This window comes from Leptospira congkakensis (assembly GCF_004770265.1).
Classification (GTDB): Bacteria; Spirochaetota; Leptospiria; order Leptospirales; family Leptospiraceae; genus Leptospira_A; species Leptospira_A congkakensis.
Genome location: NZ_RQGQ01000017.1, coordinates 403700 through 634385 on the forward strand (window position 1 = coordinate 403700; position 230686 = coordinate 634385).

Annotated in this window: 212 protein-coding genes and 6 tRNA genes (2 of these 218 cut by a window edge); 107 read left to right on the forward strand and 111 right to left on the reverse strand. The window is 37.8% G+C overall.

Features of this window, described 5'->3' with window-relative positions; genetic code table 11:
- Positions 1–457, forward strand: the 3' end of a protein-coding gene (locus tag EHQ70_RS15390; RefSeq protein WP_208729566.1) for a HEAT repeat domain-containing protein. 1421 nt of this gene lie to the left of the window's left edge; only the last 457 of its 1878 coding nucleotides appear in the window; its start codon lies off the left edge, out of view; its stop codon occupies positions 455–457.
- On the opposite strand, the gene EHQ70_RS15395 is transcribed toward EHQ70_RS15390, so the two are convergent.
- The 4 genes from EHQ70_RS15395 to EHQ70_RS15410 are packed head-to-tail and all read right to left on the reverse strand — an operon-like array spanning position 444 to position 4525.
- On the reverse strand, positions 444–845 hold the full coding sequence (locus EHQ70_RS15395) for a response regulator (protein ID WP_135587851.1): 402 nt from the start codon (positions 843–845) through the stop codon (positions 444–446). The genes EHQ70_RS15390 and EHQ70_RS15395 overlap by 14 nt on opposite strands.
- Positions 842–2737 (reverse strand): ABC transporter ATP-binding protein, encoded by a 1896-nt coding sequence (locus EHQ70_RS15400; protein ID WP_135587854.1) that lies wholly within the window; start codon positions 2735–2737, stop codon positions 842–844. Before EHQ70_RS15400 ends, EHQ70_RS15395 begins: the two co-directional genes overlap by 4 nt.
- Positions 2734–3303, reverse strand: coding sequence for an anthranilate synthase component II (locus tag EHQ70_RS15405; RefSeq protein WP_135587856.1), 570 nt, complete (start codon positions 3301–3303; stop codon positions 2734–2736). The genes EHQ70_RS15400 and EHQ70_RS15405 overlap by 4 nt, the downstream gene beginning before the upstream one ends.
- Before the next feature lie 55 nt (positions 3304–3358).
- Positions 3359–4525, reverse strand: coding sequence for an acyl-CoA dehydrogenase family protein (locus EHQ70_RS15410; RefSeq protein ID WP_135587858.1), 1167 nt, complete (start codon positions 4523–4525; stop codon positions 3359–3361).
- A 123-nt stretch (positions 4526–4648) separates the two neighbouring features.
- Between EHQ70_RS15410 and EHQ70_RS15415 the strand changes: the two genes are divergently transcribed.
- Positions 4649–5392 (forward strand): YebC/PmpR family DNA-binding transcriptional regulator, encoded by a 744-nt coding sequence (locus EHQ70_RS15415; RefSeq protein ID WP_135587860.1) that lies wholly within the window; start codon positions 4649–4651, stop codon positions 5390–5392.
- A gap of 95 nt (positions 5393–5487) precedes the next feature.
- Here the strand turns inward: EHQ70_RS15415 and EHQ70_RS15420 are convergent, their stop codons facing one another.
- A complete protein-coding gene (locus EHQ70_RS15420) occupies positions 5488–5733 on the reverse strand; it encodes a GlsB/YeaQ/YmgE family stress response membrane protein (protein WP_135587862.1) in 246 nt (81 codons plus the stop codon).
- 88 nt (positions 5734–5821) lie between these two features.
- Here EHQ70_RS15420 and EHQ70_RS15425 point away from each other — a divergent pair, with 88 nt between their 5' ends.
- From EHQ70_RS15425 to EHQ70_RS15440, 4 genes are all read left to right on the forward strand, one after another.
- Positions 5822–7171, forward strand: coding sequence for an EAL domain-containing protein (locus EHQ70_RS15425; protein ID WP_135587864.1), 1350 nt, complete (start codon positions 5822–5824; stop codon positions 7169–7171).
- Positions 7172–7177: 6 nt separating this feature from the next.
- Positions 7178–8146 (forward strand): response regulator, encoded by a 969-nt coding sequence (locus tag EHQ70_RS15430; protein WP_208729567.1) that lies wholly within the window; start codon positions 7178–7180, stop codon positions 8144–8146.
- A 33-nt stretch (positions 8147–8179) separates the two neighbouring features.
- Positions 8180–8962, forward strand: coding sequence for an enoyl-CoA hydratase/isomerase family protein (locus EHQ70_RS15435; RefSeq protein ID WP_135587866.1), 783 nt, complete (start codon positions 8180–8182; stop codon positions 8960–8962).
- 90 nt (positions 8963–9052) lie between these two features.
- Positions 9053–11017: a M23 family metallopeptidase gene (locus EHQ70_RS15440; RefSeq protein WP_135587868.1), complete on the forward strand. Its 1965-nt coding sequence runs from the start codon at positions 9053–9055 to the stop codon at positions 11015–11017.
- Here EHQ70_RS15440 and EHQ70_RS15445 read toward each other — a convergent pair.
- Complete coding sequence (locus EHQ70_RS15445; RefSeq protein ID WP_002972927.1) at positions 11004–11771, reverse strand: glucose 1-dehydrogenase; 768 nt, start codon at positions 11769–11771, stop codon at positions 11004–11006. The genes EHQ70_RS15440 and EHQ70_RS15445 overlap by 14 nt on opposite strands.
- 108 nt (positions 11772–11879) lie before the next feature.
- On the opposite strand from EHQ70_RS15445, the gene purB reads away from it, so the two are divergent.
- Positions 11880–13184: an adenylosuccinate lyase gene (gene purB / locus EHQ70_RS15450; RefSeq protein ID WP_135587870.1), complete on the forward strand. Its 1305-nt coding sequence runs from the start codon at positions 11880–11882 to the stop codon at positions 13182–13184.
- 76 nt (positions 13185–13260) lie between these two features.
- Positions 13261–13842, forward strand: a complete 582-nt coding sequence (locus tag EHQ70_RS15455; RefSeq protein WP_135587872.1) for a class I SAM-dependent methyltransferase — start codon at positions 13261–13263, stop codon at positions 13840–13842.
- Position 13843: 1 nt separating this feature from the next.
- On the opposite strand, the gene EHQ70_RS15460 is transcribed toward EHQ70_RS15455, so the two are convergent.
- Together EHQ70_RS15460 and ygiD are read right to left on the reverse strand one after the other, a co-directional pair.
- Positions 13844–14491: an alpha/beta hydrolase gene (locus EHQ70_RS15460; RefSeq protein ID WP_135587874.1), complete on the reverse strand. Its 648-nt coding sequence runs from the start codon at positions 14489–14491 to the stop codon at positions 13844–13846.
- A gap of 6 nt (positions 14492–14497) precedes the next feature.
- Positions 14498–15337, reverse strand: coding sequence for a 4,5-DOPA-extradiol-dioxygenase (gene ygiD / locus EHQ70_RS15465; RefSeq protein ID WP_135587876.1), 840 nt, complete (start codon positions 15335–15337; stop codon positions 14498–14500).
- Positions 15338–15502: 165 nt separating this feature from the next.
- Between ygiD and EHQ70_RS15470 the strand changes: the two genes are divergently transcribed.
- The 5 genes from EHQ70_RS15470 to EHQ70_RS15490 all read left to right on the forward strand — a co-directional run bounded on the left by EHQ70_RS15470 (position 15503) and on the right by EHQ70_RS15490 (position 18344).
- Entirely contained in the window at positions 15503–15886 is a 384-nt protein-coding gene (locus EHQ70_RS15470) for a hypothetical protein (RefSeq protein ID WP_135587878.1), read from the forward strand.
- Positions 15887–15908: 22 nt separating this feature from the next.
- Positions 15909–16478 (forward strand): YdcF family protein, encoded by a 570-nt coding sequence (locus tag EHQ70_RS15475; RefSeq protein ID WP_135587880.1) that lies wholly within the window; start codon positions 15909–15911, stop codon positions 16476–16478.
- Between the two features lie 114 nt (positions 16479–16592).
- Positions 16593–16970, forward strand: coding sequence for a nuclear transport factor 2 family protein (locus EHQ70_RS15480; RefSeq protein WP_135587882.1), 378 nt, complete (start codon positions 16593–16595; stop codon positions 16968–16970).
- Positions 16971–17153: 183 nt separating this feature from the next.
- Entirely contained in the window at positions 17154–17669 is a 516-nt protein-coding gene (locus EHQ70_RS15485; protein ID WP_135587884.1) for a VOC family protein, read from the forward strand.
- 9 nt (positions 17670–17678) lie between these two features.
- Complete coding sequence (locus tag EHQ70_RS15490) at positions 17679–18344, forward strand: YdcF family protein (protein ID WP_135587886.1); 666 nt, start codon at positions 17679–17681, stop codon at positions 18342–18344.
- 60 nt (positions 18345–18404) lie between these two features.
- Here EHQ70_RS15490 and add read toward each other — a convergent pair whose 3' ends face one another.
- Positions 18405–19757: an adenosine deaminase gene (add, locus tag EHQ70_RS15495; protein WP_135587888.1), complete on the reverse strand. Its 1353-nt coding sequence runs from the start codon at positions 19755–19757 to the stop codon at positions 18405–18407.
- Positions 19758–19913: 156 nt separating this feature from the next.
- Between add and EHQ70_RS15500 the strand changes: the two genes are divergently transcribed.
- The gene (locus EHQ70_RS15500) at positions 19914–21107 is read left to right on the forward strand and encodes a DegT/DnrJ/EryC1/StrS family aminotransferase (protein ID WP_135587890.1); all 1194 of its coding nucleotides are present in this window, start codon (positions 19914–19916) and stop codon (positions 21105–21107) included.
- A 7-nt stretch (positions 21108–21114) separates the two neighbouring features.
- On the opposite strand, the gene EHQ70_RS15505 is transcribed toward EHQ70_RS15500, so the two are convergent.
- The 3 genes from EHQ70_RS15505 to EHQ70_RS15515 are packed head-to-tail and all read right to left on the reverse strand — an operon-like array spanning position 21115 to position 24213.
- The gene (locus tag EHQ70_RS15505; RefSeq protein ID WP_135587892.1) at positions 21115–21843 is read right to left on the reverse strand and encodes a hypothetical protein; all 729 of its coding nucleotides are present in this window, start codon (positions 21841–21843) and stop codon (positions 21115–21117) included.
- A 46-nt stretch (positions 21844–21889) separates the two neighbouring features.
- Positions 21890–23287 carry an NHL repeat-containing protein gene (locus EHQ70_RS15510; RefSeq protein WP_135587894.1) on the reverse strand — a complete coding sequence of 466 codons (1398 nt, stop codon included), beginning with the start codon at positions 23285–23287 and terminating at the stop codon, positions 21890–21892.
- A complete protein-coding gene (locus tag EHQ70_RS15515) occupies positions 23284–24213 on the reverse strand; it encodes a site-2 protease family protein (RefSeq protein WP_135587896.1) in 930 nt (309 codons plus the stop codon). Before EHQ70_RS15515 ends, EHQ70_RS15510 begins: the two co-directional genes overlap by 4 nt.
- Positions 24214–24574: 361 nt before the next feature.
- Here EHQ70_RS15515 and cysE point away from each other — a divergent pair, with 361 nt between their 5' ends.
- A complete protein-coding gene (gene cysE / locus EHQ70_RS15520; protein ID WP_135587898.1) occupies positions 24575–25291 on the forward strand; it encodes a serine O-acetyltransferase in 717 nt (238 codons plus the stop codon).
- On the opposite strand, the gene EHQ70_RS15525 is transcribed toward cysE, so the two are convergent.
- Positions 25288–26040 (reverse strand): SHOCT domain-containing protein, encoded by a 753-nt coding sequence (locus EHQ70_RS15525; RefSeq protein ID WP_244288365.1) that lies wholly within the window; start codon positions 26038–26040, stop codon positions 25288–25290. The genes cysE and EHQ70_RS15525 overlap by 4 nt on opposite strands.
- Before the next feature lie 73 nt (positions 26041–26113).
- On the opposite strand from EHQ70_RS15525, the gene EHQ70_RS15530 reads away from it, so the two are divergent.
- Entirely contained in the window at positions 26114–26629 is a 516-nt protein-coding gene (locus EHQ70_RS15530; RefSeq protein ID WP_244288366.1) for a peroxiredoxin family protein, read from the forward strand.
- Positions 26604–27827 carry an LIC10025 family lipoprotein gene (locus tag EHQ70_RS15535; RefSeq protein ID WP_135587902.1) on the forward strand — a complete coding sequence of 408 codons (1224 nt, stop codon included), beginning with the start codon at positions 26604–26606 and terminating at the stop codon, positions 27825–27827. The genes EHQ70_RS15530 and EHQ70_RS15535 overlap by 26 nt, the downstream gene beginning before the upstream one ends.
- A gap of 75 nt (positions 27828–27902) precedes the next feature.
- On the opposite strand, the gene EHQ70_RS15540 is transcribed toward EHQ70_RS15535, so the two are convergent.
- The 6 genes from EHQ70_RS15540 to EHQ70_RS15565 all read right to left on the reverse strand — a co-directional run bounded on the left by EHQ70_RS15540 (position 27903) and on the right by EHQ70_RS15565 (position 34511).
- A complete protein-coding gene (locus EHQ70_RS15540; RefSeq protein WP_135587904.1) occupies positions 27903–28511 on the reverse strand; it encodes an anthranilate synthase component II in 609 nt (202 codons plus the stop codon).
- A gap of 44 nt (positions 28512–28555) precedes the next feature.
- Positions 28556–29938 carry an anthranilate synthase component I family protein gene (locus EHQ70_RS15545; RefSeq protein WP_135587906.1) on the reverse strand — a complete coding sequence of 461 codons (1383 nt, stop codon included), beginning with the start codon at positions 29936–29938 and terminating at the stop codon, positions 28556–28558.
- Between the two features lie 112 nt (positions 29939–30050).
- The gene (locus EHQ70_RS15550; protein WP_135575857.1) at positions 30051–30626 is read right to left on the reverse strand and encodes a superoxide dismutase; all 576 of its coding nucleotides are present in this window, start codon (positions 30624–30626) and stop codon (positions 30051–30053) included.
- 107 nt (positions 30627–30733) lie between these two features.
- On the reverse strand, positions 30734–31576 hold the full coding sequence (locus EHQ70_RS15555) for an inositol monophosphatase family protein (RefSeq protein ID WP_135587908.1): 843 nt from the start codon (positions 31574–31576) through the stop codon (positions 30734–30736).
- Positions 31577–31588: 12 nt separating this feature from the next.
- Complete coding sequence (locus EHQ70_RS15560; protein ID WP_135587910.1) at positions 31589–32479, reverse strand: LIC_10030 family protein; 891 nt, start codon at positions 32477–32479, stop codon at positions 31589–31591.
- 25 nt (positions 32480–32504) lie between these two features.
- Positions 32505–34511, reverse strand: coding sequence for a beta-galactosidase (locus EHQ70_RS15565; RefSeq protein ID WP_341867413.1), 2007 nt, complete (start codon positions 34509–34511; stop codon positions 32505–32507).
- Between the two features lie 52 nt (positions 34512–34563).
- On the opposite strand from EHQ70_RS15565, the gene EHQ70_RS15570 reads away from it, so the two are divergent.
- The 4 genes from EHQ70_RS15570 to EHQ70_RS15585 are packed head-to-tail and all read left to right on the forward strand — an operon-like array spanning position 34564 to position 38738.
- Positions 34564–35418 (forward strand): Hsp33 family molecular chaperone HslO, encoded by an 855-nt coding sequence (locus EHQ70_RS15570; RefSeq protein WP_135587914.1) that lies wholly within the window; start codon positions 34564–34566, stop codon positions 35416–35418.
- Positions 35415–35873: a tRNA (adenosine(37)-N6)-threonylcarbamoyltransferase complex ATPase subunit type 1 TsaE gene (gene tsaE, locus EHQ70_RS15575; protein ID WP_135587916.1), complete on the forward strand. Its 459-nt coding sequence runs from the start codon at positions 35415–35417 to the stop codon at positions 35871–35873. Before EHQ70_RS15570 ends, tsaE begins: the two co-directional genes overlap by 4 nt.
- The gene (gene tsaB, locus EHQ70_RS15580) at positions 35870–36541 is read left to right on the forward strand and encodes a tRNA (adenosine(37)-N6)-threonylcarbamoyltransferase complex dimerization subunit type 1 TsaB (protein ID WP_135587918.1); all 672 of its coding nucleotides are present in this window, start codon (positions 35870–35872) and stop codon (positions 36539–36541) included. Before tsaE ends, tsaB begins: the two co-directional genes overlap by 4 nt.
- Before the next feature lie 4 nt (positions 36542–36545).
- Positions 36546–38738, forward strand: coding sequence for a ribonuclease R family protein (locus EHQ70_RS15585; protein WP_135587920.1), 2193 nt, complete (start codon positions 36546–36548; stop codon positions 38736–38738).
- Between the two features lie 20 nt (positions 38739–38758).
- On the opposite strand, the gene EHQ70_RS15590 is transcribed toward EHQ70_RS15585, so the two are convergent.
- Positions 38759–40465, reverse strand: a complete 1707-nt coding sequence (locus EHQ70_RS15590; RefSeq protein WP_135587922.1) for an alkaline phosphatase family protein — start codon at positions 40463–40465, stop codon at positions 38759–38761.
- A gap of 52 nt (positions 40466–40517) precedes the next feature.
- On the opposite strand from EHQ70_RS15590, the gene EHQ70_RS15595 reads away from it, so the two are divergent.
- Positions 40518–41513: a CapA family protein gene (locus EHQ70_RS15595; RefSeq protein WP_208729568.1), complete on the forward strand. Its 996-nt coding sequence runs from the start codon at positions 40518–40520 to the stop codon at positions 41511–41513.
- A gap of 19 nt (positions 41514–41532) precedes the next feature.
- Here the strand turns inward: EHQ70_RS15595 and EHQ70_RS15600 are convergent, their stop codons facing one another.
- Genes EHQ70_RS15600 through EHQ70_RS15610 form a run of 3 tightly spaced genes read right to left on the reverse strand, consistent with a single transcriptional unit; the run spans position 41533 to position 43152 of the window.
- Positions 41533–42159 (reverse strand): L-threonylcarbamoyladenylate synthase, encoded by a 627-nt coding sequence (locus EHQ70_RS15600; protein WP_135587924.1) that lies wholly within the window; start codon positions 42157–42159, stop codon positions 41533–41535.
- Between the two features lie 16 nt (positions 42160–42175).
- Positions 42176–42913, reverse strand: coding sequence for an SDR family NAD(P)-dependent oxidoreductase (locus EHQ70_RS15605; RefSeq protein WP_135587926.1), 738 nt, complete (start codon positions 42911–42913; stop codon positions 42176–42178).
- The gene (locus EHQ70_RS15610; protein ID WP_208729582.1) at positions 42910–43152 is read right to left on the reverse strand and encodes a hypothetical protein; all 243 of its coding nucleotides are present in this window, start codon (positions 43150–43152) and stop codon (positions 42910–42912) included. The genes EHQ70_RS15605 and EHQ70_RS15610 overlap by 4 nt, the downstream gene beginning before the upstream one ends.
- 39 nt (positions 43153–43191) lie before the next feature.
- On the opposite strand from EHQ70_RS15610, the gene EHQ70_RS15615 reads away from it, so the two are divergent.
- Positions 43192–43767: a Maf family protein gene (locus tag EHQ70_RS15615; protein ID WP_135588518.1), complete on the forward strand. Its 576-nt coding sequence runs from the start codon at positions 43192–43194 to the stop codon at positions 43765–43767.
- On the opposite strand, the gene EHQ70_RS15620 is transcribed toward EHQ70_RS15615, so the two are convergent.
- Positions 43751–43981, reverse strand: coding sequence for a hypothetical protein (locus EHQ70_RS15620; RefSeq protein ID WP_135587928.1), 231 nt, complete (start codon positions 43979–43981; stop codon positions 43751–43753). The two genes, EHQ70_RS15615 and EHQ70_RS15620, sit on opposite strands and share 17 nt — an antisense overlap.
- Before the next feature lie 51 nt (positions 43982–44032).
- Here EHQ70_RS15620 and holA point away from each other — a divergent pair, with 51 nt between their 5' ends.
- Positions 44033–45142 (forward strand): DNA polymerase III subunit delta, encoded by a 1110-nt coding sequence (gene holA, locus EHQ70_RS15625; protein ID WP_135587930.1) that lies wholly within the window; start codon positions 44033–44035, stop codon positions 45140–45142.
- Here holA and EHQ70_RS15630 read toward each other — a convergent pair.
- Together EHQ70_RS15630 and EHQ70_RS15635 are read right to left on the reverse strand one after the other, a co-directional pair.
- The gene (locus tag EHQ70_RS15630; protein WP_135587932.1) at positions 45121–46008 is read right to left on the reverse strand and encodes a helix-turn-helix domain-containing protein; all 888 of its coding nucleotides are present in this window, start codon (positions 46006–46008) and stop codon (positions 45121–45123) included. The genes holA and EHQ70_RS15630 overlap by 22 nt on opposite strands.
- Entirely contained in the window at positions 45989–47566 is a 1578-nt protein-coding gene (locus tag EHQ70_RS15635; RefSeq protein WP_135587939.1) for an LIC10012 family protein, read from the reverse strand. Before EHQ70_RS15635 ends, EHQ70_RS15630 begins: the two co-directional genes overlap by 20 nt.
- A gap of 129 nt (positions 47567–47695) precedes the next feature.
- Between EHQ70_RS15635 and EHQ70_RS15640 the strand changes: the two genes are divergently transcribed.
- A complete protein-coding gene (locus tag EHQ70_RS15640; protein WP_135587940.1) occupies positions 47696–48277 on the forward strand; it encodes a lipoprotein LipL21 in 582 nt (193 codons plus the stop codon).
- A 74-nt stretch (positions 48278–48351) separates the two neighbouring features.
- Here EHQ70_RS15640 and EHQ70_RS15645 read toward each other — a convergent pair whose 3' ends face one another.
- From EHQ70_RS15645 to EHQ70_RS15690, 10 genes are all read right to left on the reverse strand, one after another.
- Positions 48352–48735: a PilZ domain-containing protein gene (locus EHQ70_RS15645; protein WP_135587942.1), complete on the reverse strand. Its 384-nt coding sequence runs from the start codon at positions 48733–48735 to the stop codon at positions 48352–48354.
- 11 nt (positions 48736–48746) lie between these two features.
- Positions 48747–49760 carry a tRNA dihydrouridine synthase gene (locus tag EHQ70_RS15650; RefSeq protein ID WP_135587944.1) on the reverse strand — a complete coding sequence of 338 codons (1014 nt, stop codon included), beginning with the start codon at positions 49758–49760 and terminating at the stop codon, positions 48747–48749.
- Positions 49761–49769: 9 nt separating this feature from the next.
- A complete protein-coding gene (gene gyrA / locus EHQ70_RS15655; RefSeq protein ID WP_135587946.1) occupies positions 49770–52295 on the reverse strand; it encodes a DNA gyrase subunit A in 2526 nt (841 codons plus the stop codon).
- 19 nt (positions 52296–52314) lie between these two features.
- The gene (gyrB, locus tag EHQ70_RS15660; RefSeq protein WP_135587948.1) at positions 52315–54234 is read right to left on the reverse strand and encodes a DNA topoisomerase (ATP-hydrolyzing) subunit B; all 1920 of its coding nucleotides are present in this window, start codon (positions 54232–54234) and stop codon (positions 52315–52317) included.
- 78 nt (positions 54235–54312) lie between these two features.
- Complete coding sequence (locus EHQ70_RS15665; RefSeq protein WP_135587950.1) at positions 54313–54636, reverse strand: DciA family protein; 324 nt, start codon at positions 54634–54636, stop codon at positions 54313–54315.
- Entirely contained in the window at positions 54633–55736 is a 1104-nt protein-coding gene (gene recF, locus EHQ70_RS15670; RefSeq protein ID WP_135587952.1) for a DNA replication/repair protein RecF, read from the reverse strand. The genes EHQ70_RS15665 and recF overlap by 4 nt, the downstream gene beginning before the upstream one ends.
- Complete coding sequence (gene dnaN / locus EHQ70_RS15675; protein ID WP_004786738.1) at positions 55736–56854, reverse strand: DNA polymerase III subunit beta; 1119 nt, start codon at positions 56852–56854, stop codon at positions 55736–55738. Before dnaN ends, recF begins: the two co-directional genes overlap by 1 nt.
- Before the next feature lie 246 nt (positions 56855–57100).
- Positions 57101–58426: a chromosomal replication initiator protein DnaA gene (gene dnaA / locus EHQ70_RS15680; protein WP_100720476.1), complete on the reverse strand. Its 1326-nt coding sequence runs from the start codon at positions 58424–58426 to the stop codon at positions 57101–57103.
- A gap of 219 nt (positions 58427–58645) precedes the next feature.
- Entirely contained in the window at positions 58646–59578 is a 933-nt protein-coding gene (locus EHQ70_RS15685) for a hypothetical protein (protein WP_004785273.1), read from the reverse strand.
- Positions 59579–59584: 6 nt separating this feature from the next.
- Positions 59585–60508: a branched-chain amino acid transaminase gene (locus tag EHQ70_RS15690; RefSeq protein WP_100743666.1), complete on the reverse strand. Its 924-nt coding sequence runs from the start codon at positions 60506–60508 to the stop codon at positions 59585–59587.
- A gap of 170 nt (positions 60509–60678) precedes the next feature.
- On the opposite strand from EHQ70_RS15690, the gene mnmG reads away from it, so the two are divergent.
- Positions 60679–62553 (forward strand): tRNA uridine-5-carboxymethylaminomethyl(34) synthesis enzyme MnmG, encoded by a 1875-nt coding sequence (gene mnmG, locus EHQ70_RS15695; RefSeq protein ID WP_135587954.1) that lies wholly within the window; start codon positions 60679–60681, stop codon positions 62551–62553.
- Between the two features lie 404 nt (positions 62554–62957).
- Here mnmG and EHQ70_RS15700 read toward each other — a convergent pair whose 3' ends face one another.
- Complete coding sequence (locus EHQ70_RS15700; RefSeq protein ID WP_135587956.1) at positions 62958–63683, reverse strand: hypothetical protein; 726 nt, start codon at positions 63681–63683, stop codon at positions 62958–62960.
- Between the two features lie 58 nt (positions 63684–63741).
- Here EHQ70_RS15700 and EHQ70_RS15705 point away from each other — a divergent pair, with 58 nt between their 5' ends.
- Genes EHQ70_RS15705 through EHQ70_RS15715 form a run of 3 tightly spaced genes read left to right on the forward strand, consistent with a single transcriptional unit; the run spans position 63742 to position 66140 of the window.
- Positions 63742–64485: an RsmG family class I SAM-dependent methyltransferase gene (locus EHQ70_RS15705; RefSeq protein ID WP_135587958.1), complete on the forward strand. Its 744-nt coding sequence runs from the start codon at positions 63742–63744 to the stop codon at positions 64483–64485.
- Positions 64478–65239, forward strand: coding sequence for a ParA family protein (locus EHQ70_RS15710; RefSeq protein WP_100788906.1), 762 nt, complete (start codon positions 64478–64480; stop codon positions 65237–65239). The genes EHQ70_RS15705 and EHQ70_RS15710 overlap by 8 nt, the downstream gene beginning before the upstream one ends.
- A 4-nt stretch (positions 65240–65243) precedes the next feature.
- Positions 65244–66140, forward strand: coding sequence for a ParB/RepB/Spo0J family partition protein (locus EHQ70_RS15715; protein WP_135575796.1), 897 nt, complete (start codon positions 65244–65246; stop codon positions 66138–66140).
- On the opposite strand, the gene EHQ70_RS15720 is transcribed toward EHQ70_RS15715, so the two are convergent.
- The 4 genes from EHQ70_RS15720 to EHQ70_RS15735 are packed head-to-tail and all read right to left on the reverse strand — an operon-like array spanning position 66114 to position 69766.
- On the reverse strand, positions 66114–67940 hold the full coding sequence (locus EHQ70_RS15720; RefSeq protein WP_135587960.1) for an ABC transporter transmembrane domain-containing protein: 1827 nt from the start codon (positions 67938–67940) through the stop codon (positions 66114–66116). The two genes, EHQ70_RS15715 and EHQ70_RS15720, sit on opposite strands and share 27 nt — an antisense overlap.
- A 4-nt stretch (positions 67941–67944) precedes the next feature.
- A complete protein-coding gene (locus EHQ70_RS15725) occupies positions 67945–68415 on the reverse strand; it encodes a YaaR family protein (RefSeq protein ID WP_135587962.1) in 471 nt (156 codons plus the stop codon).
- A gap of 8 nt (positions 68416–68423) precedes the next feature.
- A complete protein-coding gene (locus tag EHQ70_RS15730; protein ID WP_100788910.1) occupies positions 68424–68777 on the reverse strand; it encodes a bactofilin family protein in 354 nt (117 codons plus the stop codon).
- Positions 68777–69766, reverse strand: a complete 990-nt coding sequence (locus EHQ70_RS15735) for a M23 family metallopeptidase (RefSeq protein WP_135587964.1) — start codon at positions 69764–69766, stop codon at positions 68777–68779. The genes EHQ70_RS15730 and EHQ70_RS15735 overlap by 1 nt, the downstream gene beginning before the upstream one ends.
- Before the next feature lie 105 nt (positions 69767–69871).
- Here EHQ70_RS15735 and EHQ70_RS15740 point away from each other — a divergent pair, with 105 nt between their 5' ends.
- From EHQ70_RS15740 to EHQ70_RS15760, 5 genes are read left to right on the forward strand one after another with little or no spacing between them, the layout of a single operon-like run.
- Positions 69872–70681, forward strand: a complete 810-nt coding sequence (locus tag EHQ70_RS15740; RefSeq protein WP_208729569.1) for a TatD family hydrolase — start codon at positions 69872–69874, stop codon at positions 70679–70681.
- Positions 70674–71930: a serine--tRNA ligase gene (gene serS / locus EHQ70_RS15745; protein WP_135587968.1), complete on the forward strand. Its 1257-nt coding sequence runs from the start codon at positions 70674–70676 to the stop codon at positions 71928–71930. Before EHQ70_RS15740 ends, serS begins: the two co-directional genes overlap by 8 nt.
- 29 nt (positions 71931–71959) lie before the next feature.
- Positions 71960–73540 (forward strand): OmpA family protein, encoded by a 1581-nt coding sequence (locus tag EHQ70_RS15750; protein WP_135587970.1) that lies wholly within the window; start codon positions 71960–71962, stop codon positions 73538–73540.
- A 42-nt stretch (positions 73541–73582) separates the two neighbouring features.
- Positions 73583–74440: a substrate-binding periplasmic protein gene (locus EHQ70_RS15755; protein ID WP_135587972.1), complete on the forward strand. Its 858-nt coding sequence runs from the start codon at positions 73583–73585 to the stop codon at positions 74438–74440.
- Between the two features lie 5 nt (positions 74441–74445).
- Positions 74446–75996: a hypothetical protein gene (locus tag EHQ70_RS15760; RefSeq protein WP_135587974.1), complete on the forward strand. Its 1551-nt coding sequence runs from the start codon at positions 74446–74448 to the stop codon at positions 75994–75996.
- A 135-nt stretch (positions 75997–76131) separates the two neighbouring features.
- On the opposite strand, the gene recR is transcribed toward EHQ70_RS15760, so the two are convergent.
- The 8 genes from recR to EHQ70_RS15800 all read right to left on the reverse strand — a co-directional run bounded on the left by recR (position 76132) and on the right by EHQ70_RS15800 (position 80058).
- Positions 76132–76740 (reverse strand): recombination mediator RecR, encoded by a 609-nt coding sequence (gene recR / locus EHQ70_RS15765; RefSeq protein WP_135587976.1) that lies wholly within the window; start codon positions 76738–76740, stop codon positions 76132–76134.
- Entirely contained in the window at positions 76718–77083 is a 366-nt protein-coding gene (locus tag EHQ70_RS15770; protein ID WP_208729583.1) for a YbaB/EbfC family nucleoid-associated protein, read from the reverse strand. Before EHQ70_RS15770 ends, recR begins: the two co-directional genes overlap by 23 nt.
- A gap of 20 nt (positions 77084–77103) precedes the next feature.
- Positions 77104–78612 carry a DNA polymerase III subunit gamma/tau gene (gene dnaX / locus EHQ70_RS15775; RefSeq protein ID WP_135587980.1) on the reverse strand — a complete coding sequence of 503 codons (1509 nt, stop codon included), beginning with the start codon at positions 78610–78612 and terminating at the stop codon, positions 77104–77106.
- 228 nt (positions 78613–78840) lie between these two features.
- Positions 78841–78927, reverse strand: a tRNA-Ser gene (locus tag EHQ70_RS15780).
- Between the two features lie 45 nt (positions 78928–78972).
- Complete coding sequence (locus tag EHQ70_RS15785) at positions 78973–79413, reverse strand: nucleoside deaminase (protein WP_135587982.1); 441 nt, start codon at positions 79411–79413, stop codon at positions 78973–78975.
- A gap of 1 nt (position 79414) precedes the next feature.
- Positions 79415–79488, reverse strand: a tRNA-Arg gene (locus tag EHQ70_RS15790).
- A 392-nt stretch (positions 79489–79880) separates the two neighbouring features.
- Positions 79881–79967 (reverse strand) — tRNA-Ser (locus EHQ70_RS15795).
- 7 nt (positions 79968–79974) lie between these two features.
- A tRNA-Ser gene (locus EHQ70_RS15800) sits at positions 79975–80058 on the reverse strand.
- 70 nt (positions 80059–80128) lie between these two features.
- Between EHQ70_RS15800 and EHQ70_RS15805 the strand changes: the two genes are divergently transcribed.
- Entirely contained in the window at positions 80129–81244 is a 1116-nt protein-coding gene (locus EHQ70_RS15805; protein ID WP_135587984.1) for a class I SAM-dependent RNA methyltransferase, read from the forward strand.
- Between the two features lie 56 nt (positions 81245–81300).
- Here the strand turns inward: EHQ70_RS15805 and EHQ70_RS15810 are convergent, their stop codons facing one another.
- From EHQ70_RS15810 to EHQ70_RS15835, 6 genes are all read right to left on the reverse strand, one after another.
- Positions 81301–81501 carry a YgaP family membrane protein gene (locus EHQ70_RS15810; protein WP_135587986.1) on the reverse strand — a complete coding sequence of 67 codons (201 nt, stop codon included), beginning with the start codon at positions 81499–81501 and terminating at the stop codon, positions 81301–81303.
- 48 nt (positions 81502–81549) lie between these two features.
- On the reverse strand, positions 81550–82428 hold the full coding sequence (locus EHQ70_RS15815) for an alpha/beta fold hydrolase (protein WP_135587988.1): 879 nt from the start codon (positions 82426–82428) through the stop codon (positions 81550–81552).
- On the reverse strand, positions 82409–83422 hold the full coding sequence (locus EHQ70_RS15820; protein WP_135587990.1) for a CE1 family esterase: 1014 nt from the start codon (positions 83420–83422) through the stop codon (positions 82409–82411). Before EHQ70_RS15820 ends, EHQ70_RS15815 begins: the two co-directional genes overlap by 20 nt.
- Complete coding sequence (locus tag EHQ70_RS15825; RefSeq protein WP_135587992.1) at positions 83419–83892, reverse strand: WbuC family cupin fold metalloprotein; 474 nt, start codon at positions 83890–83892, stop codon at positions 83419–83421. Before EHQ70_RS15825 ends, EHQ70_RS15820 begins: the two co-directional genes overlap by 4 nt.
- Positions 83870–84061, reverse strand: a complete 192-nt coding sequence (locus EHQ70_RS15830) for a (2Fe-2S)-binding protein (protein ID WP_135572767.1) — start codon at positions 84059–84061, stop codon at positions 83870–83872. Before EHQ70_RS15830 ends, EHQ70_RS15825 begins: the two co-directional genes overlap by 23 nt.
- A 105-nt stretch (positions 84062–84166) precedes the next feature.
- The gene (locus tag EHQ70_RS15835) at positions 84167–85273 is read right to left on the reverse strand and encodes a glycosyltransferase family 4 protein (protein WP_244288368.1); all 1107 of its coding nucleotides are present in this window, start codon (positions 85271–85273) and stop codon (positions 84167–84169) included.
- 149 nt (positions 85274–85422) lie between these two features.
- Here EHQ70_RS15835 and folE point away from each other — a divergent pair, with 149 nt between their 5' ends.
- On the forward strand, positions 85423–85974 hold the full coding sequence (gene folE / locus EHQ70_RS15840) for a GTP cyclohydrolase I FolE (RefSeq protein ID WP_135587995.1): 552 nt from the start codon (positions 85423–85425) through the stop codon (positions 85972–85974).
- An 83-nt stretch (positions 85975–86057) separates the two neighbouring features.
- The gene (gene acs / locus EHQ70_RS15845) at positions 86058–88022 is read left to right on the forward strand and encodes an acetate--CoA ligase (RefSeq protein ID WP_135587997.1); all 1965 of its coding nucleotides are present in this window, start codon (positions 86058–86060) and stop codon (positions 88020–88022) included.
- 101 nt (positions 88023–88123) lie between these two features.
- On the opposite strand, the gene EHQ70_RS15850 is transcribed toward acs, so the two are convergent.
- Positions 88124–89293 (reverse strand): tetratricopeptide repeat protein, encoded by a 1170-nt coding sequence (locus tag EHQ70_RS15850; RefSeq protein WP_135587999.1) that lies wholly within the window; start codon positions 89291–89293, stop codon positions 88124–88126.
- 70 nt (positions 89294–89363) lie between these two features.
- On the opposite strand from EHQ70_RS15850, the gene EHQ70_RS15855 reads away from it, so the two are divergent.
- Positions 89364–91511: a sodium-translocating pyrophosphatase gene (locus tag EHQ70_RS15855; protein WP_135588001.1), complete on the forward strand. Its 2148-nt coding sequence runs from the start codon at positions 89364–89366 to the stop codon at positions 91509–91511.
- Between the two features lie 120 nt (positions 91512–91631).
- Here the strand turns inward: EHQ70_RS15855 and EHQ70_RS15860 are convergent, their stop codons facing one another.
- The 9 genes from EHQ70_RS15860 to EHQ70_RS15900 are packed head-to-tail and all read right to left on the reverse strand — an operon-like array spanning position 91632 to position 99475.
- Positions 91632–92048 (reverse strand): Ig-like domain-containing domain, encoded by a 417-nt coding sequence (locus EHQ70_RS15860; protein ID WP_244288370.1) that lies wholly within the window; start codon positions 92046–92048, stop codon positions 91632–91634.
- Positions 92049–92075: 27 nt separating this feature from the next.
- Positions 92076–92462 (reverse strand): TRL-like family protein, encoded by a 387-nt coding sequence (locus EHQ70_RS18720; protein WP_279638507.1) that lies wholly within the window; start codon positions 92460–92462, stop codon positions 92076–92078.
- A complete protein-coding gene (locus EHQ70_RS15870) occupies positions 92398–92643 on the reverse strand; it encodes a hypothetical protein (protein ID WP_135588007.1) in 246 nt (81 codons plus the stop codon). The genes EHQ70_RS18720 and EHQ70_RS15870 overlap by 65 nt, the downstream gene beginning before the upstream one ends.
- Positions 92640–92957: a TRL-like family protein gene (locus EHQ70_RS15875; RefSeq protein WP_135588009.1), complete on the reverse strand. Its 318-nt coding sequence runs from the start codon at positions 92955–92957 to the stop codon at positions 92640–92642. Before EHQ70_RS15875 ends, EHQ70_RS15870 begins: the two co-directional genes overlap by 4 nt.
- Positions 92958–92960: 3 nt before the next feature.
- Positions 92961–93779, reverse strand: a complete 819-nt coding sequence (locus EHQ70_RS15880; protein WP_135588010.1) for a hypothetical protein — start codon at positions 93777–93779, stop codon at positions 92961–92963.
- A gap of 2 nt (positions 93780–93781) precedes the next feature.
- Positions 93782–94633 (reverse strand): SGNH/GDSL hydrolase family protein, encoded by an 852-nt coding sequence (locus EHQ70_RS15885; RefSeq protein WP_135588012.1) that lies wholly within the window; start codon positions 94631–94633, stop codon positions 93782–93784.
- Entirely contained in the window at positions 94620–95882 is a 1263-nt protein-coding gene (locus EHQ70_RS15890) for a dicarboxylate/amino acid:cation symporter (protein WP_135588014.1), read from the reverse strand. Before EHQ70_RS15890 ends, EHQ70_RS15885 begins: the two co-directional genes overlap by 14 nt.
- 39 nt (positions 95883–95921) lie before the next feature.
- Complete coding sequence (locus tag EHQ70_RS15895) at positions 95922–98765, reverse strand: DEAD/DEAH box helicase (RefSeq protein ID WP_135588016.1); 2844 nt, start codon at positions 98763–98765, stop codon at positions 95922–95924.
- Positions 98765–99475 carry a 7-carboxy-7-deazaguanine synthase QueE gene (locus EHQ70_RS15900; protein ID WP_135588018.1) on the reverse strand — a complete coding sequence of 237 codons (711 nt, stop codon included), beginning with the start codon at positions 99473–99475 and terminating at the stop codon, positions 98765–98767. The genes EHQ70_RS15895 and EHQ70_RS15900 overlap by 1 nt, the downstream gene beginning before the upstream one ends.
- A gap of 72 nt (positions 99476–99547) precedes the next feature.
- Between EHQ70_RS15900 and EHQ70_RS15905 the strand changes: the two genes are divergently transcribed.
- Positions 99548–101203: an anti-sigma factor antagonist gene (locus EHQ70_RS15905; protein WP_167481724.1), complete on the forward strand. Its 1656-nt coding sequence runs from the start codon at positions 99548–99550 to the stop codon at positions 101201–101203.
- 1 nt (position 101204) lies between these two features.
- Here EHQ70_RS15905 and EHQ70_RS15910 read toward each other — a convergent pair whose 3' ends face one another.
- Both EHQ70_RS15910 and EHQ70_RS15915 read right to left on the reverse strand, forming a co-directional pair.
- A complete protein-coding gene (locus EHQ70_RS15910) occupies positions 101205–101426 on the reverse strand; it encodes a transcriptional coactivator p15/PC4 family protein (protein WP_004785453.1) in 222 nt (73 codons plus the stop codon).
- A gap of 1 nt (position 101427) precedes the next feature.
- Positions 101428–102351, reverse strand: coding sequence for an FAD-binding oxidoreductase (locus EHQ70_RS15915; protein WP_135588020.1), 924 nt, complete (start codon positions 102349–102351; stop codon positions 101428–101430).
- A 188-nt stretch (positions 102352–102539) separates the two neighbouring features.
- Between EHQ70_RS15915 and EHQ70_RS15925 the strand changes: the two genes are divergently transcribed.
- Both EHQ70_RS15925 and EHQ70_RS15930 read left to right on the forward strand, forming a co-directional pair.
- Positions 102540–102761 carry a hypothetical protein gene (locus tag EHQ70_RS15925; RefSeq protein WP_135588022.1) on the forward strand — a complete coding sequence of 74 codons (222 nt, stop codon included), beginning with the start codon at positions 102540–102542 and terminating at the stop codon, positions 102759–102761.
- Between the two features lie 14 nt (positions 102762–102775).
- Positions 102776–103300, forward strand: coding sequence for a DUF3015 domain-containing protein (locus tag EHQ70_RS15930; RefSeq protein WP_135588024.1), 525 nt, complete (start codon positions 102776–102778; stop codon positions 103298–103300).
- Here the strand turns inward: EHQ70_RS15930 and EHQ70_RS15935 are convergent.
- The 4 genes from EHQ70_RS15935 to EHQ70_RS15950 all read right to left on the reverse strand — a co-directional run bounded on the left by EHQ70_RS15935 (position 103297) and on the right by EHQ70_RS15950 (position 107304).
- Positions 103297–103941, reverse strand: a complete 645-nt coding sequence (locus EHQ70_RS15935; RefSeq protein ID WP_135588026.1) for a hypothetical protein — start codon at positions 103939–103941, stop codon at positions 103297–103299. The two genes, EHQ70_RS15930 and EHQ70_RS15935, sit on opposite strands and share 4 nt — an antisense overlap.
- Complete coding sequence (locus tag EHQ70_RS15940) at positions 103916–106099, reverse strand: TonB-dependent receptor plug domain-containing protein (protein WP_135588028.1); 2184 nt, start codon at positions 106097–106099, stop codon at positions 103916–103918. Before EHQ70_RS15940 ends, EHQ70_RS15935 begins: the two co-directional genes overlap by 26 nt.
- A complete protein-coding gene (locus EHQ70_RS15945; protein WP_135588524.1) occupies positions 106099–106692 on the reverse strand; it encodes an HmuY family protein in 594 nt (197 codons plus the stop codon). The genes EHQ70_RS15940 and EHQ70_RS15945 overlap by 1 nt, the downstream gene beginning before the upstream one ends.
- 69 nt (positions 106693–106761) lie before the next feature.
- A complete protein-coding gene (locus EHQ70_RS15950) occupies positions 106762–107304 on the reverse strand; it encodes an LIC20153 family lipoprotein (protein ID WP_135588030.1) in 543 nt (180 codons plus the stop codon).
- 239 nt (positions 107305–107543) lie between these two features.
- Here EHQ70_RS15950 and EHQ70_RS15955 point away from each other — a divergent pair, with 239 nt between their 5' ends.
- Both EHQ70_RS15955 and EHQ70_RS15960 read left to right on the forward strand, forming a co-directional pair.
- Positions 107544–110000: a sensor domain-containing protein gene (locus EHQ70_RS15955; RefSeq protein ID WP_135588032.1), complete on the forward strand. Its 2457-nt coding sequence runs from the start codon at positions 107544–107546 to the stop codon at positions 109998–110000.
- Between the two features lie 15 nt (positions 110001–110015).
- On the forward strand, positions 110016–110981 hold the full coding sequence (locus tag EHQ70_RS15960; protein WP_135588034.1) for a M23 family metallopeptidase: 966 nt from the start codon (positions 110016–110018) through the stop codon (positions 110979–110981).
- Here EHQ70_RS15960 and EHQ70_RS15965 read toward each other — a convergent pair.
- Positions 110955–112001, reverse strand: a complete 1047-nt coding sequence (locus EHQ70_RS15965; RefSeq protein WP_135588036.1) for a hypothetical protein — start codon at positions 111999–112001, stop codon at positions 110955–110957. The genes EHQ70_RS15960 and EHQ70_RS15965 overlap by 27 nt on opposite strands.
- On the opposite strand from EHQ70_RS15965, the gene EHQ70_RS15970 reads away from it, so the two are divergent.
- Entirely contained in the window at positions 112000–112611 is a 612-nt protein-coding gene (locus EHQ70_RS15970; protein WP_135588038.1) for a hypothetical protein, read from the forward strand. The genes EHQ70_RS15965 and EHQ70_RS15970 overlap by 2 nt on opposite strands.
- Before the next feature lie 413 nt (positions 112612–113024).
- Here the strand turns inward: EHQ70_RS15970 and EHQ70_RS15980 are convergent, their stop codons facing one another.
- Both EHQ70_RS15980 and EHQ70_RS15985 read right to left on the reverse strand, forming a co-directional pair.
- The gene (locus EHQ70_RS15980; RefSeq protein ID WP_135588042.1) at positions 113025–113993 is read right to left on the reverse strand and encodes an MBL fold metallo-hydrolase; all 969 of its coding nucleotides are present in this window, start codon (positions 113991–113993) and stop codon (positions 113025–113027) included.
- 22 nt (positions 113994–114015) lie between these two features.
- Positions 114016–114558, reverse strand: coding sequence for a TetR/AcrR family transcriptional regulator (locus EHQ70_RS15985; protein ID WP_244288372.1), 543 nt, complete (start codon positions 114556–114558; stop codon positions 114016–114018).
- Between the two features lie 255 nt (positions 114559–114813).
- On the opposite strand from EHQ70_RS15985, the gene fliG reads away from it, so the two are divergent.
- Positions 114814–115827 carry a flagellar motor switch protein FliG gene (fliG, locus tag EHQ70_RS15990; protein ID WP_004785217.1) on the forward strand — a complete coding sequence of 338 codons (1014 nt, stop codon included), beginning with the start codon at positions 114814–114816 and terminating at the stop codon, positions 115825–115827.
- Positions 115828–115889: 62 nt separating this feature from the next.
- On the opposite strand, the gene EHQ70_RS15995 is transcribed toward fliG, so the two are convergent.
- Complete coding sequence (locus EHQ70_RS15995) at positions 115890–116378, reverse strand: helix-turn-helix domain-containing protein (protein WP_135588046.1); 489 nt, start codon at positions 116376–116378, stop codon at positions 115890–115892.
- Positions 116379–116777: 399 nt separating this feature from the next.
- Between EHQ70_RS15995 and EHQ70_RS16000 the strand changes: the two genes are divergently transcribed.
- Positions 116778–117734, forward strand: coding sequence for a glycerophosphodiester phosphodiesterase (locus EHQ70_RS16000; RefSeq protein ID WP_135588048.1), 957 nt, complete (start codon positions 116778–116780; stop codon positions 117732–117734).
- On the opposite strand, the gene EHQ70_RS16005 is transcribed toward EHQ70_RS16000, so the two are convergent.
- Genes EHQ70_RS16005 through EHQ70_RS16020 form a run of 4 tightly spaced genes read right to left on the reverse strand, consistent with a single transcriptional unit; the run spans position 117731 to position 122496 of the window.
- On the reverse strand, positions 117731–118084 hold the full coding sequence (locus tag EHQ70_RS16005; RefSeq protein WP_135588050.1) for a TRL domain-containing protein: 354 nt from the start codon (positions 118082–118084) through the stop codon (positions 117731–117733). The two genes, EHQ70_RS16000 and EHQ70_RS16005, sit on opposite strands and share 4 nt — an antisense overlap.
- Positions 118081–118404: a TRL-like family protein gene (locus tag EHQ70_RS16010; RefSeq protein WP_135588052.1), complete on the reverse strand. Its 324-nt coding sequence runs from the start codon at positions 118402–118404 to the stop codon at positions 118081–118083. Before EHQ70_RS16010 ends, EHQ70_RS16005 begins: the two co-directional genes overlap by 4 nt.
- Positions 118405–118413: 9 nt before the next feature.
- Complete coding sequence (gene pepN / locus EHQ70_RS16015; protein WP_135588054.1) at positions 118414–121056, reverse strand: aminopeptidase N; 2643 nt, start codon at positions 121054–121056, stop codon at positions 118414–118416.
- A gap of 15 nt (positions 121057–121071) precedes the next feature.
- Positions 121072–122496, reverse strand: a complete 1425-nt coding sequence (locus tag EHQ70_RS16020) for a peptidoglycan recognition protein family protein (protein ID WP_135588056.1) — start codon at positions 122494–122496, stop codon at positions 121072–121074.
- Here EHQ70_RS16020 and EHQ70_RS16025 point away from each other — a divergent pair.
- From EHQ70_RS16025 to EHQ70_RS16035, 3 genes are read left to right on the forward strand one after another with little or no spacing between them, the layout of a single operon-like run.
- Positions 122438–122944: a hypothetical protein gene (locus EHQ70_RS16025; RefSeq protein WP_208729571.1), complete on the forward strand. Its 507-nt coding sequence runs from the start codon at positions 122438–122440 to the stop codon at positions 122942–122944. The two genes, EHQ70_RS16020 and EHQ70_RS16025, sit on opposite strands and share 59 nt — an antisense overlap.
- 10 nt (positions 122945–122954) lie before the next feature.
- Positions 122955–124562 (forward strand): GMC family oxidoreductase N-terminal domain-containing protein, encoded by a 1608-nt coding sequence (locus tag EHQ70_RS16030; protein WP_135588060.1) that lies wholly within the window; start codon positions 122955–122957, stop codon positions 124560–124562.
- Between the two features lie 44 nt (positions 124563–124606).
- Complete coding sequence (locus EHQ70_RS16035) at positions 124607–126190, forward strand: tetratricopeptide repeat protein (protein ID WP_135588062.1); 1584 nt, start codon at positions 124607–124609, stop codon at positions 126188–126190.
- Between the two features lie 72 nt (positions 126191–126262).
- Here EHQ70_RS16035 and EHQ70_RS16040 read toward each other — a convergent pair whose 3' ends face one another.
- From EHQ70_RS16040 to EHQ70_RS16055, 4 genes are read right to left on the reverse strand one after another with little or no spacing between them, the layout of a single operon-like run.
- Positions 126263–126979: a type I 3-dehydroquinate dehydratase gene (locus tag EHQ70_RS16040; protein ID WP_135588064.1), complete on the reverse strand. Its 717-nt coding sequence runs from the start codon at positions 126977–126979 to the stop codon at positions 126263–126265.
- Between the two features lie 5 nt (positions 126980–126984).
- Positions 126985–127959, reverse strand: coding sequence for a KpsF/GutQ family sugar-phosphate isomerase (locus tag EHQ70_RS16045; RefSeq protein WP_135588066.1), 975 nt, complete (start codon positions 127957–127959; stop codon positions 126985–126987).
- Positions 127956–128495 (reverse strand): UpxY family transcription antiterminator, encoded by a 540-nt coding sequence (locus tag EHQ70_RS16050; RefSeq protein ID WP_135588068.1) that lies wholly within the window; start codon positions 128493–128495, stop codon positions 127956–127958. Before EHQ70_RS16050 ends, EHQ70_RS16045 begins: the two co-directional genes overlap by 4 nt.
- Entirely contained in the window at positions 128482–128979 is a 498-nt protein-coding gene (locus EHQ70_RS16055) for an LIC_10042 family TonB-like protein (RefSeq protein ID WP_244288374.1), read from the reverse strand. Before EHQ70_RS16055 ends, EHQ70_RS16050 begins: the two co-directional genes overlap by 14 nt.
- A gap of 59 nt (positions 128980–129038) precedes the next feature.
- Here EHQ70_RS16055 and aroC point away from each other — a divergent pair, with 59 nt between their 5' ends.
- From aroC to EHQ70_RS16100, 9 genes are all read left to right on the forward strand, one after another.
- The gene (aroC, locus tag EHQ70_RS16060) at positions 129039–130175 is read left to right on the forward strand and encodes a chorismate synthase (RefSeq protein ID WP_135588072.1); all 1137 of its coding nucleotides are present in this window, start codon (positions 129039–129041) and stop codon (positions 130173–130175) included.
- Positions 130176–130191: 16 nt separating this feature from the next.
- Positions 130192–130932: a response regulator gene (locus tag EHQ70_RS16065; RefSeq protein WP_135588074.1), complete on the forward strand. Its 741-nt coding sequence runs from the start codon at positions 130192–130194 to the stop codon at positions 130930–130932.
- 54 nt (positions 130933–130986) lie between these two features.
- Entirely contained in the window at positions 130987–132435 is a 1449-nt protein-coding gene (locus EHQ70_RS16070; protein WP_135588076.1) for an NADH-quinone oxidoreductase subunit G, read from the forward strand.
- Positions 132422–132949: a NuoI/complex I 23 kDa subunit family protein gene (locus EHQ70_RS16075; RefSeq protein WP_135588078.1), complete on the forward strand. Its 528-nt coding sequence runs from the start codon at positions 132422–132424 to the stop codon at positions 132947–132949. The genes EHQ70_RS16070 and EHQ70_RS16075 overlap by 14 nt, the downstream gene beginning before the upstream one ends.
- 185 nt (positions 132950–133134) lie before the next feature.
- A complete protein-coding gene (locus EHQ70_RS16080) occupies positions 133135–134124 on the forward strand; it encodes a hypothetical protein (protein ID WP_425270052.1) in 990 nt (329 codons plus the stop codon).
- Positions 134125–134196: 72 nt separating this feature from the next.
- Positions 134197–135411, forward strand: a complete 1215-nt coding sequence (locus EHQ70_RS16085) for an acetyl-CoA C-acetyltransferase (RefSeq protein WP_135588080.1) — start codon at positions 134197–134199, stop codon at positions 135409–135411.
- Between the two features lie 371 nt (positions 135412–135782).
- On the forward strand, positions 135783–136541 hold the full coding sequence (locus EHQ70_RS16090; RefSeq protein ID WP_135588082.1) for a TIR domain-containing protein: 759 nt from the start codon (positions 135783–135785) through the stop codon (positions 136539–136541).
- Between the two features lie 206 nt (positions 136542–136747).
- Positions 136748–137083, forward strand: a complete 336-nt coding sequence (locus EHQ70_RS16095) for a Zn-ribbon domain-containing OB-fold protein (protein ID WP_135588084.1) — start codon at positions 136748–136750, stop codon at positions 137081–137083.
- A gap of 87 nt (positions 137084–137170) precedes the next feature.
- Positions 137171–137632: a hypothetical protein gene (locus EHQ70_RS16100; protein WP_244288376.1), complete on the forward strand. Its 462-nt coding sequence runs from the start codon at positions 137171–137173 to the stop codon at positions 137630–137632.
- A 45-nt stretch (positions 137633–137677) separates the two neighbouring features.
- Here EHQ70_RS16100 and EHQ70_RS16105 read toward each other — a convergent pair whose 3' ends face one another.
- The 7 genes from EHQ70_RS16105 to EHQ70_RS16135 form a co-directional block, all read right to left on the reverse strand.
- Positions 137678–140020 carry an ATP-binding protein gene (locus tag EHQ70_RS16105; RefSeq protein ID WP_135736258.1) on the reverse strand — a complete coding sequence of 781 codons (2343 nt, stop codon included), beginning with the start codon at positions 140018–140020 and terminating at the stop codon, positions 137678–137680.
- A 231-nt stretch (positions 140021–140251) separates the two neighbouring features.
- The gene (locus EHQ70_RS16110; protein ID WP_135588088.1) at positions 140252–141679 is read right to left on the reverse strand and encodes a TolC family protein; all 1428 of its coding nucleotides are present in this window, start codon (positions 141677–141679) and stop codon (positions 140252–140254) included.
- Between the two features lies 1 nt (position 141680).
- Entirely contained in the window at positions 141681–144881 is a 3201-nt protein-coding gene (locus tag EHQ70_RS16115) for an efflux RND transporter permease subunit (protein ID WP_135588090.1), read from the reverse strand.
- Between the two features lie 11 nt (positions 144882–144892).
- A complete protein-coding gene (locus EHQ70_RS16120) occupies positions 144893–146011 on the reverse strand; it encodes an efflux RND transporter periplasmic adaptor subunit (RefSeq protein ID WP_135588092.1) in 1119 nt (372 codons plus the stop codon).
- 95 nt (positions 146012–146106) lie between these two features.
- Positions 146107–146460 carry a hypothetical protein gene (locus tag EHQ70_RS16125; protein ID WP_135588094.1) on the reverse strand — a complete coding sequence of 118 codons (354 nt, stop codon included), beginning with the start codon at positions 146458–146460 and terminating at the stop codon, positions 146107–146109.
- Positions 146461–146584: 124 nt separating this feature from the next.
- Positions 146585–148213, reverse strand: coding sequence for a glycoside hydrolase family 13 protein (locus EHQ70_RS16130; RefSeq protein WP_135588096.1), 1629 nt, complete (start codon positions 148211–148213; stop codon positions 146585–146587).
- Between the two features lies 1 nt (position 148214).
- Positions 148215–150767: a [protein-PII] uridylyltransferase family protein gene (locus EHQ70_RS16135; protein WP_135588098.1), complete on the reverse strand. Its 2553-nt coding sequence runs from the start codon at positions 150765–150767 to the stop codon at positions 148215–148217.
- Between the two features lie 37 nt (positions 150768–150804).
- On the opposite strand from EHQ70_RS16135, the gene EHQ70_RS16140 reads away from it, so the two are divergent.
- From EHQ70_RS16140 to EHQ70_RS16215, 16 genes are all read left to right on the forward strand, one after another.
- The gene (locus EHQ70_RS16140) at positions 150805–151278 is read left to right on the forward strand and encodes a hypothetical protein (RefSeq protein WP_135588100.1); all 474 of its coding nucleotides are present in this window, start codon (positions 150805–150807) and stop codon (positions 151276–151278) included.
- 17 nt (positions 151279–151295) lie between these two features.
- Positions 151296–152531 carry a glycoside hydrolase family 172 protein gene (locus tag EHQ70_RS16145; RefSeq protein ID WP_135588102.1) on the forward strand — a complete coding sequence of 412 codons (1236 nt, stop codon included), beginning with the start codon at positions 151296–151298 and terminating at the stop codon, positions 152529–152531.
- A complete protein-coding gene (locus tag EHQ70_RS16150) occupies positions 152524–153441 on the forward strand; it encodes a sensor domain-containing diguanylate cyclase (RefSeq protein ID WP_135588104.1) in 918 nt (305 codons plus the stop codon). Before EHQ70_RS16145 ends, EHQ70_RS16150 begins: the two co-directional genes overlap by 8 nt.
- Positions 153442–153587: 146 nt before the next feature.
- Positions 153588–154619 carry a heat-inducible transcriptional repressor HrcA gene (hrcA, locus tag EHQ70_RS16155; protein ID WP_135588106.1) on the forward strand — a complete coding sequence of 344 codons (1032 nt, stop codon included), beginning with the start codon at positions 153588–153590 and terminating at the stop codon, positions 154617–154619.
- Positions 154620–154630: 11 nt separating this feature from the next.
- Complete coding sequence (gene grpE / locus EHQ70_RS16160; RefSeq protein WP_135588108.1) at positions 154631–155203, forward strand: nucleotide exchange factor GrpE; 573 nt, start codon at positions 154631–154633, stop codon at positions 155201–155203.
- 22 nt (positions 155204–155225) lie between these two features.
- Complete coding sequence (gene dnaK / locus EHQ70_RS16165; RefSeq protein ID WP_135588110.1) at positions 155226–157160, forward strand: molecular chaperone DnaK; 1935 nt, start codon at positions 155226–155228, stop codon at positions 157158–157160.
- 22 nt (positions 157161–157182) lie between these two features.
- Entirely contained in the window at positions 157183–158310 is a 1128-nt protein-coding gene (gene dnaJ, locus EHQ70_RS16170; RefSeq protein WP_135588112.1) for a molecular chaperone DnaJ, read from the forward strand.
- Positions 158311–158334: 24 nt separating this feature from the next.
- Complete coding sequence (locus EHQ70_RS16175) at positions 158335–159297, forward strand: Gfo/Idh/MocA family protein (RefSeq protein WP_135588114.1); 963 nt, start codon at positions 158335–158337, stop codon at positions 159295–159297.
- A gap of 8 nt (positions 159298–159305) precedes the next feature.
- Positions 159306–159863, forward strand: a complete 558-nt coding sequence (locus tag EHQ70_RS16180; RefSeq protein ID WP_208729584.1) for a YqgE/AlgH family protein — start codon at positions 159306–159308, stop codon at positions 159861–159863.
- Between the two features lie 21 nt (positions 159864–159884).
- Positions 159885–160634, forward strand: a complete 750-nt coding sequence (locus EHQ70_RS16185) for an SDR family NAD(P)-dependent oxidoreductase (protein WP_135588118.1) — start codon at positions 159885–159887, stop codon at positions 160632–160634.
- A 177-nt stretch (positions 160635–160811) separates the two neighbouring features.
- Positions 160812–162236 (forward strand): circularly permuted type 2 ATP-grasp protein, encoded by a 1425-nt coding sequence (locus EHQ70_RS16190; protein WP_135588120.1) that lies wholly within the window; start codon positions 160812–160814, stop codon positions 162234–162236.
- 9 nt (positions 162237–162245) lie between these two features.
- On the forward strand, positions 162246–163214 hold the full coding sequence (locus EHQ70_RS16195) for an alpha-E domain-containing protein (RefSeq protein ID WP_135575639.1): 969 nt from the start codon (positions 162246–162248) through the stop codon (positions 163212–163214).
- A gap of 2 nt (positions 163215–163216) precedes the next feature.
- Positions 163217–166474, forward strand: coding sequence for a transglutaminase family protein (locus EHQ70_RS16200; RefSeq protein WP_135588122.1), 3258 nt, complete (start codon positions 163217–163219; stop codon positions 166472–166474).
- Entirely contained in the window at positions 166475–169009 is a 2535-nt protein-coding gene (locus EHQ70_RS16205; RefSeq protein ID WP_135588124.1) for a circularly permuted type 2 ATP-grasp protein, read from the forward strand.
- Positions 169002–169883, forward strand: a complete 882-nt coding sequence (locus EHQ70_RS16210) for a transglutaminase family protein (protein ID WP_135588126.1) — start codon at positions 169002–169004, stop codon at positions 169881–169883. The genes EHQ70_RS16205 and EHQ70_RS16210 overlap by 8 nt, the downstream gene beginning before the upstream one ends.
- A 117-nt stretch (positions 169884–170000) precedes the next feature.
- Positions 170001–173222: an efflux RND transporter permease subunit gene (locus EHQ70_RS16215; RefSeq protein WP_135588128.1), complete on the forward strand. Its 3222-nt coding sequence runs from the start codon at positions 170001–170003 to the stop codon at positions 173220–173222.
- A 165-nt stretch (positions 173223–173387) separates the two neighbouring features.
- Here the strand turns inward: EHQ70_RS16215 and EHQ70_RS16220 are convergent, their stop codons facing one another.
- The gene (locus EHQ70_RS16220) at positions 173388–173750 is read right to left on the reverse strand and encodes an arsenate reductase family protein (protein WP_135588130.1); all 363 of its coding nucleotides are present in this window, start codon (positions 173748–173750) and stop codon (positions 173388–173390) included.
- 50 nt (positions 173751–173800) lie between these two features.
- Between EHQ70_RS16220 and EHQ70_RS16225 the strand changes: the two genes are divergently transcribed.
- From EHQ70_RS16225 to EHQ70_RS16235, 3 genes are read left to right on the forward strand one after another with little or no spacing between them, the layout of a single operon-like run.
- Positions 173801–174895 carry a UDP-N-acetylmuramate dehydrogenase gene (locus EHQ70_RS16225; RefSeq protein ID WP_135588132.1) on the forward strand — a complete coding sequence of 365 codons (1095 nt, stop codon included), beginning with the start codon at positions 173801–173803 and terminating at the stop codon, positions 174893–174895.
- A gap of 45 nt (positions 174896–174940) precedes the next feature.
- Entirely contained in the window at positions 174941–175963 is a 1023-nt protein-coding gene (gene mltG, locus EHQ70_RS16230) for an endolytic transglycosylase MltG (protein WP_135588134.1), read from the forward strand.
- 58 nt (positions 175964–176021) lie between these two features.
- Positions 176022–176279, forward strand: coding sequence for a hypothetical protein (locus EHQ70_RS16235; RefSeq protein WP_135588136.1), 258 nt, complete (start codon positions 176022–176024; stop codon positions 176277–176279).
- A gap of 57 nt (positions 176280–176336) precedes the next feature.
- Here the strand turns inward: EHQ70_RS16235 and EHQ70_RS16240 are convergent, their stop codons facing one another.
- The gene (locus EHQ70_RS16240) at positions 176337–176834 is read right to left on the reverse strand and encodes a hypothetical protein (RefSeq protein WP_135588138.1); all 498 of its coding nucleotides are present in this window, start codon (positions 176832–176834) and stop codon (positions 176337–176339) included.
- Positions 176835–176898: 64 nt separating this feature from the next.
- On the opposite strand from EHQ70_RS16240, the gene EHQ70_RS16245 reads away from it, so the two are divergent.
- Positions 176899–179883, forward strand: coding sequence for a TonB-dependent receptor (locus EHQ70_RS16245; RefSeq protein ID WP_135588140.1), 2985 nt, complete (start codon positions 176899–176901; stop codon positions 179881–179883).
- 20 nt (positions 179884–179903) lie between these two features.
- Positions 179904–181874, forward strand: a complete 1971-nt coding sequence (locus EHQ70_RS16250; protein ID WP_135588142.1) for a hypothetical protein — start codon at positions 179904–179906, stop codon at positions 181872–181874.
- A 581-nt stretch (positions 181875–182455) separates the two neighbouring features.
- Here EHQ70_RS16250 and EHQ70_RS16255 read toward each other — a convergent pair.
- Together EHQ70_RS16255 and EHQ70_RS18640 are read right to left on the reverse strand one after the other, a co-directional pair.
- Complete coding sequence (locus EHQ70_RS16255) at positions 182456–185206, reverse strand: hypothetical protein (RefSeq protein ID WP_135588144.1); 2751 nt, start codon at positions 185204–185206, stop codon at positions 182456–182458.
- A gap of 388 nt (positions 185207–185594) precedes the next feature.
- Complete coding sequence (locus tag EHQ70_RS18640) at positions 185595–185789, reverse strand: hypothetical protein (protein WP_135588146.1); 195 nt, start codon at positions 185787–185789, stop codon at positions 185595–185597.
- 29 nt (positions 185790–185818) lie between these two features.
- Here EHQ70_RS18640 and EHQ70_RS16265 point away from each other — a divergent pair, with 29 nt between their 5' ends.
- Positions 185819–187681, forward strand: a complete 1863-nt coding sequence (locus tag EHQ70_RS16265) for an ankyrin repeat domain-containing protein (protein WP_244288377.1) — start codon at positions 185819–185821, stop codon at positions 187679–187681.
- A gap of 88 nt (positions 187682–187769) precedes the next feature.
- Here the strand turns inward: EHQ70_RS16265 and EHQ70_RS16270 are convergent, their stop codons facing one another.
- Positions 187770–188597, reverse strand: a complete 828-nt coding sequence (locus EHQ70_RS16270; protein ID WP_135588150.1) for a prohibitin family protein — start codon at positions 188595–188597, stop codon at positions 187770–187772.
- Positions 188598–188621: 24 nt separating this feature from the next.
- Between EHQ70_RS16270 and EHQ70_RS16275 the strand changes: the two genes are divergently transcribed.
- The 6 genes from EHQ70_RS16275 (at position 188622) to EHQ70_RS16300 (ending at position 195027) form a co-directional block, all read left to right on the forward strand.
- On the forward strand, positions 188622–189116 hold the full coding sequence (locus tag EHQ70_RS16275) for an ankyrin repeat domain-containing protein (RefSeq protein ID WP_244288378.1): 495 nt from the start codon (positions 188622–188624) through the stop codon (positions 189114–189116).
- 79 nt (positions 189117–189195) lie between these two features.
- Positions 189196–191814, forward strand: a complete 2619-nt coding sequence (locus tag EHQ70_RS16280) for an AAA family ATPase (RefSeq protein WP_135588152.1) — start codon at positions 189196–189198, stop codon at positions 191812–191814.
- Between the two features lie 1270 nt (positions 191815–193084).
- Entirely contained in the window at positions 193085–193444 is a 360-nt protein-coding gene (locus tag EHQ70_RS16285) for a hypothetical protein (protein ID WP_135736257.1), read from the forward strand.
- Between the two features lie 95 nt (positions 193445–193539).
- On the forward strand, positions 193540–194127 hold the full coding sequence (locus EHQ70_RS16290) for a hypothetical protein (protein ID WP_135736256.1): 588 nt from the start codon (positions 193540–193542) through the stop codon (positions 194125–194127).
- A 16-nt stretch (positions 194128–194143) separates the two neighbouring features.
- A complete protein-coding gene (locus tag EHQ70_RS16295; protein WP_135588158.1) occupies positions 194144–194473 on the forward strand; it encodes a hypothetical protein in 330 nt (109 codons plus the stop codon).
- Between the two features lie 56 nt (positions 194474–194529).
- Positions 194530–195027: a hypothetical protein gene (locus tag EHQ70_RS16300; RefSeq protein WP_135588160.1), complete on the forward strand. Its 498-nt coding sequence runs from the start codon at positions 194530–194532 to the stop codon at positions 195025–195027.
- A 113-nt stretch (positions 195028–195140) separates the two neighbouring features.
- Here the strand turns inward: EHQ70_RS16300 and EHQ70_RS16305 are convergent, their stop codons facing one another.
- The 4 genes from EHQ70_RS16305 to EHQ70_RS16320 form a co-directional block, all read right to left on the reverse strand.
- Positions 195141–197216: a TerD family protein gene (locus EHQ70_RS16305; protein ID WP_135588162.1), complete on the reverse strand. Its 2076-nt coding sequence runs from the start codon at positions 197214–197216 to the stop codon at positions 195141–195143.
- A 12-nt stretch (positions 197217–197228) separates the two neighbouring features.
- Positions 197229–198677: a M20/M25/M40 family metallo-hydrolase gene (locus EHQ70_RS16310; RefSeq protein WP_135588164.1), complete on the reverse strand. Its 1449-nt coding sequence runs from the start codon at positions 198675–198677 to the stop codon at positions 197229–197231.
- 70 nt (positions 198678–198747) lie between these two features.
- On the reverse strand, positions 198748–199350 hold the full coding sequence (locus tag EHQ70_RS16315; RefSeq protein WP_135588166.1) for a class I SAM-dependent methyltransferase: 603 nt from the start codon (positions 199348–199350) through the stop codon (positions 198748–198750).
- Between the two features lie 70 nt (positions 199351–199420).
- Entirely contained in the window at positions 199421–200113 is a 693-nt protein-coding gene (locus EHQ70_RS16320) for a nitroreductase (protein ID WP_135588168.1), read from the reverse strand.
- Positions 200114–200230: 117 nt separating this feature from the next.
- Here EHQ70_RS16320 and EHQ70_RS16325 point away from each other — a divergent pair, with 117 nt between their 5' ends.
- The 4 genes from EHQ70_RS16325 to ilvD all read left to right on the forward strand — a co-directional run bounded on the left by EHQ70_RS16325 (position 200231) and on the right by ilvD (position 205853).
- Entirely contained in the window at positions 200231–200812 is a 582-nt protein-coding gene (locus EHQ70_RS16325; RefSeq protein ID WP_135588170.1) for a TetR/AcrR family transcriptional regulator, read from the forward strand.
- A complete protein-coding gene (locus EHQ70_RS16330) occupies positions 200809–203463 on the forward strand; it encodes a TonB-dependent receptor plug domain-containing protein (RefSeq protein ID WP_135588172.1) in 2655 nt (884 codons plus the stop codon). The genes EHQ70_RS16325 and EHQ70_RS16330 overlap by 4 nt, the downstream gene beginning before the upstream one ends.
- Complete coding sequence (locus EHQ70_RS16335) at positions 203460–204107, forward strand: hypothetical protein (RefSeq protein ID WP_135588174.1); 648 nt, start codon at positions 203460–203462, stop codon at positions 204105–204107. The genes EHQ70_RS16330 and EHQ70_RS16335 overlap by 4 nt, the downstream gene beginning before the upstream one ends.
- 69 nt (positions 204108–204176) lie before the next feature.
- The gene (ilvD, locus tag EHQ70_RS16340; RefSeq protein ID WP_135588176.1) at positions 204177–205853 is read left to right on the forward strand and encodes a dihydroxy-acid dehydratase; all 1677 of its coding nucleotides are present in this window, start codon (positions 204177–204179) and stop codon (positions 205851–205853) included.
- 25 nt (positions 205854–205878) lie between these two features.
- Here the strand turns inward: ilvD and EHQ70_RS16345 are convergent, their stop codons facing one another.
- The 3 genes from EHQ70_RS16345 to EHQ70_RS16355 form a co-directional block, all read right to left on the reverse strand.
- A complete protein-coding gene (locus tag EHQ70_RS16345) occupies positions 205879–206895 on the reverse strand; it encodes a pirin family protein (protein WP_135588178.1) in 1017 nt (338 codons plus the stop codon).
- Positions 206896–206950: 55 nt separating this feature from the next.
- Entirely contained in the window at positions 206951–208090 is a 1140-nt protein-coding gene (locus EHQ70_RS16350) for a hypothetical protein (protein ID WP_135588180.1), read from the reverse strand.
- Positions 208091–208175: 85 nt separating this feature from the next.
- Complete coding sequence (locus tag EHQ70_RS16355) at positions 208176–209456, reverse strand: PAS domain-containing sensor histidine kinase (RefSeq protein WP_135588182.1); 1281 nt, start codon at positions 209454–209456, stop codon at positions 208176–208178.
- A gap of 133 nt (positions 209457–209589) precedes the next feature.
- Here EHQ70_RS16355 and EHQ70_RS16360 point away from each other — a divergent pair, with 133 nt between their 5' ends.
- The 4 genes from EHQ70_RS16360 to EHQ70_RS16375 all read left to right on the forward strand — a co-directional run bounded on the left by EHQ70_RS16360 (position 209590) and on the right by EHQ70_RS16375 (position 215526).
- Entirely contained in the window at positions 209590–211341 is a 1752-nt protein-coding gene (locus EHQ70_RS16360) for a hypothetical protein (RefSeq protein ID WP_208729572.1), read from the forward strand.
- A gap of 35 nt (positions 211342–211376) precedes the next feature.
- Positions 211377–213416 carry a 7TM diverse intracellular signaling domain-containing protein gene (locus EHQ70_RS16365; protein ID WP_135588534.1) on the forward strand — a complete coding sequence of 680 codons (2040 nt, stop codon included), beginning with the start codon at positions 211377–211379 and terminating at the stop codon, positions 213414–213416.
- A gap of 93 nt (positions 213417–213509) precedes the next feature.
- Positions 213510–214586: an alkene reductase gene (locus EHQ70_RS16370; protein WP_135588184.1), complete on the forward strand. Its 1077-nt coding sequence runs from the start codon at positions 213510–213512 to the stop codon at positions 214584–214586.
- A gap of 331 nt (positions 214587–214917) precedes the next feature.
- Entirely contained in the window at positions 214918–215526 is a 609-nt protein-coding gene (locus EHQ70_RS16375; protein WP_135588186.1) for a beta-class carbonic anhydrase, read from the forward strand.
- Between the two features lie 384 nt (positions 215527–215910).
- Here EHQ70_RS16375 and EHQ70_RS16380 read toward each other — a convergent pair.
- Positions 215911–215981: transfer RNA gene (locus EHQ70_RS16380), tRNA-Gly, on the reverse strand.
- Positions 215982–216064: 83 nt separating this feature from the next.
- On the opposite strand from EHQ70_RS16380, the gene EHQ70_RS16385 reads away from it, so the two are divergent.
- Both EHQ70_RS16385 and EHQ70_RS16390 read left to right on the forward strand, forming a co-directional pair.
- Positions 216065–217570, forward strand: coding sequence for a carboxypeptidase M32 (locus EHQ70_RS16385; RefSeq protein WP_135588188.1), 1506 nt, complete (start codon positions 216065–216067; stop codon positions 217568–217570).
- A gap of 30 nt (positions 217571–217600) precedes the next feature.
- The gene (locus EHQ70_RS16390) at positions 217601–217927 is read left to right on the forward strand and encodes a hypothetical protein (protein WP_135588190.1); all 327 of its coding nucleotides are present in this window, start codon (positions 217601–217603) and stop codon (positions 217925–217927) included.
- On the opposite strand, the gene EHQ70_RS16395 is transcribed toward EHQ70_RS16390, so the two are convergent.
- Positions 217903–218331, reverse strand: a complete 429-nt coding sequence (locus EHQ70_RS16395; RefSeq protein ID WP_135588192.1) for a DUF423 domain-containing protein — start codon at positions 218329–218331, stop codon at positions 217903–217905. The two genes, EHQ70_RS16390 and EHQ70_RS16395, sit on opposite strands and share 25 nt — an antisense overlap.
- A gap of 21 nt (positions 218332–218352) precedes the next feature.
- Between EHQ70_RS16395 and EHQ70_RS16400 the strand changes: the two genes are divergently transcribed.
- Positions 218353–218688 carry a hypothetical protein gene (locus tag EHQ70_RS16400; RefSeq protein WP_135588194.1) on the forward strand — a complete coding sequence of 112 codons (336 nt, stop codon included), beginning with the start codon at positions 218353–218355 and terminating at the stop codon, positions 218686–218688.
- Between the two features lie 35 nt (positions 218689–218723).
- On the opposite strand, the gene EHQ70_RS16405 is transcribed toward EHQ70_RS16400, so the two are convergent.
- Together EHQ70_RS16405 and EHQ70_RS16410 are read right to left on the reverse strand one after the other, a co-directional pair.
- Complete coding sequence (locus tag EHQ70_RS16405) at positions 218724–219485, reverse strand: hypothetical protein (RefSeq protein WP_135588196.1); 762 nt, start codon at positions 219483–219485, stop codon at positions 218724–218726.
- A complete protein-coding gene (locus EHQ70_RS16410; protein WP_135588198.1) occupies positions 219482–220381 on the reverse strand; it encodes a CPBP family intramembrane glutamic endopeptidase in 900 nt (299 codons plus the stop codon). Before EHQ70_RS16410 ends, EHQ70_RS16405 begins: the two co-directional genes overlap by 4 nt.
- A gap of 78 nt (positions 220382–220459) precedes the next feature.
- Here EHQ70_RS16410 and EHQ70_RS16415 point away from each other — a divergent pair, with 78 nt between their 5' ends.
- The 6 genes from EHQ70_RS16415 to EHQ70_RS16440 all read left to right on the forward strand — a co-directional run bounded on the left by EHQ70_RS16415 (position 220460) and on the right by EHQ70_RS16440 (position 225643).
- The gene (locus EHQ70_RS16415; RefSeq protein ID WP_135588200.1) at positions 220460–221362 is read left to right on the forward strand and encodes a LysM peptidoglycan-binding domain-containing M23 family metallopeptidase; all 903 of its coding nucleotides are present in this window, start codon (positions 220460–220462) and stop codon (positions 221360–221362) included.
- 46 nt (positions 221363–221408) lie between these two features.
- Positions 221409–222584: an acyl-CoA dehydrogenase family protein gene (locus EHQ70_RS16420; protein ID WP_135588202.1), complete on the forward strand. Its 1176-nt coding sequence runs from the start codon at positions 221409–221411 to the stop codon at positions 222582–222584.
- A 6-nt stretch (positions 222585–222590) separates the two neighbouring features.
- The gene (locus EHQ70_RS16425; RefSeq protein WP_135588204.1) at positions 222591–223610 is read left to right on the forward strand and encodes a phosphotransferase family protein; all 1020 of its coding nucleotides are present in this window, start codon (positions 222591–222593) and stop codon (positions 223608–223610) included.
- A gap of 107 nt (positions 223611–223717) precedes the next feature.
- Positions 223718–224476 (forward strand): EAL domain-containing protein, encoded by a 759-nt coding sequence (locus EHQ70_RS16430; protein WP_135588206.1) that lies wholly within the window; start codon positions 223718–223720, stop codon positions 224474–224476.
- A 21-nt stretch (positions 224477–224497) separates the two neighbouring features.
- A complete protein-coding gene (locus tag EHQ70_RS16435; RefSeq protein ID WP_135588208.1) occupies positions 224498–224929 on the forward strand; it encodes a hypothetical protein in 432 nt (143 codons plus the stop codon).
- Positions 224930–225643, forward strand: coding sequence for a histidine phosphatase family protein (locus EHQ70_RS16440; protein ID WP_135588210.1), 714 nt, complete (start codon positions 224930–224932; stop codon positions 225641–225643).
- A 6-nt stretch (positions 225644–225649) separates the two neighbouring features.
- Here EHQ70_RS16440 and EHQ70_RS16445 read toward each other — a convergent pair whose 3' ends face one another.
- From EHQ70_RS16445 to EHQ70_RS16460, 4 genes are read right to left on the reverse strand one after another with little or no spacing between them, the layout of a single operon-like run.
- Complete coding sequence (locus tag EHQ70_RS16445; protein WP_135588211.1) at positions 225650–226339, reverse strand: hypothetical protein; 690 nt, start codon at positions 226337–226339, stop codon at positions 225650–225652.
- 14 nt (positions 226340–226353) lie between these two features.
- Complete coding sequence (locus EHQ70_RS16450; protein WP_135588213.1) at positions 226354–227370, reverse strand: aldo/keto reductase; 1017 nt, start codon at positions 227368–227370, stop codon at positions 226354–226356.
- A gap of 1 nt (position 227371) precedes the next feature.
- Positions 227372–227659: an acylphosphatase gene (locus tag EHQ70_RS16455; protein ID WP_135579934.1), complete on the reverse strand. Its 288-nt coding sequence runs from the start codon at positions 227657–227659 to the stop codon at positions 227372–227374.
- A 21-nt stretch (positions 227660–227680) separates the two neighbouring features.
- Complete coding sequence (locus tag EHQ70_RS16460) at positions 227681–228199, reverse strand: RNA pyrophosphohydrolase (protein WP_135588215.1); 519 nt, start codon at positions 228197–228199, stop codon at positions 227681–227683.
- A 72-nt stretch (positions 228200–228271) separates the two neighbouring features.
- Here EHQ70_RS16460 and sixA point away from each other — a divergent pair, with 72 nt between their 5' ends.
- Positions 228272–228760 (forward strand): phosphohistidine phosphatase SixA, encoded by a 489-nt coding sequence (gene sixA / locus EHQ70_RS16465; RefSeq protein WP_135588217.1) that lies wholly within the window; start codon positions 228272–228274, stop codon positions 228758–228760.
- 59 nt (positions 228761–228819) lie between these two features.
- A tRNA-Pro gene (locus EHQ70_RS16470) sits at positions 228820–228891 on the forward strand.
- Positions 228892–228979: 88 nt separating this feature from the next.
- Here EHQ70_RS16470 and EHQ70_RS16475 read toward each other — a convergent pair.
- Complete coding sequence (locus EHQ70_RS16475) at positions 228980–229270, reverse strand: LIMLP_16025 family protein (protein ID WP_100789028.1); 291 nt, start codon at positions 229268–229270, stop codon at positions 228980–228982.
- Between the two features lie 98 nt (positions 229271–229368).
- Here EHQ70_RS16475 and EHQ70_RS16480 point away from each other — a divergent pair, with 98 nt between their 5' ends.
- Positions 229369–230409 carry an arylesterase gene (locus tag EHQ70_RS16480; RefSeq protein ID WP_135588219.1) on the forward strand — a complete coding sequence of 347 codons (1041 nt, stop codon included), beginning with the start codon at positions 229369–229371 and terminating at the stop codon, positions 230407–230409.
- A gap of 137 nt (positions 230410–230546) precedes the next feature.
- On the forward strand, positions 230547–230686 hold the start of the coding sequence (locus tag EHQ70_RS16485) for an LA_2444/LA_4059 family outer membrane protein (RefSeq protein ID WP_135588221.1). Its footprint extends 748 nt past the window's final position; 140 of the gene's 888 nt are visible here — the first part of the coding sequence; it begins with the start codon at positions 230547–230549; the stop codon falls past the right edge of the window.

The following is a 230686-nucleotide window of genomic DNA, read 5'->3' on the forward strand; positions in this document are numbered from 1 at the left end:
TGCCCTCATCCGATTGAATGAATCCCAAACCGACGAAAAATTAAACAAACGAATTGGGGAATCTTTACTTCGTCGTAAAGCTTTTGGAAAGTATGCCATCATTTTGATTGAAGATGATTACCTCCGCGCGGAACCAAACGAACGTTCTAGACCGGTATCTTATATTAAAAACAAAGAGATTGGTCTCATCCTTTCCGAAACCAAAAAGGAATTTGCAGTTCGTATTGGAGAAGATATTCTTACGGATAAATACATCCAAGTAAAAATGGAATCCACTCTTCCTGGGGCACGGGATGCCTTTGTCACAGGTTGGGTGTTTTATCCAAAACTGGATATCATCGAAGTGAAAAAGTTAGGAACTGATGGAAACACTGGCAAATATTCCAATTTGAAAAAAGGAAAACACAACAATCTCTTCAATCCGATCGAAGAAATCAAAGTTCCTAAAAAGGACTAACTTTTCCTTTTGAGAGGGCGGTGGGAACCCATTCCACCGTTCCTTGTTTGAGTGGGACTTTGGGAATCATCCAATGTAGTCCACAAAACCAAGGCAAAAACAAAGAAGAAAATGGCATTACGCCCATTACGTCAAATCCAGTGGATGCAATGACAAGAACACCCTTGTAACCAGATTTATAAATTTGGCGCATCATCCAAAGCCCTGAGGTTTGGGTTTCCATAGTCACATCAGAAACAATCATATCGTAATTTGGATTTTTGGAAAAAAGGACAAATCCTTCCTTAGCATCCACAGCACGGTCAGAAGGAATGTTTTTAGAGTCAAAATATGATTTTAAATTATTCGCATAACGATCGTTATCATCTACGATTAAAACTCTTTTCATATTTGGATCTCCGTTTCCGCAAATTGACTCTCGTATAATTTTTTATAAATTCCGTTTTGGGCGAGAAGGGAATCGTGATCCCCTTGTTCTTTGATCTCACCCTCTTCGATCACAACAATATTTTTCACACGACGCACTGTGGAAAGGCGATGGGCAATGATAAAGGTGGTTCTATTTTTAAAAAGGCGTTCCAAAGCCCGACTCACCAAACGTTCGGATTCTGCATCCAAGGCACTCGTTGCTTCATCTAAAATCATAATTTCCGCATTTCGCAACAAAGCCCGAGCAATGACCAAACGTTGCCTTTGGCCTCCACTTAAGTCGAGTCCACGCACGCCAATGACGGTGTCATAACCATTTTCCATATTGGTGATGAAATCGTGAGCATTGGCAAGACGTGCTGCGCGAACCACTTCCTTACGTGTTGCGGCCCCAGTCCCATAAGCAATGTTATCTGCTATGGTTCCATGAAAGAGGAAAATTTCCTGAGTCACAATTCCTATTTTTTTGCGAAGGGATTTGAGAGAATAGTTACGAATGTCGATCCCATCGATTTTAATTTTACCGGCAGTAGGATCAAAGAACCTAGGAATTAAATCCATCATTGTGGATTTACCGGAACCACTGGTTCCAACAAAGGCATAAGTCTCACCAAGTTTAATATCTAAGTTGATTCCTTTTAGAACTTCTTGGTTGGTTCCTGGATAAGAAAAGTGAATGTCATCAAATTGAATTCCCTTCTCTATTTTTTCGAGAATGGTTTCATCTCCATGTTCCACCACTTCAGAATCACGATCGATGATTTCAAAAATTCGTTTCCCTGCCGAATTGGCCTGGGTGATTTTTCCTACCATTTGCGAAAGTTGGGTGAGAGGACGAAGTAAAAATAACAAGGTAAGGAGGAAGGCCATAAATTCCCCTTGGGTGAACTTACCTGAATAAATGAATTTGGCACCCATTGCAAAGTATCCAAGTACTACAATGGATGATGTGAGTTCCACAAGGCTTGGAGCCATTTGTAAGTAGAACTGTCCTTTGAAAGTACGACGGTATACTCTATAGTTGATATGATCGAATTTTTTGAGATCTTGATTCTCTTGGCGAAAGGTTCGAATGACCTTAATCCCAGAAATGAATTCTTGGATATGGCTATTGAGGTCTGCGAGTTTTTCTTGGAACCTTGCAGTAGAAGAGGAAATTTTCCGCGTAAATAAGGTTACTGGCAATATCACCACGGGAATAGTAAGACAAGCTAAGAGTAATAATTCTGAATTCAAATAAATCAGAATCATTAAGTGAGTCACAACATAAAAAAAGTTGATCACCGCATCACGAAGGTTACTTGAAATGACGGCCGCCACAATTTCTGCATCATTGATGACTCGACTCATAATGAGTCCCGTTTTTTCTTTATAAAAATAAGTGAGAGGTAACCTCTGCACTTTTTGGAATAGTTCCTGGCGGATGTCCCGAACCGCCTTATATCCAGCAGTGGCAATACAAAAGACAGATAAAAGATAAGTTCCTAGTTTTAAGAGATAAAGTGGAAATACCGCAATACAAACAGCCCAAACCACTTCTTTCGGTTCCATATCTGCGGTGTATTGGTTGATTTGCAATTTTGCAGAAATAATGACACGTTTGAGTCGTTCGAGTCCATCCAAACTATCTTCACCTAGTAAAACTTCCTGAACCAGGATGGTTTTTTCAGGCAGTGTTAAATCCAAATGGAAACGATTGTTTTTGTCTCCACCTAACGAATCAAAGAGGGGAATAAGGGCTGTAAGAGAGATACCATTTAAAACTGCTGTCAAAAGGGCAAATACCAAACCCAAAACAAATCGTTCTCGGTAATGCACGGAATAGGACAAAAGTCGTAAAAAATATTTCATGTGATAACTTCCTCATAGAAGTTACGGAGTAAGGTTTCCCCATGTTCGGTGAGGATGGATTCCGGATGGAACTGAACCCCAAAGACCTTATTCCATTTTCTGTGACGAATTCCCATTATGACTCCATCTTTGGTTTCGGCTGTCACTTCCAATTCACTTGGTAAAGAAACTTTCGAGACTGCCCAGGAATGGTATCTGTTTGCTAAAAATCCATTGGGAATGTTTTTAAAGAGACCTTTCCCATCATGTTGGATCTCAGAGGGTCGTCCATGGAATATGTCTCTCGTCTGTTCCAGTTTGGCTCCGGCTACCTCTGCAATGGCCTGATGACCGAGACAAATTCCTAGAACGGGCAAAGATTCATAAACAGATTGTAAATGGGAAAAAAGTTGGCCCGAAGTTTTGGGAAGACCGGGCCCGGGGGATAAAACCACCGCCTTGTATTTCTCATACAAATCTGCAGGCATATCTTCATCATGACGCATGACTGTTGTCGGTGTGATTTGGTTCAGGTATTGGTACAGAATATAAGTGAATGAATCGTAGTTGTCGATGAGCAGGAACATACTAGGAGAGGACAAGTGGAGTTGTCAAAGGATCCACCTGCCCTAATTCCAATCTTTACGCGTTAGGAGTTTCGATCCCAACACCGTCATTGAGAAATTTCGAAATGATCACACGTTGGATTTGGGAAGTTCCTTCGTAGATTTGGAAGATTTTTGCATCACGCATTAGTTTTTCCACAGGGTATTCTTCGTTGAATCCGTAACCACCAAAGATTTGAACTGCATCTGTTGTGACACGCATTGCCATATCAGCACAAAATACTTTTGCAATCGATGCTTGGTATGTGTTTCTAAATCCATTATCGATAAGCCAAGCTGATTGCCAACAGAGAAGTCTTCCTGCTTCAATATCGCGAGCCATTTCAGCGATCATAAAACTAACACCTTGGTTTACGGAAATTGGTTTTCCGAACGCATTACGAGTGTTTGCGTAACGAATGGAGTGATCAAGGGCCGCACGAGCCACACCTACGGCACCAATTGCCACTGCAGGACGAGTTTTGTCAAAAGCACCCATTGCAATTTTGAATCCCTCACCCTCTTTTCCAATCATGTTTTCTTTCGGAACTTTTACGTCTTCAAAAGTAACACCACGAGTGTCGGAACAACGTTGCCCCATATTTTTTTCTTTTTTACCGATGATGATTCCTGGAGTTTTTGCATCTACGATGAATCCAGTCATACCTTTATGGCCAGCATTTGGATCTGTTTTTGCTAAAACAAAAAACCAGTCCGCATGACCTGCGTTGGTAATCCACATTTTAGATCCATTGACAATGTATTCATCACCCACTCGTTTTGCTGTGGTTCGAATTCCAGCCACGTCTGATCCTGCACCTGGTTCCGTTACAGCATAAGCGGCTAGGGTAAAAGTTTCAGACATTGGTTGGATGAATTTTTTCATAACATAGTCATCAGCACCTAGTAAAACAGGCGCTAATGCAAGGTTGTTCGCTAGAATCGCAGTCGCCATTCCCGAACATCCGTAAAATAACTCTTCTGAAGCAATAAGTTCGTCCAAAACACCGAGGCCTGCCCCACCATATTCTGTAGGGATGTGCATATTCATAAGGCCTACGTCAAAAGCTTTCTTTAAAATTTCTTTGGGATATTCACCTGTGTGGTCATGGTGTTCCGCCTTAGGAATCATTTCATTTTTGGCGAAATCTCTTGCTAAGTCGCGGAGGGCTTTTTGTTCATCGGTGATAGAAAAGTCGATCATAGTGTGCCTTGTAGATGTTTTTTTACAGTACTTTGGAATTTTCTCTCTGAGTCAAGAAACTAGGGCGACTTAAATCTGTTGAAAAATCTTTTGAATCCAAAATCCTAGCCTTGGGAGAAAACAATGTCAGGACACTCGAAATGGGCGACGATTCGAAGAAAAAAAGGGGCCATTGACGCGAAAAGAGGCGCCATCTTTACAAGGATTGCCAAAGAAATTTCCGTAGCTGCCAAAGATGGTGGTGGAGACCAAGAAGGAAACCCGAGACTTCGCCTTGCTGTCACAAAAGCGAAAGCTGCCAATATGCCAAAAGATAATATCGAACGGGCCATCAAAAAGGGAACGGGCGGACTTGAGGGTATGGTATATGAAGAGTGTCTGTACGAATGTTACGCACTTGGTGGTGTTGCGATAATGGTGGATGTCCTCACTGATAAAAAATCACGTACAACTCCCGAAATTAAAAGCATTCTAACCAAACTTGGTGGTTCCCTCGCCAACGCAGGAGCAGTCTCTCGTCTTTTTGAACGCAAAGGACAGATCACCCTAAAGGCAGATCAAATTTCTGAAGAAGCTTTGTTTGATTTAGCACTTGGTGCTGGGGCCGAAGACATCCAAGTGAATGATGGAATGTATACGGTGATCACAGCTCCCGCTGAATACGAAGCTGTCCAATCAGCCCTTTCCACAAAGGGACTGAATATGGAAGAGTCGGAAATTAAATACATCCCTATGACTACCGTGGAAGTGAACGACAAAGAAACGGCAGAAAAAGTAATGAAGCTAATCGAAAACTTGGAAGCAAATGATGATGTGCAAGGTGTGAGTTCCAACTTTGAGTTAGGTGACGGTGTAGAACTCGATTAAGAGAATATTAAGACAGGACGATTTATGTCGCCCTGTCTTGAATCTTGGTTGGTTTCTCTGGTTGGGATCATCGCAGAGAAATATTCCGTAGCAAATTATCTTTTTTTAATCAATCCTGCAATGAAGATGAGTAAGATTGCTCCAATCACTGCCACAATAAGTTCTGCAATCAGACCGTAGGAACGAAAACCTAAAAGTCCAAATACAATCCCTCCCAAAAAAGAACCTACAACACCAATCACCAAATTGGCAATGAGTCCAAACCCTTTCCCACGCAAAATACGACCGGCAAGCCATCCTGCCGCAAGACCAATCAGTAAAAACCAAATAAAACTAAACATAAGTTACTATCCTTGTTGCCTTTTCTTTTGAATTCTCATAAATTTACAAGAAGTCGTTAGAGAATCAATTCATATACGAAGGCTACATTTGAAAAATCAACTTTTAACTGGTCCCTATTATTTTGGTATGAAGGACTTGGATGTGTTCAAAAAACATTTCATCCAAGAAAACCAAGGGAAACCACTCTTCCTCATTCGTTTTGAAAACATTGGCGGTATTGAACTGACCGAATTTTTGGATCTACTCCGGACTGAATTTTATTCCTGTTTGGATTTAGAAGATATTGGATTCGGATTTCATTACTTAGAAAAACAAGATATACTACTGATGGGAATTTCTCCACTTTTTGAGTGGGACATTGAACGATTTCCGAACATCGAAAATTCCGTTGGTAAATTCCAACAACAATGTTTACAAAATAAAGTTGTTTCCTTTCACTTTGGAGTTTCCAGAACTCAATCTAACTTTATCTCAGACAGTGATGAAATTTATAACGAACTATATAAATCTTCCGAAAAAAATCTTAATGATAATTTAGTTCGTTGGAGTTGGACCTACTATAACAAAGCAAATACTTATATTTCAGGATCAGTTCATGAAGCCATGATCCAACCCACAGTCATCTTCAATCCTAAAGATAAAACGTATTCGGTGAAAGGTGGCGAAGTATTCCTCGGTGGTGGGGCATACATTGGTTACAAAGATTTAATCAATGACATTCCATCCGACCAAGATCTCAACCGAATCGAACTTTTGATTTTAGAAAAGTTGATCATTGCTTGTGAAGGAGCACCGGGATTATTAAAATTTAATATTTCTCCGCAGTCTTTGATTGATACATTTTCCCAAACGGGTCGAGTAGATCGATTGCAACGACTCATTCGAAATAAAGATTTAATTCCTGAGAACATAAGATTTGAACTTGTTGAAAAACCTTATGATGATTCTCACTTTCCACTAAAAGATGTCTGCCATGCTTTTTATTCACATGGAATGAGTTTTGCTGCTGACGACTTTGGAGTCAAAAGCCAATCACATCAAATTGTTTTGGATCTTGGAATTATGATTAAAGAATTCAAATTGGATCCTATTAGTTTTAAATTCAAAATCGAAGAAGACCAAATTAAATTTTTGGACAACTTAGCATTTATTGATTATTGTAAACGTCTTGCTGACAACAGGGAAGCCGTGATCACTGCTGAGGCCGTTGAAGACTATGATACTTTACGGTTTCTGATGGAACACCAAATCTATCAGTTCCAAGCAAATATATTATTTGGAAAAATGACAGTATCGGATTATAAAAGAGATTTTGATCTTCTCCATTCCATCCACGAAGATGTTGTGAAAGAAGTATTGACAGATAAAATTTTGTCAGAAAAACAAAAGAAAGTTGGGAATTTGTTTCGAGTTGCATCAGAGGCGGGTTTAATTTAAAATTATATGCATTTTATCATGGCGATAGAAAACGATCTAAATTCCGCACAGGATTTAGAAAACATCTTCCTTGGTTTACGCCAACGAGTAGTCATCACAAAATTTTCGCAAACTGTTCAAGAGTATGTAAAATCGGCCAACCCAGATATCATTCTTATGGGTTTGACTTTTAAGGACAAAAAAGAATTAGAATTTGTTTTGGAACTTAGACGTGATGTCATCACACACAACATTCCGATTCTTGCAATGATTCCGAAAGAGGATACCAATTTCATTGCAAATCAAAAAGCATTGGGCTTTACAGATTATATGGTGAAACCTTTAGCCAAACAACCGCTACTTGATCGAATTCATTCCCATATTGAAGAATATAAATTTAGCGAATCTTCAAAAACTAGAGACAATATGTCTTTTATTGTTGTGGATCGGGGTCACGGGCGGGTTTTATTCCAATGCCGCGCGAATCTCAAACGATATGTATTCCCTGAATTCAAAAAAATATTCACTCCTAACTTTTTAAAATCCATCCTTACAGAACGTGTTTGTTTTGATGTTCGTGTGGTTCCCGAACTTGGAAAAGAAGAAGTAGAAGTTTTTGAGCGAGTGATGAAACTTTTTATGGGACACGAAAAAGTAGTGTTTATTGCTGGCCGTCATATGGGAGCATTCATTGAACACGCATCAGATGATGAAAAAATGTTAGTTTTTATGGCTCCAAACGAATTCGAAGAATACGTTAAAATGGAAGAACAGAAAGTAGAAGAACAACGTAAAAAAGAGAAAAAGGAAAAGTTTGCAAAAGATAGTGCTAAAGAAAACGTAGCAACTGGTCCAACCTCTCTCGGTGAAGTAAAAATAGAAATTCCAATTGGTGGGCCGGCTCTCCCTTACACTCCAGCGGAACCAATTAGTTCTGAAACACCTAAAGAAACTAAACCTAACACCGATTCGACCGAAACACCTCCTCAATCATAAAATTTTTAAATCACAAAACAAAAGAAGAAACAAATGAATTACAAACGTGAAGTCATCGACATTCCCAACGGTAAAGGCGAAATCATTCGCTTTCAAATGAACGACCAAAACTCACTGACCGGACAAAACATGAGAGATCTCGGTGAGATTTTAAATGAAATCAAAGCCGACAATTCCAAACGAGGTGTCATCTTAACCACTGACAATCCTAAGTTTTTTTGTAACGGACTTGATGCAGAAAATTTACTTTCTACCAGCAGAGACAAACTTATAGATGAAGTGGGTGGTATTGTAATCCTTTTTGCAGAACTTGTTAAGTTTGATAAACCCTTGATCACAGAAGTCACAGGTCATGCGATGGGCGGTGGTGCAGTGATCACCGTTGCTTCCGATTTTAAATACATGTTGGATGGAAAAGGAAGGATTGGTTTTACAGAAGTAAACGTAGGCCTTCCACTTCCAGGAAGTTTTATCGATCGCATTCGTATGTGTGTGGATCCAAGGTATTGGGCAGAAGTTTGTTTGGAAGGAAGCACTTACAAAGGTGCAGAAGCCAAAAAAATTGGACTCATCGATGAAATTGCCCCGACCCCAGAAGACATAAGAAAGATTGCTCTAAAGAAATTGGAAACACTTTCAAAAGTTCCTTCCGCAGCGTATCGTTCTACAAAGAACACATTGAATGGGGCGCTCCTTGCAAATTTAGAACAATATAAAAAGGATACAATCAAATCCTTTGAACAACCTGGTGTTGTTGATAATCTACTCGAAGCAATGACCGCTCTTAAAGAAAAACGTAGGCCCGTTTTTAAATAAAATTTTAGGAACTCGAGGGGAAAATGAGAAACGCCCCTCGATTCTTATAAGTCTTTTCACCATAAGAGCCGAAAATTATAGTGAAATCAGATGTTGCGTCCTCTCGTATTAGTACTCATTCTATTTTTTTATCCCCTCTCTGCAATATCTGTCTCTGATTACCCACCGGGTTTTGTTTTAAAAAATCCTTATCTCTGGCCAGTGAAAGGATACGACTCTATCACTGGTGCTTTCGGTGAATTTAGAACAGGACATTTTCATATGGGACAAGATTTTTCCACCGGCGGGAGAATTGGAATTCCTATCATTGCAGTAACAAAAGGAAAAGTCACTCGTGTACAAAGAAGATGGACTAGCATTGGTTATGCGTTATTTCTCCAACACGATGATGGAATGATCTCTCGGTATGGTCATTTACACAAATTCTCTCAAAAAATTATTAAACAAATTTTAAAATCAAAACAAGCAAGACGTTACAAAGATAGAACGGATTTTGATATTGCACTTCCAGAAGCAGTGGAAGTAGATGCGGGAGAAACCATTGCATTTTCTGGTGACACTGGCGTTGGCCCACCACACTTACATTTTGAACTTTTTAAAGACAATGTATATTACAATCCAATGCATTATGGATTGGGTTATAGTGTCGCAGAACCAATTGTCTTTAATACAATTCGGATCACTCCACAAACACCGCGTACCTTTATCAATGGTAGAAATGAAACCGTTGAAATTCCGTTTTACGAAACCAGTGGAAATCGATTTGAACTTTCAGAGTCCCCTACACTTTTTATCCAAGGAAAAGTTGGAATCCAAATCGCACTGCATCAAAAATCCAATAACAATCGTCTAGGAATTTTCACCTTAGATATGTTAATTGGTGAAAACGTTTTACAAGGGTTTCAACTTTCAAAGATTTTAAAAGAACATACTCGTAAAAATGTTTTGTTATATGATAGTTCTGTCAGTAAACCCAATGGAAATCCATTTTCATACTATCTGCACACCCGCGATGGAAATGATTTACTCGGAATGAGAAGTAATGGCCGAGAACAAGGTTTACTTGATAGCGAGCAAATGCGTTTGGGAGAACCTAAGGAAATCACCATTCGGGCCACAGGAATGGGTGGGCAAATGTCCTTTGCTTCCTTTTATATCCTAAAGGACCAAGGAGATTATAGTCATATTGTCACCAAAGAATGGAAGTACAACGTGTACTATGATCGTTATACTACATTCAAATCGAAAGATACAAAAGTGGAATTGTTTTTCCCGGTAAATGCCGTGTATTCCAAAGCATTTTTCGATATCGAAGCTCAAGAACAAATCCAAATCAATACAAAAGGCCTCAATCAACTTTCTAGTGTATATAAAATTGGACCTGACTTTAAAGATTTTAATTTAGGTTACGACCTTTATGTAAAGGTGCCCAAAACCAAAGATATCAATTCAGCAGATTTGTATGAAGTTTTGGCAGATGGGAATGTAAAAAAGGTCAATGGATCTTCTTTTAGTTCCTGGGGCCAATTCTTCAAAGTAAGACTACGTAAAACAGGACTCTTTGTTGTTTTATCAGACCAAACCCCTCCTACAATTTATCTCCATGATTTGATGAACAAAACAGTATACCCGAGAGAGGACTTTGCTTTGTATCTAAAAGCAGTGGATGTTGGATCAGGCATTATGCCGGATGGGTTTGACATCACAGTGGATGGAATTCCGGGCAAAGCTGAGTTTTTTCCCAAAGACGGCCGATTGGAAATCTTTGAACCCGAGATTTTATACGAACCAGGAAAACATACAGTGCTTGCAAGTGTAAGAGATTTTGCAGGGAACTGGAGTTCTACAGTGCGGTATGATTATGAAATCCAAACTCCACCAATGCCGGAAGAAAAGAAAAAACCAACTTCAGACAATCAAAACCCAGATACTATCAAAGATAAAAAGAATACAAAAGAAATAAAAACCAAACAATCTTCGCCTAAGGTGCAAAAGGCGGTTAAACCAATAACAATCGCACCTAAGGCAAAGGATAAAAAATCTACATCCCGATAGCAGCACCACCGTCTACACGGAGGTAAGTTCCAGTGATGTAAGATGCATCGTTGCTTAAGAAAAACTTAACAGCAGATGCAATCTCTTCTTGTTTTCCCGGACGTTTGAGTGGGATCACAGAAGGATCAGTCAATTTGTCTTGCACTTCTTTAGAAAGTGTTCCAGTCATTTCTGTTTGAACATAACCTGGGCAAACGGCATTTACTAAAACGTTTCTTCCTGAAAATTCACGAGCAGAAACTTTTGTTAATGCAATTACTCCGGCTTTGGAAGTGGAGTAGTTTGCTTGGCCTGGTTGACCAGTGAGTCCAGAAACTGAGGAAATGTTTACGATCCGACCAGAATCAGATTTTAGAATGAGTTTACTTGCGGATTTAGTCATAAGGAAAACTCCCTTACAGTTCACATCCATTACAAAGTCATATTCTTGTTCAGACATACGAATGAGAAGATTGTCTTTTAAAACACCTGCGTTGTTCACAAGAAAATCTAATTTTCCAAAAGCCTCTTTTGTTTTGCTGATAGCAGCATCACAGTCTTCTGGTTTTGTTACGTTACAAGCAACGCCAATTGCTTTCACACCAAATTTAGCTTCTACTTCTCTTGCAGCTTCTTCAATTTTTTCCTGATTCAAATCAACAAGCACCAAACTTGCACCATGCGATGCGATTCGGTTTGCGATTGCTCTTCCCAAACCAATGGGAGAGGCAGCTCCCGTTACCAGTGCTACTTTTCCTTCGAATTCTTTGGACATATGCCCCCCTAGGATTTATTACTAGATTCTAAACTTGAATTTCGAACATCGTTCGGCAATCGTAAAATTCCCAGTTGAAACAGAAGTTTCTAATGAAAGACTGCCCTTATGATCGATCGTTACAGCCATCCAGAGATTTCCGCCATCTGGGAATTAGAGAACAAATTTAAGATTTGGACAGATATAGAAATTTATGCCTGTGAAGCCCGTGCGAACCGCGGTGAGGTTCCCAAAGAAGACCTAGAAACCATCAAACAAAAGGCAAAATTCAATGTAGATGAAATTCTAGAAATAGAATCAAAAGTACATCACGATGTCATCGCCTATTTGACCAATTTAAACTCTTATATAGGACCAGCAGGCCGTCATGTTCACTTTGGTCTGACTTCCAGTGACGTTGGTGACACAGCACTTTGCGTACAAATGGTTCAAGCAATGGATCTTCTCATCCAAAGAACCGAAACTCTTTTACAAACTACAAAAGAAAAAGCAAAAGAGTACAAAGACCTTCCTTGTATCGGACGTTCCCATGGAATCCATGCAGAACCAATGACACTTGGTCTTAAGTTTGCTCTCTTCTATGCAGAGATGACTCGAAACTTAGAACGGATGAAAGATGCTCGTACACAAATTGCTGTAGGTAAATTGTCTGGAGCTGTAGGAACTTATTCCAATATTGATTTAGAAATTGAAGAATATGTTTTAACCAAACTTGGTTTAACTGTAGATCCAATTGCCACACAAGTCATTTCACGCGATCGCCATGCTTTTTATATGTCCGTGCTTGGTGTGGTTGCTGCTAGTTTGGATCGAATGGCAACAGAAATCCGTCTTTTACAAAAAACAGAAGGACGCGAAGTAGAAGAACCATTTGCTAAAGGCCAAAAAGGTTCCTCAGCTATGCCTCACAAACGAAATCCTGTTGTCTGTGAAAGAATTTCTGGGATCTCTCGAGTGATTCGTTCCAATGTAAACGTTGGATTACAAAACGTAGGACTTTGGCATGAACGAGATATTTCTCACTCATCTGCCGAACGAATTGTCCTACCCGATTCCACTATCGCTCTCGATTATATTTTGGAAAAAATGAATTTTGTTTTAAAAGGCCTTCATGTCTATCCAGATGCCACCGAACGCACATTAAACGTAACCCGTGGACTTATATTTTCACAAAAAGTTTTGTTATGGTTAATTGAGAAAGGTGGAATCACAAGGGAAGACGCCTACCTCATCGTTCAAGAAAATGCAATGGCGGTTTGGGCAGACCAATCTAAAAATCTTCGTGACCTTTTGAAACAAGATCCAAGATGTTCTGCCATCCTCAAAGAAAGCGATTTGAATGAAATTTTCCAAATCAAACCTTATTTGGAACGAATTCCACTCATCTTCAAACGATTGGGGATTATTGATTGATTCCGATCGTGTCAATAAAAATGAAATTTCCAAAGTAAACGGAAACCTGATTCAAATTAGAAAAGGATATAATCTCATGGCTGATAAACAAAATGTTTTTCAAAGACTAGTCGGAAAGGGATTATATCCTTCGCAAATGGCATGGATGTTACTCCTTCCATTCCGAAACCTATACTTATCGCCAGCCAAACTGGCCAGTCGATTGGGTCTTAAAGATGATTCTATTGTTTTGGAACTCGGATGTGGGCCTGGATATTTTAGCCCCTTCATTGCAAAAAAGATTCCAAAAGGAAAACTTTATCTTGCAGACATTCAGCCAGAAATGCTTGAAAAAGCACGAAAACGGATGAATCAAAAAGGAATCAAAAACGTAGAATTATCACTTACTCAAAAGGATTCTCTTCCTTTTCCTGATAATCATTTTGATGTGATTTATCTTGTTACAGTTCTTGGAGAAATTTCAGAACCCAACCGTTATGCAAAAGAAATGTTTAGAGTATTAAAACCAAATGGAATTGTATCAATATCCGAACAAGCTGGTGATCCGGATTCCCTAACTCTCGCAAACGTAGAAGAAATTTTATTACCCACTGGATTACGTCTCAAACAAGTTTTTGGAAAAGGCAGGACGTTCACTGCCAACTTTATCAAAAAATAAATCAAAGATTTTCATCCAACCATTGGATTAAATCTTTTAACATCTCACGGTTGATACTATGGCCTTCTTCATATTCCTTGTAATGAGGATGAATTCCCAATGTTTCTAAATATGTTTTTACCGATCTCGCATACTCAACAGACAAAACTCGATCGTTTGTGCCGTGTGATATAAAAACCTTTTTGTTCAAAACATCTTCGCTAACATTCACAATTTCTTTATTTTCTTCTAACAACCTTCCGCTGAGTGCTATGATTCCTTTAAATCTATTTGGATATAATAATCCCAAAGAATAAGACATGATAGCACCTTGGCTAAAACCACCAATCCAAACATTCGATTCATCAAATTGATAATTAGATTTCAGATAATCCAGAAATTCTATCAAGAGCCTTCTACTTTCTTTTTCCTGCTCTAAATTGATCTTAGGTTGGCCAGTTGTGAATAAAACTTCATACCAAGCATAACTTTTTGGTGCTAAAGTTAAAGGACCTCTGGCAGAAACAACGAGAAAAGATTCAGGTAGGTAATTAGATAAGGAAAATAAATCCTCTTCATTACTTCCAACTCCATGTAACAAAAGTAAAAGTGGCGGATTTTCCACCGAAACCTTTGGTTTGCGTACTAAATATTCTAGTGGTTTTTCCATGGTTTATTATCCTTTTTGACTCGGTTCCAATCTTACGGAAGTCATCGTCAAAGCACCTGCCACTGGTTTGTCGTTAAAAAAGGAAATAGAATCTGAATCCAATTTTGTTCCTAAAGTATAAAGTAATGGTAAATAGTGTTCCGCAGTGGGAATGGCCCATTCGAATTCTTTTCCATGATTACGAATTTGAATTAAGGAATCGTTGTCTCCAGCCAAAATCCAATTTTTTACCTTTTGGTTTACATCCAATGCCCAATCAAATCCATATACTTCGTTCAATCTGTCCCAAGCCACCATACGCAAGTTATGTACAATATTCCCACTGGCAAGAATGAGAACACCTTGGTTTCGAAGGGAAGACAATTCTTTGGCCAATTGAAAATGAGCTTCCGGCGAAATTTTATAATCCATACTTAGTTGCACAACGGGAACGTCAGCCTTTGGGTAAATATGTTTGATGACACTCCAAGCTCCGTGATCTAATCCCCATTCATAATCCAATTGAACATTTTGAGATTTAACTGTAGACTGAATTAGTTTTGCAAGTTCTGGGCTACCTGGAGCAGGGTATTGGACATCAAATAATGCTTTTGGGAAACCACCAAAGTCGTGTATGGTGGGAGGATTTTCCATAGCAGTTACAAAAGTTCCGTCCGTCACCCAATGTGCGGAAATACAAAGAATGGCTTTTGGTTTTGGGATGGTTTTTGCGAGGTCCCGCAACCCATCCACAAATTCATTTTCTTCAATTGCATTCATCGGACTGCCATGCCCCAGAAAGAGGGAAGGAAGTGTGGTGGAATTTTGAAAAAGGGCCAAATTTTCTTTTGTTTCTACTGAATTCATCTGGTTTCCGGAATTTTTTAGATCCCGACTCCTCTATTTAGATAGTTTAATATCAAATCATTTATTGTCAATCTATTATACAGATGGAAAGCAGAAAATTGATATTTTTATAGCAGACGTCTCGCTGTTAAACTGCATTGATTATTATAAAGAGGTTTTATGGTTATGAAAGCAATTAAACGGAATTTAGGATTTGGATTTTTGAGTTGGTTTGTACCGTTTTTTATCTCGATATTCTTTTTTTCAAAAGAAGGTACATTACAAATAGACTTATTTTTTTTCAAAACAATTATGATTGTTGTTGGATCTCTGAGTGGTTGTTTTTTATTATTTCGATATTTTTTGTTAGTTGATTCTAACTTTTTTAAAGAAGGAATCATCATTGGAATTTCCTGGTTATTTCTCAATTGGATATTAGACATTCTAATATTACTTCCCATGTCCAAAATGCCTATGGATCTGTATTTTATCCAAATCGGATTTCGATATCTCTCTATTTTGTTTTTTTCCATTACATTGGGAGCCATTTTAGAGCGAAAGATCCAATAGAAGTAGCAATCTAAAAATCTAAATGAGAAGATTATTCTATAATATTATCAAATTATTTTTAGCCTACCTTCTCATATCTTCTAGTTATATTGTCTCAACTGGACTTGTTGAAGCAGAAAATTTAACTTCGAATATAGCTCTCGTTCTGGGAAATAAAGTTGAAATAGATGGATCACCATCAGATCGATTGCAAGCCCGATTAGATAGGGCAGTCATTCTTTATAAAGAACATTTAATTCAAAAAATAATAGTTTCCGGGGGATTGGGAAAAGAAGGATTTGATGAAGCAAAGGTAATGAAAAAATATTTAGTCACCCAGGGAATTGATGCGGATCAAATCATTGAAGATAACCTTGGTTCTACAACAGAAAAATCAGCACAAAATCTAAAAATTATCTTAGGTTCAAATTTTTCTGAATCAATTCTTATCATATCACAGTATTATCATCTCAATAGAGCGTCCTTTTTAGTTAAAAAAACTGGCTTCATCAATATAAAAACTTCCTATGCTAGGTATTTTGAAATCCGAGATTTCTATTCAATCTTCAGAGAAACCATTGCCTTACCTTATGTAATCATTCTGAATTTATAATTTTTCACCAAGGAACTTTGCCATTAGAAAAATAATCGTACTCGAATTACTTACCCTTGATGGCGTAATCCAAGTAGGTGCAGTCCCAACAGGAAGTTTTTAAAGATACCACTTATGAATGAACAAATTAATCTAAAATTAATCGATAAGCAATTAACAGCGTATAACAATAAAGATATTGATTTGTTTCTGCAATGTTGGGACCAAAATGCAAAAATCTATCTCCATCCGAATACTTTGTTAGCGGAAGGAATCGAACAAATCAAAGAAAGACATTTGATCCGTTTTCAAGAACCAGATCTTTTTGCCAAATTGATCACAAGAACTCAATTTAACGGAAAAATTGTTGATCAAGAATTGGTTACTCGAAATTTCCCAGAAGGAAAAGGAAACGTAGATGTATTGGCAATTTATGAAATTAACGATGAAAAAATACTCAATGCCTGGTTTTTGATAGGAGAACCTAGACTCCTGTTGTCAATAATTTTTTGAATCAATTTCATTAACAAAACCAAAGACCATTGAATCAATAAGGAATCGTTAATTTCTTCCAGACCGAATAATAAAGAGTTGAAGAATTCTTTAGAAAACAATTAAATATCTCTGTTTTTCGATCATTCAATCAAAAACTTATGAACATACCATATTCTAACAAATTGTAGTAAGGGGAAAATTATGGCAGCACCGAAGAAGAAAAAAAGTAGCGGAACCAAAACAAAATCGAGTTCAAAAAAGTTAGATTATCACGCCAATCCTACGCATAGCATAACACCCTTTCTTATGTTTAATGCAAACATTGAAGAAGTGGCAAAGTTTTACGCATCGGTTTTTAAAAAATCCAAAATCATTACGGCAAACCCAATGCAAGGTGAGTTCATTTTAAACGGACAAAAGTTTACAGCTTACAATGGTGGACCTGAATTTAAATTCACTTGGGGAGTTTCCTTTATGATCAGTGTAGAAACTCAGAAAGAAGTAGATTATTATTGGAATGCTCTTTTAGCAGATGGTGGTACAGAAAGTATGTGTGGTTGGCTTCAAGATAAGTTCGGTATGTACTGGCAAGTCACCCCAAAAATTCTTTTACAACTAATTTCTCATAAAGATCCAATCAAAGCAGAACGTGCCACACAAGCCATGTTAAAGATGAGAAAAATAGACATTGCAACGTTAAAAGAAGCGGTAAGTTAATAGACTTCATTGTTACTTTCTCATAAAAAAATTTCTGATACAGATATAGAATCTGCTTCAATCATTTGGGACTTTCTCACACAAAAGGATGATCTTGATAAAGCAGATTTAATTTTTGTCTTATGTAGTCATGATATAAGAATTGCTAAGTATGCTGCAGATTTATACAGAAATGGTTATGCGAATCAAATTCTGTTTTCAGGTGGACTCAATTTTTTTACTAAGAATATATTCTCAGATTCCGAAGCTGATTCTTTTGCTAAATTTGCCCTTAACGAAGGGATTCCCACAAAAGACATCATTATAGAAAATAAATCTACCAATACGAGAGAAAACATTCAATTTTCTAAATCTATGTTGAACGCGATGAACATTGAGATAAATTCCATCATTGCGATTCAGAAACCTTCTATGACCTTAAGAGTTAGGTTGGCTTTAGACAAACAATGGTCCGATAAACAATTCATCATTTCTGCACCTAAATACTCTTTGTTGGAAGCCCCTCATCAATATATCAATCTTTTTATGATTATCAACGAAATCGTAGGCGATTTACAAAGAATCATTACGTATCCCAAATTAGGTTTTCAATCTGAAATCTCTATACCTGAATCCGTTGAATCTGCCTTTAATCATCTCGTTTCCCGAGACTATAACTTACATCTAATTCGGTAACAATTGAGTTTCCAACAAATCTATAACTTTAAAGTTAAAGGAATTATATAAAAATCCAAATTAAACAGCTGCTATTTGTTTTTCTGAAACCAAATTGTATTTTAATTTAATTTGATCTATCTTCTCTTCCATTGCAGCCCAAAGTGTTTCTTTTTCTGGATGGAAAGTACAAAATACACCTTGTCTTACCAAATCAATAATTTCATCGATAGAAAAATCTAAGAAACGATAGAGTTTAAAAAATTCATATGTTAGATTTACATTAAAGATATCAGGATCATCCGTATTGATACACAACATCAATCCTTGGTCATAATAATAACGAACCGGATGGTTTTGTTCTTTGCGAACGTATTTTCCAGTAAAAACGTTTGAAGTCACACAAATCTCAATCGGAATTTTGTTTTCTTTCATGTAACGAACAAGTTCCGGATCTTGGATTGCTGAAGTTCCGTGTCCAATCCTTTCCGCCTTACAAAGATTGACTGCATCCCAGATGGCCCAAGGCCCATCATCTTCGCCGGAGTGAGCCACACATCTTAAACCTGATTCGCGAGCTACTTTGAATACCTCAGAATAATCCTTAGCAGGACCCATAAGTTCCGCACCACCAAGTCCAATTCCAATGACTTCTTTATGTTTTAATCCCAATACTCGTTTGAGATTGTTCATAGCATTTTCTGGACCGAAGGATCGAGAAACGTCAACTAACAATCGAATTGTGATTCCATCTTTGACTTCGATTTGGCGAATGCGATTTACCATCACTTCGACCATTTCATCAAAATCCAATCCATTTTGAATGAACTTAGACGGAGCAAAGAATGCCTCACAATAGATGATATTATTAGAACGTAAATAGTCTGCTAAACTATCGATAAAATAACCGAGGTCAGATGCTTCTTTCACCGATCCTTGCACAAAGAAAAATACCTGAATGAAACCATTTAGATCTTTAAAGTTGTATTTATCTTCAAACTCTTTATCGGTAACTTCGATTCCGTTCTTTTTGTACAAAAATTTCAAAGTTTCTTTGTTCACACAAGCTTCCAAGTGGAGGTGCACTTCTGTTTTCGGAATTTCGCGAATAAAATTGATAACATCCTGTTCGTTTGGATGGGGAATCGATAAGTCCCCAGCAAGTAAGGATTTTCTCTCTTTGAGGAGAGGAGACTCTGTGGATGGTTCCAACCCCTCTTTGGAAAGTAACCAAAGGGGAGGATGGAGGATCGGGAGTTCCATCAAGGAAACCCGCTCGTTTAACAGAGTATTGATTTGTTTATCAAAAGTAAGTTGGATGGTAGGCGAGTACGGTCTGTCAGCTGGCAGGCGGCTTTTTAACCGATTCAGCTCAGCAATGTCACGGTCAATGACAGCAATACGATTTAATATCTCAGAAAAAGGAACTTCCATGTTCCAGGAAAGAATGCGAAATTTCGCAAGTGCCTACAAGTAGATTTTTAAGGCTTGGGTGAAAATCCCTATTCAGCTTTCAAAAATCTCGTCGATAGGAAATTTGGGAGCGGAAAAGACTGGAAATTTTTTCCGAATTATGTCGTATAAATGAATATGCTCACATCTCGCAAAACATTCCTACCGTTTGCTCTTCCTTCGATCTCGGAGGATGCAATTGAGGAAGTCGCCCAAGTGCTTAGGTCTGGCTGGGTCACCTCAGGTCCGAAAGTAAAACAATTCGAGATGGAGTTCGGTGACTTTGTAGGTAGCAAAGAAACCATCGCTGTCAATTCGGCAACTGCCGGACTTCACTTAGCTCTGGAAGCCATCGGACTCACCGCCGATGATGCCGCGATCACCAGTTCCATAACCTTTACTGCTACGACAGAAGTGATTTGTTATTTTGGAGCCGAACCCATTCTCACCGATGTGGATCCCATCCACAACCTAATGACTCCCGAAACCCTTCGTGAAACAATTACATCCAAATGTAAATGGAACGGTAAGGAACTCACCAGTAAAAAAACCGGCAAACGAATCAAAGCCATTATGCCCGTCCACTTAGCAGGTTATACTTGTGATATGGAAGGGCTCATGACGATTGCGAAAGAATATAATTTATATGTAATCGAAGATGCTGCCCATGCTTTTCCTGCAGTTCACAAAAATAAGATGATTGGGACTTGGGGCGATTTTACAGTTTTTAGTTTTTATGCAACGAAAGGAATCACAACGGGGGAAGGGGGCATGGTCACCACTTCTCATAAAGAATCCGCAGAACGCATTCGTAAAATGCGACTTCATGGTATTAACCGTGATGCGTTTAACAGACCAGGCTGGTATTATGAAGTAGTTGATGCTGGTTACAAATACAATATGACCGATATCGCAGCAGCTTTAGGTGTTGTCCAATTAAAGGAATCACATAGTTTTTGGGAACGAAGGACTGAAATTGCAAAACACTATAACCAAGAATTTAGTTCCTTAAAGGGAGTCAAACTTCCCAAAGAAGATGCTAGCGGAATCCATAGTTGGCACCTCTACCGCATTGAACTAGATCCAAAAATTGCAAAAATGGGTCGCGACAGTTTGGTAGAAGAATTAAAGGAAAGAAATATTGGCACAAGCCTTCACTTCATTCCTATCTTCGAACATCCTTATTATAAAAAAACCTTCCAATACAATCGTAAAGAATATCCGAATGCCTGCCAGATGTATGATCGTTCTGTATCATTACCTTTATTTGCTGGTATGACAAAATCAGACGAAAAAGATGTGATTGATGCAATGAAAGATATCTTAGGTTAATTGTAAGTTAATTAGAAGAGGGTACGATTCGGTTTTGATAAAACTCCGGATCGTATAACTTTAATAAATCCACTAAACCCAAAACAAATTCTGTATCTGTTCCATCCGCCTTTCTACGAATCCAAAACCCTACAAGTTCTTTGACCACCTGAGAATCAATGGTTTCATCGCCTTTTCTATAAACAAACCTGGATGATTCTTCTGGATCTTCGTTATCGGTAAATGCGGGATATAAAAACAAAATAAAACGATCCAAATAATACGGATCCAAACGGTTTTCTTCCACTAACAAAAGATAACGATCCGCTTCATTTCTAAAAAACTTAGGATTAGAATCTAATTTCTGATAAACAATAAAAAATTCTCGAGCCGTTTTTCGAATCAATCCTTCGTAAATCGGTAAGGTTAATGTATATAATGTTTCATTTGTTTTTGCAGGGAGTAAATATTCGCGTAGTTTAATAGGAAATTCAGGATTGTAATGACCAAATGCATCGGTTGAGTTCAGCTCAAGATAATATTTATTGTGAGGTCCTGATTCAAAAATTTGGATGTCTAAATACTCTGCGAGTTTGCGAAAACTTAAAACCGTTTGGATTTTACAGAATATTTTATGATAGGATAATTCTTTTTCGCAGTACAATCCAAGTTTTGGAAATTGTATCCAAGTAGAAGTAACTAGTTCTTTGAATTTTGTTTCTCTTTCTATCTTTTTGTCTACAAATACCGAATCCAATTTTGGACCGATAATGGAACAAGAGAGTAGAAAGAGAAACGAAAGTTTACTTAATTTTATAAGTAATTTCAGCAGGTAAATTTTCCCATTCCGAATTGACATCTTTACGGAAGTATACAGGAGAAACCGAAGATTTGAAATTCAAACTTTGGTATAAAATCAAATCAGACTCTTTTTTTTCGAAATATCGTTTGTCCGTATTGCTTCCCAGCCCTAAATCAGCGATTGGAATCCAACCGTAACTGAGAAGAAAGATAGATAACGAATCTTGAATTGATTTTGCTTTTCCCTTTTCAAATCGAATCATTCGGAAAGGTTGGATCGGAACGCCGATTTCTTTCATTTTGTCTTTGAATTCATTAATGCTAATGCTAGTTTGTCGTGCTTGGTATACCGCGTCTAAATAATCTCTAGGCAAAAGTTTTATTTCTTCATTTGCTTTCTCATAATAAGGAGTTACATCACCAGGATAAACTGCGTCTTTATCTAAATATTCATCAGTAACATAATATTTAATAAACTGATTTTTAGATGAAAACTTATATTTCACAATTTGTTCCCCAGGCAAATCTTCAATCGATAGTTTCTTTAAATGCACTCTGTTGCGTTGGATGAAAGTAGGTTGGTAACCCGTATCAGAAAATTTAACGGAACGAATCCTTTGTTGTTCATTAGAAGGGGGATGAAGGATCGCAATTTGTGCCTTCGATAAAGAAACTGAATCCAGTTTGAATTTTATAGAAACTTCTAAATTGTATTCTTCTTCACCTGAAGCAATGAAACGTTCTGTTTCAATGAAGGGAATGTTTTTGATTTCTTTATTTTCGCGATCCACAACCCAAAGTTTGGAACCACTGAGTAAAACCCCACGCACAGAACGTAGATTTGTTTTGATCGACCCTGTAATTTTTCCAGTTTTGGTATCATAACGATAGATACTGTTATCCGCAGAATCGGAAATCCACAAAGAATCTCTTCCATAACAAATGTCACGTGGACGAGTTCTATCGGTAAAAAAACCACCAATCAAAAGCGAAGAGGACTGGTCATAAATTTGAACCTTTCCAGAATCCAAATCCAAAATATAATAATAGTTTCCTACGCTCGCAATCCCCGCCACATTCGAAAGAGGAATTTGGATTTTGTCAGTGATACCACCGGAATTGGGATCCAATTTTAAAATTTGTTTGGGAGCAACTACAAGGAGTTTCCCTTCTCTTGAATCAAAACTAATCCCTCGAAGATTCGCCAAACCTAAGTTAAAAATTTCTTGTTCACCAATTTCATTGATTTTGATGATGGCTCGGCGATTGGTATCAATGTACCAAAAATTGACTCCATCCCAAGCAAGGCCGTAAGCTTTATCAGTAAGTTTGTATTCTTTACTCTCTTGAGCAAACAAACCCCAGGAAAAAAAAATTAATAAAAATAAAATACGAATCATAAATCCAACCCAATGTTATCTGTTATCAGACGAAAAATATCAGTCAGTAAAGAAGAATCATCAAATTCTGATCCCAAGATAATTGGTTTCGGAACAAAAATGATTAGGAAAGTTACTAACATTACCAAGCCAAAATAAAATCGAAACTTTCCGATTCCTACTACGGAATCTTGAATGAAAGGATGTTCTACCTTTACCACAAAATAGATAATAAAACCCCAAAGTAACCAAGTGAAATGGATTAAGGCAAAAATCAAAAATAAAACAAAGAGGCGATGGATCCATTTTCTGTATCCTTCACCAAACATAGAATAGATGACATGACCACCATCCAATTGACCGAAAGGTAATAAATTTACCGCAGTGATGAGTAGTCCCACCCATCCTGCTTTCGCAAGAGGATGAGCTTGGATGTCCATACTCGAAAAATCAATGGGTCCAAGGATCCACTGAGTTGTTAAATATGTGAAAAGACTATCTCCAAAAAATAAAAACCCAGACTTATCGAAATCCGGTGGAATTTCAATGACTTTGGAAAGACTAATTCCCACTAACCATGCAATGATAGAGAGAACCAAACTAGCTGTAGGTCCACCAATTCCAATATCAAATAATACTTTTTTATCAGGGATTTGTTGTTTGATTTGAATGACCGCACCCATAGTTCCAATAGGCCCCACAGGTAGTGGAATGAAATAAGGCAATGTTGCTCTAACACCATAATACCTTGCAGGTAAATAGTGGCCCATTTCGTGAGCTAAAAGGATGAATAACAACGAAACGGAATAAGGCCAATTTTCAAAAAAGAAAAGTTTATAATTCTCAAATGTTTGTGGAACTTGAGGATTTAGAAATATATCCGAATATGTTAAAGTAAAAAAAGTAAGGATGAATAATAGTATGTGTATTGTTTTTTTTGATTCCAAATTCGGAACCACCTAGAAATTTATTTCTACTCGAAAGCTTATGGAACCTAACTATAGAAGCAATTAGAAACTAAAATAAAGAATGAAAATTGATTCAGTATACTATCTGAACCTCATTCAGATTGTCTGAACTTTGCCAAATTCGGTTAGAAAATCTGTGTCAATTCAGATTCATTTAGGCAAGGTCATATGTTTTTCTTGCAACAGTAGAACTAAAATTTTCTTCCTTTGGAAGGGTCTTCAGAATCCATTGAACAAGTGGATTTTTTGTACAGACAGATTGTCTCATTTCCTTTTAAATCTTTCCCAACTCTGGGAAAAGTTGACTCGTCTAATCATTAAAATTAAAACCAACTAATCAATGTTTGAAAATATAAGAATCATCAAAAAATTTGACCCGGCAGCCAAATCGTATTTGGAAATTGTCCTTTGTTACCCGGGATTGCACGCCCTCTGGCTGCATAAATTTGCACATTTACTTTATAAACTCCGATTGCCGATCATTCCTCGTCTCGTGAATTACATTAGCCGGTTTTTGACAGGGATCGACATCCATCCAGGTGCCAAAATTGCAGCTGGTGTTTTTATCGATCACGGCTCCGGGGTTGTGATTGGAGAAACAGCCATTGTCGGATCTGGTTCTCTTATCTTCCAAGGAGTGACCTTAGGCGGAACAGGGAAAGAGTCTGGAAAACGCCACCCAACCATTGGCAAAAATGTCGTGATTGGTGCTGGAGCCAAAGTTCTTGGAAATATTACCGTAGAAGACCATGTTCGTGTTGGAGCTGGATCCGTTGTTATGCGAAACGTTCCAGCAGGTTCCACAGTAGTTGGGATTCCAGGTAAGGTCGTCAAAGCTGGTGATCCTGGTTCTGATAGCGTTGAACAAATGCTAGAGCACAATCAAATGCCGGATCCAATTGCTAAAGTTTTTTCTGTGTTATTGGAAAAAGTGGAAACCCAACAGCAACTCATCAACAAACTTTATGAGAAACAACAACTATTAGAAAAATCTTCACCGGATGTTCCGGAGGATGATCGGTTCATCCAAGAATTCATCCACGGTGATGGAATTTAAAATTCTTTTAGTAGTTCTGTTTTTTTCCTATTGTATTCTTCATCTGTGATGAGATGATTTTTTCTTAATTCCTCGAGAGCTTTTAATTTTTCTGGAACCGACTTCCAAGTTTCCACAGGTGTTACTATGTCTTCCTCTTTCGGATAACGATAAATGGGGGGGTTAGGCATCAAATCTGGTATTTTAAAGATGATTACATTTCCAAAAATAGAGTTTTTGGTTTCCGTTTTTACTTTATACAAACTTGTATTCTGTTTGTCTCGTAACCAAAGTTCAGGCCTGTAGATAGGTTTGATTTCCGTAGGATGAAAGATCACCCAATCTTCAAATGAATACTGCGTTTGAAAGCTGATATTCGTATTCATTTCATGAAATAGTATTACCAATCCATCTGCTGTACTTAGAATGTAAAAACTGGTTTTTAAAATTTTTACATTAGGTGAGAGGATATCATCTACCTTAAAAATACAAAGATAAACTTTTGGCTCTTGGTTTGAATTTATTTTCTCTACAAACCTCTGTATTTCAGGAAGGTAAGTATCGGGAACCAAAAATTCCCAATCTTCATAAGCAAGCACACCTCGTTTGTATTGGATTGATTTTAAAACACTAGTTAGCTCAGTAAAATTTTTTCCGTTAATACCTAGATTGGAAATCTCCTTTGGAAAAATTTGTTTCCATTCCTCTTCCTCTACTTCAAAAAATGCTAAGGAAGCTGATGAATCAACCAACCTGATTTTTCTTGTCAAACTGGAACAACCCGATGTAAAAAAAACTAGAATCAAAACGAAGAAAATTTTTGAACTTGCCGTTAATGAATTTATGAATACCTTAAAAACTGTGTCACGTTTTGTAATATTTCTTTTAGCAGTAGTTTTGGTATCTGGTGAAGAATGGAAAACGCAACCCATGCCACAATTTCATATGAAGGATCAATATGGGCAATCGTATTCTGATGGCTCCATAAAAGGAAAACCCGTTGTGCTTATGGGATGTTTCCTCCGAGATTTGGAAATTTGTCGCAAACAGGGACGAAAACTCTATTGGAAAATGCAAAATCTACTTTGGAAGGATAGTTCTAAAGTGCACTTTCTACTTTATTTGGACTTCCAAGAAACAAACAAACTTGTGGAAGATTATGTAGAAGAATCCAGAACAAAACAATTCGAAAGTATTCTTTTAGACCGCAAAGGTCATCTCGCCGTTGGTCTAACTAAAGGCGAATCCTATTTACGTATTTATAATAAAGCAGGAAAATTGATTTCATCATCCTATCAGGAAGAGATGGATGAAGCTATCATCCAACAAGTATATGGCATTCTTAAAAAAGAGATATAAGTTAGAAAATTATTTCATTTGTATATTATTCATTGTTAGTGTTTCTAATTGTCTTCAAAAAAATGAAAACTACTACACGTTTTGGAAAGGTTACGACCACTTACAACGTTCTATAAAATCCACTTCCAAAAACGAAATTTACTTTTCAGCTTTGGCTGGAAGCCTCAGCGAAGAAAACGAATCCCAACTGCAGAAATCATCCGAAGGGTACCCTTTCCTTTCTCTCTATGGAACCATAGACAACCAACAGAATTGGAATTTGCATTGGAACGAGGCCGAACCATCAAAATATGATTATTCCGCAAAAGTTACCTTTACTCCAAAACTTTGGGAAGACCGAGAAATTTATGCTGTAGAAAGAAGAATTGTTCACAAATTAAACGGTTACCAACCTAGAGATTTTTTTAAATGGTTTCATGATTTTGTTTTAGCAGTCAACGATCACAACGCTTACCAATCTTTAAAATCATCTTCAGAGAATTTACAATTTTTATGTAGTGCCATGGCTTGTCATATCACTGAGAATGCGGAGTGGCATACTTTAGAATTTACCATTAATGAAGATACAAAAACAAAGTTCCCAGGGTTTTACCAACGTACAGGTTCTCGTTTAGAGAAAACCAAAATCAATCTTGAAATCTGGGATAAATTCAATCCAACACATAAATTAAAAATCACTAACCAAGGAAAAACCATACAATTTCATTTCCCAGTCAATCCACCGTTAGATTATTTCCAATCTCCAAAAGAAATTCGTTTTTTAGGAGATATCGAAATCAGATCATTTGGAATCACTGTAAAAATCCAAAATTTGGAATACAAACTAAAAACAAATTTTGATAAACAAATAGATACAATTGATGGACAATTTGTACGGATTGGAAAAAAGGAAATTAACGGAAATTTTTTCTACGTCATCCCACAAGGTTTTGTAAACTTTTTTATCCCTGGAAATATGGATGAATATTTTAGTGAGTTTTTCACCCTACTCATCCAAGGAACACAAGGCCGAGGTGGCTCACAAATTCATGCCACATTCAAAAAAACAGCCCAGGGCCAAATTAATACAATCACTACGTATAATGAAAACAAACGAAAACGTTTTTCTTTGTTTGGTGGTGATGATTCCCAAAAAGCCAGCAATGACTTTGACTTTTTTGCTTCTTGGGAAGAAGCTATGTTAAAGGATTTAAAGTAAAACCAAACTACAAATCAAAAGTTAAGGCTCACTTCTAGAATTTAAATTGAACTCCGTGGGAACTGCGAGTGGACTTTAGTTCGAATTGATAAAGTTTCTGAGTAGATCCTTTCCCTCTTCCGATCCAAAAGATTCCGGATGAAACTGAACTCCTTCAATCTTTAAAGATTTGTGACGAAGACCCATGATCTCCCCCTTCCCTTCACCAGAAGAAACTCGTGCTGTAATTTCCAAATCTTTTGGGAGAGAAGTTTCTTTTGCAACTAACGAATGATAACGCATAATTTCTATCCCTTGTGTAAGGCCGGAAAAAACACCTTTTCCATCGTGTTCAATAGGTGAAAGTTTTCCATGCATGGCTACATTGGCCCGTACAACTTCGCCACCAAACACAGTGGCCATTCCTTGCATCCCAAGGCAAATCCCAAGTACGGGTGTTGTTTTTCCAAGTTCCTTCAATATATCTGCACTCACCCCAAAATAAGCAGGATCTGCAGGATGGCCGGGGCCTGGTGAAATAATAATCTTATCGTAGTTAGCTGATTTGATGACTTCAAAAGGTTTTTCATCATTTCGAATCACGTCCAGTTGAAAGAGTTCTTCTCTTTCTTCTAAAATTTCTCCTACTATTTGGTAAAGATTGAATGTAAAAGAATCATAATTATCTAAGATGAGAACTTTCATTTTGTATTGTCTCCTTTCTATCTGGATGTATTGTTTTAAATCAGTTACTCTGATTTATGTAAATCTAAGGCCTTTCGAACAGATGCCATTTTATTGATAATTTCTTGGTATTCATCTTCTGGTTTGGAATCAAAAACAATCCCACCCGAAGCACGGACAAATCCCTTGTTTCCATTTACAAAAAAACTTCGAATCGGAATGGCAAACGTACAATCCCCGTTCAATCCAAAACTACCAACTGCTCCGCCATAAGGACCACGTGGAGATTTTTCAATTCTTTCAATGATTTTCATCGATTCAATTTTGGGAGCACCGGAAAGTGTACCTGCTGGGAACGAAGAGGCTAGTCCCGAAAACATATCTTCTTTGGAAGAAAGAATTCCTACCACTTCGCTGGAGATATGTTGCACATGAGAAAATCTTTTTACATCAAAACGTCTACGTACCTTTACCGTTCCAAATTTTGCCACTCGACCCACATCATTACGATGGAGATCAATTAACATATTGTGTTCTGCAATTTCCTTTGGATCTGTTAAAAGTTTACGAGCAAGGAATGTGTCTTCTTTGGCATCAACTCCACGTTTGGTGGTTCCAGCCAAAGGAAAGGATTCCATTTCCCCTTGTCGCAAACGAAAGAGTAACTCTGGACTCGCACCTAAAATAGCACGAGTTCCAAATTTTACATAATACATATGAGGAGATGGATTGATTTCCCGTAGTGTTTCATAAATGGCTAACGGATTTCCATCAACTTTGTAGATTTCTTCAAACCCAATTTGGCACTGGAAAGTATTTCCTGCCCTTACTTCTTCTAAGGCCTCTTCCACCATTTGTTTGTGAACTTCTTTGGATAATCCAGACTGTAATAGGGAAACCTTTGCTTTTGGTTTTTGAGATTTTTGGTTTACTGCAAGGTTTAGGATTTGGTTCACTTCTTCGATTCGATTCGTTCCGTTATCAAAATAGATTAGTTCCCCAGTAAATTTATCGTAAATAAGCCCATCTAAATACAGCCCGAAGATCATTGCTGGAAAATCAGGATGAGGTTCGAGTTTCAATTTTGGTTCAAAGAATTGCATACTTTGATAACCTAAATACCCAACAAATCCTCCCGCATAACTGATGCTTAGCGAATTGTAATCTACTAACTCGCGAAGAGCAAAATATGGATTTTCAACAGAATATTTTTTTCCATCAATTTCTAAAACTCCCGTCTCACCCACGAGGAGATGGGATGGGTCGAATCCCATAACGGAATAACGGGAATCGTATTGATTGTCTCCAGCCGATTCAAGGAGGAAACAATTCTCATATTTAGCCTCAATGACCCGGAAGAGTTCCCAAAACTCGATTCCTTCCGGCAACGACAAGGAAGCATAATTTGGTTTTTTGGGGATCTTAATTTTCGGAAGTGTTTGGGTCATAAAAAACTCTGTATTAGTTACCAAGATTCATTTTGAATCTTTTTATGAAATAAAAAAGGCAGGAGCCGGATTCCGGAACCTGCCTTTTGACGTGTGATTCTTAAATCCGTTCTTATTTTAAGTTTTGGTTTGCGAAATCCCAGTTTACTAAATTCCAGAATGCTTCTACGTATTTTGGACGTGCATTGCGGAAATCGATATAGTAAGCATGTTCCCAAACATCAATTGTAAGTAGAGATTGGAGGCCATCTTTCAAAGGGCTACCAGCATTGCTCGTGTTTACGATCTCTACACCGTCACCTTTTTTCACAAGCCATGTCCAGCCAGATCCAAAGTTAGTGATTGCAGATTGTGAAAACTTTTCTTTGAACGCGTCAAAAGATCCAAAGGATTTTGTGATCAAATCAGCAACAGCACCAGTAGGAGCTCCACCACCTTTAGGGGAAAGAGAATGCCAGTAGAATGTGTGATTCCAAATTTGCGCTGCGTTATTAAAAATTCCACCTGAAGACTTCTTAACAATGTCTTCAAGAGTAGCATTTTCAAACTCTGTACCTTTGATTAGGTTGTTGAGGTTTGTAACGTAAGTTTGGTGGTGTTTACCATAATGAAACTCTAAAGTTTCAGGTGAAATATGGGGAAGAAGTGCATCCTTTGCATAAGGAAGTTCTGGGAGTTTATGTTCCATGGTGTTCTCCTGATGGATTCAAGTGTAATTGTATTTTGTCTCTAGTATGGATCGCAAAAGCAAATCGTAAACTAAAAAAGTAGAACGATTCTAATCGTTCCCCTCTATTAATTTCGACTGACTGTAGAACGAACTGTCTTCAATAAATTTAAAATTTCCGAATGTAAAACTCCGTTAGAAGCCACTAACTCCGGAAGTCCTGTATAGTAATGGACTCCGTTTAAGTCAGTCAATTTCCCACCTGCTTCTGCTAAAATCACAGAAATGGCCGAAACGTCCCAATGTTTTACAGTCTTTTCCCAAATGGCATCCATCACACCTTCCGCGATAAAACAAGCGTCCAAAACAAAGGAACCGGTTCTACGAAAGGATCGTGCATACGTTAAAAATCCAGAAAGGTCAGCCATGATCTCTTGGATCATATGAGCCCGTTTTGTCGGAAGGTTGGGTGAAAAAATGGCACGGTTCAATTCCGAAATTCGGGAAGTGCGAATTTGTTCCCCATTTTTATATGCCCCTTCGCCCATCACAGCGGAATAAACGGATTCTTGTGGAGGAACGATTACCACTCCACCTACTGGTGTTTCTCTATGTTCCAATCCAAAGGAAATGGCATACAACGGAAGGCCACGAACAAAATTCATGGAACCGTCCACCGGATCTAAAACCCATTTAAAATCACCACCATCAATGGTGGGTTTGTCTTCACAAATGATTCCATCTTTAGGAAAAGATTTTTGTAAAAAACGAATCAATATATCACCTAACTTACCGTCGGCGGCATCAATCCTTTCTTTTTCATCCGCATCAGTTTCCGAACGAATCGAAGATACTTCTCTTTGGATTTTTTTTGCTTCATGGATGATACCCATGGCATTTGCTTTTACGTATTCGATCCGTTTGATGGTTTCATCAATGGGAAAATTAATGGTTGGTGAAGATATGCCCATACTACCTGCTTTTTAATTATCGGATGATTCCTGGATGACTTTCCATAAAATATTACCGGACTTCGACTGAGTCCTCTCTACTTCAAAGGAAGAAAGATATTCATGATACTTATTTAAAGTTTCTTCTGGAATTCCCGCTTCTGTTTCCGTCAGAATGGGGTAAAAGTTTCGAAACTTTTGAATCGTTTTTGGTAAACTAGGAATTAAAAAACGCAAAGATAAAGACAAATAATCAATCCCTATAGGGCTATAAATCCTACCCAGTTTCCAAACTTCAGGTGTGATACCAAGTTCTTCACGAATGGTTGATTCTGTTTCTGAAAAATCAATTTCATCAAAAATTTCTGAAAATCTACGAATGGGTTTGTTATCATCTTTTTCCGATTCCACACGAAAGATCCCACCCTGGAAACGTTTCGCTTGAAAGTCGGTAACGTTTTCACCCTCTTCTTTTGTAGAATGAAGGTGAATGATTTTAACTTGGAAATACAACCTGTCCGTCAAGATGGAAGGAGTCATATTTTGTGAGCCAGGTTTTTTAATTTCATCCGACCCCGCTCCACCCAAATACAACATATCTACCGAAAAAACGTATAAAAACCGAGAAGAGCCAAAGATCATTGGCCGAACAAAAAACAATTTTCCTGTTTCTCGTTTCGGTCTTGGCTCCGGTAACAAACAAGTTCCTTCTATCGCCTCGGGAATGTATTTCAGAACCGTTTGCACAAAATTTTTAATATCACCAAACTCTGGTTGCGTGCTAGAAGTTCCTGGAATCAAAAACTTTTCTGCAAACTGAATGTATGGAGAATGTAGGTTATCTACATAAATTTCACCGGGTTTATTTTTTGCGGATGTTTCATTCAGGATCCGGTTGATGGATTGATAATCTTGTACTTTCATTTTTTATTTTTCAAATAACAAATTTCTATTTTGGAATCTTTTTGATTCTATATCCAAAAGGTTTTAAAATCGAAAGGCCAGCCAATCTATACTTCGACGAATGATTCATCGTGATTTGGTAATTGTATTTTTTTCCTTCACGATAATGGCGTTCAATCGTTGCTCCAAGAAAACCAAAAGGAACTCCTGCCCCTTTTAATACCTTTCGGTAAAATAGAATGAAACTTTCAGGAGTTAAGGAAGTTCCCACATAATAAACTTTGCCTTTTCCATAAGAATTCACTGTGATGGCTGGTTTTCCTGAATAGAATTTTTTAGAGTCATTATACTTTGCGATGACCTTTGCTGTTTTTGGTTCCAGAATTTCACAAAACTTGGCACCTTTCAGAGGTAATATTCCCATTCGAATCCCAACTTTGTCCGTTGCGGGTGCCTCAAACTGAAACACTTCAACCCCAGTCATTTCACCAAATACACCGGGAACTGGTTCTTCAACCATCCAGTGGTCCTTGTCTTTGATTCCCGCGCGGTAACCAAGAACCAAAGTTCCCCCACCTGCTACATAGGTTTTTAATTTTTCCACAACTGCTGGATCAAACATTGTATAGAGAGGGAGTGTTAATACTTTGTACTGAGACCAGTCGTTCTCTGCACTAATGGGAAGGGAATGAGAGTTTACATTCAAAACATTGGTTCCTGCAAACCAAGTGGCGAGTTCAATATCGTAGCCTACCTGGGCAAAAGGAACAGGAGCAAATTTTAAACCATCACTGAGAGGTTGGTGTTTGTAATTACGTGAATTTTCGATATCGTGTAAAATTGCCACCTCTGCTTTGTAAGGCGAATCTGCGATATCAGCAGCAAACTCACGAATGTCTTCGATTGTATCTTTTAATTCAAAGTATTTGGCAGTTTTTCTTTTTCCATGGTCTAGAATTCCATAACAAAGTTGTTCCTGACCAAAACGAGCCGTGCGGTAACGGAAAAAATAAATTTGGTTCGCGCCATTCACTATGGCTTGTGTGAGCCAAAGACCAATTTGACCCGGCGGTGGAAGGTAACCCAAAGTATCGTGACCTTGAACACCCGAAAATTGTTCCATCACGGTGTATGGTTTGTTCTTTAAACCTCTAGAATATTGTTGAGTGGCTGTAACCAGTGGATGTGGGTATGGTTCTTGTTGGTTCCCCCAAACAGGATAGTTATCCCAAGACACATAGTCCAATTTGGAAAACATATCTGCCATATCTGTGATTGGTAAAAAAGGAGAAGGATAAAGATTCGTTGTGAGAGGTTTTCCTTTGCTGTACTTTCTCAAAATCTCAGCTTGGAAATGGATGTAGGAAACTAGTTCATCTGATTGGAACCTATAATAGTCTTGGATCATCGCTGGGTTAAAGTTACTAGCCACATGAGCAGCCGGTAGAGGAATTTCATTCCAATCCGAGTAAATCACTCCCCAAAAAATGTTCCCCCAACGTTTGTTAAGCGAATCTAAGGTTTTGTATTTTGTTTTCAGCCATGAACGAAAGTTTTTAAGAGCTAATGGAGAATAATCAACATCGGAGCCTTCATGTCCTGGTTCATTGTCAATTTGCCAGCCTACTACTGCCGGATGGTTGCCAAAATGTTTGGCCATGGCGGTAACAATTCGTTCCGTTGCTTTTTTGTAAGCAGGGGAAGAAAAACAGGCTTGGCGTCTTGTACCAATCCCTCGAACAATTCCCTCTTTAGAAACCTGAACGATTTCCGGAAATTTTTTGTACAACCAGGGTGGGAACGTTGCCGTCGGTGTTCCGAGAATCGCAGTCATTCCATGGTCTTGGACTTTCTTTAAAACAGCATCAAACAAAGAAAAGTCGAACTTTCCTTCCTTGGGTTCCATAAGTCCCCAAGCAAATTCTGCGAGTCTTACAGAAGAAAGACCCATCTCTTTCATAATTTTTAGGTCTTCATCCCAATCCTTAGGGTTCCATTGTTCCGGATAATAACAGGCGCCAAAGATCATATTTTTCCTTTTTTCAGATTGCAGAATCTATCTTGTGACACAGACTGAATCAGAAAACACCCCTTTCAATCAAATAATGTCTGACCAAGTTATTTTAGGTATATCCAACACCCACCACTATCGATTCACTTTAGTCGATTTGACAGAAACAGCCAAAGAACCTATGTTTCTTCATTCTCTAAACAAAGAAATGTCCGTATTCCTTTCCAAAACCATGATGGGTGCACTCTTTCTCGCAGAGATGACAAAAAACCAACAAAAGGTTAGTATCCAATGGAAGGATGATTCCAACAAACAGGCTTTAGCCTACAGTGATCGTTACGGAAAGATGAAGTCTGTGGCTTATTCTGCAAGTCATGAAGAAGGTGACATTCGAAACGAATTCATTTTAGGCCAAGGAATCATGAAAGTGATCCGTTGGGATTTTGATTCGGACACATACCAATCTTACACAAACCTTGTGGAAGATACTTTCGAAGTTAATTTTATCAAATACTTAACCGAATCGGAACAAATCAAAGCCATTGTGGGAATGGAAGTGTATCCTTTTGATTTTCCAGGAAATGATTTTTCCGCCAAAGGTTTGTTTTTTGAAGCGTTGCCGGATGCACCGGAAGAAAGTTTTACTTATCTTATTTCCAAAATCCAACCCTTAGTGAGAAAGGAAGCATTTTGGGCGCTGAATATCGATGAGATGTTAGCATCATTGCAAACAGAGATTGGATCGGAGTTGGAAGTTCTCAGCAAAGAATCTCCAGAATTTTTGTGTGATTGTTCCAGACATAAAGTGGCTGATATCATTGCTTCCCTTGGCAAACAAGAAGCCGATTCCATCATCGATGAATTTGGAAAGATTGAAATCACTTGTGAATTTTGTAGAACGGCTTACCAATTCAATTCCTTTGATGTGGAGAAATTCTTTAATCAATGAAAGCCAGTTTTCTCTCCCTCAGAGAATCGGAACTGAACCCAGTGTTTTTAAGTTTGGACCAATTGGTAAAACAATTCTTAGAGAAAAACAGGTTCCCAGTCATTCTGATTTCTGGTGAAATGGGTGCCGGTAAAACCACTTTCATTCGCGAATGGTATAGCCGGTTTGGAACAGAAAGTTCCATCAATTCCCCTACTTTTTCCTTATACAATATTTATGATTCGCCTAACTTTCGTTTATACCATTTTGATTTGTACCGACTGAAATCTACTGAAGAACTGGATGAACTTGGATTCGAAGAAATTTGGGGAAAAGAAGCGGTCTCTGCGATTGAATGGTGGCAAATTGCAGAACTTTATCTACCAAAAACCAATCGGATTCGATTGTCGATTGATGCAGATTCGATAGAAGTCCGTTCCTATACCTTAGAATGGTCGGAAGAAGAAATTCGATGAATGTCCTCTATTTTGACACAACCCAAGACTGGATTCAGGTTCTTGTTGCTAGATCTTCTGAAAACTTAGAGTTAGAAATTCTTTCAGAACAAACGGAAACCACACCAAAAGAATCCTCTTATAAATTGGTGGAATTCATCCGTGTCGGTTTGGAAACCGCAAACATTAAAAAGCCAGATCTAATCCTTGTCGCGAGTGGACCGGGATCATTTACCGGTATTCGCATAACAGTCACTACTGCGAGAGACCTTTCTCAACTATGGAAAATTCCAGTTTTTGGAGTGGATAGTTTGGAGGCCTATTTGGTAGGAATTGCTGAAAACAAAGTTGGTAAAGGAAGTTCCCAACTCTGTTTGGATGGCAAACAAGGAAAATACTATACAAAATTTGAAACAGAAAATGGTTTTTCCGAGTCTTTGGACATGACTCCAGAAAGTATAGAATCAAAAATTAAAACGAGAGAATGGACACCTAACAATTGGTACTATACTGGCAATATGCCTAAGTTTTACCCTAGTACCGCCATAAAAATTGAAGCGACAAACCTAAATCTTTCGTCTATACTACTGTATAGTTTGAAAGAGTATTTCAAAACAGAACCTAATAAAAACGACTATTTATCTCTCCTGCCCAACTACATCCGCGGGACCTACGTAGATCACAAATGAATTTATGGATACCTATAAAATACAAAAGAAAATCATAGAATTTCTGGATCAAAAATCCGGAAAGGACATCACAAGACAAGAGATCAAAAAAAAATTTACCGAATCAAGTGAATTCAAACGACCCGACCCAAAAACGAAGAAAGTAAAATCCTTCAAACGAAAAGAAAAAGTTCCAAGAAAGGAAATCGAATTCCTCATCGACCAACTTCTCAATTTATTAGAATCCGAAGGATTACTGATTCCTAACAAAAAATATTTAACTGTAGCAAGTCCCTTTCGCCTAACAGGAAGAATCTCCATTTCTCGTAGGGGTGATGGTTTTATCTCTCTCCCTTCCAAAAACGAAATTTTTGTTCCAGGCCCAATGACCAATTCCGCGATCACGGGAGACAAGGTAGAAGTCATTCCTTTGGGAGTTGGAAAAAGAGACAGGCTCGAAGCAGAAGTCACGAATATTGTAAAACGTGGCCGTGTTCTTTACCGAATGCGAGTGAAAGAAAAAACAAACAAATTTGTTTTTGGAAATTTCCTCGATATGCTCGGCGAAGGCAAAGAAGGAGTCCTTCACGTTAAATCCATTCTCAAAGATACCTTTGATTCGATTAATGTAAACGATACCCTCATCGTAAAATTCAAAGAGGGAGCCATCCCTCAGGACAATCTTTATGATGTGAGTTTTATTCGATTTGAATCGGATACTAAAGAAGACAGCGACTTGCAACGGATTCTAATGAAATACAATTACGATCCGGTGCATCCAGACTTTATTCCTTTGGACTTTCCTGAAGAAGTTTCGGAGAAAACGGTTTCTGATTGGAACAGTAGGACCGACTTACGGGATTTATATGCGGTCACAATTGATGGAATCACAGCAAAGGATTTTGATGATGCCATTAGTTTTGTCGATGAAGGAAATAGGCTTCGCGTATGGATTCATATTGCTGATGTTTCCTATTATGTAGAAAAAGATTCTCCTCTAGACAAAGAGGCCTATGAAAGAGCCACTTCGGTTTATTTAGCCAACCGAGTGGTTCCCATGTTACCACCGATTTTATCAGAAGACCTTTGCAGTTTGGTTGCGAATACCAATCGCCTGGCCTTTACCGTAGAGATGGAAGCAAGTAAATCTGGTGAAATTTACAATGCTAAGTTTTATAAATCCGTCATCAAAGTGAATACAAGATACACTTATGAAATGGCCGAAGAGGAAATCAAAGCCAAAGATCCCAAAAATTGGATGTATCAAGTTTCACAATTCACAGAAGCCCTTCGCAAACGTAGAATGGAAGCCGGACGAATCGATTTAAACTTACGCGAAACCACAATCACTTGGAACGAACGTAAAGAGCCTGTAGGAATAGTCAATCGTGAACGACTAACAAGCCATATGCTGATTGAAGAGTTGATGTTGTCTGCTAACTTGAAAGTAGATGAGTTTTTGAGAAAACGAAAAGCTCCATCATTGCATCGAATCCACGAAGCTATGGATGAAGAAAAGTTAGAGACTCTCAATCATTTTCTCCAATTGAATGGATATAACATCCAAATCAAAGATACAAGTTATGCAGAAATCATGAAGGCAGTAAAAGAGATCGAAGATGGTTCCGTTGGAAAAATTTTCAACTATTTACTGCTACGAAGTTTTATGCAGGCCTATTACGGATCCGATCCTCTCGGTCACTGGGGGCTTGGATTTAAAGACTATTGTCATTTCACCTCACCCATCCGCAGGTATCCTGATTTAATTGTGCATAGAGTATTACAAGCAACTCTTTTAGAAACTGAAAGAGCATACTCTGAAAATGAAATTGCTGTTATGGGACTTCATTGTTCAGAAGAAGAAAGAAGAGCCGCAGATGCGGAACGAGACATTGTAAAAATCAAATCGTTTCGTTATTTGGAATCAACGGGAATCCAAGAGTTTAAAGGATTTATTGTGGGGATCCGACCTTCTCAAATTTTTGTGGAATTAGATATTTCCAATTTGGAAGGTGTGCTCGATAAATCAGAGTTTACTGATGAATTTGAAGTTATGATCAAAAATGATTTCTCTTTTTATTCTAAAAAATATTCCAAAATATTTTTTATCGGCGATCCAGTTTCCGTAAGCCTTGATCGAATTGATTTTGAAGAGATCAAAGTTTTTTTAAAATTAAAAGATTTCAAAAAAGACGAACCCTCTCCAAAAAAGAAATAACCAACTGTTCCGAATCTATTTTATAAAGATAGATTCGGAATTTCTTCTCGTTTCCAAACCTTTCTAAAAAACTGCCTTTCTCTCACTTGAATCGACATGATTTTTTGAATGATTGTCTCTTCACTGATTTGGTATTTCTTCATCAAATCTCGATCCAAAGATAACTGCGAATGAGCCACCCACTTAACTAAAGAATGTTTGGTTCTTTCAGATTCTGGCAGTAGTTCGTTTACTGAATCAAAAAACATTTCATGGCTTAAAAAGAGACCATCGGATATTTCTGGCATTGGCGCTGCCCCATGGTCAGCCGTTACCACCATAATGAAATTTTCTCCATAATTGGTTTTTAGAAATTCAAAGATAGTTTCAATTTCTTTATCTGTAGCTTTTAGAACTTGTTCCGCTTCTTTAGATTCCCATCCATACAAATGTCCAACAGCATCTGTGGCTTTTAAAGTAACATAACCAAGATCCGTGATTCCATCTTTATCTTTTTTTGTATTAAGAATGGTTTCTGTAATGGTATCGCGAAAAAGGGCACCATCCATTTTCGCTTGGAATTCGGATCCTTGGAAATGATGAATTTTTGAAATTAAATCTACAAGATCTTTTGCATCAAAATGAGTAGAAATATCTTTTTTATGATTCAAATAGAATTGATACAAATTGTACTTTTGCACGGACTTGGGAACAAGGAATGCATCTGTATAGGTGGACCAAGATAAATTTTTAATGTCTTGCCAATAAACATAATCATTATCTGGAGAAATTTTTCGAGACTCATTTGTGATTGGATTATATAGTTTTCCATGACCAGCCATTCCAACGGCTGCTCTAGCCGCATAACATTGGCTAACGATGACAGGTTCGTTATTGTTTGAAAGGTCCCATTCATCGGCAAAACTTGGAACCTCCATCTCGCTCAAATCCCAATCTTTGTTTTTCCCTTGGTATACCGGTCTATGGAGGACTTTCCCGTCCGCATAAGTATAAATTTCATTTGAAAAGATCTTTGAATCTTTTGGAAAAGCACCAGTTCCAATCGCCATATGCCCGACTGCTGTATGCGATTCCAAATGGGCCACTTTTGCTTTTTTGAAATAGGCAGATTTGTTTTTAAAATCTTCAAGAAAGGGATAAGCACCTTTGTGAGCTTTGTAAAGTTGTCTACCGCCTTGGTCCACAACAATGGTAACAATAATTTCTGGTTTGGTGGTTTCGTTTTGGAATATTTTATCTAAATAAGATACATCGATTGTATTTTTAAACTTAAAGTCTAAAATTTTTCCGTAAATGGATGGAATATGCTGTTGGTTGATTTCATCCGAGTATTGTCCATTTCGAATCCATTTTGGCCCGTAAATCCAAATGGGAATTTCTGTATCATAAAAATATTGTGTATAATGCGAAGTGTAATTTACTTCTTTCGAAAAGTTTTCGTCTTCCGCATCCAATTGCCACTCGTGGTTTAACGTTTCCCAAGATAAATTGTGATCTTCTAAAATATTTTTAACCTCTTCCTTTGAATAATGCGAAAGAGTGATTGCATCCCTTGCCTCTCTATCAAATATATTGAATGGAAATGGTGCTAATATTAAATCGGTATCTGGTTGTAAGGATAAATAGGCAGCACGTTTATAGTCTTTTTCCCAACCACAACTAAAGAGAACTAGCAAGATAGCAATTATGAATGCATTATTTCGTTTTATGTTTTTTTGGTTGATCACGGTTCCCTGCCTTTCTTGTTACACTCTACCTGATGTTTACTTTACTAGGCAAGTGAGAATTAAAGTTGTTGGTGATCTCATGTGCCATAACTCACAAATCTCTACCTATTACCGTGTAAAAACAAAAGATTATGATTCTAGTGGTAGTTTCGAATACGTATCAAATTCATTACAAGATGCTGATTTAACATTAGGCAATTTAGAAACTACGATCGCAACAGATCCAAATGAATTTACAGGTTATCCCAAATTTGGATCTCCCATTGGTTATTTAACGGGAATCCAAGATGCAGGATTTGATATTTTATCCACAGCTAACAATCATTCTGCTGACAAAGGTCCGTTTGGAATCGATAATACAATCGATTCAGTGATCCAAAAAGGTATGATTCCGATCGGAACTTTTAAAACAATTTCTGATTACTTAGAACGAAAGGATTTTTTTACAGAAATCAACGGAATCAAAATTGCGATTTATAATTATACATATTCAACCAATGGAATTCCTGTCAAAAATGATCGAATTGTTAGGCTTTTGAATGAAAAACAAATCAAAGAAGATGTGGCTTTCGCCAAAGAAAACGGAATTCATTTTGTAATCCTGTGGTATCACTATGGATCGGAGTATGAAGAAAAACCTGACAAATCACAAACCAAATGGGTGAACATTGGATTAGAAGCAGGAGCGGACATTATCATCGGCGGACATCCACATGTCGTCCAAAAAGTAGATGTATTTCAAGATGATCAAAATGAAGAAGACCGATTAGTTGCGTATTCATTGGGAAACTTTTTATCAGCACAAAATATGGAGGCAACCGATGGCGGAATTATTTTATCTTTTGCATTGGAGTTGGATTCCAAACAGAGGAAAAAAATCAAATCGGTAACAACTGAACCTGTTTGGGTTTATCCACATGGATATAAAATCATACCCATTCTGAAATACACAAAGAATGAAATTCCTATAAAACTCCCGAAACATTCTGAAAAGAAAATGCTGGGATATGAGGCGCATCTTAAAAAAATTCCCGGTATTAGTTTCTAGTTAACTTAGATTTTCTTCGCTAACTAGAAATTTCTCCTGCGATTAAATCATATCCTTTTCCTTCACGGATCAAATCAATTGAATCATCATTGATTTGTAAGATAGTCGAAAGTTCCGTTTTGACTATCCCGCCATCCACAATCCCATCCACTTGGTTGCCATAAATAGATTCTAAATCATCAATATCGATGATAAACTCGTCATCACAAAAGGCAGAAGTGGAAGTGAGAGGAGAATCATGGATTTTTAAAAGTTCAGTCAAATAGATATGATCAGGAATCCGAATGCCGATTTGTTTGTCTTTATGATGGACAACCGAAGGTTTTGGTAGATTTTTATTGGCTTTCAGGACAAAGGTAAAAGGTCCTGGTGTCACTCGTTTCATCAAACGATAGGCAGAATTAGGTAAGTATTCAATGAAATTGGATGCCATTGAAATGTCTTTACACATAAGAGAAAGTGGTTTGTCTTTGGGTAATTTACGAATGGCGTATATTTTTTCTACACCAAGTTTTGAGTGTGCATCCGCAACAATCGCATAAACTGTGTCAGTTGGGAAAATATATACGGCTCCATCTTTCAACCTATCCGAAATCTGTTTGAGTTTTCGGACTTCTGGATTTTCTGGATGGAGGTATAGGATCATCTATTTTCACAAGCAACTACTGTGCTGTGAGCCCCCCATCAAGAACGATACACTGGCCTGTCATATAGGAAGAAGTATCTGATGCTAAATAAATTGCTGCACCTAGTAATTCTTCTGGTTTTCCGAGTCGACCCATCGGAATTCCAGCAAGCACTTGTTTCATGATGAATTCTTTGTCTTTGATCATATCGGTCATTTCTGTATCAATAAGACCAGGACAAATCACATTCACTCGGTAACCATTATTACACCACTCAATGGCTAGAGCTTTTGATAAAGTGATGACAGCACCTTTTGTGCCCGAATAAACAGAAGCCAGTTTACTTCCCACCATTCCCAGAACCGAAGCTACGTTGATGATGTTCCCACCTTCTTTTTTATGGTGTTTGTAATAGGCTTGGCAGTTGCGAAAGACACCTACATAGTTTGTTTGGACTATATTTTGTAATTCTTCTTCTTTAAATCCAGAAGCAGGAGTGTTTGTTGCAATCCCTGCATTGTTGATGAGAGTATCCAGTTTTCCATGTTTTGCTCTGATTTGGCCAATGACTTCATAAGCCGCACCTTCACTGCGCACATCCAATACCACACCATTGATACTTTCTTTGGCCATCCATTCAATGGATTCTGGTCTGGAACCAGCACCGTAAACGATAGCTCCAGCGTCTCTAAACCCTAGAGCCAATGTTTTACCAATGCCTCGGCTGGCACCAGTGATCAAAATTGTTTTTCCTTTTACATCAAACAAACTCATTTTACCTCATGATTGGAAGGATAACAATCGCTAGCTTGAGGTTTTGTGTCTTCCAAAAGTTTTTTATAATCTAAAGTATTATCATCCCGAACCAAATCTCTTCTTATATAGTGAGTTCCCTTTTCGTAGTAATCCGCTATGGGATTACAATCTTGGATGTCTTCCGAAAGACCTCGTTTGCATCCAAAAACAAAAACGAATGCCCATAAAAAAATAGCCAAAAGTCGAGGATTCACCATTATGAAATGAAACAATATCCCGTAAGGAATAGCAAGAATTTGTTTATACTCAAATCGACATCGCCAAGACGGATCCAAATACTGACTGACCTCGGTTTTTTGTTCCAAGTAACACCAGCAAACATTGACGAGTCTCAAAATAACCAGGAACCAACCCTTCGGTATTTAGAACGAATGGTTCACTCAAAATTAGGACAAGATATAGAGCCTAACCATCTCTATTTGGCCGCTGATACCATAGTTGTATTCCAAAATGAAATTTTGCACAAACCCACTGACTTGGAAGATGCGGTTCGCATTCTGCAAACACTCTCCGGGAAAAAACATTCAGTATTTTCGGGCGCTGGTCTACAAACTGAAACAAAGATTGATTTCTTCTATGAAGAAACCGTCATTCAATTTAAGAATTGGAATGAGGATGAAATAAGAGATTATATTTTACGATGCCAACCATTTGATAAAGCAGGTTCTTATGGAATTCAGGATACAAACGGGCCTGTTTTAGAGCGGGTTGGATCGTATACAAATGTGATGGGATTTCCACTCCGAAGTTTTTTCGCACGTTCTTCGGTGTGGTTGCCTTATTGGGAAAGGTCTTTTAAGCGTAGAGGTTAACTAAATTTCCAGGTTTGTAAGCTGCTTTTGCATCGGGACTCGTTTGCACCTCAGCCGCTTTTTTTTCCGTTTCTCCGGAAACATATTTTAGCTGGTAAGAACGAGATTGGATCGCTTCCACTTGCTCCACTGCTTGGGTATTGTATGTGGGAGACACATACATATACGGTTCGCCTAGTCCTGAAACTCTTGCCACATTACTTGAGATTTCCATACTATGAATATCGCCTCGATCCTATCGAAAGATTAGACCGGATTCACGAAAATGGAAACAAAAAAATCACAAGCGAGAGAATTTAGCTCTCTTTTCCAACTATTCAAAACCCAGACTAGTAACCTTCCGCAATTTTTTGCCTATACGGGGGAAGATTCCTATGAATTTGAACTCATCATTGATCATTACAAAGAAGCCCTTTCGAAATCTGCGGGAGCCTATGAGATCATTTTGATTGTTTCTGAATCAGGAGAACAGGCAAAACTTTTTGCCGAGTTATTCACACCTGATATGTTTTACCCAAGAAAACTCATCATTGTCAAACAAGCAGCCGCTCTTTTTAAACCCATTCTCGATACAAAGGCGACACAAGAATGGAAAGACTTTGCTTCTGGATTTCGTAAAAATATAACAGCTGTTTCCGATGAAATTTTTCTCATTGTTCATTACGATGGAAAAGACATTCCGCAAAGTTTGGTCCAACTCTTTCAAGGAACCTTAAACTATTACAAAACTAAGTTTTTATATCCAAGTGATTATCCAAAAGTATTCAAAGAAGTTTGTGACCAAGAACAAGTGCATTTTGAACCCAATGCTGCCGATGAATTCATCCATCGAATTCCTGCAAATGTGGGAGCTTACCTTAAAAGTGTAAAAAAACTAAAACAATATCTTCATCGTTCCAAATTTACAATCGAAGATGTTAACTCAGTTCTCTTTAGTCAAAATGAACTCAATACGAATGTCCTCGTAGAAACATTGGTTCAAAAACGAAAGGTTGATTTTTTTAAAGAATTCACAAAGTTTGGTGACCAAAACTCAGAGATACTTAGTTTCTTAACTAGACTCAGTTACAAACTGGATGAAATTCGTAAAATCAAAGTCATTCGCGCAAGGCACAATGGTGAAGTTCCCATTCCTATCATGGATGAACTTTTAAAGACAGGAAGTTATTCAGATGCCAGAAAAAATTTCGTAAGAAGACAATTGGTTTCTGATTCTGCTTTATTTACAGATAAAATTTTAGATGAGTTTTATGACCAAGTGATTGAAATGAATATTAAATTCAAATCGGGTCTTCGTGACGACGAAGGAAGGAATTATTTTTTGCAGAAAATTATGCACCTCTTCTCTTTACTTCAAGAAAGATCCTCTAAATGATATTCATGTAATTTGCGATATAAATTTCTTTCGGATATACCTAGAAGTTTTGCTGCTTTTTCTCTGTTTCCTTTTGTATAGATCAAATTGGCTTTGATGATTTCTTTTTCATAAGTTTCCAAACTGATTCCAGGTTTTACTTCCAACTCACCCAGGTTGTTCTCGAAAAAATGAGATGGGATATGTTTCCAATGTAATTGTTTGCCGGATGAAAAACCAACTAGTGCGAATAACATATCACGTAGTTCAGAAAGATTGGATGTAAACGTTTTGTTTTTAAAAAAAACAAAAAACTCTTCTTCCAAACCAGTAATCTTTTTTCCAAGATCTGCGTTTGCTTCCTCTAAAAATTGAGAAACAAATAAGGGTAATTCAGAAATTCTTTTTTTAAGATTGGGAAGTTCAAAACGAAAGGACTTTAATTGATCATAAAAATCTGCATATACATTCTTTTGGTTTAGGATTTCGAGTTCTTCAGAATGAATTTCCCAATACAAATTGACTTTGGATTTTTCTTCGTATTTTTCAGACTTCCACCATTGTTGTAATAACAAAACTTCTTCTGGTTTTGCCTTTGTCATATGATCAATCAAAATGGTAACAATCTGTTTGGAAGATTTGATTTTTTCTAAGGCTTCTGTAAAAGAAAACGGGTAGGAAAAATCTAAACTAATGGTTGAATTTGGAGAAATATTTTTTTGTTCTAAACTTTTTTGAATCCAAAAACTTTTCCCTACACCTCTATCTCCAATGATTAACATCGGTAATTTAGAATTTGAAGTTTCAATCCACTGGTTGCGAATCTTTTGGATATCGGATCCATTACAAATCCATTCTGAAATGGATTTACTTCTTTTTGATGACACTCACTGTCCCTTGCAAATAACCATTAAATTCTCTAATTTTGTTCGTATCTAAGAACTTTTTTGCCTGTGAAGGTTTTACCATAAGAGTTTTTGGATATGTTGTATTGATCTTTAATAAATTTGTTTCGGCAGGAGCGTTTTTGACTCCCCAAGTAGAAAGAGGATCAAGGACAAATGTAGTTTGGATCAAATACTCTTTTCCTTTTGTTACAGCTACATCGTAGGGCAACTGGATCCAAATGGCTTCCCCTTTTGATTCTACAAGAACTGTTTGAAATCTATCTTTTTCTGTTTGGTCTGTATTGGATTCTGTTCGAAGTATATATTCCAAATCAGTTTTGATTTCTTCTTTTTCCAAAACACGTTTATCGGATATTTTTTCATAAGCTAGATAAAGGTTGTATGGAGTGATCACATCCACTGCGGCTCGAACCAAAGAGGCATCAAACTTTTTGACTTGGTTTTGGTTCCAATTGAAAGGCATCTGTAATTCTTCTATAGAGGAATATACATTGAATTGGTTTAGATAAAGATATTCATATCCTTCCGAGGTTCCAATTTTTTGGTATTCCGTAATTCCTACAACTCGACTGTTACTTGCCTTACCAATCCTTTGTAATTCTCTAATGGTACTTAGTTCCGAATGGTTTGGTACTAATAAAACCGGTTCGATTTCCATATGACGTAAATCATTTAGTGCCATAATGATAGAGCCTGACTTATCTTTTACCGAAGAGGAAAGTAGTAAAAATAATTTTCTAGATTCTTTTTTCCCAGAGGAAATTTTAGACTTTAATCCTTGTAAGGCGGATAAAATCGATTCGGACTGGTTATTTCCTTGCCAGCCAGTCTCTTCCATTAATTTTTTAATTTCAAAATGTTCTTTTGTAGGAGGAATGGTAACGATTTTATCCTTTTTCACAAGGGTCACACCCAAAAACAATCCATCTTGATCATACATGGAAGTTAAACTTTTTAAAATGTCTTTTTTGTAATAGGCATAAGAGGAATTGATATCGATAAAAACATTAATTTCATAGTTAGGAGCAACTTTGTTTTTCTTTTCATAAAAACGTGGAGGCAAAAATCGAAAACTTTTTTCGTTATGTTTTTCGTATGCCAAAACAAAATTTGAAATGAGTTTGGATTGAATGGTTTGTCTCGTTTGGTTTTTACAATTAAAAATTACGGATTTAACAAGTATGGGATTTCCAAAATCAATCTGATCTTGAACCACGAAATGAGAATCCCATTCGTTACAATAAGAATACAAATCTTGATCTTTTAACTCTGCCTCTTCGTTCCACTCTGATTCATTTAAAAAACTTTCTACAAGTTTTGGATCTGTGATTTCAGTAAAAAAATTCCGTTTGAGATAATGTCGTGAAAGACGGGACAATTCAAATCCCGCCTCTCTTCTAGATCCTAAAACTGGTGGAACTTCGCCCGAAATATAAGCTGGTAAAATAGAAATTTCTTTCCCAAAAATAATTTGCGGGAAGCACGCAATAAAAACGAGGGTTAGTGTGTAGAAAATGCGGAAAGAACAGCGAGACATAAAATTAGAATCGGTTCAATCAGAGAAAATGTAAATCTTTATCCGGCTGTCATGCTTCGTTTTCTTTGAGAAAAGATTGACAAGAGGTTTTTATAGGATCAAATTCTTCGGAAAAGGAGTAGATTCTTTATGAAGAAATCGCTTATCGTATGTGCCTCTCTAATCGCATTTGTTGTATCTTGCGGATCCAATGATGGAGGCAGAAGAGACGCTACGACCGTAGGTAAAAATGGTTGGATTTTCGAAGGTTGGGCTTGTGCACCTGACGCCGCTGCTGCAAAACGTGGTGAAAGTCCTGCTGAGTATTGCAAAGGGAAAGAGAAAGAATACGATTATCTTTACATGAAATTTTCTGCGCGTGCTTCTGACAAAGCTATCAAAGCTAATTCAGTTGCAATGAAACAATCCACTTGCCGTGAAGCAGCTCGTCTTCAAGTTGCAGGTGATGGTTTGAAAAAAATCTTAGGTGAATACTTAGAACAAGCATCCGGTGTATCTGATGGTCAATCCACAGGTTCCGTTATTGTTTCTGAATCAAAAGGAATCATCAAAGGTGTTGGAGTTTATGACTGCTGCTCACTTAACAACGATACAGGAATTTGCGCAAATGTTGGCGAACCTGAGACTTGGGAAGAATGTCAGTGTGTTGGATACTTGCGTTATGCGGGTGGACAAAAAGCTCTGGAAGCAAAGGCAACTGCAGCTCAGTAATCTGACTGTTTAGTTTTTTACTTCAAAAAAGGCCTCCTTTTATCGGGAGGCTTTTTTTTTGTCCTGATCTTAAATTACTTTTTTAGTTTTGGATCAAAGTAGTGTTTGTGAATGAATTCTTGGACAATCTTATGTTCTGCCGCTGCCAAAGGTTGGAAAATTACAGAAGTTGTTTTACCTGCTGTTCTATGCACCGTTCCAATGATCTCTAAAGGATTTTGATGGAGGGAAAATTGAACCTTTACTTGGTCCCCTTCATAAAAAATTGCCGTTGTTTGGAAAGCAAGGCCACCAGTTCCTAAATCAGAAAGATGTCCAGTCACTGGTGTGTTTTTAGATTTCACAAGTTCCACTGTGCAAGGTACATCTAACTTTACACGTGCATCTTTACGTTTCTGTTTTACGCCACCATACTTACTATAACTATCAGAGAATATTGACTGCTTTGAATCTGCCATTTTAACTTCCTTTACGCGAGACTAACAAACGTTTCACAGTTTATACTCTCGTTTTCTATTTCGCTTGTTTCCAAAAACTCAGAATCCATTTTTACGGATTCCAATCTATCTATAAATTGATTCACATTTGTGATTGTCAAAAGTTCTCTTTTGATTCCATCAGGGAATCCGGTATTCTCTATATATCGTATAAAGTGCTTTCGAAAAAGTATCAAAGCATAATCATCATCGGAAGGATAAAAATCTAACATCAGATTTAAATGTTCTAAGATGACTTCCTTTATTTGAATCCAATCAATTTCTTCCTTCGGAGTTTCAGAAAAAATCCACGGATTTCCAATGGCCTTACGACCAATTAATACTAAATCGACACCGTATTTTTTTTTCTTAAACATTGCTTCAGAAAAACTGGCCACATCCCCGTTTCCGAAAATAGGAACATTTGCTTTGGATTTAATTTCACCAATGGCATTCCAATCAGCAAAACCAGTATAAGCCATGGCCTTTGTCCTTCCGTGAACCGAAATGGCAGATACTCCTGAGCCCTCTAATACTTTGACTGTTTCTAAATAATTTAAGGAATTAGAATCCCAACCAAGGCGAATCTTTGCAGTGACGGGCAGGCCAGTTTTTTTTCGAATCCCTTCAATCATCGCACCAGCCAAACGAACATTTCGTAAAAGCCCTGCCCCTGATCCGTGGTGTGAAACTTTTGCCACAGAACATCCCATATTCAAATCAATCACATCTGGTTTTTTAGAAGCTGCAATTTCCGAAGCATTGACTACTGTTTCTAAATCTGATCCAAAGATTTGAAAAAAAATCGGTCGTTCTGTTTCTAAATAACGAAACATATCCAACGACTTTGTATTTCCCATTAGCAGTTGTTCTGTGGAGACAAATTCCGTGTAAGCAAAAGCCGAACCAAATCTTCTTGTGATTTGCCTGTAAGGACTATCAGAAATACCAGCCATCGGAGAAAGAACAACATCACCTTTGATTGTTACTCCCCCGATGGTAATCATAATTCCTCTTTATTCCGACTCGGATTCTGAATCTCTAACGACGGCAAAGTCTTTTACAAAGTCATCATCTTTGGTATTCACAACTTTGACACCCATAGCAGAACGACCCACCATTGAGATTGTTTTGACTTCTACACGAATCGCCATTCCAGATTGTGTGATGACGAGTAGTTCATCTTCTTCTTTTACAGAAGCAATTCCAACAGCCCGTCCATTTTTTTCACCAATCTTTAAGTAGGTCATCCCTTTGCCACCACGACCTTTAGTAGAGAACTCTTCAAAATCAGTTCTCTTTCCAAATCCGTTTTCGGATACGCAGAATAAATTAGTTCCCGGTTCTACTTTTGTAATCCCTGCAATGGCATCATCGTCTTCTAACTTCATGGCTGTCACACCGGAAGCTGTTCTACCTTGCGAACGAAGTTCATTCAAATTCATTCGAATTGCGAGACCATTTTTACTTCCGATAAACACATCAAAGTTGTTTGGATTGGCAATCACATCAATTAGTTCATCACCGTCACGAAGGCCAATGGCAATGATTCCCGATTTTTTGGTATTTGTGAATTCATCTAATTGGATTTTTTTCACAAATCCTTCTCTTGTCACCATAAGAAGATACGACTCGTCGAAGTTTCGGAATGTAAATAATGAAGTAATGATTTCATCATCATTTAAGTTGATCACTGCTTTCAGTGATTTACCACGTGCTTCTTTTGTAGCAATCGGTAACTCATAAACTTTCATAAGGAAGGCTCTTCCTTTATTCGAGAAAAGCATCAAGTTATCGTGAGTCATAGCACTACTTAGTTTTTTAACAAAGTCTTCCCTTTTCGTAGAGATCCCTTGAACACCCTTTCCACCTCGTTTTTGGCGTCGGAATGTATCCATAGGAAGACGTTTGATAAACATATCTTCTGAAAGTTGGACAACCACTTCTTCATCAGCAATCAAATCTTCTGCGTTGAATGTTGAGGATTCCAAAGACTCTAAACTAATTTCTGTAGCACGAGTGTTTCCAAAAGATTGAGCAACTTTCCCAAGTTCTTCACAAATGATCGATTTCACTCGTTCTGGTTTTGCAAGAATGTCTTCTAAGTCAGCAATGAGAAGTCGCACTTGTTCTAGTTCTTCGATAATCTTTTGAACTTCTAAGGAAGTTAAACGTTGTAAACGCATTTCCAAAATGGCATCCGCTTGGATTTCAGAAAGAGAAAAGGTAGCCATGAGGGAACCTTGGGCTTCTTTTACATCTTTCGAAGCACGAATGATACGAATCACTTCATCGATGTTATCAAGTGCAATGCGAAGCCCTTCTAAAATATGGGCTCTTTTGAGTGCTTTGTCTAAATCAAATTCAGTTCGTTTGATAACGACTTCATTTCTATGATCCGCATATGATTTAAGAATTTCTTTGAGAGAAAAGATTTTTGGACGATTGTTTAGAATCGCAAGCATCGTAATTCCATAACTCACTTGTAATTGAGTGAGTTTGAAAAGTTGGTTTAGAATTACTTGTGCGTTCGCATCCTTTTTGATATGGATCTCAACACGAATTCCTTTCCGATCGGAAAGGTCTAGAATTTCAGAGATCCCTTCAATGATCTTTTCATTTACCAAATCCCCGATTTTTTCGAGTAAGTTCTTTTTGTTTACTTGGTAAGGAATTTCATTCACAACAATGATCTCGCGACCTTTGTTATTTTCAATGATATCCACTTTCGAACGAATGCGAATCGAACCTTTTCCTGTTGCGTATGCTTGGTAGAGACCTTCTCCACCAATAATGGTTCCACCTGTAGGAAAATCCGGACCTGGTATAATCTTCATCAGTTCTGGAAGTGTGATGTCAGGATTTTGAATGAGGGCAATGACCGCATTCACCGATTCTTTTAGGTTATGCGGAGGGATGTTTGTTGCCATACCCACGGCAATTCCCGTAGAACCATTCACCAAAATATTTGGAAAATTAGCTGGTAATACGTCAGGTTGTTGTCTCGTATCATCAAAGTTTGGCGAAAAACTTACGGTGTTCTTTTCGATATCTCTAAGAAGTTCTTCTGCAAGTTTTGTGAGTTTTGCTTCCGTATAACGATAGGCCGCCGCGTTGTCTCCGTCGACAGATCCAAAGTTACCTTGACCATCAATCAGAGTTTCCCGCATGGAAAAAGTTTGGGCCATCCGAACCATGGTTTCATAAACAGGAGCGTCACCATGCGGGTGATAGTTACCAATCACTTCTCCAACAATTTTTGCCGATTTCACATAAGGACGATCCGATCTCCATGCTCTTTCATTCATCGCATGAAGAACACGTCTATGAACTGGTTTTAATCCATCTCTAACATCAGGTAATGCTCGACCTACAATTACACTCATCGCATAATCAAGGTAAGCTTCTTTCATCTGATCTTCGATTTCCACCGGAATGACTCTTACACCTGCTTTGAGAGCACCGGCTACGTCTGGTCTACCGGAAAGATTCAGTGCTAAGGTTTTGTTTGATTCGTTTTCTTGGCCGTTTTGTTCGGTCATTTTTCTATCCTAATTCCGATTAAAGATCTAAATTTGCAACTTTGTATGAATTCGCTTCAATGAAACGACGACGAGGAGAAACTTCATCACCCATAAGGATATTGAATGTATCTTCTGCTTCTACAAAATCTTGTAACTTTACTTGTAACATAACGCGTTCTTTTGGATCCATTGTGGTGTCCCAAAGTTGTTCCGGATTCATCTCCCCGAGTCCTTTGTATCGTTGGATGGTTACTTTGTCATTTGGTCTTGCTTTTAGGATTTCATCCTTTTCTCGATCCGAATAAACATAAACCGCTTCGCGACCAAACTTCAAAAGATACAACGGAGGTTGTGCAACAAAGAGCGAACCCGTTTCAATAATGGGTTTCATATACCTAAAGAAAAAAGTAAGTAGCAGTGTTCGGATATGTGATCCATCCACATCGGCATCTGTCATGATGATGATTTTTTTATAACGAAGTTTATCGATATTAAACTCGTCATCACCAATTCCTGTTCCCATAACAGTGATTAAAGTTCGAATTTCATCATTGGATAAAATTTTATCCAAACGTGCTTTTTCGACGTTTAGAATTTTACCTTTCAATGGAAGAATAGCTTGGGTATTTCTATCCCGACCTTGTTTTGCCGATCCACCTGCCGAGTCCCCCTCGACAAGATACAACTCACAATGTTCTGGATCTTTTTCGGAACAGTCTGCGAGTTTACCAGGAAGGCCACCACCTTCTAATACAGTTTTCCTTCTTGTTAAATCACGTGCTCTTCTCGCTGCTTCTCTTGCTTTGGAAGCTAAAATACATTTCTCTAAAATCTTTTTAATGACAGCTGGATTTTCTTCAAAGAAACGATTGAGGCCTTCTCCCGTGATGGTTTGCATAAGACCTTTCACTTCTGCATTCACTAACTTTTCTTTTGTTTGTGAGTTGAACTGTGGTTGTGGAATTTTAATCGATATCACAGCACAAAGGCCTTCTTTGATATCATCCCCTTGTAAACCATTGGGTTGTTTTTTGAAAAGGATTTGGTCTTTCTTTAGATGGTCATTTAGAGTTCTTGTGAGAGCAGTTCGAAAACCTTCTAAGTGAGTTCCACCTAAGTTGTTATTAATAGCGTTAGTAAAACAGAAAATGTTTTCGCTGTAGGTATCACAGTATTGAAGAGCAATCTCCGCCCAAACATTTTCTTTTTCGCCCACAAAGTGTAAAACTTTATGTAAAGGATGTTTTGCATCCGTGATGTATTCAACGAAAGAAACAATCCCACCATCAAATTTAAATTCGTGTTTCGCAACTTCTTCTTTTCTTTGGTCTTCGATGCGAATGAGTAACCCTTTGTTTAGGAAGGCAATTTCTCTAAATCTTGCAGAAAGGGTATCAAAAGAAAAATCAACAGTGGTAAAAATGGTATCATCTGCTTTAAAACGAACAACTGTTCCCCGGTGAGTTGTATCTCCTATGATTTTTACATCTTCAATAGGAACACCAGCTTGGTATTTTTGGTAATGGAGTTTTCCATCCTGGTGTACCTCTACTTCTAAATAAGTAGAAAGGGCGTTCACAACGGAAACCCCTACCCCATGCAAACCACCCGATACTTTATAAGCATCGTTTTCAAACTTACCACCGGCGTGTAAAATTGTTAGTACGACTTCGATGGTAGACTTACCCTTATCTGGGTGAATTCCTGTCGGAATCCCACGACCATTATCACGAACTTCAATGATATGATCTGGCAAAATGCGGACATCAATTTCTGTACAATGGCCAGCCATTGCCTCATCCACAGAGTTATCCACAACCTCATAAACCATCTTATGGAGGCCGGACTCATCTTGTGTTCCAATGTACATTCCGGGACGTTTTCGGACCGCTTCTAGACCCTCTAGGATCTTAATTTTCGAGGCTGAATAGGCGTTTGGATCGGTTTGGTTGGACATAGATTTATAAGATACCCTATAGGAAGTATCCTAGAAAGACCCTCGAAGGGCAAGTGAAATCGGGGAGATTTAAGTGACTTAAGACCTGGGATTTTGGAATTCGTTTCCCGTTTTAAAGTGAATTTTTTCCAATAAAACTGGGTTCGTAATTGAGTTCACTTTCGCTAAAAGTTCTGTCTTTTGAAACTCCAATTCCTGGGAGATCATTGAGTGACGACAAACAACTGTGAGTTTTTTCCCTTCAATGGATTTTGGATAACTCTGTTTTCCAAAATAATCACCAACAATCTCATTCCAACGAAGACGTAAGGTTTTCAGAATTTGATCCCGAAAGACAGCTTCCCTGTCCATACCCATTTTTTCCAAACTTTGGAAAAGTTCTGAGAGTTCGACTTTTTTCATATCTCTGAAAACACCTTCACTTTTCCGCCTTCCACTTGGTAGATTTCTTTATCAAGTGTTAGGTTTCCTATATAATCATGAATTCCTTCTAAATCAGTGGTGGTAAAAAATGCCTGCCCACATTCTGAAATGAGATTTACAAAGTATTCTCTTCGTTTCACATCTAGTTCCCGAATGATATCATCAATCAGTAGAACGGGAGCTTCTCCCGTAGTATCACGGATCATTTGGAAACAGGCAGTTTTCAGAGCAATAACAGCACTTCGTTTTTGCCCTTGGGATCCAAACCCACTCAAATCTTTATCATCAAATCCAATCGGAAGTGTGTCGCGATGATTCCCGCAACTCGTGTAACCAATGGCTCTGTCTTTACGTAGATTATCGGTTAGTTTTTGTCTATGCTCTTCTTTGGATGCGATATTAGGTTTGTAAGTTAAAAAGAAGGGATCTTTTCCAGAACTTAACTGTTGTAAATTTTTATGAAAGTATCCGGCTAAACTTTCAATAGTTTTGGTTCTGATTTCACGAATTTCTGCATCATGTTCAATGATGGGTTCATCCCAGATTCCAATTTCACGATCGGAAGAATTATCTTTTTTTAAAGTAGCATTTCGTTGTTTTAACAAACGATCATATTCAATGAGTTGTTTTAAATAATAACGATTGGTGGATGAAATAAATGCATCTAAGAACCTTCTTCTTTCCACATTCCCATCTTCAATGATAAGGATATCAGGTGGGCTCATCACAATCGAACGAAAGTATCCTACATAGTCAGAGATCTTTTTAAATTCTTCCCCGTTGACTTTTAGTTTCTTTCGTTTGGAATAGGAATGTTCAATCCCATATTCAAATAAATACTCATTTTCTTCGGATTCAAATTCAGCCCGGATGAATGTATCTTTTGTATCCCAACGAAGGAGTTGGTTTTGGTCCGATTCACGAAAACTTTTTAAATAGGATAATAGGGAAATGGATTCGAGAAGGTTTGTCTTACCTTCTCCATTGTTTCCAATAAAAAAGATAAGACGTGATTTGAATGTTAACTGAGTTTCTTCGTGATTCCGAAAATTCTTTATGTAAATTTTCTTTAGAAACATTAAAGTTTCATTGGCATAATGACAGAAACAAAGTCGCTATCAGAAGGATCCTTAAAAAGAACCGGAGCACTAGAAGTTGTGAATTCTAAAATCACTTCAGGATCATCCACAGCTTTGACTACATCACTCAAATAGTCTCCTTTGAACGCAATGGTGATTGCTTCTCCATTGTATTCAATTGGCATGTTATGATCAAACATCATAGTTCCTGGATTGGAAGAACTGATATTTACATTTCCTTTTGTAAAAGCCAAACGAATTTGTTTCGAAGGTTCTTCCGCAGAAATCAAAGCTTGTTTTAAAAAAGTCAAAAAGTCAGCTTTTACAACTCGAACAGATTCTGAAGTTTGTTTTGGAATGACTTGTTCATAATCTGGAAAGTTTCCATCAATGAGTTTGAAAAGAAGTTCTACGTTTCCAGATGAAACATAAATTTGTTCTTCTACAAATCCAATCTTTGCAGTTTCTTTTCCTTCCATCATCTTTAGCATTTCACGAACTGCTTTGTGAGGAATGATCACTCCATTTTTGAACGGGAATTGTTTTGGAAACTTACGAACGATTTTAGAAAGACGACGTCCATCCGTTCCTACAACAATTAGATCTGTGTTGTCTGGTTTTAAAAATAAACCATTGAATACAAAACGAGTTTCTTCAATCGCCATTGCATAAGAAGTTTTACGAAACATCTCACGAATGGTTTGGCAAGGAAATTCAACAACGCTTGTCTCATCCACTTTTGGAATTGTTTTGATATCTTCAGAATCAATTCCATTGACTTTAAACTTAGTGTCCATCTTACCACTGGCATCAGTGATAGTTGTTTCCGAGTTTTCTGATTGGTCAGTGGTTGTAAGTAAACTCGTATCAAAGTTTAGATTTTTAAAAATACTCGATAGTTGTTTCGCTGGTAAAGATGCTGTTCCTTTTTCTCCAATGGTGGATGGAACAGATGTTTTGATCGCGATCTCTAAATCGGTAGCAGAAAGATAAACTTCATTCTCACCTGTTTGGATTTTGAGATTGGAGAGAGCAGATTTAATTTCTCGAACTGAGATGACTCCATCCACTGAGTTGATTGCTTTTAGGAATTCTGTAGTATTGACAGTGAATTTCATTTTTCCTCTTCTTCTTATTTATATTATATATCTTTATATATATTATGTCGTTTCCGTTGGTTCTGTCAGTATGTCGATAAAGCCTGGAAACATCAATTTTTATTGAATTATGTCAGGTTTTTTCCTTTTTGCAACTGTCAATATTTATGTCACTTTGAACAGGTTAGGGAAAACTTAAGGGACAATAAGGACTGACTATGTCCTATCGACAGTTTATCGACAGGTAATGGTCAGATTAATCACAGGTTATTGGAAACTTATCTTGTGTTTGATGGTATGAAACAGGTCTTCCCATTGTGGGTCTGTTTTCATACGCTCTTTGAATTTATCGATTCCGTGGATGACGGTCGAATGTGTGGTTGAAAAAATTCTTCCAATTTGCGCCTTCGGAACATGGAGGACATCGTGCAGGAGGAGCATACAAAGATGCCTAGGCGGAATGAAATCTGCTTTCCGACTTTTTCCTAACAAATCCTTGCGAGCGACATTGGATCTTTCGCAGACAAGATCAATGACCATATCGGGGCTGAATCCAATTCGTTTTTTATTCGTCAGAAAACGTGCTTCGGCAATTTCCTGAATTTTTTCTTCCGTGAGTAAAAAGTATTCATAAGCTTTTTTGTATAAAACCAAATCGTTTACGATTCCGATTAGTGCTCGTGAATCCCCTTCCAATCGTTCGGCAAGCCACTGTAGGAGTTTGTCACTCGCAGGAATATTGAATTCAGAAAAATTGGCTCGCAAAAGTTCGATCCGCAGTGCCAAGTCATGTGATTTGATATCGGCTTGGAGACCGTGGACAAACCGAGATTTTAGCCTTTCGTGTAACGGAAGTTCGTAGCTTGGTCTATCTGAGGCAATGACAATCTGGCGTTTTCTATCATAAAGGAAATTGAAAAGAGCAAAAAATTCCTCTTGGGTTTTCTCAGCCCCACCATTTAAAAATTGAATGTCATCAAAGAGTAAAACATTGTAGGACTGGTATCGAATTTTGAAAGATTCGAGTGACTCGCGATTATTCTGACGAACGGTAAAAATAAATTCATTTAAAAACGAGGTACTGTTTACATACCGAACAGTCTTCCATGGATCCTTCTTTTTGATTTCGTTTCCGATGGCATGTAAGAGATGGGTTTTCCCCACACCCACTGGTCCAAAAATATAAAGTGGATTGTATTTCCCCGGTTGTTCCGCCACACTTTTTGCGGCCGTATAAGCGATCTTGTTCGAATCAGAAGTGATATAATTGCTAAAAATAAACTCTGGATTTAAGTCAGAGTCGGATTCATCAAATTTGGATTGGATGACTTCCTTAAAAATCTGTGTGGAAGTTTCTGATTCTGCAAGAATCGACACACGAAAACGATCACCTACTACTTGATAAACGGCGTCTTCAATGAAACTAGTGTATTTGGTTTCCACATGGCGTTTGATTCCCGTGGAAGGAGCTGTCAGGTGGACGACCTGGTTCTCCGATTTATCGAATTTGAGTGGTGCAATGAAATTAGAAAAGTACTTGGGAGGTATCTGTTTCGATATTTCTTCTAAAATTTCTTCCCAACGTCTTTCCAAGTTTCCCCGCCCTAAATGTGAAATCGGGTACTATACTTTTAGCAAGTAGGTAGAATTCAAATGAAAAATCCGAAAACGCTCCAAACTACAAAAAATAGTCGAACCGAATAAAAAAATTATGTCACCTTATTGGTTTGATATTCTTTTGTCTAGTAGCGAATGTTAGGCGATATCTAATGAATCAATCATTCTAAAAGAATTAAGTTTTAAAATGCCAAACTAGGTTGCGAGTCTTAAAAATAACTGTGATAAAAGAACATACTCAAGTGCAGGAATTTCATAATGTAGTTTCATTTTGAAATCTAGGATGGCTTCTATCCTTCCTACATTGGCTTCAAAGTTTTTTTGTCTGTATTCATAAAGAAGTAACAAACAAATCATCTCTAAAAAATCAATTCCGGTTAGTCCTTCTTTGTTGGAGCGAAATTCTCCGAGTTGATCTCTCACCCAGTTTTCCAATTTAAAAAGCAAAATGGAATCATGACAATGTTCTCTTACATTCTCATGCCACTCTTCTAAAAATTCATCTGAGATTTCAAATGGATTGAGTGATCCGCCATAGTAAAGTTTGGATTCAGTCATTTCATTTCTACGAATCTTTTTGATTTCGTCTTGAGGGAGATAGTTGAAGGGAACACAAACTGATCGAGAAACAATGGTTGGTTTTAAGTTTTTTAAATCGTTCACGATGAGAATGAACTTTGTATGAGGTGGAGGTTCTTCTAAAGTTTTTAGAAGAGTGGTTTCTGCTTCATTGTTAATACGATTTGCTTCGGGAAATAAAACAACACGGTAATCCGATGTATGTGGTTTAAAAGGAATTCTTGCTGACAACAACCAACGGATGGTGAAGTCTTCTGGATCTTTTTCTTTTCCAATGGCTATATTTTTTCTTCTGGGAAATTGAATGAAGTCAGGATGGACTCCTTTCATAAATTGTCTGCAGGAATCACAAACCCCACAAGAGGTTCCCTCTAAACAAAGAAGTTGTCTTGAGAATCTTTCAGCGGCTGTCCACTTCCCCACTCCATCGGGTCCGTAAAAAATAATAGATCCAGGAATTCGTGACCTATCATTTAAAAAAGATTTTAAGTAAGTCAGTGCAACATCTTGGCCTGACACTTGGTCGAATGAAAACAAAGCATCAGCCATTGGTCTTTAGTATACCGGTGTCAGCCAATTCATATAACTTGGTTGTTCACCACGAACCGCTTCAAAAAAGATAGATTGGATTTTTTTGGTGATGGGGCCTATGTTTCCATTTCCAATCACACGACGATCCACTTCTTTCACCCAAGCCACTTGCACACCTGTTCCTGAAAAAAATAATTCATCAGCAATGTAAAGTTCGGAACGAGCAATGTCTCTTTCCACAACTTGGATCCCTAAGTCTTTTGCAATTTGAATGATACTTCTTCTTGTGATTCCTTCTAAAATAGAAGAAGGAATTGTCGGTGTATGGATCACTCCATCACGAACGATAAAAAGATTTTCCGCAGAACCTTCTGATACAAATCCTCTCGCATCTAAAAAGATCGCTTCATCCATTCCATTTTGAACGGCTTCTGATTTTGCAAGAGCGGAGTTCACATACCCACCACTTACTTTAGAAAGAGTGGGAATTTGGTTATCAGAAAATCTTTGCCAAGAAGAAACGATAGTGGTCAGTCCGTTTTGTGTATCGAGGTAGTCATCCAACTTCAAAGCGTAAACTGTGATGTCTGCTTTTACATCATGGAAACGTGGTGAGAGTTGTAAGGCAGAAGTGTAAATGAAAGGTCTTAAATATACATTTTGTTTTGCTTCATTTTTACGAAGCAGATCCAAGATGATGGATTGGATTTCTTCCGGTGTGATTTGGATTTGAAGCTGCATGATCTTTGTGGAGTTCACAAGTCGTTTGCAATGTTCTGGCAATCGGAAGACATAAAGATTCTTTTTAGCTTCGTTGTAGTAACCGCGGATTCCACCGAAGACGCCTGTCCCATATTGTAAGGCGTGGGTTTGGACACTGACTTTCGCGTCCTCGGAAGGAACGATCTTTCCTTCAAAGTATGTATAAGGGAATGAATTCTGAGCCATTGAGATTCCTATCACTCCAATCTTCTGAAGTTTCAAAATTAGAAAATGAATTTTATCTTTTTTTCTCTCGAAGCTTAGGCCGATGATTTTGATATCGTTCTAAGGAGTAGATTCGCTAAGCCCACTCCCTCTCATTTTCGATAAGAACTGAATTACTAAGAAGACATAATATGAATCCATCCTTTTATCCCAACCAATTTGATTGTATCGTTGTCGGTGCAGGTCACGCCGGAACAGAAGCTGCTTATATTTCTGCGAAAGCAGGACTCAAAACTTTGCTCATCACGATGAACTTGGATACCATCGGACAGATGAGTTGTAATCCTGCCATCGGTGGGATTGCTAAAGGGCATATGGTTCGCGAAGTGGATGCACTCGGTGGACTGATGGGTCGGGTGATTGATCAAACGGGAATTCAATTTAAGATGTTAAACACATCGAAAGGTCCTTCGGTTTGGGCGCCGCGTGCACAAGCAGAGAAAAAACAATACCAGCTCATGATCAAACACCAGTTGGAAAATTTACAAACACTCTCGATCCGACAAGACACAGTTGAGGATTTGATTGTGGAAGGAAACCAAGTGACTGGTGTCATCACAGGTCGTGGTTTCACTTTTTATACAAATCATGTGATCTTAACCACAGGAACATTTTTATCGAGTGTGATTCATATCGGAACTTACCAAAAAGAATCAGGTCGGATTGGGGAACCTACAACCAAAGGTCTTTCCCATACACTCGCTCGTTTTGAATTGCGACTCGGAAGATTAAAAACAGGAACCCCTGCTCGTGTTCATAAAAATTCCATCAACTTTGAGGGACTAGATGTTCAGGATGGAGACGAGAACCCTCGTCCTTTTTCTTTTTCAACTAGTAAGATCGATCGCAAACAAATTCCTTGTTACATCACTTATACCAACGACACCACTCATGAACTTATCAAACAAAACTTAGAATACTCACCGATGTACTCGGGTCAGATCAAAAGTATTGGCCCAAGGTATTGCCCTTCGATTGAAGATAAGGTGGTTCGGTTTGCAGAGAGAGATCGCCATCAAATCTTTATCGAACCGGAAGGATATGAAACCAACGAGATGTATCTCAATGGTGTTTCCACAAGTTTGCCTGAGGAAGTGCAATGGAAGTTTCTTCGAAGCATCAAAGGTTTGGAAGAAGTGGAACTCATGCGTCCGGGTTACGCCATCGAATATGATTTTGTAGATCCAACAGAACTAAACCCAACTCTCGAAACCAAAAAAGTAAAAGGTCTTTATCACGCAGGACAAATCAACGGAACCACTGGGTATGAAGAAGCCGCAGCCCAAGGACTTGTGGCTGCTTACAATGTGATTCGTTCTGTCAGAAAAGAAGAGCCAATTCTTTTCAAACGAAGTGAGTCTTACATTGGAGTTCTTGTGGATGATTTGGTTTACAAAGGTGTGGAAGATCCATATCGGATGTTCACAAGTCGGGCCGAGTATCGATTGCTTTTACGCCAAGACAACGCCGACCAAAGACTCATGCAGTACGGATATGAGATGGGACTTGTAGACGAATCCCTCTATACAGATATGAAAGATCGCTATGCTCGGATCGATAAAATCAAAACCCAAATGTTTGTGACATCGATGAAGCCAACAGAAGAACTCACAAAAGTTTTGGAAGAGAAGAAGATTGAGAATTATAAGTTTGGCCACACGGTTGCTTCGTTTCTAAAACGATCTGATATCAAAATCGAAGACATCGAAACTTTTGTTCCTGAACTTCAAAACTTAAACGAAGATGAGAAAGCTGTTTTGGAAATGGAAGTCAAATACGAAGGTTATCTCAAACGAGAATTGGAAACGATTGAATACCGTAAGAAGTTTTTGAACTTTCAAATCCCGAATGATTTTGATTACGCCAGTGTGAAGGGATTGAAAACGGAGGCTGTTGTGAAGTTAGAAAAACACCGTCCTATGAATTTAGAAAATGCTCTTCATATCTCTGGAGTGGATCCCTCTGATGTGGATCTTCTCCTCTATCATTTGGTGGACAGACGATAGAAATCGAATTCTGAAAAAGAATCACAAAGTTATCGATTCAAATTTCTCCTCAATTAAAAAACCAAGAAGGACTCCCCTCTTGGTTTTTGTTTCTCATCTATGAATCTGTTTTTTTGAATTAGAAATCTTTAGGTTCAATCACTGAATCGAAAATGTTTGCTTTTGAAAAACAGACGAAGCAAACTTTTAGCATTCGCAAAGTATACTTTTTATCTTTTAGAATCAAATTTCAAATCCAGCTAAAACCTTCGGCTCATTGTTTTCGGATATACTTCCGTATTAAGCGACCACCAGACTGCGTTTCATAATTAGCAATCTTCAACTACCGTTGGTTCCAAACTTTCAATTTGAAAACTATTTCTATCGATTGGCATATGATCTGCTGAAACTGACTCCAAGCTTTTCTATTCGTAGACAAGCACGTGGGTCTTTTCGAGGATCCAGTTGTCCCCCTGTTTCACGTGAAACGAATGGGATTCCAAACTTCCATCTGCTTTGTATTTCAGTTTGTGAACCCGGCGGTTTTCACCTTGGAAGAATTCTCTTTCCACTAGGTTTCCTTTTGCATCAAACTTGAAATGGATTTCACCAAGACCTTTCTTTTTGTCATCAGTCAGATATTGAATTTGAACATTAGGTCGTTTAGGATCGATTTGAAATCGGAAAGATTCATTGTCTTTAGTTTCTAAGTTTTTACCTTCAGCGGCAAAAATATTTCCTTCACCATCACTCTCGATGGAATAAACAATCAGTAGTCTCCCTTCGCCATCTTTCACATTCATCTTTTTCAAAGCACGACCTTTGAATTGGAAATCTTTTCGTTCGACGAGATGACCACCGTTGTCATAAACTTCTTCGCTCGAAAGTAAACCTTCTGTATAGCGAAAGGTTGTTTTGCCATCACCCTTCCCTTCTTTATCAGAATAAGTTTCACTGATTAATTTTCCGTCACTGTTGTATTCATATTCTGCGACATAAACAACCTGGCCCTCGGCGTTACGAACGATTTCTTTGTTCGGAACTTTTTTAACTTTTTTAAACAAGTAAGCATCTTTGTGGGACCACTTGCCGGGTGTGTAACCTAAAATAGGAAAGGAAAGGATGATTAAAAAACTAATGATTCGAATCATGGAAAAGAGTTCTCCTACAGGAGACATCGGCGAATTCATTTAAAACGATAACGAGATTATGTCAGAAAAAACCATCCAAGAAGAAATCCAAACCATCATCCCAGATTTGTTTCCCAAGTTGGAACAAGAGTTTGATTGGGAATTAGTTAAAAACTTTTATGAGTTTCTGAAACGAGACAACGAGAAAGGTGGATTCTTTTCTCGGAATGATTCAGAGAAGATTCTCGAGAGACATATTATTGAATCTTTGATCTATGTTTGGAAACTGAAAGTAACCGGATATGTTTCACGTGAAACAAATGTAGCGGATGTAGGAACTGGGCCCGGCCTTCCCGGATTTCTCTTTGCACTCTTAAAAAAAGCGCCGCATGCTTTCCTCGTCGATTCACAAAAACGGAAACTAGCACTTCTTGAAACAGAAATTGAAACGGGAAGTCTTTCCAAAGTCAAAAAGCGAGTGGAGTTTATCTACGCACGAACAGAAGAAATTAATTCAAATTTTGATGTAGTCACTTCTAGAGCAATGGTTCCCTATCCATACATCGCAGAAGTAACCACGAGGATGGTGAAGCAAAAAGGAATCTTATGTCCCTTCCTTGCACAACCCTACCAAGATTTGGAAAAAGAAACCGAGGTCTTAAGCAACAATGGTTTCTTTATGAAAAAAGAAATTCCCATTCCCGAATTAGAGTTTGTGGGAAAGAGACATATAAAAATACTACAAAAGAATTCCCTTCCCAAAAAGGGATTCCCCCGCGACTGGAAAGAAATCGTAAAGGAGACGAAAAGCAAGAATGGGTAAAATTGTTTCTATCAGTAATCAAAAAGGTGGAGTCGGTAAAACGACAACAGCGATAAACTTGGCATCCAATCTTGTTGATTTGGGAAAAAAAGTTTTGCTCCTTGATATCGATCCGCAAGGGAACTCAGGTTCTGGACTTGGGTTGGAAGTGCAGTCTTTAAATAAAACTACTTATGAAGTTTTGATTGGTGAACTCTCTGCGAGAGAAGCGGTTCAAAAAACTTTTGTAAACAATTTGGATATCATTCCATCCAACATCAACCTCTCCGGTTTGGAAGTGGATTTTCTTGGGATGGAAAGAAAGGAATTCAAATTGAAAGATGCTTTGGCATCTGTAAAGGAATCGTATGATTATATTCTAATCGATTGCCCTCCATCTCTCGGTGTTCTTACTATCAATGCACTTTGTGCTTCTCAGTCGGTGATGATCACTTTACAAACAGAATACTTTGCTCTCGAAGGACTCTCACAACTCATGCGAATTATTTCTCTCGTGCAATCGCAATGGAATCCATCACTCGCACTCGAAGGAGTACTTCTCACGATGTACGACAAACGAACCAACTTAGCTAACCAAGTGGCAGAAGATGTTCGCAACTATTTCAAAGAGAAAGTATATGAAACTGTTATTCCAAGAAATGTAAAATTATCTGAGGCACCCTCTTTTGGAAAACCAATCAACTACTATGATCCAGATGGTGTGGGTGCAAAAAGTTATAAAAGTTTAGCGGAAGAAATTGTAGGGAAGGCATAAGGTTATGGCACTCGGCAAAGGTAAAGTTTTAGGAAGAGGACTTGGGAATTTAATTCCCGTAAATGAAAACAATGTTGAGATTTCTAAAGACGAACAAAGCGGTCTTAGAGAAATTAAAGTTACAGAAATTTTACCAAACCCACACCAGCCAAGAAAACAATTCTCCGATGCATCCATCCAAGAATTATCCAATACCATTGTAGAACATGGAGTGATCCAACCCATCGTTGTGCAAAAAAATCCTTCGGGATCGGGATTCCTTTTGGTGGCGGGAGAAAGAAGATTACGCGCATGCAAACTTGCTGGCTTTGCAAAAATCCCTGCGATTGTTCGTGATCTTTCCGAAGCGGATATGATGGAACTTGCCCTCATTGAAAACATTCAAAGAGAAAATCTAAATCCGATGGATGAGGCTTTGGCCTATCAAGCAATTATCGACAAACGAGGGTTAAAGGTTACTGACCTTGCGACTCGTGTTGGAAAGAACCGAGCCACCATTTCTAACTTAATTCGCCTCCTCTCTCTTCCTAAATTATTACAAGACCTAGTGAAGGAAGGAAAACTTTCTGAAGGACAGGCCCGCCCTCTTCTCTCCATTCCCGACCCAAAAAAACAATTGGAAGTGGGACAGAAAGTGATCGCTGAAGGATGGAATGTAAGAGAGGTAGAGAACTTTGTCTCGAACCTTTTGCACCCAGATAAAAAATCAAAATCCTCTTCCTTTGGTGCTGATAAACGAGATGCGAGTATTGTAAAACTAGAATCCAAACTCAGAAACAAATACAGTTCCAAAGTGGAAGTGGCCCACAATGAAACCAATGGAAAAGGAAAGATCGTTTTTTCCTACGCCAACTTAAATGACATGGAAAGAATCTTAGAGCAGCTCGGTGTGAAATTGTAATTTCGCTAGTCGTTCGTACAATTCACTTTTTCGAATGAGTTCGTCATGTGTTCCGACGGACTCAATCTCCCCTTCTTTAATTACCACAATCTGATCCGATTTCACAACTGTGGAAAGTCTGTGAGCAATCATAATGGTAGTTCTCTCTTTCACTAAAAAATCCAAAGCCCGCTGTATCATTTGTTCTGATTCTGAATCAAGTGCAGAAGTGGCTTCATCCAATAAAAGAATTCTTGGGTTTCGAAGGATGGCTCTTGCAATTGCGATCCTTTGTTTTTGTCCACCGGAAAGTCTTGTTCCTAAATGTCCCAAGTTGGTATCATACCCATTCGGAAGTTGGTTTAAAAATTCGGTAACATAAGCACTGGCCGCAGCCTTCTCGATTTCTTCAAAACTTGCATTTGGTTTTCCATAAGCAATGTTCTCTCGCAAAGTTCCACTAAAGAGAATGGGTTGTTGCGGAACAAAGCCAATGAGAGATCTTAAATCTTTTAATGCCAATTCTTTAAGGTCGACACCTTCGATAAGAATTTTTCCTGCAGTTGGATCATAGAATCTGAGGATGAGTTCAAAGAGTGTACTCTTGCCACCACCGGAGGGACCAACAAGAGCCGTAGTTTTGTTGGCAGGAATTTCTAAATGAATTTCTCGGATGGCTTTGTGTTCCGGACGAGATGGATACGAAAAATCCAAATGATTCAAATTGATTTTCAATCCCTTCTGTTTGGAAGAACCGTTGAGAGATAAAGATCCATTCCCTTCCGTTGGAAGTAGTACGTCTGCGATTGGTTTTGGAAACTTTGGATCTTTGATTTCTGATTCCGACAAAAGAAGTTCCATCAATCGTTCAGTAGCACCGGCTGCTCTTTGTAAATCGCCGAGAACTTCAGAAACGGCACCAACACTATTGGCAACCATGATCGCGTAAAAAGAAAATGCGATGAGTTCCCCACCGGTAATTTTTCCTTCGAGTACATCAGTTCCACCAATCCATAACATCACACTGATTCCCGTAAGGATGAAAAGAATGACTGCCGCAATGAGAAGAGCTCTTTGTTTGATGCGAGCAACAGCCACATCAAAGGCTGCTTCAACAGTGTGTGAAAACTTTTCAATGTCTTCTTCTTGGTGGTGAAAGGATTGTAATATTTTTATATTGAGAAGGGATTCACTGACGTAAGTTCCAATGCTTGCAATTTTGTCCTGAGTGGTGCGGGATAAATTCCTTACTTTTTTTCCATAGAATAAAATTGGGAATACAATAAATGGAACACTGAGTAGGACAATCATTGTGAGTTTTGCATTGGTGATAAAAAGAAAAATAATTCCACCGACAAACATCAAAATATTCCGAAGGGCAATGGACGCGGATGACCCGATTACCGTTTGGATGAGTGTTGTGTCTGTTGTGATTCGCGATTGGATTTCGCCAGGAGAATTGAGTTCAAAAAAACTGGGATGGATGAAGATGATATGTTTGAATACATCGCGTCGAATGTCTGAGGCCACTCGTTCGCCGATCCAAGAAACTGCGTAATGCCGAATGTAAGTTCCAATCGCAAGGAAGATTCCGACTAAAATGATAAAGGCAAGTGAATAACCTAATTCTTGTTTGGATCTAGCAGAAAATCCTGCATCGACCAAATGGCGTAGTCCCTGTCCGAGCCCCAAAGTCACTCCGGCTGTAAAAAGCAGAGCTAGTGAAGAAAGGGTCATTTGGAATCTGTATGGTTTTAAATAAGAAAAGGTTTTAGAGAGGACACGGAGATTTTTTGACTTAGCGCGGTCAGGTGTTTGCAAAGATTTATCCTTTTAGATCAATCAATAGACCCCTAATTTCATCTAATTGTTTCAAAATCACGAACGCACTGTTGTTGGGGGAAAACATTGTTTTGGCGAGTAGATCCAATTTTTCATCCACAACCTTTACATAACGTACGTCTTTTTGGTCATTTCGTCCGCGTTGCGGCGCTTGCATGACCTTGTAATTTTTTTTAAGAATGAGTTCTGCGATTTGTTTGATATGTTTTTTGTAGGATTCTAAATTTCTGTGGTTAGGATCTTTGATGAGTTCCTTTTCCAAATCAGGTAAATCTTTCCAGAGTTCGTTTAGCTCTCTGGTTTCCTCTTTTCCGGCAGGAACGATGGATTCTAAAATTTCTAAAAAACTTTGTTTGGATTCATCCACTGGCGTAAATGAACCTGAGAGTTTTTCTTTGGATCCTTTTTTCGCCTGAGTGGAGACCGACTTAGGGTTGTTGTTTTGAATGATCATAAACCCGCCTAGTGACGAGTGGGATTAATTGTGCATTTTCCGTGGAACACTACACCTTCTTCTACGATGAGGCGAGGAGTGACAATGTCTCCTTCCAATCGACAGCTAGAAAGTAATGTAACTCGTTCGGTTGCATAGATGTTCCCGCGAATTTCTCCACCGGCAACTACCACTCGCGCTTTAATATCTGTATCGACGATTCCAGATTTTCCTATAAGTACCTTTCCGGTTGTTTCGAGGACTCCTCGAAATTTTCCATCGATACGAATGAGGCCAGGAAACTTGAATTCACCGACGAACTCGGCTCCTTCCCCAATGATGCTATTAACTAAAAATTCTTCTTCTGTAGATGGATTCGGCATTATTCTTGAATTTGGTTGAGAAACGAAAACGGATTCAACGCTTGGGTACCAACATGTACTTCATAATGAAGATGGTAAATCGGATTTTCTGGTGATTTTCCAACATAACCTAAGATGTCACCCTTGGAGAGTTTTTCATTTTTCTTAACACGAATTCTATCGAGGTTGGAATAGATTGTTTTCCATCCAAATCGATGCGATAATTTTACGTAGTAACCTGTAGCTGGAGAATATCCAGTATCAAAAACAATTCCAGGAGCCGTTGCAATGACTTCGGCACCAGGAAAGGATCCAATGTCTAGTCCTCTGTTGAGTTCTTCTTTTCCAGTGACAGGTGAAATGTATTTTCCAAAAGGAAATAATACATAACCTTTTGTTGGCCAAATGGAGGGAGTGTTGCGAATGATACTCTTTCTTTTTTTGATGAGTTTGATAATCTCTTCAGAAAGTTCAGAGGATAGTTTTAAATTATGAATGTCTTCTTTGATGCGAAAGGATTCATCCGTGATGTCGGATTGAGGTGTTCCTTGTAATGCGAGAAATTGTCCAGCCTGTCCACCCATCCCTTTGGAAACTCGAGAAGGATCTCCACCGAGTTTGATATAAAGGTTAGAAATTCTTTCGTAATAGTATTGGATGGTTTCGTGAAGAGAGTTCACCTCTTCTTTCATCTTTGAAGATTGTCTGATAAAGTCTTTGTTTGTTAAATTGAGTTCTGTGAGTTGGTGGATGGACCCACTATGAGAGAGAACGTTTACAGCACTGATCACCAGAAGCACTACCATGATTCCGATAAAGATGGAAATGGCTTTGTAAGAGATAACAAAGTTAATGGTTTTGCGATCGGTGTGAGGAATGACCATAATTGTCAGACGTTCACGACCTTTTTTGTCTAGGTCTTCGTAACGTTGGGATAACTTAAGCTTCCATTCCTGGACTTTATACCGTAATCGGTAAAAAATTAGATGTAGTCTTTGTTTTGCTTCCACGTTCTCTTTAGGCCTTCGACTATTTAAACAAAACTTATCGTACCCACTATATCTTTCGATTGAATTTTCATTTTCATCCAGTGGAAATTACAAATCTTGCTATTTATGGGATATTCAACCATTGACACTCATTGCCACTTAGACATAATTCGGGAACAAGGCCAAGAGATTGAAGAAACTCTGGCGAAATCCCGAATGGCTGGTGTAGACCGCATGGTTCAGATTGGGATTGATTTGCCAAGTTCTGTTGAGGCTGTTCGTATTTCAGAAACTCATTCGAAAGATGATTTAGAAATTTTCTATTCCATTGGTTGTCACCCAACGGAAACTCATGAATTCCCTAATGCGGATCAAATTTTAGATTTAGCAAAATCCCGAATGGATGATCCAAAATTTTCTGCGATTGGTGAAATTGGTGTCGATCTCTATCATGATGCGAGTACTCGTTTGGCACAGAATGAAGTGTTACGTAAATTTTTAGAATTTTCTTCTGAATATAAATTACCTGTAGTGATCCATTCTCGTGATGCCTTCGAAGATACATACGCTGCATTGAAAGAATACAAATCAAAAGCTTTTGGTGTGATTCATTGTTTTACTTATGATTATGAAGCCGCAAAACAATTTGTGGATTTAGGTTACTATGTTTCTTTTTCTGGAATTGTAACTTTTAAGTCAGCAACGGATATCCAAGAAGCAGCACGAAAGATTCCACTAGAAACTATCTTGATAGAAACAGATGCTCCTTTTTTATCACCGATGCCACATAGAGGAAAACGTAATGATTCTTCGCATTTACCATTTGTTCTTGAGAAGATGTTTTCCTTACGAACAGAAACCAATGCAGAAGTAGCAGATCGCATTTATCAAAATTCATTAAAATTCACACAAAGAAAGGCTTATCACCATGCTTGATATCAACCGTATTGTTCAAAACCCTGAAGAGTTACTTTCCACCTTACAAAAACGAGGTGTAACATCTACTGACATTGAAGCTAAAATTAAATCTGTCTCCGAAAAACAACATAAGTTAAAATTGGAAGTCGAAGGCCTTCGTGCAGAAAGGAATCGAGTTTCGAAAGAAATTGGAATTCAGAAATCACAAGGCAAAGACATCACAGAAATTTCAGCTTCGATGAAAGGTGTTGGTGATCAGATCAAAGCAATTGAAGAAGAACTAACCAAACAAGAAGAATCTTTGCATGATCTCAATTTAGGACTTCCGAACTTACTCGATCCTTCTGTTCCGGAAGGAAAATCGGAAGCGGATAATGTGCTCGTCCGTCAATGGGGAGAAGTTCCTAAACTTTCTTTTGAAGCAAAAACTCATTTTGATATTGGGGAAACTTTAGGTATCTTCGACTTCGAACGCGGAGTGAAACTTTCTGGTGCTAGATTTTATACATATCGCGGACTTGGTGCCAAACTGGAAAGAGCACTTATGAATCTAATGCTCGATACTCATACTTCTGAAAATGGATATGAAGAGATGTGGGTTCCGGTTCTTGTGAATGATGAATCCATGACGGCCACGGGACAACTTCCAAAGTTTGCGGAAGATTTTTACCGATTGGAAAAAGACGGACTCAATTTGATTCCAACTGCGGAAGTTCCTCTCACCAATTATTACCGGGATGAAATCATTTCTGAAAAAGAATTACCTATTTCAGTTTGTGCGCATACTTCGTGTTTTCGCAGAGAAGCTGGATCTTACGGGCGTGATACACGCGGTCTTGTGCGAGTACACCAATTTCAAAAAGTGGAACTTGTGAAGTTCGTCGAACCGGAAACTTCCCAAAACGAACACGAAAAGATGCTTCAAGATGCCGAATCCATTTTGCAGAAGTTGAAACTCCCTTATCGAGTGATGTTACTTTGTAGTAAAGATATGTCCAGTGCTTCCTCCAAAACCTACGATATCGAAGTTTGGATGCCGGGACTTGGACGTTTTATGGAAATTTCCTCTGTTTCTAACTTCAAAGACTATCAAGCAAGACGCGGAAAAATTCGATACAAGTCAAAGGAAGGAAAAAACCTGCTCGTCCATACTCTGAACGGTTCCGGTCTTGCGATCGGTCGAACACTCGCAGCAGTGATTGAAAATTACCAATCGGAAGATGGAACCTTCCAAATTCCGGATGTATTGAAACCTTACATCCGTTAGCAATTTAGGGCAGATGACCGAGGTGTCAAATGCCCTATTCGTTTTTTCCAAAACTTAATTCCAATCGCAAACCAAATCTCCGATCGTCAGATGCACTTATTTTTAAAACGCCAATCGTTGAAGGGCGGTGTTATACGCAATACGGATATCCTGCCCATTCGGGGGATTATGCGTTCTGCAGAAAAGAAACAATAAATGACAGTTATGCGAATCTCGGTTATTCCCATTCTCATATGGATAATATAGATGGTCTAGCTTGGGGAAATAGGCGCAGTGCGTATATTTCCGAGAGTATCACCCAGTGGAAAAAAAAGACCATTCAATATATGCTGAATTTAAAATTTTCCTTTGTTTCATTATATCTATTCTTATCCTTTTTTGTTTTATTCTCTCATCCTGTTTATAGCCAAAGGCAAGGTAGTGAACCATCTTTGGTTGTGGCTCCCATCCAAGGTCCCATCAATACAGAATTTCAAGAATTTGGTCCGACGATGACACCCGATGCCAAAACTTTATATTTTTATTCGAAACGCTCCAGTAAAGGTTATACGGAAATTTTTAAATCAGAACGAAAAAAAGATGGGACTTGGGATTTTCCAGAAGAAGTAGATGTTTTGAATTCTCCTTTTGATGACCAAAGCCCATTTATCTCTCGCGATGGAAAAACTCTATTGTTATCCTCAAATCGAGATGGGTCCGTAGAAGTAATGTTACCTGATGGGAAAGTAGGAATTTCTAGAGACTTGTATGTTTCCAATTGGAATGGAAAAGAATGGGGTAACCCAGTTGCCTTACCAAGTCCCATCAATACAGAGGATATAGAAGAAAATCCGCATCTTTTAGGAGATACTTTACTTTTTACAAGATATCCTTTTGGTAAACCAAATCTTGCTAAAGTGTATTATAGCCAATACAAAGATGATAAATGGTCTACACCAAAACTTTTACCCTCACCAATTAATGATAATTATGCGACTATTGCTGCAGCCTTTAATGATGATGGTAGTATTTTATTTTTTTCCTCGAATCGCCCCGGTGGTTACGGTGGATTTGATTTATACATGGCAAAAATAGATGGAGATTCCTTTAAGGATATTGAGAATTTTGGTGCTCCTATCAACTCGAGTGAAGACGAAGCTTATATCGTTTTCCAGCAGGTGAAAAAAACATTTTTGTTTTGTAGAAGAGTGGATGGACGGTCGTTTGATCTCTTCACGGCCTCTGTCCCAAAACAGGAAAACATTGTACAAAAGAAACTAGAGGAAACCAAAAAAATCTCTTTGGATTCCGTATATTTTGAAAGGGCTTCGTCTGTTTTGAAACCAGAATCATCAGTTCCTTTGGACGCCATCGTTGATTATCTACATGAAAATTCTGACAAAAGGATGAAAATCATAGGCCATACAGATTTAACAGGAACGTTTGAGGACAACATGGTTTTGTCGAAGGAACGAGCAGACTCCGTTAAACAGTATTTAGTCTCTAAAGGTGTGGATCCAAAGCGACTTGTGACAGATGGAAAGGGACCAACACAACCCGTTGTCCAAGGAACAGATGAATCCTCGTCCAAAAAAAATCGGCGAACTGAATTTGTATTAACCGATCCTTAATTTTTCCTTGCCGTTTCTATTTCCAAAGAAAAGGTAATGGGGATGTTACCTCTTCTATGGATTCGGAATTTTGGATTTGTTTCCGTTTTTACAGTTTTTTTCTCCTTATCTATTTCTGCAGAGCCGAGCCAGATTTTAGAAAAAATAAAAAAAACTAAAACTCTCACTGTCTCGGTAAATGAATTTTACGATCCATTTTACATTGAAAATCCGAATCCCAATTTTCCTGGATTAGATGTAGAACTTGCCCAAGAGTATGCAAAATTCCTGGATGTAGATTTAAAAATTATTCCTCTTCGAACCTTTGACCAACACGCAAGAATGTTAGAAAAGGGTGATACTCAAATAGCGATGGCAGGACTTTCGTCGTCTATCAATCGCTTTAAAGATGTTTATTTTTCTGATCCTTATTTGATTTCGACACCGGCAGCACTAGTCAACAGGACAGCACTTCCTCCAGAACCAGAAGGACAAATTGTGACTGTTCAGTTGTTTCGAAATTTGAATGACCTAACAAACATTACGGGAATTTCTTATTCGGTATTAGCAAATAGTTCTAATCACCAGTTCCTTAGAGATGCTTTTCCAAAGGCTCAGATTTTTTCTTATTTCACTAATGAAGCGGCTTTAAACGAACTAAAGAAAAATAATGTAAATGCATTCGTTGCAGATTCGTTTTATATTCAAGCACTTCTACAAAAAGATTCTTCTCTTCGAGCTAACTATTTACCAATTTTGGGCATTGTGCAAGAAGATCATATCAGTATGGCTACAGCAAAACGAGATGTAGAATTTCTTTATAATTTAAATTTCTTTATCAAAGAACTGAAACGTACAGGGAAAATCCAAGGTTTGATTAACAAATATTTTAAATCCAATCAGTGGGTAAAAAAAGAATAACCCCAATGTCATTGCGAAATTTATTTTTCATTAGTTTAATTTTTCTTTTGGTTCCTTGGGGTATTCTGTTTGCCCAAGAAGAAGAATCACAAAGAACCTTTATGAATTTTAATGGGTCCTTTAGGGTTCGTGCAACTAACGTAGGCCGCGATGTTTTATTAGAAAGGAAAACTCCCATAACACCCATTCACAATTTAGAAAAGGAAAATACAGAACGTCAACAGGCCGAACAACAGACGATACAATCGGATTTAGAAAGAAGACAACAAGGTTTACCTAGTCAAATCACTCGTAGGAAAGAAGACGTGAGTTATTACGATTCACGATTTCTATACAATATGAGTTTTTCCGCAAACAAATATGTGGAAGGGGTTTGGGGGATGCAAGTTGGTGATATTCCTTTTGGTGGAAAGGGACTTCGAGCAACTGGTCCAGATGGATTTGATCCCGGATTGGTGGGCCCAGGTTCTGGTGGAGAAAGAGGTCGAACGGCCGCAGTCAATGTCCAAACAAACTTTTTATATTTAAACTTTCGAATCCCTGAATCGGGACTTTTTATCAAAGTAGGCCAACAACTTTTTAGTTCGGCCCAAGGTCGTGTTTTGTTCTCTACAGGAACAGGTGTTAGTATTCTTAAAAACTTTCAGTTTTTACGTTTGTCCTTGGAAGGTGGGATTTTACGAGCCCGCGACCAAAGTTTTATGGACGTTGATAAAAACGGGTTCGCTGATAAAAATTATCAAAGTTCCAATATCTATTACAATCGATTAAAGTTTGAATATTTCCGTAATATTCGAAATGAAGTGTATGCTTATTTTTTAGATGATAATGATAAATCAGACAATGAAACAGCAAGACTTGCTTGGTATGGACTTCATAATGAATTTAACTTTCAAAAATTTTCTTTTATTGTGCACGGAATTTTGAATACCGGAACTGTTAAAAAACTTCGCGCAGTTACCGATACCAATGATGTTACAATTTATAATACAACTCAAAGACATTCAATCAAGGGAGGTATGTATGATTTTCAATTTACCTACCGTTGGAGTGAATCGCTTAACTTCAATTTGATTGCACTTGGAACTACAGGAAGGCCTGGATACGACGAAAAAGGACATGAGGCCAATTTAAAAGGCAACGGATACAGAACCTTAGCCCTTGGTTTTTCCATTTCCAACATTGCTACAGACTTCACGGGTGGTTATGCTTTATTCAATGGTTCTAGTTTTTCTGGTTTGAACGAATATGGTTTCTATTCCAACATCATTGCATTTGGTCCATACCAATTTACTTTAGGTTACTATCAATTGTGGGCGACCAAGTCACCAGAGATTCGAATCAACCGCGAATTTAGTGAACTCAATGGATACAAAACATCTACTTATATGGGGATGGAGTATAATTTTAACATTCGCTATAACGTCACATCAGATTTTCAAATCATCTTTCGATCTGGTTATTTTGTCGCGGGTGATGCACTTTTTGTATTGTTAGATTCGAAATACGGGCGAGTTCTTCGAGAAGCATTCATTGTATTTGAACATCGATTTTAAGACATTGAAATCGGCGATTTTTCCCCTCTGCCTGATGCTCAAGACTACTACGAAATTACAATGGAATGGTTAAATACGGCCAAAGTAAAAATTAAAGATTAGCATAAAATTAAGACAAGATTCGCATAATATCGATTAAAGTGTTAGTCTAGACTTAATCGCTTTGCCCAAAGTGTATTGGTCGGAATATTCTAAAGTTCCACCAATGGTGATTCCATGTGCAATTCTTGTGATTTTGATTTCCATTGGTTTGATCACAGTGGAAAGGTAGGATGCGGTAGCGTCCCCTTCTAATGTTGGGTTCGTTGCAATCAGAACTTCTTTGATTTCTCCGTCTTCCAAACGTTCCATTAGTTGGCGGATTCGTAGTTGATCCGGACCAATTCCATCTAACGGAGAAATGGCACCGTTGAGTACATGATATTTTCCTACATATTCTTTTGTGTTTTCGATAAAGAAAATATCCTCTGGTTGTTCAACAACACATAGAATTCCTTTCTCTCTTCTGTCGGATAAACAGATAGAACAAACGGCATCTTCTGTTAGACCGCCACACTCGTCGCAAAATCGAAGTTTGGCTTTGGCTTCTTCAATATTGGACAACCATGTTTGAAATGTGGAAGGATCCATTCGTAAAATATGAAACCCAATTCTTGTAGCACTTTTTTTTCCGATTCCAGGAAGGCTTGAAAAAGATTGGATTAGTTTTTGAAATTGCGGATCAGACAGGTGGGAACCCTCCATCCTTTTGCATTTGGTTGAAAACACCTTCAAAGTCGCTAGGGTTGAATCCTAGAACGTTTTTCATTTCATGAGCCATTGTTTCTTTGGCTTTCCTTTGCACCTCGTTTGTTGCAGAAAGGATCAAATCTTCTAACATCTTTTTATCATCTGCATTGAACATAATAGGATTTATGTTGAGATTAGTTAGAATTCCGTCAGCAGTTGCTGTTACCTCTACCATTCCTGCTCCTGCCGAAGCAGTGACTCGAATTCCAGAGAGGCGTTTGGAAAGTTCTTCCTGTTTTTCTTTGATGTTACCGAGTTGCGAGAATGCTTCTCGCATTTGTTTCATTTGATCAAAAATTCCCATGGTACCTTTTGGACTTATAAATTCTTAAATTGGTTGGGGTCAACTTCCATTCCCGAGAATTTTTCTTTCAAAAGTTTTTCCATATCTTCTGGGCTGGATTGTGTTGTCGCGGCTGGTTTCGGAGGATTTGGTTTTGGTTCAGACGTTTGTTTTATTTCTACATCCAAATTTGGTTTCGGCTGCGAAGGTTGTTTAATTTCCGGTTCTCGATTTTCTACTGGTTTTTCCGGAATGGTTTTTGTTGGTTCTGGTTGTGTGTTCGTTACAGTATCTTGTTTTTGTGTAGCAGTAGTAGTTGCGGTAGCCGCTTTTTTGGGAGTCTCTAAATTGTCAGGGATATGAGAGATATCACCTTGGACGAGTTTGGTGAGTTCCGAAATTTTTGCGAGTAGTCCTGATATACTTGGTTTTTCTCGATCTAAGATCAACTTACGAAACTGAATTTCTAAATAAACTTTCATTTCGTAAGAACTGCGAAGTTTCATCAAATTCAATTTTTCATGTACGGAAAAAATACGTTCTGCAAGTAAAACTAAAACTTCACGATCAAGTTCCCTGTAGTTTTGTTTTAATTTTTGTAAATCCTCTTGAGGGATGTTAATTGATTCTCTATCTGCTAAATTGTCTTTGATGAGAAGGAGAGAATTCAAAAATTCGATAAAATCCCAAACAAACTTACCAAGATCAATTCCTGCTTGGAAAAGATTTTCGAGAGTTTCAAAAATCTGTGCACTTTGCGAAGAATCTAGAATTTGATTTAAAAAATCGGTAAAGGTATCAATTCCATGATACCCAATCATTTTTCTAAGCTTGACGCCTGTTAGGTTTCCATCTGTAAAAATAACAGCTTGTTCCATAAAGGAAAGTGTGTCGCGAACGGAACCATCACCTTTTTTTGCAATCCAGAACAATCCTTCTGAATCGTATTTCAAATTCTCTTTTTCACAAAGAGTTTCGATGTAATTTTGTAAAACAGTAACAGGCACTTTTCTAAAATGAAAGTCTTGGCAACGAGATAGAATTGTTTCTGGAATTTTATGATATTCGGTAGTAGCTAAAATAAAAACAACATGGGCTGGCGGTTCTTCTAAGGTTTTGAGGAGAGCATTAAAAGCAGCTCCACTCAGCATATGCACCTCATCCAAAATATAAACTCGATACTTTCCACCCATTGCATTGAATTTTACGTTTTCACGTAACTCGCGGATATTATCCACACCACTGTTGGAAGCAGCATCGATTTCAAATACGTCATTCGAATTTCCTTTTGTGATTTCTAAACAAGAAGTACATTCGTTACAAGGTTCTACTCCATCTGGTCTCTCGCAGTTCAGACGTTTTGCCAAAATTCTTGCAATGGTGGTTTTACCAACACCTCGAGGGCCTATGAAAATATAAGCATGGCCAATCTTTTTTGATTTAAATGCATTTTGTAAGGAACCAACAGCAAGGTCTTGGTAAATGACGTCGCGAAAGAATTGGGGTCTGTATTTTCGAAAGAGTACTTGGTGGTTTTCGCTCATGTAAGTTCGTTTCTCGGGGGGCTATGAAATGAAAAATTTGTGAATCACTTTGATCTTGGAAGTTCGTATGGTGGAGGCAATGAAATATTTATCAAGGTGATGGATATTTTTTTCTGAAACTGGGAAACAGAATGTAAAGTCCAGTGTTAGGATTTGGAGAGATTTCCAATGAGTTCAATTCAGAGTGGAGATTGAACTAAGGATTGGAAAGGAAGTTGGTGTATAACCTGGCGGAGAGACCGGGATTCGAACCCGGGGTGCTTTTGGCACACATGCTTTCCAAGCATGCACAATAGACCACTCTGACATCTCTCCAATGGTTTCTACTGGCTTCCATAAAAAGAAACGGTCGTTAGAATTCTACCTTTTCTCTTTGAAAAAACTCAGAAATTCAAATTTTATGTGGGATCTTGGAATGAGTGTACACTTGGGAAAGTGATTTAGTAAATAAATGGATTCTGTTGTGTAGGAAGAAATTCCTTCTCCGGGCTTTGCTTGCACAAAGTAGACTACTTCTGGAACTTTCACTCGTAAAATAGCACCCGCACAAAGTAAACATGGTTCAAGTGCTGTAATCAAAATATGATCTGTGAGATAACGATCTTCCGTTTGAGAAAGAGCGTTTTCTATCGCGAGGATTTCACTGTGTTTTGTTGGATTTAATGTTTGTTCGACGGAATTAAAAGCCGAGGATACTAGTTTGCCATCTCTAGTAATGATTTCTGAATAAGAGGGAATTTCGTCAGGATGGTTGGAAACCGCTTCCGAGTATCGTTTTAGAAACGAGTCGAATGCTTCCACGTGCGCCCAAGAGGATTTGAACCTCTAACCTTCTGATCCGTAGTCAGATACTCTATCCAGTTGAGCTATGGGCGCAATGAATGCTTGAAGCACTTTTACCCAGTCCAAAAGAACGGGTATCTCTATGGTTTTTTTCAAGCGGATGGAGTAAATCAAAAATCCTGCAATTCCTAGATAAAGTAGTACAGAAAGTAAGTGGATGGTTGCTGCCAAATAAAGACCAACAAAGGGTAGAGCGGAGACAACTTGTGCGAACAAAAGAACTAGTAAGAACAAACAAGTATTAACTGCAGAATACAAACAAACTGTCACAATATCAGGAATTTTTCGTTTCCAAGTGAATACAGGGACCCAAGAAAAATACAGCGGCAATACAGCGAAGATTTTCGCTGCTTCTTCTGTGATGAGATAAGCCTGGAGTTTTTGTAATTTGTCTTTGATCTGAGTGGTATTCATGACGGTTACAACGGAGACGCAGGGATTCGAACCCTGGGTACGATTGCTCGTACGACGGTTTAGCAAACCGCTCCTTTCGGCCACTCAGGCACGTCTCCAGCGACTCGGAGAAGGTAGGATTCGAACCCACGGTGGGATTACCACGACGGTTTTCAAGACCGCTGCTTTAGACCACTCAGCCACTTCTCCAAGAGTACCTATCCGTTATGGTAAATGCGAGTGCAGTGTCAAATGAATATTCAATGAATGGTTCTAGAGAATGGAAAAGTTGCGTATAAAACTAGAAAAGTGGGTGAATGGTGGCTTTTGTATAGCGCATCATGAGGGACATGCTGTCTTTGTTGAGGGTGGAATTCCAGGTGAACTTGTAGACATAAGTCTTTATAAAACCGGAAACAAAGAATGGTTTGGATCAGTTTCTGAAGTGATTGAGCCAAACGAATCAAGAATCCCCTCAGATTGTTCCGTTTTTATGGAATGTGGTGGCTGTAGTTACCGCCATATTTCCTACCGAGACGAAATCAAAATCAAAACATCACTTTTGGAAGGAATGTTCCCGCAGTGGAAATCTAAAATACAAGTCATCACTGGGCCAGAAAACGAATACCGAAACAATGTACAATGGCAATCCAATGGAAAAGAAATTGGCTATTTTGCAAAAAATAGCCATCGGGTTGTGAACGAATCTCAATCTGTTTGTAAAACTGTCGATAAACGATTGTTATGGGATTTGGTTCCACCAGGAATTAAAAAATCTGTATCCAAACAGAAATCCATCCAACTTAGGCTTTCTTCAAAGTCGGTTGTGAATTATGAAAGAGACCAAACAGAAATTAATGTTTTTAACACAAAACTAAAAGTTCCCGAACGAGGTTTCTTTCAAATTAACAGATTTCTTTTGGAACCTTGGCTTGAAAAAATCAAATCTCTATTGCCGGACTCGGCTAATATTCTAGAACTATTCTGTGGTTGTGGAACGATAGGAATTTCAATACGAGAAAAAATTGAATCTTTGTATGGAATTGAATCACACGAAAAAAGCATTCGTTATGCAAAGGAAAATGCCAAAACCAACAGTGCTTTGATGTTTGAATATGAAGTCAGTGATTTGTATCAAAAACACTTACCGAAACATACTGCAAAATTTCCCATTTGGATTGTTAATCCACCGAGAGCCGGCCTAACAGAGGGAATCATAGAATCTGCTTCTATGTTTTCTCCGAAACAAATTGTATATTCTAGCTGCAACCCGAGTACTTTGAAAAGGGATATTACAAGATTAGAAAAGATAGGATACCGAATGCAGTATATGGGTTTGTTTGATTTTTTTCCAAGAACCCAACATTATGAAGTACTAGTGAGTTTAAAAAAATAAAAAATTACACAACTCACAAACAAAATTTGTGAGTTGGTTCTCTACCTAAATTTAGGTTATTTTTCCTTTGTTGTGATTTTAAAAGGAAGGTAAGCCGGACAGAATCCAATAGCAGAAGTTGCAATCATCACAAGACCGATCACAAAAAGAACAATTGCTGTTGTTCCTTCCACGACTCCGCCTAAATACAAACCACCTAATACCAATCCAACGACCACACGAATGATTCGGTCATAAAGACCCATATTTTGAAACATATCCATTCTCCTTAAAGTAGATTGGACGAAAAATTTCCTTTAGATTTTTTATTTATTTTTTTCTAACCATTCTAAAATCAACTTAGTCACTTCTTCTCTTTTTTCCCAATGGAGAAAATGACCGGCGTGATCAAATCCAATTTTTCGAAATCCACATGGAAAATCTGTTTCATCTAATAGATGTTCAAATAAGTTTTTATGAAAACAACCATCGTTCAAACCATATAAAATCTGAGTGGGGACAGTGATTTTTGAATCTAAAATTCCGAGTATACTTTCTCTTCCTGATTCGGTGAATAAGTCGTTTAAATTGCGGTAATAAGCAAGAGCAGAGGAAAGAATTCCAGGATTTTGAAAATTGGATTTAATCTCTGCTAAATGGTCTTGGTTTGGTGAGTAGCCGGGTGACCAATCTTTCCATAAATAATCCACAAGGGCAAATCCATTCGAACGAATGGTGAGTTCTGCCAAAAAGGGAATTTGGAACAAAACAACATACCAAGAATGAATAGTCTGTTGGGGTGCCCAAAAAAAGGAATCCTGATAGGTTCGAAGTAAAGGAACACCGAGACTTGTGATGGATTTGATACGATTGGGATAATACATTCCGGCCGCATAAGCAATCACAGATCCCCAGTTATGACCAACGAGATGTACTGAGTCCCAACGACGGTCATCCATCCAACCTAAAATATCATCTACTAGATCCACCACATGTAATTTATGTGCATGAGAGATGGTTGAAGGTTCATAACCACGCATAACGGGTGCAATGCACTGGAATCCTTTTTTACCAACAGATTCCATAATCGGTGCAAAGGTTTTATGATTATCGGGAAACCCATGAAGGAAAAGAACAGGTTCTCCTGAACCCGTTTCTAAAGTGGTAAATATAGTGGATGAATTTCTAATTTCCGAGTGATGCATTGATTACCAACTTTTCTTTTTTATAAGTAGCTCTAAAGAATTGTAACACAATCTCTCTTGTATCCAAGTCCTTACTTAAGTATCCATATTGTTTTTCATTTTGGTAATAAAATCCGTTTGGCCAAATATGCCCACCACCAGGGATCAAATATCCTTCTACAATTTGGTCGGACAAACAATCGGTGAATTTAGTGTATTGGATGTCTCTTTTCCAAAATTTGTTTAGATGTCTTTTTTTAGATTTTGATTCTTCTTTGCAGGAAAAACTAGAAGTCCAATATTCTAAGGATTCTAAATACGAAATCACATCCCCTGCGGGGATTCTATGTGCATTGGGGCTCGGATCAGAAGGGATGGAAACAGTCCCTCCTTTATAAGGAACTACATCATCCGAAGTTCCCATAATGAATCCGATCGATTTTTGTGGAGGTGGACTACAAATATCTTTTAAACCTTTAGAAGTAACCGCTGCAATTGAATATCCAGAGCTAAATAAATCCTCAGCTTCGCATAACAACCTTTGGGTCATAAATCCACCGTTGGAAATTCCCACTGCATGGATTCGATTGTAATCAATGGGAATTTCTTTATCGATAAAACGAACCATATCTCGAAAGAATTGTACATCGTTTGTATTTCGTTTATCGGTAAGGGAATGAGGAATTTTTCGGCCATCGTTCCAACGATTCGAATATCCATCAGGATAAACTGCGATGAATCCATATTCTTCGGCTTTTTCTGACATTCGAGAAAGATAAATCATCCCTTCCCCACTGCCACCACCACCATGTAAAATAAAAATCAAAGGCAATCGTCCACCTCCAATTTGTTTTGGCACATAGTAACGAAATGTACGGATGACCCCATCGGAAGAAATTGATTCCAGTTTGTGTTCTTTCACAAGAACAATGGAAGGAAGGGATTTACAAAAAAAAGAAAAGGAAATCATTACAAGTGCTAGATATAGTTTTTGATTTAAAAAAATCGAATTCATACAAACAGAGATTCAAAAGATTTGATGGTTTCTATTAAATTTGGATCACCCTCAAGCGGGTATTTCGGATGGAATTCTTTATCTACAGTTGGGTCATAAGGGCCGGACTTTCCTTCAAAACAAACTGCTGTTTCTGACAAACAGACCAGACTATGCCAAACCCCTGGTTTCAAATCGATTCCACGTTTGGGACCGTTTGCTGATAGTTTATGTGCTTCCTTTACATCCCCATTTTCATGGAAAATCAAAAATCCAATTTCACCTTCTAGGATGATAAAAGACTCCGGTTTTGGATCCGACAAATGTCTGTGAGGTGGAATGTAAGTATTTTTAGAAAGAACATTCAGAAACCTTTGGTAAACTTCCTGTTGTTCGTGGAAATTGTGATTGGTACGTTTTCTTTCGGCGTTTTGGGCTTTTTTGACGAGGGTTCCGATTAAGTCGGAATCAATGAGTTGTATTTCCAGCAAGTTGACCTTCCAATTCCTGCTCGATGAAGGCTAACATATCCGGAACACAAGCCGTACAAGTATCAGCCGCTCCCATCTCGCGGGCGACTTCTAGTATAGGGCGATTGGATTCTTTGACAACATTTAAGATAGATTCAAAGAAAACTTCTGCACAGTGACACTTGATCATGGTTCTGAGAATCAGTCTCTAAGTATTCAAATGGTACGACAAGAATTTTTTTTGAGCAGAGTTGAGCAAATTTCCTAGAATTCTAGAAAATCTGCCTAAAATTCTCTAAATTTTTGGTTTGAGGAGTGGTTCGTAGGTTTGGTTCAGAATTTGTAGGGCCGATTTCCATTGGAAACGTTTGGCATTTTTTTCACCCAAAACTTTTAATGCACCGAGTCTTTTAGAATCTTTCAATAGAGAGAGTAATTTGTTTTGGAAGGAATGAGAATCTTTTGGATCAAAAGCTTCGTAACTATTTCCTAAAATTTCTGGCAGTACACTGGCGTTAGATGAAAAAACAGGAGTGCCAACACTTTGTGCTTCCAAAACAGGAAATCCAAATCCTTCAAAGAGAGACGGATAGAGAAATACTTTTGCTCCTTGGTAAATAAGAGGAAGTTCCGCGTAAGGGAGATGAGATAAAAAATAAATTTTACCCGGATGTTTTCTTTGGATTTCCAAAAACTCTTCTGGGATTTCTCCTTTGAGACCACCCACTACCAAAGGTAAGGAAAGTTTTTGTTTTTCCCAAAGTGTTTCTAAATTGGATAATAAAAAAGGGAAATTCTTATGTGTTTTTCCAATTCCTACAGTGAACAAATAGGATTTTGGGAGATTGTGTTTTTTTATAAATTGAGAAACTTTGGCTGTTGGCTGTTTCGAAAAATTTTGTAAGTCGATTCCGTTATAAACAACAGAAACTTTTTCTTTTGGATAACCAAAACTTTCTACCAAATCTTGTTTGGTGTATTCCGAAACGGTAATGATTTTACGAGCAAACCATTTGATCCATCGAAATACAATTTGCATATACACTCGTTTGACGAGAGAACTATGGGCGGCCTTAAAATGATAAGGAATGAGATCGTGAATAGTAACAACGCATTTCCGAATGTAAGGGAAAGGAATGTTAAAATGAGGGATGTCTAAAAGATCCATTTCCGCCATCCGGCGATGACCTAAAAATTCTTTAGGGGAATAGATACTGGATTTGTATTCGATGATCTCTGCGTTTTGAGGAAGGTCGTATTTTTTTAAAACACTAGGATCACCAAAAATAAAAATATCAGCAATCTTTGCAGGAATGGGCCAAAACTTCAAAATATGTTGGATCCGAATTCCAATCCCAGAATTTTCGATCATCCGTGCATCGTATCCAATTTTAAGCCGCATTCGTACTAGATTATGTCCTTTAGAATTAAATTAAAAAAAGGAAATGTCTCTTTTCCCAATCAGTCAAGTCTAGTCAAATTAGTAGTAAATATTCTGCATTCATAAATTGAAAGACGGGATAAACGAAACCTATCGGTAAAAGGAATCGGATGGAAAACTTAATCGAAGAAATCCTAAAACAAATTGGTGAAGATCCCTCGAGAGAAGGTCTTGTGAAAACGCCCAACCGAGTGAAAAAGGCTTATGACTTTTTGACGAGTGGGTATAAGGCCGATTTGAACCATATTGTGAACGGAGCTATCTTTGAAGAGAGCACTACCGGTATGGTTTTGGTACGCGATATCGAAATGTATTCTTTGTGCGAACACCATTTACTTCCTTTTTATGGAAGAGCCCATGTTGCTTACATTCCCAATAAGAAGATAATAGGAATTAGTAAAATTCCAAGAATTGTAGACGTGTTTGCTCGTCGTTTGCAGGTTCAGGAACGTCTTACGGACCAAATTGCACAAGCCATCCAAGAAACTTTGGATCCTTTAGGTGTGGGTGTCGTTATCAAAGCCAAACATCTATGTATGATGATGCGTGGAGTGGAAAAACAAAACTCAGAACTATTTACATCTAGCCTACTCGGTCTATTTAAAACAGATCCCACCACTCGGAGTGAATTTTTAGATTTGATCCGAACCGGCTCCCATTAAGTTCATTTTTTAAATTCAAATTTTCAGATTCATGCTGGACTTTTCTAAAAAAAAGTTCAGCATTCTTTCTCTAGAGGGAATCTATGCCGAAAGAAAGAATCGTGGCACCGTCCAAAAACTTCGCAAAGTTAGCGAACGTTAGTTTAAAAGAATACAAAACCAAATACAAAGAATCCATAGAAAAACCGGAAAAGTTTTGGGCCGAACAAGCAAAACGCCTAACATGGTTTAAAAAATGGACAAAGGTATTAAAACACGATTTTGCAAAGGCAAAAGCAGAATGGTTTGTCGGTGGGAAACTCAATGTTTCTTATAATTGTTTAGATAGACATTTAGATTCTCCTTTAAAAAACAAAGCTGCTCTGATTTGGGAAGGGGACAACCCTGACGAATCCAAAGTTCTTACTTATCATGACCTCCATCGCGAGGTGAATCATTTTGCAAACGTTCTAAAAAAGTTCCATGTGAAAAAAGGAGACCGAGTTCTCATTTACCTTCCCATGATTCCAGAACTTGCCATCACAACACTAGCTTGTACTCGTATTGGAGCAGTGCATTCGGTTGTGTTTGGTGGATTTTCTCCCGAAGCACTTCTTGGTCGTATTGAAGATTGTAAACCCACGCTCGTGATCACTGCTGATGGTGGGTATCGTGGTGGCAAACCAGTTGAACTCAAAAAAAATGTGGATGTCGCTCTAGAAGAAAGTAAATACAAGGTCAAAGATGTAATTGTTGTTAAGCGAACAGGCGATGAAGGGAATCTAAATTGGAAAGAAGGTAGAGACCACTGGTACCACTACCTGATGAAAGATTCGGACATCAAAAAAGAATGCCCGCCTGTTGTGATGGATTCTGAAGATCCACTTTTCCTTCTATATACTTCAGGTTCTACAGGCAAACCAAAAGGAGTTCTTCATACCACAGCGGGGTATTTGCTTGGTGCCAATCTTACCTTTGCTACTATCTTCGATTATAAAGACACGGATACTTATTGGTGTACGGCAGACATTGGTTGGATTACGGGACACAGTTACATTCTCTATGGGCCTTTGTCGAATGGTGCCACTTCACTGATGTTTGAAGGAGTGCCAAGTTATCCCGATGCGGGAAGGTTCTGGGATGTGATTGATAAATACAAGGTGACTGTATTTTACACAGCACCTACGGCCATCCGAGCTCTGATGCGGGAAGGAATCGAACCCATTAAAAAAAGATCCCTAGCTTCTTTAAGACTTCTTGGTTCTGTGGGTGAGCCTATCAATCCAGAAGCTTGGGAATGGTATCATATCAATATTGGAAAATCAAAATGCCCGATTGTGGATACTTGGTGGCAAACAGAAACTGGCTCCATTATGATCTCTGGAGTTCCAGGAGCCATCCCTCAAAAACCAGGATCGGCAAGTTGGCCTTTCTATGGAATTCTACCGGTTCTTGTGGACAATGAAGGTGTGGAGATCAAAGGAAAAGGGGAAATTTCGGGAAACCTATGCATCGCTAAACCTTGGCCTTCCATGATGCGAGGTGTGTATGGGGATCCAAAACGTTTCTTTGATACCTACTTTTCTCAATTCAAAGGGTATTATTTCACAGGTGATGGTGCCAATAAAGACAAGGATGGATACTTTCGCATAACAGGAAGAGTCGATGATGTCTTAAACGTTTCGGGACACCGAATTGGCTCTGCAGAAGTGGAAAGTGCTCTTGTAGAACATAAGTCGGTTGCCGAAGCCGCAGTTGTCGGATTTCCACATGATATCAAAGGCCAAGGGATTTATGCCTATGTAACTGTGAAACACGGTGTGATTACCAATGATGCTTTGAAAAAAGAACTGATTTCTATGGTAGAAAAAGTGATCGGTAAAATTGCAAGACCAGAAGTCATCCACTGGGCTCCGGGACTTCCGAAAACCAGATCAGGGAAAATCATGCGCAGGATTTTAAGAAAAATTGCCAATAACGAATTTGATACTTTAGGAGATATCAGCACACTTGCCGATCCATCCGTTGTACAGTCGTTAATTGACGATAAAAAGAAATTCCATAGTTAAGATTTTCTGTAAATTGAATGCTTCTTCCTTCGGTGAAAACGAATCAGGAAGAAGATGGTTTTAAAATCCCAACTTCTTCAATGAGTTGGGCCTTGTTTATTTTAAAGATCCTGTGGGAGAGCGGAAAAAACTCCCATCACCCGCAGGAATTCTGATTCTTCAAATTCTGTATCCCGATCTTTTAATTTCTGCCGGTATTCGTTTGCCTTTGCCACGTCTCGTTTGGAAAACCAATAGATACAAAATAGTAAATATTCCCTGTTTTTGCGGTAAGTGTATTGGTGGTTTTCGAGTTCGGTAGCAGTGAGTTTGTTTTGATTTTGAAAGTCTTTTACCAAAGAATCAATAGCAAGGGTATCTCTATCTTTTCCAAGATTCGCATAACTTTGACGGATGAGAAATAAAATTTCACCTGCATCCGAATCCGGATAAAATTTTAGTAAATTATAAAATCCCCTTCGAAATAAGGACAATGCTTCAAGGTATCTTTGTTTTTCCTGGAGATAAACTCCGAAGCGTGTGAAGTATCTAGTTTCATTTAAAAATACTGTGGCTGTCCATTGGTAGGCTTGTTCTAAAAGCTCGGAATTTCTACCCCTTCTTGCGAGGATTAAGGTTTCATACATCCCTTCTTCGCGTGGAAAATAAACCAAGTATCGTAAACTCAAATCATCAGCTTCTTTCCATTTTTTACTTTTGATATTTTTCTGCAGGCTTGATTGTAGAGCCTCTTTTTCAGAAACAAAAGTTTTGTCTGATTCTAATATTTGGATATAAGATTCGTAATCGGATTCCAATCCAAGTTGTCTGGATAAAATTGCGGCAATATACAATCTGTACTTTGCATTTGGTTTTTGTTCTAAATACAATTTAGTATAGAACAAAGCTTCTTTTTGTTTTCTTTCTTTTTCGTAAAAATCAGCAACGTAAAGAACCAAATCGAGTTGGTCTTTTTTCTTTTTGATGGATTCTTCATAGGCATGAATTCCATCGAAGATTTGTCCGAGCTTCATATGGGCACGCGCTGCTAAATTATAGTACCGAAAGTCCGGATCTGGATTTAATTCTTTGGCTTTGATGAGAAAATCGAAGGCTTTGGCAGGAGTTTCTTGGATGATTTTGTCTTCGGCCATTCGCAAAAGATCTTCGTATCCATAAAAAACCTTAACGGGGTTCAGAACCTCTGTTTGCGCTAAATTTGGACTGGAAACCAGAAATAGACTTGTTACCAGAACACCAAATTGCCATATTCTCCTAGACCGAAGTATCATCTATGGATTCTCATCGGTCATCTTCTAAATAATCTTAGAAATTCAAATAAACAATCTCAAAGAGGATCTCATGAATGTAGAGTTAATCATCATCGTCATGGCACTAGTTTCCATTGTCACGGCGATATTCTACGCAGCTCGGGTGGTTCGCATCCAAGTGGGCGCAGGCGGCGGCAACGAAAAAGAAACCGCTAAATTGAAAGAAATCTCCGCAGCGATCGCTGAAGGGGCTATGGCCTTCCTTCTCAGAGAATACCGAGTCATTTTGCTATTTATCAGTTTCATGACGGTTCTCATCTATTTACTTTTGGATAACCCAAAAACTGAGTTCAACGAAGGAATTTATACTGCCGTTGCTTTTGTTTCCGGTGCCCTCATTTCGTGCCTTTCTGGTTTTATTGGAATGAAAATTGCGACTGCTGGTAACGTTCGCACTGCAGAAGCCGCAAAAACTTCTCTATCTCGTGCTTTCCGCGTTGCTTATGATTCTGGAGCCGTAATGGGTTTTGGACTCATCGGTCTTGCTGTTCTTGGAATGATCGGACTTTTCCTTCTATTCACAGGAACAAACGTAGGTGTTGCGAAACACATCCTTATGGAATCGCTTGCTGGTTTTGGCTTGGGTGGATCTTCCGTAGCACTTTTTGGTCGTGTGGGTGGTGGTATTTATACCAAAGCTGCTGACGTTGGTGCTGACCTTGTAGGTAAGGTAGAAAAAGGAATTCCAGAAGATGATCCTCGTAACCCAGCAACTATTGCTGATAACGTAGGAGACAACGTAGGTGATATTGCTGGTATGGGTGCTGACCTTTTTGGTTCGGCGGCGGAAGCAACTTGTGCGGCTCTAGTGATTGGTGCAACAGCATCTGCTCTTGCTGACAATAACTCTGCTCTACTCTATCCACTTTTAATTTCTGCCATTGGAATTCCAGCTTCCCTCATCACTACTTTCTTTGCTCGCGTGAAAGAAGGTGGAAATGTAGAAAAAGCTCTTAAACTCCAACTTTGGATTTCTACATTCATCGTAGCTGCAGCTCTTTATTTTGTTACTGACATCTTTATGATCGATAGTTTCCAAATCGGAGACAAAACCATCACTAAGTGGAATGTTTACACTTCAGTCGCATTAGGTTTGTTTGCTGGTATGTTTATTGGTTGGATCACTGAGATTTATACTTCTCATTCTTACAAACCAGTACGTGAAGTTGCTGATGCTTGTGAAACCGGTGCGGCAACAAACATCATTTATGGTTTGGCTCTTGGTTACAAATCCACTGTAGTTCCAGTGATTTTACTTGTGATCGTAATTGTTGTTTCCAATATCCTTGCGGGTATGTATGGAATCGCAATCGCTGCCATTGGTATGATTTCCACTATTGCAATTGGTCTTACGATCGATGCTTACGGTCCAGTATCTGATAACGCTGGTGGAATCGCTGAGATGGCGGAACTTGGGAAAGAGGTTCGTGATCGAACTGACAACTTGGATGCAGCGGGAAACACAACTGCGGCTGTTGGTAAAGGTTTTGCGATTGGTTCTGCTGCTCTTACTTCCCTTGCATTATTTGCTGCCTTTATCACAAGAACACAAAATGCTTCTAAGGAATTGGGCGAAGGTGCGATTGATCTAACTTCTATCGAACTTTTGGATCCTTTGGTTTTTGGTGGTCTTCTATTTGGTGCTATGCTTCCATTTATCTTTTCTGCAATGACTATGAAATCTGTAGGAAAAGCAGCTCTTGATATGGTGAAAGAAGTTCGTCGTCAATTCAAAGAGATCCCTGGTCTTATGGAAGGAAAAGCAAAACCAGAGTATGCTAAGTGTGTAGATATTTCTACTTCTGCAGCTCTTCGTGAAATGATCCCTCCAGGCCTTCTCGTTCTTCTTAGCCCGATTGTTGTTGGATACTTGTTTGGTGTGAAGTCACTTGCTGGTCTTCTTGCCGGTGCACTCGTTTCTGGTGTGGTTCTTGCGATCTCTTCTGCTAACTCTGGTGGAGCCTGGGACAACGCTAAAAAATACATCGAAAAAACAGCTGGTGGAAAAGGTTCTGAAAAACACAAAGCTGCCGTTGTGGGTGATACCGTAGGAGATCCGTTCAAAGATACTTCTGGTCCTGCAATCAACATTCTCATTAAACTAATGGCGATCACCTCACTTGTATTTGCTGAGTTTTTTGTGACTAAAGGTGGAATCATTTTAAATTTCTTTAGATAAGAAATTGAATTTGAGATCATTAAAGTCTAGTGGAGAGTTTCTTTAGAAACTTCCACTAGTACTAGATTCAATTTTCCAGAATGGGAAATGAAAGAGAGCCGGCGGAAACGTCGGCTTTTTTTATAAGGTTGTAAAACTGAAACTTGTGTTTGTGCCGAGAGTCAGCCCAAAGATAGACAGGATGTTTTGGTTCAGTGTGATCGTGTAAGTGGTTCCGGTTGTTAGTGCACTCGCAGGTGTTAAAGTAATGGTTCTGTTGGAAGCACCACCACTGAGGCTTGGACAAGATGGGGAACAGCTGATATTTGTATTGATAGAGGTTGTATCAACTGCTTGGGTCATGACGATGGTGATCGTTGGATTGAGGGAGACCCCCGTTTGGCCATTTGTCGGAGTAGACGACTCAATGGCAAAGGTTGCGGAGGTTTGAGTCACTAGCGGAAGGACCAAAATACCCAAAAGGGATGGTTTGGGCTCTGGCAAACAGGTTAGGGTAGAAAAACCAAATAGAATCAGAATTTGAAATTTTTTCCACATTGGCATAGCTACTAGATTTAGTTTCGACTAATTTCCCTTGGTAACCGTGCAGAGTTTTGCGTAAATCCCGAAGAAATTAAAAGTTTCTAGCTCTATAGACGTAATTTCTCTAATATTTCCACTTTTTTGAGAGGTCTCCACAGATGCGTCCCCTAAGGCCAGAAGGCCCAGGTAGGATTTGGCACAGGCGATTCCTTCTTTCGTGGCAGGGTTTCCTGTTTCCATCATACTAATTCTCTGGTTTTCATAGAGAAGGCCCTGGGTCCCAAATCCAGAACTGGCGCAGGAAGAAGTTAGGCAGACAAAGAAAATTGAAAAACAGAAGGTCCGAATCGAACGTTGGCGGGTTTTATTTTTTAAGTTCCAAATCCAAAAGTTTAGAGAGTTTGTTTTGTAAAATGATGATATCGTCATAGAGTTTTTCGATTTGTTTTTCTTTCTTTTGAATCTTTACTGTTAATGCATCCAAAGATTTGTTAGATACATTGTTTTTTTTAGAATGGAAATCCTTCAATTTCGATTCTATTTCTTCATAGATAAGTCCGCTTTTTAGTTTCTTTGTAAATTCACTGAGAGAGTCAATGTTCTGTTTCATCGGCCGGTAATTCGCAAACAAAGTTCTTGGAAAAAGAAATATTGGTTTTTATAATAATGATCCAAACTGTGAATTTCTTTGAGGCGTGTGTTTCTAGGAATATAATCTAAACTGGCATTGCCCACACTCACAAGTCCAAAATAGTTTGTGGTACAAGATTCAACAAAACGATCGTTAGGCAAAGGAAGTTTTCCAGGAGAATACCATCCTTCTTGACCTTTGTTTTGAAATATTGTTACCGAAGGATTTCCAATTTGGACACTCAGACAGTGAAACAAAAAAAAGACCAACGGTAACAATAAAACTTTTTTCATACTCTACTGGCTTGTGTCAAAAAAGTAGAAATAAGAAAATCGAATGCCTCGATCCATAGCATTGTCTGCTTTGGGAAGAACACCCAATAGAACTGAAAAACTAAAGGTACCTAAACTTTCAGTATTCATTGAGATACCTGGATAAAAATTAAAGTAACGTAAATTTTTATCAGCTATTTTGTCTAGAGGTTCCCTGTATTCTAGTTCTGTAAAAATTCGAACGGAGTCGGCAATCGCAAAGGAAGGTGCAATTCCTACTTGGTAATAACGTTTGAATTCCTCTAAACTAGATTCTTTACCATGTCGGTTGGTTTCCGTTTGGAACCGGAACTCGGACATGATTTGAAAGATACCACGTTTGTAACCGAGTCCAAAGTTAGGACGAATGAGATAAAAATCAGGATTTTCTTTTTCGCGGAATTCTGCGTTTCTTTTTTTATCGTAAATTCGCAAACCCCCACCAATTAAAAATTGGGAAGATCCGTTATCAAAAATTTTTCCATATTTGATTCCGCCGTTCCAACGATCCCAAGTGATTTCTTTTGCTGAATCAGTTTGGCTGTATTCTGTTCTACCAATGGAGGAAATGACAGATAAAGTTTCGGTGAATTTATACTCACCTTCAACATTTATGTTTTTATTAATTTCCTTAACACCATTGAAGTTTTTATCCCAGTAGGTAAGATTTCCTCTGAGTTTTGTATAAACTGCAACTGGTTCAATTTGGAGTGGATGTGCAAATCCACTATTGTTGGTTGGCTGTGAAAATAATGATCCAACAGCAGAAAGAAAGAAAAGAGAAACAATGATTATATTTTTCATATTTAAAATCCCACATCTGTAATTGGATAAATTAACCTGGCGAGTTTGTCTGCAAGGAGGGTGTATCCTAAATTATTTGCATGAATGCAATCTAACATAAATTCTGCACGAGAGTTTGGTTTTCCACCCAATGTATTTCGTAAATCTACATAAATTAACGAAGGTTCTTCACGAGTTATATCCACTAGAAGATTATTAAAGGCATCTAGTTGCGATGAAGTGAAAACGGCAGCATCAGGAACAATAAGGCCTATTTTATCAAACTTTGATTTACAACCTTCTTCAGAACCAGCAATCATCGGCGGCATATAAGGATTTGGATAATCATATCCATGAATGATCCATTTTAATGGTGCTCCACCAAAACGTGCAATTTTGTAAGCATTTCCAGTAATGATTAATTGTTTGAGATTTGCTTTGATTGTTGCAAAACGTTGGGCTTGTACTGTATCAATCTTTCCAACATATTCAGAGAGATTTGCTTGGATGTCATTTCCACCTAAAGATAGAATCACAACTTTCATATCAGCTCCACCTTGATCAATCACTTGGAATTGTAGGCCTTGGCTAACGACACCTTGTAGAGTTTTTCCACCTAAGGTGGCTCCCACAAATTTATAATGAAAACGATTTTCCAATTGTGGTCTGAGAGTTTCAACTAATGGAAATCCGAGAAGGATGTCAGTCCAACTATCCCCGATGATTCCTGTTTTGGCAGGAGTTTCTCCGTTACAAATTGCATACGTAGTGCATAAGAGATTAGCACCAATATCATCAAAGTAATTCTTTTTGGTATCACAATGGATTAGGAATGTTAAAATTCCTAAGAGAGTAACGTATTTAATTTTTTTCATTTGGTTTTGTTTCCTTCCAGATATGGTCCATGATATATGCGCAAGATAGATCGCCGGTCAGATTTACTGAAGTTCTACACATATCTAAAAAGCGGTCAACTCCAAAAAGGATTGTGATCCCCTCAATGGGAATTTGGAAGGTATAAAGAATGGAAGCAAGGATGACAAGTCCAACCCCGGGTGTAGCAGCAGTTCCAATGGATGCGGCAGTTACCGTACCAACTAACAAAAACAAGTCTAGTGAGGAAAGGTCTACTTGATACACTTGGCTAAGGAAAACAGTGGCTACGGCCTGATACAAAGCAGTTCCATCCATATTGACTGTGGCACCCAATGGAAGAACAAAGTCAGCGACTGTTTCTTTTAGTTTTAATTTTTCTTTTGCGATCTTTAAGGAATAGGGCAAAACAGAACTTGAACTTGAAGTAGAAAAACCAAGTAAAGGAATTTCACGAACCTGGTTCAGGAAACGTATTGGATTTTTTCTCGTAAAAATCAAAATCAATATTCCATAAAAAATCATAATACAAAAAAGGCCAAATAAAACCGTTCCAATATAAGATACGAGTCCTAGTAAGAGAGAAAATCCAATTTGAACTATGGCATAACTCATTAATCCTAAAACTGCCAATGGTGCGATCTTCATTGTTGTTGCTACGACCCATAAACAAAAACTTTCTAAAGAATGACTAAATGCTTTTAATGCGGCACCAGAGTCTCGCGAAGTCAGAAAAAATATTCCTAAAATCATTCCGAAAAAAACAACCGATAACATTTGTTGTTTGGACCAAACATTGACTAGGTTTTTAGGAATGATGTTGGCTATGGTTTCAGGAATGGATTCTTGTTTTTCATCTAAATTGGTGGAAACATTCGGATTGGCCGTAATTGTTTGTGATTGGATATGATTTCCGGGTTTGATGATGAGAGTGAGTGAAATTCCAATACTCACTGCGATTACTGTTGTAAAGATAAAATAGATTAGAGTTTTACTTCCCAAACTCCAAAGATCTTTCAGATTTCGTAAACTGGAAACACCAAGGGCAATCGAAACAATGACTAAAGGAATCATAATCATTTGGAGTAAGTTTAAAAAAATATCACCAGGAAGTCTCATCCAAGGCAAATAGACTTTTAAAGTTGGTGCAGAAACAAAACCTGTTTCAGGATTTAAAAGTATTCCGAATATTAAACCTAACAATAAGGATACGAGAATTTGAATCCAAAAAGGGATTTTGAGAAATGCCATTCCCAAATTTTATCTTTTGGAAATTCTATGTAAATGAATTTAAATGCTTATGTAAGTTTGAAAGAGCCGAATTCTGTGAAAAATTTTCGCGCCGTTTTTAATTTTGCGAATTTCGACCGTATATTCGTCTTTCGCACGTTGGATTTCTTTCATTGTTTTGTGAAGGACTGCTTTTTTTTCAGGACGATTGTCCCATTTATAAGCTGCTTCTTGGCGCATTAGTTTTTCTTCTAATTGGCGGATGGTTTTTTGGTGGGAAAGTTCTACTTTGTATTCTTCTTTTTGGAAGATTGATAAAGTTTCCTTTCTTAAAATTTCTTTTTTAGTTTCCGCTTCCGCTTCTACAATCGGATAACAATGAATAAATGCTTCTTCTAGTTTTGATAAAGGAATTTCTTTTTCTGGAACATAAGTTTTGGCTTCTGTCCATTCATTTGGTTTTTCAGTGAAAACTACCGTTTTCTTTTTCTTCAAATCAAATTCCATAAAGAAAAGGTCTTTTCGTTTGAGAGAAAAATCAAATTCTACCTGGAAAACAAAAAGGATTTTTTGGTTTAAGGCACTCGAGAGAAGGTATTTCTTTTTGCGACCTACATCGCTTTGTGTGAGCAACTCTGTGACTCTTTCTACAAATGGGTGACCAAAGGCCATAAATTCGAGTGAGTCATTGGTCAGTGCAAGATCAGAATCAAAAGTTGCTTTTTTGACTTTGCCTTCAGCATTTTTATATTCGTAAGATCCTTTGCTAATGGAGGTTAGTGTTCCTGGTAAGTGCGATTGGAAAAACTTTGATCCTTGGGCAACCACTTCCTCTAGATGGCTATTGTTCCATTCTCTTTCTTCGAGTGTGTGGTCGTAATAATCTTTTAAATTAAAGTCTAAAACCTTCGGCGTGACGAGAGCGTTGAGTTTTTCAAATCCTTTTTGTGCCACTTGGATGCGAAGGTCAAATTCGGTTTCTAATTCCTCTTTGGTTTTCGTACCTGTTACGAACTTCATAAGGCTTGAGTTGAAATCAAGTTCCTCTTCGATGGTTCCGAGTAAGTCATCAGAAGCACCAATCGATTCTTCAAACAAACGAATTTTGTTTGTGAGTACTTCTAAAATCCTTTCAGCCACCGTATCCTTGGAGGCAAAGTTAAAGATATATACATTGTCTTTTTGACCAAAACGATGGATCCTTCCAATTCGTTGTTCAATCTTCAATGGACTCCAAGGTAAGTCATAATTAAAAAGTATATTGGCAAATTGTAAGTTACGGCCTTCCCCACCAGCTTCTGTACAAATGAGAATTTCGAAATCCTCTTTGAATTTTTGGATGGCGACTTCTTTTTCATCCATACTTAAGGAACCATGGAAAGGGGAAACTTTGAAATCAGGTTCTAGAACCGATTGTAAATGGTCTTGTGTGGTTCTGAATTGTGTGAAGATGATAAATTTTTTATGGCCCTCTTTCTTTAAACGATAAAGAGTTTCTTTTAGTTTTTGGGTTTTTTTATCTTCTTTGATTTGTTTTCCCAAATGGATGAGGCGGTTGAGAGTGAAGAGCTCTCGTTTGATCCTTTGGAAACTAGACATTTCTTCATCTTCTAATTCAGTGATGAAGTCTTCGACACCTTCTGTTTCATCTAAATCCCAATCATCTAAAGTGGTTTCGTGTTCTTTCATGTAATGGAATTTAGATTCCAACATAAACTTTCTTTTTTGTAAGGCAGAAAGAAGTGCAATGACCGATGAATCCAAAAGTTTTTGGAATACAACCATCACAAAACCAATGGCACGGTTTTTAGTGCCCATTGCCATATTGTATTCTCGTTTTACATAATCAGTCGTTTCATCATAAAACGCGCGTTCTATGGGAGAAAGATCAATCCGAACGGTTTTTGCAAATCGTTTGGTAAATCCACCCACTTCTACTTTACGTCGGCGAAGGAGGACTTTGGAAATTTTTTCTTTTAAATCCCCTTTTTGGCCAATCACATAATCATTCACAAAACTGTGATACGGTCCAAGGATGTTCGGATCGACTAAATGTAAGAGATAAAATAGTTCTTCTAGTTTTCCGCGAAAGGGAGTAGCTGTGAGAAGAAGGAGGCATTCTGTTTTCCGCGCAATTTTTTCTGCAAATAGATAACCACGAGTGATTTTAGAATAATCACGTCGGAGTCTATGCGCTTCATCAAAAACAACGATGTCCCATTTGGTTCCTAGGATTTCTTCGGCGTACCTTGGATTTTTGATAAAATCGATAGAGGTAATGATTTTATTGAAGTTTCGCCAATGATCGGGACCGTTTGTAACAAAATTCCTTCGACGAACAATCGCAAATTCTTCATTGAATTTGTTTTTCATCTCTTGTTGCCATTGGACAAGAAGAGGAGAAGGAGCCACAACCAGCACTCGTTTGAGACCACGGCGAAACATAAGTTCCTTTACCGCAAGACCAGCTTCAATGGTTTTTCCAAGTCCCACTTCATCGGCTAAAATGAACCTAGGTTTTAAACTGTTAGCAACTATGAATGTGGATTCAATTTGATGAGGAAGGAGACGAGTTCTAGAATTCGAAAGGGAAGAGAGTTTATTAAAATTATAAGTGAGTTTGAGTTGGCTTGCTGCCAGTGCCAAGTCCATTGCTTTAGGAAATTCTTCCCAAACACGAAGTGATTCTGGGTATTGATTTAAAAACTGTAAGTTTTTATTCGATTTGTTTACGTTTCGAAAAATTTCTTTGGATTCGAAGAATAGTTCCACAGAAGTGGGAGATTCTTTTGTGACCTTAGCTAGACCTAACTCCGGTTCATCGACAAGAAACCCATACTCGTTTGTTTGTTTTGGTTCAACCGTTGTTTCAAAATCTAAACTTAATTGAGTAGGGATGTCCATCAAACTCCTTTCTGATTTCCCCAAAGCACTTTGTGAATTTGAAGCGACAAACGACACTTAGGTGGGTTGTCTACTTTGATCCATTCAACCAGTTCTTTGGCATCCACTTCACCGTGGACGGGCGAATACAATATATTTGTGTGTATTTTTTGTTCGCGAATGACTTCGATACTTCTTTCAAAGTCGATTCTATCTCGCACAACGAACTTGATTTCGTCAAGTGAATTATGTCTCTTTTCTAGAATCCGGAAATTTTCTGGATCCATACGGTCTTCCATCCCTGACCCGGGTAATTTATAATCCATAGTGAAAATAAAAAATGGATCTTCGGTGATACGTTCGCTTCCATTGGTTTCTACTCGGGAAGCAGGGTAAGGTAAACCTATACTAGTTCTATGTTGGAAAACTTTGTTTGCGATCGTTACAGAGAGATCTCGATTTTTTCCTTCTAAGGGTTCACCACCTGTCAAAAGGATTTGGTATCCGTGATGGGGATCTAAACTTTCTAACTCTGACCAAATGGAATCTAAACTTTTTTCTGTACCTTGGTTTGGTCCCAGGGCATAAGCTGTGTCACACCATAACGCCCTTGAATCTGTTTTGCCACAACGTAAGGAACATCCGGCAAAACGAATAAAAACTGTAGGGATTCCTTGTGAAATTCCTTCGCCAGAAATGGAAGAATAGACTTCATGAATTTTTCCAAACATTGTGATGTTTCCTTCTATGTCAGAATCCTTTAAATTGTTCTTGCGAAAACATTTATTCAGAATTTGCTTTTTATGGTCATGTTCGTAGACGCTAAATTGGAATATCCAATCATCCAAGAAAACGAGATTCAAGAAACCCATCTTTTGTTACGGTTTCGAACTCCTGCAAACCCAAAGATTGAGGAACGTAAACCTTTGGTCATTGGCCTTACGATTGATAAAAGTTGGTCGATGAAGGGTGAAAAAATGGAAGCTGTGATTGATGCTTCTTGTGCCCTTGTGAATTGGCTCACTAGACATGACGCAGTTGCGATTGTTGCCTATTCGGCAGATGTACAAATCATCCAACCTGTCACCCACCTAACAGAAAAAGTTTCCGTTACTGATAAAATTAGAAATATCCAAGTTGCTACATCGACCAACTTAAGTGGTGGATGGTTGTCTGCTTTGAAAGGGCTCAGCCAATCCAAAATTCCCAATGCTTACAAACGAGTTTTATTACTGACTGATGGAAATCCGACTTCTGGAATTAAAGAAAAGGAAGCACTGGTAAAAATTGCCGAAGACCATTTAGCTATGGGAATTTCGACCACAACGATTGGAGTCGGAAACGATTTTAATGAAGAGATGTTGGTCGAAATCGCAAAGGCCGGTGGTGGAAATTTTCATTATATCGACAATCCAGAAAAAGCGGCGGATATTTTCTTTGATGAATTTGGCGATATTGGTGCTTTGTATGCACAAGCCATCGACGTGGAGTTACAACTTGCTCCTGGTGTTCGATTGAAACAGGTTTTATCGGAAACATCCCACCAAATTGCAGAGGAATTCGATGAATTTTTAGGTGATTCTAAAACCATTTCGAGACAAAAAATCAACTTGCAGTTAGGTGATCTCAGAGCAGACGACATTCGTAATTTAGTATTACGTCTGGAAATAGATGATCGGGTAAACCAAACAGAATCTCCTTTTTGCGAAGTGAATATTTCTTATTATAATTTATTACAACAAAATGCTTTAGAGTCTGCAAAAGAATCCTTTCAATTTCCAAAGGGAAAAAATCGAGGAAAACAAGACCCAGATGTTTTGGTCGAAATTTTGGTTGCCAATGCTACGAGTGGAATTCGGGAAATTTCTGATTTGATCAAACGTGAACATAGCGAAGACGCTAAAGCATTGTTATTTGGTCTTATTAAAGATATAAAAGAAAATTTACATTTTGCTCCCAATGCTCTTGGTTCTGTCCTAAGCCGCCTCCAAATTCTGGAAACTAAAATTACAACCAAGTCTGATGATCTAAACAAACATCTTTTTATGAATTCACAAATATTCATGAAAGGCCCAGAAAAATTGGATCTTAAGGACATCGTCCTACATGATGAAATATTTGAATACAGGACTATCGGTGATATTGATTTGTACAAATGTCCGGAAATCAAACTTCTAATCGAACAAAAACTTTCAGAAGGATATAGGTATATCGTTTTTGATTTTGCCAATACTTCACACATTGACTCTTCTGCGATTGGAATGGTGATTCAAATTGTGGGTTGGTTACGAAGGAGAGGTGGTGAACTAGTGGTTGCCAACATTCATGATTCGGTAAAAAAGATTTTCGAAATCACGCGGTTGTACAACCACATTCGTGTAGCGGAAACTGTTTCCTCTGCGAAAGATATTTTACAGAGGATCATTTATGCAAACGAAGGAGATAAAAAACCTAGTTAGTTTAAGCTAACCAACGTTCTGCTTCTTCGATTGCTTCTTTTAAATCTCCCACCAAAGCTGGTGCAATAGCGATTCCTTTTTGAGTTGGTTTTAGTTCTCCGTTGGGATCTGTGTACCAAACTCTGATATTAAAAAAAGTTTGGCCTTTGTATTCGGAAATCTCCACGCGGATGACTTCTCCCCTACCTTTGTCAATGTCTCGAATGATTCCTGTTTTTGCCATTTTAATACGTCTCTACAAAAAGTTGTTCTTTTTCTTCCAGGTGTTTTTTGAATTCATCATAAGAAAGATCAGTTCCGCAAGCAGACATGATTTCTTGTATGACTCCTTTTTCCATTCCCTTCGGACCGCCACAAATATAAAACTTACCGTTTCCATTGACAGCATTTTTAATGGATTCCGCATTTTCTTTTGCTCTGTGAGTGATGTACATTTTTCCACCGTCAAAAGAATTTTTCTCTTCTCGACTAATTGCCGTTATAAAGTGAAAGTTGGGATGGTTTTTTGCCATGTCTTCAAAATAATCACGTAAAACGATTTCATCAGAATAAGGAGCTCCATATACCAACCAAACATTTCCTTGGAAAGAGATTAGTTTCTGGACGAGAAGTTCTTCCACCATTCCAAAAAATGGACTGATTCCTGTTCCTGTGGCAAAAAAGAAAATATCTCCGGTATAATCCACTTGAGGCAATAGGAACTTTTTCCCTGCAGGTCCAGTCATCGTCACTGTATCACCAGGTTTCAAATCACAAAGATAATTGGAACAAACACCTTTATGGACTAGGTTTCCATTTTCATCGTACACATTGTCCCGTTTCACCACGAATTCAATATTGTCTTTGGTTTGACCAAAACTAAACGACGGTGAGGCGATAGAATACAAGCGGATGGTAAACGAAGGGTCAGCCGATCCTTTGGCTTGTTTTTCAGGGTCAACACCAGGGGGGATGATTCCTGCACTTTGCCCGATCATATAAGGATAAGTATTATGGTCTACAGCGATGGTGATTCGATGTACTGCCGAATCTCCTTCCTTCGTTGGGCGTTTGCCCTTTCCTGGTTCGGGAGTCAAACGGGTGTTTGCCAGAACTTGGGCTAAGATGGGATTGGATTTTTTAAATAAATTGATCTGAGGGGTAAGCAAAGTCGTCCTCGTAACGGGTGGTTTTTGGTCAAGTTTGGCATTGCAATTGTTCGGGAAAAGGAGAAGTTAGAGTTTTCATTTTTCCTCCTCGGAATTATGTCTCTTCTTGACTCATTTTTTGGAGTTTTTAAACTTTAGTCATTCCGGCCCCCTCGCCGATCCTAAAGACAACGGGGAAAACAAATTGCATGAGATCGACTGAAGCACAAGAAAAGAAACCGTTGCCACTTCCCAATACCGTACTTCATCAAAAATTGGAATCATTCACAAACTCGATGATCCAATCGATGCAAACCAAAACAAAAGAAGAAAAATCCTGGGCCGTTCTCTCCATGTCAGGGGAAATTTTAGCTCACGGCCATAAACTTCCACAAATCGACCGTAATTCCGATTCCTTATTTTCTATCTAATTTTCGAGGTTTATATGTCTAGACTCGGTATCCGTATTTTCGTCAACATTCAACTAGCGCTTGTTAGTGTAATTTGGTTTACAATTTCTAATCCAGTTTCTGCAGAACCTTATGGGATGGCCGGCTGTGGGCTTGGGTCTATGGTACCAGTTTGGAAAAATGACATTGGCCAAGTTTTGGCAGCTACCACGAACGGAAGTTTGTCTTCTCAAACTTTTGGAATCACTTCAGGAACATCGAATTGTACAACAGATGGGATTGTTCGTGCCGATCGAATTCAGGAAGTTTTTGTTACTTATAACGAAGGCCCTCTGGAAGTGGAGACAACTAGAGGAACAGGGGAAAGAATTAGAACCATTGCATCTTTGTTAGGTTGTCCAACTCATGACCAAGAACTAGGAAAGTTAATGAAAGAACAACATTCTTATATTTTTGAATTAACAAATGATGACTCTGTTCCAAGATCCAAATTAATTTTATCTAGGTTAAAATCAAAAATTGCCGAAGATCCAACTTTAAAACAAGCTTGTTTGTATTAATCGCGAATAACTCGCGAAATTTCAGAATTGTATCTATGTGCTGCCTCTGTTTGGTTGAGATATCCGTAAGCACCTAACTCAAATAAAAACGCAGCCGTAATTCCATAACTTCCATCCACAACGGAATCACAGCCCTTTTTCCCTGCGGGATGAATGTTCCAATCACGGGGATTCAAAAATTGGAAATTTTCCGGACAAACGACATGACTATAATTTTTGCCATCAGCATGTCTTGCTTCATGTAGCAGAACCAAAACACGATCCAATCGATTAAGGTTAAAAAACGGTCTTCCTAATAAAACATCTCCATCTTGATACATCGCAATGTATTCACCTGTGGAACCGAAAGAATATTTTTTGATTCGTGACTGGATCCAACGGGAAAGTTTTTTTCCTGAAAATCCAAACTTAAATATAGATTCGAATTGAGTGAGTTTGTTGTAAGTGGATTTATCTATTTTGATTTTTTTGGGTTCGATTGATTCCAAATAAGAAAAAGATTCTTTTAAAACTTTAGATTGTTTTGCATTTAACTTGGATTCATCGGCGTACAAAACGACACCAGAAAGCAGATAAAGAGCAAGAACAAGGAATGGTGTTTTATGAGAACTGAGTTCAAAAAGTGGCTTGGAGTCCACCATAGTAAAACCTGGGACGAATAGGATTGTATGTAAGCTCGTATTGGTCTAGGACGTTGTCTACTCCTAAAAACAAAGACATCCTTCCGTCGAAGAATTTTTTCTCCATTCTAACGTTGAGAAGGGTAAAAGCCTTTCCATAAACAACTTTGTTATTCTCTTCTACGCTTTTGGTTTGTTGGTCAATGAGAGCTGTACTGGATCCCGCAGTAAATTCGTTGGTTGTACTATAAAACGGACGTTTGTCTAAACGTTTGGCACGAAGTGCAAATTCCCAGCCACCGGGTGCATTTACAAAAAAGTTCATTGTTCCTTGGTGTAAGGCTCTTCCTTCCAATGGTCTATCGGTTGTTAGATCTCTAGTATCTGTTTGGTTGTAACCAAGTTCCAAAGCAAAATATTTTAGAAATCGAACTCGGGAACCTGCTTCCACACCTCTAGTATAAGCGCGTTGAACGTTCTTTAATTGGAAGTTGGCAAATTCACTGGTTCTTGTTCCAAAACTGTATTGGATGAGATCGGTAATATCATTTCGAAATACACTTAAGGATAAGGTCCAAAATTTATAGGGAGTGTATTCTATGTCTGCGTTAACCGTTGTTGATTTTTCAGGTCTAAGTTTGTCATTTCCATCGACGACGTAACCGACACCAGGGTTTTCAAAACGTAAGTATAATTCTCGGAAAGAGGGTGGTCGAAATCCCTTTCCATAACTAGCACGAAAAACTAAGTTACTTGTGATATCAACTTTGGTTGCAATTTTTGGTGTGGTTTGTCCGCCAAATTGAGAGTCCACATCGTGACGAACCCCTGGAACGAGTCGCCAAACAAAACCTTGGCGCCAAAGAACCCATTCATCTTGAATGAATGCAGCTCTCCTGGTTCGGTAAGCATTTCGTCTTTGTAATCTGTCTGATTGTAACTCTTCCGAATAAGATTCTACCCCAGCAGTGATCATATGATCATTATTAATCTCGTGATCGATTTGAGCGACACCTTGCGATGAAAATTCATTTGTGAGTTCTTTCACATCCAACTCATTAGAATTTCTTTGGTCTAATTTATAGTGATTTTCCCAACGAGAGAAGTTTCCTCGAAAGGATACCATATTCCGTTTTCCATAAGCATACTCAATAGCACCTAACCCAAGAAAGTCGTTCGTTAAATTGGTTCTATCAAAAACACCACCATTGGCTCTCGAATCAATCCCTGCTTGGTTTCGATTTAAGTAATTGATTCCTGTTTTTACTTTAAGGGGACCATCTGGATTGAAAATCATGTTCCCGCCTATATTGGCATCTTGGAACGCATTTCCGGTAGTAGCAGGAGTTTTGGGATCTAAATCATAAGCAGCAGATTGGTTGAACCCACCAAAAAAATTTGTAGCTACAAATTCATTTTTGAAACCCACATCGGCGATCATGTTCTTTTCACCTTGAGTTCCAAAATTGGTTTGTCTTCCGTTTCCATAAGAAGTTCGGAATTGGTAGTGTTCAGGTTTTTCCGCTTGTTTGGTGATGATATTGATCACACCACCGATGGCATCAGCACCATACAAAGAAGAGGAACTTCCTTTTACAATTTCAATTCGTTCAATATTTTGAACTTTAAATCGAGTGAGGTCAATTGTGTTGTTCAAACGACCCGCAACACGTTGTCCATCTACGAGAAAAAGAACATATTTGGAATCGAGACCAAGCATTTGGATTTGGGATCCACCAAAAAATGGTGTTACGTTGATCCCTAGTTGGGTATCAAGCACCTCACCTAAGTTACGCGCTCCTGTTTGTTCAATTCGTTTCCTAGAAATGACTTCTGTTGCAACAGCAGAATCTTTTAGCCTTCGTTCACCACGAGACCCTGTGACCACAATTCCGTTTTTATTATCTAAATCTTTAAATCTATCTGCTTCCTCGGTGGTCGGAGGAGTGGTTGTATCAACATTTCCTGTTTCTGGAACGGGAGTCGTTGTTCCTGTTGTTGGGGCATTCGGATCTTTCGCCGGTTCAGATTCTTTAGGAACAGGAATGGTATTGGGCGTTTGGTCAGTAGTTTTGGTATTTTTTCCCGTATCTTTGGGACGTGTTTGGGAATGAACCTCTCCTATAAAAAGTACAAAGAGGCAAAGAATGGGAAATAGAAACTGAATGAAAGAATGCATTAGGGAAGTTTTTTCCATCGGATGGTCGGATAACCAGAAGTTCCCGCATCACTATAATAATTTTCGATATGAATGGCGTAAGTAGAAAGGCCTGTTCCTCCTCGAATGAGAAAGACATCAGGTTTCGGAGTTAAGAATCCAATGGTATAATAATACCACTCAGTAACGAGGCCATTTCCTACAAAGGTTGCTCCTGCTCCACCAATACCTTGTGTGGTAGTGGCTGCATCGATTGTAAATGTGTTACACCCTTGGCTTGCTGCAGAATTGGAACTTGCAACTCCAAAATCGGTTGTACTACTTTTACATGCTCCGCCTAAACCAAAACGATTGGTTTCGCCAGAATTTGTAGCAACCTTGTATCTGTTAAATGCAACATCCCAGGTAAGGGAATCTTTTTCTGAAAATGGGATTTGTTTATTTCCTTCAAACTGAAAGTAAATATAAAAATCTAAATTGGTTGCGTTGAACCTAGTTGTATAACTTCCATCGCCATTGGCGCGTGAAAAAACAATTTTATCTAAAGCATTGGGATTCCCAGCATTGACCAGATTGGTGACCAATTGGTTTACAAACAAATCCCCATCTGACAAGGCAGACTCCTGCCTTGCACAGAAACTCAATAGGAAAAGAATTCCAAAGATAAAAAACTTCAAATTTCTTTATAAGCCTGCAACAGTATAAGTTACGCTAGCTGCTTGTCCACGGGATGGAATTGCATAAAAGAAAATATAATAATCAGCAGCTACTGTAAAATTGATAGATCCTGATCCAGAAACTGTATACGAATTAGTGAACTCACTATTAGTATCACTTAGACTTGTAGTTGTAAAACCAGTTCTAGTGGAAGTAGTTAGTGGGCAAGCTGAGGATTGGTATACGATTACAAAAGAATTTCCGTTAAGAGCAACAGAGGTTCCGTTTTTTGCAGTGATTTTGAGTGCTGCCGTTTGGTGACCTACAACTGGGACAGAACCCATTTTGCTGATAGTCGCTACCCCGTTTGCAGTCACTGCACTTTGCCAAGTGTTGATACTTGCTCTTGGAGGTGCTGTAACTGTGCAATCACCAGAAGAAGTAGTCAACGCAGCAAGAGCAAGGAGAGCAGTGTTGTCGTCCTCTTCTTTTTTCTCGCATTGTAGGGAGAGTCCGGCTACCAAACTTAAAAGGATTAGTAATTTTGTCTTATTTTGAAGGGATTTCATAGAACCTCGGTCTTTTTTATCCAAACTTGGGTACAAGTAATGAGAATCAAATTCATTTTACCGTTGGATTAAATTTTTTCAGGAACTGACAAAATCATGACAGATTCCCTGGGAATGTACGAACTTTGGTCTTTTATGTTTCGTAAGCCAGCATGAGATTGTATCGATCATAGAGATCAGCTTACTATCAAAAAAATCAATTGTAAGGAAAAGGATTTGTCGTCTACTATGCCAAGGTCATGTCGCTCAAACAAATTACGATCTATATCGAAGAGGCAAACCATCAATTTTATAATCAATTACTACGCGACATAACGAACATTGAATCTTGTAATGTTCATAGTTTTCATTCCATCTTAGATATCAAACCTGGAACCATTAAAGAGTCAGCTGTCTTCTTATTTTGGAATGATCCTAAAGTTCTAGAGAAACAAAAATTCATTTTTGAACAATTTCCAGAATCACCCTATATATTATTATCAGTAACACCATTAACTCCTACCGAGTTGGAACAAGCAGCCCATCCTACCTTTCTGCATCTCGCAGAACCAACCTATTCTGTTGGAATTTTAGACTTAATTTTAAATTTTGCTGAAAGGCTCATAGAAGATATGAACCGATCGATTGCTTATGACAAAATTAGAGAAAAAGTAATCGTCCTTCAAAATGTTTTTGAAGAATCGTTAGACATTTTGATGCAGATTGATCCTGGTACCAATCAGATCATCAACGCCAACAAACAAGCAGTAGTTGTATTAGAGTATCCTCTTGAAGAAATTGTAGGCAAAGAATTTTCATTTTTTATGCCTCCTGTTGAGGTAGATGAGGATGAAGAATTTGAAGGAAATCTAATTGAAAGTACTGCCTTAAAAACTAAGTTAGGAAAGTTGATACCAACAGAGTCTTCTTTTCGATTATTTCCAGTAAATGGTAAAATGGCGATTTGGGCAACGTTCCGTGATATCACAGAAAGAAAACGATCCCAAGAACAAGTAAAAAATCAAAAAGCATTCTATGAATTTATTCTAGATAACTTGGACTCTGACATTGCAGTGTTAAATTCCAATTATCAATATGAATATACAAATCCTGTTTTTTTATCGAATAAAGAAACTCGTAAGTGGTTGTTTAAAAAAACAGATGCCGAACTGGCAGAAAAATTAGAACTTCCAGCAGAGTTTCATGAAAAACGAAAAAAATATTTAGATGTTGCTGCCAAAGAAAACGAAATTGTTCAATTTGAAGAACTTGTTCAAGATAGTAACGATAAAGTAACGTATTTATTGAGAAAATACATTCCTATTGATGATGCAGAAACTAATAAAAAAAGTTTTATCAGTTTTGGTGTTGATATTACAGAAAGAAAGCTATCAGAAGAGAGAATCAGTTATTTAGCTTATTACGACGCACTGACTGGGCTTTCTAATCGAACATTATTCATCGATCATGCAAACCAAGCTTTAAAAAATCATAAATCAACAGAGACCTTACTTGCTTTTTACTTTTTTGATATTGATAACTTTAAGTTTATCAATGATAGTTTGGGTCATACCAAAGGTGATATTCTTTTACAAATGGTAGCCGCCAGACTCAAACGTGTGATGACAGAGGTTGACACTGTTGCTAGGTTTGGCGGAGATGAGTTCGCTATTTTAAAAGTAGATGTTTTAAATAAAAGTGCCGCAGCTGAATTTGCACAAAAGATTTTAGATATTTTAAGCCAACCATTTCATATCATGGGTCGTGATTTATTCACAACCATCAGTATGGGAATTGCACTTTCTCCTAATGATGGAGTTTCTACTTCCGAGTTATTAAAAAATTCGGATATGGCAATGTACAAAGCCAAAGAACTCGGTAGAAACAATTTTAAATTTTATACCAATGAACTCATCCTTCGTTCTGAAAAAAGATTGTACATCGAAAATTCATTACGTAAGGCCATTCAAAACGAAGAACTCATTCTTTTTTTCCAACCAAAAATTTCTACTGTGACCAATCAGGTTTGTGGTGCAGAAGCACTAATTCGTTGGAAACATCCAGAACGCGGTTGGGTTCCTCCTGTAGAATTCATTCCTGTTGCTGAAGATTCTGGTATAATCGAAAGAATTGGTGATTGGGTTTTAGAAGAAGCTTGTCGGTTAAAAAAGGAATGGAACTGTCAAGATCTACCATCCTTTCCTGTAAGTATCAATGTAAGTGGAAAACAACTAGCGCGCACTAATTGGTCTCAACGTGTTCAGGCAACAATTCTCCAATTTGGTATTCGTCCTGAAGAAATCGAGTTGGAATTGACCGAAAGTTCCATCATGGAGAATCCAGAAAAAAGTATCGAAGCTTTTGAATACTTAGCAGGTCTTGGAATCAAGGTTTCCATTGATGATTTTGGAACTGGATATAGTTCTTTGAGTTACCTGAAAAAAATCAATGCAGATGTTCTAAAAATTGATAGATCCTTTGTGATTGATTTGGAAATAAACGAAGATGATCGAGCTATTTGTAAGGCCATTATCAATATGGCACATTCTTTGGGTATGGAAGTCATTGCAGAAGGTGTAGAAAACCCTGTTCAAAGGGATTTGTTGCATGATTTGGGATGCCATATGATCCAAGGTTATCTTTATAGCAAACCTCTACCTGCTGAAGATTTTGTTACATTCGTTAAAAATTTTAACGAATCCGCTAAAACAAAATAGCCGAAGTTTAAAGAGATGATACGGTTCTTATCTTTTATAATTTTAATTTTATCTTTTGTACGTGCTGTTCCTGCGGAATCTCGCGAGGTGAAAAAAAAATCGGCAAAAGTATCTCCCACCAATTACTTCGTAAAAAAAGAAGAAAAGAATTTTTCGCTCCTGATGGAAGCGAGACGATTTGGAAGGGGAGAGGTGATTTTCCTTCGATTAACTCCAAAAGATAAAAAATGGATTAATGAATCCTTTAAAGTTAGTTGGCTTGGAAAAGATGTGATCCTAACCAAAAGGGAAAAGAGTATGGTTGCTTTTTTGCCTGTTTCTCCTGATACACCAGCAGGGGCCATGACCCTCGAAATTGTATCAAAAATCTTTTTTGTCAAACGAGGACAAAAACAATACCAAATCATCTTAGAACCAACCAAGTTTCAAGTAATCAAAAAAAACCAACAGATCAAAGTGGATGAAAAGTTTGTAACAAAAGAACTTCCTAAAGAAACTTTGGATTTTATCCAAGAATGTAAAACTGCAAAAGAAGCTGCTTTTGCGAAACAAAGTCCCTTACAATTCGCGAACAATTTTAAAAATCCTTTAGAAAAAATATTTATTACTAGTAAATTCTATGTTAGGCGAGACTATAATAACAAACAAGGTCGCCCACATGGTGGAGTAGACTTTCGTGGAAAAACAGGAACACCGATTTTTGCGATCCAAGATGGGGTTGTGGTTCTTGCGAGAAAAACTTATTATGAAGGAAATTTTACCATTGTAGATCATGGGAATAAAATCTTTTCCTTCTATATGCACCAAGATGAAATCAAAGTCAAAGTAGGTGATGTTGTAAAACAAGGTCAGATCATTGGAGCTGTAGGTACTACGGGAATGTCGACTGGACCTCACCTCCACTTAGGTGCCAAAATCAATGACACACTTGTGGATCCTCTTTCTTTGATCGCCTTACAGTCGATTGCCGAATCGAATTGAAGCTAAAAATTCACGAATGCCTTGTTCGTGAATTTCTCCTTTTTCTAAATTCTCTGTAATGTGTAATAAAAGTTTATCGTGGTTAGAAGTTTCTACTAAAACAAAACCTGTTTTCGCATAACGAGGTCTAAGTAGGTCATAAAAAGTCCAAAACTTGGATGTGATAATAAAAGGTTCCAATTCTTTTTGTTGGATTTCTTGGATGTCTTCAATATCTCCCTTACTCACTTGTATTTTGAGAAATTCAGAAAATTCTGAGACAGCTTGGTTTTCTTGAAATCCTAAATAATCAGGAAAATAAAAGATCCGAACAAAAGGATATCTGTTGGCATCATGATCACTAAAAGCAAGAAGCCCTGCAATTTGACCTGCACCTGTTTTGTTCTCCATAGTTAAATCTTCTGGTTTGAAAAAATAAAATCCTTCAGGTAGAGTAAACCCAAACTGCAATTCTTGATTCCAATATTGGTTATTGTTTGTGACTTCCCAACCATTCATGTCCTTTTCTTCAATTTGGTATTTGTTTTTGAAAAGGAGATAAGCAGATAATTTTTCTGCACCTTGTAAAGCCTTGAAAGCAATGAGTGCGTTACTAGCAATCAGGCAAGCTGCAATTAAAAGGCGAGCATACTCCTCGAGATGGAGGACACGAATGAGAAATGCAATGGCCACAAATATAAACAGGAAAACAGCTCCGGCTTCAAAGACCAGAACCTCAGCCAACCATAAAGCGAAGATAAATAATACAACGACACCTAATTCGATGAATGGGTGAAAGGTTTCTGCCCAATAACGTTGGATGACGTACAAACTTCCATAAGTGATAAAAAGTCCGACAATTAGAGAAATCAGGCAAAGGACGAAGATATAATGCCATGGCAGATGGGATTCATGATAAATGAAAAAAGGAATGGCAATGATTGCATATAAAATGAGTAAGTTTCTTGGGGATTTGGGAGCCAAGAACTTGATAAAGAAACCACTTGCATGATTTTTGATTTTAGTTAGTGTTTGCAACATGACGGCGATTACAGACTTCTTCCAAAAAATCCAAAACCAAATTGTTGAAATCCAAACTACCATCAACCAGATCAAAACTAGTTGGGAGAATTTTCAAAAGTTTTGGGATTTATTTTTTACTTTAGTCCCTTGGGAAGTTCTCCTTTTACTTATCTTTTCTGTCATCCTCCTTTCGCTTTTCAATTCAGTTTCTCCGAAAACTCCGAAGGCCAATCTCACCATCGCTGTTTTGTTACTATCTGCACTCTGGATCTATTTTTGGGGTTTGTTTTCGAAAGAAATCTCTTATGGAAAGCCAATTGTCGCTTCGCTCTACATTCTGATCCCCTTACATGCCATCGGTCTTGGCCAATGGGTTTATGGATTTGGAAAAAAACTCTATTGGAAAAAAAGACGGATGCAACCCAAAACTTGGGAATTTGCTCTCCACCAACTCTCTTCGGATTATCATAAGCTGATAGGCAATGCCCATTTGTTTCATGAAAATATCCAAGAGAATCGAAATTCTTTGTTAGAAGAGATCAAACGGATGGAACAATCGATCCAAGGAATCAAATCTTTACTTTTGCAAGAGAAACAAACAGATACTAAAAATTCAGAGGAACCATAGAGTTTATCTAGTGATTTGAAATCTTAAATATCGTAGAAAAACAAGCTGCGAAATCGAAACAAACTAATTTGTACCGGTAAAACCTAAGGCCAAAAGAAATAGAAAAAATAAAAAACTCAAATTCGTTCCATTCATTATTAAAGAAAGGATAGAGGCAAAATAGAAGGAAAAAAACTTTTTCCTTCTAACGGTAAGTTTATACAAGACCCAACTGACTCGGAAAAGAGCAAGGAATCCTAAAAATACAATTCCGTACAAAAGTGAGAGGTTCACTTTTTTCGTGAAATATAAAAGGAAACTCACTAACGAAAGTGACCAAAGAAAAAAATCTAGTACTAGGATTTTCATCTTGGATTATAAATTTCTCGTGAGTATTTTTTCATTCCGTTTGGTTTCATCGAAGGATTAAAGTTCTATTTCCCTACAACTTGTGGATAAAATCCAAGTACAGTTTGTACATCATAGTCATGTGCCGGGATGATTTGTAATTCTGGATTGTTTTGGATCAAATCATGAACTCGAGCGATCTCTTCACCTAGACTTTTAGTATCAAAATCCACAATCCATCTAGCACCGCGTGGTTTGTGTTTTTTTTCTGTGAAACCTTCTTTTCGCCAAACAATGTCCCCTGTGAGAAAGTAAACTTGTCCATTTTGAGTATGTAAAAAAAGGCCTATAGAACCTTCGCTATGGCCCTTCATATGTACAAAAACAACAGTTCCATCTCCAAACCAATCGATGCTTTTCGCATAAGATGTGTAAGGTTTATTTTGGAATTGTAGATGGCTCCAGTTGACAGAATCTCCATCAAACTGAGAAGAAATGTAACCAAGTTCAACCTTTGGATTATTTAGTTCATTTGGCAAACTATGAATTTTAGCCAATGGAAAGTCTTTGAGTCCACTGGCATGATCCCAATGGAGATGGGAAAAAAATACATCTCGAATGGAATTGATTGCCACCCCATTGGATTCTAGTTGTTCGTTTGCTGTTTGGAAAGGTTTGTAATCCATTAAAAGTTTTAGATACAAAGGAAAAGTTTGGAACTGTTCTTTGACTTTGGTTCCAAGTCCCGTATCAAATAAAAAATTTCCTTTGGGATGTTGGATGTAAAAAGCGGAATGAGCAACTGTAACAGTTTTAAATACGGAACCACCTTCTACGACAAAGGCTTCCAGTGTCGTTGCTTCTCCCGTTTTGAGAATGGAAAAAACTAGATTTGATTTTCCGATTGGATTTGGGATGAGAGAAGAGGTTATTTCTTTTTCTGCCGTAAAAGAGGGAATCTCTTCCTTCGGGTATCCAAGGAAGAATAAGAAAAAAATAAAAACAAATGTTAGGCTAATGGTTAAGACGATTTTGGATTTAGTGGTCAGTTTCATTTTTGATTTGTCCTATAAAAAATTAGTTTTGTTTGAAAAGTAATTCAGCAGTTTTTGCAGCCACTAGTAACGGTTCTGGTGACTTTTGGAGTTTTGAAAGTAACAAAGCACCTTCCCATAAAGAAAGTAAGGAGAGGGAAAGATTTTTAGCAACACGAGGAGTGTAACTGTGATTCACTAAATAAGTCTCAAAGGTTTTTAACCATAGAGAATAAATTTCGGCACAAACATGGGAAACGGATGGAACCGAACCTGCAGTTTCCATGGCAGTTGTGGCGATGGGGCATCCTTTTTTATATTCGCTTTTGACAATCCGATCTTCCAATGCATGGAATACTTGTTTGATGGCCTGTGTTGGAGACTCTGATTCCGCTAGAACCGATTGGAAAAATAAATTCAATTGGTTTCCGGAATGGAGAAGGGCAAGGCTTGTGAGTTCATCTTTTCCGCCAGGAAAGTGGAAGTAGAGAGAACCTTTTGGTGTACCGGTTTCCTTCCCTAGTTCCATAAGACCCGTTGCCTCATACCCAGATTCTTCTAAAAGTCCAGACATGACTTCGATCATCTTCTGTTTGGTTTCTCCGCCTTTTTTACCCACAAATGCATTGAATCAGAAAATAATAGACCGGTCAACATAAAAATGAATCAATATTTCATAAGTACCAGGTTTGATCCAAAACATTGCTTTGATAGATCGCCATTTTCAAAGGCAGGAGGAGAAGGGCTAAACCGAAAGTCTCTATTTTTCTCTAAGAATAAATCTCATTGTTTTTTTAAGTCTCGGCCGATAAACTAAGTAGTACGGATTTCGGGAAGAAGTATGATCAATAAGAAGCCATCGCTCACAGGAAGACAAAAGGCCGCCATCTTTTTGGTTGCGGTTGGAAACGAAGTGGCCTCCGAAATCTTCAAACACCTTCGTGAAGACGAGATCGAACAAATCACGTTCGAAATTGCTCGTTTAGATAAAATCACACCAGAAGACAAAGAGAAGGTGCTTGTTGAGTTCAATGAACTCATGATGGCCCAAGAGTTTATCACCAATGGTGGTATTGACTTTGCCCGCGGACTTCTCGAAAAAGCTCTTGGTAACCAAAAAGCCATCGATATCATCAACCGGCTCACTTCGTCTTTACAAGTAAGACCCTTCGACTTTATCAGAAGGACTGACCCGGCCCACCTCCTCAACTTTATCCAGGGGGAACATCCGCAAACCATCGCCCTTATTCTTTCTTATTTGGATCCACAAAAAGCATCCAATATCCTTTCGAACCTTCCACACCAGATCCAAGCAGAAGTGGCGAAACGAATTGCAACTATGGACCGCGTATCACCGGACGTACTGCGTGAGGTGGAACGGGTGTTAGAGCGTAAACTCTCCACTCTTGCTTCTGAAGATTATACCTCTGCTGGGGGTATTGATTCTGTGGTGGAAATTCTAAACCTTGTAGACCGGGGAACGGAAAAAACCATCATCGAAGCGTTGGAAGAAGAAGACCCCGAACTTGCAGAAGAGATCAAAAAACGGATGTTCGTATTCGAAGATATTGTTCTCCTTGATGACCGTGCGATCCAAAAGGTCATGCGAGAAGTGGATAACACTGATTTGGCGAAAGCGCTTAAGTCTGTGGATTCTGAAGTACAAGATAAAATCTTTAAAAACATGTCCAAACGTGCGGCAAACCTACTTCGGGAAGATATGGACTTTATGGGTCCTGTACGACTCAAAGACGTGGAAGATGCACAGCAAAAGATTGTAAACATTATTCGTAAACTGGAAGAAGCGGGCGAGATCGTTGTGGCTCGTGCGGGAGAAGACGAACTTGTGGTTTAATCCACAAGTTTTACTTTTCTAAGTTATTTTAGTTTTTTAGAAAATTCTAATATTGGAAAAATCTATTTATTGCGATTGCTGAACTTTCCCCATTTAGGCGGAAATTCAACCAGAGCTTCTTTGGCAGAAATTTCATTTCTCTCTAATTTTTGGTTTAGAGTGATGAGTTTGTGAAGGTTTCCCATCGAGAATGATAATTCGGTAATATCAAAATCATCCAAACGAACTTTGGAATTTCGGCAGAAAAGTTTGAGTTCCGAAAGAATCAAAGTGACCCTTGCGTTGGCATAACGAGCCACAATCTCCTCAAATTCTTCTTCGTTAAAAAATTCTTTTTCTAAGTCGTAATCGAATTCTTGTTTGATGAGCTCGATGAGAGAAAGTCCAAGTTCTTTGGCGACCAAAACGACATAATCAAATTTTGATCGGATCCAATCGTCTGATTCTAAGAGTTCTAGGGCAGAGCGAGGTATATCCAATTTCTCAGATAATTCAACTCGTGTTAGCTTTCTTTTCTCGCGGTAGGTTCTAAAATAGTTCTGCTTTTCCATGTTGTAAAAAAAAATTCAAAAATACCGTTTTTAACGGTCTGAAAAGGTTCCAAAACCGTTCTTAACGTTCTGGATGAATAAGATTCGCATGGAATGGATTGACTTACAGCAGGAAAGAACCGTTAGGCTCAAGTTACGCTAAATTTCCTTTCTGGAGTCCACCACCGAGGTTACCCTAGGCGGTGGACTCGTTTTTTCCACCCTTTTCTTATTTCGATCATTCGAATTCTCTAATTTTACAAGCTTTTCGGGGTAAAACTTTGTCCATTTCTTCGTAATTCTCCTAGATTTAGAAAAAGACAGAGGTTTCTTTTTAAATCGGGAGTATAAAAATTTCTTTATCACCGCCGTAGATGCGTAAGATGGAATCCTTTAGAAAGGATCGAAAGGAAACCATTGATGAACCAAATCCGGAAATTTAGAATCAGTTTAATCATTATTAGTTTGATTGGCTTTTATTTCACTAACTGCGCTACGGTGGAGACCCCAAACCGATTGCGTAAAGGCTTGGATTTACAAGGCCATCGTGGTGCGAGAGGTCTTAAACCAGAAAATACTTGGCCAGCCTTTGAAGAAGCGATCAAATATAAAATGGTCACCTTGGAACTTGACACCGTTCTGACTAAGGATAAAAAAGTTGTCATCCATCATGATTCGGATACAAACCCAGTGATCTGTCAAAATGCAGATGGAACCGAACTTAAAAAAACTTCTCTTTATGAATTAACATTAGCTGAATTACAATCTTATGATTGTGGATCTAAAAAAAATCCTAATTTTCCGAAACAAATTCCTGTGCCTGGAACCAAACTTCTGTCCTTAGAAGAATTTTTTGAAAAAGTAATTTCTTACGAAAAAAAATCAAAGGAAGTTTATGAATTTAATATCGAAACCAAATTTCCTGATGATGGATCTGCTCCGGATAGTTTGGTAAAAGAACATACGGAAAAACTAATTCAAATCATTGAAAAGTATAAAGTTGTAGAACGTTCGACGATCCAATCTTTTGACCTTCGCACCTTGGCTTTTTCAAAAGCAAAAAATGCGAAAGTGAAAACCAGTGCTTTGTTTGTTCCGACATATTTTCAAGGTTTTTTAATGACAATAGGATTTGGAAATGGATACCGAGATACAATTGTTTCCGTAGCAAAAGAGAAACAAGCGGACATCATTTCACCATACTTTTTGTATGTAACTCCTAAGTTTGTAAAAAATTCGCATGACAAAGGTTTGTTTGTAATTCCTTGGACAGTCAATTCAGAAAAAGAAATAAAACGTTTGGTTTCTTGCGGTGTGGATGGAATTATATCAGACTATCCAGATTTGTTGGATGGTGTCACTCGCCCAAAACCTTAAATTCCCCAAACCACTGTACAAAGTGAAGAATAGAGAGAGAGGTAATTCGTTGCCTCTTTTTCGATTCGATAGATGTCTAGAATCTCACCCGCATTGGCTGCAGATTCGATACTTGCATTTCCCGAAGTAAAAAAGAAACCGTAACGTTTGACACAAGACTTTCCTTTTTTTAAGGGAAGTTTGGGTAGGTTACGTTCGGACAAACCTAAAGAATAAGAAGCATACAAAAGACCAGTAGGTCCAAGCCCTTGTGGTTGGCCTAAATTAATACAATTGCAAATAGATAGAGTTAAGGCGATGGAAACCAAGATTACCAATGATTTTGTTTTTAATTTGAAATTTAGTTTCATTCGTTACCAGAGATTTCTACACAGAGGTTTGCATAAATTCCAACGATGGCAAGTGTTGTCCAATTAGTTTCAGTAACATTTTGAATTTTGGATCTAGACTTTAAAAATTCCAAAGAAGCATCTCCAAAAGAAACAAGGCCAAGTACAGAGTGTACGCATGACGTGGCTCGTCTTTTGGAAGATTCACCTGTTCCAAAAATTCCAATTTTGGTTTTTGTATAAAGAAGACCCCGGGGCCCAAACCCAGGGGAAGCACAGTTTCCAAAAAACAAACTAAAAAAGACCAGAAGTGGAATAGAAAAGAAAAAAGTCCGATTCAAAGAATTTCCTTAGTTGTTAATCAGTTCTTTATGTTTGTTTTTCATTTGGATGCATTTTTTCTCTGAATCAATTTGTTTCAAAAGAGTTTTTTTAACCGGTGCAGGAAGTTTTGGATGGTTTCCAGTAAACTTCTTTAGAATGAGAAGGGTTTCGTCTGTGCAAAAATCAGGAGCCAAACTTTTAGCAAAGGCATCTAAATAATTTTCGTCTTCACCTCGATTGAAGCTGTCGAGGGCATCAAAATACGTATCTAAAAAACTTAGTTGGATGTCTTTTTGGCTTTCGGGGAATAAAGAATAAGAAACCACTCGAAGCGTGGAAGATGAATATTGACTCGATTTTGGGTTGAGAAGGATTTTGATCCATTTGTCTTTTACAGTGCGATTCGGTTCGGCTCCTTCGGCCGCCAAACTAGAGTTTACCCCTCGACTAGAAGGATCTACTTTTTTCTCACGATCGATGATGGATTGGATTTGGGTCCTGTCTGTTTCCAAGGAACTTAGTTTTACGATTAGGTTCCATCGTAAGTCTTGATCGATTTTTAATCCGTTCACGGAGAGTTTGTTTTCCAAAAAGTCGTACAAACGTTTTTTTGCTGCTTTTGAATAAGTTGAATCAATCAGTGATACAAATAAATATCTTTGTTCGTCACTTCCTGGTTTTGTTTTGTTTAGTTCTTCCCAGAGAAAACTTTGTAGGGAATCAAAATCACGAATTCGTTTTTCTTCGGGAAACCAGAATCGACTGGTGACGTAGGTGGAACCGTTATCACCGGCTACACGTGATAAAATCCAACGTTTGATTTTTGTATCAGATTCTTTTGGGTACAGACGAATGGCAGTGTCTTTGAATTCATCAAAGGTAATATTTGCTAACTGGACTTGTCTAAAATAATCAGTCCATAAAATGAGTTTTCTCATTGGGTCTGTATCATATTCTAAAACATATTCCAGATTTTCTTTGTTAGGATCTGTCCATTTCCAAATGGCAAAGTCATGATCCTCGGCATTGATAAAACTATAATCGGGACAGGTTTTTACCTGAAAGATAGCATTGGAAGAACGGCCCGAATAAATCACTGGAAATTCTTCAAAGGAAAGTTGTTTGTTTGGTTTATCAAAATAATAAAGACCGAGTATGGTTTTATGATCCCTGAGTTTGTTTTCTAAACCAGGAGCCGATTGTACAATTTTCCAATACAATTGGTTTTCGGCACAAACGGTTGTTAGTTCAATTTGGTTGGTTCCTTTGGTTTCCAACCAATCTTTAGACCATTTTTTCATTGGGAAACCACTCGCAAATTCCAACTCTTTTAAAAAGTCAGTCAGTGTCGAATTTGAATATGAATATTTACGAAGGTAGTTTTGTACTCCACGTTGGAAGGCTTCTTCTCCAATAAAATAAACTAACTGTTTGAGGACTGAAGCTCCTTTCCCATAAGTGATTCCATCAAATTGAGTGAAAGCTTCTTCCGTGTCAGAAACTTTTGCTTCTACTGGATGGTTGGTAATATAACTATCTTCATCGTAAGCCCATTGTTTCATTTTTTCAAAAAAACTAATCCAAGTTTCTTTGAATTCGGAATTTTTTGCTTGGGCTAGGCTTGCCATATAGGTCGCAAAACTTTCGTTAAGCCAAAGTCCATTCCACCAACGCATGGTGACCAGGTTTCCAAACCACATATGTGCCATTTCGTGTAAAACAACATCAGAAAGATTTTCTCTTTGGGATCTTGTCATTGGTGCGCGAGATACAAAACGTTCCGAAAAAGTTACGGCCCCAACATTTTCCATGGCTCCAAAATTAAACTCTGGAACGATGATCTGATCATATTTTAAGAAGGGGTAAGGGATTCCAAAATAAGAATTAAAAAAAGCAAATCCTTCTTTGGTAAAGGTAAACCAGTCTTTTGGATCTACATATTTTGCGAGAGACTTTCTAACAAATAATCTTAAAGGGATGGATTCAAAGTTATCTTCCCAAACTTGGTAAGGGCCTGCGTGGAGAGAAAAAACATAGGTTGAAATTTTTGCCGACTCTGGAAAAGAAAACGAAATTTCATCGGGGTTGGTTCCTTTGGATTGGCCATTGGGTAGTGTTGTGGAAATGACCTTCCAATTTTTAGGAACAGTTGCATTGAGTTGGAATGTAGCTTTTAAATCGGGTTGGTCAAAACAAGGGAACATTTTGTTCGCATGGAATGCTTCGAATTGAGAATACAAATACACTTCTTTATCATCGGGATCAGTGAATTTATGAAGACCGTTTCCCGTTTTTGCATAAGGTGTTTCAAATTCAACAGTGAGAGTGTTATTTCCAATCATCAAATGGTTTGATGGCAATTGGATATGACCATTTTCGTAAGGAAGATTTGTGAGATTTTCTTCGTTTAGAACAATACTTTTGATTTTCCCTTGGTAATAATCCAACCGTAGGTCTTTGAGTTTTTTTCCCAAAAATTGAATTTTGACCTTTCCTGTAAAACTATCTCCTGAAGTTAAATGAACATCCAATTCGTAATGAATGTCTTCGACGATTTCGAACCGAGATTCGGCTTCCGATTGCGTTAGGTGGTAAACCGGTTTTTTGAGACGGCAATCCAAAAGCAAAACAAAGGGAAGTAAGGTAAAAATTTGTAAAAGTTTTTTCATAGAAGCTCCGTCTCGTTAAGGTTGAAAATTACGATATAAAATGGCCCAATCGATAGACTTTCGATTTTTCCATTCTGGTTCGCTATAGTATTTGCCACCAATCGAATTTAGGATCATTTCCATATAGTCTTCGCCTGGATCAAAGTCTTTTGCGTTTAGGAAAATGGAACCACCCCACTTTTTCTTGGCTTGGGTATGGCTAAAAACACCTGACAAATCTTCTAATTTTTCGTTAGAAAGTGGAATTTTGTATTTGGTAGTGAGTTCCGTCACCAGATTTTTTACTGTTTGGATTTGTTCGGGTTGTTTGAGTAGCTCTTCTGTATCTTTGGCAATGATTTCGATTTGGATGCAGTTGTCGTTTGTACCCGTAGCAGCCGCGGCTCTATCTTCTAAAACATCTACCAATTGATAGGCCTTTCCGTTATTATCGATCATGATGGATGCGGTTAGGTTACGTGCTTCGAGTGTACGAAGGGATTTAAAGTATTCCGAAATGGCAGTGTAGTGTAAAACCACACAGCTAGGTTTGATTTTTCCTCGGAAGGTATACTTAACACGGTATTCTTCAGGAGGATAACCTTTCTCATCTTTCTCAAGATATGTAAAAGATATTTTTTCTGGTTTGGTGATTCCTCTACCATTGGTAGGTTTGAAAGTTTCTTTTAAAATATCTTTGTTTTCTTTTTTTAAAACCCAACCAGTAACAAAACGATCTTTCCAATCATCTTCCTCATAATATTTTCCATCGATTTCAGAAAGAATTTGTTTGAGTGCGAGTTCACTTCCACAAGGAGAAAAATCTACAAATCCGCCAAACCTTCGTTTGGTTTGATTATGAGTAAATACTCCTTTTTTAGAGATTACATCGTAATTGGATTTGGGAATGTTTAGTTCTTCTGTCAGATAAGAAATGACTTGGTTTAAGGCGCCGCGTTGTTTTCGGTTGTTGTAGAGAGTTTCTTGAGTTCCTTCATAAACGAGATGGATGGATTCTAAATCGATTCCCGGTGCGGCCGACCATTCATGATTTAAAAACTCGGGATCTCCAAAGATATTTCCTTCTGAGTCCACATAAACATGAAACATAAATTGGTTATCAACGGATAGTTTCAAGAAATCAGGGAACTTACGTTTTCCCGAATTGTGAAGTATGATGGCGGAAACTGATTTTGGGTCTCGTGATTTGGAGAGAGAACTCCATTTTACATTCTTTACCGACTCTAGTTCGTTATAAGATACCAAACCTTGGATGCGAATGGATGGATAGTCGGGGGCCCTTCGAAAAATACCAATACATCCAGTAAAAATAAGGAAAATGAGTGATAATTTTACAAGTTTCTGACACAATGGGTTCAAAAATAAATCAAGGACAAGTGACTTGGAGCCGTATACACCCTTTATCCTATCGCGAAATCGTTTCTTAAAGTTTTCTCTCAAATGTTTTGCCTTAACTGCAGTTTCGATTCAGGGAGTGAATTGTGGTCCAGGCCTTGCCACTCCCGCTCTCCGAGGAATTTCCCCAGAACAATACCACAGTTTTCGTAGCTTGCAAGAAGTCTTCTTAAGCGACAACCCCATTCCGAATTTTGATTTAGGATTAGCATTGGATAATTATGTGTACGGACATCCTTATCCTATTGAAACAGAAAGCGTTATACAATTGTTAGCTACTGTTCCTTCCTCCATTTTAGCAGCCATCGCACTTGATTTTTCTTTCACTCCGATTGTGAAACTTCCTATGGAAGAAAGGATCAAAAGATTACAAGAGTGGAAACATTCCTCACTTGGTCTCAAACGTGGGGTTTATGCGATCCTTAGACAAATTTCATTTTTCCTTTTAAGTTCCGACAAAGAGTACCAAAAATTTGTCGGTTATATCCAATAAGGCGGACACCATGGGAATTCCTGTTTTTAACGAAAAAATCATCACACCAAAAAAACACGCAGAGATCATCAAAGAAAACAAAATTGAAAATGGAACTTGGGAACTGAATGCCGATGTTGTCATCATTGGTTCTGGTGCCGGTGGAGCCGTTGCGGCCAGTGAACTTGCTAGAAATGGTTGGAAAGTAGTCCTCATTGAAGAGGGAAGTTACTTTACCCCTGCACAGTTCAATTCTGATGAATTCATCTCGCAAGCAAGGCTCTACAGGGATGCCGGCTTTATTGTAACCGAAGAACAAACGTTATCGATTTTACAAGGGAAGTCCATCGGTGGATCCACAACTGTCAATTGGCAAACCTCACTTTATCCTCCTGACTATGTGACGAATGAATGGAGTGAACGATTTGGATGGCAAGGTTATTCCCGTGAAGAAATGGATTCTTATGTTTCGGAAGTCCATGAAAGATTGGGTGTGCATGAAGTTCCAGATAACTTAGTGAATGCGAATAACAATGTACTTCGTGTTGGTGGAAAAAAAATTGGCCTCACTCCACAGGTGCTTCGCAATAACAACCGAGGTTGTATTGGACTTGGTCGTTGTGGACTTGGTTGTCCTATCAATGCAAAACAATCTGCATTTCTAACTTGGATTCCCGATGCGATTGAAGCGGGTGCGATTGTTGTTTCGAATATGCGAGCGGCAAAAATCAAAGAAGGAAAAATCAAAACGGTTGTAGCTGAGTTTACTCCTGATGCATATGAAACAGCTCCCAAAGAAGTCATCCAAATCATGGAAATCAGTGCTCCTGTTGTGATCGTGAGTGCTGGTGCCATTGAAGGTCCTGCTCTTTTGCAAAGGAGTGGGATTGGGAATGGATGGGTGGGTAGAAATCTAAAAGTCCATCCTACATCGACCATCTTTGGAAAATTTGATTCCGAAATCAAAATGTTCCAAGGCCCACCACAATCCATTGTGATCAAAGACGGTCACAATCAAAATGGAACTGGTTACGGATTTTGGTTGGAAGCGGCGCCTTACCGACCTACACTTGCTTCTTCCCTCGTTCCCTTTTACGGCAAACAACAATTTGATGTGATGAAGGATTTTACCAAATACAACGCTGGGATTGTTCTTGTTCGTGATGGAGCGGATGGAGAAGCCAACGCAAGTGTGAAGTATAGTTTGGGTAGACGAAAGGTTTATTTTGAACTAACACCTACAGACGGTCTCAATATGTTACGTGGATTAAAAGCCCTTGCGGAAGTGACAGTTGCTGCCGGAGCCAAAGAACTCATTTTTCCATTCACTCGGTTTACAGAACCATACAAAGTCACAGGTAATGACAACTTTGATTGGATTTTGAAAGAAAGTACAAAACCAGGGGATCTAACGGTTGGTTCGGCGCATCCGCATGGTTCCATCCAGTCAGCAAATGATCCCGAAAAGGGTGCAGTTGATTTAAATTTGGAAATTTATGGTCATAAAAACATATTTGTCATGGATGCCTCAGTTTACCCTACAGGACTTTCGGTGAATCCACAAATAACGACGATGAGTATCGTTCTCAGAGCCTCGAGAAATCTGGCCTCACAAAAAGAAGAAAGAACGAAGATCTAACTTTTTTCCAAAAATCCCTTTCATTCCCATGGGTTCCAACTAGTTTGGAATCCGTGCGGAAATATCTTTCCTTAGTTTTTATCTTTGTAATCTTTCAACCTACACTCTTCGCAATTGATAGTGATGCGATGAAGGAAGGAAAAAAGGCTTTTTCAAAAAAAGCCTATGGCGAAGCGATTAAAAAATTTACAAAACACGCCGACTCACACCCGCAAGACGGTGAGGCTTATATGTATTTGGGTTATATCTATGAATATAAAAAAGATTATCCCAAATCCATTCAAAACTTTAGAAGAGCAGCCGATTTGGATTTGGACAAAGACCAAAGAAAAACTGTCCTTCTCAAACTTGCTCTATTTTTTAATTACCACCAAGACTGGAATTTATCAGCAACATACTCTTCTCGATATCTGAAATACGATCCTAAAAATGAAGAGGTTCAAAAGATTTACAATCGCGCTGTGGGAAACAAAGGGAATCCTTCATCCACACATACGTATTCGCATCCAACAAAAGTAGAAACGAAGCCCATAGAGCCGAAACATTCGGAGATTAAAAAGGACAGTTCTAAAAAACCAGAAGAAGTTTCAGAAGCGGGAGAAACGACAAAACCAAGTGAATCCTATGAACAACTTTTGGCAAACCAACCCCACCTAGAAGATGTTCGTTGGGATTATGTTTTGTCTTTGTTTGATGAAAAAAAATACGATAAAGCGGAAGCCAATCTTAAAATCCTAATCGAAAAAAATCCATCTAGATCCAGATACCATTACAAACTAGGGATAGTCAAACTAAGACAGGATGATCCAAAGTCTGCGATTGAATCTTTTGAACGGGCTAAAAAAAATCCATTTTCCAAAGACACTAATGTATTTTTATACTATGTATATTTGAATGAAGGATTCGCCTTTCAAAAGTTAGCCGAAATTGATAAAGCAGAAACATCTTTCCAACAAGCTTACAAACAATTACAAAAAGACCCTCCGCTTTTGGCTTTGGCAAGGTTGTACGAACAAAAATCGGATTGGGAAAATTGTATTTCCTCTGCTGACAAAGCTTTGTCACTCAATCCAAACCAAGTAGAATCTCATATGTTTCGTTTTGTTTGTATGTTTGAAGCAGGCAAAAGAACAAAAAAATTTGACACAAGCTTTGCCAAGTATTCTGAATTTATTGATTCGAAATTTTCGGACCTGACACAAACTCCAGAAAAATACCAAGTTGGATTTATCAAACTGGCAAGGCGGTACACGGAGACCAATGCCTTTGACAAAGCAGAAATCTATTTTTCAGTTTTAGAAAAAGATCCGGCTCGGGCAGAATCTCGGGAATTTTTGTTCTATCGTGGGCGTAATTATTTTTATTCAGGGAAAGTGGACTCTGCCATTTCTATCCTTCAAAAAGTAACAGGTTCTTCCTCGGGTCATTACCTTCTTGCTAGATGTTATTCCAAAAAGGGAGATCTCGCGAAAACCAAAGAACAGTTTAAGTTGGCTGCCGACTTAAAACCAGAGTATTGGACTTCTGAATCTTTGGAAAAAGATTTTAAAGAGGTTTGGAAGGATTCTTCCTTTCGAGAATTTATCGGAACAAAAGCGGGTACTGTGAGTGCCCAAGTCCAACCATAATCAGTTACAAGTGTTGGTTTAAAATTTCAAACAGACAGAACCTCGAAAGACTCCTTCCGAGGTTGGAACATTCTAATCTTCTTTTGAATCTTTTCCGGAACCTGGACTTTTAAACAAATCGGCTCTTAATTTTTTAAAGGTATCTACTGAAATTTGCCCAGGAGCTTTTGGTTCGCCTAACGTCATATAGGTGAATGAAGAATGAAATTTATCTCCAAAAACGCGAGATATGAGCCCAAGTTCACCCATACAAATTCCAATCATTGTATTTGATTTAGATAAAAGTTTGATATCGTTTAAAAAATCGGCGGTTTCTTCAATGTCTTCTGGCGTGATTGCAAACTTGAAGATTGGGTTTTTCTTTTTTACGGGTTTTGCTTTGTTAATGAAATTGGTCATTTCATTCGCAAGGATAGACTTTTTAAAAGAATGATAGGAATAAATGATTCTATAGTTTAGAGTTTCGTAATTGCGAAAGATGGTATCTTCACGATTCAATTCAATGTCTAGATAGTTGGCATTGTCATTAAAATCTTTCAGGATTCCTTCCACATCTTCATGGAAAAGTTTTACATAAGACCGAACACTACTATCTTCTGCTCTTCTATATGTGAATAGAACGGGAAGACCGAGTGCCTTCAGCTTTTTTTTCATTTCTTTTTGGATGTAATTTCTCGAAAAAAGATCCAATCGAACTTCGATGATATCGACATCTTTTACATCTTTTTTTTGTAAATGGCGAAGGTCGTCTTCACCAACAGAAGCAACGATCTTATAGGAATCTGGCATATTAATTAAAGTCCTTTTTGTAATAAATCGTGAAGGGATATCATTCCCACAAAGAAACCCTTTTCATCCACAACGGGAGCTACAGAGATCGGTCTCTCGCGGCCTTCCATTTTGATGAGAACATCATAAGCTTTTTCTTCTGGTCGGAAACTATTTGGATTAACATTCATCATTTCCTTTGCCGTGACACTCGGTAATAGCGTATTTTTGGTCAGATATTTGCGGATGTCATAATCGGTAATGAGACCAACTAATTTGGAATTTGAATCCACAACTCCTGTGGCACCAATCCCTTTTTCAGTAATTTCTTTGAGAATGGTTTCTAAATTGGCATTTAGAGGAATGGAAGCATTTCTTTCTCCCTTTCGCATAACATCAGATAAAAACAAGGAAAGGCGTTTCCCCAGTCTACCTGCTGGATGGTATAAAGCAAAATCATTGGCTTGAAAATTCTTAAGTTCCATAAGAGCCACGGCAATGGCATCTCCGAGAACTAGTGCAATCGTTGTACTGGAAGTAGGAGCTAAATCCAAAGGGCAGGCTTCTTTTAAAACAGGAGTGATGATGACTACGTCGGAAAGAGAAGCTAATTTTGATTTGGCGTTAGCAGTGATCCCAACAATTTTGGCACCAATTTTGCGAAGTGTAGGAAGAATGTAATTGAGTTCTTCTGATTCTCCACTTTTGCCGATGGCAAGAACAACATCATCGGGCCCAACAATTCCTGAGTCCCCGTGAGAGGCATCAGTAGGGTGTAAAAAATAAGCCGAAGTTCCTGTCGAAGAAAGTGTATGAGAAATTTTTTTGGCGATATCACCTGATTTACCAACGCCTGTTACAATGACTTTCCCTGTTGAATTTAAAATTAGATCGATACAGTCTTTGACAGAAGGATCTAATTGGTCACGGAAGTGAACGAGAGATGAAATTTCATCATCTAGTGCTTGTTTTACGATTGATATTGTATCTTTTTCTTTCATGCGAGTAATTCCTCCCAGGCCAAACTATCCACTTTGATTTCATAAGAAAACGCAGTTTCCACTCCTGGAATCCTTAGGACTACTAAGGTTTTGTTTTTAACTTTTAAAATTTCCATCGTTTTCCCTTGTAATGGTCCACTGATGATACGAACCATTTTTCCTTTTTCCAAAACGGATTCAGGGTTTGCCTTTAAAGACTCTGAATACTTCTGCAGACCTTCTTCCAAAATGTCTAAATCATTTTGTGAAACGGTCGCTGGTTGTCCCTTATGAAATACAAAATGATGGGAGCCAGGTAATTGGAGGACTTTATTTTTATCCCGCCAGAAGACAATATGAACAAAAATATAAGAAGGTAGGATTGGGACATGGATCCATTTAAAACGATCCGTCCATTTTTTTCGTTCTTTGCGGATGGGAAGGTAGTTCTCTAGATGATATTTTTTTAGAAGTAAACTGAGTTTCTTTTCCGCTCGGGGTTTGGTATACACAATGTACCAAGCACTTTCTTCTATGGGGGGATTAGTCTCGGACATCTAAACGGAACCTAATGGGTAGAACAAAATCTTTACCTTTGGAATATTGAAACTGCCAATCGGCGAGTTGCCGACGCACCTGTAAATCAAAGACCTCATACCTACATGCTGTGACCACTGCAATTTTTTCTAGGGAACCATCTTCTCTTACAGAAAGTTTGTACACACAAACATCCTCTAATTTCTGTTCCAAGGCTAGGGCAGGATAACTCAGGCAGTTTTGAAATTCAGTGATTTCCTCTTCCAGGGTTTTGGTTCCGTCGTTTGTCGAGGAATTGGGGGAGGATGAGGGCGCTGAATTTCCGAATCCGGAAGAAAATTGCAATCGAATGGAAGGAACCGCCCCACCTTCTGTCAGGTGGAGAAGAGGCGAATCTATGTCACTTTGAAGGTTATAGCTGACGAGAGCCAAAAGTAATAAGAGATGCAATCCAAAAGTTATCCAAAGTGCTTTGTATTTCGGACCTTCAAAGAGGATGTGCATTCCAAGTTCATGAAAAACTTTATTGGAGAGAATGCAATCTCCATTTTCATTGTCCGTATATGCCTTCAAGTTGGGGAAAAATTTTCAGAGTGTCTACGTATGGTGAGTCCCACGGAACTTCCGTTGGTGTGGTTGTGGATGGAGTCCCAGCTGGTTTGCCTTTTCCAGAAGAAGAAATCCAAAAGGATTTAACTCGTCGTAGGCCAGGTCAAAATGATCTCACCACTCCACGAGATGAAAAGGATAGGATGGTTGTGGAATCTGGTGTGTTCCAAGGAAAAACAACAGGAAGTCCCATCCTCATGAAAGTGAACAACCAAAACACCATCGGTAGTGACTACGATGAAATGGCTCATGTGTTTCGGCCTTCCCATGCAGATTATACTTATTCAGAAAAATACGGTCACCGTGCCCATGTGGGTGGGGGACGGTCTTCGGTTCGAGAAACCATTGGCCGAGTTGCTGCGGCAGGTCTTGCTCGTGTGATCTTAGAACGCGAGTTAGGAATTTCAACTGTTGGTTGGGTTGACTCTATTGGGTCAATTGACTCTAACATTAGTGAATTGGAATATCCCCTTTCAAGAGATATTGTGGATAATTTTCCAACCAGATGCCCTAAACAATCAGCCAACGATGAAATGGAAGTTTTGATTCGTAAACTGCGAGATGAAGGAGATTCGGTTGGTGGGGTCGTAAAAATTGCTGTTCGTAATTTACCTCCAGGTCTTGGAGATCCCGTTTACGACAAGTTAGATGCCGATTTAGCAAAAGCAATTTTATCAATTTCTGCTTGTAAGGGATTTGAAGTGGGTTCAGGATTTTCTGGTACTCGCCAAACAGGAAGAGTTCACAACGATGAATTTTATATTGAAGCAGGAACTGGAAAAGTAAAAACAAGAACCAATAACTCTGGTGGAATCCAAGGTGGAATTTCTAACGGAATGGATTTGATTCTTCGAGCAGCATTCAAACCTACTTCTACCATCAAACTAGAACAAAAAACCATTAATGATAAAAAAGAAGAAACTATTTTAAAAGCGAAAGGTCGTCATGATGCTTGTGTTTTACCAAGAGCCGTTCCGATTGTGGAAGCAGTGGTAAATCTTGTCCTTGTGGATGCTTATCTTTACCAAAGAGCATTACAACCAAAATGGTTTTTGAAATATGCAAATTTAGATTCTATTCCAGAGCAATAAAGGTGATCTAATCGATATGAATCGTCCAAAAGTTTATAAAGTCCTTTTACTCGAAGATGATGAAAGTAGTGCAAAATTACTATTACATACTTTGGAAAGATACAACTTTGATATCACACATGTTGTGGATGGGATGTCAGGCCTTACCAAAATCAGAAACAATACTTATGATTTGGTGATTAGCGATGTCAATATGCCTTATCTCGATGGGATTAGTTTTTTAGAGAAGGGGAAAGAGATGTTGAAGACGACGCCCGTCATCATGTTGACCGCAGTGGGTGAAAAAGACCAAGTGCGAAGAGCAGCTCTCAGCCATGTTACCGCTTATCTTTTGAAACCGATTGCAAACCAAGCCCTTCTCGAAAAAATCGCACAAGTATTGCAGCTAAAACCAGAGAACATCATTGATAAAAAAGAATTTCCTTTGGTGATCAATGTCTCTGAACTTTCCATTTCGCAAATGCTTTTGGAGATTAAGGGTTGTCCGGGTAAAAAAGCCTTAGAGGAGATCTATGACCGGTTTATGTTATCTCTTGGAGGCCGAGGAACATTCACCAATTTGAGAATCAATCTCGATAACACCTTCTTCTATGAAGTTCGATCCTTACAAGTTTTGGATGATCTCATTGCAAAAATACTCAAACAGACCAATATCCGTGCAAGTTCCTTGTTTTTAGATTCGGAGTTCTTCAATAATCATGTAGTGGATTTACAGCCGTACTCCTATCTTTCCGAGGTAAACATAATTTCAAAATGAAGGTTTGACAAAAACGAAAGACCTAGGTCTAATCAAACCTAGGGGGCCTGTTCTTTGGTTAAGATAAAGATAGACGGACTCGAATACGAAGTCGACGAAAAGAAAAACCTCATCGATGCCACAAAAGAAGTCGGAGTCGAAATCCCTTACTTTTGTTATCACCCAGCACTCAGCATAGTCGGTATGTGCCGCATGTGCCTTATCGAAATTGAAGGTGTTCCACGTTTACAAGCAGCTTGTAATACTCCCGTAAAAGAAGGAATGGGTATTGTTACTAAATCAGACCGAGTGAAAGAAGCTCGAGCTGGTACTATGGAATTCCTTCTCGCGAATCACCCGTTAGATTGTCCAGTTTGTGATAAAGCTGGTGAATGTCGTTTGCAAGATAACGCATTTGGTTCCGGTTCTGGACATTCCAGATTTGAATTTGATAAACGAAATATTCCTCAAGAAGAGATTGGAACCAATCTCATCATCAATCATAATCGTTGTATAGTTTGTTATCGTTGCGTTCGTTTTGAAGAAGAAAAAGTTGGTCAGTCCAATCTTGGTCTTTTTGAACGAGGAAACCATTCCATCATTGGTCTTGCTAAATCAGAACCCATTGATCACAACTATCAAGGTGCTTTGGCAGATATTTGTCCCGTGGGTGCCCTACTAAATAACAAAACATTGTTTAAGTCGCGTGTTTGGTGGTATAAATCACAAAAGTCGGTATGCCACGGTTGTTCCACAGGTTGTAATGTAACAACGAATGTACGAGACAATAAAATGTATCGTTATATGGTTCGCGAAAACTATGACCAAGGTATGTTTTTCCTTTGTGATAAAGGAAGATTTGATTTGGATTGGATGCATCAAAATCGTCTCCATAGTTATTTGGAAGCGGGAAATCCTTCCACTTCTAAAGAGGTTATTTCGAAAATTGCAGACCGAATGAAATCAGCAAAATCGATTGCCGTTCTTGGTGGTGCTCATGAATCCAATGAATCTTTGGAAGCCTTAAAAAAAGGTTTTGATTTAGTTTCACGCGAGTTAGGTGGTAAATCCATCCAATGGGAATCACGTGTTACTGATGCACAAAACAAAGATACCGAACAAGTGGATTTTTTACTCACAAAAGACAACCACCCCAATACAAGAGGGGCAGTCGATTTAGGTATCACAACCACTTCAGGAGTTTCTGGAATCATTAGTGCCGTTAAGTCCGGTGCGATTGATTTAGTGATTCTTATCAAAGAATCAATCCCAGAAGGTTTGGATTCATCAAAAGTCATTTCTTTTGATACCAATTTGACGGATGCAGCAAAGAACGCAAGTTTGGCGGCACCGATTCAAATTTTTGCAGAATCTGCAGGTAGTTTTACCAATAAAACTGGTCTCAAACAAAACTTTGAACAGTCTTTGAATCCTATCAAGGGACTTTCAAGTGCTGCTGGTGTTGTGGATTTGATTTTACAGAAGTTAACTGAAAAAGTGGAGGCATCTGTTGGGAACCGTTAATGTAGTCAACGTCGCCAAAAAACATCAGTTTTCTTGGTATGAGAAATTCTATTTTTGGTCCATAGGTAAAGGCCTTTGGATCACACTGAAACATTTCATTAAGGTAGCTTTGTTCAACCAACAAGTAACCATTGAATACCCTGATAAAAAACGTCAGTATTCCACTCGGTTTCGCGGTATGCACTCGATGAAACGAGATGAAAAAGGGCGTGAAAGATGTACTGCATGTTTTTGTTGTATGTGGATTTGTCCTGCCAATGCGATTCATATCGAAGCAGCAGAAGTGCCTTCCGAACGACAACACCTCCATCCAGAAGATAAGTTTGCTAAGAAGTTTGAAATCAACTTACTACGTTGTATTTTCTGTGGTCTTTGTGAAGAAGCCTGTCCTAAAGGTGCGATTTACCTAGATGGAACTGGGGAAATGGCTGCTGACAACCGTGAAGATTTATTTTTAACCAAAGAAAGAATGATGGAAAAAACCGGCGGCCCTATTCTCGGCCAAAGGAATTAAGTTTATTTTTTCTTTTTGATACAATTGCCCGGGTTCCTGTTTTTTAATCAAAACTACCGGGTTTTGTTTGTAAAACCAACTTTATTATAACCTTCGTGAATTCACTTTCTTTGATTCAAAAATTCAAATACAGTTTTTCTTATATAGAATTCGTAAACCAATTGATAGTCATCAAAAGTTTGAAAATTCTTTTTAGTATTTTGATTTGGATACTTTTGTTTGGATTTCATTTTGCACTTTCTGCAGAAACTACCATCATTGAAAACGAAGAAGATGAAAGGCGTGTTCTTGAGAATCATGCTTTCGAAAAATTAAGATTTGGTCTCGCCAATCATATTCATTATTATAAAGTTAAAAAAACCAAAAACACTGTCGTAGAACAACGATCGGGTCGTAAACGATTGTATGATCATAATTTGATTTTACGTTCGATCTTTCGAAACCGGATTCTACATCATCAATATGGTTCCATTGGACGACTGTTAGATGGTGCTAGTTTTATCGATTTTGGAAGTGCCATTCTGTATGAAGAGGGAGCGGTTACGGTTCGAGATTTGTACGAAGACCAGTTTCTCTCAAGATATATCAAAAAAATTGTGGCAACCGACATCAACGACCCGGAATACGATCATACACGTTATATAGAAATCCATATGACGGAAAGAGATCCTTTTCCTTTTGCTTTCAACGAAATACCTTATCGTTTGGATGATCCCGAATACATTCGAGTACTCACAAGGATCTACACACCGAATGAATTTTCACCTGTGATCTTTCGTAGTACCAATTCTGGACCTGATTTGTTTTACACTGTAGAAGAGATGCGGGATCATTTTCGATCGGTATTGGATGCCAATCCGCATCGAACCATTTTATACTTCTTCAATCGTTACATTTTCTTCCGGACACCTTGCGAATCCAAATTCCAACTTCTCGGAACCATCGATGAAAAGGTCGGAGTGAACCATAGTTTCAGTGCCTGGCGATATGTGGACTGGAACAAAAGGGAATTTTCGGAAGCCATCGAACCCAATTTTCGATACATCCGTATTGCCGAAGAACGAAATGAAAGCAAAGCAGACAGGCTTGATTCGATGATTTCGGGGTTTGGATGCCAAATTCGAGCGAAAATGATCTACTACCGTCACAAATTCATGAAAACTATGACGAAATGATGATTTTTTTACTTTTCTTGTGGGACGAACTCTGTACGTTTTTCCTAGAAACACCCAGAGAGAGGTAAACCCATGGGGAATTCCTATATTATTGATGCTGTCCGAACTCCGAGAGGAAAGGGCAAAAAACGCGGGACACTTGCATCCGTCCACCCACAAGAATTAGCTGCTGCCACATTAAAAGCCATCCAATCACGTACCGGAATTGATCCAAAAACGGTTGAAGAAGTTGTAATGGGTTGTGTATCCCAAGTTGCTGACCAAGCTGCATGTATCGCGCGTTATGCGGTTATGGCTGCTCATTGGCCAAAAGATGTTCCAGGTTATACTGTGAACCGATTTTGTGGATCTGGATTACAAGCCCTCAACAACGTAGCAAACCATGTTGGTTCTGGAGCGATGGAACTCGGAGTTGGTGGTGGAGTTGAATCCATGAGCCGTGTGAAAATGGGTGATGATATGATTGGTCGTGATTTTAACGTTGGTAACGATAAAATTGCTGCACATTACAACCTAGTTCCACAAGGTATTTCTGCTGACTTAATCGCAACTAAGTATGATATTTCTCGCGAAGAAGCAGATCGTTTTGCAGAATCTTCACAACAAAAAGCACATGCTGCCATTCAAAACGGATACTTTAAAAAATCTGTGATCCCAATTACTTTGGATGATGGAACTGTAGTGACGGAAGAAGAAAACCCACGTTTGGAATCTGATTATGCATTCCTTTCTAGCCTTGGTCCTGTATTCAAAACTATTGGTGAAAAAGAATTGGATGCTATTGCATTACGTTCTTATCCAGAAGTAACAAAAATCAATCACATCCATACCCTTGGAAACTCCTCTGGTATTGTTGATGGTGCTGCTGCGATCTTAGTTACCAATGATGATGGTTTAAAAAAATACGGTTTGAAACCACGTGCAAAAATTCTTGCAACAGTGGCAACTGGTGAAGATCCAACAATCATGTTAACTGGTCCTGTTTCTGCTTCTCAAAAAGCTTTGAAACAAGCTGGTCTTAGTGTAAAAGATATTGATCTTTGGGAAATCAACGAAGCATTCGCATCTGTAGTGTTATACGTAAAGAAAACACTCGGAATTGATGAATCCAAAATCAATGTTAACGGAGGAGCAATTGCTCTTGGACACCCACTCGGAGCAACAGGTGCGATTCTTACTGGAACCGTTCTTGACGAGTTGGAAAGAAGAGACCTTCGTTACGGACTCATCACTCTTTGTATCGGTGGCGGTATGGGTATCGCTACGATCATTGAAAGATTGAAGTAAGACCTACCTTTTAAAAAACACGTTTAGATCCTTTGAAAGCGGGATTTAAACGTGTTTCGTCTATTACACAATATTCCTTGCCGTTACCGACCCTATTTTCAGGGATTTATGCGTAGTTCGTATAACATGCCTTTTATGCGAAGAACAAGAATACACATGCGTAAAACTTTGATAGCCCTGGGGATTTATACGCAATACGCATAACATACCTGTAAACGTATTGCAATTAAAAGTATTTTTAAATTTACCGCATACATAGATTTTCTTAAAATTAGAAGAATCCAGGAATTTAAGTTACTATATTGCATGGAAATTCTCTTTATCACAAAAAACATTTACTAACAAAATAGAAATTTTATCACAAGGAAAAAATGAATCGATTAGATGAAATAAACTTAAAAAAATTAAAGCTACTTAATAGCCACATTGAAGACGCACTAAAAAATCCAACATCGCGTTATTTCGATTTCGGAATTTATCTTAAATATTTTGAAGAATTTGAAATTCTTAGAGATTATTTCAAAGGAAATTATTCAGATCTGCTTTTAGATTTAGAAAATAAAAGTAAACCAGAATCCTCGAAAACTACTGATTTCGAAGGCAGAGGATTTCTACGACGTCAGGTGATAATCGATTTAAACAAAGACATTCAAAAAATAATTTCTAGGTCAGAATTTTTTGAAACAGATTCATCAAAAGCTACTCAACTAACTAATAATTCTCAAAAGATTTTTATTTCTCATGGAAAAAGTAAAGATTGGATAGAGTTGCAAAACTTCCTTACGCACCAATCACGCCTTGAAACCATTGAACTTTCACAGCAAGCAAATTTAGGAAGAACTATTCTACAAAAACTAAATGAAGAATCAAAAAAATGTAATTATGCAATTATTGTAATGAGTGGAGACGATACTGACCCTGATGGAAAAGCAAAAGCACGTGAAAATGTAATCCATGAAATCGGTTTTTTTCAAGGAACATACGGACTTGATAGAGTTTGTATACTCTACGAAGAAGGCACATCAATCCCAAGTAATATTTCTGGCGTAGTCTATATTCCATATAAACATGATGAAATTAAAAATACATTTTTAGATCTTCAAAAAGAATTAAAAGCAGCCGGATTTTAAAAATCTTGTTACGGCGTATAACAGCGACTAAACCACTTCGCATCGGGACTGACGCCCTCGCTCGGCCTGCGACACATTCCCCTTTTGGCACTCGCTTGCACGTGACCAGTCCCTAACGTTCCGTTGTGACTAAGGGTTGGGGAACGTTGTCTCCGCTGTCCTGTAAACGTATTGCAATTAAATCAGGCTCATTTGAGAAATGTACTATGAGCGTAACACAAACATTCCCTGGCACATCTTGTAACCAATGTAACTTCAAAGTCGCGGAAGTTTTAGATGGTTGTCCGTCCTGTGGGAGTGAATCCACTGAAAAAGTGGATTTGAAAGAGAATGGAACCATCCATTCCTTTACAGTTGTATATGTTGGATTTGGACATATGGCAAGCCGTGCCCCTTACGTTCTGGCAATTGTACAAACAGAAGAAAATGTAAAACTCACTACTGTCATTGAGGGTGTTACAGATTTTAGCACGGTTAAAATTGGAGATAAGGTTCGATTCAAAGGTATCGACGAGAAGATTGGCCCTGTATTTCAATATTAGAGTTTTTAATATATATTTTTTCTAATTCAATTTTTTTACTGCTTAAAGATATAAGATCAGAATATATTAAATATAAGTTCGCGGAAAATGAAATCTACTTCATCCAAAGAAACAACAAACCCGATACCACAACCAAAATCGAAACCAAAATCAAAAATTAGATTTCCATCGGAAGAAATATCATCTTATTATTTTAATTTAACGCCAGTAATGTTTGATAAGTTTATGGAAATCCGAACTTGGATTTATGAATTGTCGGAATCGGATGAACGTATTGGCGAAATTGAAGAATGTTTGAAATGGGCGGAGCCAAGTTTTTTGACGCCTAAAACAAAATCGGGTTCTACGATTCGAATTGCAAAAGTAAATGAAGTGGAATTTGCCTTATATTTCAATTGTAAAACTACGATTGCTAAAGAAATTGCAATTGAATTTCCTGAATGGAATTGTGATGGAAGAAGGGCATTGTATTTTAAAGCGAATCAAAAGCTATCCAAAGCCAAACTTATTGTTTGTTTAAAGAAAGCATTGTTGTATCATAAAAGATAATAACTAATTATAAGCTGATTCTACAAACATACTCGCAACAATATATTATCTTAATACTTCAATAAATTTATCGAATATATCTTTTTTTGAAACAGGTTTGGATAGAAAACCATTAAATCCTGCCTCTTCTATTTCACGTTGTTCCTCCAAAGTTACATTTGCCGTAAACGCTATTATGGGAGTAAATTTAAATCGATCAGCGTCTATTTTACGGAAAATTTTTAGTAATTCGAATCCATTTAAAGTCGGCATTTGAATATCCATTAATACAATATCAAACAAATTCTCATCAAATATAGTGACGGCTTCATAACCACCTGAGGATAGAGAAATACGAAACACTTCTTTTTCTAAGAATTTTTTTACGATAAGCAAATTTTCTTGAACATCATCTACGATTAAAACTTTTAAATTATGAAATTGTTCTTTTGATTGTTTGAGTTGAGAATTTTCTAAAATAGCAGAGGTAGAAATGAGTAATGGGATTTTAAATACAAATTCTGATCCCATACCTAGGGTACTTTTGACAGCGATATTTCCATTCATAAGTTCAACTAATTTTTTAGAAATTGCTAAACCTAATCCCGTGCCTCTTTGAAAAATTTGATTCGAATCATGAGCTTGGTAAAATCTTATAAATAAGTTACTAATTTTTTCCTCAGTCATACCAATACCAGTATCTTTGACTGTAAAAACAAAATACTGATTATTTTCTAAGCTAAGTGATAAACTAACTTTTCCATCATTCGTAAACTTAAATGCATTACTCAGCAAATTAAACAAAATTTGAGAAATTCTATTTGAATCACCTTTAACAAGCAAAGGAACATCTTTTTCAATTTGTATATCAAATGTTAACAGAGTTCCTTTAGTTTTGAATTGGAAAATTTTATTTAAATCATTCAATAAATGATCAATTCTAAATTCATGTGTATCAATCGATAGAAATCCTTGTTCTAATTTTGATAAGTCTAAGACGTCATTAAGAACGTTTAATAATGTTTTATTGGCTATATTGAAAATGGATACATATTCTTTTTGTTCAGGTTTTAATTCTGATTCATCAAGTAACTCTGCCATACCTGAGATTATGTTCATTGGAGTCCGAATTTCATGGCTCATATTTGCTAAAAAATCATTTCTAGCTTTAACGGACTTTTCCATTTGTTCGATTGCTAAATTTAATTCAATTGTTCTTTCATTCACCTTATTTTCTAGGTTTTCATTGAACAAAGTTAATTCATTTGTAAGTTGTTCATTTGTGCTAAACGCTTCAGAGTGTCTGACTGCTAATATGATTCCTTGAGTAAGAATCATAAAAATTAAACCATAAGAAGCGGTAAATGGTATTTGTATTTTCTCCTGAATAATTAACATATCAATTATGATAGTGACTAAAGCGACGAACATACTGCCTAATGATAACCAAGAATGTTTTATCTTTTTGGTTATCGCAAGAACATTGAGTCCGATAGAAAATAGGCTCAAAATTAATACAATATATTGAAAATGTAATACTGTATTTGAAATTGATAAAGTATCAACTATTAATGCGTAAATAAAGTAGCTTATAGAAATTGTATAACAAGAAATTATGATTTTATTTTTAAATCTAGATTCGATTGGTAAAGAGAAAAAATGAATTGCTAAACTTGGTGCAAAATACATCGCACTATACTCAATTAGTAAAAAAAGTTTATAATTTCCATTCGGAAAATATTCCCGTAAAATTTGTTCATTTTGAACTAATGCTCTTATTAGTAAGAAAAAGCATAAAATTGAAAAGATCAAACTAGACTTATCTGAATTTCTAATTAAAAAATAGAAAAAATAATATAAACTGATAATAAATAGAACACTAATTGAAAATAGATCCGAAACTCTTCGTTCGTTTGAAATTGAATTAATTGCTTTTGGAAAACCAAGATATATTTGTCTACCAATTCCTCCTACCCTATGTTCAAAATTAGATTCATGGATAACAATGTTTAGAATTTCCGAATCCGAATAAATATATCCTATCGAAGGTGCATGAACATTTTTCGAAGTTTCTTTCTTTGTTCCGAACATCCCCACTGATTGTGATAGTAATCCGTTAACAAATAATTCATAAGCACCCGCATGGTAATCTGCTCTTAGTAATAAAACTTTATTTTTCCAATTTTCTGGTATTTTAACTTGGAGGTAATAAGTTGCATATCCGGTGCTGCCTAATTTTTTCCCATCAATTATTTTTTGATTCCAAGAGCTGGGAACTAAAATGGTTTCTGATTCGGTTTCTAAATTTTGTAGTTGGTTTGGATTTTTAGATTCGTTCCAAAAAAATTTCCATTCACCTTTTAAATTTACGAATTCATTATTAATAATTGGGTCATTATGAATCGACAAATCAAGATACCCATTCTTAGCTACCGGTGAATTAGCCTGGGATTTAAATAGGTTGCACTGCAAAAAAGTAAGTTGATTTACTAAAAATAGAAATAATAAGATTAACTTTCGATTTTTTAAGACCACTACTTTTCGAAAATTTGATATTAATCATTGTTTGTCTACTAGAATTACCGGATTATTCTTGAAGTATTGATTTCTCCTTAAGATGATATACGAATTCCGAGTAACTTAGAAGTTACTCGTTTTTCTTTCCCCTTCCGGTTCTTTTTGACCTCTCCAACCGCCACCAAGTGCTTTATACAAACCAACGTTAGACTCTAATAAGCTGTATTTTAATTCATATACTTCGATTTGAGCTTCTAAGAAATCGCGTTGTGTGAATAAAACATCGATGTAGTCGATGCGGCCAGCTTTGAAAAGAATGTTAGAAATTTCTACGGATTCTTTTAGGTTTAATACTTGTTTGGTTTTTGCTTCAAACTTTTGATTTAAATTGTTTATTTTTACAATTTGGTTGGTGACTTCTGTAAAAGCTTTCAGGAGTGATACTTCATAATTGTATAAAGCTTGGATCTGCATATTGTTTGCAGTTGCATAGTTTGCTTCAATGGCTTTTCTGTTGATGAGTGGGGCAATGATTCCACCACCTAAACCATAAGCTAACGATACAGGTGTTCCTTTAAAATGTTTAGAATTAAAAGCTTCATATCCAATGTTTCCATCAATCATAAGTGAAGGATAAAACTTGGCTCGAGCCACTTCGACATCCAATTTTCTAGATTCTAAAATCAAGGTAGCTTGTTTGATGTCTGGTCGATTTTCTAAAAGATCAACAGGAACTGATTTTTGAATTTCAGGAAGTGTGATATCTAAAAAATCTCCAGACTTTCTTGTGATTTTTTCTGGGAACCTTCCAAGTAAAAAGTTCAAACGGTTTTCAGTGATGGCGATTCTTTGGACGATATCATACTTTCGCGCTAAGTTTTTAGAAACTTCTGCTTCAAAACGTTTTACGGCGAGTGAGGTTGTTCGACCAGCCTCCCTTTGGAGAACAACAATCTCTTTGACTTTGGTTAGTACTTCAATATAGTTCTCTACCAAGCTGAGTTGGTTGTCGAGGGCGATCAGTTCAAAATAAGTATCCGTAATTTCGGCTACCAAGTTAGTGACAACATATCGTTTTCCTTCGATTCCAGCCAGATAACGAAGATAAGCTGATTTAGTTGCATTTCTTAATTTTTTCCAAATATCAATTTCCCAACTCATCACAAGGCCACCGTGGGCAAAGAGAGTAGGGGAATTTGCATTTGGTGTACTAAACCGTTCTTTTTGTTCGCTTCCACCGTCAGCCTGGAGGGATAATTTGGGAAGGTATTCCCCTTGTCTTGCAAACACTTCATTGTTAGAAATGTTAATCTCTTGTTCTAAGATGGCTAGTTCCTGGTTGTTTTCAATCGCCACGTCAATGAGTTCGACTAACTGTGATTCTTTGAAAAATTCCTTCCAAATTTGATTTGCCAACTTCTCCGATTTTTCGGAACTTTCCCAATTTGAAAATTCATCAGGAAGTTTTAAATCCTCTTTGTCTCTTTCTAAAAGAGCGGGAATACAAGAGAATGTGAATAAAAATATTGAGGTAATGATAATTCGTTTCATCTTACTTCTTTCCCCTTTTTAATTGTTTTCTTTCGAGTTCTGAAGTTCTGTAACTCTCTGGTGATTCTGAGAGTGGCATAAGATCTTCTTTGTAGATTAAAGTTTTACCTTTCGCAATGTTTGCAAAGATGATGTATAATCCTGGAACGATGACCACTCCAAAGATAGTTCCGAATACCATACCACCTAACGCACAAGCACCGATTGTATGATTGGCGATGGCTCCAGGTCCTGTTGCAAAAACCAGTGGTAATAAACCGGCAACAAAGGCAAAGGAGGTCATAAGAATGGGTCGAAATCTAGCTTTTGCCCCTTCGAGAGCAGCTTCAAATACTGTTAAACCAGCTTCTTGCCTTTGCCTTGCAAATTCTACAATGAGCACGGCGTTTTTCCCAAGAAGACCGATTAGCATAATCATTCCAATTTGTGCATAGATATCGTTGGCAAGACCTAAAAGTTTTAATAGAAAGAAGGTTCCGAAAATTCCTGGTGGAAGTGATAGAATCACTGAGAATGGAATGATGAAACTTTCATATTGAGCGGAGAGAACAAGGTAAACGAATACAATCACCGCGAGGAAGATAAAGATCGCTTCATTCCCTCTGGCAGCTTCATCGTAGGAAAGACCTTCCCAACCCACTTCAAATCCTGAAGGTAAATTTTGAGAAGCTTTGCGAATTGCTTGGATGGCGTCACCAGTCGTATAACCTTTGTTCGGCAAAACATTGATTACCGATGATGTGTAAGCATTGTATCTTGTAATTTCGTTAGCGCCTTGTTTTTGTTCGAGAGACAAAAACGCTGAATAAGGAACCATTTCACCTTTGTCGTTTGGAGTGAATAAACTCAAAATATCAGATGGCAACCTACGAAATTCAGGAAGTGATTGGACATAAACTTTAAAGAATTGGTTAAAACGGATAAATCCTTGTTCATAAGTACTACCAACAAGGATATCCAAGTTATCCATGGCTTCGCCTATGTTGACACCTTTTTGCATCGCCAGTTTTCGATCCAATTTCACTTCGAGTTGAGGAAACTTTGCTGAATAAAAAGAAAATAATCCTGTTAACTCTTCTCTCTTTCTAAGTTCACCCATAAACTCTTCATGAACTTTATCGAATGCCGTATAATCCCCGCTATTTGTTTTGTCTAACAATCGAAACATAACACCACCCGCGGCTCCAAATCCTGGAACGGCAGGAGGTTCAAAAAACTCAATGATGGCACCGAAGTTTTTTGTATTGTGTTCGAGTTCTTCCATCACATCGTGAACGGAATTTTTTCTGTCAGACCAATCTTTTAAACTGATGAGACATGTTCCTGCGTTGGAACCTTCACCCTCTGTTAGGATTTCATATCCAGCAAGGGACGCAACTGAGTCCACACCTTCAATTTTAAGTGCAACTTCCTGGAGTTTGCGAGCGACATCATTTGTTTTTTCAATCGTTGATCCGGGAGGGGTTTGTATGACGGCGTAAATCATACCTTGGTCTTCTCCTGGAACAAATCCAGCAGGAACAATTTGTGTTAGTACGAGAAATCCAACTGTAAAACCAAGAAGGATGGAAACAATAAACACTTTCGATCCAGAAAAACGATGCATTAAGTTTACATATTTTTCTGTTACTTGATCAAAATAGAAATTGAATTTGGTTAAGAAGATATCGATGGGATTGTGAGTTTTTTTATCGTGAGAATGTGGTTTTAGAATCATGGCTGTTAACACTGGAGTGAGTGTTAAGGCTACAAATCCTGATAACACGATGGAAGTTGCCATTGTGATCGCAAACTGTCGGTAAAAAACTCCCACAGGCCCCGGTAAAAAAGTTACAGGGACAAAAACCGCTGTCATAAGGAGTGTGATGGCAATGACGGCACCACTAATCTCTCCTAAAACACTTTTTACAGATGCATAGACACTTAAATGTTCTTCTGACATTTTTGCATGCACTGCTTCCACAACAACAATCGCATCATCTACAACAATTCCGATGGCAAGAACCATCGCAAATAGTGTAATCAAGTTTATGGTAAGACCTAAAGCCAACATAAAAGAAAATGCACCAATTAAGGATACAGGAACTGCTATGATGGGAATGAGCGTGGAGCGCCAATCTCCAAGGAAGATAAAAACAACGATGGCAACCAGAACGAAGGCTTCTACCAGCGTATGAATTACCTTTTCGATTGCGGCATCGATAAAGTTTGAAACGTCATAACTGAGTTTGTAATCCATTTGTGGGGGAAATGTTTTTTTCAGTTCCTCTAACTTTGATTTGATATCCTCGATGACTTCTTTTGCATTACTTCCTTCCGTTTGTTTGAACATGATGGCTGCTGCGGGATGACCATCCACATCGGAATAAATATTATAAAACTCGCTATCCAGTTCAACTTTTGCTATATCTTTTAAGTATAGAACCTCTCCACCATTTTTGGCTCGTATGATGATGTTTTCATACTGCCCAGGTTCGTTGTACCAGCCTTCATAAGTCAAAGTATACTCTAAGGATTGTGCTTGTTTTCCGGAACTTTGTCCAAGCCGACCTGGCCTTGCAATGATACTTTGGTTTTGGATGGATTTCATCACTTCGGATGTAGTTACATTGTAGGCTCGCATTCGATCTGGATTCAACCAAACACGCATGGCGTACTGTCTTGTTCCTAAAATCTTGGCTTGTCCAATTCCATGAATTCGTTTTAATTCGGGAAGTAAGAAGACTGTGGCATAATTATAAAGAAACTTCTCACTCGCATTTGGATCTTTGCTGTATAAATTCACATACAACAACATACTTGGTTGTACAGGTTGTACAAAAATTCCTTCCAGTCGCACTAATTCAGGAACTCGATACATCATTTGATCGACCCTAGTTTTTACTTGTACGAGGGCATCGTTTGGATTGGTTCCAGGTTCGAATAACACTTGGATGATCGCATCACCAGAACTTGTGGATGATGAAATCATGTATCTCATTCCTGCAACTCCATTGATTGCTTGTTCAAGTGTTGTGATGGTTGATTGGACTAATACTTGTGCACTCGCACCAGGAAAGGATAAAGTAATGGTTACCCTTGGCGGTGCAATTTCAGGAAATTGTGATACTGGAATGTTTTTGATCGAAATCAAACCAACAAACACAATTAATACGGATAAAACGATCGCAAGAACGGGCCTTTGGAGAAATTTAGTAAACATAAATTGACCTCCTAATGAGCAGCTAATTCAAAACTTTTTAGTATATTCTCACGAGATTCAACTTTGTATTTGATTACATCATCATCGTGAACTTTACCAAGCCCTTCCAAAAGAATGATATCGTTTTCAGAAATTCCAGACTCTACAACAAATAGATGGGGAATTTCATTTGCTATTTTGATCTCAGTGGCTTTGATTTTACCTTTCAGGTTGACTATATAAACATAGTGTTTATCTAAAACTTCGAAGGTTGCTTTCTGAGGAATGATCAATGCATCTTTCAGTTTTTCATGAACGACAACGTTTCCTGTTTCTCCATGGCGTAAAAGTCTTTCTGGATTGGAAAATGTGGCTCGAAAGGGAATGGTTCCTGTTTCACTATCGAATTCACCTTCAATAGTATCAGCGACTCCTTCTTGTTGAAAGAATTGGTTATTTGCCATTAGAAACTTTACTTTTAATGGTTTGTCGCTAGATTTTCTTTCACTTGTGAAATTCAAATAATCCTTTTCCGAAACATTGAAGTAAACCCAAAGTTTGGAAATATCAGAGATTGTTGTTAAAAGTGTTCCTTCTTCTACCAAACTTCCCAAACGAACTTGGAACCTGTCGGTAATTCCAGTAAACGGAGCCGTTACTGTTGCTAAGTTAAGATGGATTTGTGCCAAGTCCATTGCGGCTTTATTTTTTTTCAGCCTAGCTTTGATTAATGACAACTCTGTTTGAGATACCACATTCTCTTTAAAAAGTTTTTCCGTGTTTTCAAATTCAATCGAAGTGGATTCATATTCGGCCTTTGCTTTTTCGTATTGTGCATTCACAAGCATAGGCATCACTTGAAAAAGTTTTTGGCCTTTTTTTACTACTTTCCCTTCATCCATATAGATGTTAGTTAAGTACCCTTTTTCAAATGCTCTGATTTCAATACGTTGGATGGCTTTTACTTGTGCCACATAACTTTTTTCAATCGTTACATCTTGTTTCCAAGGGTAAGCTGCTGTAAGTGAATTTTTTTCTTCGTGATTGCCAGAATGACAGTTCACTAAAGTTAGATTTAATAAGAATATACTAATGATAAGTATAAGAGATTTACGAAAATGCGAGTTTTTATGCTCTAAAGAAAATTCCATGGTATCCTCACTTTGTCCAATCAAAAGTTGAAACAAATGATTTAGATCTAAGATCATCCGGCGTCATAGATATGCGCCATTAAAGGTAAAAGATGTTAGATGGAATTGATTGGAGGAGCGCGGTTCTTCTGTCTTTCTAAGATGATGTTAGAAATTGGTTCCTGAAGATGGAAACTTAAACTTTCAGAAGAAAGTTCAATAGGTGAAGGAATATATGAAAATAAAGATGAGTGAATGTGGTTTTGATGGAAAGCATCTAATTTAGCTTCTTCTTCGCTAGGTTCAGATATATTGCTAACGAAAAAGTTTAAATCGTACAAACTTGATGTTTTGTAAGATTTTGTTTTAACGTTGTTGGTAAGACTCGCTGGGTATCCTTCAGTGTTTGTACTGATGAATACAAGTGAAAATAGCATGATTGCGATCTTACTTGCGATAGTCTTTGTCATAACCTGAACCATCTACTGCCAGCGAATTCCTGAAAGGAGAATTGTCAACAGTTTAAAACAATTCTAAATTCAGCTCTAATAGATTAATACGAAATGTTTAATTTAATTGTTTCATAAAAATTTTCTATTTTGCAAAAATAACAGCTTCATTCGGGAACAAAAGTAATCCGCCAGTGTCCAACTCCTTTTCTAATTCAAAAGAGGAAGTTCGATTTTTTGTGCTGAACAGAATTTGATTTAGATCCCATTTTCTTGGATAAGAAACATTCACAGGTTTTGAGGAAAAGTTTAAAAAGATATATGTTTCTTCTTTGCCTTCTCTTCTTCGGTAGTAAAGCACTTGTTTGTTTGTGCTAAGTAATACTTTTAATTTACCTTTTCTTAAAGACTTTCTATCTTTTCTTAACTGAATCAGTTTTTTATAAGTAAAAAAAAGTGAATCCGGATCTTCTTTTTGAGACTCCACATTGACTGTGTTTGCCTCTTCATATAAAGGAAGCCATGAGGTTCCAGTTGTGAATCCTGTATTATCCGACCCATTCCAAGGCATAGGAATTCGTTCTGGGTCACGGCCTGGATGAAAAGGCCAATAACGTTTTCCTACGGGATCTTGGATTTTATTGTAAGCAACTTTCTGGCGTTTCATTCCAATCTCTTCACCGTAATAAAGAAATGGTGTGCCACGAAGAGTTAACATCATACAGGCGGCAAGTTCCGCACGTGCTTTTGTGTCGGCACCTTTTTCATACCTAGTGATATGTCGTGGGAAATCGTGATTAGAGAGAGTGTAGTTTGGCCAATTGTCTTCCCCAAGTGCCGATTCGAAATCTTTTACAATTTGAAAAAATCGTTCTGCTTTCCATGGAGAGAAGAGGAACATAAAATTAAAAGCAAGGTGTAATTCATCATTACGACCACAGTAAGTAGCAGGTAGGAGAACATTTCCAGGAAAATCTTGCATGATTTCACCAACAAACATTCGTTTTTCGGAATAGGAATCGAGAAGTTTACGCATACGACGAAGGATCCCATGCATTTCGGGACGGTCCCGATCGTAAGCATGGACTTGTTTGTCGTAAGGTCTTGGACCCTTCATAAAATAAGAAGCATTGTTACGTAAAAATTCATCTTTTACGTATAAGTTTACAACATCCAATCGAAATCCATCTACACCCATATCCAACCAGTACTTCATCATTTTGAAAATGGCATCTTCTACATCGGGGTTACGCCAATTCAGATCCGGTTGTTCTTTCAGAAAGGAATGGAAATAGTATTCGCCGGTTCGTTTGTCATATTCCCAACCAGAACCACCGAAGGCACCCAACCAATTGTTTGGTGGGCCATTGTGGTTTGGTTCCTTCCAAATGTACCAATCTCTTTTCGGGCTATTGACAGAAGATCTGGATTCAATAAACCATGGATGAAGATGGGAAGTATGGTTGACCACAAGATCCATGATGATTCGAATCCCACGTTTATGAGCTTCTTTTAACAATCGTTTGAAGGTTTGGATGTCACCATAAACAGGATCAATTTCTTCATAATCAGAAATATCATATCCAAAATCAAACATAGGAGAAGGATACACTGGTGATAACCAAATGGCATCAATTCCAAGTGAATCTTTGGAACCTGCGAGGTAATCCAATCGATTGATGATTCCTTCTAAATCACCAATTCCATCTCCATTAGAATCTTGGAAACTACGCGGGTATATTTGATAGATGACTGCTTCTTTCCACCATGCCATATTAAAAATTAATCTCCATGATTCCTTGGTTTTCTTTCACACGTGCGACGGACAAAATTCTTTCTTTGATGGCTAGGAGTAAACCCGTGTCTTCAATTTTTCTACCATCTTTTGTTTGAATATGAAAGGAGTCATAAGCAAAATCCGCACTGGTAGAGATCCTAACAAAAATGACTTCTAACTCAAAGTCGAGTAATGTTTTCAAAATTCGATACACAAGCCCAATAGAATCGGGTACTCTTACTTCTAAAACAGAATAAAATTCAGAAATGTCATTTGAAAATTTTACCAACTCTTCCACCATTCCATCGGGTATTTCTGGCAATGTTTTCCAAATGTTAGTTGTGGAGGCAAGGTCTTCGATATTGGTTTTCCCTTCGATACATTCTGTTAACGTAAATTCGATATCTGCAATTTGTTTTTCCGCAATGTCCCCACTACCAAATTCATCGGTGATTTGCGCTTGTAAGATGAGTTGGTTTTTTTCGGTTCGAAACAATCGTAATCCCACTAGGCTGAGTCCTAATGACGATATGGTCCCTGAAAGATACAGTAACATCTGTTTGTCTGGTTTTGCAAAGATGGATAAGGTAACAAAAGCTGGTTCTTTTTCGGTAATCATTCGGAAAGATAATCCAGAATTTTGCCATTCATAAAGCAAACCAAAGTGTTGGAAAACACGTCTTGGTGTATTGTAGTTTAAGTAAGAAGAAGGTTTGATTTTCATTCCAAACTCTACAATGTGTTCGGATTGTTCTGCAGTGAGACCTTCTTTTTCGATTAAGTAGGTTTCTAAAGTAGATTCGATCCGTTCTTGAGTATCGGTGAGATTTCCTTTTTTTTGTAAATAGGTGAGAGTGGAATTAAAGAGAAAATGTAAAATTTCCTTTTTCCAATTAGTTAAAACTCCTTGGCCCACTGATTTTGTATCAATGATGGTAAGGATGTACAATAGTCTTAATGTGTTTTCGTTAGAAAATTGTTTTGCAAAAGATGAAATGAGTTTGGGGTCATAAATGTCTCGTTTGGATGATAACTCTGACATCACAATGTGTTCAGCAACTAAAAATCGTAAAAGTTCTGTGTCTTCTTCCGACAATCGAAACCTTTCCGCAATGATGAGAGCAAGCTCTGCTCCGTATTGGCTATGGTCTCCTTCTTTTACTTTTCCTGCATCGTGAATGAGAATTGCGAGAGCTAAAATTTCAATTTTTTCACAAACATTAAATACGTCTTGGACTTGTCGATCTTCCCATAAATCAGCAATCAGAACATCCAACTCTCTTAAAATCAAAAGTGTGTGTTCATCAACAGTGTATTGGTGATGGTAACTAAAAAGAGGAAAGTTTGTACAAGCTCCAAATTCAGGAATGAGTTTTCCGAGTATGTTACATTCATGCATCAGTGTGAGTGTATGACCAATTCTGTTTTTTTTGCGTAACATTTCCAAAAAGGTATCTAAAACAGATTTTTGATTTTTGAAATCATCATCTAAGAAGTGTGATGCGAATCTAATTTGATTTAAATCGATACGAGAAGGTTCTTCTTGGTTACTTTGTGATTCAGCAAAAAATTGAATGATGTCATCATACAAACTATCTGGATTGGAAAGTTCTTTTTGGATTCGTTTTTTGTTAAAATTGGTTTTTTCATCCAAATAAGTTCCAATATAAAAATACACATCCTTCTGTGCTTTATAAAATTGGCTCATAAAGGATTCGAGAGTTTTGATTTCGTTTTTCGGACCAAATCCTAAAAATTCAGCGACTTCCGGTTGGAGTCCTAAATCTAACCGATCATTTTTTCGGCCACTGATGATATGAAGTGCGGATCTTGTTAAGAGTAAAAAATCATAAGCAGATAAAAGACTTAAACTATCCCCAATTAGATAAAAATCAAAAATACCACCGTCAGCAGAATCAGCGAGTGGATTTGTTTTTTCAATCCAATACATATGTTGGATATCACGAAGACCTAGTGGATCTATTTTGATATTGGGTTCGGAAAGTAAAATCGGGTTATAAGAATTGATGATTCGTTCGCGAAGATATGAGAGTTTCCACTCATTAAAAACTTTGATGGTTTTTTCGGGAATTTTTCCAAGGAATTCTGTTTTGTATTTTTGGAATAGAACTTCGGAACCTACAAGGAACCTGGAATCAAGAACCGCATGAAAGGTTTCGATTTGATCCAAATATAAAAAAGATTGTTTGATGGTGCGGCAGGAATGGCCTACTTCCTTTTCGTTGTTATATAAGAATGTATTGATTTTAGAAATGATTTCTCCAAGGACTTTGTCAGATAATTTTCCATCATGTAAATAAAGGATGTCGATGTCAGAATAGGGTGCGAGTTCCCTTCGACCATATCCACCGACAGCAATCAAACAAAGATGGTCTTTTAAAGGAATTCCTTCAGAGACTTCGTTGAATAGAGCACGAATGGATTCGTCGACAAGATTACTCAATTGGCGCGTAAAAAGCCTACCGGAAGAAACTGTTTTGGCTTTTGGAAAGGTCCGTTGCAGTTTTGCCTTGAGTTCTGATTTCATCATGTTAAGATGTGTTCCTACCTTATTGGACAACTTTAACATGAATCCAAAGATTAAAATCACAATTCAGTTTATTTTCAGCCATCTTTCCGCCTACCTTCTCGTTTCCATTCCCTATTTTCAATTGGTGATGAAGGATTATTATGAAGGTGATACTGCGGTTTTTCGATGGTTTCTCATTACTGCGAGCGATGGAGCGGCTTGGTCTAGAGCCATGTTTTGGTTATTTCCAACACTCGTTTTCCAGGCCATTTTAATTGTGAGTTTTCTAATTGCGATTTGGGACTGGTTTCGTTTGCAAACCTTCGGTAAACAGATGTTTGTTTTAGTTTGGATGAGGACGGTTCTTGGTGGCATTGCTGCCATTTCGCCAGCCGTTGGAAGTTTAGAAGGATTGGTTTTTATGATTCCTGAAATTTCTAACTCCATCCATCTTTATGTGGCATTTGAAATTTTTCTACAGTCCATCGTACAAGCGGGAATTTTTCTCGGTTTGGTAAATCGTTTTAAATAATATAAATATAATCATTTATGTATTTTAAGAAATTTAAATTATTCGTAGAATCAAACCTGAAAGAAAAGAATCTACTTTCTATGGGATCTTTCTTTTTCTTTGGATTGATTGCGTTTCTTTCCACCAACTTATTGTTTGCTGATGGGTGGGAATCTTCTCTTTGGAAAGATAAAACTTATAAAAACCAAAGAGTATCAAGTGCGGATCCTACAAACGGTAATGATGATTTTATCAAAATTCCAAAGAAAAAAACTGTGACCATTGCGGAGATCAAAACTAGAGGAGTCATCAAACATATTTGGATGACTCTTGCTAGTAAAGATCCCATGGCCAGAAAAAATGCGGTGATTCGGATGTATTGGGACAACCAAATTCATCCTTCCGTGGAAGTTCCGTTAGGCGAATTTTTTGGGCAAGGTTGGGGAGAGGAATACATTATGAATTCTGCCCCACTTGTGGCGGCTCCCAAAAAGGGAAAGTCTATGAATTCATATTTTCCTATGCCCTTCGAATCAGGAGCAAAGATAGAGATTGAAAATGAATCGGACGAGGATATCAGTAATTTTTACTTTTACGTTGATTATGAAGAATGGAAGGAACCACTAAATTCTAATTTACGTTTCCATGCGCAATGGAATCGAAATTCCACAAAACCTAACACGACAAATGGGAAAGAAAACGAATGGGGACTTCTTGGTGAAACAGAAAAGACCGTTTTTAAAAAGGAAAATTACTTTAACGTTCTCGAAACGGAAGGCAAAGGGCAGTTTGTTGGTCTCAATTTGTATGTAGATTCTCCCACACCACTTTGGTATGGAGAGGGTGATGATTTGATTTTTATCGATGGAAACCAAACAGAAGCCACTTTAAAAGGAACCGGAACCGAAGATGTTTTTAACACGGCCTGGTCACCAAAAGAAATTTTTATGCATCCATACTTCGGATATCCACGAGTTTCTGATTCGATTGGTTGGCTTGGCAGAACTCATTTGTATCGATTTTGGGTGGAATCCCCCATTCGTTTTGAAAGAAATTTCCTATTCTTATTAGAACACGGACATGCAAATTCCTTGACCTTAGATTTAATCTCTGTTGCTTATTGGTATCAAGGTCTGAATCCAAAACCAATGAAGGTTTTGCCGAAAAAAGAATTCCGTACCAACAAACCGGAAATTAATTTTCGTCATATCCATAAGTGGCGGGATTCATTCCGAAGCGAAAAAGGTTATGGGGAAATTTGGGGCAATGAATGAGATTCATACAGATGTGTTTGTTAGAGAAATTGTATCCCAATCAATCGATGCAATTGTTGTTTTAGATACTAATAACAAAATTCTTTTTAGTAATTTAGCATTACAATCGTTAACCGGTTTTACCGAAGACGAGTTAAATCAAAAAACGTTTTCTTTTCTTTTTCCTCCAAATGAAAAAGGGGAACAAAGTTCGATAGAATCGTTTATTAGTTCGAAAGATTCCCACTATATTGCCGGGTTTTTGAAAGAACTGGAACTGGTGACCAAACCGAAAGGAACCATTCCTGTTGAGATTCGGGCCTTTACCATTCATAATGAAAACCAAATGTTTTATGCCGCCATCATTCGTGATGTACGGGAACGTAGACGCCTCGAAGAACAAAAAAACGTACTCATCAGTAGTTTGAAACGTTTGGCTTATATGGATGAACTCACCATGTTACCAAACAGACGTTCCTTTTCGGAAAGTTTACAAAAGACAGTCGCCACGGTCAAACGCCGCAACCGCGAATCGGTCCTTGCTGTTCTCGACATCGATCATTTCAAAGTCATCAACGATACCTATGGGCATGACATCGGGGATTTGGTTCTCAAAAAAATGGCCAATATCTTTGTCGATTGCCTAAGGGAAGAGGATACGATCGGAAGGATTGGTGGCGAGGAGTTTGGTTGTATCCTCCCTGACACGACCACAGAAGGGGCCACGATCGTCCTTGACCGACTCCGGGAATCGGTAGAAAACCATCGTTTCTTCATCTTTGATAACTATTACCTCAACATCACTCTGAGCATTGGATACACGAAGGTGCATCCCATCCAAAAACCTGAGGAGATCTTGAAATTGGCGGACATTGCCCTCTACCAAGCCAAGAACCACGGGCGCAACCGGATCCAAGTTTATCCTGTGTGACATAATTTTAGCAGATTCTAATAAACTCTGCTAAAATTCGAGCCTCCAATCTTCTTCCTGCTTGACGAAAAAATACCAAATCCGTAAACTTTAAGCATAGTTTAGCACTCTAATCATCAGAGTGCTAAAGGAAGTGCCAGAAGGATATGGATCTATCCCCTAGACATCGATCTATTTTGAAAGCTTTGGTTGAGGAATTTGTATCGGACAACAAACCGGTCGGATCCAAAACGCTTTCTGAAAAATACGATATCGGTGTTTCCCCCGCTACCATTCGGTCTTGTTTAGCAGAACTGGAAGAGATGGGTTTTATTGTGGCAAGGCATACATCTGGCGGACGGGTTCCTACGGAACGCGGATACCGGTTGTATGTGGATAGTTTGGTGACTCTTTTTGAGTTAACCATGCGTGAGAAACAAAGGATCCAGGAAGAGTATCTTCGGATGCAATTTCGATTGGACCAAGTTCTCGTGGCAACAACCAAAGTTTTGGCTTCCCTTTCGCAATCAGCGAGTGTGGTTCTTGGACCTGAAGGCTCACTGGACACACTCAAACATATTGAACTCATCCATGTAAATGGTGGAGAAGTTCTTATGATTCTTGTGATGAGGTCAGGTACGGTGCTCAATCGAAATATATTTTTCGATTATCACATCTCACAAGAGACCTTGTACCAAATTTCAAGGTATTTGAATGATAACGTCAAAGGTTTTGATGTTCATGAAATTCAAAGTAATCTGATCCCTCAGATGATGATGAAAAAGGAAGGTCCAGAAGGATTTTCACAATTTGCACCATCAATTGCAAGAGCCATGGGATCGGACAGTTTGTCCGTTGATAACTTGTATATCGATGGATTAAAAAACTTATACGAAAACTTTAAGGATGAAGAGGAACAATTAGAAAACATCCTGCATCTATTTGATGAAAAACAGTTCCTCAAAGAGTTTTTTAGCGATTATGTTCCGATGGATGGTGTTTATACCATTATTGGAAAAGACGGTAATGAGAAGTTAGGTGGTGTTACCATTATTACTACAAATTACCGTATGGGAGAAAAGAGGATTGGTTCCATGGGAATCATTGGTCCTCAGAGGATGAATTATAACAAAGCATTACCTTTGATTGAATTCACCTCACAGTTAGTTTCAGAAATGATTACGAAGTTAAGTAGATAGTAGGAGGAAAAATGGCAGAAGAAACGAACGGATCCGTGGATGAACAAAACGTGTCAGTCGAAGAAGGGCAGACCATTACGGATGAAGCCATTGAACAAGCGGTAGAAGGTGCTGAGAAAGAACTCGATAACGCCAAAAAGGAAATCGAAACTTTAAAAGATTCTTGGTTAAGAGAACGTGCGGAGTTTCAAAACTACAAACGTAGAACCGCAAACGACTTGTTAAATGCAAGAAAAGAATCCATTAAAAAGTTTGCGGAAGGACTGACGGGAGCTCTCGACAACTTAGAACGAGTTTCTAATGTTCCGAACCAAACTCCGGAAGTGGTAGCTTTCGTAGAAGGGATCAAGATGGTTCAAAAGGAATTTTATTCCGTATTGGAAAAGGAAGGAATCAAACGTTTAGATCCGAAAGGAATGCCGTTTGATCCTATGCTTATGGAAGCAATTGCTTCTGAGGAAAGTGCAGAGTTTGTCGAAGAGACTGTTGTGGAAACTTACCAAGCTGGTTATTACCATGAAGATGGTGAAAACAAACAATCCATTCGACCTGCACGTGTGAAAGTGGGAAAACCACAAAGTTAATATTAGAAAGAAGGAGAAGACTATGTCTAAGGAAAAAATCATAGGTATCGATTTAGGAACCACTAACTCTTGTGTGGCGGTTATGGAAGGTGGAGATCCTGTTGTCATTCAAAACTCAGAAGGGGCAAGAACGACTCCTTCGATTGTTGCCTTTACCGCAAAGGGTGAAACCATTGTGGGTCAGTTCGCAAAGAACCAGGCAATTACGAATGCAGTAAATACAATCCGTTCTGCGAAACGTTTTATCGGTCGTCGTTTTAACGAAGCTGGTGACGAATCAAAGATGGTATCTTACAAAGTGATCCGTGCTGGAAATGATGGTGTAAAATTTGAAACCGTTTCTGGTGAATTCACTCCACAAGAAATTGCGGCTCGTGTTCTTCAAAAAATGAAGAAAACTGCGGAAGACTTTCTTGGCCATGAAGTAAAAAAAGCAGTGGTGACTGTTCCTGCTTACTTCAATGACGAACAAAGACAAGCAACAAAAGACGCAGGTCGAATTGCTGGTCTCGAAGTAGAACGTATCATCAACGAACCAACTGCAGCAGCTCTTGCTTATGGTTTTGATAAGAAAAAAACCAGTGCAAAGATCGCCGTATACGACTTAGGTGGTGGAACTTTTGACGTTTCTATCCTAGAACTTGGTGATGGCGTATTCGAAGTAAAATCCACAAATGGGGACACCCATCTTGGTGGTGACGACTTTGATAACGTAGTTATGCAGTGGATGATCGACGAATTCAAAAAACAAACAGGAATTGATATTTCTGGGGATAAAAACACCGTACAACGATTGAAAGAAGCTGCTGAAAAAGCTAAAATCGAGTTGTCTGGAACATCTTCCACTCAAATCAACCTTCCATTCATCACAGCAGATGCTTCTGGTCCAAAACATTTGGATATGACACTCACCAAAGCAAAGTTTGATGAAATCACAAGATCTCTTGTGGAAAGAACACGTATCCCATGTATCAATGCATTAAAAGATGCAGGTCTTTCTGCTAGCGAAATTGATGAAGTCATCCTTGTGGGTGGATCCATTCGTATCCCTGCGGTGCAAGCTCTTGTAAAAGAAATTTTTGGTAAAGAACCAAACAAATCTGTAAACCCTGATGAAGTGGTGGCAGTTGGTGCGGCAATCCAAGGGGGAGTTCTTGCTGGTGAAGTAACAGATGTATTGTTACTCGATGTAACTCCACTATCTCTTGGGATTGAAACTCTCGGTGGTGTGATGACAAAACTCATCGAAAGAAACACAACCATTCCTACAAGAAAGTCACAAGTGTTCTCTACTGCTGCAGACAGCCAAACAACAGTTTCGGTTCATGTATTACAAGGGGAACGTGAAATGGCAAGTGCGAATAGAACCCTCGGTCGTTTTGATCTAGTGGGAATTCCATCTGCACCAAGAGGAGTACCTCAAATCGAAGTAACATTTGATATCGACGCAAACGGTATTGTCCATGTATCTGCGAAAGATTTAGGAACAGGAAAAGAACAAAAGATTCGTATTGAATCTTCTACTGGATTGTCAGAAGAAGAAATCAAAAAGATGGTTAAGGATGCAGAAGCACACGCAGAAGAAGATAAAAAACTTCGCGAAGCTGCTGATACTAAAAACGAATTGGAAGCCATTGTTTACCAATTAGAAAAAACCATTGGTGAATCTGCTGACAAACTCGACGAATCAGAAAAACAAAGAGCACAGGACGAAATCAAACGCGGCCGTGAAGCTATGGAATCTGGTGACGTAGAAAGAATGAAAGCTTCCCGTGATTCTATCCAAGAAGTCGCAATGCAAATTGGACAAAAGATTTATTCACAAGCTGGCCCTGAAGCAGGAGCCCCAGGTGCAGACCAAGCGGGTGCTGCGGGTCAAGGTGCAAGTGAATCTTCTGCCGGTGGCGAAAAGGTCGTTGATGCGGATTACACCGTAGTTGATGAAGATAAAAAATAAATAGAGAAAAAGAAGTAAAACTATGAGCGACCGTGGTTACTACGAAGTATTAGGCGTTTCGAAAGGTGCCTCTGATGATGAGATCAAGAGCGCCTATCGTAAGTTAGCCATTAAATATCACCCTGATAAAAATAAGGGTGATAAAGAAGCGGAAGAAAAATTCAAAGAGGCAACTGAGGCCTATGAAGTGTTACGTGATGCACAAAAACGTGCAGCGTACGATCAGTACGGCAAGGCAGGTGTGAACGCGGGAGCCGGTGGAGGATATGGAGCAGGTGCTTATACAGACTTCTCTGATATCTTTGGCGACTTCGGTGATATCTTCAGTGAGTTTTTCGGAGGCGGAGGTGGTGGCGGTAGCCGCGGTGGTGGAAGAAGGTCCGGTCCTCAAAGAGGATCGGATTTACGTTATAATTTAGAAGTTAGTTTAGAAGATGCGGCCCTCGGAAAAGAATATAAAATAGAAATCCCAAGACTTGAAACTTGTGTGGATTGTTCCGGTTCGGGAGCCTCCAAAGGATCTTCGCCTACAGTTTGTCCTGATTGTTCGGGAACAGGCCAGGTGCGAAGAACCCAAGGATTTTTTAGTGTGACAACCACTTGCCCTCGTTGTAAAGGAAAAGGAAAAGTCATTTCCAATCCTTGTAAAACTTGTAAGGGTGAGGGACTAACAGAGAAAAGACGAACTATTCATATTAAAATTCCTGCCGGTGTTGAATCTGGTAGCCGACTCAAAGTTTCTGGCGAAGGTGAGTCTGGCCCGAACGGCGGCCCTAGTGGAGATTTGTATGTAGTCACACATATCAAAAAACACCCAACCTTTGAGCGCCAAGGTAACGATTTAATTGTTCAAAAAACAATTTCTTTATCAATGGCTTGCCTCGGTGGTGAGATTGAAGTGCCTTCGATTGATGGAAAGACCATCAACTTGAAAATTCCAGAAGGAACAGAGAGTGGACAAATCTTCCGATTGAAAGGACATGGAATCCCTTACCTAGGTTCTTATGGTAAAGGGGACCAACACGTAATCATCAAAGTAGAAATTCCTAAGAAACTTTCTAAAAAACAGAGAGAACTTATGGAAGAATTTGCCCGTGAGTCCGGCGAAAAGGTCGGCAGTGGCGGAAAATCTAAGTTGTTTTTCCGCTGAACTTTTGGAGTATTGAGAGCATCTATGGATAAAAAAGTCCGACTCGGAGTCATTGGTACTGGTCATATGGGCCAATACCACGTAAACGTTGCTAAACAGCTTTCTGATGCTGAACTCATCGGAATATTTGATGCCAGCTTGGAACGCGCCAATCAAATTGCTGAAAAACATAAAACAAAAGCGTTTCCTACAATTGAAGAATTGTTAGCAGAAACAGATGCTTTGGTTATCGCTGCACCAACATTCCTTCATCACAAGATCGCAAAACAGGCATTAGCTGCAAAGAAACATGTTTTGGTTGAAAAACCAATTTCACAAACTGTGGAAGAAGCAAAAGAACTAGTGGCTTTAGCAAAACAAAACAATTTGATTTTGCAAGTTGGGCACGTGGAAAGGTTTAATGGAGCGGTTTTGGAACTTGGAAAAATTGCTGAACATCCACTCCTCATTGAATCCAGAAGGATTGCACCTTATAATAGCCGAATCACTGATGTTGGTGTTGTTTTGGATATGATGATCCATGATATTGATATTGTTTTAAACTTGGTAAAATCGGAAGTGACGAATGTCAAAGCAGTTGGATCATCAATTGTATCCAACCATGAAGATGTTGCAAGTGTGGTTCTTACTTTTGCTAACGGATGTGTTGCATCTCTCAATGCTTCGCGTGCTTCCCAAGCAAAAATCAGAACACTCAATATCTCTCAAAAAGATTCATATGTATTTTTAGATTTTACAAACCAAGAAATTGAGTTACATAGACAAGCAAGTTCTACTACTCAACTTGGTAGTGGTGAAATTAAATACCGACAAGAATCCATTGTGGAAAAAATCTTTGTTCACAAAGATAACCCTCTCAAACAGGAACATGAGCACTTTGTAAAATGTATCAAAGGAGAATCCGAACCAATGGTGAAGGGTGATTCTGATATTAAAACATTAGAAGTGGCTTATAAAATCCTGGAAGAAATTCACGGGAAAAAATAATGACAAATATTCCTGATTCAACTCGCGGAAAGTTACTCATTTCCAATTCTAGTGTGATTCAGGATTTTTTTCACAAATCCGTTGTCCTTATGGTAGACCATGACGACGACGGGGCTTTTGGTTTGGTTTTAAACAAACCTACTGACCAAACCATGGAATCCTTAATCAAAAACCTTCCAGATACCGCATACTCCAGCAAACAAGTGTTTTCTGGTGGTCCTGTGGACAATATGTTCGTATCCATTCTTCATAATGGAAAACAAACAGAAGATCCTGGTGTTGAAATTGTTCCTGGTATTTATATGGCGAGAAGTTTTGATACAATGATCGAAGTTCTTTCCTCTGATCAAATTCAATTTCGTGTTCTACAAGGATATGCAGGTTGGTCTTCCGGCCAATTGGAAAGTGAATTCGAAAGATTGTCTTGGGTGGTTTCGGATCATGTGGATGAATCCATCGTTTTTAATGAAGACGAATCAGAAGTTATCTGGCGAGAAGCACTACGAAGTAAGGGTGGAATCTACAAATACTTTGTTGACCATACAAAAGATCCATCTCTCAATTGATTCACTGAATTAGTCACCGATATGAAACTACCATCCAAAAAGATTGTGCTCAGTTCGGGTTCCTCACCTCTAGGAAAAGAACTTTTACCACTTCTATTAACAGAAGGAGCACTGGTTGTCGTTGGTGACTCAAATCCTGAAGAAATTCCCAATCATCCCAATCTTCAAAAATATAAAATCGATACAACCAAACCAGAGCAGATGGAACGTTTGATTGAATCGGCCATTGAAACATTAGATAAAATAGATGTTTTTATTTTAAATTCTGAACAAATCACTTATGCGGAAGATGAAAAAGAAGATTGGAATAGATTAAAAGTTTTATTCAATGCAAACACTTTAGCCCCCATTCACACCATACAACGATTAACGAATTTAATTTCTGTTGGGCTTCATATAGTCGTAGTTAGTTCTGATTTAAGTAAAACTCCAACCCCAGGATTTGGATTGTATGGATCTTCCAAATCTGCTTTGGATTATTTTTGGGATTCCTTTCGTGGACAAATAGGAAGAGAGTTTCGATTTTCTCGAATCATTGCTTTGGAGCCGAAATTTTCTCTGCCAAGCCGACTGGCAAAGCGAGTTTTGAAATCGGTAATTAGGCCGAAAAAACGTCGGTACGAACATTTTTACCAATTGGGAAATCGATTTTTGTTAAAATTTTTACCTTTTTTAAGTTTTTTCCGAACCTTGGTCTATGCTTTTCGCCTAAAACAAGAGAAAAAGAGAAAAATTTCTTCGAACAATCTCTCTCCAACTACTGAAAATTAATCATTCAGTACTCTTTATAAACACTCTTATCCTTCCAATTCATTCGATGCTTAATTTATAAACAGAAAATCGCCACCGCTCAGTCTACTTATGTCAGATGGAGTTCCAATCCATGGTTTTGGTCATTTCTTCCATTTGGTACAAATATTGCTAACTAAGTAAGCAGAGGGTACCCCCATGTTTATCGCAGACTATAGTGCCAAAAATATATATGATGAGATGTTTTCCAGCGAAGGTTTTCCTCGCAAAAGTTATGACTTCGTAAAAACAAAAATGGAGAGTTTGGGTGGGATCGAACTCGTAAAACGTAGTACTTCGGCAGAAAGGGCTCTCATGTCACTTGGGATCACCTTTACTTTGTATGGTGATGGAGGTGAACAAGAAAGGATCATGCCTTTTGATGTCATTCCTCGTATTGTTCCAAGTGAAGAATGGATCAGTATGGAAAAAGGACTCAAACAAAGAATCCAAGCACTTAATTTATTTTTAACAGATATTTATGGAGAAGGAAAAATTCTTAAAGATAAAATCATTCCTCGCGAATTGATTGAGTCAAGTTCCGGATACCTCAAACAATGTATTGGTTTAAAACCTCCCAAAGATATTTGGATTCATATTACTGGAACGGATTTGGTGCGTGATGGAGCTGGTGCCTTCCATGTGTTAGAAGATAACTTACGTTGTCCATCTGGTGTTTCTTATGTATTGGAAAACCGTGAAGTGATGAAACGAACTTTTCCTGAACTATTTGAAAAGTTAAACATCCGCCAAGTTTATGATTATCCTTATCACTTAAGATCAATGTTAGAGAATCTAACAGACGTAGTCGATCCAGTGATTGCTGTTTGGACTCCTGGTGTTTTTAACTCTGCGTACTATGAACATAGCTTTTTAGCACAAAAGATGGGAGTATATCTTGTTGAAGGATCGGATCTCATCGTAGAAAATCACAAAGTTTATATGAAAACTACCAAAGGACTTCGTAAAGTCGATGTGATTTATCGAAGGATTGATGATACCTTTATGGATCAGTCAAGTTTTAGGCCGGACTCTTTACTTGGTGTGAAAGGAATTTTTGAAGCATTCAAAAGAGGAAATGTTGCCCTTGCCAATGCTCCTGGAACTGGAGTGGCTGATGATAAAGTAATTTATTCTTATGTTCCTAAGATCATTAAATACTACCTAGGTGAAGAACCGATCATTCCGAATGTTCCTACTTACCTTTGTTCTGAAGAAGCCGATTTAAAATTTGTTTTGGATAACATTCACAACCTGGTTGTCAAAGCTGCAAATGGTGCTGGTGGTTATGGAATGATCATTGGTCCAAAAGCAAGTAAACAAGAACAAGAAGATTTTAAGGAACTGATCAAAGCAGATCCAAGAAATTATATTGCTCAGCCGGTTTTAAATCTTTCCACAGTTCCTACGCTCATTGCAGATAAAATCGAATCAAGACATGTTGATTTAAGGCCGTTCATTTTGTACGGAAAAGATATATATGTAATGCCGGGTGGATTAACTCGCGTTGCGCTTCGTAAAGGATCACTTGTGGTCAATTCATCCCAGGGAGGCGGTTCAAAAGACACCTGGGTTCTAGGATAAAGGTGTTATATGTTAAGCCGAGTTGCCGAATCAGTTTTTTGGATGAATCGATATATCGAGAGGGCAGAAAATTACTCAAGATTTATTGATGTCAATCACCAGTTATCTTTAGATTTGCATGAAGAGGTGCCGAACCAATGGTTGCCTCTCGTACATACTACAGGAGATATTGAATTGTTTGAGAAAAGGTATTCTAGCCCAAGTCCGGTCAATGTCATACGGTTTATGACTTTTGACGAAGAGAATCCGAATTCTATTTTTCAATGTCTTTCGAGAGCCCGTGAGAATGCCCGAACCATTCGCGAAAACATTTCCACTTCTATGTGGGAAGTGTTAAACGAGTTTTATCTCTTTGTAAAAGATTATCGTAAAGTTTACTTAGAAAGTTCTGAACTACATGGAGATACTCTTTCGATGGGGCTCTCCGATTTTCTCAGTACAGTTCGAAAAAGTTGCCAAAGTTTTTATGGATGTTCTGATGCTACCATCTCTCATGATGAGGTTTGGAACTTTTCCTTGTTGGGCAGGTTCTTAGAACGAGCAGACAAAACCACACGAATCTTAGATATGAAGTACTTTATCCTACTTCCTTCTGTTCATGATGTGGGTTCCACATTAGATTTATTACAGTGGTTATCCCTTTTGAAATCGGCATCTGCACATGAGATGTACAATCAAAAATACAAACGTGTTGATCCCACTGATATTGCAGAGTTTTTGATTTTGAATGAAACCTTTCCTAGATCCATTTTCTTTTGTATCCAAGAGATGCAAGAGGCTTTGGAAAAAATTTCTGGAATTAAGGAAGGTTTGCCAAGGAACTTAGCGCAAGATGCAACTACAGTTTATTTGAATCGTTTGCGATCAGAAAATATCAAATCCATTTTTGATAAAGGTCTACATGAATACTTAGATGATATTCAAATAGAACTCAATCATATAGGTTCCAAAATTGTGGAACGATTTTTTACAAACTAACTATGAGCATACGAGTTGCACTGTCCCATATTACAACCTACCAATATGATAAGTCGATAAAATTATCACCTCATGTGATCCGGCTTAGGCCAGCTCCACATACCAAAAATCATATTGTTTCTTATTCTCTAAATATATTACCGGAACAAAAATTTCTTAACTGGCAACAAGATCCATTTGGGAATTATTTGGCTCGGTTGGTATTTCCAGAAAAAACCAATATCTTACAAGTAGCAGTTGATTTAGTAACTGATTTAAAGGTAATCAATCCCTTTGATTTTTTTGTAGAAGAGTATGCAGAGAACTTTCCTTTTACATACGATAAGGTATTAAAAAAAGAACTCGCTCCTTACTTAAAAGTTAAAAAACCCGGGAAGTTACTTGCCCCATACTTAAAAACAATCGATAAAACGCCGAGAAGAACTGTTGAATTTTTAGTTGCTTTGAATGCAAAAATTTACTCTGACGTTGGTTATGTGATCCGTATGGAACCAGGGATCCAAACTCCAGAATTCACTCTTTCTTCAAGAATGGGATCTTGTCGTGATTCTGCTTATTTACTTGTCCAAATTCTTAGAAATATGGGTCTTGCGGCAAGATTTGTATCTGGTTATTTGATCCAATTAAAAGCCGATGTAAAGTCTTTGGATGGACCTTCTGGTGCGGAATCTGATTTCACTGACCTACATGCCTGGGCAGAAGTTTATATTCCAGGTGCAGGTTGGGTGGGTCTTGATCCTACCTCTGGTCTTTTTACAGGAGAAGGGCATATCCCTTTGGCGGCCACACCGGAACCAGAATCAGCTGGTCCGATTTATGGTTTTGCAGAAAAAGCCAAAGCAGAGTTTTCCTTTCATATGGGAGTGGAACGTGTTTTAGAAACTCCAAGGGTCACCTTACCTTACCAAGGCGAAGATTGGGAACGAATCATTCGGTTGGGTGATTCGATTGATAAACGAATTCGAAAAAATGATATAAGACTTACGATTGGTGGAGAACCAACTTTTGTATCTACGGAGAATCGGGAAGCACCGGAATGGAATTTTGATGCCCTAGGTTTTGAAAAATATTCTAAATCAGAACAACTCATCAAACGGCTGGGGAAACATTTTGCTCCTGGCGGACTTTTACAATACGGCCAAGGGAAATGGTATCCAGGGGAACCTGTCCCTCGTTGGGCGATGATTTCTTATTGGCGTAAAGATGGTGAACCTATTTGGAACCATCCCTATTTACTTGCGGATGATCGTTATACAGGTTCAGCCACAACAGAAGATGCAAGAAGATTCATTAGTGTTCTCGGGAGCCGATTAAATATACCTTCCAAATCAATTCATACTGCTTATGAAGATAATTTATATTATCTTTGGCAAGAAGCAAATCTACCAACAGAAACCGAATTGATGTTAGATGGATTGAACACTTACGATAAAATGGAACGGGAACGTATTTTAAGAGTCATTGATTCTGGTATCCATCGCGAAGTCGGTTATACAATCCCACTGGATTATGATGTTTTCCGGTCATCTTGGATATCAGATGAATGGAGTTTTCGCCGAGGAAAAATGTTTTTAATTCCTGGTGATTCACCCATTGGGCTCAGGCTTCCCTTACACTCATTAGGTGGAAAACCATATTATCCTTATCCGGAAGATCCTTCGACTCCCAAACCTTCTTTACCAAAAGCAAAGGAATTGGGTCAATCTCCATTTTCATCAACAAACGTTAGTTATTCTATTGGAGGAATTCATACAAGGACAGCTCTATGTGTGGAACCTAGAAATGGAAACATTCGGGTGTTTTTACCACCAATCCAATCATTGGAAGGTTGGCTCCGTCTCATTTACGCTATTGAACAGACTGCTTTAGAAACCGATATACCGATTGTATTGGAAGGTTATGAAGCTCCTCATGATCCTAGACTCAATCGTTTTAAGATCACACCGGATCCTGGAGTGATTGAGGTCAATTTTCATCCATCTTCTTCTTTTGGAGAAATTGTTGAAAAAACGCAGGTTCTATATGAAGAAGCCACGCAACTACGATTGACTGCAGAAAAATTTTTGATTGATGGTCGTCATTCTGGTACTGGTGGTGGAAATCATATCACTCTCGGTGGTGCTTCTGTTGGTGATAGTCCATTTTTAAGAAAACCTTCGCTTTTACGAAGTTTGGTGGCATATTGGCAAAATCATCCAGGACTCTCTTATTTGTTTTCTGGAATGTTCATTGGCCCGACTTCTCAATCACCAAGAATTGATGAAGCTAGAAATGATTCCTTACACGAATTAAAAATTGCCTTCCAACAAATTGATTCTAATCGGCACACACCACCTTGGATGTTGGATCGAGTTTTAAGAAATATCTTAATTGATATTACTGGGAATACTCACCGAACAGAAATTTCGATTGATAAACTTTTTGATCCTGGTTCGCCTACCGGGCGTTTGGGGCTTATTGAAATGCGTGCGTTTGAAATGCCTCCTCATTACCAGATGAGTGTCATCCAACAAGCATTTATGATGGCAATCATTTGTCGATTTTGGGAAGATCCATACTATGGAAGTCCAATCAATTGGAATACGGAGTTACATGATCGTTTTATGTTGCCTTACTTTGTGTATCGTGACTTTAAGGAAGTGATCCAAGATTTGCAGAATAGTGGCTTTGGATTTTTATCAAAAGACTTTGATCCATTTTTTGAATTTAGATTTCCTCAATATGGAATTTGTTATTTGGATGGAATGGAAATTGAATTACGAATGGCTTTAGAACCTTGGAACGTACTTGGTGAAGAAAATACAGCACAAGGAACTTCAAGAGGAGTAGACTCTGCAACTGAACGAGTTCAAGTCAAAGTCAAAGGATTTCATCCAGAAAGATATCGTTTGAGTTGCAACGGGTACGAAGTTCCGCTACAACCTACATCTGTTCAAAATGAATTTGTTGCTGGAGTCAGGTTTAAGGCTTGGTCTCCTGTTTTTACTTTACACCCACAAATACCTGCGCAACAGTCTTTAGTGTTTGATGTTTATGATACTTGGAATCATAGAGCACTCGGAGGATGTACGTATCATGTATCCCATCCAGGAGGATTGTCTTACCAAACTATTCCTATTAATGGGTATGAAGCAGAATCCAGAAGGATCTCTCGTTTTTGGACTCATGGACATAAGATTGGAAAAAGCCTTCCACCAATTCGATTGGAAAATAAAGCCTTCCCATCAACATTGGATCTTAGGATGGTAACATTCAAGTAGATGATGACACAAGATCCTTATCATTTAATCGGAAATTATAAAACGATTCCTGGAGTTTATGATGAACTCTATGATGCTGATGGTCAAATTCGAAACAAATATAAGTTTTTAGTTAAATCCTTTCAAGAGTTAGGGCCCGCAGAACTTGTCAATCGTAGACGTGATACGGATCGAATTCTTAGAGAGAATGGTGTTACATATAACTTATACCAATCAGACTCACCAGAAGCAAAGGAAAGACCTTGGGATTTGGATTTGTTTCCTTTGGTTATGGAAAGTGAAGAGTGGCGTGTTTTAGAAAGAGGGTTAAACCAACGGGCCGATTTGTTAGATGCTCTTGTCAGAGATGTTTACTCCAAAAGACGCCTGTTATACGAAAAAAAAATTCCTCCCGAAATTCTTTTTAATGAATCTTCTTTTTTGCGCGCTTGTGATGGAATGTATGATTCCAATCACTTCCTTACTAAAAATCCAGCTCTATTATTTTTTGTTTGTGATTTGATTCGTGCTGCCGATGGCAACTTTTACGTTTTAAATGATAGGGTCCAAGCACCTTCTGGTTCTGGTTATTCATTAGAAAATCGAATTGTACTATCTCGAATTTTCCCAAGTATGTACCGCGATGCGATGGTTCACCGTGTTGCCGTTTATTTTCGGTCCCTTCGTAAATCATTAACTCAACTAGCGGGTGTTACTGGTCGCGAGCCAGTGATTGTTTTGTTAACACCTGGTCCATCGAACGAAACATATTTTGAACATGCCTACCTTGCTGGTTATTTGGGTTATACGCTTGTACAAGGTGAAGATTTAACTGTTAGAAAAAATAAAGTTTATATGAAAACCGTAGAAGGTTTACAACAAATCGATTTGATTCTAAGAAGGGTCGATGATGATTTTATGGATCCATTAGAACTAAGAGGGGATTCACTTTTGGGAGTTCCTGGACTTTTGGAATCGGTTCGTTCGGGACATGTCAAAATCGCAAATCCCATCGGAACCGGATTTTTAGAAAACCGAGCCCTATTACCATTTTATTCTGACCTATGTCGTTTTTATTTAGGAGAGGATTTGATCCTTCCTATGGCTCCTACCTATTGGATGGGAACAAAAGAACATTTCCAATTGGTATTACAAAATCCCGAAAAATTTGTTTTTAAAACTGTATCACGCACTGATGAAGAAAAACCAGTTACCTTTATCGAACTGAGTGGAGAAAGAAAGGATTCGTTTTTACAAAAACTAAAATCATTCCCCAATCGTTTCATCGCACAAGAAATGATCGCATCTGCCACCGTACCAGTATTAGGTGAAAATGGGTTTCGACCAGGTCGAGCGATCATGAGAACCTTTGTATCTTCTTCCGGCTCCGGTTACCAAACAATGGCTGGTGGTTTGGTAAGAGTATCTCCTTCCTTAGATGATTTCTTTATTACGAGCCAAAGAGGAGCTTGGAGTAAAGACCTTTGGGTTCTTGCAACTGAAACACAAAAAGAAGAATCTTTACTTGTGGCAAAATCAGACCAAGTGATGATTTCCAGAAAAAGTTCCGGAGTCCCTAGTCGTGTGGCTGATAATTTATTCTGGTTGGCAAGGTATTTGGAACGATCCGAAAACCAAACAAGGGTCATACGAGAAGCTGTTTATAAAATTTTACAAGTAGAAGACGGTTACGAAAGAGAATCTTTAGAAAATTCATTAAAACTAGTAACACATGTAACCAATAGTTATCCAGGTTTTCTTGGAGATGATGCAAGCGAGTTATTTTTAAATCCATTTTCTGAATTACAACGATTGACATCGGATCGTGGAGTTGTTGGAAGTTTAGCATTTCATTTACGAAGTTTGGTGATTGCTTCGAAATCGGTTCGGGATCGCCTTTCTGATGATATGAAAAAAATTCTACTTCATTTAGAAGATCAATCTCATCATGAAATTGATTCGTATGATCAAATCATCGATTTTCTACAGAAGATTGTTTTGAATTTATCATCTCTAACAGGTTTATCTTTTGAAAATATGAGTCGCGAAGCGGGATGGTATTTCCTCAACCTGGGTCGTCGAATTGAAAGATCAATCAATATGATATTGATGTTACAAGGCATGATTCGTTGGGATAGTTTTCGAGATAAAGCTTCCTTTGAGACTTTTTTGCGTATCAACGATATTCGATTAACATATAATAGACGGTATAGTGGAAAAATTGACCAAGAATCTGTTTTGGATATTTTATTATTTGATACCACAAATCCTAGATCATTTGCGTATCAGTTAGAACAAATCAATTCAGACATTAAGTTTTTGCCAGGGAAAAATGAGAAGGTTGTATATTCAGAAGACCGAGCTGCGTTACAACTTTATACCCACTTTAAAATGAAAGATATATCCATCTTTTTTGAATCGGAAAACCCGTTGGAATCTGTTTCGATTTGGTTAGAAGAATTACACTACCATTTGAAAAATTTGTCTGATGCATTAGCATCAAGATACTTTAACTATACCGAAGAACAAACAAGGATCGGTGATGGCAATGGCTGATTTTAAGGTAATTCATAAAACTAAATATAGTTATGACGATACTGTTGCTTATTGTCATAACATGGCGCATATGTATCCTTTGACGTCACCACACCAAGATTGTTTTAGAACTCATGTGACCGTGAATCCCAAACCGGTGGTTTCTTCATTTCGTAGGGATTATTTTGGAAACCAGGTATTTCTTTTTTCGGTAGAAGATCCTCATCGTTTTTTAGAAGTAGTTGTTGAGTCAACTGTGCGCACACACCAATCACTTGGCATTGATTTATACAAATCAACTCCTTGGGAAAGTATCTATTCTCTCATCCATGAATCAACATTAGATGCAGATATCTTATCAATTGAATACATCCAACCTTCTTCATTTATAGCAGCAAAACAAAGTTATTCGGAATTTGCTCGAATGTTTTTTACGGAAGGGAAACCCGTTTACGCTGCTGCATTGGAGATGACAACTTACATATACCAAACGTTTCAATATGATCCAAAAGCTACAAGTATCAATACTCCCATTGATCAAGTTTTAAATGAAAAAAAAGGTGTATGTCAGGACTTTTCGCATCTAATGATTGCCGCCTTACGTTCATTAAAGATTCCGACTCGTTATGTGAGTGGATATTTAGAAACTTTACCTCCTCCTGGAACAGAAAAATTACAAGGAAGTGATGCTACACATGCGTGGGTCTCTGTATATTGTCCTACATTTGGATGGATGGATTTCGACCCAACCAATGGAAAAATTATCACAGAAGAATACATCATCACAGCGATTGGAAGGGATTATGCGGATGTGTCTCCATTAAAAGGAATTTTGTTCGGTGGTGGAAAACATAAATTAAAAGTAGAAGTGGATGTAATCCGCGAATTAATATGAATGTTCTTTTTTCATTCTCTAATCTCAAATAAGATATTCAATTTTGAAAAAATAAATTTTATAAAGTTTCACTAGCCAGAAAAATCAGTTTCGATAGTCTGATCTATAGTAAACTATATGATAGAATCAATCGTTGCTTTTTCCATACAAAATAAATTTAAAGTGATGAGTGTAACTTTAATTTTTTGTTTGGTAGGCCTTGTAAACGCATTCCATTTACCTATCGATGCTGTTCCTGATGTTACAAATGTTCAAGTTACTGCAGTAACATCTTCACCTGCACTCACTCCATTTGAAGTAGAACAATTCATCACTTATCCTATCGAATTAAAGTTAAATGGAATTCCTGGTGCATCAGAAATTAGATCAATTTCTCGAGCCGGTGTGAGTTCGGTATCTGTTATCTTTGAAGATGGAACTGATATTTGGTTCGCAAGACAGATCGTCAATGAACGATTGAAGTTAGTAGATGCAGAAATTCCTCCTGAGTATGGAAAACCAGAATTAGCTCCAGTGGCCACTGCATTAGGTGATATTTATGAATTCATTTTAACATCAGAAAATCATAACGAAACAGAGTTGCGTAGTTATATCGATTGGGATCTTTCCAAAAAAATAAAAAGTGTTCCTGGTGTCATCGAAGTAAATACTCTTGGTGGTTCTCTCAAACAATATCAAATATTGATCGATCCAAGAAGATTACAGGTTCATAATTTAACTATTTCAGAAATATTAGATAACTTAAAAACTGCAAACTTCAATACAGGTGGTGGTTATGTTCAAAAAGATTATGAACAACTCGTCATTAGAGGTGAAGGACAATTTGAAGGAATCGATGAAATCAAAAGAGTAGCAGTGCGAACTGCGGCAGATGGAATTCCTCTATTGTTAGGTCAAATTGCAACTGTAAAGGAGGGACCAGCATTACGTTTTGGAATTGCAACTAAAAATGGTAAGGAAGTGGTTGCAGCCACTGTCATTATGCTTCTTGGCCAAAATTCTCGCGAAGTAGTAGGAGATGTAAAACAAAGAATCGATGAGATTCGTGCTACACTTCCTCAGGGAATGAAAATTGAACCGTTTTACGATCGGTCAGAGTTTATCAATCGTGCTTTAAAAACAGTTTTTATAAATCTTACGGAAGGCGCCATATTAGTATTTTTTGCTTTGATATTAACTCTTGGTACAGCGAAAGGAGGGATCCTTGTAGCTTTAGCCATCCCGGTCTCTATGTTGGTCGCCGTTATATTTATGAAATATATCGGAGTTGTTGGGAATTTAATGTCGTTAGGTGCTTTGGATTTCGGATTACTTGTAGATGGATCTATTGTAATGTTAGAATCAGTGTTAGCTGGTTTTTATATGGGTAGAAAGAAGTTTAACCGTCCAATGAATGAAGATGAAATCAAAAGTATTACTGAAGGTATCATTTTAGAAAGATGTCAGAAGGTAGGTAAGGCAGCTGCATTCTCTGTTGCTATCATTATGTTAGTATATCTACCCCTAATGGTTTTAGAGGGAGTAGAAGGACGTATGTTTCGTCCGATGGCGATCACGGTTGCCTTGGCTCTTGCAAGTGCCCTTGTATTTTCGATTACAGTATTTCCCGCAAGTCTTGCAATTTTTTATAAAAGACCTTTCATTCACAAAGCACATGCTTGGGAAAAAATTGAAGAATATTATGTTTTACTGCTAAACTGGGGAAGCAAAAGAAAAAAGAAAATTTTATCATTCTCATTACTTTTAGTAATCGTTTCTTTTTTTCTAGGATCTTATTTGGGATCGGAATTTTTACCAAGAATTGATGAAGGGGAAATCGAAATTGATGCAAAACGTTTACCTTCAACGGCAATTGATTATTCCAAAGATTTGAATAAGGATATAGAAAAAATTCTAAAACCTTTCCCAGAAATTTCCAGTGTTGTTTCTCGAGTGGGTCGTGGTGAATCTGCTGCAGAACCATTAGGTACTGAAGAAACGTCTGTTATGGTGAAATTATCACCCAAAAAATATTGGGTGAATGCTAGTTCCAGAGAAGAGCTGATGGATGTTTTGAAAGCAAAATTAATTTCTTCCATTCCATCCACTTATTTTAGTATGTCACAACCAATTGAGAATCGGGTGAATGCTTTATTAACTGGGTCAAAAGCAGATGTGGTTCTTAAGATTTACGGTGATGATCTACAAACATTAAAAACGCAAGCAGACAAAGTTGCAACTGTTCTGACAAAAATAGAAGGAACTGGAGATTTGCGAGTGCAACGTTTGTTAGGTCTTCCAATGTTACAGATTAACACAAACTATGATAATATGGCTCGTTATGGAGTTACTGCCTCTGAAATTTTGCGAACGGTAGAAATGATGAGAGTTGGGTCTACCGCAGGTAAAATATTTGAAGGTGCAAGAAGATATGATTTAGTGTTAAGATTAGATTTACAAGCGAAAGATATCGATTCCGTACGAAACATTCCTATCATGACATCTCGCGGAACAACAGTTCCACTTGCTCAAGTAGCAGACATTGATATCCTTGATTCTGCCTCAGCTATATATCGAGAAGGATTAAAACGAAGAATTTTTGTAGAAGTGAATATACGAGGAAGGGATCTCGTTGGTTATATCAATGAAGCCAAAAAGAAAACGGAATCCATTCAGAATGCTTTACCGGCAGGCTATGAAATTGAATGGGGAGGTCAGTTCGATAACTTTGTTCGTGCAAGAGATCGACTGGTTCTTGTTGTTCCCGTCGCACTTGCGATTATATTTTTTATGTTAATTGCAGCATTTGAAAGTGTGTATTATGCGGTTGGAGTTTTTTCCGTGGTTCCTCTCGCTGCAGCCGGAGGTATACTCGGATTGTTAATTCGTGGACTGCCATTTAGTATTCCAGCTGCCGTTGGTTTTATTGCAGTGAGTGGGATTGCTGTTTTGAATGGCGTTGTTTATGCTTCGACTTTGAAAGACGAAATTAAATCTGGTGTGACTATCGACAAAGCGGTTGTCTCCGCTGGAATTTTATCGTTACGACCTGTTCTTACTACAGAGTTTATTGCAGCGATTGGATTTTTGCCTATGGCACTTTCAACAATGGCAGGAGCAGAAGTTCAAAGACCGCTTGCAACAGTAGTCATCTTTGGTGTGTTAGTTGCTACAGCACTTTCAAGATTGGTTCTACCGTTTGTTATGGAATCACTTTTGAAGTTGGATGAAAAAAGAAAATTGCTGAAGGAACAAAATCGAATCAATCGAAGTTCCAAACTCATTCAGATAGATATCGGTGATTATGATGACGAACCTGAAACACCGCCAGCCACGACTAAGAATCAAAAACGTAAGTAGATTATACTCTTTCAATTCGTAGGAAGTATGAACTTTTGGTTTAAAAAAAATGGTTTTCGTTGGGAGTGATTGTGTTCTGAAAGAATCTGTGATAAAAGGAAATCATTGGGCGGCGGGTCTAGTTCCCCACCCAAAGTAGGGCGGGGATACTATATCCCCCGCACCCTACCCCAACTTCCCCTTCCACTCCTCTTCCTTAAATCCCACCAAAAACCAACCATCCCCTACAACAAAGGGCCTCTTCACCAAGTTTCCATTGGCAGAGAGTTCTTTATAAATTTGTTCTTCCGTAAGAGTTCCTAATTTTTCCTTCCAATTGCCTTCGCGGTAATCTTTTCCTGATGTATTAAAAAGTTTTTTAATATCACCTAAGTATTGTTTTGCTTTTTTTAATTCGGCAACAGAGGGAGCGGTCTCCCGAATGGGAATTTGTTGGAATTCTACTTTTTTTGATTTTAGAAATTTCAGAGCATTGCGGCAGGTACTACAACCAGAATATTCGTAAACTTTGGGATTGGAACGACTCATAAGACTGATTTTCTTACTTACGATTTTTGCGGAAACTTTTTATTGGAACTATGTTGGTCCAAAACAATATACCGTTGGCTCCACTCACAACATTCCATTTGGGCGGAGAGGCAAAATATTTCATTGTAATTAAAACAAAGGAAGACCTAAGCCGGGCTCTCGATTTTTGCAAAAATGAAAACCAACCTTTTATCATTCTAGGTGGTGGATCCAACACTGTATTTCGAGATTCTGGTTTTCCTGGTGTTGTACTCCAGATCTTAATCCCCGGAATTCGATGTTTAGATACAAATGACCATCATTCCATTTTTCAAGTAGGTGCCGGTGTTCCTTGGGATCAATTTGTTGAATTTTCAGTGAAACAAGGATTAGCTGGAATTGAATGTCTATCTGGAATTCCTGGTTCCGTTGGTGCTTCTCCAATTCAAAATATTGGAGCTTATGGCCAAGAAGTAAAAGACTCCATTCTAAATGTAGAATGTATGAATCATTCAGGAGAGATCATAACTCTTTCTAATGAAAATTGTAAATTTAATTATCGTAACAGTGAATTCAAATCGGGTATCTATAAAGATTGGATTGTTGTATCTGTGACTTTTCAATTATCCAAAGTTAACCCTCCGTGTTTGCGTTATCCAGAAGTACAAAAAGTATGGGAAAACTATCAATACAACCATAGTGTCATTACGAAGCAAGAGACACCTAACTTTGATTTGCGAGCAACAGAAATGGAAACACTTAGAAACTTAGTGATCCAACTTCGTAAAAAGAAATCGATGGTGTTAGACGTGACGGATCCCAATACCCGATCGGCAGGTTCTTTTTTTACAAACCCCATTTTATCGGATCAGGAAACGGAAAGGTTTATAGAAACTGCAAAAAAACATGGATTTCAAAATCCACCTTTGTATCCAGAGGCACCAGGATTCAACAAACTCTCCGCAGCCTGGCTAATCGAAAACTCGGGAATTCAAAAAGGAACAAAATATCCGGGCGGAGTTGGGATCTCAGAGAACCATTGTTTGGGTCTAATTAATATAGCGGGAACTACAACCGCTCTTTTGGAAATGGCAGAATCAGTCAGACAAACCGTATTTGATAAATTTTTTGTTCGATTGGAAATGGAACCGGTTGTTCGGCCATAAAAAAGATTTGGTAATTGTCGATATAACAAAGAGAATGGGGATGGAATGAACTCGAAACTTAAAAAATACCTGATACTTTCAGGACTCGGTGTTTCCTTATTATTGGTTTTAGCTTTGATTGGTTTTTTTGTAGTCGATGAGATCAAAGGTGGGGCCGTTGGTGATGGTCAAAATAAATATGAACTCATCATTGATTCAGGAGAACCATCATCGAGTGTAGTGCGAGAGTTAGCTGCTGCTGGCATGATCAAATCCTCTGTCTACTTCAATTATCTGATGAAGTTTACAAGAGCAGGAAACAAAATCAAACAAGGTGTATACGACATCAACGATGGTATGAGTTCTCGCAAAATTCTAGACGTCATCATTTCAGGAAAAGTCAAACTGGTTAATTTTACTGTACCAGAAGGATATAACAATCGTCAGATAGGTGATTTGTTAGTTTCCAAAAAACTTGCCGTATCCCGAGAAGAATTTTTAAAAGTGGCCCAAAGCCCGGCACTCATTACTAAATACAATATTCCTGCAAAAACTTTAGAAGGGTATTTATTCCCAGAAACGTATTCTGTCCCACTCAACTATCCTTTAGAAAGAATTACAGAGATGATGATCAAAAGGTTCTATAAAAAATTAGAATCAATCCCTGAAGCAAAAGATATCAAACCTGCCGATTTACATTTTCGAGTGGTTCTTGGATCCATTGTGGAAAGAGAAGCTGTTAGGAAAGAAGAACGACCAATGATGGCCGGTGTGTTTTTAACAAGGATCGAAAAAAATATTAATTTGGAATCTTGTGCCACCATCCAATATTTATTTGATAAACCTAAAAAAAGACTATTTGAATCTGATCTTAAGATTGTATCTCCTTATAACACTTATATCAATGGCGGATGGCCACCAGGGCCAATTTCAAATCCCGGCTTACCAGCATTAGTAGCATCTTTTAAACCAATGAAGTCCGATAAATTATTCTTCCTTTTAAAACCAGATGGTTCCCATTATTTTTCGGCGACATTCAAAGAACATCTCGAAGCAAAAAAGAAATTTATAGATGTTTTATACCAATAACAATAATAATGGAGGAAATCAAATTTAGATAATAGATATTATCTAAAATCAATCTTCCATGGACGAAAATATTGTTGAACTAAACATTGCGATCGGTGGTATTTCTAAGGAACTTTTGGATGTACAAAAAGCCTTAGAAGCCTACCGAGAAAAACAAAATCGAAAAGAAGTCATCGACGAAGAAGCCATCACCTTTGTGACCAAAGCAGAACTTGTGATAGAAAAAGCGGAGAAGGGAGAACTTCAGTTGACTCCTGACCAAATCCGTCGTATTAAAAGTAATCTTGTTAAAATTTTGGCAAAAATAAAAAGATAATTTGATGGATTACCTTCTCATTAAAGGAGATAATCCACCTTTGGAATTTTTAATGATCTAATTTTTTAAATGGTACAATTTGCACTGTTTATTTAGACAAATCACTCCATTCAGCGTTCTTTCTTTAAGCACTTCGCCGTTTAAAAGTATTACATCAAAGTTACAACCTAAATACAACGAAAATGGTCCGTAATTCTCTACTGGTCGAGAACACTGGATATTTTTGATCTCAAAAACCTTTCCCTTATAAAAACCTAATAAAGAATTCAGACGCATGTTAGTTTCGGCCAACATCATATCGTACGCTATATCCGCATTAATTCCTTTATCTGCATGAAATTTTTCCCCAATATTAGGCCAAAAATATTCATTATGTTCATGCCGACTGAGTAGGATTTTATTAAAATCATTTAGATTATCTCTTCGAATTGCTGACATTACGTCCAGTATCACATCTTCTTTCGAAATCTTACTGTTCTCTAGCTGGTATTGTTTATTGCAGAAAAATAAAACAACAGAAAAGCATCCGAAACAGAGCCACTTGATAAGTTTCATAATCTTCACTCCCTTGTAATGAAATTGTAACATAGAATTGGTTCAATATAAGTAAGTAAAAAAAATGAATAGATTCAAAACAATATTTTTTCTCATTCTCTTTGTTGGGATACCTTCCGTTGCTTATGCACAGCAAGGATCCATTAGAGGTGAGGTTCTAGATGCATCTACCGCGGAGCCGATGTTTGGTGTAACTGTACTAATTAGAAATCCACAGAAGTTTGCAAAAACAGATTTAGATGGAAAGTATGAATTAGTCGGAGTTCCCGAAGGAACACATACACTCGAATTTGTAATGATTGGGATGGAGACAGTTAAGAAGTCCGTTTCCGTACAAGCAGGTAAGACTGAAAAAGTTAACTTGGTAATGGGTGCCAAAAAATTAGATGAAGTTCTTGTCCAAGATCGCGCGATGAACGATACGGAAGCTTCTCTATTGAAATATCAGAAAAAAGCGGCAGCAGTTTCTGATGGTATATCAGCCGAGGCAATTGCGAAAACACCTGATTCGAGTGCCGGTGACGTCATGCGACGTGTAACTGGTATTACATTAGTTGGCGGAAAGTACGTGTTTGTACGCGGGTTAGGTGAAAGATACTCGAATACAATGTTTAATGGTGTTCCACTTCCTTCGCCAGAACCAGACAAAAGAGTTGTTCCATTAGATTTATTCCCTGCGTCTCTCTTAAAAAATATCGTGGTTTCAAAAACTTTTATTCCAGAAGACAGTGCTGAATTTTCTGGTGGAACTGTAAAAATTGAAACAAAGGAATATCCAGATAAATATTTCTTCAAGTTTGGTTTAAAACTCGGGTATAATGCAAATACTACCAATCAAAACTGGAAAACGTATTCAGGTGGTGGGCAAGATTGGTTAGGTATTGACGAAGGAAATAGAAAGAAACCTGCGATTGTTGATACTCTCCCGAATGCACAGTTTGTGGAAGGGGGAAGATTAACAGGAGGATATCCAAGAGATATTATTACTTTAGGATCTTTATCATTTAATAACCAATGGTCACCAAAACAAACAGACGCTCCTTGGAACAAGGGTTTAGATATATCAACTGGTAATGTTTTTAAGTTTAGTGAATCAGTAAAATGGGGAACTCTTTTTGCTGTAACTTACAATAGAGACAACCAATTTAAGCAAGAAATTGACAGATTTAATTTAGTAGGGTCTGTTTCAAATGATCTTCCTAGAGACGGAAAGAACCGTGTATTGATCCCAGTATTAGATTATCGATCTCGTATTTATGAAGAGACTGTTTCCTGGGGAACCATGTTTAATAATACTGTAGACTTTGGAAAAGGACAGAGATTATATTGGAAAAACTTTTTCTCAGTTAACAATGACAAACAAGTCAGAGAGTATGAAGGAATTAACAACAATATTCCATACGAACTTCAATCTACTAAGTTAAACTATGTAATGAGAAACATATTGAATTCTTCGATTGGAGGTGACCATCGTGTTCCAATTGGCGAAACAACTACAAAGTTAGATTGGGTAGCTTCTTACTCAGAAGCGAATCGTAACCAACCGGATATGCGTGACACAACTTACGCAACAACACCGGGAAATTTAGGGACAGATGGAGCACCTCTTGTAAGTGCAACTAACATAGGTTACTCTAGTAGATTTTTTTCTCAATCAAAGGACGTAAGCCGTTATTTTGCAGTGAACTATGAAATTCCATTTAAACAATGGGCTGGTTTTGAAAGTAAATTTAAAACAGGATATTCTGCAGTTGATAGAGAACGTAACTTTGAAGCAGAATTTTTCTCTTTTGTCAATCCGAACGGAGAAGCTGGCAGGGGATTGGCTAATCAATCATTAGGTTCTCGATATTATCCAATACCGCCCGAAGCTATTTTGAATCCATTTAATCGTGGAGCAAATGGTTACCAAGTTCGTGAATTCACTCGTCCAACAGACAAGTATGTAGCAAATCAGAAAATTCATTCATATTACGGTCAATTTGATCTTCCTTTGATTAAAGACTTACGATTTATCGGAGGTGCTAGATATGAAGACAACTACCAAGCGGTTCGTACCTTCAATCCGTTTAGTCCAAAAGATGATTTCTTATCAAAATTCGATTATCGAAGCGAACTCGATCCTTTCTACAGGAATTTAGTTGACCCAACTTACCGACAAACGAACGCAAGATTAGCTAATCGAAACGTTCTTCCATCTGTAAACTTTATATATTCATTAAGTGATATCACTAATTTGCGATTAGCTTATACACAAACGTTAACTCGACCAGATTTTAGAGAGTTGTCTCCATTTGAATTTACTGATATTTTAGGTGGTCCACCAGTTAAAGGTAATCCTGACCTTAAACAAACTTATATTCACAACTACGATCTTCGATATGAAATGTTTCCTGGCGGAGACGATTTCTTTGCAGTCGGACTATTCAGAAAAAACATGATCGATCCTATCGAAAGAGTGGTTCAAGTTGATAACCAATTTAGATATTCTTATATAAATGCGAAACAAGCATACATCCAAGGAGCTGAAATAGAAGCTCGTAAGGGATTAGGTTTTGTCTCAGATTATCTCGAAAAATGGTCTGTTGGTATTAATACATTTTTTATTAAATCTGAGGTTCAGCTAAATGATTGGTTATACTATCAACTCGCTCAAGTTGGTGCTATTAATGATGTAAACCGTCCAACAAGTCTTTCAAGACCGCTTCAAGGACAGTCACCATATGTATATAACTTCAACCTTAGATATCGGTTTGATAAACAAGCAAATCACACGATAACCTTTCTATTTAATCAATTTGGTAGAAGGATTAACTCTGTCGGCGGTTTAGGGATTCCAGATACCTATGAAACCCCAGTAGGTGTATTAGATGCTGTTTATAGTTTGCGTTACGATGAAAAGTTAATTTTCAAAGTTGCGGCGAGAAACTTAAACGATGCAAGAGTTAAGATCGTACAAGAGAATCCTATTTTAGGTCGGGAAGAGACTGTTTATAGTTATCGAACAGGACCAACGATCACAATGTCTGCAACATATAATTTTGATTAAAAAATTCTATAGGATAGAAAATGAAGACTAAAACTAAAAAATTTGGAGTACTCCTACTCGGAATTACAATGATGTTAGGTGCACTAACACAATGTAAGGAAAAGAAAGAGGACAATAGTTTACTTCTTGCCGCAATTCTTTACCTTAACCAAGGAAGAGCGCCAGGAGTATATATTTCGGGGGTTCTTGTTGATGAAAACAACGAACCTATGGCAAACAAAACGGTTACCATCAAAGGTAGAGGTGAAACACCAACTGTAGTTAGAACTGGAACCGCAGCAAACAGAGGATATTACAAAAATGTTCTTTCTGCTTCTCCATTCGAAACTCGTTTTGCTGATGGTGATTCTAACATCTCCACTCAGTGTGGTTCTGCCGTTTTTGCACTTTATGGTGCAACACAAGCTTCAATTCTTGGTGATCGTCAGTTAATCTGTGATACTTCTACGCTTGCTTCCGAAGCAGTGACAGCTGGTATCGCAGAATCACTCGTAGCCTCAGGTGAAGTTGTGGCTCAATTTACAACGAACGCAAACGGAGCTTTCATTTCTCAAAAATTTGTAATTCCAAACACTGGAAATACTTATACAGTAGAGGTTGACGGTGCTGCAAGAAATAGACGTCTTCGTGTTGCTCGTTCTGGAACTTCAAGTTTACTTACTCAGAGTGACATCATTCTCGGTAATAACACTACTCCAACTGAACAAGTAGCAAGTAAATATGCATTTTCCATCTTTAACTTAGTAGTTGAAGTTGAATACCCACGACCAATCAGAACTTTAGAAGGAACATTAGCATCTAACGTATCCATCGGAGCCAATGAACAAGTGATCCTTCAAGGAACAGTAATTGTTCCAAACGGTGTAACTTTATCTATTGGTGAAGGGGCAAAAGTATATGGTTCCGTATCTCCAGGTGGCGCCCTACTTGTGAAACAAGGTGGAAAATTACAAGCAATTGGAACTGCGTCAAACCCTGTAGTTTTTTCATCTGAAAAAGCAATCGGACAAAGACAAGCAGGTGACTGGCAAGGAATCATCCTACAAGGAAATGGAATCCAAACCTTTGGTAGTATCGGCGGAGCGGCAGTAGGTGAAGGAGACGTAGGAACTTTCGGTGGAAATAATAATGCCGATTCTTCTGGTACACTTCGTTACGTAAGAATTGAATTTGCTGGTGCTCCTTTCTCTCCAGGAAACGAAAGAAATTGTCTATCACTTATGGGTGTTGGATCTGGAACTTCAATTGATTACGTTCAATGTCATAAAGGATTTGATGACGGTTTTGAATGGTGGGGTGGAGCTGTAGACCATAAATACATCGTTTCTACTGCCAACCGAGATGATCAATTTGACTTCACTGATGGATATATTGGTAGAGTTCAATATGCAGTTGCTCACTTAGATATTAACTCAATTTCAGCTAACGATGATACTTCACGTTGTGTTGAAGGAGATGGAAATACATCTAACTCTTGCTCAAATAGTGCGAGATCAGGTGGAAACTGTGCGGATCCATGGTTTGCAAACTTAACATGTGTTGCTTCAAATGGAAATTCTGTTGCAACTTCTGGGACTAACTTAGGACCAGCTTGGTTCATAAGAAGATCCGGAGCTGCAGTTTTAGTTGGTTCTATTAGTCATTCAGTAATACTTGGAACGACAGCATCGATAAGCTGTACTACAACTGCTGGACAAGAAGCTATCACAAGATTCGGCGATATTACGACTTCATTAGGTGCTGCTGCTTGTGCAGGTGGTACTGCTTTAGGAGCAAATTCAGTAAGTGATGCAATTACTCTTACAAGTGTAAACGTAACAGCTCCAGATTGGACTCCAACTGCTGGAACAATTACTGCTTCTGGAAACTTAAAAACGGTTGGTGGAGCTCAAATGAACCAAGCCCATTTTGACGATACTAACTACCGTGGAGCCATCAACACTGGTGGAACAAAATGGTGGGATGGTTGGACTTCCTTCCCAGCAAACTAAAAAGTTTAAACTAAAGTATCTCTTTATAAAAAGGCTCCTGCTCGAACAGGGGCCTTTTTTGTAACCCAAACGTATTTTGAATGTAATATTCGACAAGAAAAATATTTCAAATTTGATAAAAAAGCGGAAAAGCATCTTAAAAGTAGTAAATTAAATATTTCAGGAATTAACTTACTTAAAACGCCAACAGATAGATATTTGGCGAATAAGAACAAATTAAGTGACTTTTTGCACTTAGCTATAATAAAACTAATTATAGAATTAATTTCTGCATCGAAAGAATTGGAATCGCAAAATACATTTGATTGGTGATTTATCTAAATCAAACTAAAATAAATCTATCTGGAATTGAACGTAAATTAAATTTAAAAGTTTAGAAAAGAAAGCTCTAGTTTAAATTGTTCCTCCTTTTCTGCAGCATACTTCATTGGCAATTGTGTTTCTGGAATATTGGGGTGATTACTATCAATACAAAAAAACGGAAGACTAGTTTTTTGAACATGGCCTTCCGTTTACTCTTTACTATCGATTGTATCAGTTTACCTCGATACAATAATCAGCTTTTATGACTTTACTTAATCTCATTCGTATTTTCGAATCCAACTTCTGTGTCCATTAGTTTGGGCAATATATGGATTAGCTCCAATGAATGAGAAATCAAATACATAGCCATTTACTACATTATCCAAAAAATCTAATTTTAAATTTGGACCTACAAAATGACCTAAATATTTAATGGCAGAACTAGAGCCTACAGGAGTTTCAGACCAACCTAAGTATATTGTGCCTTTCGGATTGATTTCAAGATTGGAAGTGTAAACGTTTGCACTCGAAGTAAAATTAAGATTTGTACTTCCAACAGATAGCCAATTTGTTCCATCAAAAGTCTTCACATTTAATTTACCGTCGGAATCAAATGACAAATATAGCTTTCCACCAAAGATTTTAAAATCATGAAGGGAAGCATTCGTTGTCGGAGCTAAATTTAATTCTCCACCAACTGAAATCCAGGAAGCTCCATTCCATTTTTTCACAAAAAGCTTCATTTTACTGGAGGTATCACGTTCTGAGAAAGCTACGTAAGGTATTGATCCGTCGAATTGAATATTTACTTTCGATGGGAGATTATTTGTTAAACTAGAACCAACAGGCAGCCAGTTAGTGCCATTGAATCTTTTTACTATAATCGAATAATCTGTGCTCGGAAGTTCTGTGCCATTCGTTCGAAATGCTGTATAAGCGACCCAAGGATCTGTTCCATTCATACCAATCGAATAGCTAAAATTTAATCCATTCAATTCAGAGTTAATGAGCGAGCCTACAGATAACCAGGTATTAGAACTCGAATCATATTTTTTAGCATAGAGTTTGATATCTCCATTGGCTAATGAAGCGTCACCAGTATACGTTGGCGCAGTGCTATACAAAACATACGGAACTGGGCCAGCCATAGTCATTGAAAGATTCAATACAGCTTGTAGTTGCCATTGACCAGTAAAAGATACAATAGGAGGCAATGTTGAGAGACCTGAGGATCGATCAAATTTATATGTGCTTAATTGTTCTTTATTATTAAATGAACTAGAAGCACTTTGAAAATGATTGAAAACAAAATATGCTGTATCACCATCTGATGTTATACTAGCTGCTGACGAAAAAAATGATATGACCCCAGGATAACTCGCATCATTGAAGTTGGATCGTACATCAATTAATTGTCTGGCAAGGATTTGAATCGTCTGAGTTAATTGGATAGTTCCATCTGCAATACTAGCGACAAGATTGGAAAAGCCAACTTTTGCATCGAGAGTATAAAGATTTACGACAAGACTTGTTGGTGTATCTCGGTCTAAGGTTCCCAGATCTCCATTGGTAGGGACATTCCAATCTGCATTCAACCAAGGAAAGTAGGTTACGATATTTCCATAACCATCATGTCCTTCAAGAGCAAAGTATTTCACATTTCCTTCTTTCATAGAAATGGTTTGTGGTTCATCAGTCTTAGAGAGTAAAGCAGTTTTGTTTCCAAAAGAATCTGTTTCATAAAGAGATAGAGTCTGTACATTTCCTGGAAGAATTGTAAAGTTCTGGGTGACCGAGTTTGAAACTGAAGATAAGAGTTTTAGTTCTATTTTTCCTGAACTAACATAGTCACTTTTAGTTGCAGTAAAGAGAGTTCCCGTACTACCTGGTTTATCCAACTTCCCTACATTGTTAATCGCATTAACCACTTCTGGAATTATATACTGCCCCGTAAGATAGGAATTTGTATCCTCATTTCTGCAAGAGAGAATCAAATTTCTCTGGAAACCAACATTGATATTCTGAATTCCAGTTAGATTGGTTCGTAAGGTGTTAGGTAAACAATTACGATTCACGGTATAGCTAGTAACTATTGGAGAATTTGATTTAAGTGACTTATTGTCCCAAGCCTCTATTTTAATATCAAGAGTTGTGCCTGCAAGTTTGTCTGCATTTGTATAAAATGTGGAAGGGATCAAATAGACATACCTACTTGTGGGTGATGTTGAGATATTGTTTTCTGGTTGCATTGCTACTTCATTAGTATAGCTCGCAGAAGTTGATTTTTTATAGGACAGCTTGACTGCTATAATCGATCCATCTAAATCAATGTCTCTAACATCGGCTCGAATATAAATCGGTGCATCTGCATGTATTTGAGCTGGAACTGGACTTTGAAGAGAAATAAGGGGAGAATTATTCCCCGCTGCAGAAGGAATTGCAAATAGCGCATAACTCGTGAAATGTTCTACTTGTGCTACTAAGTTTCCTTTTGTATAATCAATGGACGTTGGGACGCCAACATAAGACTTACTTGCCTCATCGTAGTAAAACATTTGTTGTGATCTTAGATTCAAATTTTGTTCAGAAATCTTGGATGAATCATAGGTTATGACCAAGGAAGCTGGTTTATCCATCGCAAACTGAGTTCCTGGTGGAGAAAACTTATACCCTTGTCCAAAGAATTTAAACTGGCTATTGGAGTCGGCTTTTCCAGTTTTTTCTATCGTAATTTCCGTATCCTTATCTAAGGAATTTGGAGGAATTACAAAGCTAAGTTCTTTTCCAAGTTGGATGCTTCCACCATCAATGGAATTAATCATTGAAGTAACCGTAGTTCCATCACTCACAATCAATGATGAATTTTGGTCGTTAGAACCAATAAAAAGTCTTAATAAAGAAAGATTATCATTACCTTTGGATTTTGTAGTTTCGGTTCCTATACAAAACTGTAGGAAGGTCATTGTAAATAGTAGAATTGCAATTGCAACCCTACTTCGGGTTTTAGTTTCGACTAACTTAATTGTCATATTTTTTACCTTTTAATTGGATTTTCAAAATACATAAATAATGAATTACTAATTTACTGTTTTAATAATCGAAAATTTACGATTTTTGATCTGCGAACAAACGTTATATACATTTTTCTTAGAGGCCACATTCGGGTGCTAGGCGGTACATTTGCGATAAATTTTTTTAGAAAAAATTTTGATAAATGTAATACAATTGTAAAGAAATTACAATCTGTACGTAACTATTGGAGTTGGGTTCCTTATTAAAAGATCTATTGGCCAGAGAGAATTATTGTAGAATGAACCACCTGTTGAGGCTACTCTTTGTCTTAGAATTTAGGAGTTTATCTTTGTATAAAAAAATTAAATTCAATTGTATAACGCGATTACATTTTGAAGTAGTGCATCATCTTCTTTGGTTATAAATTTTAGCTACAAAATCTTTCTCGCAAAAGCGAGGTTTGTTATAAAGCCATTTACAAATCCAAAAAGAATGTTCGAGATGGTTTGTTCCCTCTTTTGATTTTTCTTGAACAGCATTCACTAAACAAAATCTGACCTTTCTTTCCCAATTATTTCTTTCTTGTTTTTCTAATATCATTCATACAAAATTCTGTAATGAAAAAAAGAATGAACGCGAGCTGTACTCCTAATAACTTCAATGTTTTAAAAAATATTTTATTCGTCTCCGTATATCTTTTCCTCTATCCATTTACCTTTCTTTCGGCAGATTCTAATATCCTTTTAAATACCAATCAAATTGCTGAATCCACAGAACGGATTTCAGTAAAAATACCAACAGACCATTCTAATCTAACGACTACTTCTATTTCTTATACGAATGCTATGTCCGATGGTACGCCAGCACCAAAGTTAGTATATGTCAAATCAGGAGAATACTACCTTGCATACAATGATGGAAATTCCAATGGAAGAATTGTCAGTTTAGATTCTAATTTCAAAGTTTTAAAAGAACTAGTGAGTTTAAAAAACTTTCGAATTGAAGATACCATTGCAGACTCTAATGGCCTGACTGTTTTATTGTCTGAGTTCGTGATTGAAAAGAAAGGAAATTACGAATCCAAAAATTTTCATACGGCTTATATCAATCAATACTCTACTTCCGGAAAATTAAACTTTAGTACTAGGATTGTTGGTACAAAGGAATACAAAAAAGTCGGAGACCAAGGTATCGATACTACATTTGGAACTTTAACTTTGGCAAAGACGGCTGACGATCATTATGCGACTTATTTTTCAACCTATCGAAAGTGGGATGATGGGGTAACTCACCAAAGTGAATATCTTGCCCTATTTGATGATTCTGGTAAACGAGTGATGAAGTCTGATGGCAAAACACCCGAAGGGTTTACGTGGAATGTAAGTCATAGTTTTCGACCTAGATTTATCAATGATGGAAAACAATTGGTGATGGTCACAGTCGGTGATGCTTATCCAAGAGGTTTGGTGGTGGATAGTTTTCCTTCTCGAAAACGTGAGTTACCCATTGTTGTGCCCAAAGCCGGACCAAATGAAACTTACCAATACGTTCCGATTTCCACTGGTGATCTATACTCAAAAGATGGCACAACTTGGATCACATTTGATTCGAATTTAGATCGTTCTTCGTACGATATTGGTTTACTGATTCAAACTGAAGCTGGGCTTTCTAAACCTATTTATTTAACCAATACAACCAAACAAAGAGAAAGAATTCCAAGGATTGTTCCCTTAGGAAAGGATCATTTGTTTGTTATGTGGATGACTGATGATGGTACGGAAAAAGATAAATGGTTCCCTAAAATTTCAAATATGAATTTGGAAGCATGTTTGATCAAAAAAGATGGGACTATAGTCTCTAAACCACAAGCATTTGGTTCTGGTAAAGGTTTATCTTTTCGAGCAGCAGCTCGTTTTTTTTATTTGCCGGATGGAAAGTTTGGTTGGGTGAACGATCTAACCGGTTTGGCAGACCAATTAGAAATTATTTTAGTCTCACCTTTTCAAAAGGAAACGACTGTTGTTTCTTCAAATGATAGTCCAACACCACAACCTACGAAAGTAAAGATTGATCCCAGTTTAGGCAAACCAATGGTAGCTGCTATCTATGAAGGAAGGGAAGAAGAAGCCATTTCCCTTTTGAACCAAGGAGCCGATCCTAATACAATCTATGAAGGTTGGTCTGCTTTATTGTATGCAGCTTACTTTGGGCGTACCGAATCTGTAAGAGCACTGATATCTCACCAAGTAAATACAGATTTTTCAGTGGATGGTTGGAATGCTCTTCGGTTATCCGAAGTTAGGGGCCATTCTCAAATTGTTACTTTACTGCAACCACTAACAAAATCGCTTTCTAGATCCTTGTCTCTTTCAAAATCACCGAACCCAAAAAATCCATTAACGTCGATCGGAAATAACAGAAGTCTCAGATCAGAAATTGAACCTGCTGAATTGAATCAAAACCTAAAAAATTTAGGAACACCAATGAATTGATTTCTTAGTGTAAACTTTGTTTTCGAATAGAGAAATCAGTAAAGTAAAAACTGACTTCTCTATTCTTAGATTGAAAATAATACAGAATTTATTTTCCCTCAGGATTCACAATGATAGGCAATCCATCTTTTCCGTTTGGAACGAAGATCAATTTATTATTTGGATTTTCCATAGCTTTCAATTGGATGTATTTCTGAGTCAAAGATTCTGAAATCATCCTTTGTGCTTTTGCTTGGGCTTCCGCTTCAATGAGAACCGCTTTCGCTTTACCATCAGCTGAGATTTGTTGGATCTCTGCATCACGTTTGGCGATATTGATTTCGAACTTCATTTGTTCTTGTTCTTGTTGTTTCGTAAGTTTGCTTTCAATCGCTTTCAAAATGGAAGGACTGTATTCTACATCATCAATGATCACATCATCAATTTCAACGTGTTTGTCCTTTAACTTTTCACTCAAAGATTTTTTAATCTGTGCTGAAACGTTAGGTGTTTCCTTTGAAATGGAAACCATGTTATAGGCAGACAAAATATTTCGAATTGCAGTCCGAAATTGTGGTTTGACTACCTTTTCATAATACCCTCGGCCAATTTCCATTTCCAATTCATATATTTCGTTTTGAATCGGTCGGATGATGATCGCCGCACTGACAGTAATAGTTAAATCATCACGAGTGAGGACTTCTACTTTTTCTTGGTAACTGCTCCATTGGACGGAGTAGACATAAACACTGTTCCAAGGCATATAGGTTTGCACTCGAGATTCTAAGGGTTTTTGGCTGAGACCCGTGCTATACGGTCGCCACATCAGACCCACCTCTCCCGGACTGATGATGGAGAGGCACGATGTAAAAAAAAGGCTCACACCCAAAATGGAAAGGAACTGGAAACTGGTTGGAAAAATGGATCGACGCTTCATAGTTAAACCATTAGACTAAAACCGATGTTAGAATTTCTATCCAGTCGATTTTTATTCCAAAGGTTATCCATTGTCATTTTTTTATTAATGATTGGATCCAGCTTTTCCTGTATGGAAGATGAAACTGTAGTCAAAGCTCCTATGAGTAGGGAGCACCGTCTGTTCCAGGCAGTCGAAAAGGGAAACTTAGAATTAGTAAAAACAATTCTGGCGGAAGGTGTGTCCGTCAATGCCAAGGACTCCTTAGGCAATTCCTCTTTAATCAAAGCAGCGGATGATGAAGAACTGGAAATGGCTAAGTTTTTAATCGAAAGAGGCGCTAATGTCAACCTACGCAATACCACCGGCGAAACAGCTCTCTACCGCGCCGTTTACCGTGGAAATTTAGATTTGGTTAAACTTTTAGTGAAGGCTGGTGCGGAAACCAAGGTTAAAACTGTGGGTGGGGTGAGTCTTATGGAACTTGCAGAAGAACGTGGGGAAGAAGGAATACTAAAGTATCTAGGTTCTCTTAAATAGGAATTTCCTATTTAAACAAGTTCGAATATAGTTCGTTAGCCGCAATGCTGTAATTTACAAATAGAAAGGATTATAGTTCATGATTCCAGAATATAAAAGATTTATAGAGAAACTTAAAGAAGAAAATTCCGATTCGGGATTACTGAAAATAGCTCAAATAGTTTACGATAACTTAGACAAACTCGAACCACTTGGAACCAATAGAGGTAAACGTTCTATTGAATTAATTTCTTTAGCCCAAAGTGAATACGAGAACAAGGAAATAACAGAAACAAAAGCTAAGGAAACTGAAGACACTGATACTCATCAAATTAAGCGATTAACTAGTTTAAGTATAAAATCTTTTAGAGGTTTTACTGATTTGGAGGAATTTGACCTAGATGATAGAATCGTTCTTCTTTTTGGACCGAATGGGACAGGTAAATCTAGTTTTTGTGAAGCTTTAGAATACGGATTACTTGGTTTCGTCGAAGAAGCAGAATCTAAAAGATTTTCAAGACAGGAAGATTACTTAAAAAATGCTCGATTGAACAATTTTAGTCCCCCAATTCTAAAAGCTAAAGACATTCATGATTCAACTATACCTATTTTTCCTGACGAAGAAAAATATAGATTTTGTTTTGTAGAGAAGAATCGGATTGATAATTTTTCTAGAATTGCAGCAAAGACACCAACTCATCAAGAAAAATTAATTGGTTCTTTATTCGGACTAGAACGATTTAATGAGTTTGTTAAAAACTTTTCAACCGAATTTGATACGAAATATATCGATTTAGTTGGCATCAAAAACGAAGAACTCGCTGAGAAAAGAAAGATACTAGCAAACCATGAAGAAGTAATAAAAAATAAGGAAAAAACTCAAATTGAGATTCTTGAAGTCGAAACAAAGATTTCATCAGATTTTAATGCTAAATTAGAATATGTAGAGCTCTGCAAACTAATCGGACTAGACAGTTCCAAAAGCAGAATTGAGGTAATCGAGGAAGAAATTAATAGTCCTCTTCCACCAAATTTTGATTTCAATTTTGGGATTGTAATAAGTCTAGAAGAACTAATTATTAAATATTCAAAAGAGCTTGATGAAAAAAAAGAAGATTACAAAAAAAGAATAAGCGAAATAAATTATAGAGACTTGTATAAAGCAATTTTATCCATCAAAGACGAGTCATCAGAATTTTGCCCCGCATGTTTGACTCCATTAGATTCTGTTAGGGAAAATCCATTTATACGATCTGAAAAGGGATTACAAACTTTAGAATATCTTTCGAAGCTGGAGACAGAAATCGAAATTCTCACAGAAAGCATTAGATCCACCTTGGTAGATGTAGTTAGTATGCTCAAAAATATTGAATATATTGATTCAGAGTTAATACCAGAAAAAGCAGAGATAAACATTAATGAATTAATACCGGAGAACAATCACATATCCATTCATTGGTGGGAAAACAAATTCAATTCTAATTCCAAAAACAGAATATCTCTTCAAAAAATTAGCGACGCGGTCAAATTGCATAATACGAAACTTGAAAAGCGAAAAGAAGAAAGAGAATCTCTAAATCAAGAACTTAAATCTCTACGAAATCTTAAAGAAATAATTATAAGGCATGACGAAAATAAAAAAACAAAGTTGCAATTTATAGAAAAGGCTGACGAAGAAATAAAAAAATTTGAAATAGAAAACAAAGAACTTATAGAAGCAGTTAACGTTGAAAAAGAAATAGTGCTGCGAAATCAAAAAATCACGAATTCATATCAAAATTTCATTCTTGCACTTCAAAATTACCGAAATAAACTTCCTTCTTTATTAATTGCAGATTTATCCGATATAGTGAAAGATATATATAATTCTTTTAATAGGCAAGACCCTGAAAATGATAAAATCGGTTCCATCCGCCTACCTTTGGAAAAGAATGAAAAAATTGAAATCGCCTTCAATAGCAACCTAGATTTATATTATGATGCTCTTCATATTTTAAGCGAGGGTCATATTCGATGTTTAGGGTTGTCAATATTATTAGCAAAAAATGTAAAAGAAAAAAATCCTATTCTAATCTTTGATGATCCTGTTAATGCTATTGACGATGAACATAGGGATGCTATTCGAAGGACTCTCTATGAAGATGTCTACTTTGAGAATACGCAAATCATATTAACAACACACGGTGAAGAATTTTTCAAAGATGTTCACAATTTAATAGGTTCAGAAGCTACTAAAAAATCAAAGTCGTATGTCTTTTTACCGCATAAAGGAGACAACAAAATAATCGTAGATTCATCTCCTACTCCACGGAACTATATATTGGTTGCAAGAGAAAGATTAGAAAAACAAGAAATTCGCGAAACACTTGCAAACAGTCGCCGAGGATTAGAATTTATTACTCTTGAGATTTGGAAGTTACTTAATAAACATGGCGATGGAAATTTAAGCTTAAAACTTCGATATCCAAAATCTCCACCTGAACTTAGAAATGTAACAGAACAATTGAGATCAAAAGCTAACAAAGAAACCTTCCATTTCAGCAACAAACAAAAACTTATAGAATCATTAGATAAATTGCTTGGAATTAGTGGCGAATCTAAAGAATGGAAATATTTAAACAAAGGAACTCATGAGGAAAGCGATCGATCAGAATTCGAAGTTTCAACCGTAAAAACTATAGTTGAATCTCTTGAGCAGTTAGAGATTGCTATTAGATAAAATCAGCACTGCGGCTAACAGCATCTTAACGCTTCACTTCGGGACAAGCCCTTGGTCGGCCTGCGACAAATTTCCGATCTCCCTAAGGCCTACAACGCAGGCTCAGGGCGGGAAAATTCGTCAAGACTAGTTCGTTATGCGAAATGTTTCAAATCAACCAAAGGAAAATAATATGATTTTAATCGATAATTTAATAAGAGATATTATCAGAAATAACAAATTCAAAAGAATAAGTTTAATATTTATAATAATTGCTCCACTATTTTATATTAACCTAAACTACGACAAATACGATCTTGAACCTACTTCAGTTTTTCCGATTTCATTATTAATAATGATCGGAGGATTATATATATTTACTATGTTGTTCAAATTATTTTTTGAACTAACTAGCACAGAACCAACTAAAGAAGATGTTAAACCTATGTATTTATTTTGGACTTTATTAGAATTTCAAATAATATTTTCAATTCTTATGATACCTTTCCTCTATTTATTCTTAAATTATTTCAATCAAATACATGAATTCGTTAGAAATATATTGATTTTACTTTTAATATCAATATACCACTTAATACTAGTTTGCATTGTCGGCTCTAGATCTCGATATAACATTTTACCTAAGATTAAAATATTTCTAAAACACAAAAAACTGTTAAATATCTATGCAATTCTAATATTTATTAATATTATATTTCAATTTGAATTTATTGCATATTTTATTGATTATTTAAGATTATTAACCACTTTTGTTTTATTTTCTCTATCCTATTTACTTTATATTACTTTAATTCGACAATGGCAGAAAATATATTTCGAGAATGAAATAACATCTGATGTAGAATGAAACACTTCGCATAACAGTAGCGGATTATCGCTTCGGAACTAACGTCCCAGTCAGGACTCAGGGCCAACCTACGTCGGTTAGTATAGTTCGTTATGCACCATGAGCATAAAATGTATTAATAATTTAAAATTTCTTCTTAATACAAAATAAATTGCAGAAGAATAGATATTAATAGAGTAAATTTGGAAATAGAAATTGATACCATTAAGTTATCTGAAATTCTCGGCATATTTTAACCGATTTTATTCGAAGTTATACTCTTTTACTATGACAAATTCGTTTATAAAAATCTTTATCTTTCTGATTGCCGTAAATTGTTCACAGAATAACAAGATCGATTATACTATCGAGGTAACTCAAGAATGTAAAATAGAGGTAACCTCGGTCTTTTTTAATACAATACCTTGTCAATCAATATTGTTTATGCCTGTTTTATGTAAGCATAAAGTATCAGTGCATGGAAATTATTATTCAAAAAGTCAAGATGTTGATAAATGTTATGTTTCAGCATTTTCTTATACAATAAAAAATAAACCAATAACAAGGGAAGAAAGGGATAAATTATTAAGCTTAGGGTGGTACGAGGCACATGACCTAATCAATAAGATCACATTTGTATATAGTTTACAAACGACACTAAATAAACCCGAATTCTATATAGAGGGAAAAGCTCCTGAATTCAACTTTGAACATGATCTTCCAATTGCTGAACCTTGGTTGACAGCAGTGGAATTCAATATTGAATCAATGAAAGAACTTACTTATGTTGGATATTCAAAATAAGTATTCCATGTCCATGGGCGTATAACAGCAAATTTGTAAGTTTTCAAATTAAGTCAAAATAGATAAAAAAATTTTTATCAGAGTATAAAATGAAAATGTTTCATGTATTAAAATTAATTATCCTAGGTATCTTTATTATTGGAACCTCCGTTCATTCAATAGAGACAGACTGCAAGACAATTAAGTCTTTTGAAAGCAACGGTTATACATTTGATACGTTTCCAAGTAAATTTCAATTCGGTAAAATTGATTATATAGCTGATTGCGAAGAAATTATATTCCATAGATCAGGGATTTTCTATTATCGTTTCACCGGATGTTTAGGCACTAGAGCAATTAGGGGGACATGGAAGAAATCCAAAAAAGGAATAAATTTTACCGGTACTTTTAAAGAAAACGATTCGGAAATTACTACTCAATGTATCAGCGATTATCATACTTCCGATTCAAAAGTAATCAAAGATTGTTTTAATCGACTTAAAAATAATTTACTAATTAAATATGGAAAATATCCCTTAAAATTCCTTGTGTCTGGCAATGAAATCTTAGACAAAAAGAATATAATTATTTTGAATCTGAATTCTACTCTTGATAAACCTATTTCCGGTAAGTCCATAAGTGGACCGTTAAACATTGAAAATGAAGAAGCTGGATGTTTTTTAAATTCTGAAGAAAAATATTAACGGGAAAACTCCAAACATGAAATACCATAAATATATGATTCCTATTTTATTTTTATTGATTCATTGCGGGAATAAAGAAGAAAAAAATTCAATCATTACAACTAGACCTTCGCATATTCCAATTTATGCAAAACAATTTAAAAATGGAGAATGGTTCTTAAAAGATTCAAATGCTGGTTATTTAGCTCATTGGCTTAATGATGGGACACCTATCTTAGAAGCATTTTTAGTAAACAATCTCACGGAAAGGATCATTATCAGTTATCCAATACTTTCTAATTTAAAAACTTTTTATAGATTTAAATTATTAAAAAATGTTACGTTCCAGAAAATATTGATGATTTAATCAATTTAGAAGACAAAGAAAACTATCGGAAACGGGTCACTAAGGTATATTTTAATATGTATCTCTATCGTGGTTTTGAAGCTAATGATCTTTTATACCCGAGAGAGTTTTTTAATACTGTTATGTGGAATTCTGGTCCTAATATTGCTTTCAAAGATAATAGAATTTATTCATTTACTTGTAACACAATCAAATCCTATTCATCTGAAGTTTCTGCAGAAAATTGTGGAACTAAGTTCCATTATAATAACAATTCTACGATTGAAAAAACCTCTTTTCCCATTAAATGTAATCATAGTTGCTCCGATCAAATTGATATCATTCAAAAAGGAATTTATCAAATTAATGAGTATAGACATGCAAATATTTATCAGGATAAAAATCTCGATTCACGCATTCTAAAAACTATTGATCGTAATGGTACAATTCAAGTTCTAGAAAATCGAATTAGTATGACTGAAATTAGTTACGATAACATTCTTTGGGTGAAAGTTAGAAGTGGAAAGATTGATGGATACTTGTTAAAATCCAGTATTAGCAATCGTAAACTTTGAATGCTTCAAAAGTAAAACGCAAAAAATATGAATACAAAAGAGGGAAAGCTTGGTCGCTAGAGTTGATCATAGAAGGAAGCAACCAAATAGCCCTCGTTACAAATATTTCTAATTTATAAAAAATTGGCAATGATTTGTTCAACATCAAGCGGAGTGATTCCCTCTTTTTCGCTAAAAATTGTATTTGCTTCCTGTTTTGATTCTGTTCTTTTTCCCCTGGCTTCTGCATGTAGTTGGAAAAGTTCATAAAGACTTGGTTTCATAAGTGATGTCATTGCTTTACTCATAAGGGAAATCGAAGACAAATTATTAATCACATTATTATTATAACCGATCCTATCCGTGATGGAAATATCCGTCCAAATTACTTTCCTATCTTCAAGATCAATAATGAGAGGAATACAAATTTTTGTATTCGAAGTAATGTCAAATTTATTCTCAACTGTTTTGGGATCAAAAATTTCACCACTATTTGGGTGTTGTCTTATCATATAACCAGCAAAACATTCAGGTAAATCAACAAATGGCTGTTGTGTGTATGAATTAATTGACATGATAATATAACGAGATCCGAAATTAAGAAATTGATTGATATCGATGTCTATAAACTCAGAAGCTCCATCGGGAGCAGAGGTTATATCTCCGCTATGGTAACCTCCCAATTCTTTTAAATTGAAATATGCTATAGTTGTTTTGAATATATAATTTTTATCGAGAGCAATGGCACTTAAATCAATATCGGTTCTTTGTTTTCCATCTTTCCACCAAATAAAAAACCTCACCGTATTTCCATCTGGTAGATCTAGTTTACTACCTTTGGAAATTGTTTTTAAAGATTTTGAAGAAGATCTTAATGCAAAAGGTACAGTATATTTTTCTAAACTTTTATCAATATAAACATTCCCTAAAGGTTCCATGTTTTTGAACTTTTGAACCAAAGTGTCCTTACAGATTGAAACTACCTTGAGGCGAGTGACTTCATCTATTTGATTCAGATTATATTTTATTGCTTGTACTTTACTAACATTTCCTTTAGGAAAAAAAATACGCAAATCTTGTGTTTGATTACGGTATTTAAAATGAGTTAAAACTTGTAGTAATACAGCATTAGATACTTTGCCAGCTATTTGTTCAAAGGTTTCTATGATAGGGTTCGCATCTTTGGATATACGAATCAATTTATCCAGTTTTCTAGCAAATTCCCCGGGCCGATTTTTTAATAATGCGATTAAAGACTCTAAATTTTTTTCACTCAAAAACTTCTCAAGTTTTCGATTGAATGTTTCAAATGGTTTGTCATTTCTAATAACGTCGAATGCTTCATAACACTTTGGAAATTTATTTTTATATTCAGATGGATGAATTTTTTCTCCAATTCGTTTCCATTGTTCACGGTAACGCAACATATCTTCTGTTATCGAAGTACAATTCTCAAGTAAGGATAATATGAGTCGACGGTCTCTTTTTTTAATATTTTTAAATTTTGTATTTTCTGAAAGACTTACGTCTCCGTCTGATAAAACCGTTATATAACGAAGTATGTCAGTCGCCGTTTTAAAATTTTCTCTCATAAAGGAATCGGCAATATTAGTATATTTAGTTAAAGAGGCTCCAATAAATGCAATATTCTCCTTTAGGGGGATATCATTTGGAAGATACTTGATAGTAGAATCTTGATAATGTTTTACAAACCATTCAATATCTACTTTGTCTATTTCTGAAACAGGAATATTTGAACCAACAACTCTAGTAAATATAAGGTTGAAATCTTGAACGTTGCCTAACTCGATAATTTTTAAGTTAATATTATCTTTTAAAGTTGGTCTTGGTTCTTTTAAATATTGAGGTAATATTCTAATCCCTAACCAATCGCCAAAATAATGAAGCCAAGCATTTAGATATAATTCTGATTCTTTAGCCTCCATTACCTGTCTGGGGAAATTCGGGTACATGGGCTTAAAGCTAACATGATCTCCCAGTAATTGTTTTAAATTACCTATAATCTCACGATAGAACTCTTCAATTTCATCGACTGAGTAAGTTCTTAATATCTCGATGATTTCTGCAGAGAATGTATAACCTAAATTTTCAACGTTCTTTAATAAGGTAGAAATATAGACATCTTCAAGTTGGTTGTTTTTCCCTTGAATGATGATCTTTTTTTTCCGTCTTAAGTATATATTGTTCAAAATATTTTTACTCTACTGATTCATCTCCACCAAGGTTTCAAAAAGAATCTTAGTCCCAAGTTCCAAATTATCAACCGTCATGTTTTCGTTTTTTCCATGCATTCCATCTATGTCTTCTGATTTGAGAACTGCTGGAATCAAACCATAGGATTTAATTCCCAATCTTCTTAAGTACGAATTGTCCGTTTTTCCAGGAGAAAGAAACGGAGTCACCGTACTATTTGGAAATTTGTTTACAGAAACGGCTGCCAATGTGCTGAAAAGACGAGTGTTGATGGGAGATATATCTGTTGGATTGATATCGGTAAAAGTTACTTCTGCCTTATACTTTTCCGCAATTGTTTTTACCTTATTGGCAAAGTCTTGAATGTCCACACCAGGTAATGTTCGGATATCAAGTCTGCCCGAAGCCTCGCCTGCGATTACATTTTCTCCACCTTCCCCTTCTGTCGTACGAAATCCCGTTATAGATTTAGTATTGGTTGTCATGGCAGTTAGGTGACGATTTCCTCGAATCGTTCCGTGTAATAATGGTTTGATCAAAGGGTTTCTAGCATTTTTAAGAAAAAATGAATTGGGAAAAGAACTGATAGTACCCAATTGATAAAAGAAAGCATCCGTTTCTTCTGTGATACGAATATCAGATTCAAGTTCTCTCACTTCATTAAAAAATTGGATTAAAGAAAGGGCAGGGTATTGGTTGGGAGGAGTAGATCCATGTCCACTGGTTCCGGTGATTTTGGCCCGTAACCAAATATTTCCTTTTTCCGCATATTGGATGTTAAAGATTGTGGCTCCTGGAATGACAATGTCTCTTGTGGCAACACCACCTTCATTGATGGCATATTCGTAACCTTGGAGTAAATGTTTTTGGGCAGTTGTCATATACCTACCACCTAACACAGACCCCGATTCTTCATCGGCTAATCCTAAATACATGATTTTTCTAGTTCTTGGAATTCCTGAACGTTTGATTTCTAAAAAGGCAAGTAATTCCATAACGGCCATTCCTTTCATATCAATGGCTCCGCGACCCCAAACTCTGCCTTCACTTACTGTTCCAGATAGAGGGTTTACTTTCCATTCTTTCGAATCAAATTCTACTGTATCCAAATGGTTTGCAAGGATGATCCCTGGTTCTGGATTAGGAACCGTTGCTTGTAATTCTGCAATTAAGTTGGGTCTAGTTGGATGTTTAGGATCAAAAACCAATCGTGAAGGAATTCCTTCTTTTGAAAGGACTGCTTGTATGTATTTGGCTACTTGGATTTCATTTCCACGAACTGAAGGAATTTTTAATAGATCCGATAAAAGTTTTACTGCTTCAGCTTTGCGGTTTTCCCAATCTACCTTCGGATAGGCCTTTTTTAGTTCGGCATACTTTACTTTTTGACCAAATGAACATTGGACAGTGAATACCGTAATTACTAAGGCCGAAATCCATAACTTGCTAAACTTCATAAATCTTTTCTCCCACTATCAGTGAGAAAAATAGAATCATGGATTTGAAAACTTAAAAGTAAAAACTAAATTAGTTTTTTCGAAGAACCAATCTGACGATGGCAGCTTTTCCTTTGTGGAACGGACTTTCATTCAGTTCAGTTTCAAGAGCTTCTTCGTATTCAACATTCATTTCGGAAAAATCCATTCGTAAGTCCTTCAAATGACAAAGCATGTCAGGATCTTTAGGACCACCGGATGTGTATTGTAGTTGATCTGGTGAAAAGGCCTCCAATAACAAAATCCCACCTGGTTTTAAGGTGCGGACACAATTCCTATGAACCGTTGTGCGTATGGATTTATGAAAATGTGAAAAGATAAGAGCAACCATATCCATTTGTTCTGGTGCATAAGGATAACCTAGGACATCCGAAATTTCATAGTGAATGGAAACATTCTTTTCGTTCGCAAGGGCGATTGCTTTTTCTTTTCCAGATTCCGATTGGTCAAAGGCAAATACCTCCCAACCGAGGCCCGCAGCAAATACGGCGTTCCTTCCTTCCCCTTCGCAAGGAAATAAAATCCTTCCTTTTTTTAAATTAGGAAGTCGCGAACGTAAAAATTCATTTGGTTCTTTGCCATACACATATTCTTCGTTCGCATAACGTTCGTTCCAGAAATTTTTGGTATACATATGACTCCTCTGTTCTGAATGAATCAGTGATTCTATTTTATACCAAACTTGCTTGAGTAGAAATCCTTTTTCAATAGAAACGAATTAATTCTTCGGCTGATTCTCGTGGTGTGTGGAAACGGTTGAGGTTGGAATCTGGTTTTGGATACCCAATACTCAATCCCAAAATCACTTTTTCTTCGGCGGGTAAACCTAATGAATTTTTAACTACATCAGGAAAGGAGCCAAGAGATGCTTGCGCACAAGTTCCCAAACCTTCTTCCCTTGCTAAAAGCAGAACGGATTGGAGAAAACATCCCAAATCAATTCCCACATAATAATTTAGATCAAATTTGGATGTAATGAAGACAGCAGTAGGAGCTCCAAAAAATTCAAAATTGCGAAGCATAAACTGATTCCTTGCTTCTTTGTCTTTTCTTTCAATCCCTGCTATTTCGTAAATTTTCATCCCCAAATCAAACATTCGTTTTTTCGCATCACTCGGGTAAGACTCTGGCCAATTGGTTTCTGGTTTTGGTGCAGACTCGTAAGCGGCTTTTACCAATTCCTGTGAGAGTTGGTTCCGTTTTTCTCCACTCACAATATGTATCTTCCAAGGTTGGGAATTTTTCCAGCTAGGGGAACGTAGGGCTTTTCCAAAAACCTTTTGAAGGATTTCATTCGGAATGGATTTTGGAAGGTAATCGCGAATGCTATGTCTTGTTTCTAAAGCTTCCGTAACAGAAGTAGCGATTTCATGTATGGATATCATTTCTAAGTTCATGGGATTTTCTCCTGAGGAATATACATACCAGTCGGTATGTATTGGGCAAGCATTTTTATACATACCAGTTGGTATAATGTTTGCCTAGTTTTGGTGGATTGACAGTTTGTAGGGTAGATGAAAAAGGAACCAACCCGCGTCCGCCTCTTACAAGTCAGCCGGAACCTCTTTTTAAAACAAGGGTACTCAGGGACAGGACTGAATCAAATTGTGGAGGAAGCAAAAACAGTTAAGGCCAGTTTGTACCAACATTTTGATTCCAAGGAAATGTTGGGTAAGGAAGTGATTCGGATCTATTCCGATGAAAATTTAACCCTACTCAAATCCTTAATGAAACGAAATCCGAAACCACTGGATTTTGTAAAGGCCTGGGTTCGTATTCTTTCTAGGGAAGCTCGGATGTCCCAACTTTTTGGGTGTGGAATGGCAAACTTCCGCGCACAAATTGCACCCCATGAATTGGAAATTCAGAAAGAAATTGAAGAAATCGCAAATAGAACCATCGATTGTTTGGAAGAATATCTAAAAGAGTCGGTCCAAAATGGTCATTTAATTTCCAAAGTGGACTGTCGATTGCTTGCAAAACATTTATTTTTTGTTTATGAAGGGGTCCTGCAAGGATATCGTTTGCTTGATGATAAAAGGTCATTAGATGAATTATACCGAATTGCCGAAAGTTTGATCCCATCATCTAAATGAAAATCACCAGGTTACTAATACTCATTTTACTTTTTAGTTGGATTCGCCCTTCTTTGGCTGATGGCAATCTAGAGGTTGTATTTCAAATTGTGAAATCCAACTCAGGAAAACCAGTTACCAACGCAGTAGTGATTTCCAAAAAAGGGAAAACAACTGGAGTTTCAAATGAAGAGGGGATCGCCAAACTTCGATTTCCCGAGCCTGGATACTATGAAATCAAAATTTCCACAGCCGACAGGACGGAATCTGTATTTCGTGAAGTTCGGTTTAAAGGCCAAGTCATCCTCATTACCATTTCCGAAGCTAACCTAGCAGGAATTTTAGTCAGCGGGGAAAGAGACAAAACTCCACTTTCGCGGTATGGACTCGTACAAGATGAAATCAAACGCCTTCCAGGTGTTTCCGGCGATTCACTAAAAGCCTTACAAACCATTCCGGGCGTTGTGATTGGAGCCCCTGTGGGAATTTTACCTTCCGTGTTTACAAACATTGGAACCAACTTACTCACAGGGAACCCTTATTCCAATAGTGAAAGAGGGGACTTGTCATTACGTGGCGGTGGTACAAGACAAAACCAATATTACTTCGATGGATTTCCACTTCCCTATCCTTTTCATTTAGGAAACCAATCATCTGTTTTAAATAACAATTTAATCAAATCCTTTGATGTGTTTACGGGAGCATTTCCAGCTAAATATGGTTATGCGACTGGTGGAATCATTGCCATTGAAGGAACGGATCGTGTGGATGAAAATAAAACAGTCATCAATACAAATTTGTTTTTATCTGACATCTATAACCAAACCAAAATCCTCCCTGGACTTGCTATGATTAGTTCGGGTAGAAAAAACTATCCTAACGTAGTATTATTACAAGCATACCCACAAGGAATTCCAGAGGATGCGAAATTCGCAGAATACCAGGATTACCAATGGAAAATGATTTGGGATATTACTGCGGAACATAGACTCTCTGTTCAAACTTTTGGAACGAGAGATAGACAAGCCTATACCAAAGCCCAAGCGGATTTGGAAAGAGGAGGAGGTGACCCGCGTCCCCCAACTGGACTCGACCGAATGTTTCGCACGGATGCCATTCGTTACGTTTGGAAAGGGAAAACATTTCGAAATACAATCTCTTATTCACGCACTTCCTTTAATGAGTTTTTCGAACTCCGATTTACAAATCCACTGACTGCTGAAAACATATTTGGGTTACAAAACAGGACTACAGATACAATCACCTATGTCCAAAATGCATTTGAATGGGAACTTTGGGAGGAACATCTCAAACTAGAAGCTGGGGTTCAAGGCCGGTTCCGAGAGACCACTCTCAAGGGAGAAAATATCTCTTCTTATAATCGATTATTTTATAATATCTTTAATGATCTTTTGAATTCCAATGCAGCTTTCCGGTCTGTGATTGACGGAGATCGAATTCGATACAGAGAAAAATCCGCTTATGCAGAACTTCCATTTAAATATGCAGGATTTCGCCTAACACCAGGTGCGCGAGTGGATCATTATTCAGGAAGTAATGAAACCAATTTAGCACCTAGGATCACTGGTGGTTATTTATTTGAATCCACAAAAACTGGGATTATGGCGGGACATGGAATCCATTACAATGCGCCAGTTTCAGTGGAAGCTTTGTCCGCTAAGTCAGGAAATCCAAATCTTTTTATGGAAAGAGCCGAACACAATTCGATTGGTGTGAGCCAAGAATTTGCAAACAATTGGCAAATTAAAATCGAAGGTTTTCGGAATATCTTTCAAAACATCATCGTTCCCGACTCTTATATTGTGGATCCGTATGCTCTTAATAATGATACACGTGTTTTTGTGAATGAAACGGCAAAAGTTTTAGCAAACCCCATCACTCCTAAAAATCTAAATTATTCCAATGCGGGTTATGGGCATTCGGAAGGTGTGGAAATTTTTATTAAAAAAACAAAAGATCCAAGAGAACAGTCCGGACTTTTTGGTTGGATCTCCTACACAAATTCCATCACCAAACGTATCAATAACCAATCCAGATTGAGTAGTGATGAAACCAGAAACAGAACCTTACTCAATAATTCTAGGACTCTACTTGCCCAAGCAAAAATGGGGACCAACTATATCAATTATTATGATGATAATAATTTAGAGGTCATTTACAATAACGACAAAGAACAATTGTATGATTTGGACAGAACTCATATTTTGAATATTGTATTTGGTTATAAATTCAATCCGGAATGGATGGTGGGGGGAAGGTTTCGATATTTTTCGGGGACTCCATACACTCCCATTACAAGCGCTACACGGGCAAGTCAAGCGGCTACATTTGGTTTGAATTTATATTTTCCCAATTATTCTGGAAATTATAACAGCGACAGATTTTTGCCTTTCCACCAGTTTGATTTGCGGATTGATAGAATCGAAAATTTTTCTTGGGGTTACATCAATACCTATATAGAATTTGTGAATTTTTATGGCCGCAGAAACCAGGCCGGTTTTGAATTTGATAACACAAAAAATTTCCAAAGAAACCAAAACCCTGCCCCCACTTATGATACTGTTAATTCTCCTTATATTGTTTCCCAAACACCAAATGGAAAAATGGCAATCATCCCTCTTGTCAATATTGGTATTGAGGTAAGATTTTGAAAAAATTTACCATTGGATTCAGTTTGTTACTTTGTTTGATTTCTTGTTTTGAAAATGGAGATGAAAAACAAAAAGAAGAGGAAAACAAACAAACCGTTTCTCTCACTACTTTGTATTTGGTCCGGCAGTCTGGTAATTGTATCAAAACAAACACAACTTTAAGTTCCAATAACCGATTTTGTAGCCGGCGGCCTTTGGGAATTTGTAATGTAAACCAACTCATTCTCACTCAAAGTGAATTGAACGTTATTCTAAATGATACTAGAATCATTCAGGCTAGAACCACCGATTGCCAAGAATCAATTGCCCTCTCAGGTGTTTTGAGTTTGAAAGCAACTACGGTTGCTAATATAGATAGTTTTAAATCGCAATATACTTTCCAAGTTGTGGAAACTTGTGAATTAGAAGGATTCCAAACATCAGCAGGAACAAGGTTTGCTACCTTTACGGAAATCCAGTGGTTAGAGTCAGTTCGTGGAAAAATTGCAAAAGCTGCAAAAACCATTTCTGCCAATACTTTTTTACCCCAAGCCAATCGTGATCGTGCTAACAGCTGTTTGAATTTAGAGTTTAAGGATTGGGAAAAAGACCTAGCACAGGGAAACAATGAGAATAAAATCCTGGTCGAAATCGTTCATCCATAAATTCAAAATCCGCTTTCCTTAACCTTGCCATCCCACATTTTGTCTTTAATCCAAAGGAAATTGAATTTTATGACTTTGAATCGATATAGCCGCACTCTTACCCAAGACGAATCCCTTCCTGCTTCTCAAGCAATGATCATTGGATCCGGAGTTCCTTATGAAGATCTGAACAAACCATTCATCGGAATTGGAAGTACAGGATTTGATGGAAATCCATGTAACATGCACCTAACCACTCTTTCTGCCTTACAAAAGAAAAGTGTATTAGACACAAAAGAAATGGTTGGTTTACTATTTAACACCATCGGTGTGAGTGATGGGATTACTAATGGAAATGATGGGATGCGTTATTCCTTACCATCCAGAGAAATCATTGCCGATTCCATTGAAACCATTGCTGGTGCTCACTATTATGACGGTCTTCTTTTTGCTGCAGGTTGTGATAAAAATATGCCAGGTGCTATCATGGCAATGGCTAGACTCAATCGCCCATCCATCATGGTATACGGTGGAACCATCAATGGTGGTCATTACAAAGGTGAAAAATTAAATATTGTATCTGCCTTCGAAGCTTACGGAAAAAAAATTAACGGCAAAATCACAGAAGATGATTTTAAAGAAGTCATAAAAAATTCCTGCCCGGGTCCTGGAGCTTGTGGTGGAATGTACACTGCCAACACTATGGCCACAGCCATCGAAGTGATGGGAATGAGTTTGCCTTATAGTTCTTCTTCTCCTGCTCGCAGTGAAGAAAAAAAGAAAGAATGTATGAATATTGGAAAGTATATGTACAATCTTTTAGAAAAGGACATCAAACCTTCTGATATCATCACTCCTAAATCTATTTTGAATGCACTTCGAGTTGTCACCATTCTCGGTGGTTCCACAAATGCAGCCTTACATATGATTGCTATTGCAAGGACAATGGGGATTCCTCTTGATTTGGAACAAATTCAAAAAGTAACCGATACAACCCCACTCCTTGCGGATATGAAACCAAGTGGAAAGTATCTTATGGAAGACCTTCATGCCATCGGGGGAACACCTGCTATCATGAAATTCATGTTAAGCGAAGGTTTGATTGACGGATCTTGTTTGACAGTCACTGGAAAAACCATCGCAGAAAATTTAGAAGGCCTTCCTGATCTTCCGAGTGACCAGGACTTACTCCGACCAGTCAGTAACCCCATTAAAAAAGAAGGTCATATTCAAGTTCTCTATGGCAATATCGCCAAAAAAGGGGCAGTGGCAAAAATCACTGGCCACGAAGGGGAAATGTTCGAAGGAAAAGCCATTTGTTTTGATTCCGAAGTGGAAGCCAATACAGGCATTCGTGATGGGAAAGTCAAACCAGGTCATGTAGTAGTCATTCGCTACGTAGGCCCTAAAGGTGGCCCAGGAATGCCGGAAATGTTAAAACCAACTTCTGCCATCATTGGAGCAGGTCTTGGGGACAATGTGGCACTCATCACTGACGGAAGGTTCTCTGGAGGAAGCCACGGATTTGTTGTGGGTCATATCACTCCAGAAGCAATGGAAGGCGGAGAGTTGGCATTTGTAAAAGACGGGGACAAAATCCTCATCGATGCTCGCACGAACAAACTCGAATTACAAATTTCACCTGAGGAATTAGAAAAAAGAAGAGCGGCCTGGAAAAAACCACCATACCGCATTACCACTGGATATCTTTGGAAGTACATCCAGATGGTAAAAGATGCAAGTACTGGTTGCCTAACAGACCGTTAGGCGAAAATTTGAAATTCCTACTCGTTTAAGTAGGAATTTCTTCCTTTCCATCCGCATGTCTGGCAAATCTCCCTTTGCCAACATGGACTGGATCATAAGAATCCCAAGGCCAACCGCCAAACTGCGTTTTGCGATAATCATCAAACGCTTGTTGGATTTCCTCTTGTTTGTTCATCACAAAAGGCCCATACTGCACCACTGGTTCGGCAATCGGTTTTCCTTCTAAAATCAAAATGCGTCCGGGTTCTGATCCGTTTTTCAGTTCTACAGAAACATCAGATGTCAAATTGTACATATGTTTTCCTGGAACCACAACATCATCCATAACCAGTCCTTCCCCACGGAAGTAGTAAAGGTTTCTGTTATTACCAGCAGAACTTCCTGGAATCACAAAACTGGCTTCGGGATCTAAATCCAAAATATAAATACCAACTTCGTTTTTAGGATCACCTGCCCAGGAATCTGGGGGAGGATCGAGTGGTTTTTCGCCAAACAAAGATCCTGCGACAGTTTTGATTTTAATTTTTTTTCCAGAAGCATCCGAGACAACTTTCACAGGAATGTCTTTGTTCCAAAACATTTTGAAATGTGGATCGACAAATTTATTTTTTGCAGGAAGGTTCAGCCAAATCTGAAAGAGCTCCAAGGTGTTATCACCGGATTCATCCACTAAAGGAAACATTTCTGAATGTTGGATTCCAGCACCAGCAGTCATCCATTGTACATCCCCATCTCCATATCTACCGGCAGCACCTTGGGAATCTGCATGATCAATGAGTCCTCTTTGGACAACTGTTACCGTTTCAAAGCCACGGTGAGGGTGGCCAGGAAAACCGGGAATGGTTTCTCCGTGGTACATCCTCCACCCATCTTTGCCGGCAAAGTCTTGGCCGATTTGCCTTCCTTGTAAAGAAGCATCCGGGCCAAACTTTCCATTGCCTTTGGGATAAAAATCTTCGTGGTGAACACAAAACAAAAATGGATCCGAGGTTGGCCATTGGAAGTCAAGTTTTTGGGCGTATAATATCGATTTGTGTTTCATCTAAAAATCCTGTTTTTGCGATTTCTATCGCTACTAATAAGACAGTGGATTAGAATCAAAAGTTTTTCACAATAGAAACATTCACTCCAAAAGTCCCGTATTGTTTGGCACTGAGTGAAGAATTGAGGTCTGGAACCGAACTGAGTTCCACCGGTGTTTTTCCTGTTCCCACATTATAACCTGTCACTTCAGAGATACTAAAGGAAGAAATTTGGTAGAATCCACCGTATTTCACTCCCAATGTTTCAAAAATTTTCCAAACAAGTCCTAACTCCAACGACATCGTTGCGCCGGTAAGGCCTTTTGCGAATCCTTCTTTGGATTGGAACATTGTTAATTCTGATCTGGTAACGGGCGAACTAAATGTAACTTGGTTACTTGCATTTAAAGAACCAGTCGATGAGGTTTCAATCCCGTAAGAAGCAAGTTTCAATTGTCCAGAAAAAACGGTAAAACCACCGACCATATAGAAGTTCAACCAGTCTGTGATGGAAGTGACAAACCCATAGTCCATTCCATAATTTTTAGTTCTAAATTCTACAGTTCCAGTTGAGAAAGCTAATCCCTGTGTGACAGTTTGGTCTCCCGTTCTTAAAAAAGGAAATTTTAATTGGAAAGATTGGAATGGACCTTTCGAAGATAACTCTGAATAGTTGAAACTGAGTTCTGTTGAACTGGATGTAGTTAAATAATTTAATGGGCCCAGTCCAATTTTAAAACCAACTTCATTGATTCCTGAATGGATTCGGTCATTTAAATAAAGTCCGTTTGTACTAAAACTAGTTCGAGTATCGTTGTATTGTTCACCTTTAGCATAAACAAATCCTACAAAAAAATCTTCTGTGAATTGGTGAGAGTATTTGATTCGAGGAGAAATTGTAGAAGTTGGTTTTGAATCTGAACTTTCTGTGATGATCCCTGGTGGGTTGAGGTTGTTCGTTGAGTTACTGTTGACTAAACTGGAAGCCACTCGAGATGAATTTAAAATACTAGATACGGATTGGGGGCCACCTTCGGAAGGGGTCTGTGCAAATTCGCCAGCAAACTCTAATACCTTTAAACCAGATCCCAAAAAAGAAGAAGATTTAGAATTTTGTTTAGAATCTGTTTCTGAAGGATTCGAATTGTTTTGTGCAAATAGAGGGGAAACCAATAACGATATGAGTAAAATAAAATTTCTGACTACGATTTTCATCTATATCAATAAATAATTTATGAATATAGAATCTATAACAAAAAAGTTGAGAGGGAAACCTTTTCATTCAGAAATTAGAATGATGTTAAATAGTTTTTGTGTTTTGTACTAATTGAAAAAAGAATGTGGAGCCTACATCGATTTCAGTTTCTACCCAAAGGGTACTTTTATGTTTTTCTAAAAATTCTTTACACAGAATGAGGCCAAGCCCAGTACCTGTTTCTTGATTTGTACCTAAAGTAGAGGTCTTTCGATCCAGTCGAAATAAATTTTGAATTTGTTCTTCCTTCATACCCACGCCAGTATCCTTTACAAAGAAGATAGTGGCATTTGGATCTATTTTTGTTTTGAAACTAGATACCATTTTTGGTTTAGAATTTTCTTTTGGTTCCGGTATTTGTTCCGAAGGTAAAACACCTATGGTTACCTGCTTACCTTCTAAACTGTATTTGATTGCGTTGGAAATCAAATTACGAATGACCGTTTCAATCATAAATGGATCGGCAAAAATTTCCAAATCTTTTGGAATTTTGTTATGAATTGCCACTGACTTTTTGTTAGCTGATAGACTTAGAAGCCCTATCACTCGTTGTACTAAATCATAAAAAGGGAGAGAAATTGGTTGGAATTGGATGGCACCTGTTTGGGAACGAGCCCAATCTAATAAATTTTCGAGTAGAGAATAAACTAAATCAGAAGATTCTTCCAACATTTTTAAATAAGAAGTTCTTTCGGAATCAGTGAAGGAAGAATCTTTTTCACTTAGGATTTTTGTGAATTCTTTTTGTGTTCCAAGTGGTCCTCGTAGATCATGTGCGATGATCGAAAAAAATTTATCCTTAGTAGAGTTTAATTCTGCTAATCGAATGGCAGATTGTTTTAAATTATTTTCAGCGAGTTTTCTTTCAGTGATGTTACGAATGATACCGCAGTTGTATTTTTTTCCTCCATATTCTACTAAATTGACAGTCACTTCGATTGGAAAGGAGGTTCCATCTTTTGTACGATTGATCGTTTCGATAGAAAAGGATTTGCGTTCTAAGATTTCTTGCCAATGAGCTTTCCACATTTCAACGGTAAACAAAGGATCTACTTGAAACATTTGCATAGAAAGTAATTCTTCTTTCGTGTATCCGTAGTTTCTACAAGCAGCATCGTTCACAAAAACATAATTTCCGTCTTCATCCGTCCAAACAATGGCATCAGAGATTGTATCGATTGAAAATTGTGTGAACTGCAAAGCATTGATTAAACTAGAATGGTCTAGGTTTTTATTTCCATGTGATTGTTTTAACATTTGGTTTTCCTCTTCCAAACGTTTTAGATCTGCTAGTAAAGCTTCGTATGTCTTAGGTAGAGTCGACATGGATTATTGGTATGATAAAATCGACGAAATAAATTGCCAAGAACTAAGCGAACACTTTAGTTTATTTCGTAACGAATGAATCGGGCTTGACGGAAAACAAATTTATAGATAAACCTAAACTCCTCGAAACGATATGCCGTGCCTATTTTGCCAGAAAGGATCTTCTAGTTTTTCGAGGTCAGTACCAGCTCAGGACGAAACACGAACACCCACCTTTCCTATTGATGATATCGTTGGGAATCCTATCAGTAGATTTTCTGAAATCTATGAATGTCGTGACTGTCATAGCCTTTGGTGGATCAAAACACGAGGGTCTGGTGATCCAAGATCCACCTATCCAGAGTTTTACGAACAGACTGCCGAACGAATTGATGACCAGCGTTCAGAACTGATTCGAAATCCAACGATCGCTGGAATCATCACTCATAAAGATTCAAAACTTCCTTATTCTTTCTTTGAAGAAATTTTGGAGATAGTTGTTTTATCGGAGAAGGAGAAGTTAAAAGAACTTTATCTCAAACGAGAAGAAAATGTACACACTTCTGTAAAACTTTGGTTACGTCGCTGGTTTCCGAAAGAATATCCTAAGGAATTTGAAGAGATTCAAAAAAAAGGATTTCCCACTGATTCCAAAGAACTTCTCCGTTTGGAAGAAACTGAATCTGTTTTGGTTTCAGAATTTATTTCAAGAGACCAATTTGTTTTTCTCACAAAAAATACGAAAGAAGATTGGAAATTACAAACTTACGATTTAACCAAAAAAGAAATTCTTTGGTCCAAAAATGTCCAAAGACCTTTTTTGGAAGGTTTAAAAATTCCCATATTATTTTACCAATCAGGATATCTTTGTTATTACCAGGGATTCCAAAAGGGATCAGAATATTATTCCCAACTCAATCGACCGGAAACCCTACGTATTTATGATTTATCTGGAAAGGAAATTTTATCTGTTCCTCTCCGATTTCAATGTTACGAAATCCTTTCCACAGAAGAAAGAGATATATCCGAAAATCGAATTTCGCATAACATTAATTTTTCGATTCTTTCGGACAAATTGTATCTTCCTTATGAGTCTAAAATTGTAGTTTATGATTTGAAAACAGGGGCTTCCATAAAAACCATCTCCCTCCCTGGATGGGAAGTTTTTTCAGGAAAGGCCTTTGAAACTGAATCCGGTCAATTGTTATTTTATACATTGAAAGGCATTGTGGGAATGAATGCAGAAGACCAAGTAACCTTTCACTATTCTTCCAAGTTTCATCCTGTGTTTATCGATTCTAGTTTTCGTTTGTTTTACTATTACGCAATAGTTGAATCTGCTGATTCTGGAAAAAAAATAGAGTTCAAAAAGAAATATGAATCTGGAGTGAGTTTACTCCAGCAGTTGTCTTCCAAGCCGGTAGAATATCCCCGTGGAATTTATTTGCCTTTTTCTTTGGACGGATCCTATCTTTTAGATTCCCAATTGAAAATAATCAAAGAGTTTCCTTTTAGTACGACAGACACAATTGGACCCCATGCCTTCGGATTGGAAAAAAATCCAGTCCTTGTGACGGAAGACCGGATCATCATCACGGATGACTATTCAGGAATTTATATGATCGACTTTTTAGGAAATTTGATATTAGAAAAACAAATCGACTCGGAAGTATTATCTCTCTTTACCATTGATGGAAAACATCCAATCATCGTCTTAAATAAATATGATGATTATACCGATGATGATCAGGTTGCAGTTTTCCTATTTTCACCCAAGGGAGATGTGATGGCTGAAAAAATTCTTCCTGCCCTTCCTGGTTTTTCCGTGAGTTTTGATGGCATATCTATATTTGTTAAAGGCAATCAGGTTTTCTCCATCGATTTGTTTGGAGCAGAAAACAAATGATGAAGAAAAATTTTGAGATTCAATTTGCTGAAACAATGAAAAGGGTAAAAAACCAATGGATTCCGTTCATTCGCGTTTTGGTAATCTTTCTTTTTTTAGGAAACGGAGAAGTGTTCGGGCAGGAAACAACAATTGATTTAAAAAATTTAGAAACTTCTCCCATCTATCTCGCCAACTCTATATTAGTATTAGAAGATCCAAACAATCAATTGGACTTTGAAACCATTCAGTCCCCGGAATACGCAGCCAAATTCATCAAAGTTCCCTCTTCCAAGGAAGCTTTCAATTTTTCTTATTCAAAATCTACTTATTGGCTTCGAATCCAAGTACAAAATCCAAATCCAATTCCTAAAGATACCGTGATTGTTGTTGCCTATCCCAGATTAAAAACAATGGATTTATACTTTCAAAGTACAAAAGAATTCAAAGAAATTCATTCTGGTTATACGGTTCCACTTTCACTTCGTCCTTACAAAAGTCGATTTTTTGTTTTTCCGATCCAATTTTCTGGAAATGCAACCGCTACTTTATATTTAAAAGTAAATTCACCCAATGCCATCAACCTTCCTATCCAACTTTGGGACAAAGTTACCTACGATAGACACGAGATCGATGACCATGTCATCCAAGCCTTATACTTTGGAATCGCTTTAGCCATGGCTATATTCAATTTATTTGTATTTTTTATCCTTAAGGATTCTAATTATCTTTTATATGTTTTCTTGGTTCTTTCGACTGCTTTGACCATTGCTTCGCATAACGGAATTGCTTCGGAATATCTATGGCAAAATTCACCTTGGATGGATCAATATTTGATCAACATTTTAATCTCCGTTGTATTGATATTGTTTTTGGTCTTTATGCGGAATTTATTAAATACCAAAAAATTAGTACCAAAACTGGATTTTGTAAGTAAAGTTTTGATTGTAGTTCAAATCGTATTACCTCTTTTTTACATTTTGTCTTTTGATTCCTTTATTAAAATTATGGTGGTAAGTCATTCCTTTACAGCTTTTTGGATTTTATTCAATGCCATCATTTGTTCGTTCCAAAAAGAAAGAATTGCCTATTTTTTCCTACTAGCCTTTGCATTTTTATTTTCTGCTTTGATTGTTTCTACACTTCGAGCCTTAGGATTCATTCCTACTAATTCATTTACCATTGATGGCCCACAATTTGGATCAGCCGCCGAAATGTTGTTACTTGCCTTTGCGCTTGCAGATCGTTACAATACCATCATCAAAGAAAAGGAAACCGCAGAAGCACTTGTAAAATCAAATTTAGAAAAATCCAATTTGGACTTAGAAGAAAAGGTCAAAGAAAGAACTTATATTTTAAACAAAACTTTAAGTGCCATGCGAAGAGATCTTTTTGTTGCTAAAAAAATCCAAGAGAATTCTTTAATCACCGATCCAAAGTTATTTCACCAATTACATCTTGTGTATCGTTATCTTCCTGTATCAGAAGTGGGAGGAGATTTTTTTGATGTTTGTCAATTGAATGAAACTAAGTTTAGAATTCTAATTGCTGATGCAACTGGTCACGGAGTCCATGCAGCGATGATTACTATGGCGATCAAAGGTTTGTATGATAATATTAAAAACTTTGAATTGATGCCATCCAAGGTAATGGAAATTTTTAACGAAGAGTTTATGGATAACTTTGTATCCCTCAATAGCCTTTTAACGGCTTTGATTTTAGATATCGATATCGATAAAAAAACAATCCAGTTTGCTTCGGCTGGACATCCTCCTGCCGTTCTTTTGAAAAAGAATGAAATTCAACTTTTAGAAAAAACCGGTAGGATGATGGGCCTCAAAAAACAAACCCATTACGGCCAATCGGAACTTCATTGGGAAACCGGGGACCGGCTCTTTTTATTTACCGACGGTGTTTTTGAAGCTTTCAACCCAAAGGAAGAGGAGTTTGGAGAGGAAAAAGCCTACGCACTTTTTCAATCCACCAGAAATCTCAGTTTGGATGCGGCCGAAGACCACCTCCTAAAAACACTACAAATCTTTCTCAATGGTCAGGATCGCCAGGACGATTTAACCATCCTCGGGATCGATTTGTAAATTTTTTCAAAAATAGTTTAATATTAAATAAATACAATATCAAATCACTTGATGTTGTAGTCTATTTTTTATCAATCAAATTTGGAGAACCTTGTGAAATCATTATTTTCAGAAGCGAAATTAGGAAATCTAACCTTAAAAAATAAAGTGGTGATGGCCCCCATGACCCGTTCCCGTTCCCTTGGAAATGTTCCCGGTGACATTGTCGCCACTTACTATGAACAAAGAGCTGAAGCCGGACTCATCGTGACAGAAGGAACATCTCCATCACCGAATGGTCTTGGTTATGCGAGAATCCCAGGAATCTTTTCTGAAGAACAAACGATTGCTTGGAAAAAAGTAACAGACAAAGTCCATGCGAAGGGCAGTAGAATTTTTGTTCAATTGATGCATACAGGTCGTATTGCTCATGAACTCAATTTACCAAAAGGTGCAAAAGTGGTTGGGCCTTCTGCAATTCTTGCCAAAGACCAAATCTGGACCGATGCCGATGGAATGAAAGATCATTCCACTCCCCATGAATTATCCAAACAAGAATTACTAACAACAAAAGAAGAATTTGTAAATGCTGCTAAAAATGCCGTTAAAGCGGGCTTTGATGGTGTTGAATTACATGCAGCGAATGGATATTTGTTGGAACAGTTTTTACACCCATCTTCAAACCAACGTACCGATGAATATGGTGGATCTATCGAAAATCGAATTCGATTTGTTGTCGAAGTGGCAACTGCTGTGAGCGAAGCCATTGGAAAAGATAAAACCGCTATCCGTTTGTCCCCTTACGGTGCTTATAATGACCTTTTACCGTTCCCAGAAACTCATGAAGAATATTCATTGTTAGCTGAAAAACTAAATCAAGTAGGAATTGTGTACATCCATTTGGTGGATCATTCTTCTATGGGTGCTCCAACGGTAGAACCAGAAACGGTTCAGAACATTCGAAAAGCCTTCAAAGGAACACTCATCCTCAGTGGTGGTTACGACGCAGAACGTGCAGAGAAAGATTTGTCCTCCGGCAATGCCGACTTAGTTGCTTTTGGAAAACCATTTCTAGCCAATCCTGACTTAGTCACAAGATTCCAAAAGAACATCAGCTTAGCTTCTTTTGACCAAACCACTCTATATACACCTGGCGAAAAAGGATATACGGATTACGCTCTGGCAAACTAACAATAATTAACACTTATTTATCATGAGTGAGTGTTGATTTTTTTTGGCGCCTCAAATTTTAACAAAACCAACACTCTTTGGTAAAATGAACGGGCTACTCCAGGGTTCGCGTTCGCTCCCGTCACCTGCCATCTAACGATCGCAGGTGACCAAGCCTTCCGTATCCCTGGCGCGGGCCTAGAGCACCTAACTCGATATACATTTTTACCTTTTCCATCCATCTCCAATCTCTTGGTCATTTGCCAAATCCAATGTGCAAATTCAGAAAGGAAATCCATCCCGAGAAAATTCTTTCCTTGCTCCATCTGTTATATTGAATTTTATCTCTACTATGTCAAACACACTCATCCAACAAGAAACAAGTAAAGTCCATAAAGAAGTCATCGATGCTAATGAAAAATATGCATCGGAATTTGGGAAAAAAGGCGAACTTGCCCTACCTCCTGCGAGAAGTTTTACCATCCTCACCTGTATGGATGCAAGACTGGATCCTGCCAAATACGCAGGCCTTGCAGAAGGAGACGCGCACGTGATTCGAAATGCTGGCGGCCGTGCGAGTGATGATGCGATTCGTTCCTTGGTCATTTCTTATAAACTATTAGGAACCAAAGAATTTTTCGTGATCCACCACTCCGACTGCGGAATGGAGTTATTCACAGATCCGATCATTCGTAACCTCCTTTCCAAAAGTTTAAAAACGGCAACGATCGATTCCAATGGATGGCGAAACGTAGAAGAATCGGGTGGTTCCGACGAAGCGAAGTTCATCCCTTTTTTAACCTTCGATCATTTGGAACAAAGTGTGATCGATGACGTCAAAAGAATCCGAAACCATCCTTTGATTCCCAAAGACATCCCTGTCTACGGATACTATTATGATGTCAAAACGGGAAAACTGGTAGAAGTCAAAGAAGCAACCAAGATCGGAAGGGCTTCTTAAGACCAAAGCCAAGTAGGCAAAAGTAATAATACGAACTTTCCCAAAATAAATTCCAGGGTTTTGGGATTGGGATTTTAGAAATGAGAGGATTGTGATAGAAGGAAGTCATTGGGTGGCGGGTCTAGTTCCCCACCCTAATCGGGCGGGGATACTCATATCCTATCCTGTACGCGCGGGCGAAGGGGCTCGCCCTCTCCGCTGTTCGGCCATCGTGTCCTCACAACGCTCCGAGTCACGGCGCCGCTCTTGATTCGCCATCGTGGCTTTCTTACTGATTTGTTCGTTCCCTATGGGTCACTCACAAACCAGCTCGCGTCACTGTTCGATCCCTTCGGATAGATTCTTTGATGATGATTGGATTTTGAAAAAAAGGAGTCTGTCTTTTGCGGGCGAAGGGGCTCGAACCCTCGCCAGAAGCTTGGAAGGCTGCTGTGCTACCGTTACACCACACCCGCGACAGTAAATACATAGTTTTGGTTGTGGGTAAGGGGTCAATGATTTTTGGTTCCAGAAAGTGTGGGAGGAAGAAAATGAGACTATGGCCCTGCCCCAAGCACTCGAAAATTATCGAAAACAATATCGTAAAATCAAATTATTCCAAGACGTAGCATCTGTCCTCCATTGGGACTCGGAAGTGATGATGCCGGAAGAAGGGCGAGAATACCGATCAGCACAAATTGCTGCGGTGGCAGAGCTCACCCACGATTGGATGACCGATAAATCTTTTTTAAACCAAATCCAATCTGCTAAACAATCTATCGGTGAACTACCCGAATCAGAACGATCCCTTTGGAATCGCGAGTTGGAAGTTCTGATGGAAGAAAAGGAGAGGGCTGATAAATTGCCCTCGGAGTTTGTTTCCGAATTTGCAAAAGTAACCAACCTCGCACATGCGGAATGGGCTGAAGCAAAAAAAGAAAAAAACTTCCAATCCTTTGCAAAACGATTAGAGGAACTGGTTCAATTATCTAAAAAACAAGCAGATTACTTTGGTTATACGACCGAACCTTATGATGCACTGCTCGATAGTTATGAAAAAGGTGCCAAAGCCAGTCAAATTCAAACTTTGTTTTCTGATTTGAAAGCATCCCTGGTTCCTATAGTGTCCACAGCACCTAAATTCAAAAATCCATTTCCAGAACCTATCTCAATAGAGAAACAGACTAAATTTTGTAATCGTTTGCCATCCCTTCTCGGACTCACTACAAAAGAATCGAGATTGGATACAAGTAACCATCCGTTTTCTACAAGTTTGGGAAAGGGTGATAAACGAATCACAACTCGATATTCCGAAACAGATCCACTTTCTTCCATCTTTGGTGTGTTACATGAAACAGGCCATTCTCTTTATGAATCTGGATTGTCAGCTATGCCAAATTGGCCCACACCCATTACAGAATTTTTAAGTTTGGGAATCCATGAATCTCAAAGTCGATTGTGGGAAAATCAAGTAGGACGTTCTTTACCATTTTGGGAATTTGTTTATCCTATTTTGTTATCTGATTTTGGACTGACAGACAAGGAACTTCCTTTCAAAGAATTATATCAATACATCAATAGCACTGAAAAAACTAAAGTAAGAGTGGAAGCTGACCAGGTTACTTACAACCTTCATATCATTTTGCGATTTGAAATTGAAAGAGATCTCATCAATGGAAAAATCCAAGTAAAGGATTTACCTGAAATTTGGAATACCAAGATGAAGGAAAGTTTTGGACTTACCATTGAGAATGATGCAGAAGGTGTTTTACAAGATATCCACTGGTCGATGGGAGCTTTTGGATATTTCCCTACTTATACATTAGGAAATATCTTCAGCTCACAATTTTTCAAAAAATTCACAGAAGAATTTCCTGATTCGCATAACAAGTTTTCTGCGAAGGGTGATTTTTCTGACCTACTGGGTTGGCTTCGTAAAAACATTCACTCTAAAGGTAAAATTTATGACGTGGACACCTTGATGAAACAGGCTACCGGTGAAGCGGCAGATTCCAAACATTTGATTTCCTATTTGAATGGAAAAATCAAAGAAGTAACAAAATAATAAATCAATAAAAGTATTCAAAGGAATTCTATGTCAGGATCAGAACAAGTATTAGAAAAACTAAGCCAATTATCATATTTTGATAACCTAGCTTTGTATTATTTATGTATCGAAACACCGCCACAAACACTCGCTTTGGCATTCATGCAAATGGATGAAAAAATTGCAGGATCAATGCTTGGAGTTTTGGATGTACAAAAAAGAAAGTATGTACACGAACTCATGGCACTTCAAAAAGATAGTCCAGAAGAAGCTAAAAAAGCCGCCGCAGAAGGGTTATTACTCATCGCAGACGGCTTAATTTCTAGAAATTTAATTAGTAAACAAGGTCATTATTTCTTTGGAACAAAGAGATAAAAAGATCCTAGTCCTAAACAAATCCAACCTATTAAAAAACTCACTCCTCCTATAGGAGTGATGGCTCCTAAAACACGAATCCCTGTGATTGCCAGGGCATACAAACTAAAAGAAAAAATTAGAATTCCTAATAGAAATGCCCAAGTGGCTACTCTTAAGAATGTTTTGCTTTTACTTGATGAATCCGATTGGAGTGATTGCTGTAACAACAAAAATGAAATGAGTGCAGCCAGTGTATGATAAAAATGATAACGATTTCCCGTTTCAAAAATCACCATAAGCTCTGGAGCTATTATTTTTTTAAGTCCGTGTGCCCCAAAGGCACCAATGGCAACGGCTAAAAAACCGAAAAGACAAACTAGTAGGATTAAAACCGCGGAGGATTGCTTCTTGACAAGATTCATTAACGATACTTCCTATTGCCTATGACTTCAGATACATCCGGAAAGAATACTAAATTTGTTAGAGTTTGGCGACAACTCAATGTGGAAGATGTAAAAAAACAACTACTCTATATCGATGATCTTTACGGAACTTGTGGAAATTGTAAAAAATTAGGACTCAATTATCTAAAAGATAAAAAATGCCCCGATTGTGGAGCCACTTTTAAATATTTAGCAACTAAATTGAGTAAGGTGGCAGATATTGGAAAGATTCTAAGCAGAATCGACAAAGAAGGATTGGATTTAACTTTAATTGAAAGAGAAGATTTTGAAAGATCCAGTGCTTCCGATACCGCAAGGGATCTATTCAAATCATAAATAAAAATCGAGAAAAAGTTGGTCGATTAGAACAATTAAAATTTAAACGACCAACCAAACTGTGCCGTTTTGTTATGTGCTGCTGTATCTTCCCAAGCATCAAAAGCTCGCACAGCCCTTGAGACAGCAAGAGCCGCAAATACACCTACAGCATTCGGTGATTCCCAAACATTTCCTGGACCTTTTGTATTTAGCATATTGTCCCAAATATTTTTTTTAGGTAATTTGTCTTGGGCATACATATAAGCACCACCTGCCAAAATCAAATCACATAAAAGATAAATACCCATACTCACAATTGTATCTCGATTGGAAAAGAGGGGAGAATTCCATGAATTATAACCAACAGAAGCCATTGGTGTGATCAAATTCAATCCTTGAGAGATCGCATGATATTTTTCTGACAATGGCACTGCCGATTCATGGGGTGGTTTTTGGAGTAACTCTTGTTCCATGATTTCTTTCCACATTCTTTCCTGGCCACGTCTAGGAGATTCAATTCGAATGATGGAATCCGGGGAAGTTTTTCCAACCTTGCCTACATAGATATTAAAATCATAAGGGTTTTTCCACCGGTTTTTATATCGATAAACAAACCCTTGTGTTTTTTCGTCTGCATAAAAATCAGGATCCAGTTTATTGAGTAGAGCCACCAAGCGTAAGTTAACGTCTTCTGGGCCACCTAAAATTTCTACTGTTTCTCCTGCAAAAAGAGAACTAAACCCAGTGGTAGAAAACAATAGTAGAAAACAAAAATAAACAATAAAGGATCGGAATCCTTTTAAAATAAAACTCATGACTGAACTCCAGGAAGTTGAAGGTAAGCGTTGATTAAACCTAACGAATTGTATGTGGCATGACAAGCCATAGCGATCCAAATATTTCCTGTTTTGATATATATATATCCAAAGAACATACCAACACCACAGATAATGAATGGAATGGCAATGGAAGTTCCTTCACCATAGTGAAGCCATCCAAAAATTAAGGATACAATGAACAAACCTTCTTGGGCAAGGCCTTTATCGATAAAGGCTTTTAATAAAAAGCCTCTAAAGAAAATTTCTTCCAAAATTCCTGTAATAATCCCCACAACATAAATTCCCCAAGCAAGCAGGTATGCATTTCCATGAATGGCTTCATAAAGTTTTTTTGCAAAAACTCCAGATTCTACAGGAATAGAAAGTCTTTCTAAGGCCAATCCAAAGAGAACCACTACAATAAAACATAGGAATCCGTTTGCAATGCCTCGGAGTAAAATAGGTACAGATAACTCATCCTGAAGATTTGTGACAGGAATTTGTAATACTTTTTTATAAAGCAAATACCCTAGGCCCACATAACATAAAAACCACGGAATGGAATGCCCTAGTAAATAATGAGGTTTTTCGGAAAACACCTTATCATAAAATTGAGAGAGTAACAAACCAGGATTTTCAGTAATTTCTTTCTGAAATTGTTCCTTGATGGGTGTCACAATTTTTTCGTATTCGGCAAGCATCGTGGAAAAATCCATTTTCCCTTCCCAATACTCTTCATAGAGGGGGAGAAGTTGATCTTCGGGGATTCGATCACCAAGCACCGAATTGTTGACGAAGGCTAAAAAAATAACGGAATAAAAGAAGGAACAAACATATACGAGACCTAAAGAATAGGCAGTAAGCCGAAAGATCTCAAAAAAACGATTCTGCATCTGCCTTACAGTTCCTCAATTTCCGCAAGAATCGTCATCGTTTTTTTAGAAAATGGCCGATATTCAAATTAGAAGATTATGTCTAAAACCGTCAATTTTCCAAAATGGGCACTGTTTCTAAGCACCATCTGTATTTTTACTTCTCTTGGAGCAAGTCCACTCACTCTGGCAAATTTGGAATATTCCAACCCTTCCTTAAAAAATCTTCGTTCGGAAATCAAAGAAAACTTACGGATTTCCAAATCAGGTGTGAAGAGAGAAGAACTCATTCCACTTAAGTACTACGAATACAAGGTGCGAAAAGAAGATAACTTTTTTAAAATCATGGCACGCACCGGGATGGATTTGGAAACTCTTTCTTCTGTAAATGAATTAAGTTCTCCTCATGATTTGTCACCAGGTATGGTTTTAGAAATTCCCAACATGCGCGGAACCTTTCATCCTGAAGAAGGGAATGGTGATGAAAAAACCAAATTAAAGTTAGCCGAAAAATATAATATTGATTCCAACAAATTACAATTCGATTCAGAAAGAGGAAAATGGTTTTTACCTGGTGTTACTATGGGGAAATCAGAAAAATCTTTTTTTTATGGATTTGGATTTCAGTTCCCATTAACGGAAGCACGTATCTCTTCTGCTTTTGGAAAACGACTAGATCCATTTACAAAAAAAGAAACTTTTCATGGTGGAGTTGATTTGGCCGCCGAACAAGGATCAGATGTATTTGCTTCGATGGATGGTGAAGTTGTTTTTAAAGGTAAACAAGGTGGATACGGAAATCTTATCATTTTAAAACATAGTTTAGGATACGAAACCCGATACGGACATCTTTTTGATTTTAATATAAACGTTGGTCAGAAAGTAAAAAAGGGACAAAAAATTGGGGAAGTAGGACAAACAGGTAGAGCGACCGGTCCACATTTGCATTTTGAAATTAGAAGAAATTCAAAACGTGAAAGACCTATTTTTCGATCTCACTAAAAAAAGATTTTACGTTACTCATTGATTCTTGTAATTCTGGGAATCAATGGACTTTGAAATTTCCCAAGAAGTGGAAACACTTCGCAAAAACATCCAAGACTTCATCACAAATGAAATCATTCCTCTGGAAAAACATTATGATTATGAAAAAGGTCGAATGCCAGAAGATATCAACCAACAAGCGCGCGCTAAAGTAAAGGCCGCTGGATTCTGGACACCTCATCTTCCCAAATCAGAAGGTGGATTGGGTTTAGATTTAATTGGAACTTGTATCATTTTTAGTGAACTGGGTCGTTCACCTATTGCTCCTTATATATTTAACTGTGATGCACCGGATGAAGGGAATATGCATTTGCTCTCTTTGGCAGCCACAGAAAAACAAAAAGAACTCATCCTCCATCCACTTATCAAAGGTGAATTACGAACGGGTTTTGCGATGACAGAACCGGCTCCTGGAGCAGGATCTGATCCCACCACCTTACAAACCAATGCTGAAAAACAAGGGGATAAATACATCCTCAATGGTCGCAAGTGGTACTGCACGGGAGCCAATGGATCAAAGTATTTAATTGTGATGGCAAAGGTAAATGGAAGTTTCCGTAAAACCACAATGTTTCTTGTTCCAACAGATGCGAAAGGTTATACTATGGTTCGAGAAATTGAACTTATGGGCTCTCATGGACCCGGAGGACACTGCGAACTTAATTTTGAAAATGTAGAAGTTCCAGAAGATATGATTCTCGGTCGTATTGGAGAAGGATTTCGACTTTCTCAAGAGAGACTTGGTCCGGCTCGTTTGACTCATTGTATGCGTTGGACAGGAATGGCAAGAAGGGCACTTTCGATTGCACGAAGTTATGCGAAAGAAAGACAAGTGTTTAGTTCAAGAATTGCTGACCATCAAGGAATCCAATGGATGTTTGCGGAACGTGCCACAGAAATTGAAATGGCATTCCTTCTCACATTAAAAGCTGCCTGGTTGTTGAAAACGGGAAAAGATGCTCGCCAAGAAACTTCTATGGCAAAATGGAAAGTCAGCGAATCTCTCTGTAATACCATCGATATGGCGATTCAAATTTGCGGGGGCAAAGGGTATTCCCGAGACTTACCGCTTGAATTGTTTTATCGCGATGCAAGAGCGGCAAGGATTGCTGATGGGCCATCTGAGGTGCATAAAATGGTCATTGGTCGAAACTACGTATCTGAGAAGTGGGACTTTTAGAAAACCATGGAAATGAATGAACTACAGGAGAAAGTAGGACTCCACTTATCGGCCGTATGGAATGACGATGTGAAAGTCGCGCGTATCCACCACCTAAGTGGAGGGGCTTGCCAAGACAATTATTCCTTGGACTTGGTTTCTAAATCCGGTAAACAATCGTTAGTTCTAAGAACTGACAAAGGTGCAAGTTTACTTTCTTCTTTGTCCAAACGAGATGAATTCAAAGTGGCTGAACTTGTTTACAAAGCCGGTGTCAAAACTCCCACTCCTGTATTTCTGGAAGAAACTCCTGATATCATTGGGTCTCCTTTTTTTCTAATGGAAAAAATTGGAGGCAAAGCCACTGGCCGTTACATCACCAAAGATAGAGAATTAGATTCCTATCGTAAAACTCGGATGGTAACGGATCTGGCAGATAACTTAGCCAAACTCCATACAGTAAAACCCAGTTCTGTTTCCGATGAAGAACTAAAACAAAAACTGAAAATTGTCACTAAAGAAAATTATGCATCCATTGCTATCTCTGATCTAAGACAATCGTTAGACGAACTTCCTGAAGCACACCCGGCCATTGAATTATGTTTGCATTGGTTGGAATCTCATTCTCCTTCGATTGATGAAATTGTTTTGGTTCATGGAGATTTTCGCACTGGAAATTTTATGATGAACGCTGAAGGACTCCAGGGAATTTTAGATTATGAATTTGCTCACTTTGGCGATCGTCATGAAGACATTGCTTGGTTGTGTATGCGTGATTGGAGGTTTGGTCGCCTAAACAAAGAAGTCGGTGGTTTTGGCGATCGCAAAGATTTTTACGAAGCTTACGAAAAAACTTCCGGTATCCCAGTGGATCCTTTCAAAGTGACTTTTTGGGAAATTATGGGTAATGTTCGTTGGGCCATCGGTAGTGCACAACAAACAGAGAGACATCTTTCTGGAAAAGACAAAGGGATTGAACTTGCGGCGATTGGTAGGCGAACAGCAGAGATGGAATGGGAAGCCATGCGACTCATTGAATCTCTGTAGCCCAATCGAATTTTCGTATATTATGTCCATCTCCTGTATTGAGAATTAGTCTCATTTATCTTGACTCTAACTTCTCCTGCACTTTCCTGGAGAGAGCGGGGGTTTTTATGGAACAAACTCTGGATTTAGGAATGGATGTTTTCCAATTACCAAGGTATTGGGAAGAGTATCAATCTTTGGAAACCATATATTGGAATGGTAGTTTTGCATCGGAATACCAACCAATCGTATCTATTTTGGAAAAGAAAACAGTGGCTTATGAAGCACTAGCGCGGTTTTATACAAATGGTGGAAAAATTGCACCTGACCGAGCTTTCCAAATTTTACATAATGATCCTGGATTCTTTTTTGATTTTGAGAAAAAATTGAAAAACTTTCAAATTCAAAATCGGCCAGAAGGTTATCCATTGTTTTTGAATATGGATGCCCATGTTTATAGTAAGGAAATTCATACTGACCATTGGGAATCTGTTTTTAAGAGAGAAAAAAACATAGTTTGCGAATTGATTGAAAACACAGACTATGCTTCGGTTGAAGATTCAAAGTTTTGTATGAACCATCTTAAAGAAATGAACATTCCTTTTGCTTTGGATGATATTGGTGGGAAAAACAATTTATTTTGTTTTGAATTTTTAGAGGGTGCGAGTTATTTAAAGTTTGATCGGCGTTGGTTGTCTTTACTTCGTACCGACAAAAACTATTCTGAGATTTTAAAAGGGTTTTTGGCATTTGCCAAATTGCAAAAAACCCAATGTATTTTGGAAGGGATAGAAACTCAGGCTGATTTGGAAATTGCCATCAACACTGGGTTTGATTTAGGCCAAGGTTTTTTATTTAAATACGGAACATTACAAGCAGTCGCTTAAGTATTGTTATGGGAGTAAATTGTGCAATATAGACCAGAAACAAAGGAACTCATTTCTGCCATTCAGGACTTTTTAATGAAAGACCTGCTTCCTAAGTTGGAAGGGGATGATTTGTTATCATACAAAACATTAGTTTCTTGGAATATGTTGGGAGTGATTGCCAGAGAAACCGAATCTTCTGAATTCGAAGGGGATTTGAATCGTATTTTAGAACTAAATTTAAAAATCTCTAAGTTAGAAACCGACTTCGATAAAATCAAATTTTCAAATTTGAGCCGCAAAGAAAAATACGATCTCCTCTTAGATTGGAATCAAGAATTTGCCAAAGAAATTCGCAACCAATCAAAAAACAATCCAGGTTTCGAAGTAAAACCGGGAAGTAAGGTTTGGGATTTTGCAAAAAATCAATTAAAGGAAACACTGAGCGTTTCCAACCCGAGGTTTCAAACATAAATGTCTTTATTGTATCTGGTGCGCCACGGACAGGCAGATCGTCTCGGAAAAAACTATGACCAACTGACAGAACATGGTTGGAAACAAGCAAAACTACTTGGTGAATATTTCAAAAACCAAAGAATCGAATTTGATTCTGTTTACACTGGTACACTCAACCGGCAAAAACAAACCGCACAAGGAATCATCGAAAGTTTTTCAAAGGATCAGTTTTTTATTCCGGAACCAGGGGTAAATTCAGCCTGGGACGAATTTGATTCCAAAATGTGGCTCGGCCTTGCAGCTAAGATTCGTCATGCGAATGATAACTTTGCCAAATTATATGAATCTTATAAAAAAGCTTGGGAAGAAGGAAAAGAAGAAACTAGAGATTATTTCCAAGAACTGATTCAAATTGTATTAAGTGATTGGGTTCATGGAGTTTGGGATCCTGTGGAACCATATACTTTCCAAGAATATGTGGAGAAAGTTTCCTTTGGCCCAAAGGAAATTCCAAAAAATGTAAAAAGTACACTTGTTGTTTCTTCAAGTACTCCCATTGCAATTATGATGGGTCTATCCTGTAAAATGCAACCGGTTGAGTTTCCGGTGTTTATGAAATCGATTACCAATTCTTCACTCAGTATTTTTAAAAGAGAAAATGATCATTGGGAACCTGTAAGTTGGAATAACACACCTCATTTACAAAATCCTGATTTGGTTACATTAGTGTAGCCGTTTTTATTGAGCAAAAGAAGAAAGGAATTTCATTCTATTTTTTGCTTTTTGTCCCCAACCGGTTCTTGGAAAATTTTTATACAAATGTTCCATAGCAGCTAGTTCTTCTTCGTTGGTTTTACTTTGGCGAACCGTAATTTTTGGTTCTTCTTGGAATTTAAAATCAACAGTCACATGAAAACTTCCAAGAAACACGACTGTTCCCGGTTGTAGATCCACTCGCGATTTTTCAATATCCTTTCTACCAAAATCGATATCAATTTTTGTAGGTTGTTTGGTACTTCCAAAGGCAAAGTCGGAAGCACCACGATTCAAAAGATGGACAGCGTCGTGAATTTCATACTGACCTTCTTTTAAATTTTGAAAGTAATAGTAGTGTTCGGAGCTTTCGTTGTATTCAAAAGTTTTCTCCCCTTTTTTTAGGGTTACCTTTTGAAACCGGGGATCAATCAATTCATCTAAAATCATTTCGTCTTTAACAATTGTCATATGAACAATGATAAGACTACTCTGTGCATTTTTAGGACCAAAACTGGAACATTCTGGGAACAAATAGGTAATCAAAAATAAAATCAAAAATTTCCGAAACACTCCCGAAGTGATCTTTTCGAACTTTGAAATTTTTTTCTCCGATGGAACTGGTTCTCCATCGGAATTTTTTTCTAAATGATCATCGTAAGAATTAGAACTCATTGAATTTATTTACCTTAACCCATCGGGTATTGGATCTTCTTAGAAAGAAGATTGATTTCTGAAAGAATTTCATCTGACAAAATGACATCAGTTGCTTTTAATGATTCTTCTAGTTGAGCGACCGTATTGGCTCCAATGATGGTAGAGGCAACAAAGTCATGTTGTTTACTCCAAGCAACAGAAAGGACCGTCGAACTCATTCCATACTTTTCAGCAATGGTTTTGAGTTCCGCTGTGGAAGACAAAGTGTTTTCATTAAGGAAACGACTGGCCATTCGTTTTTGCCTTTCTCCCTCGGCCATATAACGAACAAACCTAGCACCTTCTGGAGGAACCGAACTGTTGTATTTTCCTGTAAGCACACCACCAGCAAGGGGAGAATAAGGTAACAAAGAGACCCCTTCTTTTCGACAAACTTGTGCTAACTCATCTTCAAAACGACGATTGAGAATTGAGAAATTATTTTGAATGGAATCATATCGCATCAGATTGTATTTGTCTGAAGTCCAAAGGCTTTTCATCAGTCCAAAAGAAGTTTCATTGGAACAACCAGCGTATCTAATTTTTCCTTCCTCTTTCAGCTCGGTGAGTGCTTCCATGGTTTCATCATAGGGCATGTCATGGTCAGGCCAATGCGTTTGATATAAATCGATTGTTTCCACACCTAATCTTTGTAAGGAACCCTCAATCGCACGGCGGATATGATATTTGTCTAAGGCTGTTTTTCCTTCGCGGAGTGGGGGGCTGAACCAACCATGACCAGGGCCGGCTACTTTTGTTGCGATGATGAGCCCATCTCGAGGTTTTGTTTTGATCCATTTTCCAAAAATTTCTTCAGTTCTGTGAACCCAAGACTTTTGTGGAGGGACAGGATAAATTTCAGCAGTATCATAAAAATCGATTCCCGCATCGTAAGCACGATCCAAAATTCGAAACGCCTCATCTTCGTTACATGAGGAGCCAAACGTCATGGTACCCATACAAATTTCGGATACCACCATTCCTGTTTTGCCAAGTCTTCGTTTTTTCATATTATTTCTTAATTAAAAAAGTTCTGAATTGATTTTTTGGATCACTCCATTCAATGACATGATCCTTTACTTTTGCTTTTGTGGGCCCACGTTGCATGGCTCGGTACAAATCTTCGATAAAAAGTTTGTCCCCTTCCACAACTGCCTCTACTTCCCCATTAGGTAAGTTTTGCGTATAACCTTTGAGCCTCATCTCTTGGGCTTTTTGGAGGATATAGTAACGAAATCCGACCCCTTGCACAAATCCCCGTACTAATATTCTCGCTCTTGCTTCTTCTGATTTTCCCAAAGATAGTCTCCTTTCTAGAACTTACTTGGATTTTGAATTCTCTGCAATGTAATTTTGGATAGCAGATTTAAAAAGAGGAACAAACTTCGCATACACTTCTCTTTTGAATTCCACTACAGATTGGATCGTATCTTCTATTTCCATAAACTGAATGGTTAAAAATTCTTGTTCGTGGTGGACCAAATCACATTCTTCTAAAGTCCCATCCCAATGGAAGAGGATCCATCTTTGTAATTGGCCACGAAATTTTTGGAGATGGGAATTGAGACCCAAGGAATTGGGAAAGTCATAAGGAATCCAATCGGGGTATTCCGTTACATAGGTTGCTTTTTTGACCCCTAACTCTTCATATAATTCTCGTTTAGCGGCCTCTAAATAATCCTCACCTTCGTCTATCCCTCCTTGAGGGAACTGCCAAGACCCAGGGAATTGTACTCGTTCTCCTACAATCACTTTTCCCAAAGAATTAAAAACCACCATGCCTACGTTTTTGCGGTAGGGTTTGTCTGTCATAATCCTTAGAATGTCTCTATCATCCATTTTCGCAAGAAATTCCTTAATTTTTTGTTTCTCCGCCAGTCCTTAGTTCCAATCTTGGACTTAGGAAGTATTATGAAGATCATTTTGGTTCGTCACGGTGAGGCTGAAAACGCAAGCCAAACCATTTCTGATTCGCAACGAGATCTAACCGACAAAGGTGTCAGTGATATTCATAAAATCGGAAAGTTTATTAAAAACTCTTCTTTAGCGGTCAAACAAGTTTATTACAGTCCTTATACAAGAACCAAACACACCGCAGAAATCCTATCGGAAGAATTAAAATATGGCTGCCAAATGCTTGCTTCCGATGACCTTGTCGCTGGTAAAGGTTGTACCGACATTATCTCTTGTTTGGTTAATTTTACAAATTCCGATACGGTTCTGTTAGTCGGTCATAATCCAGACATCACATATTTTGCAGCAAAACTTTTGGGAAATTCCGGTGCTGCTGAAAATTTAATTTTCCAACCTGGTTCCACCATCGCCATCAATGTAGCGCGAGAAAGATTCGCACATGGCCAAATTATCTGGGCTATTTCTCCAGACAATCTCGGAGTTTGAATTCCTATTAGTAAGACTTGACCAAAGCGTAGTTCGTGAGGTTTTTGGATTTCAGAACACGGGGTGTAGCGCAGCGGTAGCGCACTTGTCTGGGGGGCAAGGGGTCGCCGGTTCAAATCCGGTCACTCCGAAGTTCAGTTTAAAAAACCCAGCAGGCCTTGCGAACAAAACCTGCCGGAAGAAAATTCAGGATGGTGAGATACAAAAAAAACTAAAAACTTAAGAAGGTTTGTTTTCGTTTCCTTCTTTTACTTTATCTAAATACTTTACGACATTATCTTTGATTTCGTCAAAACGAACGATTCCCCAAGCAACACCCATTTTTACTTTTAAGGCATTGTCACTTGTATCACTTTCACCTTGTTCTTTTAACTTTTGAAAGTTGGTTTCGAATTTGCTTTTTTTCTCGTTTAGGTCTACGACCAGTTTCTCCCAGACTTCTTTGGAAGTTTTAACGGCGCCAATCCCAGCATTTACGATATCTTGCAGCTTGTTTTCCACATTGCTCATCGGATGTTACTCCTTATGTTTCCATTATTTTGCAGTGCACAATAATGTCTAGAAAGATTTTTCTGGAGGAATCTGAAATCCTGGGCTAAAATGGTCGGATGCGCGTAAAAACCCTATGGACTCTCCTCTTCCTTTCCACCCTCGTTTTCTTTGTTTTGGATTGCGGTGGTCAAATTCAGGAAAAGCCAATTGTCGGCTGTGAACGAATTTCTGGAACTCCCGGCCCTGAAGATCTCGATCTTATCCGAGATACTTCCACTGTCATTGTATCTTCCCATGAACGTAGGAACGGATTGAAGGACATTGGTGCACTGTTTGAAGTTTCCTTGGTCAATCCGAATGGAAAATTGGAAGCCAAAAAAATTGAAACCAATTATCCTGAAAACTTTCGTCCACATGGAATTAGTTATGCGAAAGTGAAAGGTGTTGATACATTAGCTGTCATCTCGCATACGTTAGCCGATGAAAATCCACATACCATTGAAATTTTTGAAAGATCTGCCTCGGGTAAATGGACTCATACAAAAACTTTGAGTGATCCCACCCTTACAAGTCCCAATGATATTTTTATGAACGAAGCCGGAGAAATTTTTTCTTCTAATGACAATGGAACAAGCAATGCCTTTCGTAAGTATTGGGATATGATCATTCGTAGTGGTCGGGCCGATATATCTTATTATGACGGAAAAACATTCCAGGCGCTAAATGTTCCCGTGATGTTAGGGAATGGAATTTACATTCGTAAAAAAGGAAACGATGAGTTGTTGTATCGATCCGTATTTTCAGAAAAAGCCATTCGGGTCTACCAAGTAGATCGAAGTGCAAGAAAGATAAATCTCAAGTATTTGGATTCTATTTCCATTGGTGCAGGCCCAGATAATATTTTAGAGGATGAAAATGGAATGCTTTGGCTTGCGGCCCATGACTCTACATACAAATTCATTCGCCATGTCATGAACCGAACCAATTTAGCACCCACTCGTGTTTTCAAAATCAATCCCGAAAACAAAGAAGTCACTGAAGTTTATGCCAACGAAGGCGCCGAAATTTCTGCAGGTAGTACAGGACTTGTTTTCAAAAACAAACTTTTGATTTCGCAGGTATTTGAAGATTTTCTTTTGGTTTGCCCAAGGCCGTAAAGAAGGATTATAGATAGATTTTAGATACGATGGTGTTGAGAGATGCTGTCGTATTTGGGATTGAATGAAGGAATAGGATTTGAGCAATGGTCCGGGAATGCGAATATAGTTCGTTAGGCGACATTTTAATAAATTAAATGAAAAACAAAAACATATTAACCCTAATAACTTTATTAATCGTAAACTTCAGTATTTATGCAGAAGAAGTAGAAATTAAGCAAAAAGAAAGAAAAGCGAATCAAATATATCTAAGAAGAAATAATGCATATGCTGCGCC

Coding starts and splice junctions, on each gene's coding strand:
- EHQ70_RS15435 (WP_135587866.1), top strand. CDS start 8,180: ATGAATTACAAACGTGAAGTCATCGACATTCCCAACGGTAAAGGCGAA.
- cysE (WP_135587898.1), top strand. CDS start 24,575: ATGTTTGAAAATATAAGAATCATCAAAAAATTTGACCCGGCAGCCAAA.
- EHQ70_RS16145 (WP_135588102.1), top strand. CDS start 151,296: ATGTATTTTAAGAAATTTAAATTATTCGTAGAATCAAACCTGAAAGAA.
- dnaN (WP_004786738.1), bottom strand. CDS start 56,854: ATGAAATTCACTGTCAATACTACAGAATTCCTAAAAGCAATCAACTCA.
- EHQ70_RS15955 (WP_135588032.1), top strand. CDS start 107,544: ATGTCGCTCAAACAAATTACGATCTATATCGAAGAGGCAAACCATCAA.
- EHQ70_RS16050 (WP_135588068.1), bottom strand. CDS start 128,495: ATGTCCGAGACTAATCCCCCCATAGAAGAAAGTGCTTGGTACATTGTG.
- EHQ70_RS16130 (WP_135588096.1), bottom strand. CDS start 148,213: ATGGCATGGTGGAAAGAAGCAGTCATCTATCAAATATACCCGCGTAGT.
- EHQ70_RS16190 (WP_135588120.1), top strand. CDS start 160,812: ATGTTTATCGCAGACTATAGTGCCAAAAATATATATGATGAGATGTTT.
- EHQ70_RS15930 (WP_135588024.1), top strand. CDS start 102,776: ATGTCTAGACTCGGTATCCGTATTTTCGTCAACATTCAACTAGCGCTT.
- EHQ70_RS15395 (WP_135587851.1), bottom strand. CDS start 845: ATGAAAAGAGTTTTAATCGTAGATGATAACGATCGTTATGCGAATAAT.
- EHQ70_RS15540 (WP_135587904.1), bottom strand. CDS start 28,511: ATGAAAGTTCTCATCTTAGATAATTATGATTCTTTTACATTCAATCTT.
- EHQ70_RS15605 (WP_135587926.1), bottom strand. CDS start 42,913: ATGAGTTTGTTTGATGTAAAAGGAAAAACAATTTTGATCACTGGTGCC.
- EHQ70_RS16125 (WP_135588094.1), bottom strand. CDS start 146,460: ATGACAAAGACTATCGCAAGTAAGATCGCAATCATGCTATTTTCACTT.
- EHQ70_RS16285 (WP_135736257.1), top strand. CDS start 193,085: ATGCCTGTTTTATGTAAGCATAAAGTATCAGTGCATGGAAATTATTAT.
- EHQ70_RS15910 (WP_004785453.1), bottom strand. CDS start 101,426: ATGGCAAAAACAGGAATCATTCGAGACATTGACAAAGGTAGGGGAGAA.
- EHQ70_RS16175 (WP_135588114.1), top strand. CDS start 158,335: ATGGATAAAAAAGTCCGACTCGGAGTCATTGGTACTGGTCATATGGGC.
- EHQ70_RS15705 (WP_135587958.1), top strand. CDS start 63,742: ATGTCAGAAAAAACCATCCAAGAAGAAATCCAAACCATCATCCCAGAT.
- EHQ70_RS16450 (WP_135588213.1), bottom strand. CDS start 227,370: ATGAAAAAACGAAGACTTGGCAAAACAGGAATGGTGGTATCCGAAATT.
- fliG (WP_004785217.1), top strand. CDS start 114,814: ATGATCAATAAGAAGCCATCGCTCACAGGAAGACAAAAGGCCGCCATC.
- EHQ70_RS15835 (WP_244288368.1), bottom strand. CDS start 85,273: ATGCGGCTTAAAATTGGATACGATGCACGGATGATCGAAAATTCTGGG.
- EHQ70_RS15730 (WP_100788910.1), bottom strand. CDS start 68,777: ATGCCGAATCCATCTACAGAAGAAGAATTTTTAGTTAATAGCATCATT.
- EHQ70_RS16210 (WP_135588126.1), top strand. CDS start 169,002: ATGGCTGATTTTAAGGTAATTCATAAAACTAAATATAGTTATGACGAT.
- EHQ70_RS15925 (WP_135588022.1), top strand. CDS start 102,540: ATGAGATCGACTGAAGCACAAGAAAAGAAACCGTTGCCACTTCCCAAT.
- EHQ70_RS15710 (WP_100788906.1), top strand. CDS start 64,478: ATGGGTAAAATTGTTTCTATCAGTAATCAAAAAGGTGGAGTCGGTAAA.
- EHQ70_RS15760 (WP_135587974.1), top strand. CDS start 74,446: ATGTCATTGCGAAATTTATTTTTCATTAGTTTAATTTTTCTTTTGGTT.
- EHQ70_RS16430 (WP_135588206.1), top strand. CDS start 223,718: ATGGAACAAACTCTGGATTTAGGAATGGATGTTTTCCAATTACCAAGG.
- EHQ70_RS16445 (WP_135588211.1), bottom strand. CDS start 226,339: ATGAGTTCTAATTCTTACGATGATCATTTAGAAAAAAATTCCGATGGA.
- dnaJ (WP_135588112.1), top strand. CDS start 157,183: ATGAGCGACCGTGGTTACTACGAAGTATTAGGCGTTTCGAAAGGTGCC.
- recF (WP_135587952.1), bottom strand. CDS start 55,736: ATGTTTCTAAAGAAAATTTACATAAAGAATTTTCGGAATCACGAAGAA.
- EHQ70_RS15700 (WP_135587956.1), bottom strand. CDS start 63,683: ATGATTCGAATCATTAGTTTTTTAATCATCCTTTCCTTTCCTATTTTA.
- EHQ70_RS16150 (WP_135588104.1), top strand. CDS start 152,524: ATGAATGAGATTCATACAGATGTGTTTGTTAGAGAAATTGTATCCCAA.
- EHQ70_RS15470 (WP_135587878.1), top strand. CDS start 15,503: ATGAAAGCAATTAAACGGAATTTAGGATTTGGATTTTTGAGTTGGTTT.
- EHQ70_RS16375 (WP_135588186.1), top strand. CDS start 214,918: ATGTCAAACACACTCATCCAACAAGAAACAAGTAAAGTCCATAAAGAA.
- EHQ70_RS15665 (WP_135587950.1), bottom strand. CDS start 54,636: ATGAAAAAAGTCGAACTCTCAGAACTTTTCCAAAGTTTGGAAAAAATG.
- EHQ70_RS15475 (WP_135587880.1), top strand. CDS start 15,909: ATGAGAAGATTATTCTATAATATTATCAAATTATTTTTAGCCTACCTT.
- EHQ70_RS16480 (WP_135588219.1), top strand. CDS start 229,369: ATGCGCGTAAAAACCCTATGGACTCTCCTCTTCCTTTCCACCCTCGTT.
- EHQ70_RS16040 (WP_135588064.1), bottom strand. CDS start 126,979: ATGCCAGATTCCTATAAGATCGTTGCTTCTGTTGGTGAAGACGACCTT.
- EHQ70_RS16110 (WP_135588088.1), bottom strand. CDS start 141,679: ATGAAACGAATTATCATTACCTCAATATTTTTATTCACATTCTCTTGT.
- EHQ70_RS15640 (WP_135587940.1), top strand. CDS start 47,696: ATGAAGAAATCGCTTATCGTATGTGCCTCTCTAATCGCATTTGTTGTA.
- EHQ70_RS16245 (WP_135588140.1), top strand. CDS start 176,899: ATGAATAGATTCAAAACAATATTTTTTCTCATTCTCTTTGTTGGGATA.
- pepN (WP_135588054.1), bottom strand. CDS start 121,056: ATGAAAAAACTTTTACAAATTTTTACCTTACTTCCCTTTGTTTTGCTT.
- EHQ70_RS16390 (WP_135588190.1), top strand. CDS start 217,601: ATGTCAGGATCAGAACAAGTATTAGAAAAACTAAGCCAATTATCATAT.
- EHQ70_RS16365 (WP_135588534.1), top strand. CDS start 211,377: ATGAAAAGGGTAAAAAACCAATGGATTCCGTTCATTCGCGTTTTGGTA.
- EHQ70_RS16030 (WP_135588060.1), top strand. CDS start 122,955: ATGGGAATTCCTGTTTTTAACGAAAAAATCATCACACCAAAAAAACAC.
- EHQ70_RS16345 (WP_135588178.1), bottom strand. CDS start 206,895: ATGAAACACAAATCGATATTATACGCCCAAAAACTTGACTTCCAATGG.
- dnaX (WP_135587980.1), bottom strand. CDS start 78,612: ATGAGCGAAAACCACCAAGTACTCTTTCGAAAATACAGACCCCAATTC.
- EHQ70_RS16085 (WP_135588080.1), top strand. CDS start 134,197: ATGGGGAATTCCTATATTATTGATGCTGTCCGAACTCCGAGAGGAAAG.
- EHQ70_RS15510 (WP_135587894.1), bottom strand. CDS start 23,287: ATGATTCGTATTTTATTTTTATTAATTTTTTTTTCCTGGGGTTTGTTT.
- EHQ70_RS15560 (WP_135587910.1), bottom strand. CDS start 32,479: ATGAAAGTACAAGATTATCAATCCATCAACCGGATCCTGAATGAAACA.
- EHQ70_RS16265 (WP_244288377.1), top strand. CDS start 185,819: ATGAACGCGAGCTGTACTCCTAATAACTTCAATGTTTTAAAAAATATT.
- EHQ70_RS16385 (WP_135588188.1), top strand. CDS start 216,065: ATGGCCCTGCCCCAAGCACTCGAAAATTATCGAAAACAATATCGTAAA.
- EHQ70_RS15750 (WP_135587970.1), top strand. CDS start 71,960: ATGCCCTATTCGTTTTTTCCAAAACTTAATTCCAATCGCAAACCAAAT.
- EHQ70_RS15550 (WP_135575857.1), bottom strand. CDS start 30,626: ATGGAACATAAACTCCCAGAACTTCCTTATGCAAAGGATGCACTTCTT.
- EHQ70_RS16300 (WP_135588160.1), top strand. CDS start 194,530: ATGTATCTCTATCGTGGTTTTGAAGCTAATGATCTTTTATACCCGAGA.
- add (WP_135587888.1), bottom strand. CDS start 19,757: ATGGAAGTTCCTTTTTCTGAGATATTAAATCGTATTGCTGTCATTGAC.
- mltG (WP_135588134.1), top strand. CDS start 174,941: ATGAACTCGAAACTTAAAAAATACCTGATACTTTCAGGACTCGGTGTT.
- EHQ70_RS16090 (WP_135588082.1), top strand. CDS start 135,783: ATGAATCGATTAGATGAAATAAACTTAAAAAAATTAAAGCTACTTAAT.
- EHQ70_RS16065 (WP_135588074.1), top strand. CDS start 130,192: ATGAATCGTCCAAAAGTTTATAAAGTCCTTTTACTCGAAGATGATGAA.
- EHQ70_RS18720 (WP_279638507.1), bottom strand. CDS start 92,462: ATGACGATATCATCATTTTACAAAACAAACTCTCTAAACTTTTGGATT.
- EHQ70_RS15530 (WP_244288366.1), top strand. CDS start 26,114: ATGAATACCTTAAAAACTGTGTCACGTTTTGTAATATTTCTTTTAGCA.
- EHQ70_RS15535 (WP_135587902.1), top strand. CDS start 26,604: ATGGCATTCTTAAAAAAGAGATATAAGTTAGAAAATTATTTCATTTGT.
- EHQ70_RS15960 (WP_135588034.1), top strand. CDS start 110,016: ATGATACGGTTCTTATCTTTTATAATTTTAATTTTATCTTTTGTACGT.
- mnmG (WP_135587954.1), top strand. CDS start 60,679: ATGAATCCATCCTTTTATCCCAACCAATTTGATTGTATCGTTGTCGGT.
- EHQ70_RS16095 (WP_135588084.1), top strand. CDS start 136,748: ATGAGCGTAACACAAACATTCCCTGGCACATCTTGTAACCAATGTAAC.
- EHQ70_RS15820 (WP_135587990.1), bottom strand. CDS start 83,422: ATGAATTCGATTTTTTTAAATCAAAAACTATATCTAGCACTTGTAATG.
- EHQ70_RS15650 (WP_135587944.1), bottom strand. CDS start 49,760: ATGATTACCATCGGGGGAGTAACAATCAAAGGTGATGTTGTTCTTTCT.
- EHQ70_RS15645 (WP_135587942.1), bottom strand. CDS start 48,735: ATGGCAGATTCAAAGCAGTCAATATTCTCTGATAGTTATAGTAAGTAT.
- EHQ70_RS16205 (WP_135588124.1), top strand. CDS start 166,475: ATGATGACACAAGATCCTTATCATTTAATCGGAAATTATAAAACGATT.
- EHQ70_RS15585 (WP_135587920.1), top strand. CDS start 36,546: ATGGATACCTATAAAATACAAAAGAAAATCATAGAATTTCTGGATCAA.
- acs (WP_135587997.1), top strand. CDS start 86,058: ATGCCGAAAGAAAGAATCGTGGCACCGTCCAAAAACTTCGCAAAGTTA.
- EHQ70_RS15460 (WP_135587874.1), bottom strand. CDS start 14,491: ATGGAAAAACCACTAGAATATTTAGTACGCAAACCAAAGGTTTCGGTG.
- EHQ70_RS16460 (WP_135588215.1), bottom strand. CDS start 228,199: ATGGATGATAGAGACATTCTAAGGATTATGACAGACAAACCCTACCGC.
- EHQ70_RS15430 (WP_208729567.1), top strand. CDS start 7,178: ATGCATTTTATCATGGCGATAGAAAACGATCTAAATTCCGCACAGGAT.
- EHQ70_RS16100 (WP_244288376.1), top strand. CDS start 137,171: ATGAAATCTACTTCATCCAAAGAAACAACAAACCCGATACCACAACCA.
- EHQ70_RS15440 (WP_135587868.1), top strand. CDS start 9,053: ATGTTGCGTCCTCTCGTATTAGTACTCATTCTATTTTTTTATCCCCTC.
- EHQ70_RS16350 (WP_135588180.1), bottom strand. CDS start 208,090: ATGAAAATCGTAGTCAGAAATTTTATTTTACTCATATCGTTATTGGTT.
- EHQ70_RS16045 (WP_135588066.1), bottom strand. CDS start 127,959: ATGAAAGAAAAAGATACAATATCAATCGTAAAACAAGCACTAGATGAT.
- EHQ70_RS15855 (WP_135588001.1), top strand. CDS start 89,364: ATGAATGTAGAGTTAATCATCATCGTCATGGCACTAGTTTCCATTGTC.
- holA (WP_135587930.1), top strand. CDS start 44,033: ATGGAAACAAAAAAATCACAAGCGAGAGAATTTAGCTCTCTTTTCCAA.
- EHQ70_RS16295 (WP_135588158.1), top strand. CDS start 194,144: ATGAAATACCATAAATATATGATTCCTATTTTATTTTTATTGATTCAT.
- EHQ70_RS16315 (WP_135588166.1), bottom strand. CDS start 199,350: ATGTATACCAAAAATTTCTGGAACGAACGTTATGCGAACGAAGAATAT.
- EHQ70_RS15870 (WP_135588007.1), bottom strand. CDS start 92,643: ATGAAACAGAACATTGACTCTCTCAGTGAATTTACAAAGAAACTAAAA.
- EHQ70_RS16235 (WP_135588136.1), top strand. CDS start 176,022: ATGGACGAAAATATTGTTGAACTAAACATTGCGATCGGTGGTATTTCT.
- EHQ70_RS15850 (WP_135587999.1), bottom strand. CDS start 89,293: ATGATACTTCGGTCTAGGAGAATATGGCAATTTGGTGTTCTGGTAACA.
- EHQ70_RS16320 (WP_135588168.1), bottom strand. CDS start 200,113: ATGAACTTAGAAATGATATCCATACATGAAATCGCTACTTCTGTTACG.
- EHQ70_RS16475 (WP_100789028.1), bottom strand. CDS start 229,270: ATGAGCAATGTGGAAAACAAGCTGCAAGATATCGTAAATGCTGGGATT.
- folE (WP_135587995.1), top strand. CDS start 85,423: ATGGAAAACTTAATCGAAGAAATCCTAAAACAAATTGGTGAAGATCCC.
- EHQ70_RS16195 (WP_135575639.1), top strand. CDS start 162,246: ATGTTAAGCCGAGTTGCCGAATCAGTTTTTTGGATGAATCGATATATC.
- EHQ70_RS16055 (WP_244288374.1), bottom strand. CDS start 128,979: ATGCACATCCTCTTTGAAGGTCCGAAATACAAAGCACTTTGGATAACT.
- EHQ70_RS15690 (WP_100743666.1), bottom strand. CDS start 60,508: ATGGCTCAGAATTCATTCCCTTATACATACTTTGAAGGAAAGATCGTT.
- EHQ70_RS16000 (WP_135588048.1), top strand. CDS start 116,778: ATGAACCAAATCCGGAAATTTAGAATCAGTTTAATCATTATTAGTTTG.
- EHQ70_RS16360 (WP_208729572.1), top strand. CDS start 209,590: ATGCCGTGCCTATTTTGCCAGAAAGGATCTTCTAGTTTTTCGAGGTCA.
- dnaK (WP_135588110.1), top strand. CDS start 155,226: ATGTCTAAGGAAAAAATCATAGGTATCGATTTAGGAACCACTAACTCT.
- EHQ70_RS16225 (WP_135588132.1), top strand. CDS start 173,801: ATGTTGGTCCAAAACAATATACCGTTGGCTCCACTCACAACATTCCAT.
- EHQ70_RS15810 (WP_135587986.1), bottom strand. CDS start 81,501: ATGTTTCAAAATATGGGTCTTTATGACCGAATCATTCGTGTGGTCGTT.
- EHQ70_RS15965 (WP_135588036.1), bottom strand. CDS start 112,001: ATGTTGCAAACACTAACTAAAATCAAAAATCATGCAAGTGGTTTCTTT.
- EHQ70_RS15620 (WP_135587928.1), bottom strand. CDS start 43,981: ATGGAAATCTCAAGTAATGTGGCAAGAGTTTCAGGACTAGGCGAACCG.
- purB (WP_135587870.1), top strand. CDS start 11,880: ATGATCGATCGTTACAGCCATCCAGAGATTTCCGCCATCTGGGAATTA.
- EHQ70_RS16400 (WP_135588194.1), top strand. CDS start 218,353: ATGACTTCAGATACATCCGGAAAGAATACTAAATTTGTTAGAGTTTGG.
- EHQ70_RS16415 (WP_135588200.1), top strand. CDS start 220,460: ATGTCTAAAACCGTCAATTTTCCAAAATGGGCACTGTTTCTAAGCACC.
- EHQ70_RS16275 (WP_244288378.1), top strand. CDS start 188,622: ATGTTAGAATTTCTATCCAGTCGATTTTTATTCCAAAGGTTATCCATT.
- EHQ70_RS15815 (WP_135587988.1), bottom strand. CDS start 82,428: ATGCATCACTCGGAAATTAGAAATTCATCCACTATATTTACCACTTTA.
- EHQ70_RS16270 (WP_135588150.1), bottom strand. CDS start 188,597: ATGAAGCGTCGATCCATTTTTCCAACCAGTTTCCAGTTCCTTTCCATT.
- EHQ70_RS15400 (WP_135587854.1), bottom strand. CDS start 2,737: ATGAAATATTTTTTACGACTTTTGTCCTATTCCGTGCATTACCGAGAA.
- EHQ70_RS15935 (WP_135588026.1), bottom strand. CDS start 103,941: ATGGTGGACTCCAAGCCACTTTTTGAACTCAGTTCTCATAAAACACCA.
- EHQ70_RS15830 (WP_135572767.1), bottom strand. CDS start 84,061: ATGATCAAGTGTCACTGTGCAGAAGTTTTCTTTGAATCTATCTTAAAT.
- EHQ70_RS15570 (WP_135587914.1), top strand. CDS start 34,564: ATGTCTGACCAAGTTATTTTAGGTATATCCAACACCCACCACTATCGA.
- EHQ70_RS15860 (WP_244288370.1), bottom strand. CDS start 92,048: ATGTGGAAAAAATTTCAAATTCTGATTCTATTTGGTTTTTCTACCCTA.
- EHQ70_RS16200 (WP_135588122.1), top strand. CDS start 163,217: ATGAGCATACGAGTTGCACTGTCCCATATTACAACCTACCAATATGAT.
- EHQ70_RS15420 (WP_135587862.1), bottom strand. CDS start 5,733: ATGTTTAGTTTTATTTGGTTTTTACTGATTGGTCTTGCGGCAGGATGG.
- EHQ70_RS18640 (WP_135588146.1), bottom strand. CDS start 185,789: ATGATATTAGAAAAACAAGAAAGAAATAATTGGGAAAGAAAGGTCAGA.
- EHQ70_RS15405 (WP_135587856.1), bottom strand. CDS start 3,303: ATGTTCCTGCTCATCGACAACTACGATTCATTCACTTATATTCTGTAC.
- EHQ70_RS16140 (WP_135588100.1), top strand. CDS start 150,805: ATGAATCCAAAGATTAAAATCACAATTCAGTTTATTTTCAGCCATCTT.
- EHQ70_RS16325 (WP_135588170.1), top strand. CDS start 200,231: ATGAAAAAGGAACCAACCCGCGTCCGCCTCTTACAAGTCAGCCGGAAC.
- EHQ70_RS15415 (WP_135587860.1), top strand. CDS start 4,649: ATGTCAGGACACTCGAAATGGGCGACGATTCGAAGAAAAAAAGGGGCC.
- EHQ70_RS16240 (WP_135588138.1), bottom strand. CDS start 176,834: ATGAAACTTATCAAGTGGCTCTGTTTCGGATGCTTTTCTGTTGTTTTA.
- EHQ70_RS16420 (WP_135588202.1), top strand. CDS start 221,409: ATGGACTTTGAAATTTCCCAAGAAGTGGAAACACTTCGCAAAAACATC.
- serS (WP_135587968.1), top strand. CDS start 70,674: ATGCTTGATATCAACCGTATTGTTCAAAACCCTGAAGAGTTACTTTCC.
- EHQ70_RS16440 (WP_135588210.1), top strand. CDS start 224,930: ATGTCTTTATTGTATCTGGTGCGCCACGGACAGGCAGATCGTCTCGGA.
- EHQ70_RS15480 (WP_135587882.1), top strand. CDS start 16,593: ATGAATGAACAAATTAATCTAAAATTAATCGATAAGCAATTAACAGCG.
- EHQ70_RS15875 (WP_135588009.1), bottom strand. CDS start 92,957: ATGAAAAAAGTTTTATTGTTACCGTTGGTCTTTTTTTTGTTTCACTGT.
- EHQ70_RS15740 (WP_208729569.1), top strand. CDS start 69,872: ATGGGATATTCAACCATTGACACTCATTGCCACTTAGACATAATTCGG.
- recR (WP_135587976.1), bottom strand. CDS start 76,740: ATGGAGGGTTCCCACCTGTCTGATCCGCAATTTCAAAAACTAATCCAA.
- EHQ70_RS15980 (WP_135588042.1), bottom strand. CDS start 113,993: ATGAAACTGACCACTAAATCCAAAATCGTCTTAACCATTAGCCTAACA.
- EHQ70_RS15890 (WP_135588014.1), bottom strand. CDS start 95,882: ATGGCATTTCTCAAAATCCCTTTTTGGATTCAAATTCTCGTATCCTTA.
- aroC (WP_135588072.1), top strand. CDS start 129,039: ATGCCTTCAAGTTGGGGAAAAATTTTCAGAGTGTCTACGTATGGTGAG.
- EHQ70_RS15950 (WP_135588030.1), bottom strand. CDS start 107,304: ATGAAATCCCTTCAAAATAAGACAAAATTACTAATCCTTTTAAGTTTG.
- EHQ70_RS15880 (WP_135588010.1), bottom strand. CDS start 93,779: ATGAAAAATATAATCATTGTTTCTCTTTTCTTTCTTTCTGCTGTTGGA.
- gyrA (WP_135587946.1), bottom strand. CDS start 52,295: ATGACCGAACAAAACGGCCAAGAAAACGAATCAAACAAAACCTTAGCA.
- ygiD (WP_135587876.1), bottom strand. CDS start 15,337: ATGAATTCAGTAGAAACAAAAGAAAATTTGGCCCTTTTTCAAAATTCC.
- EHQ70_RS16005 (WP_135588050.1), bottom strand. CDS start 118,084: ATGAAACTAAATTTCAAATTAAAAACAAAATCATTGGTAATCTTGGTT.
- EHQ70_RS15610 (WP_208729582.1), bottom strand. CDS start 43,152: ATGGTGAATCCTCGACTTTTGGCTATTTTTTTATGGGCATTCGTTTTT.
- EHQ70_RS15940 (WP_135588028.1), bottom strand. CDS start 106,099: ATGCATTCTTTCATTCAGTTTCTATTTCCCATTCTTTGCCTCTTTGTA.
- EHQ70_RS15900 (WP_135588018.1), bottom strand. CDS start 99,475: ATGTTTGGAAAAATTCATGAAGTCTATTCTTCCATTTCTGGCGAAGGA.
- EHQ70_RS15905 (WP_167481724.1), top strand. CDS start 99,548: ATGGTCATGTTCGTAGACGCTAAATTGGAATATCCAATCATCCAAGAA.
- tsaE (WP_135587916.1), top strand. CDS start 35,415: ATGAAAGCCAGTTTTCTCTCCCTCAGAGAATCGGAACTGAACCCAGTG.
- EHQ70_RS15995 (WP_135588046.1), bottom strand. CDS start 116,378: ATGGAAAAGCAGAACTATTTTAGAACCTACCGCGAGAAAAGAAAGCTA.
- EHQ70_RS16255 (WP_135588144.1), bottom strand. CDS start 185,206: ATGACAATTAAGTTAGTCGAAACTAAAACCCGAAGTAGGGTTGCAATT.
- EHQ70_RS16115 (WP_135588090.1), bottom strand. CDS start 144,881: ATGTTTACTAAATTTCTCCAAAGGCCCGTTCTTGCGATCGTTTTATCC.
- EHQ70_RS16410 (WP_135588198.1), bottom strand. CDS start 220,381: ATGCAGAATCGTTTTTTTGAGATCTTTCGGCTTACTGCCTATTCTTTA.
- EHQ70_RS15545 (WP_135587906.1), bottom strand. CDS start 29,938: ATGACCCAAACACTTCCGAAAATTAAGATCCCCAAAAAACCAAATTAT.
- EHQ70_RS15445 (WP_002972927.1), bottom strand. CDS start 11,771: ATGTCCAAAGAATTCGAAGGAAAAGTAGCACTGGTAACGGGAGCTGCC.
- tsaB (WP_135587918.1), top strand. CDS start 35,870: ATGAATGTCCTCTATTTTGACACAACCCAAGACTGGATTCAGGTTCTT.
- EHQ70_RS15455 (WP_135587872.1), top strand. CDS start 13,261: ATGGCTGATAAACAAAATGTTTTTCAAAGACTAGTCGGAAAGGGATTA.
- EHQ70_RS15805 (WP_135587984.1), top strand. CDS start 80,129: ATGGAAAAGTTGCGTATAAAACTAGAAAAGTGGGTGAATGGTGGCTTT.
- EHQ70_RS15685 (WP_004785273.1), bottom strand. CDS start 59,578: ATGGCTGATGCTTTGTTTTCATTCGACCAAGTGTCAGGCCAAGATGTT.
- EHQ70_RS15500 (WP_135587890.1), top strand. CDS start 19,914: ATGCTCACATCTCGCAAAACATTCCTACCGTTTGCTCTTCCTTCGATC.
- EHQ70_RS16120 (WP_135588092.1), bottom strand. CDS start 146,011: ATGGAATTTTCTTTAGAGCATAAAAACTCGCATTTTCGTAAATCTCTT.
- grpE (WP_135588108.1), top strand. CDS start 154,631: ATGGCAGAAGAAACGAACGGATCCGTGGATGAACAAAACGTGTCAGTC.
- gyrB (WP_135587948.1), bottom strand. CDS start 54,234: ATGTCCAACCAAACCGATCCAAACGCCTATTCAGCCTCGAAAATTAAG.
- EHQ70_RS15985 (WP_244288372.1), bottom strand. CDS start 114,558: ATGATCGAAGTCATGTCTGGACTTTTAGAAGAATCTGGGTATGAGGCA.
- EHQ70_RS15755 (WP_135587972.1), top strand. CDS start 73,583: ATGTTACCTCTTCTATGGATTCGGAATTTTGGATTTGTTTCCGTTTTT.
- EHQ70_RS16215 (WP_135588128.1), top strand. CDS start 170,001: ATGATAGAATCAATCGTTGCTTTTTCCATACAAAATAAATTTAAAGTG.
- EHQ70_RS16395 (WP_135588192.1), bottom strand. CDS start 218,331: ATGAATCTTGTCAAGAAGCAATCCTCCGCGGTTTTAATCCTACTAGTT.
- EHQ70_RS16220 (WP_135588130.1), bottom strand. CDS start 173,750: ATGAGTCGTTCCAATCCCAAAGTTTACGAATATTCTGGTTGTAGTACC.
- sixA (WP_135588217.1), top strand. CDS start 228,272: ATGAAGATCATTTTGGTTCGTCACGGTGAGGCTGAAAACGCAAGCCAA.
- EHQ70_RS15885 (WP_135588012.1), bottom strand. CDS start 94,633: ATGAAAAAAATTAAATACGTTACTCTCTTAGGAATTTTAACATTCCTA.
- EHQ70_RS16280 (WP_135588152.1), top strand. CDS start 189,196: ATGATTCCAGAATATAAAAGATTTATAGAGAAACTTAAAGAAGAAAAT.
- EHQ70_RS16250 (WP_135588142.1), top strand. CDS start 179,904: ATGAAGACTAAAACTAAAAAATTTGGAGTACTCCTACTCGGAATTACA.
- EHQ70_RS15635 (WP_135587939.1), bottom strand. CDS start 47,566: ATGTCTCGCTGTTCTTTCCGCATTTTCTACACACTAACCCTCGTTTTT.
- EHQ70_RS15970 (WP_135588038.1), top strand. CDS start 112,000: ATGACGGCGATTACAGACTTCTTCCAAAAAATCCAAAACCAAATTGTT.
- EHQ70_RS16135 (WP_135588098.1), bottom strand. CDS start 150,767: ATGATGAAATCAGAACTCAAGGCAAAACTGCAACGGACCTTTCCAAAA.
- EHQ70_RS16185 (WP_135588118.1), top strand. CDS start 159,885: ATGAAACTACCATCCAAAAAGATTGTGCTCAGTTCGGGTTCCTCACCT.
- EHQ70_RS16405 (WP_135588196.1), bottom strand. CDS start 219,485: ATGAGTTTTATTTTAAAAGGATTCCGATCCTTTATTGTTTATTTTTGT.
- EHQ70_RS15725 (WP_135587962.1), bottom strand. CDS start 68,415: ATGATCATTCAAAACAACAACCCTAAGTCGGTCTCCACTCAGGCGAAA.
- EHQ70_RS16310 (WP_135588164.1), bottom strand. CDS start 198,677: ATGAAGTTTAGCAAGTTATGGATTTCGGCCTTAGTAATTACGGTATTC.
- EHQ70_RS15895 (WP_135588016.1), bottom strand. CDS start 98,765: ATGGACATCCCTACTCAATTAAGTTTAGATTTTGAAACAACGGTTGAA.
- EHQ70_RS15555 (WP_135587908.1), bottom strand. CDS start 31,576: ATGGGCATATCTTCACCAACCATTAATTTTCCCATTGATGAAACCATC.
- EHQ70_RS15485 (WP_135587884.1), top strand. CDS start 17,154: ATGGCAGCACCGAAGAAGAAAAAAAGTAGCGGAACCAAAACAAAATCG.
- EHQ70_RS16355 (WP_135588182.1), bottom strand. CDS start 209,456: ATGTCGACTCTACCTAAGACATACGAAGCTTTACTAGCAGATCTAAAA.
- EHQ70_RS16425 (WP_135588204.1), top strand. CDS start 222,591: ATGGAAATGAATGAACTACAGGAGAAAGTAGGACTCCACTTATCGGCC.
- hrcA (WP_135588106.1), top strand. CDS start 153,588: ATGGATCTATCCCCTAGACATCGATCTATTTTGAAAGCTTTGGTTGAG.
- EHQ70_RS16330 (WP_135588172.1), top strand. CDS start 200,809: ATGAAAATCACCAGGTTACTAATACTCATTTTACTTTTTAGTTGGATT.
- EHQ70_RS15410 (WP_135587858.1), bottom strand. CDS start 4,525: ATGATCGACTTTTCTATCACCGATGAACAAAAAGCCCTCCGCGACTTA.
- ilvD (WP_135588176.1), top strand. CDS start 204,177: ATGACTTTGAATCGATATAGCCGCACTCTTACCCAAGACGAATCCCTT.
- EHQ70_RS16290 (WP_135736256.1), top strand. CDS start 193,540: ATGTTTCATGTATTAAAATTAATTATCCTAGGTATCTTTATTATTGGA.
- EHQ70_RS15600 (WP_135587924.1), bottom strand. CDS start 42,159: ATGATCCTATACCTCCATCCAGAAAATCCAGAAGTCCGAAAACTCAAA.
- EHQ70_RS15715 (WP_135575796.1), top strand. CDS start 65,244: ATGGCACTCGGCAAAGGTAAAGTTTTAGGAAGAGGACTTGGGAATTTA.